Genomic DNA, 230,686 nt, shown 5'->3' with positions numbered 1-230,686 from the left:
TTCATGAAAGCGCCGGTCAGGCGCAGCACCGCCTCGGCGATGATCGCGGTGAACTGGAAGTCCTCGTCGCGGTCCAGCGTGGCCGACTGGCGTTCCAGTCGGACGGCGATCGCCTCGTCGAGCCGCCGCCGGGTGCGCGGCCCGGCGGTGAGGACGGCGCGGGCGTACGCCTCGGTCTGCAGCAGCCCCGGGATCACCAGCGGCTGGAACGAGCGCAGCACCAACGCGCGGCGCTCACTCTCCAGCCAGGAGCGCAGCCACAGGGCCTGCGCGTCCTCCCTGGCGGTGCGGGACAGCCGCTGGATCTGGTTGCCGGTCTCGTAGATGCGGTCGAGGTCGACGGCGGTGTCCGGCAGCGGGATCGACTTGCCGGTCTCGAACGCACCGATGAGGGAATTGCTGACCCGGATGGCCTCACCCACCTGGGCCTGGGTCAGGTTGCGCTTGAGGCGCTCACTGCGCAACAGATCTTGAAGCTCGCTCATCTCCTGGCCTCCATTGGAATCCATTGGTACGCGCTGGAATGACTGACGCATGGCAATCGGTGAACTGAGTATTCCGTGTCGAGGTCGCACAGTCCAGGGTGGAAATCATCAGAGGCGCTTCGACGACGGCAAGGGAGATCACGTGTTGCGCAACGACGGAATCGGCGGCACACCCCGCCTCGCCCGATACACCTCGATCGGCACCCCGCCCGGCGGGAAAAAGGATCATGATCCGACGCCGAACCGACCGCCACTGCCGGACAGCGTCCACCTGTCAGTGGATCATCCGGTGGTACGGCGGGCGCGGGAGATCGTCAGCACGCATCTGCCGAGTCGGCTCGCCGAATGCCGGGTGTGCAATTCGGCCGCGCTCTGCGAGCCGTTCACGAAGGCGCTCGCGGTGCTGCGCCGGCACGATCCGGGAAAGGCCCGGCGGGTGATGGCCGTACTCTATTTCGCCGGCCTGTGGCCGCCAGTCGCCCTCGACGACGACGCCGATGGGGATGGGGATGGTGACGATGTCGCGTGACGAGTTGCTCCGCGTCGGCGACACGCTGCGCCTCGGCAAGGCCGACTGGGTGTACGCCGACCGGTCGATGATCGTCCGGGTCGCCGACATCCGCTACGGGCTCGACCAGGAGCAGTCGCAGGTCGTCGGTCTCATCGGCACCGTCGTCGCCGGTGGCCGGGACGGCCGGATGGTGGCGATCGCGGTCTACAAGAGCGCGCTGACCCGCCCCGGTGTCGTCGAGCGCCCCCGCCCGGTCAACGGCGAGACCTACGACAATCGGCCCCATGAGCTCTGAGCGCACACCGGCCGTACCGCCCGACTCCGCGCACGCGATGACCGCTAGCCGGCCGGGCATCCCTCAGTACTGGGTGGTCGACTCCGACGGCGCGCAGACCGTCACCCTGCACCGGCTCGCCGCGCACGGCACCTACCAGGAGAGCGCCAAGATGCCGCTGGCCTGGCTGCTGCAGACGTCCCCGGCCGACCACCTCGGCTGAGCGAGACAGGGGTCAGGGGCGGTCCATCATCCGCAGCGCCATGGTCGGCGCATCGGCCATCACCGACGTCGGGTTCGACACACCACCGGTGGCCCAGACCTTCGACCGGGCGATGTGCACCCCCGGGTAGAGCTCGACGACGTCGGTGGCCTGCAACGGCCGGGCCTGGCGTTTGATGGTGCGGCGTTCGTCGTCGTCAGGCGAGCCCCCCGGCCGTACGCCGGTGCCGTTGGTGCTGACGTCCTGCACGACGAGGTCCCTGCCGTGCAGCTCGAACCGGACGTGGCTGCGGCTGATCCAGCGCCGCGCCTCCTCGGTGAGCCACTGGCCGAGCATGATGCCTTCGCCCCGCTCGGGTGCCCGGCCGACCACCATCGGGTGGTCGGCGGAGACGACGAACCGTTGCCGGACCATCCCGTCGATCCGGATCGACAGCACCTCGGCCGGCGGGCGGGCACCCGTCTCGGTGAGCCGTTCCCCGTGCCGGGGGCAGGTCGGCTGGCCGGTACGCAGCGTCGGCGGCGGCTGCCCTCCGGGGCGGCCGACCCGCATCCGGCCGAACAGCGCGCACTCCGGGTCGGGGCAGCTCCACAGCCGGGCCAGCAGTTGCGCACCGGCCGGCGACGGCTCGGCGGTCGCCGGTGTGTTGCCGCCACCGGCGCGGGCGGTCAGCGCTGGGCCGCCGTGGCCGGGCAGCGGGGCGAGCAGCCGGCCAGGCTGGTTGAGCCACTGGTAACGCCCGCGCATGCCGTCGAACCGGTGGCGGCTGAGCACCGGTAGGCCGAGCAGCTCGGCGACCTCCAGCAGCCGGTCGGCGGGGTCGGCGAGCACCTCCACCAGGCCGTCGTCGGACCACCGGCGGGCGACCATCCGTTCGTTGGAGGTCAGGTCGGCGTCGGAGAGCAGGCCGCGGTGCACGACCACGTACACCGGCACGTTCTCCTCGGCGACGCTGCGGCCGAGGGCGTCGATCAGCTGCCCGAGGCGCAGCATGTTGGCCGGTCGCCCGTTGTCGAAGTCGACGTACCGGACGACCTCGGCCAGGTCCACGACGGCGCGTGCGGTCGCCGGGTCGGTGCTGAGCCGGCGCTCGATCGCGTCGAGCACCTTGCTGACCTCGAATCTCACCGCGTACCTCCCCCGGTCAGGAATCCCACCGCGTACCTCTCCCGGTCTGGGAATGTCACCGTGTCCGCTCCCCCGTCAGCCCTGCGCCGCGACGATCTCGTCGATCCGGCGGGCCAGCTCGATGTCCAGGGCGGTGGTGCCGCCGGCCGAGTGGGTGCGGCACCGGAAGGTCAGGGTCCGCCACCGGATGTCGATGTCCGGGTGGTGGTCCATCTCCTCGGCGGTGATCGCCACCCGGGTCACCACGGCGACCGCGTCGGGAAAGGTCGCCAACGAGACGGTACGGGCGATCGCCTCGGGGTCGCCGACCCAGTCCGTCAGCTCCGCGAGCGCGGCCTGCACCTGTGCGGTGTCCAGCACCTCTGCCATGCGGTGACCTTACCGTCTGTCCCGCCCAGCTGATCGGCACGCGGGTCGCGGCGAGTAGGTTGACCCCCTCATCAGTCATTCCTGTTTGGGAAGGCATCAATGCCACAAACGAGGCAAACCGCTGCAATTGTCGGCGGGCTTGTTGTTTCCCTCGCCCTCGCCGTCACCGGGTGCGGCCGGTCGGGCCCCGCCACCGACCCGGACCCGACGGCCACAGCCTCGGCCAGCTCCGCCGACGACCTAGGCAACGACCAAGCCGACCGCCTAGGCGACGCCACGCAGGCGCTGGCCGCCGCGATCGGCAAGGCCCAGGAGCAGCCCGCCAGGGTGCGGTTCGTCATGTCCGGCCGGTCCGGCGAGACGACCGAGGCGCACGCCGAGATCGACCCGGAGAACCAACGGACCAAGATCGAGTCCTACTTCCAGGAGGACGGGTCCACGGTAATGATCACCATGATCCTGCTGGAAGAAGACTTCTACCTGATGAGCGGCAGCGGAGAGCAGGCCGGAGTCTGGTTCCACACCGAGCGGGCGAACCTACCACCCGGGGGCACTCTCGACACGATGGCCAAGGGCGATCTGATCGGCGCGGCCGGTCTGATCGGCGGCGTCACCACAGCCGAGTGGACCGGGGAGAACGTGATCGCCGGGACCGTCGACCTGACCGGATGGTCCTCTGTGGCCCTGCCCAACCTCGGCAACCTCGGTAACCCCGGTGACCTCGGTGACCTCGGTGAGCTGGGCGACGCGATCCGCGCCGTGCCGTTCACCGCCGCCCTCGACAGGGAGCGCCGGCTCGTCGACCTGTCTCTCGGCGACGAGCAGCAGATGCCCGACATGCCGACGATCTGGATGCGCCTCGGCAACTTCGGCCGGGCCGAGACCATCGAGGCCCCCACCTACGGCGAGATCGTGCCGATGCCGGAGGCGATGGTCGCCGCCCTCGCCGATTGACCCGATTGACCCGATCGGCACCGGGCCGCGCACCGGGCCGCGCAATGATCGGCAGCGGTCCACCCCGGACCGGAGCCGACCGGTAGGCTGACGCGGCACCAGCCGGCGGACCGCCTACCGCAGTGGTACGGCAGCGTCGAAGACGCCACCATCGTGGCGATCTCCCGCCGGCTGTCTTTCACGAGGGGACGGAACATCTTCATGCACATTCGACGGTTGACGCATGCCGGAATCGGCGTCGTCGCCGCGCTCTCGCTCGCCGTCTCCGGCTGCGGCGGCGCGGCTGACACCGACGCACCCGCCACCGACAGCAGCGCCGAGTCCGGTGCCGCCGACAACCGGGGTGACGCCACGGAGGCGATCGCCGCCGCCACCGCGAAGAGCACCGAGGAGAGCGCCCGGCTCACCATGAGCCTGGGCACCGAGGCCGACGGCGTACTGATGGAGGTCGTCGGCGACGTCGACCCGGCCGGCGAAAAGTCGAACATCGAGATCAACATGGGTGCCGACGGCGACACGGTGAGCATCGTCCTTCGCCAGCTCGGCACCGACATCTACATGCAGCTCGGCGGCACGGACATGGACGAGCTCGCCGACGTGTGGATGAAGTCGGACACGTCGAAGCTTCCCGCTGGTGCCGGCTTCAGCATGATGCCGACCGGTGACCCGGCCGAGATTATCGGCAGCGTCGCCGACGCCGAGTGGTCCACCGACACCGAGATCACCGGCACGATCGACATGACCAAGTCGCCGAGCGCCGACGAGGAGATGCTCGCCGATCTGGGTGACGCCGCCAAGGCGGTGCCGTTCACCGCGACGCTCGACGCCGAGGGCCGGCTGGTCGAGATGGTCATCGACCTGGAGAGCGTGTCGGCCACCTCCGGCACCATCACCATCGGGTACGCCAACTTCGGCGAGCCGGTGACCGTCGAGAAGCCGGACGGCGAGATCATCGACATGTCGGACGACATGCTGGACCTGTTCGAGGTCTGATCGACAGGCAGCTCAAGTCCGACCGGCAGGCAGCGCTAGGCCGACCGACGGTGCGGGGCCACCCACTGGGGTGGCCCCGCGCTTGCTACCCAGCGGTCATCATGATCACTTGATGCTGAGCTGGGCGACACGCCGGCAGCAGACCGAATTTTCATCAACTGATCATGGGTACGGCGGGGAGCGGAGCCGGGTGGGTCAGCGGCGGCAGCCGGCCGACTCAACGCAGCGGCGGCAACCGGCCGACTCAACGCAGCGGCGGCAACCGGCCGACTCAGCGCAGCGGCTGGCCGACGGAGTGCAGGTGGCGCAGCGCCTCGGCGTACGAGTCGATCAGCCCGGCCTCGGTGTACGGCAGGTCGCGTTCCTGGCAGTAGCCGCGCACGATCGGTTGGGCGTACCGCAGATGCGGCCGCGGCATGCTGGGGAACAGGTGGTGCTCGATCTGGTAGTTGAGTCCACCGAGCAGTACGTCGACGAACCAGCCGCCGCGCACGTTGCGGGAGGTCAGCACCTGCTTGCGCAGGAAGTCCAGGTCGTCGTCCGGGCCGAACATCGGCATCCCCTTGTGGTTCGGCGCGAACGCGCACCCCATGTAGAGACCCCACAGCGCCTGGTGCAGCACGATGAAGGCCACCGCCCGCAGCGGCGACAGCACCGCGAAGACGATCCCGAGGTACGCGGCGGTGTGCACCGCCAGCAGCGCCCCCTCCACGGCGCGCCGCTTCACCGGGCCGTTGATCACCGCCTGGATGCTGGCCACCCGCAGCGACAGGCCTTCGAGCAGCAGCATCGGGAAGAACAGGTACGCCTGCCGGCGGGCCAGCCAGCGGCCGAAGCCCCGGGTCGCGGCGGCCTGCTCCTCGGTCCAGACCAGCGCTCCGGCTCCGACATCCGGGTCGTCGTCTACGTGGTTCGGGTTGGCGTGGTGCCGGGTGTGCTTGTCCATCCACCAGCCGTAGCCGAGCCCGACCCCGAGATTGCCGAGCAGCAGGCCGGCGGTCTCACTGGCCCGACGGGTGCGGAACATCTGCCGGTGTCCGGCGTCGTGGCCGAGGAACGCCACCTGGGTGGCGGCGACCGCCAACCCGACGGCGGTCAGCAGCTGCCACCAACTGTCCCCGCCGGCCAGCAGCACCGCCCAGCCGGCCAGGTAGGCCCCGACGGTCAGCACGATCCGGGCGGCGTACCAGGCTGGTCGGCGGTCCAGCAGCCCGACCTGACTCACCCGCCGCGACAGGTCGGCGTAGTCGCTGCCCCGCGGGCGGGGGCTGGTACGGGTGGGTGCGGCAGCAGTCATCGAATGCCTTCCGTGGCTCTCCCGGCCCGTCGGGGCCGGCGATTCGGGGGGTGGCGGGTGCCAGGGCGCTGGCCGTGCCTGGGTAGTGGCCGTGCCTGGGTAGTGGCCGTGCCTGGGCGGTCGTGTCGGGTGGTGGTGCCGGGGTACTGGCGGTGCCGGGGATGGCCGGACCAGCGGCGTCTCCAGTCTGCTGGGATCCGCCGCGTGGGGTAATCCTGTCTGCCCCCGGAACCCGGGTGACGCTAGCCCCCTCCCCCCGGTCAGGTCATCCGGCCGACAACAGTACGCAATCTGCGCAGATCCCGGCGACGGCGCTCGTAGGTGACCGCCAGAGTGATCAACGCCAGGCCGCCGACGGCCAGGAAGCTCCACCGGGGCAGCAGGTCCCAGACGGCGACGAGTTCCCGCACCGCGAGGACCGCCAGCACCGCACCGCCGATCATCACTGGGGCCTGCCGGCGGTACGCCGCACCGAGCAGCACCGCCGCCACCGCCCCGGCCCCGAGCAGGAGCCGGCGCACCGGCTGGCCGTCGGCGACCAGCACCGAGCCGAGGCTGGGCAGCAGGGCGGCGGCCAGGCCGGGGGCGTACCCGAGCCAGCTGGACCGCTGCGGGTGGGCGCGCAGAGTCAGCCAGCCGACGCCGAGCGCGGCCAGGGCCAGCGGCAGCGTGTACGCCTCGGTCAGCGCCACCTGCTCGCTGGTCAGCAGCAGCCACCAGGCGCCGATCTCGCTGGCCAGCGCCGTCATGGCCAGCGCCCACGGCTGGTGCGGCACCGCCGGCCGTTCGCCGGACAGCGGCGGTACCGGGTAGGCGGTCGCCAGCAGGGCCCGGGCACCCAGCACGACGCCCCACAGGGTGCATACCCCGGCGGCGTACCGGGCCGAGCCGACCGTCATCAGCAGGGCCGCGCCGGCGGCGGCGTGCCCGGCCACTTCGACGCCGATCGACTCGGCCCGCCCCCGTACGCCCCCGGTGGCCGACCGGAGGGTCAGCGCCGCGCCGACGGCCAGGGCCAGCGCGGCGACGGCGAGGACCGCGTACCCGCCGACCCGGACCGGCAGGTCAGCGGCGCGCACGGCGGTCGCGGCGAGGACACCGCCGGCGACCACAGCGACGATCCCGCCAGCCACCCGCACCGGGGTACGGCGACCCGCCGCGCCGATTCCGGCGGCGCACGCCACCACGGCGGCCAGCGCGGTCAGGGTGCTGACCCGGGTGGGCAACAGACCGGCCGACCCGGCCCCGGCCAGCGGGGCACCGACCAGCAGGGTGACCGCCACCTGCGGCGCGGCGGCGGACCGGGCGGCGACCACCAGCCCGGCCAGTCCGGCGGCGAGGCTGAGTGCCGGCACCACCGGCCACGGCGTACCGGCGCTGGCCAGGGCGACCAGCAGGGTGACGACGGCGACCGGGCCACCGGCCAGCGTCGCGTACCGCGCCCGGTGACCGGCCACGGCGGCCACGGTGACGGCAGCGGCGAGCACGGCCAGGGTGACCGCCCCGGCGGCGGGGACCGACACCGGCAGCGTCGGGCTGAGTCCGGTCCCGGCCGGTACGCCGGCCCAGCTGGCGTCCAGCCAGCGGTACGGGGTGAGCAGCAGCGACGCCAGCACCGGCAGGGCGCTGACCGTCGCCGGCAGCGCCAGCGCCGCGGCCACGCCGGTCAGCAGCAGTCGCAGCACGCCACGGGGGACTATGGTCGCGGCAACGGCCAGCAGCAGCGCCGCCGCGGCGACGTACCCGCCGGTGGACTCCCCCGGCGCGTACGGCACGGTGCCGGCGGCCGGAGCGACGAGGGTGGCGACGACGGTGACCGGCAGCGCCGCCCCGGCGTACCAGAGGTATCCGGGCCACCAGCGGCGGACCGCGACCAGCGCGACCGGCAGCCCGATGGCGGCGGCCGCTCCGGCGCGGGCCGGCCAGCCCGTCGACGGGTCGAGGGTGTGCACGGCGAGCGCGACGAGGGCGGGCCAGCCGGCCACCGCGACGGCGACGCCTAGGCCGCCGATCGGGGCCTGCCACCAGCGGGCTTCGGGTCGCCGCACGGCGCGGCGGGCGACCGCGGCGACGGCGAGCGCGGTGCCGACGACGACCGCGACGGCGGTCGTGGCAACGGCCGGTCGGCCGGCGCTGACCAGCAGCGCGTGGCCGGTCAGCAGGGCGGCGACGGCCGCGCTGGGCAGCGCGACGACGGCATGCCGGGACCGGGCGGCCCGTACCGCCGCCACCGCCCCACCGGCCAGGCCGGCGGCGGCGACCGCCCACCACGGCACCGGGATCGCCGCCGGTACGGTCAGCAGCCCGGTGGCGGCGCCGACGGTGAGCAGCATCGGCCGGAGCGCCCGGGGCAGCAGCAGGATCAGCGCGGCGGTGACCGCGACGACGGCGAACGGCACCTGCCAGTCGCCGGGCGCGTCGACCGGGCCGGCGCCGGCCCGCCACAGCGGGCGGGCCGCCGCGATGGCTTCGACGGCGACGGCCAGCGCGGTCAGCAGTACGCCGGCCCCGAGCAGCCCGGTCACCAGCAGCGCACCCGCCCACGGCCCGGTACGGATCACCGCCGGCAGCCGGCCGCGCAGGTACCGGCCGGCGAGGGCGAGCCCGACGGCGGTGCCGGCGACGATGGCCAGGGCCAGCGACGGTGCCGGTTCGGTGCCGGCCCGGAGCACGGCGATGGTCACCGCCGGGGCCAGCCCGGCCAGGCTGATCGCCAGTAGTGCCGGTACGCCGGTGAGCCGGCCGGCGGCGACCACCACGGCGGCGACGGCGAGCAGCGGCAGCCCGGCCAGGGCGGGGGCACCGGACGGGTGGCCGACGATGACGGCGGCCAGGGCGGCGATCCCGGCGGCGGTCAGCGCCGCGCCGACGGCCACCCACCCGGTGATCCGCAGCGCCAGTCTGGCCGGCGGGGTGAGCGCGATCATCGCCAGGGTGCCCAGGGCGGTGCCGAGCAGCAGCAGGGTGGTGCCGGCGGCGTCGGCGCGCAGGTCGACGGCGAGCAGTGGCAGCACCGGTTGGGCGGCGACCAGTGCGGCGAAGCGGGCCGCCGCCAGGCCGGTGATCAGGTGGTAGCCGGCGGCGATCAGACCGGTGACCGCGAAGGTCACGGCGGCGTACCGGGCGGCGGGCAGGTCGGCGGCGCCGAACAGGTCGACGTAGCGGGCGGCGTAGCCGTCGAGCAACACCAGCAGCAGGCCGAGTGCGGCGAACGTCTCGGCGGTGCCGCGCAGGCCGCGCCAGGCGGCCAGCGGCGGCAGGGCGAGCAGTACGGCGGTGACGCCGGCCAGGATCGCGGCCCGGCCGCCGACGCCGACGCTGGCCCAGGCGACTGCGGTGAAGACGATCGCTGCGGTGCCGAGCAGCAGTCCACCGAGGACGAAAAGGATGGTCTGCACGGTACGGGTGGAGGTCTCCGGCCGTGGTGACGGGCCGCCGGCTGGCGCAACGGCCGGTGCGGTGGCCGGTGCGACGGCTGGTGCGGCGGTCAATCGGGCCGGTGGGACGGCCGGCGCGGCGGTCGGTCGGGCCGGTGGGACGGTCGTCGCCCGTACCGCCGCCTGCACCTGGACCGCCAACTGCTGCCGGCGGACCTGCGCGGCGTGCAACTGCCCACTCAGCGTGGCCCACGCGGACCTGGCCTGTTCGACTCGGGCGGCCAGCCCGGCTATCTCGCCGTCGAGCCGGATCACCTCGGCGGCGACCGGGTCGGGCCCCCGGCCGCAGCCCGGGCAGCCGGCGGCGAGGCTCGCCGGCGTGCCGCAGGCTGGGCACGGGTAGTGGGCTTTCGCGGTACTGCTCATGACCGCATCGTCGTCGCCCGGCCGGGTGACCGACAGAGTGCGGGTACTCAGTCCGACCGAGCGGACGACTCGGGTACGGACGGTTCAGGACCAGCCGACCACGAATGGACGACTGAGGAACGACTCAGGGACGGGTGTGGTCGTACACCCACCGGGCGTAATCGGGATTGCCGGCTTCGATGACGGCAACCAGGATCTCGGGTACGTCGTAGGGGTGCGCGGTGCGCAGATAGGTGACCAGTGGGTCGCTACGGTCGGTGGCGGTCTTGAACTGCACAGACCACTCCTTCGTGGTCTCCACCCGGCCTTCCCACCAGTAGGTGCTGGCCACCGGACCACCGATCTGGGCGCAGGCGGCGAACCGGCCGGCCACCGCGGATGCGGCAAGCACCTCGGCGACCGAACGGGCATCCACCACCGTCGTCACAACGGAGATTTGATCCACAGGGCGAACCCTACGCCCTCAAGGTGTCCGAGCGGTTCTTCTCGATCCACAAATCGATCCGCGCCCACCAGTCGTAGAGCCACTCGATGCGTTCGTCACGGCCGGCCGGGATCTCCTCGGGCGGCACCGACCAGAACCGCATCACGATCCGTTTGTCCATCGGCAGTTCCCGCCACACGTCGGCGCCGGTCAGCATCCGGTCCAAACCGGTGTGCGCGACGAAGATGACGCCCGCGTCCGGAGCCGCGTCCAGCGCGGCGAGCAGGCCGCCGGGGCGCGGTGCCAGAACGTGCCGCATCGACTCGGCGCGGGCCGCCATCCCGTGCAGTCCCAACGCGTGCAGCCGCTCGATCGCCCGGCTGCGCCGGCCCGGGGTGAAGTTGCCGCCCTCGGGGAAGATGACGAACGCGTCGTTGGCGTCCAGTCCGGTCGCCAGATGCGCGATCTGGGTCTCGACCGGCTCGGCGCGCCGGTCACCAGGGGCGATGAACCGGTTGGGCAGCCGGTTGAGCAGCACGTCGATCGCCGGATCCCACTGCAGGGTCTCCTTGAGCACGATCCGCGGCTCCCGGTCGAACCAGTTGACCAAGCCGTGGATCAGGATGAACGAGTCGCCCGGGCCGGCGTGCCGGGACACCACCAACTCGGGACGGCCGGGCAGCGCGGTGTCCGGATCAGTGCCGACCACGTCGATACTCAGCCGCAACGCCCAGCGGGCATGCCAGAAGAAGAACGTCAGGAACCAACCGGTCAGCACATAGTGGGCGCGTTGAAAGGCCGGGCTGCGGATCTTCCAGCCGCAGCCGGAGGCCAGCCAGAGTCCGAATAGGGCGATCAGAGCGGCGGTGTCCCACAGCAGATAGACCACGGCGACCCAGAACAGTCGCAACACCCGCAGCCGGCCGGGCACCAGCAGCGAGGCGGCGGCGGCCAGAAAGATCCAGAACGGCAGCGTGGTGAGCACCGCAGCGGCAAGCAGCGGTACCGCCGGGGCGAGCAGTGTCCGGCGTACCCAGCGGGGTGGCAGCGGCATCAGCAGCCGGCCACGTTGGTCTTGAGGTAGCGCCGGGAGGCGGTGTAGGCGCGGCTGATCCGTCGGCCGACAGCAGTCATGTCCCGGTACGCCCAGGGTGTGTCGTCATGTGTCTCTCCCCCACCGGTCGGCAGTACGTGCACCTCCACATCGTGACCGAGCGCCGCCAGTTCCCGGGCGAACCGGTGCCGGCGGGCGATCTCGAAGGCGACCTGGGCGACCTCCCAGGGCCGCCGGGGCGCACTGAGTGGCCGCTCGATCCGGCCGACCTGGAGCACGAAGACGCGCTTCGCCCCGGCTTCGACGGCCTTGCCGATCGGGATCGAGTTGACGATCCCGCCGTCGATGAAGTGCTCACCGTCGATCTCGGCCGGGGGCAGCAGGCCGGGCACCGCGGCCGAGGCGAGCACTGCCGGCACCACCGGGCCGGTGTCGAACCAGTGTTCGGCGGCGCGTTCGATGCTGGCGGCACAGCAGTGGAACGGCACGGCCAGGTCGGCGAAGGTGGTGGTGTCGCCCAGTTCGGCCTCCAGCAGCCGGCGCAGTGGCCGTGGCGAGTGCAGGTGGGTACGGGCGGCGAACCGGCGCAGTTGACGGGCCATCGAGTCGCCGTACACCTCGCTGGCCTCCGGGGAGGCCCAGAGCCGGACCAGCCGCAGGGTGACCGCCTCGGAGGGGTCGGCGGCGACCAGTACGCCGTTGACGGCGCCGATCGAGGTGCCGACGACGAGATCGGGCTGGATGCCGGAGCGGAACAGGGCGCGCAGCATGCCGACCTCGACCGCGCCGAGCACCCCGCCGCCGCCCAGTACGAAGGCGACCGGACCGTTGACCATGGCGTTCATCCTGGCACGGGCCCGGTGGCCGCCGGTCGGGTCGGCCCACGGCCCGGACTCGCTCGGTATTACCGGCTCATCGGCAATGCTGGCCTATGTCGGGTTAAATGATAAATGTTCGCCTGTTTAACGTGCCGTTGACAGGACGTGCCATTTCGCGCAGCCTGATACGACCTCCACTCCCCAGGCAGGTGCGACAACCATGGCATCGCTGCAAGCGGGCGAACTGCTCGCCCGCAGATACCGTCTCATCGACCGGATCGGTGCCGGCGGCATGTCGGTCATCTGGCGCGCCCGCGACGAGGTGCTCGACCGGGTGGTCGCGGTCAAGGTGCTCGCCGCGTCGTTGGCCGCCGACGCGCGGTTCCGCAGCATGGTGCGGGAGGAGGCACGGTCCGCCGCCCAGCTGATCCATCCCCACGTGACCGCGGTGCACGACTACGGCGAGGCGGTCGCACCGGACGGCACCGTCACCGCGTTCGTGGTGATGGAGCTGCTGTCCGGCGAGGAGCTGGACGCCCGGCTCACCGCCGGCCCGCTGACCTGGCCGGCGGCGGTGGAGACCTGCGCCCAGGTCGCCGAGGCGCTGGCCGCCGCGCACCGGTTGGGCATCGTGCACCGCGACGTCACCCCGGCGAACATCATGATGACCTCGATCGGCGCCAAGGTGCTCGACTTCGGCATCGCCACCCAGATCGGTGCTCCCGACGAGGACGAGGAGGGCGAGACCTTCGGCACCCCGGCGTACGTGGCCCCGGAACGCCTCGACGGCCGGCCGGCGCAGCCCGCCACCGACGTCTATTCGCTCGGTGTCCTGCTCTACGAGACCCTCACCGGCCGGGTGCCGTACCCCGCCGACACCTGGGACGACCTGCACCGCGCACTCGACCAGGAGATCCCGCCGCTGACGGTGCCCGGACTGCCCACCCCGGTCGCCGAGATCTGCCTGCGCTGCCTGTCCCGGGACCCGCTGAGCCGCCCCACCGCGCATCAGGTCGGCGCCGCGCTGCGGGACCAGTTGCTACCGGCCGATCCGCAGGCGGCGACCATGCTCGCGCCGACGATGACCCTGCCGACGATGGCCGGGTCCGACGCTCCGCCGCCCGCCGACGCCGAAACACCGGCCTTCGGCTCCGATCCACCGGCCCCAGACGCCGCAACACCGGCCGCCGACGCTGGGCCGCCGGCTGTCGACGGTCGACGGTGGTTCGGCCGGCTCGATTCCAGGGTCGCCACGCTACTGGTGGTCGGCGCCGTAGCGGTCGCCGTGATCCTGCTGCTGCAGCCCGAGGTGCTGCGGCGGCCGGGCAGCGACCATCCGCCGCCCGCCGGGCAACCGCAGTCCACCGGCACGCCCGCCGATCCCGCCCCGCCGGCACAGCCGACCCAGCCGGGGCCGTCGGCGGACGCACCGCCCACCGACGCGCCCGCCACCGGTGCCGCGCCGACCCCTGCGGCGACCGACACCGCACCGGCACCGACCGGACCGGTCGTTCCGACCGTCGACGAGGCGATCACTCTGCTCGGTCAGGTGATCGACGACGGGCTGGCGGACGGCGCGATCCGCCGCGACGCCGGCCTCGACCTGCAGAACCTGGTCCGTAACCTGCGGACCTCGTTGACCAGTGGCACCGCCGACATCGACCGGGACGTCGACCAGCTGCGCCGCAAGGTGCGGATTCGCGCCGACGAAGGCGCGATCACCTACGCGTACGCCGACGAGCTGGACTCGGCACTTGACCAGTTGGCCGGTGCCGCCGTCTGACCGCCGGCCGCCACGGCGCCAACCGGCTCGCGGTACAGGCGCGTCAGTGCAGGCGGATGCGGTGCCCGGACCGGTCGAACAGCAGCAGCCGGTCCAGGTCCAGCGCCATGGTCATCGTCTCGCCGGGCTGCGGCGGTGCCGTGGCCGGCACCCGAACCACGACGTCACCGTCACCGTCCGGTGGGTCGGACGGATCCGGCTCGTACACCGGGTAGAAGCCGTACCGGGTCCGGGCGGTCGCCGGCGGGTCCGGACGGCGCTGCTGCGGGATCATCCGGGCGATGGTCTTCCGCAGCTGGTGCCGGGGCGGCGGATCCTCGGCCAGCAGCTCGGCCAGGTGGGTCTGCGGATCCGGCAGATCCAGTTGCGACTCGGCCGGGGAGGTGGGCAGGCCGCCGGTGTCCACCCAGACCAGTGCCTCGTGGCCGAGGTTCTCCACCGCCCGGACTGTGCCGCGCAGGGTGACCGACAGCGTCCGGTCGGACCCGGCCGGGTCCGGGCCGGCGGGCCACGCCGGGTCAGCGCCGGTCGGCGGTACGGGGTACAGCGCGTCGGCCCGCAACGCCACGGTGACCCGCTCGGTGTGGTGCTCGGCCAGCCGGGCCACCCGGGCGTCACCCACCGGCAACTCCAGCACCTGCGAACCGAGGTCGATCACCACCCGGTCCGGCTCGGCGTAGACCGCCCCCTGCAGCAGGCTGGTCCGTGGGGTGCCGAGGAACGCCGCGACGAACAGGTTCGCCGGGTCACCGTACACCTGCTCCGGCGGCCCAATCTGCTGCAGCCGGCCTTTGCGGAGCACCGCGAGCTGGTCCGCCATGGTCAGCGCCTCGGTCTGGTCGTGGGTCACGTAGACGGTGGTCACCCCGTGCCGGCGGGCCAGCGCCGTCACATCGGCACGCAACTCGGCCCGCAGCCCGGCATCCAGGTTGGACAGCGGTTCGTCCAGCAGGAACGCCTTCGGCTGGCGCACGATGGCCCGGGCCATGGCGACCCGCTGACGTTGCCCACCGGACAGCACGGCGGGCTGCCGGTGCAGATGCTCGGCGATGCCCAGCTCGGCGGCCACCTGCCGGATCCGCTGTTCCACCGCCGGGCCGTGGCCCATACGCAGCGGAAAGGCGATGTTCTGGGCGACCGTCAGATGCGGGTACAGCGCGTAGTCCTGGAACACCATGGACACCTGTCGTCGCTGCGCCGACCAGCCGTCCACCACCCGGTCGTCGATCAGCACGTGCCCGGACGTCGGCGTTTCCAGCCCGGCGACCAGCCGCAGGATCGTCGACTTGCCGCATCCGGTCGGCCCGAGCAGCACCAGGAACTGGCCGGACGGGACCGCGAGACTCACCCCGTCGACTGCGACGGTGCCGTCGTCGAAGACCTTCGTCAGTCGGTCGGTGGCGATGGCGACCACGCGATCACCTCCTGACCCCATCGTCAGGCCCGGCGGCCATCGGCGCCAGTCCCTGTCGGCGGACGGCCCACGCCCGCCGGTGAGCGGTCGTCGGCACCGCTGCTGGCGGCCGCCGCCGGAAAGGTCAGCCCAGTTCCTCCGGGAGCCGCAGGTTGTCGCCGATCAACCCACCACCGACCGGGGGCGGCTCGGTGCTCGGCGGCTGGTTGGTGACGCTGCGGTCGAGCCACCCGTCGCCGTCGTCGTCGTAGTGGGTCTGTTCGAAGAACCCGTCACCGTCGGTGTCGTACGCCGCGGAGTCGACCAGACCGTCGGCGTCGTCGTCCCGGCCGACGAAGTCGACCCGGCCGTCGCCGTCCCGGTCGACCAGGATGTCCACCCCGCCGTCCGCCCGTCCCCGGACCATGTGCCGGTCCCACTCGCCGTCGCCGTCGACGTCCACCCGGGTCCGGTAGTCCTCCGGCACCGCCGGCTCGACCGGCTGGGGTGCCGTGCCGAACCCGGCGGACCGGTCCGGCACCGGCGGACCGGCAGCCTCCGGCCGTACCCCGAAGCCGCTGTCTGCCCCGGCCGGGCCGAAGCCGCTCTGCGCACCGGCCGAACCGAGCCCACCGCCGGACCCGGCGGAGCCGAAACCACTCTGCGCTCCAGCCGAACCGAAGCCGCTCTGCGCACCGGCAGAGCCGAGAGCCTCGTCGACGGCACCGGCTGCCGCGCCGATGTCGCCGAAGCCGCCCATCATCCCGGTCAACGGGCTCAGCAGCCCGAACGCGCTGGACTGGTTCGCCCGCGTCTCCACCGCCGCTGTCGGGCCGGTCGCGGCGCCGCCCATCTGGGTCTGCAGCAGCTCCTGCTCCTCTGCGGTGAGCTGATAGCCAGCGAGCGCCGTCGTCGGGTCGGCGGCCAGCCCGGCGGCGAAGCCAGGGTCGGTCAGCAGGCGTTCGAGCACGGTGTCGAAGTCACTCATCGCCGTTCCCCTCGTCGATGTCGCTCCAGGGTAGTCCGGGACGACCATCCGCCACGAGCCCGGCAGCGGCCGGCGCGGGCCGCCGGTGACCGGACGGTCCGCCGTCAGTCCAGCTCCGGCATTGGTACGGGCTGCGGTCTGGGCCGGCAGGTGCCGCACTGCAACGCGTCCTCGACGACCAACCCCTCCGCCCGTCCCCGGCGCTCCGACCGGTGCACCTCCAGCAGGTACGGCCCGAAACGGGCGTGGTCCTCACACACGCCTCGGCCGCAGAACCGGCAGCCACCCCGGGCCGCCTTCGGGCAGAACCAACAAAGCACCTGTATCTCCGCTCGGATCGATGTCTACGTCACAACGCCGGGTTCATTCCCGCAGTCGACGACCTCTACCTTGCTCTCCACCTGGCGGCTGAGTCCTCCGCTGTCCGTGACGGTGACCGTGATCGTCACGATCCCTCCGGCGCCCTGCCGGCTGGCCACCGGGCCGACGGAGCCGCTGTGTGTCCCGGCCCCGCTGAAGGTCTCCGTCTTCTCCACTGGTCCGCTCTGCCGCGCGACGACGGTCAACCCGTCGGGTGCGTCGTCGGAGACCACCACCATCCAGCGCACGCTGGTCGGGTGATCGCTGCAGGGTTCGTTGTTGACCAGCTGAGTGATCCGGCCCTGCGGCTGAACCTCCCAGAAAATGGTCGGGGGCTCGTTCGGCGGCGGCTCGGTGGTCGGCGGTGGTTCGCTGGTCGGCGGCGGCGTTCTGGTCGGTGACGACGTCGGCGGATCGGTTGTCGGCGCTGCCGTGGTCGGCGGCGGGGCGCTGGTCGGCGGCGGGCCGGGCGGGCTCGGCGGCGCGGCCGGGGTGGTCGGCTGCGGCTGCGGCTGGCGAGTCACGCCGGGGTTCGGTGCCGGAGCCGGCGTCGGCTGGCTGGTCGCGGAGAGATCCGGCGACGGGCTCTGCACGGTCGGTGATCCACTGGTGGCGCCCGGAGCGGGAGCGCTCGGCGTACCGCCGGGCGGGTCGACCACCCGGCCGTCACCGCAGCCGAGCTGCTCCCCGGTGGCCCGCAGGGACACCCCGTTGCGCCGCACCTCGCCGAGCGACACCCGGGCCGTTCCGGCGTTCACCGCGAACCAGGCCTCGCCCCGGTTCGCCAGTACGGCATCCTGGCTGATCACGGTCATCGCCAATGGTCGGAAGGCGCCGGAGACGCTGGCGGTGTCGGCCAGGATCCGGCCCCGGTCCAGGGTCAGCTCCCCGCTGGGCGCGACCGGCCGGGTGCCGTCGCTCCGCAGCGGCCCCACCTCGGCCTCGACCCAGGCGCAGAGCACCGTGGCGGCCCCGCCACGGAAGACGAGTTCACCGGCCGACCGGTCGGCGACCTCGATCCGGTCCCCCTCGGCGACGTACGCCGCCGCACCATCGCGCAACGTCAGCAACCGCCCCCCTGCGGTGCGCACCTCGACGGTGCCCCGCTCGGCCCGCAGCAGCGCCCGGTCGGTCGGCATTTCCGCCCAGGCCGGTCCGGGCATCAAGTTGCCGCCGCTGATCAGCAACGCGAACAGCAGCAGGAGCAGCACCAGCCACCACAGCCGGCGCTCGAACCGGCGGTCCACCCGGTCGTCGGCGTCCCCCGGTGGTGGCGGGCCGGGCGGGGCGGCCAGCGGCGGATAGTCGGCGGGCGGATGCACGCCGCTGGTCGGCGGACCTCCGCGTACCGTCGCCGCAGCGGCCTCGGCCACCTGCGACGGTGCCGCGCCGAGCAGCATCGGCAGCCCGGCTACGGCCGGCAACTGCCACAGCCGGGTCTGCGTGCGGGTGGTCGCGACCACGTCCGGCGGGTCGGCGCCGACCGGGCCGATCATCGTGCCTCGGCGCAGTTCGAGGCCGTCCATCAGGGCGATCACGCCCGATTCGAGGACCACCGCGTCGTACGGGCCGGACAGCCGGACCGGCGCGCCGGGCGGCAACGACACCGGCCGGGCCCGGGACACCAGTCCCAGCCGGTCCTCCGGGGTCAGCCCGGACAGCGCGGGGGTCTCGGCGAACAGCGACTCGGCGGCGGACCGATCGGCCGGCGGCGGACCGGGCAGCGGGCCGACGACCGTGGCGACCGCCGTCGGCGGCAGCGCCAGCAGCGTCGTACCGGCGGTACGCCAGGTGAGCGTGGCCGGCGTACCGGTCAGGGCGCTGGCCAGACCGACCAGGCCGCCCGGTCCGAGCCGCTGTCGGACCGTGCCGGCCGGGTCGCCGGGCGCACGGCCCTCCACCGCGCCGTCGACCACGACGTAGACCGCCGGCTGGGCGGCACCGGCGACGACGAGCTGCTCACCGGTACGCGGGTGCACCCAGCGCGCCTGGGCGGCGAGCCGGTTCAACGCGCTGGCCGGCAACGTCCGCAGCGCGCTGGCGCGCAGCGCGTCCAGCCGGCGCGGGGTGTCGGAGGCGTGCCGCCGCTCGACGACCGCACCGCGCAGCCGCCGCCAGCGCCGGGCCAGCCAGCCGGCCGCCAGGTAGACCAGCGGGGCGGCCAGCCCGGCGACCACCGCGGCCAGCAGCAGCCGGGCCGGCCAGCCGGACCGCCACAGGCCGAGGGCCAGGCCGGCGACCCGGTCGGTCCAGATCCGCCAGAACAGGTTCACCGCGATGACCAACCAGAGCACGGCGAGCATCCCGTACAGGGCGACCAGCCGGCCCTCCCGGTCCAGCGCCGACCAGCGCGGGCCGCGCCGGCGCAGCCGGCCGGCGACGTAGGCCAGCCCACGGGTACGCAGGTTCGGGATCTCCAGCCAGTCCATCAACAGGTAGTAGCCGTCGAGGGCGAGGAACGGGTTGAGGTTGAACAGCGCGTTCAGATACCAGGCAAAGGCGAGTTTGAACGTCCACGGCGCGGCGGCCGGGAAGATCAGCCCGACGATGCCGGCGACGCCGGCCAGCACCAGCCCGGCGGCCGGCCCGGCGGCGGTGGTGATCAGCCGTTGCCGGCGGCCGGCCAGCCAGACGTCGGTGGTGTCGACGAAGACCGACGGGATGCCGAAATAGATGAGGAACCCGGCTGCCGGCACCCGGCGGCCGGCGTGTTTCGTAGCCAGGGCGTGGCCGAGTTCGTGGCAGGCGAGGGCGACGACGTTCAACCCGAGCAGCACCGCCGCGCCGGCCGCGTACGACCCGCCGGTGAGGAAGACCGCCTGCTCGCCGCGCCACCAGGTCCAGCAGAACGCGGCGAACCCGACCAGCGCGACGACGGCCAGCAGCACCGCCGCCAGCCGGGTGAACAGGAACCGGCCGCCGCCCCGGTAGAGGGCGCCGACCAGCGGGTCGACGTCGGCCAGCACGGTACGCCGGCCCTGCGCCACGGCCAGCAGGGTGCGGCCGAACCGCAGCGGCCACGGCCGGCGGTGCACCCGGGCCAGTGGGCGGAACGCGTCGACCGGCAGTTCGGCGAGCATCCGGTTGCCGGCCAGGTCGGCGACGACCCGGGTGACCTGGTCGGGGGCGAGCCGGCCGGCGATCCGGGCGAACTCGGCGACCAGCCGGGCCACCGTACGGCTGCCGTCCATCAGCTGGGCGAGCCGCCACTCGTCCGGGGCCAGCCGCAGGTAGCAGGCACCGCCGCGGCCGTCCGGCGAGCGGAGCATCACGTACGGCGTCCCGCGTACCGAGGTCAGCTCGACGTGCTCGATGCCGGACCGCAGCACCGGCCGGGCCCGGGCCGGGTTGAGCCGTTCGACGACGGCGCCCCACAGGCCGGCGTCGGCCGGGGCGACCGGCTGGCCCGGTGCCCGGCCGGCCAGGGCCTCCCACACGCTCATCCTGGTCTCGACGACCGTCACTGTGCCTGCTCCTCCGCCGCTACTCGCGGCTGCAGGTTAGACCGCCTTGTCGACCGCACGCGACTGCTCGACCGCTTTCGGACAGCATGTCGTGCGGAAAAAGTCTCGTCGATCGACTACGCCGGGGTCAGCCGCTCATCCTTTCGGCCAGGGTACGGGCCCGGAACATCTGCACCCGTCTGGCCGTGCGCACCACATAGGAGCGCAGCAGGGTCGGCATGGTGAGACTCACAGTGACGGTGACCGCCGATCCGGTGCCGTCGGGCTCGATCTGCATCACGAACCGCACCGACACCCGCGCCGGGCTGCGTACCTGCATCACGAGCCGGCGGCCCGGATCGGTCTCGGTCTGCCGGACGTGCAGGATGTTGTCGTACCGCAGCGGCCCGACGATCTTGAACCGCTCCACCGCGACGTACCGCAGCACGGGGTGGCCGTCGGCGTCGGTGCTCGACTCGATGTCACGCACCGCGACGATCAGCGGCGACAGCCCGATGTGGTTGGTCGGGTCGGCCAGGTGGGCGTGCACCCGGTCCGGTGCCGCCGCGACGGTGAACCGGTCGGTGAAGGTCTCGGTGCGCACGCCGGGAAGGTAGCGAACGGCGGGCGGCGTGACCAACCCCCTTGGTCACACCACCCGCCGCTCTTTTCTGGGGAGGCAAGTCAATCTGTGGTCATGTCGTGGTCACGGCGCGTCGACGAGGGTGGCGGAGGTGGTCCGCGCCTCGCCGTCGCGCTCGTAGGTGATCTCGATCTGCTCACCGACCCGGCCGGACTGCACCGCCGCGACGAGGTCGTCCGAGTCGTTAACCGGGGTGTCGCCGATCTGCACGACCACGTCGCCCTGGGCCAGGCCGGCCTGGTCAGCCGGGCTGCCGTCCTCGACCGCCGCGATCAACGCGCCGCCCTCGTCGGCGGCGGTCACACTCACCCCGAGGTACGGGTGGCTGACCTCCTCGCCGGCCATCAGCGCTTCGGCCACGTCCTTGGCCTTGTTGCTGGGGATCGCGAAGCCGACCCCGATGTTGCCCTCGCCCTGCCCGGAGGTGGCGATCGCGGTGTTGATGCCGATCACCTCGCCGTTGGTGTTGACCAGGGCGCCACCGGAGTTACCCGGGTTGATCGGGGCGTCGGTCTGCAGCAGCCCGGACATCGAGCTGACCTGACCACCGCCGCCGAACGGGCTCTGCTGCTGGCCGCCACCCACCGAGATGGTGCGGTCCTGCGCGCTGATGATCCCGGCGGTCACCGAACCCTGCAGACCCAGCGGGCTGCCCAGGGCCAGTACGGTGTCGCCGACCCGCATCGTGCTGCTGTCGCCGAGGGTCGCCGGAGACAGCCCGTCCACATCGTCGACCTTGACCACGGCCAGGTCGGTACGCGCGTCGGTGCCGACCACGCTGCCGGACGCGGAGCCACCGTCGGCGAAGTACACGGTGACCGATCCGCCGCGCGCCGACTCGACGACGTGGTTGTTGGTCAGGATGAAGCCTTCGGCGTTGAGCACCACGCCGGAGCCTTCGCCGGAGCCGGTGGAGATCGACACCACGCTGTCCTGGACGGCGTCGGCGATCTCGGCGAGCGACGAGCGATCGATCACCGGTGCCGCGCTGCCGCCGCCGTTGCTGCCGGTCTGCACCGCCGGCGCCGCGCTGCCGTTGTCGAAGGCGGCCACCACCGCACCGCCGACCGCACCGGAGCCGAGCATCAGGGCGAGGACGACCGCCGAGCCGGCGACGATCCGACCGACCCGGTTCGGCGGTCGCTGGGCGCCAGCCTGGGCGGCGGCGCCGGGTGGCGGCGACCAGCTGACGTGCGGCTGGCTGTAGCCGTGCCCGGCGTACGGCTGGCCGTGGCTCCACTGCCCGTGCTGCCCGTGCCCGTACGGCACCTGGGCGTAGCCGGGAGCGTACGGGCCGGCCTGCGGCTGGCCGCTGAGCGGCGCTCCGGTGACCGGCTGGGCCGACACGGGCTGAGCCGACGCGGGCTGAGCCGACGCGGGTGCCTCGGAGGCGGGAGTCGCGGACGCGGGCACCTCAGACGCGGGTGAGTTGGGCGCGGGCTGGGCCGGCGCGGGTGAGCCGGCGTACGGCTGGTTGGTCGGCGTCCAGTCGGTGGACGGACGCCCGACGGCCGGGTCGGGCTGGCCCGACGCGGCGGGGGCCTGCCAAGGGCTGGCCGGCGGTTGAGCCTTGTCCGACGGCTCCGCCGGCGGCGTGGTCTCGTGCTCGCTCATGTGTTCAGATTGCCCCCCGCCACTTTGACGCACCTGATTTCCGGCTGAGGTTTTCCTGAAAATCAGGATTCGTCGTCGTCAATGGGAGCCGGGTCGACGAGTTCGGTGTCGGCCAGCGGCAACCGGACCCGGAAGGTGGCGCCCTCGCCGGGCCCGCTGTGCACCTCGACGGTGCCCGAGTGGGCGGCGACGAGGGCGGCGACGATCGCCAGCCCGAGGCCGGTGCCGGTCGGCCGCTCCGCGCTGCGGGTACGGGCGGCGTCGGCCCGGTAGAACCGCTCGAAGACCCGTTCGGACTGCTCCGGGGTGAGCCCGGGCCCCTCGTCGGCCACCTCGACCGTGGCGAAGCCCGGCTCGGCGGCCCGCAACCGCAGGGTGACCGGCGTGTCGGCCGGGGTGTGGTTGATGGCGTTGGTCATCAGGTTGCCGATCACCTGACGCAGCCGGGCGTCGTCGCCCAGCACCACCAGCCGGCCGGCGCCGGGCCCGATGTCCAGCTCCACCCGGCGCTGCGGGTCGACCGCCCGGGCCGCGTGCACCGCGTCGCTGGCCAGCACCGGCAGCTCGACCGGAGCCAGATCCAACGGGCGTTCCCGGTCGAGGCGGGCCAGCAGCAGCAGATCCTCCACCAGCAGACCCATCCGGGCGGCCTCGTCCTCGATCCGGCGGACCAGCCGGGCCGCTTCCTGCGGCGACGCGGCGGCCGCCCCCTGCCGGTACAGCTCGGCGAAGCCGCGGATGGTGGTCAACGGGGTACGCAGCTCGTGCGAGGCGTCGGCGACGAACTGGCGCATCCGCTCCTCGGACCGGCGGGCCCGGGTCTCCGAGGACTGGGCCGCGACGGCGGCTTCCCGGGCCGACGCCTCCGCCATCCGGGCCGCCCACTCGGAGCTCGCCCGGGCCGTGAACGCCGCCTCGATCTGGGTCAGCATCGCGTTCAGCGTGCGGGACAGCCGGCCCAGTTCGGTCTGCGGCATATGCGCGCCCGGCTCCGGGTCGGGCACCCGCCGGCTCAGGTCACCGGCGGCGATGGCCGCCGCGGTCTGCTCGATCTCGACCAGCGGTCGCAGGTTGGTCCGCACGATCGCGGCGCCGGCCAGGGCCAGCAGCGTCACCACTCCGATACCGACCAGGATGTCGATCCAGACCAGGCGGCTGACCGCCCGGTCGACGTCGACGAGGCTCTGCCCGACCGCGATGATGTCGCCGGTGGGCAGCGACGCGTAGAGCATCCGCCAGCGCGGGGCGCCGTTGCGGGCGTACACGGTCTTCGGCTCGCCCTGCAGCGCGGCGAAGCCGTCCCAGTCGCCCGGCCAGCGTGGCAGCTCGTCGGTGGCGATCCGGTCGTCGTCGTAGTAGGGCCCGCCGAGCGGGCCGTCCTGGTACGAGACGACCACCAGGTAGTCGGTCGGTAGCCGGGTGACGACCGAGGCGGGCTGGTCCCACACCGGCAGACGCTGCGCCTTGCTGACCTCCTCGCGCAGGCCGACGACGTAGTCGCGCAGATCCGAGTCGATCTGGTCGACCAGGTAGCTGCGCAGGAAGAACGCGCTGCTCACGCTGATCACCAGCAGCGCGGTGAGGACCAGGCTGAGCACCGAGGTGACCAGCTTGACCCGCAGCGGTACGCCGCGCAGCCAGCCCGTCACCGGGGCGGATGCCAGCGTCGGCCTGTTCACGCCGCTGGTTTGCGCAGCACGTAGCCGACGCCACGCAGGGTGTGGATGAGCCGGGGCTGGGTGTTGTCGACCTTGCGGCGCAGGTACGAGATGTAGGACTCGACGATGTTGTCGTCGCCCCGGAAGTCGTAGTTCCAGACGTGGTCGAGAATCTGCGCCTTGGACAGCACCCGGTTGGCGTTGAGCATCAGGTAGCGCAGCAGCTTGAACTCGGTCGGTGACAGCTGCACCCGGTTGCCCGCCCGGTAGACCTCGTGGGTTTCCTCGTCCAGCTCCAGGTCGGCGAAGGTGAGCCGGGACGAGGTCTGACCGCCGTTGCTGGTACGCCGCAGCACCGCGCGGATGCGGGCGGTCAGCTCCTCCAGCGAGAAGGGCTTGGTGACGTAGTCGTCGCCGCCGAGGGTCAGCCCGCGGATCTTGTCGTCGGTGGCGTCCCGCGCGGTGAGGAAGACCACCGGGGTACGGGTGCCGGCCTCCCGCATCATCCGGATCACCTCGAAGCCGTCCAGGTCGGGCAGCATGACGTCGAGCACCACCAGGTCGGGCCGGCGCTCGCGGGCGGCGTTGAGCGCGGCGCTGCCGCTGGTCGCGGTGGTGACGTCGAATCCGGCGAACCGCAGACTGGCGGAGAGCAGTTCGAGGATGTTCGGGTCGTCCTCGACGACGAGCAGCTTCGCCTCGGTCTGCGATGCGGTCATGACCGCATCATCCCGGATCGGTCTGGGTTCGGCCTGGGGAGCCGCTGACAATCAGCTGAGAGTGAGCTCCACGCCCGGGACGAGTGACCTCAGCCGACCAGGTCGAGGGCGGAGCGGGTCGGTGCCGGGTCGCGGTCGGCGAGCCGGGCGAGGGCCCGCCGGTGCCGGCACCGGTCCGGCGGCAGCGGTGCGCCGGCGTCCAGCGTCACCACCAGGTCCCGCAGCCCGAGCACCCGCCGTACCGACGGCCACAACGCCTCGTCCCCGATGAACGCCGCCACGCTGGTCGGCACCGGCCCGGCCGGTGCCGGGTCGACCGGTGCCAGGTCGGCCGGCCCGGCCGGCGGCGTCCCGGTCCGGCCGGCGAAGTGGTACGTGAGGGTGAGCGGGACGACCGGCACCTCCGCGTCGAGGGCGGCCTGGAACAGGGCGGGGCGAAACGGTGCCGGGCGCGGCGCACCCGAACTGCACCGGCCGGCGGAGGTGGCCCGCCCGGCGGTGCCGCAGGTCGTGGTGGCCTGCGGGAACACCGCGATCTGGTGCCCGGCGCGCAACGCGGCGGCGACGTCGGCGACCGTGCCGGGCAGCGTACGGGGCCGGTCGCGGTCGATGAACAGGGTGCCGCCGACCCGGGCCAGCGCGCCGATCACCGGCCAGCCGCGGATCTCCCGCTTGGCCAGCAGCCGGGCCGGGGTGACGGCGAGAATGGCCAGGGTGTCCAGCCACGAGACGTGGTTGGCGGCCAGCAGCGCCGCCCGGTCCGGCAGCCGGCCGATCAGCCGCAGCCGGACGCCGAGCGTACGCAGCAGTCCGCGCGCCCACAGCCGCCCGGCGACCGGACGTAGCCGCCGGGTGAGCAGCGGCAGCAGCACCAGCAGGACCAGCCCGGCGGCGAGCATGCCGAGCACACCGGTCAGCCGGATCAGCCGGGTCAACCGGCCGGCGGCGGGCACGGTGGGCGGGGGCGGCAGGCAGCCGGCCCCACACCCGGATCGGGGTCGCCAGAAGGTGCCGTGACCGACCGGTCGGGGTGACCTGGCAAGCGATCTCGGTGCCATCACAGCTCCAGGAAGTGACGCAGGTAACGGGGATCGATCCGGTCCAGCGACAGCAGCACGTACAGGTCGGCGACTGCGAAGTCGGGGTCGTACGCGGGTTCGCCGCACACCCAGGCGCCGAGTCGCAGGTAGCCGCGCAGCAACGGCGGCATGCCGACCCGGCCGGTCCCCGGCAGGACCGGTGCGGGTGGCGGTTCGGGTTCGGCGAGCCAGGGGCGACGTGGCCGCACCCTCAGCAGCGGCGGGGCCAGGTGCCGGTCCCGGACCGTGCGCCAGACCGCGTGGGCGCTCGCCCCGCCGTCGTGCAGCGGCACCGACGCACAGCCGCCCAGCCAACGCAGGTCACGGTCCCGCAGGTAGCGGGCGATGCCGGCCCAGATCAGGTTGATCACCGCGCCGCCCCGGTGGTCAGGGTGCACGCAGGCCCGGCCGGCCTCCACCAGGTGGTCACCGATGAGCCGCAGTGGTCTGGTGTCGAACTCGGTGTCGGCGTACCAGCGGCCGAGCCGGGCGGCGCGGTCCGGCGGCAGCAGCCGGTAGGTGCCGACCACGGCACCGGTCCGGCCGTGCCGGACGATCAGGTGGTCACAGTGTTCGTCGAACCCGTCGACGTCCCGGTCGGCGTCCAACCCGCCGGAGCGGGTGTCGCAACCGGCACCGAACTCGGCACCGAACTCGGCGGCGAACACCTGGCGGCGCAGTCGCTGCGCGGCGGCGACCTGATCGGTGTGATCGGCGACCGAGACGACGTACTCGCTGGTCCTGGTTGGGGTGGCGGCGGTCAGCAACACGGCCATGACAACTGTGTAAGGTGCCCCGGAACCGTCGGCGTGTCGGTAGCGGATGGCACCGGTGTCGATCCGGTGAACGGCGGTGGCGATCGAACGGCGGTGGCGGCCGACTGCGAGGATGGTCCGGTGCTGATCTCCGCCCGGTTCAACGGCCCGACCGGCTCCGCCAACGGCGGGTACGCGGCCGGCCGCTTCGCCCAGGCGCTGCTGCGCGCCGACCCGGCCACCGTGGTTCCCGGTCGACCGGTCCGGGTGACCCTGCGCCGGCCGCCGCCGCTGGACAGCGAACTGCGGGTGGTGCGTACCGCCGAGGACGCCCTGAGCGTGGAGACCGGCGGGGATCCGGTCACGCTGATCGCCGAGGCCGAGGCGGTCGTCGGCTCGATCGACGGCCTGACCGGCCCGGTTGACGGCTCGGCCGGCCCGGCGGGCGAGCCGACCGTACCGCCGGTCGACCTGGCCACGGCGGAGGCCGCCAGCGCCCGGTACCCGGGGCACGACGCGCATCCGTTCCCGGACTGCTACGTCTGCGGCCCGCGACGCCCCGACGGTCTGCGGGTGTTCGCCGGGCCGGTGGGTGACGGGCGCACCGCCGCGCCGTTCGTCGTCCCGGACGACCGTACGGTGCCGACGGTCTGGGCCGCGTTGGACTGCCCCGGCGGCTGGGCGGTGCTCGCCGCCGGCCGGCCGTACCTGCTGGGCCGGATGACCGCGACGGTGGCCGCGCTGCCGGCACCGGGCCAGCGCTGCGTGGTGGTCGGCGAGTTGATCGAAACCAGCGGCCGCAAGGCCGAGGTACGCACGACGCTCTACGATGCTGCGGGACAACCGCTGGCGGCGGCCCGGGCGACCTGGATCGCCATCGCCGGCCCCGCCGCCGGGTGACGGGGCGGTGTGACGAAAGGAGCCACATGTCGGAGGACGGACGCATCGTCGTCTCCGGGCTGACCAAGCAGTACCGCAACGTCCGCGCGGTCGACGATCTGTCGTTCACCGTGGAGCCGGGGCGGGTGACCGGCTTTCTCGGCCCGAACGGGGCCGGCAAGACGACCACCCTGCGGATGATGCTCAACCTGGTCACGCCGACCAGCGGTCATGCCACCGTGGGTGGGCGGCGGTACGCCGACCTGACCGATCCGCTGCGGCACGTCGGCGCGGTGCTGGAGGCGTCCAGCGCGCACAAGGGCCGATCCGGCATCAACCATCTGCGGGTGATCTGCGCCGCCGCCGGGTTCCCGCTGCGCCGCGCCGAGGAGACGCTCGGCCTGGTCGGGTTGACACCGGCCGCGAAGCGCAAGTTCAAGGGCTACTCGCTCGGCATGCGGCAACGGCTGGGGATCGCCGCGGCGATGCTGGGCGACCCGAAGGTGCTGATCCTCGACGAGCCGGCCAACGGGCTGGACCCGGAGGGGATCCGCTGGATGCGGGACCTGCTCAAGTCGTTCGCGGCGCAGGGTCGTACGGTGCTCGTCTCCAGCCACCTGCTGGCGGAGATGCAGTTGCTCGCCGACGACGTGGTGATCATCGCGGCCGGTCGGCTGGTCCGGCACGGCCCGGTCGCCGAGGTGATGGCCTCGATGTCCGGTGCCCCGACGATCCGGGTCCGCACCCCGCACGGCGAGAAGCTGACGGCGGCGTTGAGCCGGGCCGAGGCGACGGTGCAGACCGCGCCGGACGGCACGCTGCTGGTCGTCGGGGCGGACGCGCCGACGGTCGGCCGGACCGCGCTGGCCGAGGGCGTCGAGCTGCATGAGCTGACCACCGAACGACCCGACCTGGAACGGGTCTTCCTGGACCTGACCAGCGCGAAGGCGGCCATCCGATGAACCTGGTACGCAGCGAGCTGCTCAAGATCACCACCACCGCCACCTGGTGGGTCTTCGGCCTGATCTACCTACCGCTGTGGGCGGTAACCCTGCTGGTCAACTACGTGCAGACCAGCGTGCTGTCCGACCCGGAGCGGTTCGGCCCGACGACGCCGGAGAACGACGAGGTGCTCAGCGCGGTCAGTGAGGCGCCGGCGCTGGCGGCCAACCTCTACACCAACGGCCAGTTCTTCGGGCTGCTGGTCGTGATGCTGCTCGGCGTGATCGTGGTGACCAACGAGTACTTCCATCAGACCGCGACCACGACCTTCCTGACCAGCCCGCGACGTACCGAGGTGGTGCTGGCGAAGCTGGCCGCCGCGTCGCTGCTCGGCTTCGTCTTCTGGCTGATCACCACGGTGGTCAACCTGATCGCCGGCGCGCTGGTGCTGGCCACCTTCGACATCGGTCCGGAGTTCGGCTCGGGCGCGGTCTGGGAGGCAGTCGGGCTCAACGGCCTGGCCTACCTGCTGTGGGCGATCTTCGGGGTCGGCTTCGGAGTGCTGATCCGCAGTCAGCTCGGGGCCACCGTCTCGGCGATCCTGCTCTACCTGGGCGGCTACCTCGGCACGGCGATCATCCTGGCCACGCTGGCGTCCCGGTTCGGCGACTGGATCAGCGACCTGCAGTGGTTGGTGCCCTCGATCGCGTCGCAGCTGATGGTCGCCGGCACCGACCTGCCGGACAGCCCACCCCGGTGGACCGGTGCGCTGATCCTGATCGCCTACGCGTTGTTGACCGGCATCATCGGTACGGTGATCACCCGCCGTCGGGACATCTCCTGACCGGTCGGCGAATATCACCACTGACCTGCCATTCCGGCCGGTACGGCAACCGCCGTGCCGGCCGGTGCGGCTGGGGCAGCCGTTGTGAAAAGTGACACGAGCCGCATGCGACAATGCCGCCCGTCGGCGTACGGCGTAGCCTGGTAGCCGTCCCCGACCAGCGCCCCGACCCTGGTGGCGTCCCCCGCGTGACAATCCGACCGCGTGAAAGAGGCGATTACCGGCCGTGTCGACCCAGCAGACTTCGCAGGACAATCCGCTGGCGGGCTTCGGCCCGAACGAGTGGATCGTCGATGAGATGTACCAGAAGTATCTCACCGATCCCGCCAGCGTAGATCCGGCTTGGCACGACTTCTTCGCCGACTACAGCCCCGAGCAGGTCGCCTCGCCCAGCCAGGCGTCCGCCGCGGCGGCGACGACGGCCGCCGCCCGGGCCGGCACCGACGCACCGGCCGCGCAATCCGTCCAGCAGACCGAGGCACCCGCGCCGGGGCGTGGGACCACCCGCCAGGCGGCCGAGCCGACCGCGGCCAAGAGCAGCCCCACCCGGGCGAACGCACCGGCCGGCAGGACGCCAGCGGCGGGCAAGGCAGCGCCGGCGGGCAAGACGGCACCGGCCAAGCCGGCCGCCGACACGGAGAGCACCGGAAAGGTGGCCGCCGGTAGGTCGACCGGCGGCCGGGCCGCCGCGACCAAAACGGCGGCCAAGGCAGCTGACAAGGCAGCAGCCGGGAACGGTTCGGCGGCCGGCGGCAGTCGGCAGACGCCGCTGCGCGGGGTCGCCGCCCGGATCGTGCAGAACATGGACGCGTCGCTGGCGGTACCGACCGCGACCAGTGTGCGCGCGGTCCCGGCCAAGCTGCTGGTCGACAACCGCATCGTGATCAACAACCACCTGGCCAGGGGCCGTGGCGGCAAGGTCAGCTTCACCCACCTGATCGGGTACGCCATGGTCCGGGCGCTGGTCCAGCACCCGGAGATGAACAACTCTTTCGCCGAGATCGACGGCAAGCCGAACATGGTCGCGCCGGAGCACGTCAACCTCGGCATCGCCATCGACCTGGCCAAGCCGGACGGCTCCCGGACCCTGGTGGTGCCGTCGATCAAGGCGTGCGAGCAGATGGACTTCCGGCAGTTCTGGCAGGCGTACGAGGACGTGGTCCGCCGCGCCCGCCGGGGCGAGCTGACCATGGACGACTACAACGGCACCACGATCTCGCTGACCAACCCGGGCGGCATCGGTACGGTGCACTCCCAGCCCCGGCTGATGACCGGGCAGGGGGCGATCATCGGCGTCGGCGCGATGGAGTACCCGGCCCCGTACGCCGGAATGTCCGAAGAGACCCTCGCCGACCTGGCGGTCAGCAAGGTGATCACGCTGACCAGCACCTACGACCACCGGATCATCCAGGGTGCGCAGTCCGGCGAGTTCCTCAAGACCATGCACGAGCTGATCCTCGGCGAGCATGGCTTCTACGACCAGCTCTTCACCGCGCTGCGGATCCCGTACGAGCCGGTGCGCTGGGTGCGCGACGTGGCGGTCAGCTCCGAGGGGCAGATCAACAAGACGGCGCGGGTCAACGAGCTGATCCACGCGTACCGGGTGCGCGGGCACCTGATGGCCGACACCGACCCGCTCGAGTTCAAGATCCGTAAGCACCCGGACCTGGACGTGCTGCAGCACGGCCTGACCCTGTGGGACCTGGACCGCACCTTCCCGGTGGACGGCTTCGCCGGCCAGCAGCGGATGAAGCTGCGGCAGATCCTCGGCGTGCTGCGCGACTCCTACTGCCGCCGGGTCGGCATCGAGTACATGCACATCCAGGATCCGGAGGAGCGCCGCTGGATCCAGGAGCGCATCGAGCGCGGCTATGAGAAGCCCGACGCGGCCGAGCAGAAGCACATCCTCAACCGGCTCAACGCGGCCGAGGCGTTCGAGACCTTCCTGCAGACCAAGTACGTCGGGCAAAAGCGCTTCTCGCTGGAGGGCGGCGAGTCGCTGATCCCGCTGCTGGACGAGATCCTGCAGTCCTCGGCCCGGGCCGACCTCGACGAGGTGGTCATCGGCATGGCCCACCGGGGCCGGCTCAACGTGCTCGCCAACATCGTCAGCAAGCCGTACGAGAAGATCTTCTCCGAGTTCGAGGGGCACCTCGACCCGAAGTCGACCCAGGGCTCCGGGGACGTCAAGTACCACCTCGGCCAGGTCGGCAAGTTCACCACCCCGGACGGCGAGCACGGCATCACCGTGTCGGTGACCGCCAACCCGTCGCACCTGGAGGCGGTCGACCCGGTGATGGAGGGCATCGTCCGGGCCAAGCAGGACCGGATCGACCTCAAGCTGGAGGGCTACACCGTCCTGCCGCTGCTGGTGCACGGCGACGCCGCGTTCGCCGGGCAGGGCGTGGTCGCCGAGACGCTCAACCTGTCGCAGCTGCGCGGCTACCGGACCGGCGGATCGGTGCACGTCGTGGTCAACAACCAGGTGGGTTTCACCACCGCGCCGGAGCACAGCCGCTCCTCGCTCTACTCCACCGACGTGGCCCGGATGATCGAGGCGCCGATCTTCCACGTCAACGGCGACGACCCGGAGGCGGTGGTCCGGGTCGCCCGGCTCGCCTTCGAGTACCGCCAGGCGTTCAACAAGGACGTCGTAATCGACCTGGTCTGCTACCGGCGGCGCGGGCACAACGAGGGCGACGATCCGTCGATGACCAACCCGTTGATGTACGCGATCATCGACTCGAAGCGCAGCGTCCGCAAGCTCTACACCGAAGAGCTGATCGGCCGGGGTGACATCACCATCACCGACGCCGAGGAGCTGCTGCGCGACTACCAGACCCAGCTGGAGCAGGTGTTCAAGGCGACCCGGGACGCCGCCACCTCGGCGACCAGCCGGTTGCCCGGCCGACAGCCGGAGCCGGAGCCACAGGTGGCGACCGCAGTGGACGCCGCCGCCGTGCGGGCGGTCGGCGACGCGCATGTGGACCTGCCGGAGGGCTTCACCCCGCACAAGCGCATCCAGCAGTTGCTGGAGCGGCGGGCGAAGATGTCGGTCTCCGGCGACATCGACTGGGGCTTCAGCGAGATCGTCGCGTTCGGCACGCTGCTCGCCGACGGCGTCACCGTCCGGCTGGCCGGCCAGGACTCCCGCCGTGGCACCTTCGTACAGCGGCACGCCTCGGTGGTCGACGCCCGCACCGGGCGGGACTACCTGCCGCTGGCCAGCCTGGTCACCGACGAGTCGCGGTTCTTCGTACACGACTCACTGCTCAGCGAATACGCGGCGATGGGCTTCGAGTACGGCTACTCGGTGGAGAACCCGGAGGCGCTGGTGCTCTGGGAGGCGCAGTTCGGCGACTTCGTCAACGGCGCCCAGTCGATCGTCGACGAGTTCGTCTCCTCCGGCGAGGTCAAGTGGGGGCAGCGGTCCGCGCTGACCCTGCTGCTGCCGCACGGCCACGAAGGGCAGGGCCCGGACCACACGTCCGGGCGTCCGGAGCGTTACCTGCAGATGTGCGCCGAGGACAACATGCGCGTCGCGATCCCGTCCACCCCGGCGAACTACTTCCATCTGCTGCGCCGGCAGGCTCTGTCGCCGAAGCGCAAACCCCTGGTGGTGTTCACCCCCAAGTCGCTGCTGCGGCACAAGCTCTGCGTCTCCTCGGTCGCCGACTTCACCTCCGGCACCTTCCAGCCGGTGCTGCCGGACCCGGTGGCCGACGGCCGGCCGGCGGCGGTCAAGCGGGTGCTGCTGTGCACCGGCAAGATCTACTACGACCTGCTGCAGGCCCGTGCCGAACGACACGCGGTCGCCGGAGGCAACGGTCAGCTCGACACCGACACCGCGATCGTCCGGATGGAGCAGCTGTACCCGCTGCCGGTGGAGCAGATCCGGGCGGCGCTTGCCGGCTACCCGAACGCCGAGGACTTCGCCTGGGTCCAGGAGGAGCCGGCCAACCAGGGTGCCTGGTCGTTCGTCGCGCTCAACCTGCTGGAGCATCTCGACGGCGTACGGCTGCGGCGGATCTCCCGGCCGGCGGCGGCGGCGCCGGCGGTCGGCTCGACGAAGCTGCACGACGTCGAGCAGTCCGCGCTGATCGACGCCGCGCTGCCGCGACGCTGACCGGGAGGCACACGTGTACTTCACCGACCGGGGCATCGAGGAGTTGGCGCAGCGCCGCGGCGAGGAGGAGGTCGCCATCTCCTGGCTCGCCGAACGGCTGCGTGACTTCGTCGACCTGCACCCGGAGTTCGAGACCCCGGTGGAACGGTTCGCCACCTGGCTGGCCCGGCTCGACGACGAGGACGACTGAGCCAGGCGTTGACGCTGGACCCACCCGGGCCGGGACCAAGGTCACCAGACTCCGGGCGCCTGCGCCTTGTACGTTGGGGCGGTGGCGCGAAGTGTCTACCTGGCCGGTCTCGGCCCCGGTGGCGGCAAGTCCACCGTCGCCCTCGGCCTGGCCGAGCTGCTGTCCCGCCGGGTCGAACGGATCGGGGTGTTCCGGCCGCTGGTCACCGGCGCCGGCCCGGACGCGACCCTGACCCTGCTGCGTGAGCGCTACCGGATCGACCTGCCCGACGACCAGCTGTACGGGGCCAGCTACGCCGAGGCGGCCGAGCTGGTCGCCGACGGCCGGCGGGAGGAGCTGATCTCCCGGATCGTCGACCGGTACCGCGAACTGGAGCGGCGCTGCCCGGCGGTGCTGGTGATCGGCAGCGACTTCGACGACACCGGCGACAACGGCGGTCTCCCCCGCGAGCTGGCGTTCAACGCCCGGCTGGCCACCGAGTTCGGCAGCGTGGTGGTGGCTCTCGTCGACGGGATCCGTCGGGACGCCGCCGAGGTCGCCGGCGCGGCCCGCAGCGCGTACCACTCGTTGACCGAGCTCGGTGCGACGGTGCTGGCCGTGATCGCGAACCGGGTCGACGCCGGGGTGGTGACGCCGACGCTGCCGGTGCCGGTCTACGCCATCCCGGAGATCCCGGCGGTCTCCGCACCGACCGTCGCCGAGGTCGCCGGCGCTCTCGACGCCACCGTGCTGGCCGGCGACGACACCGCCTTGAGCCGTGACGTGCTGGACTTCGTGGTCGGCGCGGCGCACGTGCCGGTGCTGCTGGACCATCTCGTCGACGGCGCGCTGGTGATCACCCCCGGCGACCGGGCGGACCTGCTGGTCGCGGTCAGCGCGGCGCACGCCGCCGGGCTGGTGTCGCTGGCCGGGGTGGCGCTGACCCTGGGCGAACGGCCCGACCCGCGGGCGATGCGCCTGGTGGAGCGGCTCGGCACCAACCTGGCGGTGCTGTCCGCACCGGCGGACAGCTTCCATGCGGTCGCCACCGCCGGACGGATTTCCGGCCGGCCCAGCACCGCGAACCCTCGCAAGGTGGAGGCGGCGCTCGGCGCCTTTGAGTCCAGCGTGGACACGACCGAGCTGGCCCGCCGGCTGGACGTGACCCGGTCGGCCCGGGTCACCCCGATGATGTTCGAGTACGCGCTGATCGACCGGGCCCGGGCCGCCCGCCGCCGGCTGGTGCTGCCGGAGGGCACCGACGAGCGGATCCTGCGGGCCACCGAGATCCTGCTACGGCGCGGCGTCGCCGACCTGACCCTGCTCGGCGACGCCGACGACATCGGTCGCCGGGCCCGCGAGCTGGGCGTGCAGATCGACGGGGTCGGCGTCGTCGACCCGGCGGTCAGCCCGTGGCGCGACGACTTCGCGTCCCGGTACGCGCAGCTGCGCCGGCACAAGGGCGTCACCTGGGAGCTGGCGCACGACGTGATGGGCGACGTCAACTACTTCGCCACGATGATGGTGCACGTCGGGCACGCCGACGGCATGGTCTCCGGGGCCACCCACACCACCGCCGCGACGATCCGCCCCGCCTTCGAGATCATCAAGACGCTGCCGGACGTGTCGGTCGCGTCCAGCGTGTTCTTCATGCTGCTCGCCGACCGGGTGCTGGTGTACGGCGACTGCGCGGTCAACCCGGACCCGGACGCCGACCAGTTGGCCGACATCGCGGTCAGCTCGGCGCAGACCGCCGCCCGGTTCGGCATCGAGCCAAGGGTCGCCATGCTGTCCTACTCCACCGGGACCTCCGGCAGCGGCGACGACGTCCGAAAGGTCGCCGCCGCCACCGACCTGGTCCGCAAGCGCTGTCCGGACCTGCTGGTCGAGGGCCCGATCCAGTACGACGCAGCGATCGACCCGACGGTCGCCGCCACCAAGCTGCCCGGCAGCGACGTCGCCGGGCGGGCCACCGTCTTCGTCTTCCCCGACCTGAACACCGGCAACAACACCTACAAGGCGGTGCAGCGTTCGGCTGGTGCGGTCGCTGTCGGGCCGGTCATGCAGGGTCTGCGCCGGCCGGTCAACGATCTGTCCCGGGGAGCCACCGTGCCCGATATCGTCAACACCGTGGCGATCACCGCGATCCAGGCGGCCGCGCGATGAGCGACGTGGCCCGGATCCTGGTGCTCAACTGCGGCTCGTCGTCGCTGAAATACCAGCTCTTCGACGGCGACAAGGTGGTCGACAAGGGCACCGTGGAACGGATCGGCGAGCCCGGTGGCGGGCCGGCCGACCATGCGGCCGCGCTGCGGCTGATGGCCGGACGGGTCGACCTGACCGGGCTCGGCGGGGTCGGGCACCGGGTGGTGCACGGCGGTGTCCGGTTCGCCGAGCCGACGCTGATCACCGACCAGGTGGTCGCCGAGATCGAGCGGCTGGTGCCGCTCGCTCCGCTGCACAACCCGGCCAACCTGACCGGGATCGCCCAGGCCCGCCGGCTGCTGCCCGGTGTGCCGCAGGTCGCGGTCTTCGACACCGCTTTCCACCGCACCCTGCCGCCGGAGCAGGCCAGCTACGCGATCGACGCCGACATCGCGCAGCGGTACGGCATCCGCCGGTACGGGTTCCACGGCACCTCGCACGCGTACGTGTCCCGGCGGGCCGCCGCCCTGCTCGGCCGGGCACCGGCCGACGTCGATGTGATCACCCTGCACCTGGGCAACGGGGCCAGCGCCTGCGCGGTGGCCGGTGGCCGCAGCGTGGCCACCTCGATGGGGCTGTCACCGTTGGAGGGTCTGGTGATGGGCACCCGCAGTGGCGACCTCGACCCGGCGGTGGTGTTTCACCTGGAACGGGTGGCCGGCTGGTCGACCGCCGACGTCGACCGGCTGCTCAACCAGCGCAGCGGCCTGGTCGGGCTGACCGGGGCCGGCGACATGCGCGAGGTGCTGCGCCGCCGCGCCGACGGGGATCCGGCGGCCCGGCTCGCCTTCGACATCTACTGTGCCCGGATCCGGTTCTACGTCGGCGGGTACCACGCGCTGCTCGGTCGGGTCGACGCGATCGTCTTCACCGCCGGGGTCGGCGAGAACGCCGCCCCGGTGCGGGCGGCGGCGCTGGCCGGGCTCGACCGGATCGGTGTCCAGGTCGACGCGCGGCGCAACGACGACGCTCACGGCGAGCGGATGATCTCCCCGGACGGCACGCCGGTGCAGGCGTGGGTGGTCCCCACCGACGAGGAGTACGAGATCGCCAGTCAGACGCGGGCGGTGCTGACCGACGGCTGACCCCTTGCCGGCCCAGGTCACGGGTGCCGGGTCGGGGCCGGCCGGAGAAGGTCAGAGCACCAGCCAGAGGGCGATCGCGGCCACGATCACCACCGCCACCGCGACACCGATGATCAGCGGCAGCCGGGACGGCTGGTCGGCGACCGGCGGCGGCGAGGTCTGGAAGGCCCGGAACGCCTCGGTGTTGCCGCTCGGATCGACGTACTCGTCAGACATGACGAAGACCCTAGCGAAGTCGGCCGAACGCTGCCACGACCGGCCGGCGCGAGCCGGTGATCAACCCGGCGGACGCCGGTCACCGACCTGGCGGACGCCGGTGGTCGACCCGGCGGATGCCGGTAACAATCGTCCAATGCGTGACTTCCGTCCGGCGGTAGCCGGCCTGCTCACCGTCGGACTGCTCACCACCTCGCTGGCCGGCTGCGGCACCGCCGTGCCCGGTCCGGTCGCCGACGCCCCGACGTCGACGCAGCCCGATCCGGCGGCCGGCCAGTCCGCTCCGGAGTCGGCGCAGCCCGACCAGCGGCCCGGCCGATCGGCACCGACGCGGCGACTCGACGTCGGGACCCGCACCCTTGATCTGAACCGTGGTGACCGACCGCTGCCGGTCACCGTCTGGTACCCGGTCGGCGGGGACGGCCCGTACCCGGTGGTGCTGTTCAGCCACGGCCTCGGCGGCAAGCCGGCCGACTACCGTACGGTGCTGTCCGAGTGGGCGGCGGCCGGGTTCGTCGTCGCCGCCCCGACCTACCCGTTCACCAGTCAGGGCGGCTCCGGCGGCAACGCACTGGACGTGCTCAACCAGCCGGCGGACGCGTCGCACGTACTGGACGAGCTGCTGGCGCTCGACGGCCGCGACGGTGACGAGTTCGCCGGCCGGCTCGACGTCGAAAACGTCGCCGCCGCCGGGCATTCGGCCGGTGGTATCACCACCGTCGGGTTGTTCACCGCCGCCCGGGACGACCGGCTGGACGCCGGCGTCGTGCTGGCCGGCAGCGCACTCGGCGTCGGTACGGCGTTCAGCGGGGCCGCCGCACCGCAGCTGTTCATCCACGGCGAGCTGGACGAGGTGGTGTCGTACGCGTCGGGCAAGGCAGCGTACGACCGGGTGCCGTGGCCGAAGGCGATGCTGAGCCTGCCCGACGGCGACCATGGTCAGTCGCTGCTGAGGCCCGGCAACCCGGCGTACGACGTGGTGCTCGGCACCAGCACCGACTTCCTGCGGTGGACGCTGTACGGCGACGACGCCGCCCGGCAGCGGCTGGCCGACGACCCGCCGGCCGGGGTCGCCGTCTTCGACGACCAGCTCTGACCCGGCCCGGGTACGGAGTCGGTCGCGCGGCTGGTCAGCGCCGGTGGTCGAGCACCAGTTTGCCGAACGTGCGGCCGGTGTGCAGCCGGGTGAAGGCGTCGCGCACCTCGCTGAAGGCGTACTCGGTGTCGACGACCGGCCGAATGCCCCGCTGCGCGCACAGCGCCAGCAGATCCCGCAGCTCGTCAGGGGTACCCATCGAGGTGCCGAGGATCTCCAGCTGCATGGCGAACACCCGGCGCAGGTCGACGGCGGGCAGGTGGCCGCTGGTGGCACCGGACACGACGATCCGGGCACCGGGCGCGGCGGACTTCATCGAATGGTCGAAGGTGGCCGCGCCGACGGTCTCGATCACCACGTCGACCCGCTCCGGTAGTCGGCTGCCCGGCGCCAGGGCGGTGGCACCGAGCGCGGCGACCCGCTCCCGCTTTTCGGCGTCCCGGCTGGTCGCATAGACCCGCTTGCCCAACACGACGGCCAGTACCACGGCTGCGGTCGCCACCCCACCGCCCGCCCCCTGGACCAGCACCGACTCGGCCTGGTCGACCCGGCCCCGGGTGGTCAGCATCCGGTACGCGGTCAACCAGGCGGTGGGCAGGCAGGCCGCCTCGGTGAAGGTCAGCCCGGCGGGTTTCGGGATCAGGTTCGACCGGGGCACCGCGACCCGGTCGGCGAACGTGCCCGGGTAGCGCTCGGACAGGATCGACATGCCGCGTGGGTCCGCCGGGTCGGGCACCACCGAGTGGACGACGACCTCGTTGCCGGCGTCGTCGACCCCGGCGGCGTCACAGCCGAGGATCATCGGCAGCCGGTCGGCGGGCAGCCCGACGCCGCGCAGCGACCACAGGTCGTGATGGTTGAGGGAGCTTGCCCGAACCTCGACCACCGTCCAGTCCGGGGCGGGCAGGTCCGGTTCGGGCAGCTCACCGACGCACAGCGCGGCAAGCGGGTCGTCGGCGTCGACGGTCGAGGCGAAGACAGCTCGCATGCACCGCACGCTAGCAGCCGTGGTGCCGGCCGGCGCGCCGTGCGTTCCGGCCGGCACCGCAGGTCAGCGGCAGGCACCGCAGGTCAGCGGCGGGCGACGCCGTCGCGGCGGGCGGCGGCGGCGACCGCTGCGGCGACCGCCGGCGCGACCCGAGGATCGAGTGCCGACGGCACGAACGCCTCCGGTTGCAGCAGGTCGGCCACGACGCCGGCGATCGCGTCGGCGGCGGCCACCTTCATCCCCTCGGTGATCCGGGTGGCACCGGCGTCCAGGGCACCCCGGAACACGCCGGGGAAGGCGAGCACGTTGTTGATCTGATTGGGGAAGTCGCTGCGGCCGGTGGCCACCAGGGCGGCGTACCGGTGGGCGATCTCCGGGTGGACCTCCGGCGTCGGGTTGGCCAGCGCGAAGACGATCCCGCCGGGTGCCATGCCGGCGACCGCCGATTCGTCGATCTGCCCGCCGGAGAGGCCGATCAGCACGTCGGCGCCGACCAGCGCGTCGGCGATGCCACCGGCACAGGCGGCGGTCATCGCGGCCAACTCGGCCTTGACGCCGGTAAGGTCCGCCCGGTCGGAGTGGATGATGCCGCGGGAGTCGCAGACCACGGTCTTCGCCGGGTCGACGCCGCCGGCGATCAGCATCCGGGTCACCGCGACGCCGGCCGCGCCGGCACCACTGATCACCACCCGCAGGTCGCCGAGCTTGCGGTCCAGCAGGGCGACCGCGTTGCGCAGGGCGGCCAGCACCACGATCGCCGTGCCGTGCTGGTCGTCGTGGAAGACCGGGATCGGCAGCGCCTCGTCGAGGCGGCGCTCGATCTCGAAGCAGCGTGGCGCGCTGATGTCCTCCAGGTTGATTCCGCCGAACGACGGCGCCAGGGCGGTGACCGTCGCCACGATCGCGTCGATGTCCCGGGTGTCCAGGCAGATCGGCACCGCGTCGACGTCACCGAACTGTTTGAACAGCACCGCCTTGCCCTCCATGACGGGCATCGCGGCGCGTGGGCCGATGTCACCGAGGCCAAGCACCGCGGTGCCGTCGGTGACCACCGCGACCGTGTGCGACACCCAGGTGTAGTCGTCGACCAGGGTCGGATCGGCGGCGATCGCCTCGCACACCCGGGCCACCCCCGGCGTGTACGCGAGTGAAAGGTCGTCCCGGTCGGCCAGCGCGACGGTGGGCGTGATCGCCATCTTGCCGCCCCGATGCAGGTCGAAGACCGGGTCAGAAATTGCCACAGTAGACATGGTGACTCCAGAGCCGTTGAGCGTGATAAATAGCCGCCGGCTCGGCGCGAGGTCAGCGTTGACCGGCGAGGCGCTGCGGGGGTCACCCGGATTCCGTGTCGAGCATAGTGTCACACAGCGCGGTTTCCTGCGAAGTGGTTCACCGCAGTTGGTGGCCCGGGCCCACCCGGCGTGGCCGCGGCCAGTAGCGGCACAGCACCCGACCACGCACGTCGGCCACCCCGAAGGCACGCGAGTCGTCGGTGACCAGATCGTTGTCCCCGCGCAGCCACCAGCCACCGGACTCGGCCCGTACCACTCGCTTGACCACCAGCAGTCCGGGACGGGACCGGAAGGTGGCGACCACCACGTCTCCCGGGCGGACCGCCCGCCCGCCCCGGCGGACCAGCAACGCGTCGCCGTGCCGCAGGGTGGGCACCATCGACGGGCCGTGCACGAGCACGGCGAACAGTGGTGGAAGCACTTGCACCTCCCGCCCGGTCAGCGAGGCCGATGCGCGATAGGGTCGGCAGGGAGGATCATCCTCCAGCTTACGCGTGCCGGCGATCGTGCCGCCGGCCAACACACGGAGGGTCCTGATGCGACTTCTACGCATGTTTACTCCGCGCACGGTGGTCAGCGCCCACTGCGACCTGCCCTGTGGCGTCTACGACCCGGCGCAGGCCCGGATCGAGGCCGAATCCATCAAGGCGATCGCGGAGAAGTACCAGGCGAACACCGACCCGGAGTTCCGCACCCGGGCGCTGATCATCAAGGAGCAGCGCTCCGAGCTGGTCAAGCACCACCTGTGGGTGCTCTGGACCGACTACTTCAAGCCGCCGCACTTCGAGAAGTACCCGCAGCTGCACCAGCTGTTCAACGAGGCGACCAAGCTCGCCGGTGGCGGCGGCGGGACCAAGGCGTCGGTCGATCCGGCCAAGGCGGACGAGCTGCTGGTCAAGATCGACGAGATCGCGAAGATCTTCTGGGAGACCAAGCAGGCGTGATCCGTCGGTCCGGCCGGTGCGCATCGCGCACCGGCCGGCCGGGTCCGCCGGGCACGGGCCGGCCCGCCGAGGCCGTGGTAGGTGCCGCGTACCACCCGCCCGGCTCGGTCGGACGACGAATCGCTCCGGATGACACCGCAGGGATAGACGTCAACCGGTAGAGTCCACGCGGGGGTATCCGGGATGAGTTCGCTGGTCACACAATCCGAGCCGACCGTCGATGATGACGTGGTGCTGCTCACCGTGCCTGCCGACGGTGGCTACCTGAGCGTGCTGCGTACCGCGACGGCCGGGCTGGCCGCACGCCTGCACTTCGCGCTGGACGAGATCGAGGATCTGCGGATCGCGGTCGACGAGGCCTGCGCCATGCTGCTCGCCGTCGCCACCCGCGACGCGGACCTGCAGTGCCGGTTCTCGGTGACCGACGACGCGCTGACCGTCGAGGTCGCCGTCGCGACGGTACGCGATGCCCGGCTGCCACCGGACTCCTCCTTCGCCTGGAAGGTGCTCCGGGCGCTGACCAGCTCGGCGTCGGCGACCGCCAGCAGCGGCCAGGCCAGCATCAGACTGCTCACCCGCCGGTCCGGCGGCCACTGACCCCGCAGGAGTTCTCCACCGGCGGCCGTCCCGCCGGTGTTCGGTTGGTCACTCCAGCCCGAAGGCCCGGGTCGTCGGCGGGGCCACCAGCAGAGCGGTCACCACCAGCCCGAGCCCGATCAGCGGCACGCCGAGCCAGGCCAGGCCGCCGACGATCATGTAATAGCCGACCGGTAGCAGCATCAACTGCGCGACGATGGCCGGTGCCCGCGCCGCGCTGCGGCGGCGGGCCACGGCACGGGCCAGCACCGCCAGCAGCACCGCGCCGCCGACGGCGAACCCGGTGACGATCAGCGCCGAGGCGAGGTCGGTCGCGGTGCTGGTGACGTCCTGGTACGCGAGGTAGCCGGCGACCAGCCCGACGGCCACCGCCTCCCCGGCCAACGCCCACACCGCCCACCGCAGGGTCGCCGGTGTGGGCTGTGCGTCGATGGTCACGGCGTCACGATACCCGCGACGGCTCGCGATAAAGTGCCGCCCATGCGGGCCCTCTTGGTGGTCAATCCGAAGGCCACCACCACCAGCGAGCGCACCCGGGACGTGATCGTCCGGGCGTTGCGCAGCGAAGTCGACCTGTCGGTGGCGTCCACCCACCGGCGCGGGCATGCCGTCGCGTTGGCCAGGGCGGCCGCTGAGGACGGCTTCGACGTGGTGGTCACGCTGGGCGGCGACGGCACCGTGAACGAGGCCGTCAACGGCCTGATGACGTCTGCTCCGGCGATGGAGACGCTGCCGGGTCCGGCGGCGGACCGGCTGCCGGCGCTGGCGGTGGTGCCGCTCGGCTCGACGAACGTCTTCGCCCGTGCGGTGGGGCTGCCGCCGCAGTGGCCGGAGGCGACGAGCGTACTGCTGGAGGGTCTGCGGACCGGGCGGTTCCGTACCGTCGGTCTGGGCCGCGCCGACGACCGGTACTTCACCTTCTGCGCTGGGCTGGGGCTGGACGCGGCGGTGATCCGGCAGGTCGAGCGAGCCCGGCTGCGCGGGCGCCGGTCGACCATCGGGCTCTACCTGCGTTCGATGGTCAGCGAGTTCTTCATTGGGATGGACCGGCGGCATCCGGCGATCCGGTTGGAGCGGGCCGGCGAGCTGGTGGCGGCCGAACTCGCCACCGTCGTGGTCCAGAACACCGCGCCGTGGACGTTCATAGGTGAACGGGCGATCAATCCGAATCCGGAGGCGTCCTTCGATCTCGGCCTGGACGTGATGGCGCTTCGCCAATTGCATGTGCCGAGCACCACCCGCACTCTGGCCCAGGTCGCCGCCAGCCGACCGGATCCGCGCGGCCGCCAGCTCGTCCGACTGCACGATTTGTCCGAATTTACGCTATCCGCAACACAACCACAGGCCTTCCAACTCGACGGCGATTATCTCGGGGAGCGGCTCAAAGTCCGTTTCACGGCGGTCCGAGAGGCCCTGCGGGTGGTCTTCTGACACGCTCCGTAACTGAGCTTCGACTGCGGAGAGTGACCGGAGGCACGGAAGACACGTGGCTGAAATGCCTGCACTGCGGCGCGGACCGTACTACATTGATTCTTGACTGTCGCACTCCGGGTGTCGGTGAGCGTCAGAAAACGGACAAAAGGGTCGTGACGTTGCTCACCCGATTGGACTTTTTCTGAGCGCTGCTCTTGACATCGCAGGGGTTCGTGAAAGTATTCACAAGCGGACCGATTCACCCCGGGACGTTGCCTGGATGCGCTCGCCACGCGGCAGCTAGGAGCAACGTTCCACAGGCTTACGCCTGCTCACGCGCTGCCGATCCGACGGACGCATTCCGTTGTGGCCGACTGCGCGGGCGCATAAAGAAAGACCGGAGCATTTACCGCCACCGATCCAGAATGAGGAGTGTTGCCGCCATGGACTGGCGTCACCATGCTGTCTGCCGCGACGAGGACCCGGAGCTGTTCTTCCCGATCGGGACGTCCGGCCCCGCGATCCTGCAGGTCGAGCAGGCCAAGGCTGTCTGCCGGCGCTGCTCCGTGACCGACCAGTGCCTGCAGTGGGCGCTGGAGTCCGGACAGGACGCTGGCGTCTGGGGCGGGATGAGCGAAGAGGAGCGGCGCGCCGTCAAGCGTCGCGGCGGACTGCGCGTCCTGCGCGCTCAAACTGCCTGACCCACCCGACCACCAAGCGACGTCCGTACGGCGCCCCGGAACTGACTCCGGGGCGCCGTCGTACATTGAGCCGGTACGCGGCACCCGCTCAGACCGGCACCGGCGCGGCCGCCCGGTCGACCCGCCGCAGCACCAGCCGGGCCAGTTCCGGCGCGCCGGCCAGGGGTGCCGCCACACAGACCGCGCCGGCCTGCCGGGCCGACGCCATCGCCGTGTCGTAGAGCAGGCCAGGTGCCAGGAAGTACGCGGCCACCGCGACCCGCCGGGCACCCGCCGCACGCAGGGTCTCGACCGCCGCCCCGGCGGTCGGCGGCGCCGCCGACGCGAACCCTTCGACGCACGGCACCCCGATCTCGGAGCCGAACGCCGCAGCGGCCACCGCCACCGTCTCCCGGGCCGGAGCCGACCGGGTACCGGCGGCGGCCAGCACCACGGCGTCCCAGCCGGTACCGGCCTCGGCGAGTCGCCGCCGCAGCCCGGCAGTCAACAGCGGGTCCACCGCGCCGGAGCCGACCGACGGGCCAAGTACCTGGGTCGTCGTCACCGGCATCCGCAGCCCGTCCCGGTACGCGGCCCGCACCACCTCGGGAATGTCCACCCGGCCGTGGAACGCCTCGGTCAGCAGCAGCGGCACCACCGTCGCCGCCGGATAGCCGGCAGCCTGCAGGTCGGCCAGCACCGCCCCGGGACGCAGTCCGGCGTGGTCCAGGTACGCGGCCCGGACGTCGACCCCCGGCCGGGCCGCAGCGACCGCCCGGACCAGCGCCCGGGTCGCCGTCGCCGCCCGCAGGTCCCGGCTGCCGTGTGCCACCAGCACGATCGGCCCGGTCACACGTGCAGACCGCACTCGGTCTTCTCAAACATCGCCCAACGGCCGGCCCGTGGGTCCTCGCCGGCGGTGGTACGCCGGGTGCACGGCCAGCAGCCGATCGAGGTGTAACCCTGCTTGAACAGCTCGTTGACCGGGATGTTCCACCGGGACACGTAGGCGTCCACGTCCGCCTGAGTCCACGCCGCGATCGGATTCACCTTGACCCGGCCGCGTCGGGCGTCGAACCCGACCACCGGGGTGTTCGCCCTGGTCGGCGACTCGTCACGGCGCAGCCCGGCGGCCCAGGCGTCGTAGTCGCCGAGCGCCCGCTCCAGCGGCTCGACCTTGCGCAGCGCACAGCACTCGTCGGGCGCCCGGTTGAACAGCCGGGGACCGAACTCGCCGTCCTGCTGGCCGACGGTCATCCGGGGCCGGATCGACCGCAGGTTCACCGGCATGGTCGCGGCCACCTGGTCGCGGACCCGCAGCGTCTCCGGAAAGTGCAGCCCGGTGTCGAGGAAGACCACGTCGACGCCGGGCGCCACCCGGGAGACCAGATGCGCCAGCACCCCGTCCGCCATCGAACTGGTCACGCAGAACCGGTCGCCGAACGTCCGCACCGCCCACCGGGCGATCTCCTCGGCCGGAGCGCCCTCCAGCTCCCGGCCGGCGCGTTCGGCGAGAGCCTGCAGCTCGGCCGGGCTGCGCCGGGTCGGCGGCCGGTCGGCGGCCGGGCCGAGCCGGATCAGGTTCAGGTCGGCGGCGAGCACCGGGCTCATCGGGACACCCCCTTGCGGGCCAGCAGTCCGGTGAACTTGACGGTGAAGACCCGGGCGCAGTCGTGGCACTCCCAGGCGGTGTGTGCGTCGGCGTGCGGGCGGAGGTTCTCCTCCCCGCAGTACGGGCAGTAGAGCGGTGCCGCGCGTGTCTCGGTGCTCACCGCACCTCACCTCGCTCGTTCATCGCAACTCCTCCTCGTCGGCCCGGACGACCCACCTTGCGAACGTCTCGCCGTCGGTACGGCCGGCCAGGTAGCGGCGGACCACGCGTTCGACGTACTCGGGCAGCTCATCGGCGGTGGTCTTGAGACCCCGTACCTTGCGCCCGAAGCCGGCGGTCTGCCCCTGGGCCATGCCCAGGCCACCGCCGAGATGGATCTGGTATCCCTCGACCTGCTGGCCGTCCGGCCCGACGACCAGCTGGCCCTTGAGCCCGATGTCGGCGACCTGGGTGCGGGCGCAGGCATTCGGGCAGCCGTTGATGTGGATCGAGATGTCGGCGTCCTCGGCGAGACCGGCGGAGGCCAGCCGCTGCTCCAGGTGAGTCACCAGCTCCTCGCCGCGCCGCTTGGTCTCGACGATGGCCAGTTTGCAGAACTCGATCCCGGTGCAGGCCATCGTGCCGCGCCGCCAGGTGGACGGCCGGGCTTCCAGGCCGATCGCGCGCATCCCGGTGACCAGCGACTCGACCTGGTCCGGGGCGACGTCGAGCACCAGCAGTTTCTGGTACGGGGTGAGCCGCACCCGGTCCGAGCCGTGCTCGGCGGCCAGGTCGGCCAGGGCAGCGAGCTGGCTGCCGGAGACCCGCCCGACCACCGGGGCGACCCCGACGTAGCGGCGGCCGTCGGCCTGCGGGTGCACCCCGATGTGGTCGATCGGCTTGGCCGGCAGCTCCGGAGCCGGCCCGTCCAGCAGGGTCCGGCCCAGGTACTCCTTCTCCAGCACCTCGCGGAACTTCTCGGTGCCCCAGTCGGCGACCAGGAACTTCAGCCGGGCCCGGTGTCGCAGTCGGCGGTAGCCGTAGTCGCGGAAGATGCCGACCACGCCGGCCCACACGTCGGGTACCTCGGCCAGCGGCACCCAGACGCCGAGCCGCTGGGCGATCATCGGGTTGGTGGACAGCCCACCACCGACCCACAGGTCGAACCCGGGGCCGTGGTCGGGGTGGTCGACGCCGACGAACGAGATGTCGTTGACCTCGTACGGTGTGTCGGCCAGCCAGGAGATCGACGACTTGAACTTGCGGGGCAGGTTGGAGAACTCCTTGCTGCCCACGTACCGGCGGACGATCTCGTCGATCGCCGGGGTGGGGTCGATCTTCTCGGCGGCGGCGACGCCGGCGACCGGGCTGCCGAGCACGATCCGCGGGCAGTCGCCGCACGCCTCGGTGGTCTCCAGCCCGACGTCCTCCAGGGCCTTCCAGATCGCCGGCATGTCCTCGACCCGGATCCAGTGCAGCTGGATGTTCTGCCGGTCGGTGACATCGGCGGTGTCCCGGGCGTACCGCTGCGAGATGTCGGCGATGGTACGCAGCTGGGCCAGGTTCAGCTGGCCGCCGTCGATGCGCACCCGGAGCATGAAGTACTCGTCCTCCAGCTCGTGCGGCTCCAGCACGGCGGTGCGCCCGCCGTCGATGCCCGCCTTGCGCTGGGTGTACAGGCCCCACCAGCGAAACCGGCCGCGCAGGTCGGCCGGGTCGATCGAGGCGAAGCCCCGGTGGGCGTAGATGTTCTCGATCCGGGCCCGGACGTTGAGCGGATCGTCGTCCTTCTTGGTCCGCTCGTTGGGGTTGAGCGGCTCGCGGTGCCCGAGCGCCCACTGTCCCTCGCCGCGCCGGCGGCCGGGTCGGGTCGGGGTGCTGCTGCGCGCCATCGCGGCGTCCTCCGTGTCTGCGGGTCGATCTCGGTGGGCGGCACGGGCGCCTGCGCCGTCGACGACGACGGGGCCAGAAGGAAGGCCGGCGCGGAATGCCGCCCGGAACACAAAAAGGTCGGGCGTGCCTCAGTTAGCCGGACAGATGGCGCTGCGGACGCGACCGTAATCGACGTGGCGGCGGGCCACGAAGCGGCGCTCAACGGCAGCGGTCATGGCACGAATGTTGCCACATCCGTACCGGTCAGACCAGCGCACCGTAGCCGACGTCCCACATGACGGGCGGGCTGTGGGCCGGCTCACCTGCGGCCGGCGGGGTCAGGGAGTCAGCTGCGGCCAGCGGGTCAGGGAGTCACCTGCGGGCCAGCGGGACCACCAGCACCGCCTCGGTGCCGCCGCCTGCCCGGTTGCGCAGCTCGATGGTGCCGCGCAGCTCGCCGGTGGCCAGGGCCCGCACGATCTGCAGGCCGAGCCGGCCGCCTGCGGTCGCGTCGAACTCCGCCGGCAGTCCCCGACCGTTGTCGACCACCGTCACGTGCAACTGCTTGCGGAACCGGTGCACGGTCACCACCACCTCGGCGGCCGGCGGCGACGCCCCGCCGCCCTCGCCGGCCGGTGGGAAGCCGTGCTCGACCGCGTTGAGCAGCAGCTCGTTGAGCACCATCACCAACGAGGTGGCGATCTCCGCCGGCAGTACGCCGAACGTGCCCTCCCGGCGCATGACCACCTCGACCTCGGTGGCGGCTACCTCGGTAGCGGCGCTGGCCACCCGGTCCAGGATGCCGTCGAACTCGACCGCCTCGTCGCTGGACATGGCGAGGGTCTCGTGCACCAGGGCGATCGAGGCGACCCGGCGTACCGACTCCTCCAGGGCCGCCCGCGCCGCCGGCTGCTCCACCCGACGGGCCTGCAGCCGCAGCAGCGCCGCCACGGTCTGCAGGTTGTTCTTCACCCGGTGGTGGATCTCCCGGATGGTGGCGTCCTTGGTGATCAGCGCCCGGTCCCGGCGGCGTACCTCGGTGATGTCGCGGACCAGCACCAGCGCGCCGATCGGCACGCCGGCCGGCATCAACGGCAGCGCCCGGGTGAGCATGGTGGCGCCACGGGCCTCGATCTCCTTGCGGGCCGGCGCCTCGCCGCGCAGCGCGGCCAGCATCCGGTTGGCCGCGTCGGTGCCCTCCAACGGGTCGTCGGCGAGCCGGTGGCACAGCGCGGCGAGGTCCTCACCCACCAGGTGGGCGGAGAAGCCGAGGCGGCGGAACGCCGACTGGGCGTTCGGGCTGGCGTACGTGGTCTTGCCGCTGGCGTCCAGCCGGATCAGCCCGTCGCCGACCCGGGGTGCCGAGGTGGTCTCGCCCGGGTGCCGGGCCGGCGGGAAGGTGCCGTCGGCGACCATCTGGGCGAGGTCGTCGGCGGTGGTCAGGTAGTTCAGTTCGAGCTGGCTGGGGGTACGGGCGGTGGACAGGTTGGTGTCCCGGCCGACCACCGCGATCACCCGCCCGGTCTCGCCGGCGGCCGGGCGCATCCGGACCGGCATCGCCTCGTGCCGGGCCGGCGTGTTGCCGTACCAGACCGGGTCGCCCTCGCGCCAGATGCGGCCCTGGTCGTAGGCGATGGTCAGGTGCGCTATCTCCGGGCCGTCCACCGTCCGCCCGACCTGGTCGTCCTGGTAGGCGGTCGGCGCCGTGGTGGGCCGGACCTGCGCCACGCACAGGAACGAGCCGTCGGCGTCGACCGGCACCCAGAGCAGCAGGTCGGCGAAGGACAGGTCAGACAGCAGCTGCCACTCCCCGGCGAGCCGGTGCAGGTGGTCGATGTCGACCGGCCCCAGGGAGGTGTGCTCCTCGACGAGATCACGCAGGGTGGACACCCTCGTAGCCTGCCATGCGGCGGCGGGGCGGGCACAGCCGTCACCGGGTGGAGGTGACCTTGGCCAGCCCACGGGGCGCGTCCGGGTCCTCGCCCCGGGCCAGCGCGAGGGCCAGGGCCAACTGCTGCGCGGGCAGGATGTCCAGCAGCGGCGCGTACCGCTCGTCGACGTCGGGCACCCCGATCACCGCGGCCGGGCCGGCCGGGCCGGCCCCGATGGCGGCGGCACCGGCCCCGATGGCGAGTACGTCGGCCCGCCGCTCACCGAGCCGGCGCAGCACGTCGCGCATGGCGGTGCCGCCGGGCCCGGAGCCGACCACGGCGAGCACCGGCACGTCGGGGTCGGTCATCGCCAGCGGGCCGTGCAGCAGGTCGGCTCCGGAGAAGGCGAGCGCCGGCAGGTACGACGTCTCCATCAGTTTCAGGGCGGTCTCCCGCGCGGTCGGGTAGCCGTACCCGCGCCCGGTGGTGACCAGCCGGGCGGCGAACCGGTAGCGCGGGGCCAGCTCGGCGGCGGTGGGATCGGCCAGCACCCGGTCGGCGAGCCCGGGCAGGGCGTCGAGGGCGGCCCGCTCATCGGACGGCAGCGTCCCGTCGCCGGCGCGGATCCCCTCGACCAGCATCAGCAAAGCGAGCAGCTCGGCGGTGTACGTCTTGGTGGCGGCGACCGCCCGCTCGTGGCCGGCGGCGATGTCGACGGTGAGCTCGGCGGCGGCGGCCAGCGGCGATTCGGGGGTGTTGGTCACCGCCACGGTCAGCGCGCCCTGCTCCCGGGCCACCGCCAGCACCTCGGCGAGGTCCGGTGAACCGCCGCTCTGGCTGACCCCGACGACGAGCGCGTCCCGCAGGTCGGGGCGGGCGCCGAAGAGGGTCACGGCGCTCGGTGAGGCCAGCCCGGCGGGCAGCCCGAGCCGGATCTCGGTCAGGTACGCGGCGTACAGCGCGGCATGGTCGGAGGTGCCCCGGGCGGTGAACACCACGTGGCGTGGGCGGCGGGCGGCGATCGCCGCCGCCACCTCGGCGATCGGGTCGGCGTACGCCGGCTGCAGCAGCCGGGCGTAGCCGGCCGGCTGTTCGGCGATGTCGGCGGCCATCCCGGCACCGGGCCGGGCGGTGCCGGGCCGCGCGGCGTCTGCCCGGTCAGCTGCCCGTGTCCCGTCAGCTGCCCGGTCAGCCGTCCCGGGCTGGTCCGACACCGGCTTCCGCTGCGTCACGACGCCTCCCTGTCTGCGCGATCCCGCTCGAACAGTGAGCATTCTTGCACTTTTCTTCCACGTGACGCAATGAAGCGAGCAGTAATGCGCAGGGTGCGACGTTTGGCGCTTCGTGCCCTAGGCTGCCGGAGCCAGGGGGGACGATCACGCTACGAGGATCGGAAGAACGTGTCCGAGGGATTGCACGACCCGCGGCTGGCGGCCGAGGGCGAGCTGGCACTGGCCCGGATGGCACTCGACGAGGGTGACTACCGGCACGCCGCCGACCACGTCGCCGGTGCGATCACGCACGCGCCGACCATGCCCGAGGTGCATGAGATGCTCACCCGGCTGGCTGCGCGCACCGGCGGAGGTCTCGACCTGTTCCCACTGGACGAGCAGGTTTTCATCGGTGCCGTGGTGGCCCGGGCGCATCTGCTGGCCGCCGCCGGCCGGGCCGGCGAAGGGCTCGAGTTGCTGGCCGCCGCGACCGGGCACGCGCCCACCGTGGACTGGGCCGGGGTGCCCTGGGTCGGCGCCGAGGACCTGCCGGCCCGGCTCGATCCGGACCAGATCGCCATCGTGCTGATGCAGATCTGCGCCAGCGTGCCGGACCCGGTACCCGCCGCCGACCGGCCGCCCCTGCTGCCGTACCTGCGGCTCGCCGGGCACGCCACCGCCGCACACCCCGACCACGGCCTGCTGCTCGGCGCCAGTTCAGCGCTGGCCCGGCGGCTCGGGGAGATCGCCACCGCGCTCGACTGGGCGAGCCAGGGGGTCCGCGCCGAGCCGTCCAAGCTGGCCGAGGTGTGGCTCGGGTACGCGTACCGCAGCGCCGGGCGCACCGGTGCGGCGATCGCCGCCCTGCGCCGAGCGAGCGCCCACGACCCGGACGACCTGTCCATCTACGCCGACATCGCCGGCACCCTCGCCGACGCGGGACGCCTCGACGAGGCGATCGACTGGATCGAGCGGGCGCTGGCCCGCAACCCCACCTTCGACTGCGCGGTGCACACCGCGTACCGGCTGCGTTACCGCCGGGACGGCGACCTGCGCCACCTGATCGCCCTGGCGGACTTTCAGCGGGACCACCCGGACGACTCGCACGAACACCATGACCTGGCCGAGTGCTGTCACGACCGGCCCTGGCTGGCCCGGCTGCCGGCGGCCGGCGGGCCGGTGGTCGCCACTCTCGAACGGGCACTCACCCGTGGGCTGGTGCCGACCCGGCTGTCGCTGCGCCAGCCGGAGCCGCCCAGCGCGATGCGGCTGCTCGGAACGGCCCTGCCCGGGCTACCGGTCACCGTGGAGCGGACCCCGACACCGGATCCCCGTCAGCCACGCCGCACCTCGGTACGGCAGCTCTGGCGCTACGCCGGCTGGCAGGCCGACCCGGCGCTGGACCACCCGTCGCCGCAGGCGTGCGAGCGAATTCGGCAAATCGCCCAGCCGGTCTGGCACCATCCGCCGGCCGCGTACGACAGCGCGGTGATCCTGGCCACCCTCGACGCCGACGACCTGCTCGGCCTGCTGGTACACCCACCGCCGCCAGCGGATCCGGCCGGCACCGACCCGGCCGGCTGGCTGCGGTGCGTGCAGGTGTGGGCCTGCCTGGGCATGCTGCACCACCGCACCGACGAACCCTGGCCCGACTCGACCCGGCGCCGGGTGCTCGTCGACGTGGCCTGGGGCGTCGAGGACTGGGCCGCCGAGGCGGCGCTGTTCGCACTAGTCACCGCCGCCTGGGTGGATCCGGAGGTACGCCCGGACGTGGCCCGGGTGGTGGCGGAGCGGCTCGCCGACGCGGTGGAGGTCGCCGGGCACCGTACCGTGCCGATCCTGTGGTCGTTGGCCCATCTGGCCCTGGCGACCCCGGAGCTGGACCCGGACACCGCCAGCACGGCACGCCGGATCGCCGGCCGGTCGGCGCGGATCCCGCGCCAGCGCCGGCCCGGTCTGATCCGTCGGTTGCTGGGCCGAGCCTGATCCCCGTCCGGCCGAGCGTGATCCCCCGTCCGACCGGTCCGCAAGGAACCTATTCGATGACCGCGATCAGGTCGCCTTCCTGGACCACGTCGCCCTCGTCGACGGCGAGTTTCTGCACCACCCCGTCGGACTCGGCGACCACCGGGATCTCCATCTTCATCGACTCCAGGATCACCAGGGTGTCGCCGTCGGAAACGGTGTCGCCGGCGGCGGCCACCACCTTCCAGACGTTGGCTACCATCTCGGCCCGGATCTCTTCGGCCATCGGCCGGCCCTCCTCCGTACGCCCGGCTCACCGGCCGGCCCGTCCCTCGCGCCGGCCCACCGGCCGGCCCGTCCCGTAACCACCGGCCCGTCCCGCATGTGCCGGTTGCGACATGCGAAAGGTATCCAATGACGTGCCCGTCGCGCATGCCGCTCGCCGGACCGGCCTAGCATCAACGGGTCAGCTCCCGGTCTACGGGAGACACCGTCCGACGGGAGGACCGATGGCCAAGAAGGCCCGCAAGAAGAAGGCACGTAAGAAGAGCGCCGCCAACCACGGCAAGCGCCCCAACTCCTGATGCCGGTGGGTCGCCGGTCGGGCCACCCGACCGGCGACCCGCAGCAGGGTCAGTCCGGCAGGTACTCCCGCGAGTCCGTGTCGAACACGAACTCGCTGAGCTTGGCGCGCAGCCGGTCCCGCAACTCGGCCGGCGCCGTCTCGTTGCCACAGCAACGCGCGACGAGCGCCTTGACCTCCTGCTCGATGCCGTACTCCCGCAGGCACGGGGAGCACTCGTCGAGGTGGTGCCGGATGAGTTCCCGCCGCTCCTCGGCACACTCCAGGTCCAGGTAGAGGTAGACCTCGGCGAGCACCTGACGGCAGTCCTGGTCGAACGAGTCACCGCCTTGCACGATCGTCACACCTCCTGGCCGGCCGCGGCGGGCTTGGTCGAGCGGACCCGGTTGAGGCCGCGATCGGTGGCGTAGCGCTCCAGCATCCCGCGCAGATTCCGCCGCCCGCGGTGCAACCGGGACATGACCGTCCCGATCGGAGTCCCCATGATGTCGGCGATCTCCTTGTAGGAGAAGCCCTCGACGTCGGCAAGGTAGACGGCGAGCCGGAAATCCTCCGGCAGTTGCTGCAGGGCCTGCTTGATGTCGCTGTCCGGCAGCCGCTCCAGCGCCTCGGTCTCGGCGGACTTCAGTCCGCTGGAGGTGTGCGACTCGGCGGCGGCGAGCTGCCAGTCGGTGATCTCCTCAGTCGGCGCCTGCACCGGCTGGCGCTGCCGCCGACGGTAGGAGTTGATGTAGGTGTTCGTCAGGATGCGGTAGAGCCAGGCCTTGAGGTTGGTGCCCTCCTCGAACTGGTGGAAGGCGGAGAACGCCTTGAGGTATGTCTCCTGCACCAGGTCCTCGGCGTCGGCCGGGTTGCGGGTCATCCGCAGCCCGGCCGCGTACAACTGATCGACGAAGGGTAACGCGTCACGCTCGAACCGCGCGCGCCGCTCGTCTGTCCGCTCTGATCGGGTCAACCGCTTGTCCCCCCTCGACTGTCCCGCCGAGGATACGCGCAAAGGCTGACCGGCCGTCGCGGTTCGACCAGGTGTGCCCGTACTCACCGGTCGTGTGGCAGGCTGACCTGTCCGGCGCGGGGTCGGCTCACCGACCCGCCGGGTGGCTGACGCCGGCCGGACCGGTCCATGAGGTCGGGACGGCCCCGGCGCGGCGAGCCCTTCCAGGGTCCGCAACTCGGGTGACCATTCGAAGGCGTCCCGCAGCCGACGGCCCCCGTCGTGCTGGCCCGCGGGCTGCGTCGCGCCGCGTATGTGGATGCGCACCGGTTCCACCCCTTCGTCGAGACTGAGCTCCCGGGGTAGTAACGCGGGCCGGGTGGTAGCGCATTCCAACCCGTCCCGGCCCCGGAACCCGGTGACGGGCTCCGGAACCGGGAAGGGCCTGGGAGTTCCCGCGGCGGTGTCGCCACCGCGGCGCTCCGGACGCCGGCTCGGCGTCTCGGACACCCGATGCAACGACGGGTACCGGGCACCGGACACGGCCCGGCCGTGCGGTCACCGGCGGGGTCGTGCGGTCACCGGCCCGCCCAGCCGTGCCGGACCAGCCAGTCGACCACCACGTCGGCCGTGCCGGCCGGGTCGACCCGCAGATCGTGCCGTTCACCCGGCCGGATCACCACGTCGCGACCGGCCGCCGGATCCGGCACCCCGAACGGGTCGCGATCACCGTTGACCACCAGGGTCGGAAGGCCGGTGTCGAGCTCGTCCGCCCGGGTCCGCTCCGGCCGCCCGGGCGGGTGCAGCGGGAAGGCGAGGGCAACGACCGCGTCGGCGTGCACCGCCGCAGCCGTACGGCAGGCCACCCGCGCGCCGCTGGACCGTCCGCCGACGATCAGCGGTGGCGCGGGGGTGAATCCGGCGACCGCCTCGGTGACCACGGCACGCCAGGCCTCGTCCAGGTGCTGTGCCGGCGCGGGAGCCCGCCGACCGGCGACCCGGTACGGCTGGGTGACCAGGGCCACCGCCACCGCTGCCCGGGACGCCGCCGAGCGCAGTGCCGACAGGTCGGCGGCGGTCACGTCACCGCCGGCACCGTGCCCGAGCACCAGCAGACCGGCCGGGGGCACCGGCGGCATCGTCAGGTCGACCCAGGCGGTGCCGCGCGGCGTCGGCACCGACCGCCGGTCAGCGCTCGGGCCCACGGGTGCGCCCGGGTCGGCCGGCTCGCCCCGGCCCACCGGCTCGCCCCGGCCCACCGGCTCGCCCCGGCCCACCGGCTCGCCCGGGTCCATCGCCTTCGGCTGGTCCGGGTCGCTTCGCTTCACCGGACCATTGTGCCGTGGTCGCCGGGCGTACCCGCCTGGCAACGCCCCGATCAGCTCAGCGGCACCAGGGTGAGTAACCGGTCGCGGACCGGCGGGCCGGCTTCGTCGACCGGACCGGGATCCGGACCACCACCGGAGCCCCGCCAGGCCACCTGCATGGCCCGGCGTTCCCGCGGGGTCGTCGCCCCCCAGACGCCGTGGCTGTCCCCGGCGTCGAGCGCCCAGGCCAGGCACGGCCCCTGAACCGGACAGGTACGGCAGAGCGCGACTGCGGCGTCGGCCGGTTCACTCGGCGCGGGGAAGAACGTCTCCGGGTCGACGCTCTGGCAGACCCCGCGAGTCCGCCAGGCTTCGTCGAGGCGGCGTTCCGCCATCGCTGTGAGCAGCCTGGGGTCGCGCCGCGCGGCTGCGACCTCATGTGGACGGGGCATTCGCGCCCGTGTCATTACCCACCTCCCCCGTGGGATCTTAGACATTGATCAACGTCGTTGGTTTGCGGCGAATCGGAATCCACTGTCGGCGCTGGTTTCTATCGCACTTCGGCAGGCATAGACAAGGGCCTGCATCGATTCTGGGGAAAATACGTCCCGGCGATTCGGTCCCAACACTGGCAAACCCCCGCCCGCGTGGTCGGCCGATCACCGAAAGTAGGACCCCGGCGTCACCGCCGGGCCTGGGAGCGGTACCATCCGCAGGGTCAGAAGAGCTCCGGATGCGGCGCCGGACCGGCCGGCCCGGACCCGCTCCCCGGAGCGACCCGTCGCACCAGTTCAGCGCCGTTGTTACGGACGTTGCCGACCGCCGTACCCACCGGCCGAATCTCGATGTGGTCCAGGTAATTGTCATCCGGCGCAGCCAGCAGGGCGGTGCCGTCCGCTTCCGGGTCGAGCCATTCGGCCCAGCGGTCCTCCGGCAGCAACAGCGGCATTCGATCATGAACCTCGGCGAACGGCCCGACCGCCGCGGTGGTAATCACACTGCTCGTGATCATTGGGTCCGGCCGGCCCCAAACCGACCAGAGACCGGCGAACGCCAGTACCCGGCCGTCGATCGGGGTCATGAAGTACGGCTGCCCGCCACCGCGCCGCGCACCGGCCGGGCGTACCCACTCGTACCAGCCGTCGGCCGGCACCAGACAGCGACGACGGGCGAACGACGGCGCGAACGCCCTACTGGACGCGACCGTCTCCGACCGCGCGTTGATCATGCGGGTGCCGATCCGGGGGTCGGCCGCCCACGGCGGCACCAGGCCCCACCGGGCCACGCTCACCACCCGTCGGGCGACCGCCGGCTCGGCGGCCGGCTCGGCGGCCGGCTGCGGCTGGTCGGTCCGGTCACCCCGGAACAGCCGCACGATGGGCACCGGATCGGTGGGTGCCGCGTTGTAGTCGGCCGCCAGCGAACCGCCCGTGTCGTCCAGCGCCTCGAACAACGCGGAGAGATCCGCCGCGCTGCGCGTGGTCGCGTACCGCCCACACATGGTGCCCAGGCTAGTTGGTCGGCCCGACGTGGTTGGCACACTGTACGGGTGCCTGAACTCAGCAGTGTCCCGCCGCACCAGCCATGGACCGCACCCCGCGCCGCCGGGCCGATCCGGTCCACCCTCCGACTGCCCGGCTCAAAGTCGATGACCGCCCGCGCCCTGGTGCTGAGTGCGCTCGGCACCACCCCCGGCGGCGTCGTCCGCCCGCTCCGGGCCCGGGACACCACGCTGATGGCCGCCGGCCTGGCCGCGATGGGCACCGGGATCGAGACCGGCTCCGCGCAGCGCTGGCCGGTCGTCCCGGCCGCACTGCACGGCCCGACACACGTCGACGTCGGCCTCGCCGGCACCATCATGCGGTTCCTGCCGGCGGTGGCGGGGCTGGCCGACGGTCCGGTCACCTTCGACGGCGACCCGCAAGCCCGGGCCCGCCCGCTCGGCCCGCTGCTCGACGGTCTGCGCCACCTCGGGTTGCGCATCGACGCCGCGCCGACCGGCGGGTTGCCGATCACCGTGCACGGCACCGGACAGGTCCCCGGCGGCGCGGTCGAGGTCGACGCCTCAAAGTCCAGCCAGTTCGTCTCCGGGCTGCTGCTGGCCGCGCCCCGGTTCACCGGCGGGGTGCTGGTCCGACACACCGGGGCGGTGCTGCCGTCCGCCCCGCACATCGCGATGACCGTCGAGATGCTGCGCGCCGCCGGCGCGGTGGTGGACGATTCGGTGCCGCGGACCTGGCGGGTCGAGCCGGGCGAACTGCGCGGGCGGGACTGGCCGATCGAGCCCGACCTGTCCGGCGCGCTGCCCTTCTTCGCCGCTGCGCTGGTCACCGGCGGCACGGTGACGCTGGCCGACTGGCCGGCGCAGAGCGCCCAGCCGGTAGGCCAGCTGATCGAACTGATCGAGCAGCTCGGCGGCTCGGCCACGGTCGACGCCGACGGGCTGACCGTCCGGGGCACCGGCACGGTGCACGGCGTCACCGTCGACCTGCGCCAGGTCAGCGAGTTCACCCCGGTGCTCGCCGCGCTCGCCGCGCTCGCCGACGCGCCGTCGCGGCTGACCGGCGTCGCCCACATCCGTGGACACGAGACCGACCGGCTGGCGGCGCTCGCCGCCGAGTTGACCGGGCTCGGCGCCGCAGTGACCGAGCTGCCCGACGGGCTGGAGATCGCCCCCAAACCGCTGCACGGCGCGGTGTTCCGCACCTACGACGACCACCGGATGGCGCACGCCGCCGCCGTGCTCGGCCTGGCGGTGCCGGGCGTCGAGTTGACCGACGTCGCGTGCACAGCCAAGACGCTGCCGGAGTTTCCGGCACTATGGTCGGCGGTGGCGGCAGGAAACTGACCGCGACGGGAGAGGAGCAGATCCTGGCCGGCAGGCGCAGGGAGTACGACGAGGACGACGTGCGGGTACGACCGCGCCGGTCGTCCCGGCCGCGTACCCGCACCCGGCCGGCGCACGACGACGCGGTCGACGGTTTCGTGGTCACGGTCGACCGGGGCCGCTACGGCTGCGTACTCACCGGCCCGCAGGCTCCGCAGCCGGTCGCCGACCCGCCTCCGGTGGTGACCGCGATGCGGGCCCGGGAGCTCGGCCGGCGCGCGGTGGTCGTCGGCGACCGGGTCGCGCTGGTCGGCGACGTCTCGGGTGACGCCGGCAGTCTCGCCCGGATCGTCCGGATCGACGAACGGGCCTCGGTGCTGCGCCGTACCGCCGACGACGACGAGACCACCCCGGAGGGCCGGCTGGAGCGGGTGGTCGTCGCCAACGCCGACCAACTGGTGATCGTCAGCGCGTTGGCCGACCCGCCGCCCCGGACCGGGTTCATCGACCGTTGCCTGGTCGCCGCGTTCGACGCCGGGATCGACCCGCTGCTCTGCCTGACCAAGGCCGACCTGGCCGACCCGGCGCCGGTCGTCGACTACTACCGGGACCTCGACCTGGAGTACGTGCTGTGCCGACCCGGCAGTGACCTGGCCGACCTGCGGCACCGCCTGGCCGGTCGGCTGTCGGTGCTGGTCGGGCACTCCGGGGTAGGCAAGAGCACGCTGGTCAACCGGCTCGTGCCGGAGGCGTTGCGAGCGGTCGGCACGGTCAGCGCGATCGGCCGGGGACGGCACACCTCGTCCAGCGCGGTAGCCCTGCGGCTGCCGTACTCCGGCGCGTCGCCCGACGGCGCCGATGTGGGTGGTCGGGCCGACGGTGCCGGCGCGTCGGCCGACGGTGCCGGCGCGGGGAGTCGGGCCGACGCGCGGGTCGTTCCGGCCGGCGACCCCGGATGGATCGTCGACACGCCCGGCGTACGCAGTTTCGGGCTGGCCCACGTGTCGGCCGAGAGCCTGCTGCACGGCTTCGCCGACCTGGTCGAGGGGAGCCTCGACTGCCCGCCGAACTGCGAGCATACCGGCGACGCCGGCCAGTGCCGGCTGGCCGGCTGGGTGGCGGCCGGCAACGCCGATCCGCGCCGGCTGGCGTCGTACCGGCGGCTGTTGGACTCGCGGTCCGGGGACACCGAGACCGGCCGTACCGCGACCCGCGAGTGAGTGGGCCGAACCTTACGCGGTGGGACATCCGACCATTGCGGTGAGTAATCAGATACCTTTCCCGCCATGGCCCGGTACGCCGACGATCTCTCCCTCGCCCATCTGCTCGCCGACACCGCGGACTCGATGTCGATGGCCCGGTTCCGGGCACTCGACCTGCGAGTCGAGGCGAAGCCGGATCTCACCCCGGTCTCCGACGCGGACACCGCCGTGGAGAAGGCGCTGCGCGCCACCCTGGCCCGGACCAGACCCCGCGACGGCGTGCTGGGTGAGGAGTTCGGCGCATCGGTCGCGGCGGCGGGGCCCGGCAACCGGCAGTGGGTGATCGACCCGATCGACGGCACCAAGAACTTCATCCGGGGCGTACCGGTCTGGGCGACGCTGATCGCCCTGATGGAAGGGGACCAGCCAGTGGTCGGCCTGGTCTCGGCACCGGCGCTGGGCCGACGCTGGTGGGCCGCGATCGGTCACGGAGCGTACGCAGGACGGCACACGGCCGCCGCGACCGCGATCCAGGTCTCCGGGGTCCGCCGCCTCGCCGACGCCAGCTTCTGCTACTCCTCGCTGACCAGTTGGGAGGAGTCCGGGCGACTACCGGCCATGTTGGACATCATGCGGTCGGTGTGGCGCAGCCGGGCCTACGGGGACTTCTACGGCTACATGCTGGTCGCCGAGGGCGCGGTGGACGCCATGGTCGAACCGGAGCTGTCGCTGTGGGACCTGGCCGCGTTGATCCCCATCGTCACCGAGGCGGGTGGCACCTTCACCGATCTGACCGGCCGGGCCGGCCCGGCCGGCGGCAGCGCCGTGGCCAGCAACGGCAGGCTGCACTCCGACCTACTGCACCGGCTCAGCTGACCGGAGCCGGTCTCAGGTGGAGCGAACCGAGCGACCGTCTATCCTCGCCGGGTGACGTCGACCGGTTGGTGTTTTCTCGCGGCGATGATCGCCACCTACGGCGTCGCACACCTCTTCCAGGCGGTGGCCGCCGCCCGCACCACGGTCCGCCACTGCTTCGACCCCGGTCTGCTGCTGCGACTCGTCCGGCAGCCGGTGTACCTGATCGGCCTCGGCTGCCAATGCCTCGCCTTCGTGCTGGCCTTCCTCGCCCGGCGGGACCTGCCGCTGTTCCTGGTCCAGGCGAGCGTGGCCGCCGCCCTCGGCGTGACCGCGCTGCTCGGGGTACTGACCCTGGGCTGGCGGCTGCCGACCGCTGAGGTGGTCCTGCTGGTGCTGCTGCTGGTCGGAGTAACCGCGCTGGTCGTCGCCGCCCGACCCGCGCCGGCGCACCCGCTCGGCCCCCGTGCGGTGGCCGTCATCGCCCTCGCCGGCCTGCTGATCGCCGCCCTCGGTGCCGGGGCGGCCCGACTCGACGGCCCGGCCGCGGCCGTCCTGCTCGGACTGCTCGCCGGGTTCGCCTTCTCCGCCGCCGCGGTCGCCTCCCGGCCGCTCGCCGGCACCGCCAGTTACCGCGATCTGGTCACCGAGCCGCTGCTCTACCTGCTGATCGCGCACTCAGCCATCGGTCAGTGGCTGATCGGCCTGGCGATGCAGCGCGGTTCGGTCACCGCCGCCATCGCGGCGATGGACGCGGCGGGCGCGGTCCCGGCCGCCATCGTCGGCCTGCTGCTACTCAACGACAAGATCTGGCCCGGACGCGAATGGCTGGCCGCGGTCGGTTTCCTCATCACGCTGGCCGCCGTACTCGGTCTGACCCGGTACGCGACGACTCAGCACGCACCCGAGACCGCGCAGCCGGCCTGGGCCGGCGGCCCGGGTCAGGCAGGCCGGTCGGTTAGGGTCAGCGTCGGGCCGGACACCGACAGCACCGGTCAGCCGGCCCGGATCGGCGTGGCGGTCTCCTCCGCCGGCGCCGTGGCATCGATCGCCGCCAGATCGATCTCCACGTCGACCGGCTCGACCGAATCACCGTCGGGCAGCTGCCCGGAGACGACGCCGCTCGACCCGGCCGGGACCGGGCCGCCGTGGCGCGACCCGAGCACCCGCTGATAAAGCCGTTCGATGGCGGCGGCGGTCCGGTCCCAGCCGTACCGGCACCGGACCCGGTCGACCGCCGCGTGCCCGTACGCGAACCGCTCGGCCTCGTCGGCGAGCAACCGCCGCAGCGCGACGCCGAGCGCCCGGACGTCGCCGGGCGGCACCAGCCGACCGGTCACCGAGTCCACCACGCAGTCGGCCACCCCGCCGTGGGCGTACCCCACAACCGGCACGCCGCACGCCATCGCCTCCAACGCCACCGTGCCGACCGGCACGTACCGGCTGGTGCAGGCGACCACGTCGACCGACCGGTACAGCTGCGGCATCTCCCCGGCCGGCACCGCCCCGAGCAGTTCGATCTGGTCGGCCACCCCGTACCGGGTGGCCACGTCCCGCAGCCGCCGGGCGTCCGGATGCCCGGCCAGCCCGGCCCGGTCGGGCCCGCCGACAATGAGCACGTCGACGTCGCCGACCAGCCGGAGCGCGCCGATCAGCTCGTCATGCCCGGAGCCGGGGGTGAGGTCGCCGACGGCGAGCAGCCGGCGACGCCGCCGTACCGGCGGCGCGGGGTCTGGCGCGAACCGTGTGGTGTCCACTCCAGGTGGGATCATCGCGACCGATGCGCGGTCACGTCCCATCCGGGCCAGTTCGTCCACCTCTTCGGTGCACTGCGCGACGGCCGCGTCGACCACCCGGCACAGCGCCTGCTCGAGCGCGATCCGTTGCCGCGGACCCTGGTAGCCGGTACCCAACTGCCGCTGCTGTTGACTACCGATGCTGTGGAAGGTCTGCACCAGCGGGATCCGGCTGCGGCCGACCGCGCTGGCCGCCGCGAGACCACCCGGCCAGAAGTGCCCGTGCACCACGTCCGGCGTCCACTCCCCGTCGTCCCACTGACCCGCCAGCCAGCGACCGAACTCCGGCAGGTGGGCCAGCAGTTCGGCGGTGCCCAGCCGGGTCGGCGGACCGACCGGCACCCGGATCAGCTGGTAGCCGTCCGACGACTCGCCGTCCGGCTCGTCCGGCCCGGTCCGCCGCTGGTAGACCCGGACCTCGTGACCGAGAGCAGCCAGTTCGGTGGCGAGCCGGGCGATGTGCTGCCGGGTGCCGGTGACCGGCTGCCCGACGGTGTCGAGACGTCCGGGGTCACGCTGTGCGAGGTCACGGTGTACGGGGTGGCCCATCGCAGCTCCATCGTGGGCAGACACCAGACCGACGCGCATCTTCACCTCCGTTGCTCGTCACGGGTGCTAGCGGTTCTTTCTAACCCCTGCGGTACGAGGATTCCTCCGGTTCCGGCGAGCACCACCCTCGGGTGAGAGCCACGGGTGAGGTACGACGGCCCACACCGGTGGTATGACACGCCCAAATCGGGGTACCCGTACGCATGGCAGCGACCGGGACGCAGAGCAGCCGCTTCCGCCCAACGGGTACGTCGGGGCGGCTGACGACCGGGCCTGATGCGACCGGGCCTGATGTCCGTAGCGCCGGGCCGGTGCGGGGCGCCGGGAGGAGAAACGTGCCGACCGACCTGCGATGCGTGCTGGAGTGCGACCCGACCGATCCGGTGATCCGGCTGGTCGGGGTGCTGGACCGGCACGCCGTCGACGACGTCCGGGCGGCGTTGCTGGACTGCCTGGCCGACCGGGCGGCCCCGGTCGCGGTGGACGTCTCCGCGGTACGCGACGCCGCGCCCGCCGCGTTGCTGCGGCTCGGCGAGCTCGCCCGTACGGTCGCCGAGTGGCCGGCCGGCGGCTTCGTCTGCTGCGCCGCGCCACCCGGCACCGGCCGGGCCTGGTCTGCGGCGGGGCTGACCGTACTGCCCGACGCCACGCTGGCGGCGGCGCTGGTCGACGGCGCTCCGCCGGCCGCGCCGCTGAGCGCCGAGCTGGATCCGGTCGTCGGAGCGGCGCGGACCGCACGGGCGCTGCTCGCCGAGGGCTGTCGCCGGTGGGAGCTGCCGCAGCTGGTCGATCCGGCCGCCGTGGCGCTCACCGAGTTGGTGAACAACGTGGTGGTGCACGCCGGTACGCCGATGTCGGTGCGGATCGGTCTGCGGGACGGCCGACTGCGGATGTCGGTGCGCGACGGCTCGGACGGCCTGCCCACCCCGGCCGGGCCGGTCCCGGTGGCCCCGACCGCGCTGGGCGGTCGGGGCATGCTGCTGGTCGGCTCGGTGGCGCGGCGGTGGGGCTGCACCCGGCTGCGGGGCGGCAAACTCGTCTGGGCAGCCCTCGATCCGGCGGACCATCCACAGGACGGAGACTGACAGTGGTACGGCGCGACAGTTCGACCGGCCCGGCCCGGCTCGCCCTGCTGCTGGCCGGGGTGGCGGTCGGCTACCTGGTCGGCAGGCGGACCAGGTCCGGCGGAACCGACGTCACGACGGGGCCGGCCGTGGACCAGCTGACGGGCGAAGCCGCGATGGACCAGCCGACGGCCGGAGCCGCGATTGACCAGCCGGCGACGCACCCGGCGGCCACCGGGCCGGTGCGGGTACGGCCAGCGGTGGCGCCCGCCGGCCAACGGCCCGGAACCGACCTCGGGTACCACCCGGGACGACCGGCGGACGAGGAGTTCGCCGCCGACGTGGTGAGCGGATCATCGGCGACCACCGCCTCGCACCCGTACCAGGTGCCGGCCGGTCGGACCACGGCGACGCCGGCAGCGCCGGTCGGCGACCCGGCCGTGCCGACCGGCGCGGACGGTGACGACAGCCCGCCGCCGGTGCGACGCCGCCCCGACCCGCCCCAACCAGGTGTGTGACCGCCACCGACCCGGGTAATGGGACGGCATGCGTACAGACGACTTCCCCCGGCCGGTTTCCGACCCGGAGTCCGAAGGGATCCCGCAGACCGCGGACGACGACTCGACCGCGTACGACGACGTGGCCAGCGGCCGCGAGGCCGACGGCCCGGACCCGGAGAGCATCCCGGGCGACGTGCCGGTGGCGGTGGACCACTTCGGCAACACCGCCCAGGAGCAGCTCGACGGGGAGTCGTTGGACTACAAACTCGCCCGGGAGGCGCTGGGCAGGCCGGTGGACGATCCGCTCAGCGGGCCGGTCGACCAGGCGCTCGGCGACGAGGCCAACAGCGAACAGGCCGCCGCCCAGGCGCAACGCGACGCCGACGTGATCGACCCCGGCCCGTACTCGGATCCGGACTCACCGGTCTCGCTCTACGACCACGGCCGGCTCGGTGGGGCGGACAACGGGATGGTGGGACGGTTGGTGGAAGCCGACGAGGGGGCGCACACCGACGAGGAACCGGATTCGGTGGCGGCCGACGCCGGGGCCGCCGGTGGTGGGGCCAGTGCCGAGGAGCTGGCGGTGCACGAGACCGAGGCCCCCGAGGACCACCCGATCGACCGCTGACCGCAGCGTCGACGGTCGGCCGACCGACCGGTCAGTCGGTCAGTCGTCCAGGCCCTGTTCGATCGCGTACCGGGTGAGCTCCACCCGGTTGTGCAGTTGCAACTTGCCCAGGGTGTTCTGCACGTGGTTCTGCACCGTCCGGTGGGACAGCCCCAGCCGGCCGGCGATCTGCTTGTACGACAGCCCTTTGGCGACCAGTCGCAGCACCTCGGTCTCCCGGTCGGTGAGCCGGGGCTCGTCCCCGGCGGGTCGCGCGGTAGCGGCCAGCCGGCGGTACTCGCCGAGCACCAGTCCGGCCAGCCCCGGCGTGAAGACGGCCTCCCCGGTCGCGGTCCGCCGGACCGCGTCGAGAAACTCCCCCGGGCCGGCCGACTTCAGCAGGTAGCCGGTCGCGCCGGCCTTGATCGCGTCAAGCACGCTCTGCTGTTCTCCGCTGGCCGACAGCATCAGCACTCGTACGCCGGGCTGCTCGGCCAGCATGCCGCGGATCACCTCCACCCCGGAGATGTCGGGCAGTTGCAGGTCCAGCACCACCACCTGGGGTCGGGCCGCCGCGCAGATCCGCACGGCCTGGCGTCCCTCCCCGGTGGTCGCGACCACCTCGTGGCCGGCCTCGGCCAGGTCCCGGGCCACCCCTTCCCGCCACATCGGATGGTCGTCGACCACCATCACCCGGATCGGCTCTCCCGCGTCCACTGCCGCACCTGCCGTCACCCGTACTCCTCCGCCGTCGTATCCGGGCTCGGCACCCGCAGCTCGATCTCGGTGCCCGCGCCGGGCTCCGAGACGATCCGTACCGTGCCGCCGATCTCGGCGACCCGCCCCTCGATCGACTGGCTCACCCCGAGCCGACCCTGCGCGGCCGCCTCCGCCAGCCGACCGGGTCGGATGCCGCACCCGTCGTCCCGGATCGACACGGTAACCGTGTCCGGCTCCTCTTCGACCAGGACCCACACCCGGGCCTGCGGACCGCCATGGCGCACCGCGTTGTCGACCGCGGCACCGAGCGCCGCGCCCAGCTCGGCGGCGAGCCGACCGGGCAGCAGCACCGGGTCGGCCGGGGTGGCGACCGAGACCCGCGACGACGCGTACCCGTTGACCACGGACCGCAGGTCGACCGGCCCGGCGTCGAGCGTCGCCGGCCGGGCGGCCATCGCGGAGCCGGCCGCCGTCGGCCCGGCCGCCACCGGCGCGGCGGGCTTGTCCGGCGGTACGGTGACCCGGCTGGTGACCAGCGCCCGCAACGCGGCCTCCTGCTCCCCGGCGAGCCGGGCCAGCTCACCGGCCTCACCGACGAGGTCGGCCCCGCGCCGGGCGACCATTGCCAGCACCTGCAGCACCGAGTCGTGGATGTCGCGGGCCAGCCGTTCCCGCTCCCGGGTCGCGGCGGCCAGCTCCCGGGTCGCCGCCTCCAGCTCGACCGCTCGCTGCAACCGGTCCTCGGCCGCGCCGATCAAGCGGGCCACGTGCCCGACGGCGATGCCGGCCAGCAGCATCAGCACACCGGGAGTGACCGACGACTCGTTGAGCCGGTCCCGTACCGCTAGGTCGGCGGCGGTCAGCACCAGGGCAGCGGTCACACCGAGGCGCCGGCCGCCGGCGACCGCCCAGGCCAGCACCGGACCGGCGAGCCAGGCGACCGCGATGGTCGGCACCCCGTCGGCCAACGCGGGCCGCCCGATGATCCATGGGCTGACCAGCAGCGGGACCAACGCGACGAACAGGTCGGCGGCGAGCAGTGGCCAACGACGCAGTCGGGGCCGGGCGTACGCCCAGGTGGCGGCGACCGTCCAGGCGATCATGCCGAGCAGGACCGGGACGGCGACGAGCGGATGGGCGTAGTCGGCTGCGTTGCGCACGTACAGCACCAGCACGTAGCCGAGGGCGGTGAACCGGAACACCGCGAGGGCCCGCCACAACGGAACGATCAGGGTGCCCACCGGGGCAGGGTTCTGCCGCACCCGCTGACGATGGCACACGACCGGACGCCCGGCGAGCGCCGGCCACCCCGGCACAGAGCGAGCGGTCCCGGGCGGGCCGGACACGCCCGGGCCGATGTGCATTTCCCCACAGGTCAACGTAGGGTGAGAATGCCGCGAAAGCACTGACGATCAGCAGCCGGATGGGCCATGACCGACGCAGATCCCCCGTCATCGCGTACGGTCGTGCCTATCGACCCGATGGATCTGCTCAGCGAGACCTTCGACCGGTCGCAGGTCACTGACCTGCGGCACCACGTTGCATCGTGCGCCAGCTCGGCCGGGATGAGCGGCCAGCGGCTCGATGACTTCGTGCTGGCCGTCAACGAGCTGATCACCAACGCGGTCCGGCACGGCGGCGGCCAGGGCTGGCTGCGGATGTGGCGTGACACACAGTCGATGTACTGCGAGGTCGCCGACAACGGGCAGGGCATCGGAACCGACCGGCTGCGCAACCGGGACCGCCCGGCGCCGAACACAGCGGGTGGCTGGGGGCTGTGGCTCACCGAGCGGTTGACCGACACCATGGCGGTCGCCACCGGCCCGGAGGGCACCACGGTACGGATCAGTCTCAGGTTGACCGACCCGACGGCGTCCGGGGCCGGGATGTCCGAGGCAGCGGCGTCCGGGGCCGGGGTGGACGATCCGGTCAGCCGAACAGGGCGCTGACCGACTCGCCGTTGTGAATCCGGCGCATCGCCTCGGCCAGCGCCGGCGCGACGGAGAGCACCTGTAGCTTCGGCACCCGCTTGGCGGCCGGAATCGGCACCGTGTTCGTGCAGACGATCTCCAGTACGCCGTCCTGGTCACTGAGCCGGTCCAGGGCCCCGCTGGAGAACAGCCCGTGGGTGCAGGCGATCCGGATCGACCGGACCTTCAGCTCCCGCAGGTGGTCGATCAGCTCGATCACCGTACTGCCTTTGGCGATCTCGTCGTCGAGGACGATCACGTCGCGGTCGACGACATCGCCGATCACCGCGCTGATCTGCACCCGGTCGTCGCTGAACCGCTGCTTGGCCCCGGCCGCGACCGGCAGGCCGAGCATCCGGGCGAAGGCGGCGGCCTCCTTGGCGTTACCCAGATCCGGTGAGACGACCACGGTGTCGGTCAGATCGTGGTCGTGGAAGTGCGCGGCGAGCTCACGCAGCGCGTGCAGGTGGTCGACGGGGACGCTGAAGAAGCCGTGTACCTGCGGGGAATGCAGGGTCATCGCGAGCACCCGGTCGGCACCGGCGGAGACCAGCAGGTCCGCGACGAGCCGGGCACCGATCGAGATCCGTGGGGCGTCCTTCTTGTCCGAACGGGCGTACGCGTAGTGCGGTAGCACCACGGTGATCCGCCCGGCCGAGGCGCCCCGGGCGGCGTCCAGCATCAGCAGCAGCTCCACCAGGTGCTCCTGCACCGGCGGCACCAGCGGCTGGATCAGGAACACGTCCCGCTCGCGGCAGTTCGCCTGCAGCTGCACCTCCAGGCAGTCGTTGGCGAACCGGGAGACCCGCACCGGGTGCAGCGGTACGTCGAGATGGGTGCAGATCTCCGCAGCCAGCTCGGGGTGGGCGCTGCCGCTGAAGACCGCAATGTCACGCACCAGCTGATGGTAGGTCAGCCACCGTCCGGAGCCCTGCGGCAGGGGCAGGCCGCGACCGAGACACGGCATATCCAGATCCGCAGCCTGCGGCGTGGACTACCACTGTGCCACCTACTACTACTCCGACCCGAACCACACCACCCAGATCGGCTACCGGGTCTGGACCTGCGGCGGCGACATGACGCAGGTGGGCGCGACCTCCCCCTACTCGCGTACCAGCAAGTCACCCTGCTGATCCGGCACCGGTCCGCCGCTCAGCCGGCTACCAGCCGATCTGCTTGCGGACGAACTCGATCGACAGCTGGTCGAAGTGCGCCCGGCCGCCCTCGTGCCCGTCCCACTCGTACACCTCGATCTCCTTCGGGCCGGCGTACGCGTGGTAGGCGGCGAAGACCGTCGACGGCGGGCAGGTCTGGTCCATCAGCGCCGCGCTGAACAGCGCCGGGGCGGTGGCCCACGGCACCAGGTGCGCGGCATCGACGTAGTCGACGGTGGCGAACGCCGCCGCGGCCCGCTCCGGTTGGATCCGGCAGAACCGGACCAGCTCGTTGTACGGGTCCGCGTCGGTGATCGTGACGGCGCGGCGGATCTGGCACAGGAACGGCACCCGGGACACCACCGCACCGACCCGGTCACCGGCGAGCGCGGCGGCGGCCAACGCCAACCCGCCGCCCTGGCTGGTGCCGACCACGGCGATCCGGGACCTGTCGACACCGGGCAGCTCGGGGGCGATCTCCACCGCGCGGGCCGCGTCGGTGATCAGCCGGCGGTAGTAGTAGCCGGCCGGGTCCAGCACACCCCGGGTCAGGTAGCCCGGCGTGGTCGGCCCGGACCCGTCCGGCCCGGCGTCCGGGGTGTCCCCGCCACGCCACGACCCGCCCTGGCCACGGGTGTCCATCACCAGGTGGGCGAAGCCAGCCGAGGCCCACAGCAGCCACTCGTGCGGGCGGCCGCGGCCGCCGCCGTACCCGATGAACTCGACGACGACCGGCAGCGGCCCGGCGGCGCCCGACGGCACATTGAGCCAGCCCTTGATCTCCTGGCCGGCGAAGCCGGTGAAGCTGACGTCGTACGTGTCGATCATGCGCAGCGCGGTTTTCACCGGGGTCGCTACCGGCGGCACCGCCATCGACCGAGCGTCGGACAGCGTCTCGTCCCAGAACTCGCGCAGATCCGCCGGGGGTGACAGCTCAGGCTGGTAGCGCCGCAGCTGATCGAGGGGAAGATCGAACCAGGCCATGGCGGCACGCTACCAGCGCCGGCCGACCCGACGGGGGCCGATGTCTGCGGCCATGCCGGCCCTGGCTACGGCCATACTGGCCCGATGACGGAGCAGACCAGCGTGGCCACCGCCGGACGGTACGTCGCCGCCATCGACCAGGGCACCACCTCGTCGCGGTGCATCGTCTTCGATGCCGACGGCGCGATCGTCGCCATGGCGCAGCGCGAACACCGGCAGATCTTCCCGCGCCCCGGCTGGGTCGAGCACGACGCCGAGGAGATCTGGGCCAACGTCGAACAGGTGGTCCGCCAGGCCCTCGCCGACGCCGGCGCAAGTGGATTGGCCGCGATCGGCATCACCAACCAGCGGGAGACCACCGTGGTGTGGGACCGGGCCACCGGCCGGCCGGTGCACCACGCGATCGTCTGGCAGGACACCCGCACCGGGCCGCAACTGCAGCGGCTCGGCGCGGCCGTCGGCGAGCAACGGCTGCGGGCGCGCACCGGGCTGCCGCTGGCCACGTACTTCGCCGGGCCGAAGGCGATGTGGCTGCTGGAACACGTCGACGGGCTGCGTGAGCGGGCCGAACGCGGCGAGGTGCTGTTCGGCACGATGGAGTCCTGGCTGATCTGGAAGCTCACCGGCCGGCACGTCACCGACGTCACCAACGCCAGCCGTACCCTGCTGATGGACGTGCGCACGCTGCGCTGGGACGACGAGATCCGGTCAGCGGCGGGCATTCCGGCCGCGATGCTGCCGGAGATCGTCCCGTCGGCCTCGGTCTACGGTACGGCGGACAGCGGCGTCGCCGGCGGGGTCCTGGCCGGCGTACCGGTGGCCAGTGCGCTCGGCGACCAGCAGGCGGCGCTGTTCGGGCAGACCTGCTTCCAGCCCGGCGAAGCGAAATGCACCTACGGCACCGGCAGTTTCCTGCTGCTCAACACCGGCACGAGTGCGGTCACCTCGCAGCACGGACTGTTGACCACGGTGGCGTACCAGATCGGTGACGCCCCGGCGCACTACGCGCTGGAAGGCGCGATCGCGGTGACCGGTTCGCTGGTGCAGTGGCTGCGCGACAACCTGGGGCTGATCTCCAGTGCGGCGCAGATCGAGGAGCTGGCCCGCAGCGTCGACGACAACGGCGGCTGCTACATCGTGCCGGCGTTCTCCGGACTGTTCGCCCCGCACTGGCGGGCCGACGCCCGGGGCGTGGTCGCCGGGCTGACCGGCTACATCACCAAGGGGCACCTGGCCAGGGCGGTGTTGGAAGCGTCGGCGTGGCAGACCCGGGAGGTGGTCGACGCGATGAACGCCGACTCCGACGTGGCGCTGCGCCGGCTGCGGGTCGACGGCGGGATGACCGCCAACGGGCTGCTGATGCAGTTCCTCGCCGACGTGCTCGACGTGCCGGTGGTGCGCCCGGCGGTCAGCGAGACCACCTGTCTGGGGGCGGCGTACGCGGCCGGGCTGGCGGTCGGTTTCTGGCCGGACGAGGCGACGTTGCGCGCCCAGTGGCGGGCCGACGCGCACTGGCGGCCGGCGATGTCGGCGGCGCACCGCGACCGTGAGTACGCCCAGTGGCGCAAGGCCGTCAGCCGTACCCTCGGCTGGGTCGACGACTGACGACCCGCCCGCAGGTGACCCCGGCCGCGTCGCCGGGGTCACCGCGAGGCAGAATCAGACGTACGGGCTCTGGGTCAGCAGGTGGGCCTGGTATCCTTCGCCGACGCCGGGCTCGGGAGTGCCGGCCCAGTCCTTGATGAGTACGGCACCGCCGGTGCAGCCCCAGGGGTTCCAGGTCCAGGCCAGGTATCCCATGTCGTGCGCGTCGGCCCAGTTCACCAGCTGCTGCATGTAGTCGAAGCCGCAGTCGTCCTGGCCGAACTCACCGAGTACGACCGGTACCTGCTGTGCGAGCGGGGCGATCTGACTGTCCCAGCAGGACTCGTCCGCGCAGGCGTTGAAGCTGTACGCGTGCCAGGAGGCGGCGATGTTGTTCAGCGGGTCGTTCGGCCGGTAGGTCAGCCATTCGCGCATGTCGTTGGTCCATTCCAGACCGCTGACCATGAGCATGTTGGTGGCGCCGGTGGCGCGGACCGCGTCGACGAGGTCCTGCATGCCGGCTACCTCGTAGGGAAGACCGACGCAGGTGCCGCCGTCGCGCAGGCACTGCCAGCCCAGCGTCTTGTCCCATTCGGCGGGCATCTCCGGGTACGGCTCGTTGAACAGGTCGAAGACGACGGCGTCGTTGCCCTTGAACGCGTTGGCGACGCCGGTCCAGAACTGCGGGGCGTACCGCGCGTCGGGCATGGGCTTCTGGCAGGTGGCGTGCTCGTCCTTGCAGTGCCAGTCCGGGCTGTCGGGGTAGGCACCCCAGTTCCAGTGCAGGTCGAGGATGACGTTGATGCCGTTGGCGACGAGCAGGTCGACGTACTCCTTGACGCCCTGCTGGTAGGGGGCACCGCTGGGGGAGCCGTTGACGCCCAGCCAGCATTCCTCGTTCAGCGGGATCCGTACCGCGTGGATGTTCCAGGTCTTCATCGCGTCGACGGATGCCTGGTCGACCGGCCCGGAGTCCCACAGGCCCTTGCCCTGTACGCAGGCGAACTCGCCGCTGGAGCGGCTGACACCGAGTAGCCGGTACGCCTCGCCGTCGGCGGTGACGATCTTGTTACCGGACACCTTGAGCTCGGGCGCGGGGCCACTGGGCGGAGGCGTCGTCGGCGGGGCCGTCGTTGTCGGGACCGAGGTGGGGCTCGGCGTCGGCGAGGTCACCGATCCGGTGCAGGTGGTGCCGTTGAGCGCGAACGACGCCGGTACGGGGTTGGCGCCGCTCCACCCGCCGACGAATCCGATCGAGGTCGACGCGGCGGTGCCCAGTGACCCGTTCCAGCTCATGCTGGCCGCCGAGACACGGGCGCCGGACTGGGTCCAGGTCGCGCTCCAACCCTGCGTGACGCGCTGGCCGATGTTCGGGAAGTCGAACGTGAGGGTCCAGCCCGACGTCGGGTCACCGAGGTTGGTGATGTCCACGCTGGCGGTGAACCCACCGGACCATTGGCTCTGCACCGTGTAGGTGACCGAGCAACCGGACGTGGCCGCCGAGGCGGGAAGGGCTGCCGCAGCGATGCCGGCCAGGACCAGCGCGCTTGCGGCGCTGGCGGCCAGTAGGGCACGACGGTGTTTCATCTGATCTCCTCTTACCTGGGGCGAGAGATCGATGGGAGCGCTCCCGACATCCTTTATTAAGCTACTTACGAAAGTCAATACGCGGCACGGCCGGCGGCCAGCCGCAGCCGGCGAGACGGGCAGCCGGCGAGACGGCCGGAGCCGGCGAGACGGGCAGCCGGCGAGACGGCCGGAGCCGCTTCGAGCGGTAAGTTGGCTTGCCTGGCAGAGCGATCGGACGGAGGAGGCGACCGTGGCGCCCAGCCCGATCTGGGCCAGCCGGCCGAGGACCCGAGGCCTGGTCCTCGACTTGATCAGGTCAGCGCGCACGATCACCCGGATAGAGCTCGCCGAGGCGACAGGGCTGACCGGAGCCACCATCTCCGAGGTGGTCCGCGAGCTGATGGGCGACGGCCTGGTCGTCGAGGCCGGCCGGAGCGCGCCCACCGGCGGCAAGCCACGCACGCTGGTCCAGCTCAACCCGCTGGCCCGCTACAGCGTCGGTGTCCAGCTCGAACGCAACACCTGCGTCATCGTCGTGGTCGACCTGGCCGGCCGGCCGGTGGCCCGCACCTCGTTCCAAGGCGTGGCGACGATGCCGCCCGACCAGGCGCTGCCGCTGGTGGCCTCGCAGGTCGACACGCTGCTGGCCACGGCGGCGGTGGATCGCGACAAGGTGTTGGGGCTCGGCCTGGTCAGCTACGGCCCGCAGGACCGGCGCGCAGGTGTGCTGTTGACGCCGCAGCCCACCGACGAGTGGCTCGACTATCCGGTCGCGCACCGACTGTCGCACCACCTCGGGCTGCCGGTCCTGCTCGACAACGACGCCGCAGCGGCCGCCATCGGCGAATACTGGATGGGCGCGATGGACCCGCGCTGCACCTACGGCTGCATCTACATGGCCACCGGGATCGGCGGTGGAGTAGTGGTCGCCGGCGAGATCTATCGGGGCACCTCCTCCAACAGCGTGGAGATCGGCCATATCTCGATCGACGTCCATGGCGACCCGTGCACCTGCGGCAACGTCGGCTGCCTGGAAAACTACGCCGGCCCGTCGGCTCTGGTCCGGCAGGCCCTGGCGACACCGGAACTCGCCCAGCGGTTGGCGCTCGACCCGGCCGAGACCGACCTCCTCACCGAGTTCGCGCGGATCGCGGCCGCCGCGAACGCCGGCGATCCCGCCGCCCGGGGCCTCGTCGAGCAGTCAGCCCGCTATCTCGGAGCCGCCGCCGTCACCATGACGAGCCTGTTCGACGTGGACGCGATCGTCCTCGCCGGGCCCAGCTTCGCTGTCGGCGGCTCGATCTACCAGGCGGTCATCCAGCAGGAGGTGGACCGCCGCACGTTCGCCCGGCGGGCGCATCCGGTGCGGGTCGTACCGTCGGTCAACGGGTCGGACGCGGCGGCGATCGGCGGGGCGGTCCTGGTTCTGCGGAGCGAGCTGACCGTCGGTCGTTGACAAAGATCGAAGTCCGCGCTGGTGAATCCCAGTCACTGACCCGCCAGTGCCTACCCGAGCAACTCATCACGTTGACCATCGTCACGCCGTCTTCGAACGCCAGTGGAAGGACGGCTAGGCCGGACCACGACTCGCGACCGCCGACGCGATCAGCGCGATCGCGTCGGCACCGGGCATCGCCGGCAGCTGGCGGCCGTTGCGCAGCCGCAGCGCCACCCGGCCGTACGGTGCCTCCCGTGCGCCGATCACCGCCACGTACGGGATTTTGCGCGCCACCGCCGCCCGCACCCGGGATCCGATGGTGCCGTCGGCGTCCACCTCGACCCGCAGACCGGCGGCGATCGCGTCGCCAGCCAGCGCGTCGGCGGCCGGTCGCTGATCGGCGGCCACCGGCAGGACCCGCAGCTGCACCGGGGCGTACCAGGCCGGGAAGGCACCGGCGTGCACCTCGATCAGGTGGGCGAACAGCCGCTCCATCGAGCCGACCAGGCTGCGGTGCACCATCACCGGCCGGACCCGTTCGCCGCTTTCGTCGACGTAGGACAGGTCGAAGCGGGCCGGCTGGAGGAAGTCGACCTGGATGGTGGACAGGGTCGACTCGCGCCCGGCCGGGTCGACGATCTGCACGTCGATCTTCGGCCCGTAGAAGGCGGCCTCACCGGCGGCGACCCCGTACCGGACACCCGCCGCGTCCAGCGCCTGACGCAGCAGCCGCTCGGCCTGCACCCACGCGTCGTCGTCCCCGGCGTACTTGCCGTCGGCACCGCGTAACGACAGCTGGTACGATGACACCCGTACGCCGAGTGCGTCGTGCGCCTGCCGCATCAGCCGCAGCACGTCGGCGATCTCGGCACCGATCTGCGACAGGGCGCAGAAGATGTGCGAGTCGTTCAGCCAGATCGACCGTACCCTGGTCAGCCCACCCAGCACGCCCGAGCGTTCCGCCCGGTACATGGCACCGAGTTCGGCGATCCGCAGCGGCAGGTCCCGGTAGGAACGCTGCCGCGCTTTGAAGATGAGCGCGTGGTGCGGGCAGAGACTGGGCCGCAACACCAGCGCGTCGCCGTCCCCCTCGCCAGCCTCGTTGCCGTGGTCGTGGTCGTTGTCGCCATCCCCACCCAGGGCCATCGGTGGAAACATGTCGTCGGCGAAGTTGGTCCAGTGACCGGACAACTCGTACATCCGCCGTTTGCCCAGCACCGGTGAGTAGACGTGCTGGTATCCGGCGCGGCGTTCCAGCTCGCGCAGGTACGACTCGACCTCGTGGCGGGCCACCGCGCCCGCCGGCAGCCAGAACGGCAGGCCGGCACCGATCAGCGGATCGGAGTCGAACAGATCGAGTTCCCGGCCGAGCTTGCGGTGGTCGACGTTCTTCACGGTGTCTCCTGGTGGGTCGTGGCCCGGCCGAGACACCCTGCGGAAAGCCGAAAACGGCCCCGGGCGTCTCGCCCGGGGCCGTTTCGTCAGCTGAGGATCAGGTCAGCGCGAACCTACGCCGGGACGTCCCGGCGTCGTCGTGACCGACCACAAAACCATGACCGCGATCGTACGCCTGCCCCGCTCCGCCGCCCACCGAATTCCGCTCACCGGGTTCCGGTTCCGCCGACGTCCCGGTTCCGCTGCCGCAGCCGAAACCGTTCGTCATGGACGGCGACCGGCGGGATGCTGTCCCGATGCCCACCCGCACCGCCTACGACGACGAGCTCGGCGACCACTTCGCCCGACACGCCGACACCAGCCCGTACAACGCCTATGTCGACCGACCGGCGATGCTCGTCCTTGCCGGGGACGTCGGCGGGCAGCGGATCCTCGATGTCGGCTGCGGGGCCGGACATTACGCGGCGGAGCTGCTGTCGCGCGGTGCCGAGGTCGTCGGGATCGACGGCAGCGCGACGCTACTGAAGCATGCCCGACGCCGACTCGGCGACCGCGCCGAACTGCACCGGCACGACGCGGAAGACCCGCTCGATTTCATCGACGACGCGTCGTTCGACGGGGTGGTGTGCGCGTTGATGCTGCACCACGTCGCCAACCGACGGCAGCTGCTCGGCGAGCTACGGCGAGTGCTGCGGCCGGGCGGGTGGCTGCTGGTCTCCACGACCCATCCGACCGCCGACTGGCGACACTTCGGCGGCTCGTACTTCGCTGACGACTGGGTGGACCTTCCGCTGGCGGGTGGGCAGATGTCGATCCACTACCAACGGATGACGCTGGAGACGTTCCTGGGCGAGCTGCTGGACGCCGGTTTCAGCCTGGAGCGGCTCGTCGAACCACGCCCGGTGCCCGATCTCCGGGACGTCGACGAGGCTGCCTACCACAAGCTGCGCCAGTCGCCGTACTTCGTCGCTGTCCGGCTCCGACGACCCTGACGACCGGCGGCCGTCCGGTGCCCCGCTGGTCGCGGGACACCGGACGACACCGTCTGTCAGGGGGCGAGGCGGTGCAGGTCGCGCGGGAAGAGCGTGACCTGCCGGATGTTCGCTACGCCCAGCAGCCGGGCCACGAACCGCTCCAACCCGAACGCGAAGCCGCCGTGCGGCGGCATGCCGTACCGCATCGCGTCCAGATAACCGGCGTACGGGGTCAGGTCGGTCTCACCCCGCTCGGCGAGCGCGTCGACGTAGTCGCCGTACCGGTGCAGCCGCTGACCACCGCTGACCAGCTCCACGCCCCGGAAGATCAGGTCGATAGCGCGCGAGTAGCCGGGCCGGGCCGGGTCCGGATGGGTGTAGAACGCCCGGTGCCGGGTCGGATAACCCTCGACGAAGACGAAGTCGCTGCCGTGCTCGCGCAGCGCCCACTCCCCCAGCCAGCGTTCGTGCTCCGGGGCCAGGTCCGGCTCACCGGTGACGTCCCGACCGGTCGTCGCGCTGATCATGGCCAGGACGTCGGCGAAGTGCACGATCACCGGCTCCGCCGGCAGCGCCGGCAGCCGTACGTCGAGCAACTCCAGCGCCGGCCCGGCTCGCTCGGTCACCGCCGCCAGCATCCCGGCGACGGTGGCGTGGCAGGCGGCGATCACGTCCCGGTGGTCGTCGACGAAGCCGAGTTCGGCGTCGAGCGACGTGTACGCCGCCAGGTGCCGGGCGGTGTCGCTCGGCTCGGCCCGGAACACCGGCCCGACCTCGAAGACCCGCTCGAAGACGCCGACCATGATCTGCTTGTACAGCTGCGGTGACTGGGCAAGATAGGCCTCGCGGCCGAAGTAGTCGAGGGCGAAGACGTTCGCGCCGCTCTCGGTCGCCGTACCGACGATCTTCGGGGTGTGGATCTCGACGAACCCCATGCTGGTCAGGGTCTCCCGGAAGCCGGCGACGGCGGCGGCCGATATCCGGTGCGTCGCGGCCAGCTTCGGGTGCCGCAGCGCGACCGGCGCGTGGTCCAGGATCGTCGGCAGGTTCGCCCGCAGGTCCGGCCGATAAAGATCAAACGGTACGGATGCAGCCGGGTCGGTGAGCGGCGTGATCGTCGGACCGGTGACCTCCACGCCGCCGGGGGCGGCCGGCTGGGCGGTCGCGGTGCCGGTGACGGAGACGGTGGTTTCCTCCGGCAAGTCTTCGAGCTGGGCCCGTACCGCCGGGTCGGTAACGACGACCTGGGCGAGCCCGGCGGCGTCGCGCAGGATCAGGAACGCGACGGATTTCAGCAGCCGCCGCCGGTGAATCCAGCCAGCCAACCGTACGGGCTGGTTGACGTGGGCGGGCAGGGCGGCGGAAAGGATGCGTTGCATGGTGGTGACCTCCTCCGGTGTGCGCAACGCGTCCCCAGAGAGGTGTGGGCGAGCGGGATCCTCGCGGTGCCACCACACCTTCACCGCGCCACCGCGTGGTGTACGCGTGGCGCGGCCTTCGCTTACCCGTGACGTGGGCGAGGCGGCGGGAGTCTACTGAGCCCGCACGGGCCGTTCTTTCCCGCAGCTCAGGAGGGTCTTCACGGCCGGGCCGGAGTCCGCCCTCTCAGCTGTGGGCGGCTCTCTGTCACTCCGGTGGGCGCAACCGCTACTCGGCTCCGTCGTCGCTGTTACCTGCAGACGCTAGCGGCACGGCGTCGTCGTCCGCATCCAGATTCCGACCGCCATCGGCGAGAGTCTGGTGGTCGTCGGCTTCGTCCTGCTCGATGAGGTCGACGTCGAGCCGGTCGAGTAGATCACGAAGGGATTCCAGCAGCTCGGCACGCCGATCGGAATCGGCGTCAGCGGCCACCTCACCGACGATGTTCCCGCTATCTTTCATCGGTCTCGCTCCCCGGGCCAGTCGATGGCATGCGCCAGACGGAGACGTGTTTCTCGCTGTCGCAGGTGAACGGCGAGCCGTCCCAGTCCGCTACCCGCCGCTCCAGCTCCAGGCCGGCGAGCCGGGCCATCAGGTCGCACTCGGCCGGCCAGATGTAGCGGAAGTTGCTGGCACCGTAGCTGGCGCTGCCGTTGTCGCGCCGGCGGTAGTGGTGCGAGGTCCCCTGCTGGGTGACCATGTCGTAGGTGTCGAAGCCGACGTGCCGGTCCGTCACCTCGAACGGCACGGCCGCCTGCCCCGGCGGGAACCGCCGGATGCCCGGCACCCACAGCTCGACGACGAACCGGCCGCCGGGCGTCAGGTGCCGGGCGGCGTTGCGGAAGCACTCCACCTGTTCGTCCTGCGTACGCAGGTTGCCGATGCTGTTGAACACGACGTACACCAGGGAAAACCGCCCCGGAACCGTCGCCGTCGCCATGTCGCCGACGACGACCGGCAGGTCGTCTGCCGCCGGGACCTTGCGGCGTAGCTGATCGACCATCGGCTGTGACAGCTCGATCCCGCTCACCGCAATGCCCTTCGCGGAAAGCGGGATCGCCACCCGGCCGGTGCCGATCGCGAACTCGAGCGCGGGGCCGGGGCCGGCCAGCTGCGCCAAAAACTCCACTGTCGGCGTAAGCACGTGTGGGGCGAACATCTCTGCCGAGGTGCGGTCGTACCCCTGTGCTGCCTGCTCATCCCACAGATCACTGCTCGTCATGGGCGCGATACTCAAAGCTCACCTACACTCGCACAAGTCATTTTCGCCGGCGTGGTCACCTCATCGAGGTGAGGCTGACGCACGTCATTTCGCGTTTTGAGGTGCGTCAGCCTCACCTCGATGCGGCGGCAGTGCGGCGGCCTGGTGCCGGCGGAGGTCTGGGTAGGGTCGGCGTCGTGACCGTCGCGCGCTCCCTCGTCCTGTTCGTGCTTGCCGCGCTGGCCGAGATCGGTGGGGCCTGGCTGATCTGGCAGGGCTGGCGGGAGCACCGCGGCCTGCTGTGGATCGCCGCCGGGGTGATGGCGCTCGGGCTGTACGGTTTCGCGGCGTCGCTGCAGCCGGATCCGAACTTCGGCCGGATCCTCGCCGCCTACGGCGGGGTCTTCGTCGCCGGCTCGCTCGCCTGGGGCGTCGTGGTGGACAAGTTCCGGCCGGACCGCTGGGACATCACCGGCGCGGCGATCTGCCTGATCGGCGTCGCCGTGATCATGTACGCCCCACGCGGCTGAGCCAGCACGGCGCTACGCGGCCGGCAGCGCTCCTGTACCCGGCGGGTGTACCTGGAGCCGGCGATGGTTTTCTTGCGTCGGATGCGCGACTGGACCGGCGTACCGGGCAGAAAACCACTGTGACGACCCGGCAAGCTCCTCCGATGTCCCGCCACGCCACGGTGCCCCGCGAGTTGAGCTTCGAGCCGTTCTCCGGCAGCCGCGCCATCGCTGCCGGCCTGATCACCCGACGGATGCTCAACGGCCCGCACTGGCGCCGCATCCTCCCCGACGTCTACGTACACGAAGGCTCATACGACCCCGACGACCACCGGATGTGGTGCGTGGCCGCCGCCGCACGTCTGCCGCCCGGCGCGGCGATCCACGAACTCAGCGCGGCCTTTCTTTGGGGGGTTGATCTTCTGCCGCTACGCGGCCCGAGACATGCGGTGGTACCGGTACACGTCGCGCTGCCGAAGACCGCCCGGCCTGATCCGCACCCCAGGATCAGGTACGCGTACCGGACGCTCACCCCGGACGACATCACGTCCTTGAGAGGGCTCCCTTTGACCACTGAAGTCCGTACTGCGTTCGATCTGGGTCGCTCGCTGCCGCGCGCCGACGCGCTCGGCGCCCTCGACGCGTTCCTCCACCGCCGCCTTGTCACGCGCAACAACCTTGCCGTATACATCGACACCCGCCCTGGGCTACGCGGCTTGCAACAGGTGCGTGACCTCCTTGCTCTTACGGAGCCGTTGAGTGAATCGCCGATGGAGAGCCGACTCCGCCTGCTGCTGCACGACGCCGGCCTGCCGAAACCCACCCCGCAGTACAGGGTGAAAGCTTCTTCTGCGGGCAAGGGGCGGTTCGTCGCGCGGGTCGACCTGGCATACCCGCAGTGGCGGATCGCTATCGAGTACGAGGGTGACCACCACCGGGAGCGGGCCGCGTTCCGGAAAGACGTGTACCGCTTCAACGCGCTCCGGGAAGCCGGCTGGCTGGCGCTCCGCTTCACGGCCGACGACGTACTCCGCAGGAAAGAACAAGTCGCACAAAAGGTGCGGTACGCGATCGCCGAACGCGCCACCTGACCACATCGCGCCCGTCGAGGTGAGGCTGACGCACCTCAAAAGGCAAAATGAGGTGCGTCAGCCTCACCTCGATACGGAACACATCAGGCAGAGGCGGGACCGCCGTGCCGGAGAGCGGTCACGAAGCCGGCCCAGGAGTCGCCGGAAAAGGACAAAACCGGGCCGTACGGATCCTTCGAGTCCCGCACCGCGACACCAAGCGCGCCAGAGACGCCATGATCAGCCACCCCAGCCACCTCGACACAGTTGGAGTTAGTACCGCTGCGGCTCGACTTGCGCCACGCCCGGCCAGACAGGTCGGCTGCGTTCATCCTCGCCTCATTCACGCTCGTGCTCCACCGCGAGCCGGGCCACCAGGTCGATCGACCCGGCCGGGCTCAGCGCCACCGTGAGCACCTTATCCAGTTCCTCGCGAAAGAAGCTCACCTGCTCGGGCTCCTCCAGGAACAACCCGGAGATCTTGTGCTCAAGGTGCACAACCGTCCGGTTACGGGGGAAGTCCAAGATGGCGAATGCCCCGTCCAGACCTGCGTAGCCGCCGACCGACGACGGCACGACCTGCAGGGTGACGTTCGGGCGGTCGGTGGCGTCGACGAGGTGTCGGAGTTGCCGACCCATCACCCATGGACCGCCGAGCGGCCGACGCAGCGCCGCCTCGTCCAGGATCGCGTGCAGTGCCGGTGGTTCGGACCTCGCCAGGATGGCTTGGCGCCCCAGCCGAGCGGTGACTCTGGTCTGCGTGTCGGCCTCCGAGAAGCCAGAATCCCGCAGGAGCGCCCTGGTGTAGTCGGGGGTCTGCAGCAGACCCGGTACGAGCAGCGGTTCGAAGTCGAAGATCGCCGACGCCTCGGACTCCAACTGGATCAACGTCCGGGACTCCACGGGGAGACCGCCCAGCACCTCCCACCAGCCGGGCTCGGAGCGCTCCGACATTGCGAGCAGCCGCTGCCGTTCCTCACCGGTGACACCGTAGATGACCAGCAGGGATGCGACGTCCTCCAACTTGCTGCCCTGCCGGCCGGTCTCCATCCTGGACAACTTCGACGCCGGCCAGCCGAGTCTCGCCGCCACCCCACGGACGCTCAACTTCCTGCCCTGCCGCAGGGCGCGCAGTTCGCCGGCGAGGCCACGGATGGCGATGGTGGGTGGCGTTGGCTTGGTCATCGAAATCCTCCTGTCCCCAACCTCTTGACACGAGGCTACCGCCGTAGCCATGTTGTATGCAACGTTGCTTTCTCAAGAGACACAGCCTGAGTGAGGTGAGCCAGTGATGTTGGTGAAGGTGCGGGCGTACGACCCGGCGGACAGCCCGGGGCCGATCCCGTCGGTGATCGACCACTTCCGGCCCGGCCCGGACCTGCCCGAACAGCTCAGCGAGGCGGAGCACACGGCAGCCCGTTACACCGTCATCTTGGTGCCGCCGGAGGAGGCAGAGATCCTCGACCTCGGCCGGGAGAACCCAGGACTCAAGCTCTACCTGGACCACCATTGGGAGGCGGACGTATCCGATCTCGACGAGGCGGCGACGTTGATCTCCGAGCACTGCGGCAAGCGGGTCACGCTGGTCGAGCACCGGGCCGACCTCTGCTACTGGACGGCGTACGTGGAGCTGCCCTACGCCGACGGCGGGAGCTGACGCGCCGGTCGGCAGGCGAACTGCGTACTGACGAACGACTGCCGGGCTGGCCGTGATCGACCAGCCCGGCAACGTACAGCCTGGGTTTCTCAGGCTGGCGGCGTGCGGTGGGCCCGGACGACGAAGTCGTGGATGGTCAGCTGCTTCGAGTCGTGGTGCACCTCGCGGGTACGGGACTCCGCGACGGCCACCTCCCACTGGGCTTCGGGCAGGGACCCGACGACGGCGTCCAAGCCGATCGACGCAGCCTTCGGGGCGTGGGCCGCCGAGTGGGTGTCGGCGTGGTCGTGGCCGACGACCACCAGCGTCCCGCCGGGGGCGACGGCTGCGGCCAGCCGTGCCACGAACCGGTCGAACGGCAGGTCGGGGTGGACGTACTGGCTGGTCACCAGGTCGTAGCGCTGCGACGGCTCCCAGCTGGTCAGATCGGCGGTGAGCCAGCTGATGCGCTGCGCAATGGCCGGTTCCTGCTGCGCGGCGAGCTTCTCGGCGCGGCCGACCGCAGTCGGCGAGGCGTCGACGGCGGTCACCTGCCAGCCTCGGCTGGCGAGCCAGATCGCGTCGGCGCCGGTGCCGCAGCCCGCGTCGAGCGCCGTACCCGGGGGCAGGTCCGCGACCTCGGCGACCAGCTGCGGTCCCGGCGAGACGTGTCCCGCCGGGTGTGCCTGATAGTGCTGCTCCCACCAGTCGGCACTGAACGCGGGATGGCCCGCGTGGGTCTCGTTGGTCATGCTTCGACGGTAGTGAGCCTCCCGGTAATCGGAAGAGTTCATGCGGTTTCCGCAAGAAGGCGCCGTACATCGGCAGGGCCCGCCGCCGGACGCGCCTAGCATGGTGGGCGTGTCAGGGGTCGAGCTTTCCGACGTGGTCCGGCAGCGCATCCGTGGCCTGCGGCAGGCGCGCGGGTGGAGTCTCGACTCCCTTGCCGCCAGGTGCCACCTGAGCCCGTCCACGCTGAGCCGCATCGAGACCGGCCACCGGCGGATCGACCTCGACCAGCTCGTCGCCCTGGCCCGGGCCCTGGACACCACGATCGACCAGCTCGTCGAGCCGGTCGACGATGCCGACGTGATCATCCGGCCGATGAAGCACCAGGAGCCGGGTCTGGCCACCTGGGTGTTGTCGCGCGGCTCAAGCCAGACCGGCGGCAGCATGGTGGCGAAGATGCGGATCACCCCGGAGCGCCGTACCGGTCCGGGGCATCTGAGCGTGCACCCCGGGCGGGAATGGTTCTTCGTGCTCAGCGGCACCGCACTGCTGCACCTGGGTGAGCGGCAGATCCCGGTCGGCCAAGGGAACGCGGCAGAGTTCTCCACGATGATCCCGCACTCCATCGGCGCGGTGAACGGGCCGGTGGAGATCCTCACCATCTTCGACCAGGACGGCGAGCGGGCACACGCACAGTCGTCGGGCGACGCCCCAACCAGTTAGTCTTGCCATTACTGCAAGCCTTGGTGCCGATTGAGCAAGCCGGGGTTAGCTTTCCCGCATGACCTCTCCAAGCCTGTCTCCGCAGGTGGCAGCCGTGGCGGACGCCGCTGCGGCGGATTCCGACCCGACGATCCACGATCCGCGCCGACGGCGCGCCGTCCTCATCGCGGTCTGCATCGCGCTGATGGCGGTGATCGCTTCCGTCTCCGGGCTGAACGTCGCCCAGCAGGAGTTCGCCGTCGCGTTCGGCGCTTCGCAGAGCACCGTCCTGTGGATCATCAACATCTACACGATCACCTTGGCCGCGCTGCTGTTGCCGCTCGGCGCGGTCGGCGACCGGTGGGGCCGCAAGCCCGTACTGCTCGCCGGGCTGGTCGTCTTCGGGGCCGCCAGCGCCGCCGCCGGCCTCGCCACCTCGACCGAGATCATGATCACCGCACGACTGCTCAGCGGCATCGGCGCGGCGATGATCATGCCGATCACCCTGGCCGTGATCACCTCGACCTTCCCGGAGAAGGAACGGTCCCGGGCGATCGGCGTCTGGACCGCCGTCGCCGGCGGCGGCGGCCTGCTCGGGATGTATCTGTCGGCGTTCCTCGTCGACGTGGCGGACTGGCGCTGGCTGTTCGCTCTCCCGGTCGCGCTGGTCGTCGTGGCCGCCGGCATGACCATCCGGTACGTCCCGAACTCCCGCGAGGAGTCGGACCACCCGTTCGACACCATCGGTTCGCTGTCGTCGGTGCTCGCCGCCGTCGGACTCATCTTCGTCCTGCACGAGGGCCCGGAACACGGCTGGACCGCGCCCGCCACGCTGGTGGGTCTGCTCGTCGGTGTCCTCGGTGCCGTCGTCTTCGTCGCCTGGGAGCTGCGTCGACGCGCGCCGCTGCTCGACGTCCGACTGTTCCGCGACCGGGGGCTGTCCAGCGGCTCGGTGTCGCTGCTCGCGGTGTTCGGCGTGCAGGCCGGCATCTTCGTCGTGCTGTTCCCGTACTTCCAAGCCGTCCTCGGCTGGTCCGGGCTGCGCTCCACGCTGGCGATGATGCCGATGGCCCTGCTGATGATGGTCGCCTCGGGCCTCGCCCCACGGGTGGCCGCGCTGGTCGGCGCCCGCACCACCATGGCGGCCGGGATCTTCCTCGGCGGCGCGGGCCTGGCCCTGATGGCCAGCTTCGTCTCGGTCGACGGCGGCTACCTGTCGGTGCTGCCCGGCATGCTCGCCATGGGGCTCGGCATGGGCCTGTCGATGACCCCCTCCACCGAGGCGATCACCAGCGCCCTGCCCCGCTCCCGGCAGGGCACCGCGTCCGCGCTCAACGACGTCACCAGGGAGTTCGGTGCCGCGCTCGGTGTCGCACTGCTAGGGGCGATCGTGTCCGCCGGCTACCGCAACGCCGTCGACCCCCGGCTCGATGAGCTGGCCGTCGACGCGCCCGACGGGGCCCGGGAGGGTATCGCCACCGCTCTCGCCGCCGCCGACGACGCCGGCCCGTACGCCGACGAGCTGGTCCGGGCCGCGCAGCAGTCGTTCGTCGACGGCTGGCAGCAGGCGATGTGGGTGGGCGTCGGGGTGATGGTGCTCCTGTTCGGCTACGTGCTCGCCCGGGGTCCGCAGCGTCGGCCACGAGCCGAGCAGCCCGAACCGACTCCGGAACAGGTCATGTGATCGAGGGTGCGGCCGCACCTGGTGAGCGCCGCTCACCAGGTGCGGCCGGTGATCCGTTCGTAGACCTCGACGTAGCGTTGGGTCACGTCGTTCATGTGGTCACACCGGCAGCGCGGCCGGGAGCCTCGCTGCCGGCAAGGCGTCGGCGTGGTCGGTGAGCGCACGGCTAAGCTTCGAGCATGCTGACTCGGCTGGAGGTGCAGGGCTTCAAGAACCTGGTGGACGTATCCATCGAATTCGGCCCTTTCACCTGCATTGCCGGCGCCAACGGCATGGGCAAATCCAACGTCTTCGACGCGATCGAGTTCCTCTCGTACCTCGCGTCCGAACCGCTTGTGGAGGCTTCGCAACGGGTCCGGGGGGCATCAGGCATGCGCGGCGGCGATCCTCGGGATCTGTTCTGGGACGGCTACCGCGATCACGAGCACCGGATCAGACTTGCCGCGGAGATGATCGTGCCGGCGCAGGTAGAGGACGACCTCGGCGCGCCGGCCCGACCCACGACGACCTTTCTGCGGTACGAAGTCGTCCTCGGGTTCGAGCGTCCTACCCATGCTGGCAGCGTTGGCCGGCTGAGTCTGCTCGGTGAGGAGCTTCGCCACATCCGACGGGGAGAAGCGGCTCGACACCTCCGGTTCGGCCACAGCGCGAAGAAGTTCCGCAGTACGGTCATCCGTGGCGAGCGGCGCGGCGGCGCTTTCCTGTCGACAGAGCATCGCGAGGGCGGCACGGTCATCAACGTGCACGGCGACGGCGGCAGCTTCGGCAAACCGCAACCGAGAGCGGCTGGTCGGGCCGGACGCACCGTGCTGAGCACGGTCACCACGAACGACTATCCGACGATTCTCGCCGCCCGTCGGGAGATGCAGAGTTGGCGGCGGCTCGCGTTGGAGCCGACCGCTCTGCGTACACCCGACGGGCTGTCCGACCCCCGCACGCTGGGTACCGACGGCCGGCACCTCGCCTCGACCTTGTACCGGATGGCACACGAGCAGCCGGCTGGGCCACACGACATGGGACCGGAAGCGGTGTACGCACGGGTCGCGGGACGCTTGGCGGACCTCAGCGGTGTGGCGGTCGAAGGACTCACCGTCGAGCTCGATCCGGTCCGGGAAGTGTTCACGCTCTTTCTTCAAGAGAAAGGCGGGCTTCGGCTGCCGGCTCGGGCGCTGTCCGAGGGGACGCTGCGCTTCCTGGCGCTCTGCGTACTCCTCGAGGATCCGACGTTCACCGGGCTGATCGCGATGGAGGAGCCTGAAAATGGCATCCATCCCGCCAATCTGCCGGCGATGGTGGAGCTGGTACAGGATCTCGCCGTGGATCCGGCCGAGGCACCCGACGACGACAATCCGTTCCGCCAGGTCATCGTGAACACGCACTCGCCCGGCGTCGTTCAACTCTGTCAGGGCGAGGATCTGCTGCTGGCCGAAGTCCGGGCACGCAGGACGTCCGATTCGGCCATCGCCCGAAGGCTGTCGCTGCTACCGTTCCGGCAATCCTGGCGGGCCGGGCCGGGCGAGCCGACCTTCTCTGAGGCCGATGTCGTCGCCTTCCTGGCCGCGCCACCGGGTGCCCAGCTTCGCCTGCCACTGGACATGGTCGGATGACAGGCCGGACGTACCGCGGACTGTTCGTTTCGGAAGGCACCTCGGACCTGCCGTTGGCGGATCTCATCGAGACGCTGTTCCTCGACCGCGGTGTCGATCTGTTTCTGAGCCGGCCGGACTTCGCCCTGCTCGGACGGGTGGAGCGCGACGTGCAGTCCAAGATCCACGCGGGCTTACGGCTGGCCGGTGGACCTCGTGGTCGTCCACCGCGACGCCGACAGCATCGGGGCCGACGCGCGACGCCGGGAGATCGCTGGCGCGGCATCAACTGTCGCCGCCGGAAGCACAGTGATACCGGTTGTCCCGGTACGGATGACAGAAGCCTGACTCCTCCTCGATGAGGCACTCATTCGCCAGGTCGCCGGCAATCCGCGCGGGAGGATGGATCTTCAACTCCCCCGGCCGCACGAGGTCGAGAACCGCGCCGACCCCAAGGAGATCCTGCAGCGGTGCCTCCTTCGGGCAGCCGAGGTGACCGGGCGGCGGCGGGAAAACCTGCGCAAGCGCTTCCCGCAGCACCGACGACAACTGCTCGAACGTCTCGACAGATTCGGTCCCGTTTCCAAGTTGGCGAGCTGGAACCAACTATTGATGGACATCGACGAGGCTGCCCAGGCGACCAAGAGCTGAGCGGCCTGCCCTCGATCCGTCTGATCGAGGTCGCCACCGCTCACCAGGTGCGGCCGGTGATCCGTTCGTAGACCTCGACGTAGCGGGCCCGGGTCACCTCGACGATCTCGGCCGGCACCTCGGGGGCCGGCGGGCGCTTGTCCCAGCCGGTGCCGGCGGCCCAGTCCCGCACGTACTGCTTGTCGAAGGAGAATTGCGGGCGGCCCGGCTGGTACGCGTCGGCCGGCCAGAACCGGGACGAGTCGCTGGTCAGCACCTCGTCGGCGAGGACCAGGGTGCCGTCGGGTGCCCAACCGAGCTCGATCTTGGTGTCGGCGACGATCAGGCCGCGTTCGGCGGCCAGCGCCGCGCCCCGCCGGTAGACGTCCAGGGTGATCTGCCGCAGCCGCCCGGCGGTCTCCGCGCCGACCTGCGTGACGACGTCGGCGTACGTGATGAACTCGTCGTGCTCGCCGACGGCCGCCTTGGTGGTCGGGGTGAAGATCGGCTCGGGCAGCTTCGACGCCTCGACCAGGCCGGCGGGCAGCGCGACGCCGGAGACCGACCCCGACTTCTCGTACTCCTTTAGGCCGAGGCCGGTGAGGTAGCCGCGGGCGATGCACTCGACGGGCACCATGTCCAGGCGGCAGCAGCGGATGGCCCGGCCGGCGAACTCGGCCGGTACGTCAGTGGCGGAGACGACGTGGTGCGGCACCAGGTCGGCGAGCTGCTCGAACCACCACAGCGACAGCGCGGTGAGCAGTTTGCCCTTGTCCGGGATCGGCGTGGGCAGCACCACGTCGTAGACGCTGATCCGGTCGGAGGCGACCAGGATCAGGTCGTCGCCGTCGGCGTACACGTCCCTGACCTTGCCCGAGTGCAGCAGCTCCACGCCGGCAAGTACATCACGACGTCGGACACTGCCTGGACCGACCAGCCCAGAAAACGTTCTCCAGCCGGACGGCCCGTTGACACCCGACCGGGTCGCTTGTGTAAATGATCGGGCCGCAGACCGGCCAGCCCAGCCCTGATCAGGAGAAACCCGTGTCACCATCCGTCGTATCGACACGCGGAGCTGTTGCCCGAACACTCACTGTCCTACTGGCGGTCGCCATCGGACTCGGCGCCTGCGCTACCGACGACACCGGCGAGCCGGTCGAGGACGGGCCGGTCGAACTCTCCGTCTTCTGGTGGGGCGCGGAGCGCCGGGCCGAGCTGACCCAGCAGGCGCTCGACGTCTACGCCGCCCGCAATCCGGGGATCACCTTCAGGGTCACCTGGCAGGGCTACAGCGGCTACTACGACAAGCTGGCCACCCAGGCCGCCGCCGGCAACACGCCGGACCTGTTCCAGATCGACGACAACTACCTGACCGAGTACGCCGAACGTAACGTCGTGCTCGATCTCACCCCCTACGTCGACAGCGGCGAGCTCGACCTTTCCGGCTTCCCCAACAGCCTGGTCCAGTACGGACAGGTCGGCGGGCGGACCGTGGCGGTCGCCGCCGCCGCGAACACCCCGGCGATGGTGTACGACAAGACTCTGCTGGCCGAGCTCGGTGTCGCCGAGCCGACGATCGGGATGACCTACCCGGAGCTGATCGACTGGGCCAGTCAGATCACCGCGCTCACCGACGGCGAGGTGGCCGGCACGATGGACCCGTCGGCCGATTACAAGGCGCTCTGGCTGTGGCTGCGCACCAGCGACCTGGAGCTGTACCAGGGCCGGCAGCTGGGCTTCGGCGTCGACGACCTCGAAGCCTGGTTCGAGCTGTGGCAACAGGCCCGCGACGCGAACGCCACGCCGAGCGTCGAGCTGATCAAGGCGGCGAACAGCGGCGACGTCACCCAGCAACTGGTCGCCACCGGCGACGCGGCGACGTCGTTCATGTGGTCCAATCAGCTGGCTGAGCTGCAAAAGCACACCACCGCCGACCTCGGTGTGGTCGCCTATCCCGGCGACCCGCAGGGCCAGTGGGCGCGGGCGTCGATGTACTGGGCGGGATTCCGGGGCACCCGGCACCAGCGGGAGGTGGTGGACGTGATCGACTTCCTGGTCAACGACCCGCAGGCTGGCCGGATCCTGGGCACCGAGCGTGGCCTCAGCTCCAACCTGGAGGTCCGTGAGACGGTGCAGGCGACGCTCGCCGACAAGAAGATGCAGGCGTCGGTCGCGTTCGAGCAGCAGATGTCCGATCTGTTCGGTCCAGCGCCGGTACCCCCGCCGCCCGGCCACACCACGGTCCGGACGCTGTTGGTCACGGCGGCGGAGAGCGTACAGGGCGGCGCGGCGACACCCCGGCAGGCGGCCGAGGAGTTCGTCGCACAGGCCAACGCGGTGCTGGCGAACGGATGACATGCCCCCCCGGGTACACCAAAAGGCGGGACAGGCGTAACAAGCAGTTACATTGGTCGACGTCACGCCGTTTCGACCGTACCGTCGGCATGGGAGGTCCCCCATGCCGGAGGATTACATCGGCCTGCGGGTCGCGCGGTGGCGTGACATCGCCGGCATGACGCAGCAACAGCTCGCCGCTGAGATCGGGGTAAGCCGCGAGTACGTTTCCATGATCGAGAACGGCAAGCGCGCGGTGACCAAGCGGTCCATGCTCATCGCGCTCGCCACCGCGCTCGGGGTCTCTACGATGGACCTCACCGCGCAGCCGTACCTGCCCCGGTCCCGCAACGACCTGGCGCTCTACGCCGCCGTACCGGCGATCCGCAAGGCGATGGACGACGACGAGCCGGCCGCCGCCCGCCCGGCGGCGCTGCTCGCCGCCGAGGCCGACCGGGCGATGCGGGCCCGGATGGCCTGCGACAACCCGACCCTCGGCATCCTGCTGCCCCGGTTGATCGCCGAGATCCGCACCACCGCCAACGCCGACGAAGACCCGGTCGCACTGCGGATCGCGGTGCAGGCCCTGGTCACCGGGTCGCTGGCGCTCAAACCACAGGGCCACGTCGACCTGGCGATGCGGCTCGCCGAGCGCGCCGTCCGGGCGGCGCAGCTCGCCGACGACCCGGCCTGCGTCGCCGCCGCCGACTACGCGCTGGCCCAGGCGGTCCTGGCCACCGGGCTGCGCAAGCGGTCCTGGACGTTGGCCTGCGACGCCGCCGAACGAATGCAACTTCACACCGGTACGGACGAAGGCCGCGCCTGGTACGGCATGCTGCACCTGCACGCCGCACTGTCGGCCGCCAGCCTCAGTCAGCACGACGTCGCCGAAACCCACGTCGCCGAGGCCGAGGACGTCGCCCGACGTACCGCAGGTGATCCGTGGCGGATGGAGTTCACCTCGGCGAACGTCGCGGTGTGGCGGGTCGGGGTGGTGCTGGAGAACGGCGAGCCGGGCCGCGCCCCGGAACTCGCCCGCAAAGTGGACCAGAGCGCGCTGCGGACCCCGCAGCGCCGGGCCAGGTTGCACATGGACGCCGGGCGCGGGTTCCACGCCGCCAAGCGCAACGAAGAGGCGGTACGGGCGTTTCTGCGGGCCGAGGCGATCGCCCCGCACGAGACCCGCAGCCGGGCCACCGTACGGGAGATCATCGCGCACATCGTGCGGGACTCGTCGCCCCGTGGCGGCTCCGACGAGCTGCGGCAACTCGCGGTACGGATGGGAATCGATCCACTCTCACCAGAGGATCACCCGACGTAACCGCTCGTTACGCAGAATCCGCATGCGGTCTCGTACCGTCATGAGTACGGGGTGCGGTGCCGGGTGTCAGTGGAGAGCCCCCGGCACCGCACCCCGGCTTTCGGGTCGCACCCGTGGCTCCGCTCGGCGGTCCCCCGTTGCGCTCGCACTGCCGTGAAGGACTGTCGTGAAGGGAGGGACATGGTCTCGTACGACGAGTACCTCTTCGCCGTCGCGGCGACACTGGCCCGCCGGCACCGCCCGCAGTGGTCATGGCGCCGGTGGCGGCGGACCTGCCGGTGTGGTGCCGAGCTTCCCTGCCGCACCCTGCACCGGGTGCCGATCAACCGCGGCCACTGGCCACGATGAGGCTCCGACCGTCACCGTCCGCTCAGTCGGTAGCCGACCAGACCGGCACCGACCACCAGCAGTCCCACCGCGACCAGCGCCTGCGCGACGCTGGCACCGCCACCGCCGGCCGGCTGATCGGCCGGAGCCGCCGGTGGTGCCGGCGCGAGCACCGCGTTGGTCGCGATCAGCGACGGGGCGGGCCGTTCCGCACCCGGCCCGGTGTCCGACCACTCGTAGCTGTCGCCGTCAACGCACCGCTGCACCGCCGGGAACCAGAAGGTCTGCCCGACCGTCCCGGTCAACCGGACCAGCACCGAGAACTCGGCGACCCCGGCGGCGATCTGCTCGGCGTCGATCGCCGGCCCGGTCCAGCTGACCCGGCCGGGGGTGACCTCGGCAGCCCACCCGGGCGGCTGTCCGGTCGTCGAACCGGCGATCGCCCCGGCCGGCATCTCGACCACCAGCTCGTTGGTGTCCGCGTTGTCGCAGCCGTGGTCGAAAGTGAAGGTCAACGTGGTGGCACCGGCACCATTCGGGGCCGCGCCGGCCAACTGGGTGTGGGCCGCCGCCGGCGCCGCCGACCAGAGCGTCACCAGCGCCGCCGGTGCCAGCCCCAGTAGCACCGCACCGAGCAGCCCCAGCAGTGCCGCGCCGAGCAGCGCCGTGGCACGTCGTCGGAACCTGTTCATCGGCTCCCCACCAGGCTCATCGGATCTCCACTGGGATGGTCGCGATCGGGCTGTCGAACCGGGAGGTACGTGCGTTGACGGTGACCTCCCAGCTGCCGGGCATCGGGAAGTCGGCGACCGCCTCGTAGCGACCGGGGCCCGTCTGGGCGAGCCGGCGGTCCAGCGGCCCGACCCCGACCTCGGGCAGCGTCACGGTCACCGCCGGCGGCGCGACCGGCTCCAACGGCTGCCCGGCGGCGTCGAACAGCGCCAACTCCAGCGCGTTGATCCCGGTGGCTCCGGGGGTGATCCGGATCTGCACCCGTCCGTCGCCGAGCGCGGCGTCCGCGACGACGGCCTGCTCGACGGCGCTGGTACGGCCGTCGGCCGAACCGGTGGCGGCGGTGTCGGTCTCGGAGGCCCGGTCCGTCGGGTCCCGGGTGACCAGCACACCGGTGACGGCGAGCACCCCGACCAGCAGCACCGCCTCCGCCCGGACGGTGCGGCGCAGTGAACGCAGGGCGGCGGCCTCGGTGTCAGGTCGGCGGGTACGCGGCACCAGCAGGTACCGGTTCCAGCCGGCGATGCCGACGAGCACCCCCACCGCCGCGACCTTGCCGAGCAGCACCAGCCCGTACGTGGTGCCGAACAACCCCGACCAGGATCCGACGATCCGCCAGCCGAGCAGGACTCCGGCCACCGCCAGCAGGGCGACCAGGAACGCGGCGGTCTGGGAGAACGCGGCCACGACGCCGGCCCGCTGCACGGCCGACGTGGTGTCGAAACGGCGGGACAGCAGGTGCACCAGACCGAGGATGCCGCCGAGCCACACCGCGGCGGTGACCAGGTGCAGCAGGTCGCTGCCCAGGGTCAGCCAGACCGGGCCGAAGCTGCGGGTGTGTCCGACCAGCGCCAACGCGCCGAGCGCCAACCCGGCCCCGGCGAACACCGCGACACCGGCCGGGCGGCGGGCCGTCCCGGCGCCGCCGCTGTCCAGCCGGGCTCCGACCAGGACCGCGAGTACGCCGGCGGCGGTGAGCGCGGCGGCCAGGCCGAGGTCGGACAGGTAGCCGGTCCGCCAGGTCGCCGGGTCGGCCAACGCGCCGATGTCGGCCGCGTCCTGCCAGGCGGTGGTGACCGGCGGCATCACCGCCACCGCGACGAGGGCGACGACCCCGAGCCTCACCACTGTGGGCAGCTGTCGTCGACGCGCCGGGATCGGCAAAAACGACAGGCCGAACACGGCCAGCCCGGTGCCGCCGAGCACGCCGACGTACAGCAGCGCCTCGGTGACCGGGCGGAGCACCCGCAGGGCGAGGTCAGGCTCGGTGACCGGGATCGCGACGCTGCCGGCGGTGGGTGCGCCGATCGCGAAGCTGAACCCGCCGGCAACCGGGTGGCTGTCCGCGGAGATCACCCGCCAGCTGACCACGTACGTGCCGTCGGCCAGGCCAGTCGGCAGGTCGACGACCACGGTGCTGTCCACCGACCTGGCGGTGACGTCGACGGTGGACCCGGCGGCGTCGAGGACCTGCACGCCCTCGGTGCGGACCTGGACCGGCTCGTCGAAGGTCAGGGTGACCGACGGCGGCGCCTCAGCGAGCAGCGCGCCGTCCGCCGGATCGTTGGCCAGCAGCGTGGCGTGCGCGGCGGCCGGACCGGCGCCGGCGAGCACGAGCAGCAGACCGAGCAGGCTTCCGAACAACAGTCCGGGTACGGCGAGCCGCGCTGCTCGCCGTACCCGGTGCGGCGACCGCACGCCTATGTGGTCTTCCGGGTGCGCTGCAGCGCCAGGCCGCCGGCGGTGAAACCGAGCAGGCCGAGGATCAGGCCGATCCAGCCGACGACGGAGCCGCCGTCGCTGGTGGTGGAACCGGCGGTGGTGAGTTCGGTCGGCTCGGCGTCGTCGGCGGGCTCGTCACCGGCGGCAGTGCCGTCGGCGTCGGCGGCGGTGATGACGAACGACGGTGCCGGGTAGTCCAACTCGTGGCTGTCCTGGCCGTCCGCCGGCACCTGAGCCCAGGCGGTCTCGCCCTGCTCGCAGGTCTGAATGGCGGGGAAGATCAGGGTCTCACCGGCCGCGTCGGGCAATCGCAGGGACAGCTCGAACACGTCGCGGTGGCCTTCGGGCAGTGGGGTCTTGGCGGTGTAGACGATCTCCGCGACTCGCTCGGTGAGCTCGTTGCCGTGGCTGTCGGTGACCGGCGGGTCGAGGGTGGCCATCACCTTCTCGACCGTCCAGCCCTGGTTGATGGTGGGGGTCACCGAGTTGATCAGGTCGGGGATCTGAATGGCCACCTTGGTGGTGGCCGAGCCGTCGCAGCCGTGCGGCACCGACACCGTCAGCACGGTGTAGGAATCGGCGGTGGTGACGGTGGGGGTGACGGTGACATGCGCCGCCGCCGGGGAGCTGGCGAGCAGCACGGCGCCGCCGGCGATAGCGGCGACGGCACCGGCTCGGGCGACGCGACGAAGGGTGGAGTGCATTGACGGGTTACCTCTCGATCATCGGGCCGCCGAGGGTGCCGCTCGACGGGTTCTGACGCGTTGGTCGGCTGCCGACGCCCGTTGGTTCCCGGCGGATCCGATGATTTCGTGAGAGTCGATGGTCACGTAGGCCCGGGTCAACGGTCCTGACTCTGGTCACCGTCGCGGCCGGATGGCTGGTCACCGTCGCGGCCGGACAGCTGGTCGCCCTGAGCCGGCGCGCGCCACATCGGCCAGATCGGCGGGCCGTCCGGCAGCTGGACCGGTTCGTCGGCGACGTACCCGTGCCGAAGGTAGAGGCCACGGTTGCGCGGCGTGGTGGCCTCCAGGTACGCCGGGGTGGCCGACGCGTCGAGCAGCCGGTGCTGGTGGGTCAGCAGGGCGGTGCCCACGCCCCGGCCCTGCAGCCAGGGTGTGACGCCGAGGTACGCGAGATACCGGTGCGGCCGATCCGGCCGATGTCCGCTTAGGACACAGTGCAGGGCGGCGACGCGGTGCTGCCAGATACCGGCGGCGAGCATCAGTCGACGCTGGTGGACGGTGATGTGGTTGGCCGACTCCGGCTGCTCGCGCTGGTACCAGATCGCCACCCCGGTGAACGGTCCCGCCACGTACACGTCGGCGCCGGTGTCGATGGCGTGTTCGAGTTCGATGATGAACAGCGACCGGAAGGTGGTGACCCGGGCATCGATGTCCCCCACCAGCCACTGCGAGACCGGTGCGATCAGAAACGCCTCGGTGAGCAGCGTCGCCGCCTGAGGGATGTCGTCGTGGGTGGCGGCCCGGACGGTCATAGCGGGTGTGGTCGCGTTCATCGGCACGCTCCAAGAGGGTGAAAGTGTGGGTGGAATGAAACAGCTGTGAGTTGCCCGGTAGGGGATCGTGCGGTGACAGGTCGAGCCGGCCCTGGCTGGGCGGGCCGGCTCAGGTACGACCGCTCAGCACCGCGTTGCCGACCGCCGCGCCGGTCTGGCCCAACAGGTCGCGCAGCGCCGGCCGCAGCGCCCGCGGCAGGACGTCGAGGTGACGGGCCACCTCGGGTTCGGCGCCGTCGAGCAGGTAGGTGTCCAGCCCGGTCGCCACGGCCAGCCCGGCAAGGAACAGGTCGGGCTCGTCGAGCGGTTCCATCCGGCGCAGCCGCAGCGACAACCGCGCCCACGGCCAGGCCGCGAGGTTGATGTCGACCGGTACGTAGATCGTCCGGGTGCGCATCAGCCGGCGGACCTGCTCGGGTCGGACGACACCGGCGGCGGTCAGCCGCTGGGCGACGTGGTCCGGGGCACGCTCCGACAGTACGGTCAGCCAGACCCGTACGCTGGTGTGCTCCGGCTCGTCGAGCAGCAGCCGCAGCGCGGAACGACCGAGCGCGTCGGCCGGCGCCGCCGGATCGACCACCCAGACGTGACCGGCGTCGACGACGACGGCCTGCGCGGTGACCAGCTCGGCGAGGACCGCGCTGGCCAGGCCGAGCCCGACCGCCCGGGGGTGCAGCCGGGCGCGCCCGGTGACGTCGTGATGGGCTAGCAGAAAGAACTCATCGGCGAGCAGCGGCACCGTTGACCACCACCTGCTCGGCGGGCGGCGGCTGGACGCTGGCGCGTCCGCCGACGGCGGCCCGCCGCACCGCGGCGACGCTGACCAGCGCCTGTTGGCAAGGTGGATGGTCGGGTCGACAGTCGACGTGGTGGCCGTCGGCCCACACCCACTGCCCGCCGTAGCTGCGGGCGGACCTGGTCCGGACGTAGGTGATCAGCAGATCGAAGGGCTCGCCGGGCACGGGACCTCGCCCGTACCGCCATTCGGAGACGGCGAAGCGAAGCACCGTACCCGGTGGCAGCTCCGGAACTTCCACGTTCTCAGCATTGTATGTCATATATATCAGTCCAGCCGGAATCATCGGACGCGCCACTGGGGGAACGCGTCGCCATCCAGAGCACCGCAGGCGATCCGGACAACGTTTTTCCTAACGTGAAGATCCAGGTCGGGGAGAGCACTTGGCGGACATTGGTCACGTGGACCAGATGAATTCCAACTCGTCGGCGGCACCACCGATCCGGACCTCGGACAGCACCTCCCGGAACGCCGAGGAAAGGTCCCCGACGGCGGTGCCGGCCAACAGGTCCGGATGATGAGCCGCCACGGCGTTGAACACGAGACGTTCGACGGTGAGCGCGTCCACCGGGCTCAGCCGGCAGCCGCACGGGGCGCCGTACACCCAGCCGTTGAGCCTGGCCATCGGAATCATTTGCCGTTCGCAAGTTGCACAGAAGAGCAGGCCGGCCAGGGGTGACGGATAGCCACCCGGCGACGTATTGGGAGCGGCGACCCGAGCATCATTCAGCTCGACGCCGTCGGTGATCTCCCAGCGCGTGCCACGGCTTCTCGCCATCGCGGACTCCTCACCCTGGGACACCATCGATTGACCGCCATCGGCGGACGCAGATCGAGTCTGCCAGGGCACCCACAGTGGTGCAATGCTCAACGCGCCGGTGAAACCGCACCGAAAGTTTGAAAACCCGAAATAGCTGCGGATTCGTCTTCGTCGACGCTCCGGAGGTCGTCCGGATTCCGGCGGCGGCGCCCCGATCGGCCACCTCCACCACGCCGACCAACGAGGACGGTGCACGCACCGGCCGATCCCGACACTGGCGGACATCGGCTACGCTGGTACGCCCACGCCTCGCGCGGGTGATCCCGGTGGCCGGCGGGATCCCTCCCCATCACCGTCCCGTCGGCCACCGCCACCGCCGTCGTGACCGGTCGCCAGCACCGCCGTCGCCGACCTTGATCGACAATGGCACGATCTCCGCCATGGATCACGGGCACGGCAGACTCGAACTGTCCATCGGATACCCAACCAGCCGGCCGACCCGGCTCGCGGTGCTGTCGGTACTGGGCGTCGGGCTGGTCACCGCCGGGTGCTGCCTCGGCAGCCTGCTCGGGCTGGTGGTCTCGGGCGGCGGAGACGAGCCGACCCTGCCGATGCTGCTCGGCACCGGGCTCGCCCTCGCTGCGTCGGCCGGTATCGGCCTGCCGATCGCCCGGGTCGCCCGGACCGGGGCGTGGCTGTCCGGCACCCAGCTCACCGTACGCGGACTCGCCACCCGCACCGTCGACCTGCGTACGGCCGAGACCGTGACAATCTCGCCCGGCTCCCCCGCGACCACTGATGCGGACCCGAACAGCGGCGGTGCCCCCGGCACCCCGGTGCTCACCGTCAGCGGCCCGGACGGCACCGTCCGGCTGCCGCTGCGCAACCGGGAGGGCACCCTGCTACCCGCCGCCGAGATGATCGCGCTGGCCCGGGCGTTCTCCGCCGCTTCCTGCCCCGGCGCACACGAGGCCGCTCATCTCCTACACACCATGGACGCCGATCCGAGCGCCCTGCTGCTGTGACCGCCGCCGTCCATCGGGTTTGCCGGCCGGTCGAAGTGGTAACCCGGAAAGGGTGAGGCAACCGGCGAGCGAAGGGGGCATCATGACCGAGGGGTTGTCGAAGCTGGTCAGGATGAGCGACGCCCACGAGATGGTGGCCGATCCGGCCGAGGACATTCGTGGCCGGAAGGTGTGCGACGCGGCCGGCAAGGACATCGGCAAGGTCGACGACCTGCTGATCGACGAGGCCGAACACAAGGTCCGGCTGCTGCGGGTCGAGCACGGCGGCATCCTCGGTTTCGGGGCCACCCCGTCGTTCGTCCCGGTCGACGCGATCGTCCGGATCACCGACGACGTCGTGCACATCAACGAGTCGAGTGAGCGGGTAGCCGGTGCCCCGCCCTACGATCCGGAGCTCGTGTCACAGGACAAGTACTACGAGGAGCTGTACGGCTACTACGGTTACCCCCCGTTCTGGGGCGTCGGGTACGTGTACCCGGGCTACCCGTTCTACCGTTAGCCGGCACCGGACCGGGTCGGGGCGACGTAGGCGCTTCGGCGTCGGGTAGCCACCGCCCGGTACCGCAAGCCCCGACATGGTCGGTTGCGAACCGCTGACCGGCCGATCCCTGCCCGCCTGGCGGCCGGGTAGCGTGGCCGGGCATTGGCGTCGCGACGGTTGGACAACAGGAGTCATGGCACAAGGTCCCGGATCGGCCCGGCGTTGGCTGCTGACCGGCGCGGTCGTCGCCGCGTTGCTGGCCGGCGGCGCGGCGTGTACGAGTCAGGGCGGTGCCGAGGCACCGCCGGCGGACGGGCAGCCGACGAGCGTACCGCCGTCGGTGGAGTGCCCGCCGACGAACCAGGCGGTCCCGGTCGACGCCGGCACCGTGGCCGACCCGTCGGTGACGTTCGACCCACTGCCCGCCGGCGGGACGCACGTCGCGGCGGCGGTGTCGCCCGCCGACGTCGGTCCGGGGCAGATCCGGCAGACCGAGCTACGGGTGTACGGCTGCACGGCGGGCGACTGGGCGCAGGTCTTCGCGACGTCGCTGGACACGACGGACTGCGAGATCGTGCTGACCCCGGTTTCGGTACGGGGCCCCGACGAGCAGGATCTGATCTTCGGCCGGCGGTGCGGCAGCGGCGGGTTCCTGGACTTCGACGTGCTCGGTGTCACCGGTCCGGGCGGCATCGAGGTGCTGCACTCGGAGACCGCCCTGGCCGCCGGGCAGGTGACGCAGGACGGTGACCGACTCGTCGTCGTCACCGGATCGCAGGAGCGGTCGCTGGTGTGGCGGGACGGGAGGTACACGGCCCAATGAGCAGCCCGTCACCTGCCGGAGCCGGAGCCGGAGCCGGACCCGAGCCGCTCGGCGACCCGCACGAGGAGCCGGCGCGGACCGGTGGCAGCCGCCTGCGGGTCGCCGTACTGGCGCTGGTCGTCCTGCTGATCGTGGTGCTGGTCACGGTCGCCGCAACGATGTGGGCGGTGGGCCGCTCACCGTCGGAGCCGACGCCCGCCGGGCCGACCGCGTCGCCGGCCGCGTCGGCGAACCCGTCGGCTGATCCGGCCGGCTCCGACGCCGACGACGAGTTGCTGATCACGACGCGCGGGATCGGCCCGTTGCGGATCAGCGGTAGCGTCGCCGAGTTGACCGCGACCGGCGCTCTCGGCACCGAACCGGGCGACTTCTGCCCGGACCGGCTGGTCGGCAGCGACGAACTCGCCGGGGTGGTCGTCTACACCGCCGAGGACGACATCGCCGCGATGATCCTCGTCGAGGAGTCGTCGCTGTCGACGGCCGAGGGCGTGACGGTGGGTAGCACAAGTGCCGAACTGCGTGAGGCGTACGGCGAGCAGCTCACCCGGCACACCGCCGAGAACAACCCGTACTCCGAGAACTACCTGGTCAGCAGCGGCACGCTGGCGATCGGCTTCACCGTGTCTCAGGACACGGTGGGCAAGATCCTGGTGGCGCCGACGGAGGTGCTGCGGGCCGTCTACGACGCCGGCGAGTTCCACTGCTGACCCACCGGCCCGGTCGGCCGCTGAGCAGGGACCGGGTGGCGCCGCTCAGCGGTTCCAGACCAGGGTTCAGACCATCGTGAAGTACTCCAGCTTGTATTCGGCGTCGCGGATGAAGACCGGATACTTGCCGGTGAACCCCGTCCGTCGGCGGAGTTCGTCGGCCGCGTCGGTGAAGTTTTGCTGGAAACCGACCGTGAACCACTGTCTGTGGATCTCGGGCCCCGGGTTGAACAGGAACCCGGCGATGCCGTCCGGTGCCACGCCGAACGCCTTTACCTCGTTGTTGTCCGGGGTGTAGGCGTCCAGGTCCTGTGTCTCGAGCGCGTCGTTCTGGGCGTCCACCACGGTGTCGTGCAGCTTGCCCAGCCGGTCTAGGGCGCGCTCGTGGGTAGGGATGTTCGCCGGGTCGTACTGGTAGTTCGTCGAATCGTCCTTCGGACTGAAGTGGAACATCCGGCTCATGTCCTCCCCGCCGGGCCGGGCGTCCAACTTGAACGCGTCGGGGATGGCGAGCAGCGCCATCACCCGACCGTTGAACAGGGTCGACTTGAAGTCGTTCTGGATCAGTGACCAGCTCTGCGCCGGGATACGCGGGTCGGGCGGCGGTTTCGTCGTGTCCTGCTTCTTGTTGAACTTCGCCTTCAGCTGCTCCAGCTTCGACAACCCCTGCGCCGGCGGGGCACCCCGGGGGTCGGCGCTGTGGTCCAGCACCCCGAACACCGCGTCCAGATTGCGGAAGTCCACGGTCCGCACGAGGACACCCGATCCGGCCGCGGCGTCGAGGATCCGTTGCGCCTCCGGCGGGGCGTCGGGCTTGGCCTCGTCGTCGGTGTCCTTCCGTTGCACGGCACGGTGTGCGTGGGCGTGTGCGTGGTCACCGGCATGGGCGTGGTCGCCGACGGCACCTTGCTGGATGGTGTGGGTCAACTCGTGCCCGAGCAGTGCGTCGCCGCCGGTGGTGCCCGGTCGGTAGTCGCTGCGCCGGACGAACACGTCGGCTCCGACGGTGAACGCCCGGGCGCCCAGGGCGTGGTTCATCCGGTCGGACTCGGTGCCCACATGGACCCGCACCCCTCGCAGGTCCGCGCCGGACACCTGCTCCATCCGTCGGCGCACCCCGGCCGGGACCGGTCGTCCGCCGCCCCGGGCCCGGGCCACGCCCTGTTCCACCGCCGCGCCCGCCGACTCACCCACTGCCGTCGCGGGCACCTGCCCGACCGCCTCGGGTGCCCGCTGCACCGACCCGCCGGTCGCCAGCCGCGAGATCCGGTCCGCTTCCTGCTCGAGCGGGTCGGTGGTGGAGCCAACCGCAAGCTTCGCCTGGATGATCGCCCTGGTCTGCCGGTTGCCGTACCGGCGCTGCAGGCGGTGTGCCGGGTTCGATGACGGGCGCACGCCGGGTGCACCGCTGACGCGGGAAGCACCCGGCGTACGGCCAACGGGTTCATGCTGGTGCGAATGCATCGGGACAGCCACCGTCCTTCGAGCCTCGGCGGCCGGGAGCCGCCGGGCAGATCATGGTCGCCTACGTCCGCACCACGTTAGCGAGTAGGCGTCTTTCCACCATCTGCCCGGCCGACTCAGCCGTCGGGCGGCTAACCGAGTGGTCGCCAGCCGTCCCGGTATCCGATCGGGCCGTCGCCGTCCCGCGCGGGTCGCCGCTGCCCGTGGCAACCGCCCGGCACCGGCCCGGTCCGGATCACCGCCGGACGTTCGACCAGGACGCAGGTCCGCTCTCCCGGCCACCACCAGCCGGTGGACCGGGCCAACGTCGCCCACTCGTCGAGCTGTGTCTCGTCGGTCCGCCGGTACCGGGCCAGCCCGAGCCGGCGCAGCACGTCGTAGTACGCCACCCAGTGCGCGTCCTGCTGGCCGTACCAGGCGGTCGGCACCGGCTGTCGCCCGACGGCCGCGAGTGCCGCGCGGACCGGTAGGGAGAAACCGTCGACCAGGCTGGTCCGCAGCGCGTCACGGACCCCTTGCTGCAGGACGACCCGCAACGGTACGCCGGCCGCGAGCGCCTCGATCGGCGGCAGCACCGGCCATTTCGGTCCGGCACCGTCCTGTTTCTGGCCGGCGTCCTTTTTCCGGGCGTCCCTGTTCCCGGCGTCCTTCTTCCGGCCGGCCGGTGGTGGGATCAGGTCGGGATGGTCGGCGCTCGCGTCGAGGGCGCTGCGCAGCCGGGACAGTCCGGCGGCGAGGTCGCTGGCCAGCGGGGGTTTCCCGGCCGGCTGTCGGCCTCTGATCCACTGTTGGAGCAGGTCGTGGGTGGGCAGCCCGGTCAGCAGCGGCAGCGCCTGACGGGGTGAGTCGACCCAACGGAACCGGGGCCGGCTGCGGCAGTGCCGGGCATAGATGCGGGACAGGATGTCCTCTGTGGCGGCCCGGTCGGCGGGCGCGGTCACCGCGCGAGGGCGGATCCGCCCTTCCGGTAGGAAGTGATCATGTCCACCATGGTGGCGGATCGCGCCGCCGACCGCAACCGGCCTGCCCTCTTCGGCCGGCTCTCTTCCGGTCAGCCGGCGAGCTGCTGCCACAGGTAGTAGAGCGCGAACCAGGTGAAGAAGACCACGGCGGCGACCACCAACGCGGTCGCGGCCCGCCCGGCGCGCAGGGCGCGCGGCATCGTCCGCCGGTTGAGCCACAGCACGAGTCCGGCGACCAGCGGGATGTGTATGGCCTCGATCGACCCGGCGAGGGTCAGCAGGGCGACCGGATCACCGAAAATCAGGAAAACGGCGTACGGCAGGGTCGCCAGCCACAGCACGACGGCGGTCCGGCTGATCACCACCGGGCGGGTGAGAGTGTGCTCGGCGAGCCGCGCCGGGAGCAGCCGCCGCACGCCGTCGGTGTACAGCCGCTGCCACCCGTCGATGTTGGTGAGCGTGGCGGTCCAGAACGCCGACACCAGGCCGACGACCATCAGCCAGAAGCCGACGCTGCCGAACACCTCGCTGAACAGGCGGGTCAGGTCACGGGCGACGTCGGCCTCGGCGGGCACGATGCCTTCCGGCCGCAGCAGCTCGGCGCCGAGGACAAGGAACGCGACGGTGATCAGCGCGACGCCGACCACCGCGAACGTCGAGTCCAGGCTCATTGTCCGCAGCCAGCCGCGTACCCGGTCGATCTGATCGCTGTCGAGGTCCCGCGGGTCGCGGCGGTCCGCCGCCGGCACCCCGGCGTGGCCGATGCCCTTGGCGGTGATCCAGTACGAGTACCACATCAGTCCGGCCGCGCCGTTGGACAGGAAGCCGAGCCAGGGCAGGATCTCGGCGACCCGCAGATCGTCCGGTGGCACCGGGACGAAGCCGGCGGCGGCCTCGGTCAGGTCGGGCCCGACCTGGATCGCGGCGACGACCGCACCGAGGGCGAGCGCGATGCCGAGGACCCGGGACGCCCATTCGACGCCGGTGTAGTGCCCGACCAGCACCAGCCCGGCGGCGGCGGCGATGACCGCGCCGGTCCACAGCTGGATCGGACCGGGTACGGCGAGCGCGAGTGCGCTGCCGGCGGCGCTGGCGATACCGGCGATCGCGGCGATCCCGACGACCAGCTGCGGCACCAGGATCACCCAGATCGCCCAGCCGGCCGGGCCGGGCAGGCCGGCCAGGCCGGTGAGCAGTCGGCGGCCGGTGACGACGCTGTAGCGGCCGATCTCCCGGGTGACGAAGAGCTTGAGGACGAGTACGGCGACGAGCGCCCACATCAGACCGTAGCCGTACTGGGCACCGACCCGGGGGGTGAACAGCAGCTCGCCGGTGGCGAGGGCGGCGAGCGCCCACAGCACGCCGGGACCGATGTAGCGGAAACGGCGCCAGCCGGCCGGTGGTTCGGGTACGCCGGTCGACCGCTGCGGTGCGGCCTCGGTGACCTGGCTCATGCCGTGTCTCCTTCGAGGGGTGGACTCGTCGGGTCGATGCCACTGCACGAGCCGGTACCCAGCCGGCGACTTCCTCACGCACATCGCCCATCAGTCAAGAGATGACTTCACAGCGTTACATCGGTAATCTTAGATGTATTGCTCGCCGCACCCGCACCAGGTGCCGACGACCGTCCACGAAGCAACCGAGACAGCCGAGCACCCGAGACAGCAGAAAGGAAGCAGATGAAGCGCGCAGTCCTGCGTGTGGCGACCGTCCTCGCCGCCGCGATCGCCGCCGCTGCCCTCGCGGCCAGCGGCGCCACCGCCAGCCCGTCGATCCTGCAACGGTTCTCCGTCCCGTCCGGGGACAACTGCACGTACGGCTACACCCAGGGTCACCTGGAGTGGCGCTCCGCCCCGCCGACCAGCACGGTACGGGTGACCGGGGTGCTCGCCGACCGTCCGTTCCCGAACGACCCGGGAGCCGTCTGCCGCGACGACAGCCGCTACACCATCGCCAGCTACACCGCGTACGCCGGCGAGCGGGTCATCGACGAGACCGCCCGCCGGGTGAACAACGGCGTCGTCGAGATCGAGTTCATCCTCGGCGCGAACGCCGCCGTCCGAGGGATCGACCGCGTCGTCATTCAGGTCTGCCGGGTGTCACTGCTCGACATCACTCCGATCCCGGACTACTGCGGCCGCCCGCACACCTTCACCCCGTCGGCCGTCACCCCGACCGCGCCCCTCTGACACCGAGCCAGGTAACTCCGCAGCCCGGCGCCGATCCTCGCACCCTGTTTCATGATCAGTTCAATTCACGTCGGCGCCGGGTTGCACCTTGCAAATCAATCGATTAGCGTCGTGGCTGTTGGTCGTCGTACGGGGCGAATTGATCAACCCCCACTCGCCGGCCAACAATTCCCGCGTGGCTGCAGGTCGCGCTATCTCAGTCACGCGGACTCAATTGTTCCAGCACGGGGAGGATCGATGAAACAAGCAACACGGGTGCTCAGCGCCCTGGCCGCAACCGCCCTCGCCCTTGGCGGCGTTGCCGCGCCGGCACAGGCCGTGGCCGGACCAGCGGAAGCCGCGGTCGCGGTGCCGGGAATCGCACCACCGGGCTCCGCCAGCACCGCAATCTATCTGGACAGCGCCGGCCGGGTGATCCCGATGACGAGGGCCGCCGGCACGACCGCAGACACGGCGCTGATCGGCTGCACACCGGAAAGCGGCCGGGACAACCCCCACCGGTCCGGCACCGGGGTGGCGGTGTCGGGTCACGGCTGGTGGCGGCAAGGAAACTGCAGCAACGACCGGGCGAACGTGTTCAACTGCCTGTACGAGTGGTACACGGACAACAGCTGGCGACAGAAGGCCTGCTCGTCGACCAGGGAACTACGGCCCTACACCGGAAGCGGCGACCGCACCGTCGCGCGCCACGACTGTGACGACACCCAGATGACATCGTGGCGCAATCATGTCGACGTCGACGTGATCGGCGAAATCGACACCGGCGAGTGGCCGTATCGCCAAAACGACGTTGCCTGCCGGGTATACTGACCCTTCAGAAAAGCAGTACCGTCTCAGCTGCCCGGCAGCTGGAAAGGAAACAGCATGCCGGAACGCAGCATCAATGCACGGCCGGGCCTGGTGCCGGCGACCCGTCGGGTCGCCGGCACCATGTTCGCCGCTCTCTACGGCAGCGTCCTCACCGGATCCGCGGACGATGTTCCACACCGGACCGGCGGGGAGCTGGACGCCTATTCGCTCTTCTACCACCGGTCACTCGCCATGGGCTGGCTCGACGATTCCTCGGCTGGCGGCGATCGCGACAACGGCATGCTCCGGTCGGATGGCCTGTGGGCGACGAACGACGCCGGGTGGGAGCACCCGGCCGCCGCACCCGACGCCGGCCTGTTGTCCTGGTTCCAGGTCGACGCCAGCGCGGTGGCGGGCGACCGGCCACTGCCGGTGCAGCCGTTCCTGCACTGCGCCGAAGAGGTGACGGCCCGGCGGGGTTCGCTCGACCTGTCTGCGGTGCAGCTGCTGCTACCGGTGCACGGGCTCGACCCGGCGTCCCGCCCGCCGTACGCGCCGGTGCCGGCGACCCGGACGAGCCCGTGGTTCACCGGGCACGGTCCGGCGGACCGGACGCCGGTCGAGATCACCGTCAACAGCGGCCGGGAGCCGTCGTTACCTGACGTGGCGGTCCAGCTCACCGAGCTACTCGCCGACCTGGGTCCGGATGTGTTCGGGTACCGGTCATACGACCTCGCGGCCGCCGACGCCACCCCGGCTCCGCTGTTCGACGACAGCTTCTGGAACGGCCCGCCACTGCACGGGGTGGCGCTTCGCGGTGAGCTGGTCGAGTGGTCCTGCGACGCGATCGGGTGGCTGGCCGAGACTGTCGCCGACGCCGTGGCCCGGCTCGGCGTCCGCACGCCGTTGCTGTTCACCGCCGTACGCTCTGGTCAGGTTTTCTGACCGCCGGAGGGGTCTCCGGCGAGGGCGGCCTTGACGATCACCGCAGGCTCGTTCTTCGGTACGTCGTAGGAGGCCATCATGTCGGTGTCGACGGCCCCCATCAGCAGGCCGGTGACCTGGGTTTGCTGGGCGGCCAGTTCCAGCCGCACGGCGTTGGTGAGGTTCCACTCGGCGGCCTTCGCCGCCGCGTACCCGCCGGCACCAACGTTTCCCAGAAGTGGGTGTCCATCTCCCGGCGGATCAAATCGAGGTCACCGCCGACCAGGTCGGCGCCGGTGGCGACCCCGGCGTTGTTGATCAGCAGGGTGACGTCACCGTTGGCCCGCGCGGCGGCGGCGACCGAGTCGGTGACGTCCAGCGGCAGGACCCGTACGCCGGGCAGGTCGACGGACTCGGGGCGGCGGGCGGTGGCGTACACCGGGACGGCTCCGCGCTCAAGCAGCTGGGCGGCGAAGTGCCGGCCGATACCACGATTGGCCCCGGTGACCAGGGCGGTTGCTCCGGAAATCTGCATGCTGGCTACGCTAGAACTTGACGTTGACGTCAAAGGCAAATGCTTGTGATAGGGGTCACTGTGCGGATCGGTGACCTGTGTAGACGCCAAGGTCAACACGCCCGAGTCACGCGCCCGGCTGACCGCCGAACGCGACCGGATTGACGCGCGGATCGCCGAGTTGACGGCGGCCCGCTCCCGGCTGGACGAGGTGATCGCGCTCGCCGCACACCCGGACAGCGGCTGCGCGTACGAGTCCGGCCCGGCCGGACCGCCCTGATCGGGGTTGGCCAATAGACTGCTCCCGGCTTTGGGCGACCTTCTTGCCGCCGGCGTAGAGGTAGAAGACCGCGAGCAGCCTGACGAACCGGGAGCTCAAGGAGCTGTGGCGGGCCACTGCGCTGCTCGGACTGCCCGCACACCCAAAGTCAAACAGTCGATAAGGACAGGAACCACTACCGTCGTGACAGTCGACATTCGCCGCCTACTGTTACTGGTCCTGCCACCGATCCTGCTGGCCGGCTGCACGAGCTCGACCACCGGGCCCAATGCCACGGGGTCGACGTACCAGCCGTACCAGGTGAGCCCGGAGATCTGCAGATCCATCGACTTCGCCGTCGTGGCCGAGGTCTTCGGCGAGAGCGCGATGCCCGACAGCCTCGCCGAAGACCTCGGCCGCGACAACCGTTCGTTCATTTTGATGGAGGACGGCACCGTCCGATGCGGGCAGCTGATGGGTGGCCTGCCGGGCAGGCCGGGAGGCTTCGCGGCCGTTGAGGTCACGCTGTACGACAGCGAGGAGCAGGCACTCGCGGAGCACTCACCATCACCAGTGTCCGACTGGACGTCCCTGTCGACGTCGCCAACCGGAGACACGCTGCCCGACGGGCCGGCCACGGTCGCTGACGAGATCCGAGTCGCTCAGGACGGCGGCTCCGACAGCCCGGACAGCAAACAGACCACGGCGCTCGTCCGACATGGTGGCCTGGTCATCGTGGCGGACCTTAACGCAATCGGGGGGAACCAGTCGTTGGGCCCTGCCGCCGCACGGCTGCCTGCCGTCGCCGTCGCCCTGGCCGAGGAGGCGTTCGTCGCGGTCCGGAGCCAGCAGCCTCGCTGAATTGCCGGCCTGTCCGGTCGCAGGTGGGTCCGGGCAGTCAGGGCAGGGACAGCAGGTCGGCGCTGTCGGCCCACAGGGCGTCCCGGGCGTCGTCACTGCGCGCCAGGCGGGACGGGGCGGTCCAGGTGAGCTGGTTGTGTACGACGCGGGCGTAGTAGTGCCCGGGTGGGGTGGTGACGGCGCCGAGGGTGAGGTCGGTCAGGGCCGCTGCGACCGCCTCCCGGCGGTTGAACCGGGGCATCAGGCGGGTCGCCCGGCTGAGTATCCGCCAGGCCAGCCGCATCGTGGGCGAGGCGTCGCGCAGCAGACCGGTTCCGGGCGTCGGTCCGGGGTCGAACGCCAGGACCCGCCACTGCCCGCTGCGGGCCTCGGGCCGGGCGGCCAGGGCCCGTACGGTCAGCACGTTGCACAGCTTCGACGATGTGTACGCGCGACCGCCGGCCGATCGTGGGTCGGTGTCGCGCTCGGGGTCGGTGTCGGGACGGGCGAGCAGGCGCGCGTCGGCGTGTCGGGGCGGCGTCGGCAGCAGCGTGTCATGGTCGGGGTCGTGGGTGCCGCTGGTGGTGACGATGACGGTCGCCTTCGGCGCGAGGTTGGGCATCAGCAGCCGGATCAGCAGGTAGTGCGCGAGGTGGTTGACCGCGAAGGTGGTTTCGAAGCCGTCGACGGTGCGCCGGTCGCCGGTGCGGAAGCTGAGACCGGCGTTGAGCACGAGCGCGTCGATCGGGGTGCCGTCGAGCCGGTCGGTGACGGCCCGGGCGAAGGCACGGACACTGTCCAGCCGCGCAAGGTCCAGGGGCAGGGCGTCGGCGTCGCCCGACGCGGTGTCGGGGTCGCCCGACGCGGTGCGGCGGGTGCCGGACAGGACCCGGGTGCCGGGCTGCGCGGCCAGGCGCCTCCGGGTGTCCGCGCCGAATCCCGAGGTGCCGCCGGTCATCACGATCGTCTTCACAGCCAGGACAATATGAGTGAGCGACTCATGTTGTCAACCGGAGTCTGCGACTCACCTTCTTCCCGCTGGATAATGCCTCCGTGACCTCCTCCTCGTCTTCGCCGCAGCCCAGACGGATGCGGGCCGACGCCCAGCGCAACCGGGCCCGGATCCTCGCCGCCGCCGAACAGGTCTTCGCGGCGGCCGGTCCGTCCGCCTCGACCGAGGAGCTCGCCGAGCTCGCCGGCGTGGCGATCGGCACCGTCTTCCGTCACTTCCCCACGAAGGCCGCCCTCATCGAGGCGGTGTTCATGTCCCGGCTACGGGAGATCACCGCGTACGCGCGGGAGATGGCCGCCGACGGCGACGTCGGCGCCGGCTTCTTCGCGTTCTTCACCGAGGCCGTCAAACAGTCGACGGTCAAGCACGCCTTCACCGACGCCGCCGACTCCGACGACGAGGCGATGGCCGCGGTACGGGCGGCGATCGCCTCAGCCGGCGCGGACCTGCGCGACGCGATGGGGGACCTGCTGACCAGGGCGCAGCAGTCCGGAGCCGTACGCCCGGACATCACCACAGCCGAGTTGGTCGGGCTGATGATCGGCACCTCGCGGGCGCTGGAGCAGGTCGGCCCCGACCAGCAAGGCCAGCAACGAATCCTCGCCGTCCTGCACGACGGACTCACGCCCCGGCCGCGCCCAGCGTCGTCCACCTAGTGTCGACGGAATCACCGCAGCGCTGGACGAACTACAGCCGGACCACCCTGCCGGACCTGCTCGGAGCCTTTCGGAGTCGCTCGGAGCCACTCAGAGAGTCGCTCAGGGTCGCTCAGAGCTTGCTCAGCATGCCGGTCAGCTGCTCCTCGGTGCGGGACGTCTCCGCCCAGCTACGGCCGACCACCACGTACTCGATCGTGCCCGTCTCCTCGGTGGTGTCGTTGTAGATGACCACGCCGTGGTCCGATCCCCGGGTGAACAGCAGTCCCTGCTCGTCCAGGGCCTTCACCAGGATGTCGCAGCCGGGCGCGGGCACGTCGATCCGCGAGGCGAAGACGTGATGGTCGAGGTAGTCCTGACCGAGCAGCCGTCGTCCGATCATGTCGATGCCGGTGGTGCCGCCGACCCGCCCGTTGAACTCGTTGAACAGCAGATCACCCGATCTGGTGACGATCGCGTCGATGTTCATCGGCCCGTAGTAGCCGAGCTGCTGGGCGACGATCGCGACCTGCTGCATGTACGCGCCGAGGTGCGCGTGCAGTCTGGGGGTGAGGTTCTGCGGCGGGTAGATGCTGCCCTTCCAGGTCTCGGCCATGCGTAGGTCGCTGTAGCTCATCAGTGTCGGCGCGCCGACGCGTGGCACGGTCATGTCAGCGGACAGTTCGCGGACCGACTCGTGGTAGACCTCGATGACGTTGTGCGCCGGGCTGGCGCCGGCCGGCAGGTCGGGCAGGGCCGTCAGGCCGAACGGTTCGAGCGCCGACGCGACCGTCGCGGGGTCGGTCGCGGCCAGGTGGACCACGTAGTGGGCGCCGGCCTCCTTGCCTCCCTCGACCGTGGTCAGCAGGATGTTGCCGTCTCCGCCGGCGTTCACGTCCTGCTTGACGATGACGGCCCCGGTGCGGGTGAGCAGTTCGGACACGCCGTCGACCAGCTCCGGTCCACGGTCCACCACCCGCCCCTCCGCGACCGGGATCCCGCAGGCCGTCGCCATCGACCGGAAGACCGACTTGGAGTTGACCAGCTCAGCGGTCCCTTGCGCGAAGCGCACGGACTCCTCCGCGCCGATGCCGAGCAGCCGCTCCCAGGAGGCGATGTCCCGGTCGTGGATGTAGCACTCCAGACGCCATGGGTTCGCGCCGTCGCCGCGTGCCGCCACGAGGCCGCGCAGGGCCTCGGCAAGCTGTGGTCGTTCGCCGGGGTACCAACCGCCGCCGGGGTAGTCACCCAGGGAGAGCACGGTGGGGGGCGACGCGAGGCCGAGCAGATCGGCGACGTACGCCAGCCACGCGTCACTGACCTTGCCCGGAAGAACCGCTACGTCACCCTCGTCCATCGACCACAGCATCCGGTTGGCGAGAAAGCGGTAGGAGTCCTTCGCGTCGTCCGGGACGTCATCCGGCCGAGCCGCCATCGAACGGCTGGTCGAATTGACGAACATCAACTTTGGCAACGGTCTTCCTCTCGGCTTGACGTGGTGTCCCGAGCAGGGCGCTTACCACGTTGGTGTCGAATCTCGAAACGGTAAGAGGTACGGCTGACGAGCACGCTCGGCCGTGTACACGGTTCCGCGCCCTACGGGAGTTGTCTTCTCCCATGTTGCTCTCATACCTCGACTACCGCCGGTAACCCATCACCCTCTGTGAGGGCAATTCAGAAGAAGCGGGGACCTACCGCCCGCACCATGATGTGGATCTCAGAGAGCTTGCCGTCAAAGTCATTTACCGGGAGTGGAGAAGGCTGTGAAATACGATTCCGCCATGTCCGACGTCATGGATGTGAGATCCGAATACATCCGTGCCCGATGGGCATTCGTCGACGGGGCGAGAATGGCCTCTCTGCTGCAATCTCTCGGCGCGACCGACGAGGATTTCGAGCAGCTGAAGCTGGTCAGCGAGCAGTTGGAGTCGGACCCGACCCTGCCTTTCCGTAAGAGCAGGAACGGGCGCATCTGCCTGAACCCACAGACCCGGCGCGGTTACCGACTGGAGGCGCAGCCCTTCGTTCTCTCCCGCGAGGAGGACTTCGTCCGGCACGACTCGGAGACGCTGCGAACGTTCGACGAGGTGCAGGACGACCTGCAGCTGAACACCGCGCTGCAGGCGATGCTGGTCTTCAAGTTCCTGGTCGTCCACGGTGTCGACGTGGCACGGCGGCCCCGGCTGGACTACGACCGCGCCGAGTGGATCTGCACCCTGTTCAACCTACGGACCGTCACGACCACCGGCCTGCTGGGCGAACCCGCGCTGGAGGGCGTGCACTCCGACGGGGTGGACCACACCATGACCACGTTCCTCTCCGCGCGAAACATGACCACCGACAGCGCGGAGACCTTCCTGCACGACATGCGGGAGGTCAACGGCCGCCGCTGGCACGAGACGGACCCCGCGTTGATCAAGGGCAGGGCGCGGCACGGCGACTTCCTGGACACCCTGATGGTCGTCGATCACGAGTACAAGCACAGCGTCTCGCCGGTCTACCCGATCGACGACACCGAGCCGGCCATCCGGGACATGCTCATCTTCTTCACCAGGAAACCCACCGAGAAGGGGCACGTCTCGTTCCGGTACGACTCGGTCGCCCCGCACCGCACGCTGCCCATGTCGTTCGGCCTGCCCGCCCACCTGCCCGCGCTCGCAACCGCCAACTGATCGGAGTGACGCCATGACCGAAGAGGTGACGGAAACGACCGAGAACATCGAACGCGTTTGGTATGAAGGCAGCTGCCACTGCGGCGGGGTGGTGTTTTCCGCAGCGGCCAGTCGAAACCTGACCATCACCCTGTGCAACTGCGGAATCTGCCACCGGCACGGCCACCAGGAACTGATGACCCCGGAGGCGCGGTTCAAGCTGCACCAGGGACAGGAGTTCCTCAAGCCGTACCGGTTCGGCAACCGCATCGCGGACCACACCTTCTGCGCGGTCTGCGGTGTGCTGCCGTTCTACCGCCCCCGATCGCACCCCACCGGCTATTTCAGCGTCAACGCGCGGTGCCTCGACCTCTCCCCCGCCGAGAACATCGAGTTCGTGGAGTTCGACGGGCAAAACTGGGAGGCGAGCATCGCCGCCGGCAAACACGTGCTGACGGAGTAGGTGACATAGCAGGTGTGGACAGGTTCCGACGTCGTCACCGTCGACTCGTTGCGCGAGCGCGGTGGGCTCAAATGGGCCACCGCCGGCCCGGAAAGACTGGCGGCGTGTGTAGCCGAAATGGACTTCGGTACGGCACCCGAAGTCGCGGACGCATTGCACGACGCGGTGGACCGCGGTCAGGTCGGTTACCTCACGCCGCAGCTGACGGCGCAGCTGGCCGAGGCATGCGCCGCCTGGCAACACGACAGGTACGGATGGGATCTGTCGCCGGCGGACGTACGGCCGTTGCCGGATGTCATCCGTGCCCTGCACGTCGCCATCGACTGCTTCTCCCGGCCCGGCTCGGCCGTCATCGTGCCGGTGCCCGCGTACCCGCCGTTCCTGGCCGTACCCCGGCTGCTCGGTCGACGCGTCATCCAGGTCGAGATGGTGGAATCCGGCGGCCGCTACGGCTACGACCTGGACGCGCTCGACCATGCCTTCGCGGCGGGCGGAAATCTGCTCGTGCTCTGCAACCCCAACAACCCCCTCGGCGCCGTCATGACGCCCGGCGAGCTGTTGGCCGTCGCGGAGGTCGTCGAACGGCACGGTGGCCGGGTGTTCAGCGACGAGGTCCACGCGCCGCTCGTCTATCCCGGGCACCGGCACGTCCCGTACGCCAGCAGCTGTGACGCCGCCGCCGGGCACACGGTGACGGCCACGTCGACGTCGAAGGCGTGGAACGTGGCGGGCTTGAAGTGCGCCCAGCTGCTGACCAGCAACGACGCCGACCGCAAGCGGTGGGGTGAGCTCGGGCGGCTGCACACCGACGGCACCGCCACCCTGGGTGTGCTGGCCGCCACCGCCGCGTACCGGGCCGGTGGGCCGTGGCTCGACACGGTGCTCGGCCGACTCGACCACAACCGGCATCTGCTGGCCGAACTGCTCGGCGTACACCTGCCGATGGCCCGTTACACCCCGCCCGAAGGCACCTACCTGGGCTGGCTCGACCTGCGCGACTACCCGCCGGCCGCAGATCTCGCCGACCGCGCGCGGGTGAGCGTGATGGACGGTGCCGAGTTCGGCCCGTCGGGCACGGGTTTCCTCAGACTCAACTTCGCCACCACCCCCGCTATTCTCGCCGAGATCGTGCGGCGGCTGGCCGACGCCGCCGCCGTCCCGGCAACAGCGGGTACGGTCCGGTCGATGACATCCCGGAGGTTGGTTCCTTGACGACAGTGGACGTGCCCGAGCGGGCACGGCCAGCCGACGACCTGCTGCGCTCGCACCGCGGCTTCCGGCTGCTGCTCGCCTCCGATGTGGTCAGCCGAACCGGCGGCCACGTCGCACTCGTCGCCCTGCCGCTGCTCGCGGTGCTCGTGCTGGATGCCTCCGCCCAGCAGGTGGGGCTCCTGGTGGCGTCGAGCACGCTCGCCTTTCTCGTCGTCGCGCTGCCGGCCGGGGTCTGGGTGGACCGGCTACGGCAGCGGTCGGTGCTGGTGGCCGCCGATCTGGTCCGCGCGCTGGTGCTGCTGTCGGTGCCGGTGACAGCGGCGTTCGGGGCGCTGAGCCTGGGGCAGCTGTACGCGGTCGCCCTGGTCATCGGGGTCGGCAACGTCTTCTTCGACGTGGCGCAGCAGGGCTACGTCACGTACCTGGTGGGCAAGGACCGCCTGCTGGCCGGCTTCAGCAAGCTGGAGGTGGCCGGCAACGGCAGCCAGCTGGCCGGGCCGCCCCTGGGCGGGGCGCTGGTCCAGATCATCACCGCCTCGGGCGCGCTGGCCTTCAACGCGGTCGCCCACCTGGCCTCCGCCTGGCTGCTCGCCCGGATCCGGCCCCGCGAACCGCAGGTCCACCGGCCCGGTGGGCGGCCACGGCTGGGCCGGGAGCTCACCATCGGGGTGCGATACGTCGCCGGGCAACCGATTCTCCGGCTGGTCGTGCTGCACGGCATGATCGCCCTGCTGTTCGAGTACGCGCTGCTCACCGTCCAGCCGTTGCTGCTGGTGAACACGCTCGGCCTGTCGCCGGCGGCGTACGGCCTGGTGACCGGGGCCGTCGCGGTCGGCGGGGTGGTCGGCAGCGTGTTCGCCAACCGCTTCGTCGCGACGTTCGGCATCGCCCGTACGCTGTGGCTGCCGTTCGCCGTGACGTTCCCGCTGCTGCTGCTCATGCCGCTGGTGGGTCAGGGCTGGCTGGTGGCGCTCTACCCGATCGGCTACGCCGCCTACATCGGCGGCAGCGCCATCCAGAACGTTGCGCAGATCACCTACCGCCAGGCCATCTGCCCGCCGGAACTGCACGGGCGGATGAACTCCGCCATGCGGTTCCTGATGTGGGGCATGATGCCGGTCGGCGGGCTGTTCGGTGGCTTCCTGGTGCAGGTGGTCGGGGAACGGACCGCGCTGTGGGTGTGCGCTGTCGGGATGTTGGCCAGTTTGCTGCCGATGCTCGGCAGACCGGTGCTCCGGCTGCCCCGCGACGCCGGCATCGGCCAGGGCTGATCACGCAGCGGGCGATCGATATCAGTTTGATATAGACAGTGCACTTGGGGTCTCGCGGCGGTACGGGAGACCATGTACGTCGGGATCATTCGTCCCGGAGCACGGGCTGAGCATCGATCGGAGTGACGTTGGGACCGAACGCGCAAACCGCACGTGCGCAGATCGTCCGGTTCTGGCGGACAGTGGAGATGTTCAGCCCGCAAGGTGTCGAAAAGACCGACCCGGATCGGCAGGTGTTTCCGGTCAGCCCTGGGCAGCCACTGCCGTGGGAGGCCGGCCACCAGGTCAGACGACAGAGGCTGGACGACAAGCAAGCCTGGCAACACGTCGTCTACCTGGGCGTCTACCGCCTCGACCAGCTGTTCGAGAAGCTGTCGACCGTCTTCGGGCCGGACCAGGACAGCTATGACGAGCGGCCAGCGGGAGAGAGTGCCCTCGCCGCCTTCGTGGTCGACGAAAAAGGGATGGTCCTGCCCGATTCGGTCGTGCTGTCCAGCTGCGCCTGGGCCACCGGCGAGATACTCCGAACCAAGCGCGCCGACAGCGGCCTGCTGTCCGACTTTGAGAACGCCACGTCCACGTTTCACGAGACAGTGAAGGAAATCACCGGCGAGGACGACTACTCCGAGATCCGCGAGCCGAAGTGGCAGTGGATGCCGTATCTCGTGGATCACCCGCTCCTCGCCTCGTGTCTGGAGGCGGCGGTGGAGGCGGCAGGCATCGACGAGACGCTGTCCTGCGCCGAGATCCGGGTCAAGAGCCAGATCGTGGCCCGCAGCGGCGCACAAACCGCCGGCAGCGAGTTTCTCAACAGCTTCATCGTGAACGATCTCGACCTGGTCGCGGGCAAGACAGCCAAGGGCGGCATCGGCGCCGCGTTGCGCGATTATCTGCGTCCCGAGACCGGCATCGCGACCAGGGACCGGGTGGACGTACGGGACCGGACCGACGCGGTACTGACGGCGACGGCCCCGCAGACCGTACCGGCGGGACGCTGGCCCAGCCAGCCCGGGCACGCGCTCGCGCTCAATCAACAGCTCGCGGTCAACTCCGCCCTGAGCATGACCACCGCCGGCGTACTCGGCGTCAACGGCCCACCTGGCACCGGCAAGACCACGATGCTGCGCGACCTCGTCGCCGCACTCGTCGTCGAGCGGGCCCGCCAGTTGGCGACGTTGTCCGACCCGGGTAAGGCGTTCACCGGCCGGACGCTGCGCTGGCGTACCGGGGAATTCACCCGCGTGGTCAGCCTGTGGCGGCCCAGCCTCACCGGCTTCGAGATGGTTGTCGCCTCGGCCAACAACGGCGCCGTGCAGAACGTCACCGACGAGATCCCCGCCGTCGGTGCCATCGGCGAGTCCTGGCGGGAACAGGCCGCCGCCGTCGACTACTTCACCGATGTCGCCACGGCGCTGCTGGCCGACGAACGGGACGACCAGACGGCGACGCCGGTCGCCGACCGCGCGTGGGCGCTGGTCGCGGCACGGCTGGGCAACAAAAAGAACCGCAGCCGGTTCGTCGACAGGTTCTGGTACCACGACCCCGACAAGCCATCAGCCAAGCCATCAGCCAAGCCGGCTGACAAACGCGCGGGCAGACGCGCGGGCAAACCTGCCGACGGTCACCGCTGGTCGGGGCTGCTGTCAGTGCTCAAGGGGTACGAGCAGACCGGCCCGGACGTCCCCTGGTTGACGGCGGTGGCACAGTTCGAGGCCGTGGAGATGCGGGTAGCGCAGCTCCGTACCGAGCGGTCCGAGGTCTACCGCGACGTCCAGCGCCGGGCACAGCTCGACGAGAAACTCGCCGGCCTGCGGCACGCGGTGAAACAGGCGACGGACGCGGTCGAGACCGCGCGGCTGCGGCACACGGCCGCCGTCTACGACGAACGTGATCGGGCGGCGGAGGCCGACCGGATCGCGCGGGCCCGCCAGGCCGAAGCCGAGCAGGACGCCCGCCGGCGCCTCACGGCTGCCCAGCAGCGCATCGCGCAGGGTCAGCGGCAGGCCGAACGGCTGGTCGAGGGCCGTAAGGCGACCGCAGAGCGCGGCGTCCGGTCATGGGAGGCCGAGCTGAGCCGGCGGTGGCAGACACACGCCGCGCACCAACAGTCGCGGCCGAGCCTGTGGGAGTGGCTACGTACTCTCGGCGAGGCGCACCGGCGCTGGTCGCACTACGACCGTTGGCTCCTCAACGAGGTCCACCGGGCCCAAGGTTCGCTCGACGCCGCCCACGCGGAGCTCGGTGCCGCACAGCAGGAGATCGACGGCGTACATCGGGCGGTGGACAACGCGCGGCGCGAGACGGGCGCGATCCAGCGCAAGCTGGACGCGGGCATCCCCAAGCCGGAGGTCGATCACCCACCGCTGACCGCGGCCCGGCGGGCGGTGGCGTCGGCCGAACGCAAGATTTCGACCACCAACCAGGCCCTCCGCAAGGCCGAGAGCGCGGTACGGGCGGCAGACAGCGAGATGGCCGCGCTGGAAGCCAAACTCGCCCGGGCAGCCGACGCCCTGGGCCGGCACTACCCCGACGCCGGCTGGCACACCGACCGCGCGCGCCGGGAGATGACCGCGCTGTGGACCGACGAGGAGTGGAACACGGCCCGCAGCGAGCTGTTTCTTGCCGCGTTGGCGCTGCACAAGGCGTTCCTTCGGCACAGCGCAGCCCCGCTGCGACGCAACCTGCACGCGGCGATAGACCTGGTCAGCGGTGACGCGCCCGCCGACCTGCCCGCCGACGCGGCGCTGGCGGCCTGGCAGAGCCTGTTCTTCGTGGTGCCGGTGGTCTCCACCCCGTTCGCCTCGTACGCCAGGCTGTTCGGCCACCTCGGCAAGGAGGCGCTCGGTTGGCTGTTGATCGACGAGGCCGGGCAGGCGACACCGCAGAACGCCGTCGGCGCGCTCTGGCGGACCAAACGTGCCGTGGTCGTCGGCGATCCGCTGCAGCTGGAGCCGATCACCACCCTGCCGTTCCGCACCGAACAGACGATCCGGGCCAAGATGAAGGTCGACGAGCAGTGGTCGCCCAGCCGCATCTCGGTGCAGCGCCTCGCCGACCGGCTCACACCGCTGGGCACCTCGCTGCCGGACGCCGACGACGGCGGCCCGACCTGGGTCGGTGTGCCACTGACCGTGCACCGGCGCTGCGATCAACCGATGTTCGACATCGTCAACCAGGTCGCCTACGACGGACTGATGATCGAGGGCACCGGTACGGCGGCCCAGGACAGGTTCCGCGCCGACTACCCGACGTTGCCGCCGTCGAAGTGGATCGACGTCGCGGGCACCACGGCTCGGGGTCACTGGATTCCCGACCAGGGCCGGCAACTCGACCGGATCCTCGGCACCCTCGCCGAGCTGAGCTTCGACATGTCCGAGGTGATGGTGATCGCACCGTTCCGGGATGTTGCCCGCGAGGTTCGCCAGCGGGCCCGGCGCTACCGTGGTCTGGTCGCCGGCACCGTGCACACCGCGCAAGGCAAGCAGGCCGACGTCGTGGTGTTCGTCCTGGGCGGCGCACCTGACCGCCTCGGCGCCCTCCGGTGGGCATCGAAGAAGCCGAACCTGCTCAACGTCGCGGTCAGCCGGGCCAAACGCAGGCTGTACGTCATCGGGGACCGGCAGGCGTGGTCGCAGATGCGTCACTTCAAGGTCCTCGCGGCGAAGCTGCCCCACCAGCGTCCGATCGAACCGTAGCGCTGCCGGTGTCAGTCTTCGTCCGGCAGCGGGTCCAGTCCGAGGTACGGGCCGAGCAGGCGACGCAGCCGGGCCAACGTGACGGTGCGGGCACCTGCCGCCTGCGTGCAGTCGGCCGGGCCGACCGCCTGGGACGCCTGCACGATCAGTGAGCTGACCAGCTCGGCCATCGTCTCCGGCTCCGGTTCGCCGTGGTCCGCCAGCGCCTGCCGCAGCGGCACCTGCAGCCGGGCGTGGAACTCCTCCAGCGGGCCGCGCAGCACCCGGGGCTCCACCACTCGGGTCAGGGCACGCGCCACCGCCTGCTCGGAGCTGGTGAACAGGTCGACGTTCGCTTCCACGTACGCCCACACCCGGGTGGCCGGCGTCGGCGCCGCCGCCACCTTCGTGACGACCTGGCCGGCCCAGTCGGGCAGCACGTCGGCGACGACGGCGGCGAGCAGCTCCTCGGCGGAGGTGAAGTACTGGTAGACGCTGGTGCGGGCCAGCCCGGCGCGCCGCCCGACCGCCGCCATGGACGGTGCCTGCGGCGACTCGGCCAGCAACGCGCGGGCGGCGTCGAGCAGGGCCCGCCGTTGGCGGGCGTGGTGCTCGGCGACGCTCGGCGCCTGGATCCGCGGCATGCGCTCGTTCCTCGTGGCGGGGGGTTCGCGCCGAGTCTACGGCTCAGACGCTGCTCTTCTCCGCTGCGTTGAGGCGGCCGTCAACCATGGTGAGCACCCGGTCGCACTGGTGCAGCACCTCGTGGTCGTGGGTGACCATGACGGTGGCGACGCCGTGGTCGTGGGCTTCGCGGGCCAGCAGCGCGACGACGTCCTGGCTGCGTTGGCGGTCCAGCGCGGCGGTGGGCTCGTCGACCAGGAGCAACTGGGGACGGGTGACCAGGGCTCGCGCGATGCCGACGCGCTGCCGTTCGCCCCCGGAGAGCTGGTGTGGACGCCGGTCGGCCTTGTTCGCCATGCCGACTTCGGCCAGCAGCTGGCGTGGGTCGCGCGGGTCGGCGTACCGGTCGAAGGTCAGCGGTAGCCGCACCTGGTCGAGGCTGGTGAGGGCCGGGATCAGGTTGCCGCTCTGGAACACGAATCCGATCCGCTGGCGACGGATCGCGGTGAGCCGGCGGGGCGGCGGCGACGTCGAGATGGACGTGGTCGAGGGCGGTGACGGTTTCCTCTCCGTCGCCGTGCAGCAGCGTGACGTCGGTCAGCGACAGTACGGCGGTCATCGGTTGCCTCCGAGCGCGGTGAGCGGGTCGACGCGGGTGATCCGCAGGACGGCGACGGCGGCACCGACCACGCCGAGGGTGAGCAGCAGGGCGATGGCGACGGCGATCGGGCCGGCTTCCAGCACGAACGGCATCGGCGTGGACGAGATGGCCGCACCGGCGGCCACCCCGACGGTGGCGCCGGCGGCGGCCGACAGGACGAGCAGCACCACCGACTGCAGCAGACTGTCCCGCAGCAGGTAGCGGGTGCTGGCGCCGAGCGCGCGCAGCACGGCGATCTCCTGCCGGCGTTGCACCGTGAGCACGGTGAAGAAGGCACCGACGACGAGCGCCGAGATCGCGTAGAGGAAGACCTGGATCAGTTGGAGCGTCGAGGTTTCGGCCGTGTAGCCCGGCGAGGCGCCGTACGACTGTTCGCGGGTCATCGACGTGGTGCCCGCTGCCTCATCGCCGGCGGCCAGGGCGACGGCGGCGCCGTCCTGGGCGCGGACGGCGACGGCGGTGATCTCCTGGTAGATACGCTCGGGCGGGGCGTCGCCCGCGCGTACCCCGGCCTTGACTTCCTGCCAGGTCCGCAGCGGTACGTAGCCGACGTCGACGTGGCCGTAGGTGTGCTGCTCGGCGAGGACACCTACCACGGTCAGCGGGGTGCCGGCCGGTTCGACGGTGATGGTGTCACCGACGCCGATCCCCTCCTGGGCCGCCGTGGCGCTGATCACGACCTCCCCTTCGCCGGCGAGGCGGCTGCCGTCGGCGGTGTCCGGGTCGAGGAACGAGCCGAGCTCGACGCCGAACAGCGCCAGGTCGATCTCGACCCCCTGGTCGCTGCGGCCGTTGGCGAGGGTGTTGCCGAACGGTGCCGCCTCGGCCACGCCGGGCTGGCGCGCCCAGGTGTCGACGGCGTCGACGTCGACCACGCTGCGGGAGAACGCCGAGTCCTTGGCCACGCCGTCCTGGAAGGCGAGCGAGGTGACGGGCAGCCGCTGCAGGCCGGAGACGCCGTCGTTGACCAGGCCGACGGACAGGCCGCTCAGCAGCACGGTGAGGACGGCGATGAGCGCCACGACGACACCGATGAGAGCGAACCGGCCACGGGCGAAGGCGAGTTCGCGAAGCGCGAGGAACATGGGTCTACCACGTCCGACAGGTAGTCGACAGCATGTCGGGAAAGATACCGACGCCCTGTCGGGATACCAAATCGCTACGGCACCATCCAGCTCAGCACCGGGGTCGTCTGCAAGCCGACCAACAACGCCATCGCGCAGATCAACAGCACGCTCCAGCCGAACATGCGGCGGAACAGGTCGCCCTCCCGGCCGCTGAGCCCCACCGCGCTCGCCGCGATCGTCAGGTTCTGCAACGAGATCATCTTGCCGATCACGCCGCCGGAGGCGTTGGCGGCGGCGAGCAGCACCGGGTCCAGGCCGGCGCGCTCCGCGGCGGTGACCTGGAGCGCGCCGAACAGCGAATTGGACGACGTGTCCGAGCCGGTGAGCGCCACGCCCAGCCAGCCGAGGACCGGCGAGAGCAGCGCGAACAGGCCGCCGGCACCGGCCATCCAGGTGCCGAGCGTCGCGGTCTGCCCGCTGCCGTTCATCACGAACGCCAGTGCCAGCAGCCCGCAGACGGTGAGGATCGCCCAACGCAGCGACGCCAACGTCTGCCCGTACGCGACGAGCGCGGCGCGCGGGGTGACCCGCAGGATCGCCATCGTGATCAGACCGGCCAGCACCAGCAGGGTGCCGGTCGAGGAGAGCCAGTTGAACCGGAAGACCGGCAACGACGACGGCTCGCCGGACACGTTCAACAGGTGCAGACCGGGCCAGTCGAACAGCACGGTGACCGAGTTGAGCGCGCCCGCGACCGCCGGCACCTGCGACAGGCCGAAGATCGCCACAATCACCAGGTACGGGGCGTACGCCCGCCAGACCTCGACCGGCGCATCCGGCCGCTCCGCGACGTCCTTTGCGGACCCGGAGTCGGCTGCCTGGTCGTCGTCACGCCGAGGCGGCCACACCCGCGCGACCAGGGCCACGACCACGGCGCTGACCAGCCCGGCGACGATGTCGGCCAAAGCCACCGAGAAGAAGTTCGAGGTGAGGAACTGAGCCAGCGCGAACGACGTTCCGCAGGCGAGCGCCACGTACCAGGTTCTGCGCAGCGCTCGGCGACCGCCGACCATTCCGACGAGCAGCAGCGGTATGAGCAGCGCGATCACCGGGACCTGACGCCCGGCCATCGCCCCGAGTTCGTCCGCTGGCAGGTCGGTGACCCCGGCCAGCGTGGTGATCGGCAGGCCGAGCGGCCCGAACGCGGCCGGCACGGTGTTGGCCACCAACGCCACGGTGGCCGCCTTCATCGGGCCGAAGCCCAGCGCCAGCAGCATCACCGTGGTGATCGCGACCGGGGTGCCCTGTCCGGCCAGCCCTTCCAGCACCGATCCGAAGCAGAACGCGATCACCATCGCCTGCACCCGCTGGTCGTCGCTGACCCGGGCGAACGAGCGCCGGAGCACATCGAAGTGTCCACTCGTCACGGTCATCCGGTAGATCCAGATCGCGGTGCCGAACGTCCACACGAGCGGGAACAGCGCGAACGTCGCTCCCTGGCTCGCGGTCAGCAGCGCCTGCCCGGTCGGCATCGAGTACGCCACGATCGACACCAACAGGGCGACGGCGAGCGCACCGAGCGCGGACAACCAGGCCCGTACCCGGAACACGCCGAGCAGCAGGAACAGGGTGACGATCGGCAGTGCGGCGACGAGGGCGCTCAGCGCCAGTGAGTCGGCGAGGGGGTCCAGGATCGGCTGGTACACGCGCACCTCCGGGGAGCAACACGTCGCCCGGCTCGGCGCCGTACGCGAAGTTCGCTCATTTTCCCCAGTCGATCATGCCGAGTCTTCGCAAAAATTGCGCAGTTGCCCGCCGACCGACCTTGATCAAGTCGGGCTACGTGCCGGGAAAATGATCTCGCAACTTCCATCCGGGACCGAGACACCGCAGGAAGCAGCCATCCACACATACTCGCCGCAATCGCAGCGGCCCATCGTGCACAACAGCACCTCGCCGCCGCGCTGGAGCACCTGTCCAGGTCCCGCGAGCACCTCAGCAGCTACGCGGCCAGGATCAACGGATCCCCGATCGAATCCGGAAGCTCTCCGACACCCTCTCCGGCGGGCGCCTGGTGGTCACCTCCGGAAACCCTCCCCCGACATGTCGCGGAGGCAGGATCGACGTTCCTGCCGCGCCCGGAAGGCGCGAACCGTCCCACCTCTGGCATCTACGCGGGCAACCAGGTCGAGTCCGGCGGACGGGACAAAAAGCGTTGCAGCGGACCTGATATCCGATCCGCTGCGGGGCCCGCCCGTCACCTTCTATCAACACGTCGAGTCCAAAGTAGCCGCGATGATGCGGCGCGACGGCACCGCCAAGGCGGATCTCGTACTCGACAACACCGTGTGTGGAAGCAATCAACGCGACCAGGATCATGAATGGTCCTGCGACAAGATCCTGCCGGCCATCATCCCCGCAGGTTCGGAACTGACGATCTACGCGACACGCGACCAGGGAAAAACCTGGTTTAGCCGGACTTACGTGGGCACAGGCGAGAGGATCAGCAAATGACGTTCGTCATGACCGACTACCACGGACATCGGGAGCCGCTGGCCGGCCCGGATGACGCCGGTGAGTGGTTCGACGAGCAGGCGTCATCGATCATGCCGCACGGCGGATGCGGCCAGACAATATGGTTCGGACCGGCGGACGCGCCGCCGGAGCTTCGAATCGACGTGGACGTCGACGTCGGGCGGGCTGCCCTACGCTGGTCGGACGGCTCGTACGGCGTACAGCTCGATCCGACCGTGCCGATCGCCGTGCTGACCTCGCCGGACAGCGGGACCGTCGACGTGCCCGCCTGGCTGGCCCGGGTCGGCGTCGACACCGCGAGTCAGGCCGTTGTCGAGTACGTGTCGACCGGCCAACGACCGACCTGCCTCACCTGGTCGTCGACGCCGCCCGACCAACCAGGGCCGACGGTCGCCGGATGATGAAGCCCGCCTCCCCGACTACGGACCATCGCCGCTGACGGCACCCACGCTCACGTCGGGTCGCTGCGGTTCGGCGGGTTCGCTGTCGCCTCGGGTGAGGCGGTCACGGAGCAGGCCGTGTCGGAACTGGTAGACGCCGCCGGCTTGGCGTAGCACGCCCCGCCGATGGGCGTCGGCAAGGAACGCCATGATCGGCCAGGGCAGGTCGCCTCGAACGCACCACCACAGTCGCGCGTATTGAAGCGCACCCCACGATGTTCGGGTGATGCCGAAGGTGAGCCCGAACGCGGGCCCAAGGACGAACCCCACCACGAGCCCGACCGTAGGTCCTCTGTCAAACCCGAACATGATCCCGACCGTGAGCCCGAACATGATCCCGATCGTGAGTCCGACCATGAGCGCTCGGCGTCGGTCGTTGTGCAGGAGTGCGGGCGGATCGACGGCTGTGACGTCGGCGTCGCCGCTGTCGAACAAGGTGGTGAACTCCCGAACGAGCCCGTACGTGAGCCCGATGGCGAGGGTACCCGCGAGCCCGGCCACGAGACCGACCACCAGTCCGACGGCAAGCCCGACCACGAGCCCGCGCTCCAGCCCGACCGCGAGCCCGACGATGGACCCGATCAGAAGCCCGGCCGCGCGCCCCACCATGAGCCCGAACGCGAGCCCGGATCCGATACGACGGATCAACGACCGGGTCGACCGTCGCCAACGCGTCTGCCGTCGCGACGGTTTCACGGGCCCGAACGTGAGCCAGGTCGCGAACCCGGCAGCGAGCCCGACCACAAGCCCGACCGCGAGAGCCGCGGTGAGACCTGCCGCGAGCCCAGCGGCGAGCCCGGCGGCGAGCCCGTACGTAAGCCCAGCTGCGATTCCGTGCGCGAGTCGTGTGTGGCGGGGGATGGCGTGAACGAACTCCCACCAGGCGAGGTCCTGGGTGTCGCGGCGGCGCATGTGATTGGCGAGGTTGCGAAGGTACCGGTGGGCCTGCGCACGACGCCAGGTGCGACCCGCCGTGCCTGGCTCGGGTGGGTCGGGGTAGACGGCGGGTATGAGCCGGTCGAGAAGATAGGCGTGGACGGTGTCGGTGTCGGGCAGGTCGAGGAGCCTGGCGGGATGGCCATCCGCCCGGTCACCATCGGTGTGGGTGATCCGGGCGAGGTCGACCCACAGCGGTGCGCTGAGCGCGGCGGCCAACCGCCCGCCGTGCTGGGCGGCGTCACGGTCGAAGGTGGTCGCCCAGTCGTCGGGACGGCTGGTGGCCCGCTGCAGGTACGCCCGTACCACGTCGGCGGGGATGGGGGTGAGCTCCACGACCGCGGCGGCGGCCATGGTGGTGCCGGACAGTTCGGCGAGGGTGTCGAGGTACTCGGTGGTACGACTGGTCAACACCAGCGGATGGTCAGGGTCGAACATGTCGCTGATCGCCCGGACGGCGCGGGCCCGACGGGAAGCGGGCATCTCGTCCAAGCCGTCGAGCAGCGGAAACAACCGGCTGACCGGGACCGGAGTCTGGTGGCCGTACTCGTTGGCGAGTTGGGTGGCGATCCACTGTTCGAGGGTCTGCTCGTCAGCGTTCCAGGTCGGCAGGCGCAACAGCACCGGCACCCGACCTTCCGGGGCGCGGGCCCGCAACAGCCGCAGCGCCTCCCGCAACAGCAGCGACGTCTTGCCCGCGCCCGGCTCGCCGAGGATGACGACCCGACCCCGCAGCCGCTCGTCGGTCAGGACCTGATGCAAGCCGTCCGGGTGACGCACATCAACACAACCATCGAGCTCGAGCGGAGTCGGCTCACCGTCGCTACGGACGTTGCTCCAGTGGTCGGCGACTGGCGGACCGATCGTGGTCCACGCCACCGGCAACGGATGCGGATTGGCCAGCCGACGACGACGCAGCTCCGGACGCCACACCTGCTCCACCGCCGCCGCGAGCACGTCCAACCCGGCCGGAGCCGGATGCCCGCCAGAGGCATCGGCAGGGCCACCAGCAGCAGACCGCTGCCCCCGGACCGCCAGGAGAAGCCCAACTAAGCTGGACGTACCCCCGACGACACTGAAGACCTTGTCGAGTCCATCCAACACCACGTTGTCATGCAGCGCCCAGCCCAGCAGGAAGAACACCACACCCAGCAGGAAGAACACCACACCCAGCAGGACAAGCCCCGCACCCCAAACAAAGCGCCGCCCTGGACCACCGGCCCGCACCCCAGCCACCACCACACCGTACGCGTCGCGGCCGGGACAGGTCTGCCGTGGACGTTGGCCGCAGCATCACCACCGTCCAGATGGCGCTTGGCTGCTCCCCCGGTCACCACGACTCGATGACGGGGTCATCGTGCTCGCGCTGGCGCCACCGCTCGGTGAGCCGGCCGAGCCGGCTCTGGGCGGCGATGCCGCAGACGGCTGCGATCCGGTCGTCGCGGACCTGCAGCACCACCACCCCCACCGGCCGATCAGCGACGGCGGCGACGATGGCGGGCGAGCCGTTGACCAGGGCGGCGTACATCGAAGGGGACCCGCCGACCAGTCTCCGCTTCGCTGGCGTCGGTTTGAACGCGGCCCGCAGGGCGGCGACGATCCGCTGAGGATCGGCGTGCCGCAGCAGTTTGTGGCCCGAACCGACACCGGCACCGTCGGAGATCGCGGTCACGTCGTCGGTGAGCAGCGCCACCAGCCGTTCGGTCCGGCCGGAGGATGCGGCGGCGACGAACGCCTCGACGACCCGGCGGGCGGCGGCGTGGTCGACCTGCCGGCCGACCCGCTCGGCGCCGATCCGCCGCCGGGCCCGATGGGCGTGCTGCTGGCTCGCGGCCTCGGTGATGTCGAGAATCTCGGCGATCTCGGCATGCCGGTAGGCGAACGCCTCACGCAGGACATAGACGGCCCGCTCGGCCGGGGTGAGGCGTTCCATCAGGATCAGCACCGCCAGAGTCACCGATTCGCGCTGCTCGACGGAGTCCGCCGGGCCCAACATCGGGTCGCCGTCGAGCAGCGGTTCGGGCAGCCAGTCGCCGGCCGCGCGTTCGCGACGCGCCATCGCCGACCGGAGCCGGTCCAGGGCCAGGTTGGTGACCACCTTGGTCAGCCACGCCTCGGGGACCTCGATGCGCTCCCGGTCGGCGGCGTGCCAGCGCAGGAACGCGTCCTGCACCACGTCCTCGGCGTCGGTTGCCGAGCCGAGCAGCCGGTACGCCAGCGCGGCCAACCGGTCCCGGTTGGCCGCGAAACGCTGCACCCTGGCGGCGTCCATCGCCGCCACGCTAGTCGACCACCGCTGGGTGGTGGGCGTGGTGGTGCGCGGGCGTCGCCCGGCGTCGGCGAGCCGGCAGTCCGTAGGTCGGGTTGCTGATGCCCCAGGTGGCGCCGGTGAGCACGAACCCCTTGACGAGCGCGGCCGGCCGACCGCGCAGCGACCACGACCTCGACCGGGCGTCGTCGTCGACCGCCTGCAGGATCGCGTCCTGGCCGCCGAGGCTGATGCAGTTGCCGGGGTAGCCCAGGGATTTCTTCGAGATCAGGTGGCCGGTGAGGTCACCGACGATCGCGGCCGTCGCCTGCATCCTGGTGAAGCCCGCGGAGGCGCAGGACATCGGCAGTGGCCGACCGTTGTCGCCGATGACGTAGGCACTGTCACCGGCGGCGTAGACCTCCGGATGTGAAACGGAGCGCATCATCCGGTCGACGGTGATCCGGCCGTCGTCCTCGACGGCGAGCCCGCTGGCGGCGGCGATCGGGTGTGCGGCGAAACCGGCCGCCCACACCGTCACGTCAGCGGGCAGGACGGTGCCGTCAGCGGCAACCGCCCCGGCCCGCTCGACGCGTTCGACGGTGGTGTGCTGGTGGACGGCGATGCCGAACCGGTCGAAGGCGCGCCGCAGGTGCCGGCGGGCCTTCGCACCCAGCCAGCCGCCCAGCTCGCCGGCGGTGGCGAGGACCACCTTGAGCCCTGGCCGGGACTCGGCGATCTCGGTGGCCACCTCGATGCCGGTCAGGTTGCCGCCGACGACCAGCACCGTCCCGGTCCCGCCCAGCTCGTCCAGCTCGTCCAGGCGTTGGCGCAGGCGCTCGGCCGCCGCCTGGTCGGCGACGTGGAAGGCGTGCTCCGCCACCCCCGCGACGCCCCGGTCGCCGATGGTGCTGCCGAGCGTGTAGAGCAGCGTGTCGTACTCGATCCGGTCGGTGGCCCCGCCGTCGGTCACGGTGACGGTCCGCCGCCCGGCGTCGACGGCGGTGACGTACGCCTGCCACAGCCTGACGCCGGTGCCCTGGAACATCTTCGCCAGGCTGAACCGGCGCAGGTCCCGGCCGGCGGCGAGTTGGTGCAGACGCATCCGCTCGACGAAGTCGGCTTCGGCGTTGACGACGGTGATCTCGAAGTCATCGGGGTGGAGACGGCGTGCCAGGACGCCGGCTGCTGAGGCGCCGGCGTATCCGGCCCCCAGAACGAGAATGCGGTGCCGCATGGTTCTGCTCCCGTCTGTTCGCGTACTCCTTGAACGGGACAGCCCACGGATTCCTGACAGGTTCGACCGTGGCCCGGGTCACCGGGGCCGGTGCGAAAACGGCGGGGACGACGGTCAGGCGGCGGCGAGGGCCGCACGGACCAGCGAGTCGTACGTCTCGTCGGTGCGGGACGCCGCGACGCCGAGTGCGGCGACGAACGCCGCCAGCTCGGCCTGCACCGCCGCGCCGGGCACGTCGTCACCGACGATGCGTTCCAGTTCGAGGAAGGTGCCGAGGCCGGCGACGTCATCGACGCACAGCACGCCGTCGGGCAATTCGGCGGTACGGCGTACTTTCGCGATTCGCACGGTGGCGCGGAAACCCATCGCCAGGATCGCGGCGTGCATCTGCTCGCGGTCGGCCACCGTCGTCTCGTACTCGTCGCAGGCCAGCGCGTTATCGGCGGGGCGTTTCAGGGTGAAGGTGTGCCGGCCGTCGACGGTCCGCAGCCGTACGAAGGGGACGCCGAGTTTGCTGTCGCCGTACGACCAGCTTTGCGGGGCGTACGCCTGGTCGTCCTGCACGACCGGCGGACCCGGCTCGATGCCGCAGGCATTGAGCGCGACGAGCAACGCTTCCCGATCCTGGACGCGATACTTGACCTCGACCTCACGCACCACGCCTCCACCTGCCGTCACCGCACTGACTGCGCAGCGTCGCACAAGCGTCACCGGATCGACAACGCGGCGCGCCAGCAGTGGTCCACTCGGGAGCCGGCGTTTCCCTCGTCCGTCATCGAGGTGAGGCTGAGGCACGCTACGATTTTGAGGTATCTCAGCCTCACCTCGATGACACGCTACATGTGGATGAACCGGCGCAACGAGCGCCCGTGCATGTTCTCGTCGATGTAGAACTCAGGCGGCGACGCCCAAGAGGATGCGAGCGGAGGTACGGACGTCGCTGATGGCGAGGCCGAACTCGTCCGCGACCGCATCAGCGCTCTCACCTGCCTTGATCATGCCTGCGACGTCCGCCACTCTCGTCCCGGTGCCGGCGAAGATCGGCTGGCCGAAGGACCTGCGCACGTCGACCTCGACCTTCGACGGGAGCCAGGCGGACAGTTGCAGCCGTTCCGGGAAGCCGTCGCCATCGAAGGCGATGTACTGCATGTGATCGGCGACGATCTCCCGGATCACGTGCTGGTTGGTGCCGCCGACGATGAGCCCGTGGTCGGCCAGGCTCTTGTTGAAGTCCCACAGGACGTCGACTCCATCGGTGGCCAGCTCGGGCGCGACGAGAACGTACTCACGGCCGAACTCCTGCTGCAGGGCTTCGAGCGCGGGACGGATCCGTTGCGGGCGCACACCGGCAGTGCGCAGCGACTCCAGCACGTGCGCCTCGGCCAGGGCGATGAAGGTGACCGGAAGCGGACTGGATGCTGAGTCTGCGATGTGCAGCAGCGGCCCGCCCAGGCGGTAGCCCTTCGCCCAGCGGTGGAATGTCTGCCGCGGCACCCGCAGGTGCCGTCCGGCCTCAGCAAAGTCGAGGATTCCCTCGGTGAACCGGATGTCGCTCATCCCGCACCCGGCATGTCCCGCTCGGTCGCCGACGTGACCTGTGACGTCCACCCGTCGCATCAGTTCCCGTGCCCTGCCGGCCCGAAGTGCAGCTGCGGTACGTCGTACAGGTCGGGGTTCGGTAGCCGGTGCATGGTCGGTGCGGTGACTTCGATGATGAGCATTTCGGTGAGGAACTGGACGGTGGCGTCGAGGAGGTGACTGGTGTGGGCGGTGGCGCTGTGTTCCTTGAGTCCGACGGTGAGGTGGATGTGGGGTGCGATGGTCCCGGTGGTGTCGTCCCAGGCGATGGTGCCGCCGCCGAGGGCTTCGATGTTGATGAGGTCGACGTGTGACCAGACGGGGGCGTCGGGGTTGTCGAGGCGTTGGCAGGTGCCGACGAGTTTCGCCTGGCTGAGGCCGGCGATGAACATCGGGATGTAGCCCTGTCGGAGGTTGTGGGTGCGGCAGGCGTCGGTGAGGGCGGTGAAGAAGTCGTCGCCGTGGTCGAGGACGACGCCGATCATGCGGCCGGGGGTCAGGTCGTGGCTACGCATCCGTACGGCTCGTTCCCGACCGGTCGTCGCTGCTGGTGGTGGTCCAGGGCCAGGCGGCGGGTTCGGTGAGTCCACCGGCTGTAGTGACCGCAGCCGTGATGTCGTGTGGTTTCGTGTCGGCGGCGAGGAGCGCGCGGAGCAGGATACGGGCCTTGTACGGGTGGAGCCAGCCGGCGGGAATGAGCCCGCGACCGATGAGGTCCTGCTCGGAGCCGGGGAAGCCGTAGGTGCGGGTGAGAGTCGGCCCGGCGGGGGTGCGGGAGGCGAGGACGACGGGGATTCGTCCGGCAAGGGTGGTGAGGGTGTCGACGAGGGGTTCGGGGACGTGGCCGACGCCGAATCCGGCGACGACGAGGCCGTCGCAGCGCCATCCGATGGCGTCGAGGAGCGTGGGGTCGTCGTCGAGGGTGACGGTGTGCAGGGCGACGGTCGCGGTGTCTGCCCGCTGCGGGGCGGGGATGGTCAGCCGGTGGGGCACCCGGTTCAGCATCCGTACGGTGCCTTCGAGGACGTAGCCGAGTGGGCCGGTGTCCAGGGAGCGGAAGGTAGCGCCGCTGGTGGAGTGGGTCTTGGTCACCCAACGTGCGGCGTGGATCTCGTCGGCGAAGGCGACGAGGCAGCCCTGGTCCCGCGCCGCCGGGGAGGCGGCGGTGTGGATGGCGGCGAGGATGTTCGCGGGGCCGTCGGCGCCAGCGAGGGTGGGGTTACGCATCGCGCCGGTGACGACGACCGGTTCGGGGCGGTGGTGCAGCAGATCGAGCAGGTAGGCCGTTTCCTCGATGGTGTCGGTCCCCTGGGTGACGACCACACCGGCCGCGCCGTCGGCCAAGGCTTCCGTCGCGGCGATGTGCAGATCGGTAAGGTCGGCGACGGTGAGGCTCGCCCCGGGGCGGCGGCGGAAGTCGACGACGTCGACCGCGATTGGCGCGTCGGCGAGTCCGGGTACGGCGTCGACGAGCTGCTGTGCGGTCAGGGCAGGGCTGACCGCGCCGCCGCCGGTGCCGCTGGTCATGGCGATGGTGCCGCCGAGGCCGAACACCACCACCCGTGGCGTGGGCGTTGCCGGAGTTGAGGACACCAGGTTCCTTCCGTACGGACGGGAGTTGTTCGTGGTGGTGTCGGGAGCAGCACCAGCCGGCGACACATTCCTACGGTCGGGAGAGGATGAGGCCATGAAGGGATACCACACCAGGTGGACTGTTCCGGACGAGCACCGGGCAAGCCCTGAGTACGTCGAGGCCGGTGCCCGCATCGCCCTCGGGCAGGCCGTCTACGACCGCCGGGTCGCGCTCGGCCTGAGCCAGGCCGAGCTCGCCGCTCGGGCTGGCACCACGCAGACCGTGATCTCGCGGCTCGAAGGTGGCGCGGTCACGCCGACGCTCCCGCTACTGCATCGCCTGGCCGGAGCGCTGGAGGGCGAGCTGGACATCAAGATCACCGGCACCAGCACCCGCGCGGAGTTCCCGCTCGCCTCGTGACCCGCTGGCCTGCGACAACGTGGCCGCAGGCCAGCGTCCGACTCAGCCGACACGTAGGGCGGCGGCCATCGGTGGTTGGTCGGGTGGTGCGCCGCCCCGGCGCATCGCCCACAGCGGCGGGCCGCCGGCCGGCAGGTGGGCCACCCGGACGATCCGGTAGCCGTTGCGCAGGTAGAAGGACTGGGACCGTGGGCTGCTCGCCTCGACCACGGCCGGCATGCCGATCCGGTCCAGCCGGGCATGATGCGCGGCGAGCAGTGTCGCCCCGATGCCCTTGCGTCTCAGCCAGGGTGCCGCCGCGAGGAACGCCAGATGATGGTGCCGACCGGTCGCCTCCATGCGACCAGCGGTGAAGGTGTAGTGCGCGTACGGTCCGTGCCGGTCGCCGCAGGCCCGCAACCGCCGACGCTGATGCTCCGCGCCGAGGAGCCGGTCGAACGGATGCGGGTACCAGATCGCCACCCCGTCGCAGTGGCCGACGACATCGACGATCCCGTGCCGCACACCGAACTCCAGCTCGGCGGTGAAGAACTGGTGCATCGTCAGATAGCGCAGCGCATGGTCACTGATCAGCCAGGACACCACCGGGTCCAGCACACACGACTGCGCCAACAACTCGGCCAGGGGTTCGACGTCGGCGGCCGTGGCGGCCCGTACGGTCAGCATGGCCGCCACGTCCACACCAGGAACCGGTCGAACAACTCGGCCGCCGTCACGTCGGGCAGGTCGAACGCCGCCTCGGTCATCCGCTCCACCGCGTACGTCGCCAACGCGACCGGCCCGAACACCCCCGCCAACTCGACCCGGGCCACCAGACACGGCCACGATTCGCCGCAGCCGGCACACGACCACGACGGCCGCACCGCCACATGACCACCACGGCCGCCGCTGTCGGCCGCCGGGTCCGCACCTGCAACGTCGCGGTACGCAGAACCGCCGACCCCGCCGACCCCAGGTTGCCCCTCATGGCGGACGACCAGCACCCCACCACCAGCGGCGGCCAGCTCCCGCAACTGTGCCCTCACCGCGACCACCGCCCACGGTTCACCCGGGCCGCGTCCACCGCAGCCCGACCCACAGCACCCGCCGGAGCAGCACCCGCCGCACCGGGCAGGCCGGCCGGCCCGGTCGGGCTGAACCGCATCGAATGCCGAGGCGCACACTCCGGGCACCGCAACGACGCCCCACACCTCGGACACCACCGCTGCTTCAACCGAAACGTGAAGAAGCCGAGCATGAATCCGGCAGCTATGCCCACCATGGTGAACGCCAGCAGTCTTCCCACAGTCGTCTCCCACAAGATCGAACGGACACGAATCACGTGCCCACCGAGCGAACTCGCCCGATCTCGTTGTCGGCTACGGATTGCGCCGACGGCAGCAATCGACTGACAGTCCGGGCACATCAGCCGTCGACCCATCGGTGCGCCATGATGAGGAAATGCGGCTGCTGATCCTGGGCGGGACCTGGTTCCTCGGACGCCATCTGGCCGAGCGGGCACTTGCCGCCGGCTGGGCGGTCACCACCTTCAACCGGGGCACGTCAGCGGCCGACGTGCCAGGGGTCTCCGCTGTCCACGGCGACCGGGAGAACCCCGACGACCTCCACCGGCTGGCCGACCACGGCCCGTGGGACGCCGTGATCGACACCATTGGCTACGTCCCGAACCAGGTCCAAGCCGCTGCGTCGGCACTGGCCCCGGTAGTCGGGCACTACGTCTACCTGTCCACTGTCAACGTCTACACCGGCTGGCCCGACCAACCACTCGACGAGGACTCCCCTGTCTTCGACTGCCCACCGGACGCCGGAGCCGACTTCGGTACCGACCTCGGATACGCCGGCCAGTACGGCGCGCTCAAAGCCGGCTGCGAACAGGCGGTGACAGCGGCAATCGGCACAGACAAGACGACGATCCTGCGTCCCGGGGTGATCCTCGGCCGCTACGAGTACGTCGGCCGGCTCACCTGGTGGCTCGCCCGCGCCGCCCGCAGCGGTCAGCTACTCGTGCCCGCCCCGGCGAACCGGCCGATTCAGCCGATCGACGTCCGCGATGTCGCCGACTTCGCCCTCCGCTGCGCCCGCCACGGCACGTCGGGCACCTTCAACATCACCGCCCCGCCAGGGCACGCCACCTTCGCGGACCTGGTCACCGGCTGCATCACGGCAACCGGATCGGACGCAGAGACGGTCTGGGCCGACCCCGACTGGCTGACCGCGCACGGCGTCGAGCAGTGGACCGGCCTGCCGCTGTGGCGTACCCATGCCGGAGTGTGGGCCGTCGACAGCTCATGGGCACACGCCGCCGGACTGCGCTGCGCACCTCTCGCGGCGACCATCGACGACACCTGGGCGTGGCTGACCGACGGCGGCAGCTGGATCGTCGGCGAGGGCGAAGCGGCCCGCGCCGCCGACCACGGACTGCCGCAAGACCGCGAGCGCGAACTGCTGACCGAGTGGCAGCGCAGTTCAAACGCCATCGCATGAAAGTGAACTGGGCATACGACAAGGGCGGCCTCCGGGAGCGCCACAGCACCACAACAAGAGACGCTGCTGACTTGGGCTCCCTGCTGCGCCTGCTTCACGACCGCGCCGAGCCCGTTGTCGTGACCATCTACCCCGAGATACCCACCGACCCCGACGAGCTGGCGCCCGGTCTACAGATCGGACTCGGTCACCCCACTCACGCCTTCGTCGCCTATATCGCTGACGACGGCTACTACCTCGCCGCCTCGGACGTCAGACCCCCGGCGGGTGGCATCAGTTTCGACCTCGGCGGCGTCCCCACGGAGTGTCCCGCCGAACACCTCCGCCTCCGACCGGAGGCAGCCATCGCAGCAGCGGTCACCTATCTCCGGACCGGCGGCGAGCCGCCAACCCTGCCAACTTGTGGCCACGAACAGACGGCACCCGAGGGAGAGCCATCGATGTCCAACCAGCAGCAATGCCAGGTAGTCACGGCTACCGATTCCCGCACGGTGGCCGAAGCGCTGGCCGATTCTGCGGTCGCGGCGCGGCTGGCTGCCTCCGCGCAGGTTGCCGGCCCGATCAGGAGCACCTACTGGTGGCAGGGCGAGGTGGTGGCCGCCGAGGAGTGGCGGGTGACGTTCAGGACCATGGTCACCCGGTACGCGGAGTTGGAGGAGCACATCCGGGCACGCCACAACTACGAGGTGCCCGGCATCGTGTGCGTGCCGATCGTCGCCGGATACGCACCGTACCTGGAGTGGATTGTCGCCGAGACGCAGGAGCGTTGAACGTTTACCCCACGTGGGTCAGAAGCCGGTCGTCAAGTTCGGCAAGCGCTGGGACATCGGACTTGTCCCGGATCAGCTGACGCAAACCGTGCACCCGCTGCGTGATCAGGCGTGTCTTCCTGGCTCCCGCGTGGTCCAGAGCCTCGTGGCCGAGTGCCGCACCCTGGTCGTAACGTCCGCGCTGGATAGCCGCAGCGGACACGTCCGCGAGGACGATGACCTTCTTGAAGTCTGTCGCCTCCAGCGAGGCGATGACCGAGTCCGTGACCGTATCAAGATCGGCATGGTCCAGCCGGGCATGCGTGGTGATCGACATGCTGCCCAGACGTGTCGGCGTCAGGAAGGCGGTCCACGAACGTTCATTGTGAGGACGGGCGTAGTCGTAGGCCGTCATCGCCCGGTCGAGCGCCCGCAGCGCGGGCATCTCGTCCGTCAGAGTGGCGTTGATCTCGGCTTCGCGTGCTGCCAGCCATGCCCTCGTGGTGGCACTTTCCGGGCTGCGCGCGTAGCGCTGGGCCGCGACGAGCAGTTCGCGGGCGTTTCCAATGTCGCCGTCTGCTTCGACGGCGTAGCTGCGGTAGGCCAGGACACAGGCGAGCAGCGGTCCGTCTCCGGCCTGGTGTGCCGCGTCTGACGCCGCACCGAGGAGCCGATCCGCCTCGGCGAAGTCCTTCAGATCCCAGGCGAGCCAGCCGGCGAGGGCCAAGGCCTCGCCGGCCGCCATCAGCAACCGACGCTGGAACCGCACCGGCGGTCCGGCGAGCAGGTGATCCAGCCGCATGATGTGCGCTTGCAGATGCTTGGTCAGATCTCCGCTCGGCAGGTGCTCCTCGCGGCGGAACATCTCGCAGGTGTACCACTCAAGGTGTTCGACGGTGGGCTCGTCCAGCTGCTCTGGATGCTGCATGAAGTACGCGAGACGGCTCCAGGGCTCGTCCGGGCGGCTATCGGCGAACGACGAGGGCTCCGGCATCCGCTGGTGAGGCACATCGGATGGTTCGCCTACCGCGCCCACGGTGGGAGTCCCGCTCGAAGGATCTCGCAACTGTCGCAGCTTGGCGAGCCGGTCATCTTTCACCCGCCCGGCGGCCTCGGCTCGCTGTCCGCGCGTGAGTGCTTTGAACTCGTCGTAGCTGCGGAGCAGCACGCCATGTGCGTTCAGCGCCGCGTCGCACCGTTCCCAGAAGACCCGGCTGCAAATCGAGTAGCCGGTTTCGGCGTTGGCGATCGTGCTGCGCCCGTAGTGGATCAAGGGGGCGAGTTGTTCCTGGATGAGCCCGGCAGCCTCCCGATAGGCAGCGAGCTGCCGACCCAGCGCTCTCCGCGCCTCGGCGATCATCTGTGATTTGATCATGCCGACCTCATGATCCTTACCGGCGCTGCCGAACGCCATATCTACTTTCACTTCCCCCCGCATGACCTGCCTCCGACAGTGATCGATACTGCCATCGATATACCAATGCTGTCCACAGATGGCGCTGCCCGCGCCGGATCACGCATGTCGCAGTATTGTCACAGCCAAGCAAGATCACGGCGGACGCACGGAGCAGTTGTTCTCGTGGTTGGGCTCAGGATGGATCCGTGGGAAGATTCAGAGGCTCCCCCGACCAGCAGCCGCGAGACTTGACCGGAGGATAATCGATGAGCACGGTCGAACCGATCTGGCGTAAGTCATCCCGCAGCAGCAGCAACGGTGGCGAGTGCGTGGAGGTCGCCGCCAACATCCCCGGTCGCGTGCTCGTCCGCGACAGCAAGGAGCGCGACCGCGGCACCCTGACCTTCGCTCCGACTGCCTGGCAGGCGTTCATCGCCGAGGTCAGCTCCAAGCACTGACCAGGCCTCCAGTGCGGATAGCCGTCACCGGACATCGAGGGCTCAGCGACGAGATCAGCGGCTTCGTCGCCCGAGCCCTCGATGCACAGCTCGCGCAGTTGACCGACAACCTCGTTGGCGTCACCTGCCTCGCTGACGGGGCAGACCAACTCTTCGCTGAAGCGGTGCTCCGGTGCGGCGGTCGGCTTGAAGTTGTCGTCCCCGCGCAGGAGTACCGCGACAGCCTGCCTGAGCACGCCCACGCCGCGTACGACAAGTTGCTCAGTCATGCCGTAGCTGTCCACCGCTGCGACTACCGGGTTTCCGACTCGGATGCCCACATGGCGGCAAGCGAGTTGATGGTTGACGGATTGGCTCTTCGCCGTTTGGGACGGCATGCCCGCCCGAGCCTACGGTGGCACCGCCGACGTCGTCGCCTACGCCAAGTCTCATGGCGTCCCCGTGAACGTCATCTGGCCGCCCGGCGCCTACCGTGACTGATCAACCCATCGGCAACAGCTCTCAGGCCACGCGGGCAGCAGCAGATGTCGGCGCAACCCCGGCACTCCAGCGCGTCGCGGTGGTCACCGGAGCCAACCGAGGGCTCGGCCGAGCAATCGCCCAACGGCTCGCGCAGGCCGGACTGGTAGTGGTGGTGGCCGCCAGAAGCGAGGAAGCCGCAGTGCGGACCGCCGCCGAGCTGTCCGGTCTCGGCCTGTCGGTCTCGGGTCACCAGCTCGACATCACCGACCCGGCCAGCGTCGCCCGCGCCATGGCCGACGTCGGCTACCAATACGGCCGGCTCGACGTCCTCGTCAACAACGCCGCCATCGCCATAGATCGAGGCCAGGCCGCGAGCGCCGCCGACATGGAGAAAGTTGCCGCGGCCCTCGATGCGAACCTCATGGGCACTTGGCGCTGCTGCACCGCCACCATCCCGGAGATGAAGCGAAACGGGTACGGGCGGATCGTCAACGTCACCAGCCACATGGGTACATCCGCCGAGATGGGCACCGGCAGCGTCTCCTACCGCGTCTCCAAGGCGGGCGTCAACGCGCTCACCCAGATCCTCGCCGCGGAGCTACACAAGCACAACATCCTCGTCAACACAGCATCACCAGGGAAGGTCGACACCCGCCTCGCCTACGGCAAAGCCAACCACACACCCGGCGAGGCAGCCGGCACCTTCACCTGGCTCGCGAGGCTCCCCGACGACGGACCCACCGGCCAGCTCTTCTACAACCGCAAACCACTCCCCTGGTAGTTTAGGAGAATCGTCAGCCTCAGCGAGGCGATATCTTTCGCAACCACTGTGCGAAATTCCGCAATATCGCGACGGCATCCTCGTCAAGCGGATCCGGGCCAAAGTGCATCACCTCGTTTCGGAGGATGCGGACCTCATGCAACGCCTCTATGAAGGTCCGCCTGTCAAGGTTCCACTTGAGCTTATCCCAGTTTCCTGGGTTTTCAAGAATGCGCACGTATTCACCAAAGGTAAGATGATCGGCCTTCCTAACGACCCTCTTAGTATCTGCAGAATCACGGACGCTCGCCAGCTCATCAGTCGAGAATGTTGCATCCAGAATCCTTCGCAATCTTCTCTCAATCTCACCTATGACAAAGAATGGATTGGCCGTCTGCGCAAATTCTTTACTAATATCTGCCGTCGTAACGATGCCAATGATTCGCTTATCATGCGCCTGCACGAATACGAAGTTGGCTGATATGATCCTTGGAATCTGCGCAAGAAGGTCATCTTCCTCGCGAACAATCTCGGGCTGCTGAGTAACAGCAGACAGAGTAAGGTCTGAGTTGCGAATTGCCGCCTGCGCGATGGATTCCCAGCTGACGGCACCGCGCAGATCTCTCTCGCCAGACAGGACAGCCAGCTGCGAGTAGTCATGCCGAAGCATCAGCGACTGCGCCCGCCTCACGGTATCGTGGGGCGAAACGGATACGACGCCAGAATTAGCCGAGCTTAGGCTTCCGACCCTAAGGTAGACGTCATCCTCGCCAGATTCTTCCGATACAGGAGAAGCTTCAGCAACTGACAAGTTGATACCCGGACTTTCGACCTCAACAGGCACAATCTCCACAAATGAATCGATCCACACATCATCGAATGGCGGATTCGTGGTCAGGCCGACCCCATTGAGGTCTTCCTGAATCTGCTCAACGATCCAATAACCGCGACGCTTTGCATTCCAGTAGCTCAGCAACCGCCGAACAGATATCCGGAGTGGTTGCGTGCGCGAATTTTGCTTTGCCTCATCCAGGAATGCCTGCACCTGCGCGTTCAATCCGCTTCACACCTCTCGGTAATACGAACACTTGCCGACCCACAAAATGGGTTCCGACGTCAATCGTTAGAAGCCGACTACGCCGACGATCAAGATACCGTCAGCTACAACGATGGAAAGCATACGACGTACGCTCACTACCCCCGGCTCCTCTGTTCACCAGCTTTGGAATCTGACCGAATTGATAGCGCTTCGGCGATGGCGGTGAACTCGCGTAGGGCGGCTTGCAGGTCTTCGACGATCTCCTGGGCGATGACCTCGGGTGGCAGCAGTGCGTCGGCGTCCTCCAGCGAGGCGTCCTTCAGCCAGGTGATGTCCAGGTTGACCTTGTCCCGGCTCAGCAGCTCGTCGTAGTCGTACGCTCGGAACCGCTCGCTCTCCACCCGCTCGGCCCGGTCCATGCCCGGCAGGTAGCAGTCGACGAACTCCTGCAGATGCTCCCGCCGCAGCGGGTTTTGCTTGAGCGTGAAGTGCTGGTTGGTGCGGAAGTCGTACACCCAGAGCTTGCTGGTCCACGGCTCCTCCCGGGCGCGCTTGCGCTCGAAGAACAGCACGTTGGCCTTGACCCCACCGGCGTAGAAGATGCCGGTCGGCAGCCGCAGCATGGTGTGCAGGTCGTACTGCTTGAGCAGCCGCCGCCGGATCGTCTCCCCCGCCCCGCCTTCGAAGAGCACGTTGTCGGGCAGCACCACCGCAGCGCGTCCGTCGATCTCCAGCATCGAGGCGATGTGCTGCACGAAGTTGAGCTGCTTGTTCGACGTCGTCGCCCAGAAGTCGGCGCGCTCGATCTCCCGCTCCTCGCGGCTGGCCCGGCCGTCCTCGCCGATCATGCGGATCGACGAGCTACGCCCGAACGGCGGGTTGGCCAACACCAGGCTGACCTTGTGCGACGGCTCCCGACCGAGCGAGTCGCGGACGTCGATCAGCGACGGACCGCTCGGCGTACCGATGCCGTGCAGCAGCATGTTCATGGCCGCGAGCCGCGCGGTGCCGTCGACCAGCTCGGTGCCGGTGATCCCGCCGTTGGCCAGGTGCCGGGCCTGGTCGCGGGTCAGGCTGTCGCCGTTGTGCCGCTGGATATGGTCGTACGCAGACAGCAGGAACCCACCCGTGCCGCACGCCGGGTCGGTAATCGTGTCGTCCGGCGTCGGCTGCACGCAGTCGACGATCGCCTCGATCAGCGCACGCGGCGTGAAGTACTGCCCGGCACCCGACTTGGCGTCCTCAGCTCCCTTGGCCAACAGCTCCTCGTACGCGTCGCCCTTGACGTCGACGCCGGCCTGTGACCACTGCTCCTTGTCGATCAGGTCGACGATCAGCTTCTTGAGCTTCGCCGGGTCCTGGATCTTGTTCTGCGCCTTGCGGAAGATCGTGCCGAGCGTGCCGGACTCCTGCCCGAGCCCGCTCAGGATGTTGCGGTACTGCACCTCCAGCCGGACACCTTCGCGGTCGAGCAACGTCTGCCAGCTCAGGTCCGCCGGCACGATCTGCTCCGGCTTGAACACACGCTCGGCCCGCTCGTGGGCCATCTTCAAGAACAGCAGGTACGTCAGCTGCTCCACGTAGTCGATCGTGGAAACCCCGTCGTCGCGCAGCACGTCGCAGTAGTTCCACAGCTTCTGCACCAGCCTGCGCGAATCCACGTTGCTCACAGCGGCAACTCTCCCTGCTGAAAATCGGTCCCAATCGCCCTGGTCGCGGGCGCAGCCAGCTCCTTGGCCGTACGCCGACCCCGCTGCTTCGGCACCACCACCCGTTGCGCCCGGATACGCGCCAGCAACTCCGACGCCGGCTCATCCGCCGGATCCTGCTCCACCAACCGCCCGGCAAACGCCTCCACCAGCAACGCCTCACGCAGCCGCTCCGCGCGCCGGTCGGCGTAGGCCACTGACTGCCCTATTGCACCCAAGCTCACGTCCAGCTCAGCAAAGCGCGATATCGCACTACGTTGCAACTCCAGTTCTGGGACAGGGATAAAAATCGTCCGCAGCTTCTCCTGAGGAAGGTGCTTGATAGTAGTTCCCGTAAGGAGCTTGTTGATTCGGCCGTTCCGGACGGACTCCTCAAGCATCAGCGCTACCCAGTCGACCAGGACTCGCTCAGAGACTCGAACGCGGTGCAGAGCCTTCTGGTAAGCCATCTCTCGTGAGTCCCGCCAGACGGCACAGCGTCCCGGCTCACCACCCTCGCAGACCAGCAGGTCGCCTGGCTTCAACGCGAACCTGGTCCGCTCGCTGCTCTCCAGCGGTACGCGCTCGACGTTGGTGAGGTCCACAGAGCCCCAGCGAACATTGATGTTCCGAAGGTACGGCGACGGCTCGCCAGCAGAACGCTTCGCGTCGAGCATCTTTCCAAGGCTCGTATCAGCCAATTCCCCTAGAGGAATCTGAACGGCACCCGCACGGAGCACCTCTTCACGAAACGCCATCAACCGTGACCTACGCAACGGCAGCCCACGTGCCGCTGCTCCCTGTAAGTATCCTCTCCCTGCTTCCAACCGTGAAAGTTCCTTCTCGACGGCCGTGACGATGCGGCGCTGCTCGGCGAGTGGTGGGACGGGGATGTCCATGTCCAGGAGTGCCTGCTGAGAGATGTTGCGCATTGACTCCTGCTGGCCGGTCGACCGCTGAGAGACCTGGCGTCGGATGCTCGGCGAGGACAGCGCGTGGAGCAGCCACTTTCGGTCGATCTCATCGGCGACGACGAGCCGGAGGCTCTTGTCGCTGAGCAGCAGTCGCGGCCGGCAACTGTGCACGAGCACCGGCGCTCCCACGTACTCCACGGTGTTTGCTCGGCTGACCAGCAGGTCTCCCGGCGCGATCTCGTGGCGTGGGTCGATGTCCTTGCCGGCGGGCACGGCCTTGTTCTCCGACTCACGGAACTCGCCCCAGGTCATCGCGCTGACCTTGATGACGCCCCACTCGTCGTTCCGTGCTGGCCGAGGATCGCAGGTGAACGACTTTCCGGCCTCGATCCGGGTGACGATGTCCCGCAGCTTCGCCCATTCCCAGCCGGGGGGTAGGTCGCTCATGCGGTGAGTTCCTGGTTGAGTTCGGTGATGAGGGGTTCGGCACGGTCGTTGCCAAAGGCTCGGACGTACCCGTCGATGCCGCCGCGTTCGGTGAACGGGGCGCCGTCCAGGTCGTCGGGGGTGACGGCAACGCTTGCCGCTATCACGTTCTTGATCCTTTCCAGCCACCAGACTTGCTCGGGGGTGAAGGCGGTGCCGGCCTGCTCCTGGCGCAGCAGCCAGCCTTGGAAGCGTTCTTCGACGACCGACCGGTACGGGCGCAGCTCCTGGTCGAGGCCCAGCTCGTAGCGGACCAGGGTGATCAGGTCGGTGACGCCCCGGTCGCCGGGTGCTTCGGCGGTGCGGCCGAGCATCACGTACGCCTCCCAGAGCCGGTCCGGGGTCCACGCCTGCGGCGGCCGGGAGATCCGCGCGGCCAGCTCTTTGAGCTGGTCGAAGTCGACCCGGCCTTTGCCCTCGAAGAACACCTGCAGGGCGGTGATCTCGTCGCGGTGTTCCTCCAGGTAGGCATGCCAGCTGCGGACGACCTTCTGGGCGCGTTCGGCGGCCGGCACCCCGGCGGCCGAGACCAGCCGGTCGGCGTTGACCTCGTCGATGGTGATGTCGTGGGCGCGGCGGATTTCCAGGATGCGGTGCCGCAGCTGCGGTGCGGCGGCGAGCGGCCGGAGCGCTTCGGCGAGCAGATCCCGTACCGCGTCGGGGCCGGCGGTGTGCGCGGGGATGAGCGATTCGGGGGCGACGGCGTCGGTGAGCCGGCGGGCGATCGCGGCCAGGGGTTGGCCGTCGGCGAGGTCGGTCAGTTCGGCGCGTTCGTCGTCGGTGAGTTGGCGGTCGAGCCGGGCCAGCCGGGCGGCCAGGGTCGCCACCTCGTCGGCGTCGGCGGTGAGGGTGCCGGCCTTGCCGAGCAGCTCTTTGAGCGAGATCTGCGCTTCGGTGCGCCGGTGCAGTGGCACCGCCTCGTCCAGGTCCTGCTCGGTGACGCCGACCGCGTCGACGATGACGAACCGGTCCTTGACCTGGGCGTCCGGGGTGACGGACTGGAAGTCGGCGGGGTCGATGGTGCGGGCGCCCCGGCCTTTCATCTGCTCGAAGTAGGTCGCTGTGCGGACGGGGCGCAGGAACAGCAGGCATTCCAGCGGCCGGACGTCGGTGCCGGTGGCGATCATGTCGACGGTGACGGCGATCCGCAGCTCGGGGCTGTTGCGCAGCGCCTGGATCAGCTCGTCAGGGTTGTCACCGGTGCGCTTCGACGCGTACGTGATCTTGGTGGCGAAGTCGTTGCCGCGGCCGAAGACGTCGCGGACCATGGTGACGATCTCTTCGGCGTGGTTGTCGTCCCGGGCGAAGATCAACGTCTTGGGTACGGTCGTGCGGCCCGGGAAGATCTCGGTGAACAGCCGGTCCCGGAAGGTCTCCAGCACCAGCTTCAGCTGCCCCTTGGAGATCACCGACCGGCCGACGTCCTTGCCGGCGTAGCTGAAGTCCTCCTCCAGCTCCTGGTAGCGCTCGGCGCGGGTCCGCCGGTCGCGCAGCGGCACCACCGTCTTCGCCTCGATGGTCGACCCGGCGTCGGTGATCTCGGTGCGGATGCGGTAGACGTCGAAGCCGACGTTGACCCCGTCGGCGACGGCCTGCTCGTACGTGTACTCGGAGACCAGGTTCTGGCGGAAGAAGCCGAGGGTCTGCTTCACCGGCGTGGCGGTCAGCCCGACCATGAAGGCGTCGAAGTATTCGAGCACCGCCCGCCACTTGCCGTAGATCGACCGGTGGCATTCGTCCACGATGATCAGATCGAAAGCTTCCGGCGGGATCTCCGGGTTGTAGGCGACCTGCGCCGGTTCGTCCAGCTCATAGCTGTCGTACGCCTGGTCGTCGACGTCGACGTCCGGCAGCTCCCGGCCGACCAGCGCGCCGTACAGCCGTTGGATCGTGGAGATGACCACCGCCGACGAGTCGAGCATGCCCGCCCCGGCCAGCCGGTCCACGTTGAACAGCTCGGTGAACTTGCGCCCGTCCCCCGGCGTGGCGTAGCCGGCGTACTCGCGCAGCGTCTGCCGACCCAGGTTGTTGCGGTCGACCAGGAACAGGATGCGGGTCGCCTTGGCGTGGTGCAGCAGCCGGTAGCTGCTGGTCACCGCCATGAACGTCTTCCCAGCGCCGGTCGCCATCTGGATCAACGACCGGGGGCGGTCGGCCGCCAGCGCGCCTTCGAGACCGCGTACCGCGTCGATCTGGGCCTGCCGCAGCCCGTCCTCCGCAAGCGGCGGCAGCTGCCGCAGCCGGGCCCGCAGCGTCGGGGCCGCCGGGTCGTCGTCGGCCTCGCGCATCCAGCGCGCGAGGGTCTCCGGCTGGTGAAAAGCAAAAACCTCGCGGGTACGCGGCTGCGGGTCCAGCCCGTTGACGAACGCCGTCTCGGTGCCGGTGGCGACGTAGCCGAACGGCAGCGGCGCGTCCCGCCGCCACGCGGAGATCCGCTGCGCGGCGGTCAGCCCGCGCAGGTAGCGGTCCAGCTGCGCCTCCACCCCACGCGGCGCGGTGCCTTCCCGCTTGGCTTCGACCACCCCGACCAACCTCTGCTGTACGTAGAGCAGGTAGTCGGCCCGGCCGGTGGCCAGGGTCACCTCCCGGACGGCGACACCGGTCCCCGCGTACAGATTGATCTGGGTTTCGTCCTGGACCTGCCAGCCGGCGGCGGTGAGCTGCCGGTCGATCTCGGCCCGGGTCTGCACCTCGTTGAGCGGCTCGGCCGAGGCGCGCCGGGCGCGACTGATGAAGTCCTCGCGCCTGGCCGCCGACACCTTCGCCGGCTTGCGGGCGGCGAACTCCTCGCTGGCCGCCGTCATCTGCGGCGCCAGGTCGGCGACCAGCTCGGCGGCGACCGTACGGCGGGCCGCCGACTCGGTGACCGCCCGGTCGGCGGCGGCTTCCGCCGCCGCCTGCGCCGCCGCCACCGACGGCTGTCCGTCGAGCAGCAGTTTCGCCTCGGCCAGCTCCTGGCGGTAACGGTCCAGCTCGGCCTGCAGGCCGTCGACGATGTGCTGCGGCACCTGCTGCGGTGGCGGGCTGGGCGGGACGAAGCCGATCGGGCGACGGTCGTCGGTCAACGCCCGGTGGAACCAGACGCCCAGCTCGAAGCAGTCGCGCAGCAGCTCCAGGGCGGTGCGTACCTGGTCGAGGTGGTCGTGCACGGCCCGGTTGCCGACCTTACGCAGCCGGTGGAACGCCTCGTTGATCTTCGGCGTGAGTACGCCGTTGGCGTTGAGCGCCTGCACCTGGTGGAAGAAGTTGCTGTCGTTCGTCCTGGTGCCGGTAAGGTGCACCAGCTCACGGGCGAGGGTGTCGCCGAACGCCCGCGCCTTGAACATCGACGACTGGGCGTCCACGTAGATCAACGACTCGGCGCCGACGCCGTACCAGACCAGCAGACCATGATCCACAAGGAACCCGAAGTTGGCGGACTGGTTGGCGAGACGCCGAATCCGTTGATGATCCACAACTCTCCACAGGGCACCGGACCGATGTAGAACGCCAGAGCATATCCATGGCCGGATGGGGACGCCATCAGCCGGAAAGCATCGATCTCATACCGATCGGGCAGGCTCTGCCGGTCCGTCAAGGTGGTAGCGGGACTGACCCCGGGCAGCAGCCGGCAGCGACCCGGTGAATGATGGCCGGGTGAGCGAGTACCAGTACTACGACTTCCGTGCCATCGACCGGCCACTCGACGAGCAGCAGATGGCTGAGCTCCGAACGCTGTCCACCCGGGCGGAGATCACCCGTACCAGCTTCACCAACGTGTACCACTTCGGCAGCTTCGGCGGCGATCCGCTGGCCATGGTCGAGGAGTACTTCGACGCGCACCTCTACATCACCAACTGGGGCACCCGGCAGCTGGTGCTGCGGCTGCCGCTGCGGCTGCTCGACCTGGCGACCGCCCAGCAGTACTGCTGGGCCGAGCCGGCCGAGGCGTACCAGTCGGGCGACAACCTCATCCTGAACTTCTTCAGCGAGGACCCCGACGGTGTCGAGGACTTCGACCGCGACGGTGAGGGCTGGCTCGCCAGCATCGTCGGCGTCCGCGACCAGCTCGCGGCCGGCGATTACCGTGCCCTCTACCTGGCCTGGCTGTTCCTCATCCAGGACGGGGAGTTCGGCGACGAGGCGACCGAACCGCCGGTGCCGGCCGGGCTCGGTGACCTGACCGGCGCGCTGCACGAGTTCGCCGAGTTCCTGCGGATCGACCCCGACCTGATCGCCGCCGCGGCGCAGGGCAGTGCCCCGGACGCCGCAGGTGCCGCTGACCCGGCCCGGCTGGCCGAGTGGGTCACCCAGCTGCCCGCCGCCGACAAGGACACCGCGCTGCTCGGCCTGCTGCAGGGCGACGGGCTGGCCGTCACCGCCGAGCTGCGGCAGCGGTTCCGGGCCGACACCGGGACGGCGGCGGCCGACACTGCCGGCAGCAAACCGCGCACCATCGGCGAGTTGCTCGACGTGGCGGAGACGATACGGGAGCAGCCTGAGCAGGCCGAATAGCTCGATCCGGCACGGCCTCGAACGGCTGACCACGACTGGGCCGATGAACCACTGCCGCTCCGGCGGACGGCCCGGCTCACCGACCGGTCAGCCGCTCCAGGTCGGTGATCTTGACGGCTAGCGTTCGACGGGTGAAGCGGCTCACCAGTGCGACCCTGCGCCACCGCGTCCTGCTGCCCGTAATCGGCGTATCGGTCCTGCTCAGCGCCAACGTGCCGCCGCTGTACGGCTTCACCAGCGGCTGGCTGCACGAACGCGAGCTCAACAGCGTCGAGTACCAGCGGGAGCACGGCTACTGGCAGGTCCTCGAACTCCCCGAGGACCAGCGGGTCAACGCCATCCACGCCGCGCTGCTGCCCACCGGCAAGGTGCTGCTGATCGCCGGCTCAGGCAACGACCGGGAGCAGTTCGACGCCGGCACGTTCAAGACCCTGCTGTTCGACCCGGCGACCGAACGGACCGAACTCGTGCCGACCCCGGAGGATCTGTTCTGCTCCGGGCACTCGTTCCTGGCCGACGGCAACCTGCTCGTCGCCGGCGGCACCCAGCGGTACGAGGTCCTCGAACCCGACATCGAACGGGCCGGCGGCACCATGCTGGTCAAGAACGAATCCCCGGACGGCGGTCCGCGCGGCTTCGTCAAGGGCACCGAGTTCGTCGCCCCGGACGGGCGGCGTTACTCCGCCGGGCACGACTTCGTCGTACCGCCGGCTACCAAGACCGACGAACCGGGCGACCGGGTCGTCGTCACCGCCAGCGAGACGGAGGTCTGGGTCGACGCTGCCGGCTTCGGCGACGAGTACGTCGTCGAACGGCAGACCCAGTACCGGGTCAACGGCCTGGTCGGCGACGAGGTGCAGGACATCTACGGCCTCGCCGAGGCGATCACCATGGACAAGCAGGACTACCAGGGACTCGACGCCGCGTTCGAGTTCAACCCGTGGACCGAACGGTACGAGCGGGTCGCCGACATGCACGTCAAACGCTGGTACCCGACGCTGACCACGCTGCCCGACGGGCAGGTGCTCACCGTCGCCGGCCTCGACGGCAGCGGCCAAATCCTCGACGGCACGCAGCACGAGATCTACGACCCGCAGACCAGGAGCTGGACGCTGCGCCCCGACCTGGAACGGTACTTCCCGACGTACCCCAGTCTCTTCCAGACCGCAACACCCGACCTGCTGTTCTACACCGGGTCGAACGCCGGCTACGGCCCCGACGACCAGGGCCGAGACCCCGGCCTCTGGGACCTGAGCGACAACACGTTCACCGAGGTCGACGGGCTACGCGACACCGACCAACTGGAAACCAGCATGAGCGCCTGGGCCGGCCCGGTGCAGGACCAGCGGATCATGGTCGTCGGCGGCGGCGGGGTCGGCGAGTCGGCCCTGTCCAGCGACCGGATCGACCTCATCGACCTGACCTCCGAGAATCCCCGGTTCACCGCCGGCCCGGACCTGCCGGCCGGCACCCGCTACCCCAACCTGGTGCAGCTACCCGACGACACCGTGCTGATCACCAACGGTTCCAGCGACTACCGGGGCCGCGGCCTCAGCGACAACCACACCGCCCGGATCTACCACCCGGACAGCGACACGTTGACGGTCGCCGCCGACCCGCGCGTCGGCCGCAACTACCACTCGGCGGCACTGCTGCTGCCCGACGGCCGGGTGCTCACCGTCGGCTCCGACCCGCTGTTCCGCGACGCCAAGAACAGCATCAGCGGCGAGTTCGAGCAGCGGCTGGAGCTGTACTCCCCGCCGTACCTCTTCGGCGGCGTGCGTCCGGTCCTCGCCGGCGTGCCGGATCGGGTCGAACGCGGCGGCAGCGTCACCGTGATCAGCCCGCACGCCGACCGGATCGACCGGGTGCGGCTGATCCGGCCCGGTGCCGCCACCCACATGCTCAACAACGAGCAACGGTCCGTGGCGGTCGACTTCACCGCCACCACCCTTGGACGGCTGGAGCTGGACCTGCCCGAGGAGGCGACGATCCTGCCGTCCGGGCCCTACCTGCTGTTCGCCGTCGACGCCGACGGGGTGCCGTCGGTCGGCGTACCGGTGATGGTGCGCTGAGCCGGCGGCTGCTCACCCGGTCTGGTCGACCAGTTGCAGCGCGTACTCGGGCCACCACCCGCCGGCCGGTGGCTCGCCCGGCCGGCAGTCGCCGTCGGACTCGCCCGGACGCTTGATCCAGAGCAGGGCGTCGACCCGGTCCAGACCGGTCGTCGTGGTCGGCGCCTCCCCCAGCGACCGGCCGGGCGGGTTGCACCAGGACGGGCCGCCGTCGATGGTGGCGCCGTCGACCGGCCCGGCACCGTTGCGGCTGGTGTCGACGACGAACCGGGTACGCCCGCCGAGTTCGTCGGACAGCCGGCGGCCGTAGTCGACGTTCGCCTGCGTACCGATGAAGTTGGAGACGTTGAGCGCGAAGCCGTCGGCCCGCTCGATCCCGGCCCGGCGCAGCGCGTCGGCCAGCTTCGGCAGGTCGGCCACCCAGCGGGCATGGCCGGCGTCGAGATAGACCTGGGCGCTGCCGGTCTGCTTGAGTACGGCGACCGCGTCGGCGAGCAACGCCAACCGTTCGTCGGCGGTGCCCGCGCCGCAGCTGTCCAGGCTGTGCGCCACCGCGTCCGGTTCGACGACCACGGTGACCGGGCGGCCGGCGATCCCGGCCGCGAACTCGCGGACCCAGGCCCGGTAGTCGTCGCCGTCGAGCGCACCACCACCGCTGAAGCTGCCGCAGTCCCGGTCCGGGATGTGGTACGCCACCAGCACCGGCATGCCGCCGGCGGCGTCGGCCCGGGTCAGCACGGCGTCGACGTCGGCGCGCACCGCAGCGGTGCCGCTGGTCACCCACACCGCCATCGGCTGGTCGCTGATCCGCCGGAGCCGCTCGGCGTCACCGGTGCGGCCGGCCGCCGCCCAGGCGGTGACCTGGTCGGCGGCGGCACCGGTCGGATCGACGAACAGCTCCGCTCCGGCGAGCGGCACCTCGACCGGCTGTCCGGTGGTGCCGGCGGTCCGGGCGTCCGTGATCTGGTCGCCGAGACCACCGGCCCGCTCCGACGGGGCGGTGCCGCAACCCGCCAACAGACCCAGGAACAAGCCGATGGGCAGGGCAAACCTCGACTGGCGGACTATCGACAGCAGCACCGTTCGTCCTCCGTCACTGGCGCAAAGCACGGCCGAGACTAGCTCAACCGGCTGATCCGGGCAGGCCTTCCCGGTGCCTAGGACCGTCGAAACCAGCGGCCGGGCGTGGGCCGGTGGGCGCGACTGCGGGGCGGCTTGCGGCTTGTGGCAGAACCATTCGACATCCCGGTGTACGGCCGGTCCTGGGCCCGACTCGAATCCTATAGCCGACTCGCCGGCCCGCTGAACGAGCCGCCGGGCGACGCGCCCTACCGGGTGCGCTACCGCAGCCTGCACGGAGCGCACGGCAACCGGCGGATCGTCACCGCGGTGGCGATCGCGCTGGCGAACATCTGCTTCGAGGTGTTCTTCTTCGTCTGGCTGCTGCAGCCGGGGCATTTCGCCGACACCAACCCCGGGCCGGTGGCCGAGGCGGCCCGGGTCGCCAACATCTTCGTCATCTGCTCGATCGCCGTCGTCGAGGCGTTGCGGCTGGTCAACGTACTGTCATTGTCGCTGGCCTCGGTGATCGCGCGGGATCCGGTGCCGGTCGTCCCACCCCGGGGCCTGCGGGTCGCCTTCCTCACCACGATCGTGCCGAGCAAGGAACCGATCGCGGTGGTGAGCGACACGCTGCGCGCGGCGAAGCGGATCCGCCACCGGGGTGTGTTCGACATCTGGCTCCTCGACGAAGGCGACGACGACGAGGTCAAGGCGGTCTGCGACGAACTCGGCGTCCGGCACTTCACCCGCAACGGCGTCGAGCGGTACAACCAGCGTCGCGGGCCGTTCCGGGCCCGGACCAAACACGGCAACTACAACGCCTGGGTCGACGCACATGGCGACCGCTACGACGTGTTCCTGTCCGTCGACCCCGATCACGTGCCGCTGGCCAACTTCGCCGAACGGATCCTCGGCTACTTCCGCGACCCGGACGTGGCGTACGTCGTCGGCCCGCAGTGCTACAAGAACGGCGAGTCGTTCGTCACCCGGGCCGCCGAGTCGCAGCAGTTCCCGTTCCACAGCGTCATCCAGCGGGCCGCGAACGCGTACGGCACGTCGATGCTGGTCGGCACCAACAACGCGGTACGGATCAGCGCGTTGCGCAGCGTCGGCGGGCTGGCCGACTCGATCACCGAGGACATGGCGACCGGGCTGGCCGTGCACACCACCCGCAACCCGTCGACCGGTCGGCGCTGGAAGTCGGTGTACACCCCGGACGTGCTGTCCGCCGGCGACGGCCCGGCCAGTTGGAGCGACTACTTCTCGCAGCAGCGGCGCTGGTCGCGGGGCACCTTCCAACTGCTGGTCGGCCGCTACTGGCGGCACTTCCCCCGGCTGTCCGCCGGCGGGATGCTGCACTACACGCTGATCACCACCTTCTACCCGTCGATGGCCGTCGCCTGGCTGCTCGGCATCGTCAACGCCGTGCTGTTCCTGGCTCTCGGCGTCAGCGGCATGACGATCTCACCGCAGATCTGGTTCGCCCTCTACACCGACGCCACCGCCTTCTCGCTCTGGCTCTACCTGCACAACCGGCGGTACAACGTCAGCCCTTACGAGGCACCCGGTTCCCGCGGCCTCAAGGGCATGCTGATGTCGATCATCTCGGCGCCGGTCTACGCCGGGCAGCTCGTCAGTACGCTGCTGCGCCGCCCGGCCCGGTTCGTGGTCACCCCGAAAGGGGCGCACAGCAGCAGCGACGGCCTGTACACGTTCCGGGCGCACCTGGGCTGGTTGCTGGTGCTCGCCACCGCGGTCGCGGTCGCCGTCGCCCGCGACTACGCCAGCCTGCCGTCGCTGCTCTGGCCCGGGGTGGCGTTGCTGGTCTGTCTGCTGCCGGTCGTGCTGTGGCGGCGGGACCTGCGCCTGCGCTCCCGCCCGGTGCCCACCGTCGGCGGCGACGACGCTGACGCACCGGCGCCGGTCGCCGAGGTACGCAGTCCGGACCGGGCCGGCGACATCACCATGGAGATCCCCCGTGCACTGCTGGCGGCGCACCTGGCGGGTCGGTCGGTCGACGGTCAGCCCGACGAACCGGTTCAGGAGGGCGACAAGGGCACACCGTGAGCCGACGGACCGGACCAGGGCAAAAGCAGAGATCGACAGATGGCGAATAATACAGACTGCCACTGATGACTCACAGGCAGTTGTCGAGCGAGGCTGGCCGGGTGATGACACACCGCTTGTTGCTGGCCGCCGTACTCGCGGCCGCGCTCACCAGTCCGACGTGGAGCCCGCCGCTGATGGCGCAGGCCGGCCCACCGGCGACCGCCGTCGGCACCGCCACCGTCGGCACCGCCGCGACCACCGTCGGCGCAGCCACCGTCGGCACCGCCGCGACCGCGAACGGCCCGCAGTCCACCAGCCGCCCGAACCTGAGCATGGTCAACCGGATCAGCGGCGGCCTCGACGGGCTGCCCGACTGGTCGCGGGTGGGCTACCAGGGTGGACAGCCGCTGCCCGGCGACCACCTCACGACCACCGACGCGGCCTGCCGCCTCGACCCGAGCCGGTTGGCCGGTGAGTTCGGCGTGGTCGCCGACGACGGCCTCGACGACAGCGCCGGCCTGCAGGCCGCCATCGACCATGTCCGCGACGCATGCTCGCCGTCGGCCAACTTCCGCCGGTTGTCACTGATCAGCCTGCCGGCCGGCCGGATAGACGTGTCCCGGCAGATCTACGTCGACGCCAACTTCCTGGTCCTGCGCGGTCAGGGAGCCGGCACCGGCGGCACCCGGGTGGTGTTCCGGCCGGACACCGACACCCGCTACGACACCCTCAGCAGCGACGGCAGCCGCTGGGAGCCGAACGGAATGAGCTACGGCAGCGGCAACGACGTCGGCAAGGGCGGCTGGATCTGGCCGGGCCGGGCCCTGTTCAAGGTGCAGACCCGCCAGGTGGCCAGCCGCTACCAGGACGAGTGGCAGGCGGCGCCGGCCAACCGCAAGGACCTGTTCGAGGGATCCGTCAACCAGCACTGGGTCTCCGGGCAGAAGCTTGCCGGCCGCAGCGACGACCCCGGGTTCTCCGCCCGCACCGGACAGACCGTCATCCATCTGGCCGGCAACACCAACATGTCGAAGTTCTCCCCCGGCGGCTACGTCTGGGTCGGCGCGGCCAACAGCATCAACTTCTACGAACAGCAGGGCGTCACCTACGCCGAGCACGCCAGCATGATGGAGAACCTCCACATGCGGCAGCAGATGTTCCGGGTGACCCGGGTGAACTCGTCAGCCAAGACGATCACCCTGGACCGACCGCTGGAGTACGACCTACCGGTCGACTCGGTCTCCGACGGCTCGCCGCCGCTGCTGACCGAGACACCGTTCGCCAGCAAGGTCACCCCGCTGACCGCGGTCGAGGGCGTCGGACTGGAGAACTTCGCCTTCACCCAGGAGATGACCGGGCTGCCCAGGCTCGGCGGCGGCACGTACGCCCTCGACCCGGCCGACGCGGTGCACAACTACGGCAACCTCGCCCCTGAGTACGCCATGAACGGGGTGCTGTTCAAGTGGGCGGCCAACAGCTGGGTCCGTGGCCTGTCCGGCACGATGACCGGATCCCACCCGGTGGTCACCGAGGTCGCCCGCAACCTGCAGATCGAGGACAACACCTTCGACGGGGCGTGGAACAAAGGCAAGGGCGGCAACGGCTACCTGCGCGGCAGCCGCGTCTGGGACTCGCTGTACGCGTACAACACCAGCCGTAACCTGCGGCACTTCACCTTCCAGTGGTCGGCCAGCGGCAACGTGGTGTTCCGCAACGACCTCGACTCCGACCTGAACCTGCACGGCGGCTGGGAACGGTACAACCTGTTCGAGGGCAACACCGTGCGGGTGCCGTACGAGCACAGCTCGGGCAGCTGCACCGCCAACTGCGGCGGCGAGGGCGGCCAGGTCGACGAGGGCACCTGGTATCCGATCTGGTGGGCGGCCGGGCCGAAGGCGATCAAGTGGTCCGGGTCGGCCGGGCCGCAGAACGTCTTCTACCACAACGAACTGTCCAAACAACTCACTCCCGGCGGTCCGTACGTGACGTACGAGCCGTACTCGGTGACCGGCACCACCGACCCGGCCGACACGATCTACCAGTTCGGCTCCGACCCGGCCCACCCGCGCCGGTTCCGCCATCTGAGCGCAGCCGGGTCGGTGATCCCCGACTGGTCGGGTCGGGAAACTCTCGACTACACGGGCGGGCAGGGCGTCGTCGCCGCCACCGGGTACCGCCATCCGTCACTGTTCCTGAACGACGTCGGACAGCTCGAACCCCGCATCGAGGAGGTCCGCCAGGCGGCCACCTGGAACATGCAGGGTGCCGGCACGTCCGGCGGCTGGACCGGCCAGGACGGCGAATACGAGGACAAGTACGTCAACGGAGTCCTGCCGCTGGCCGTGGGCGGCGCCACAGTGATCGCGTTGCAGGAGGCCGGTGCGCCACCGCCCAGTGCCGGGCCGCCGACCGACCACCAGCAGGCCAACTTCCAGCGGGCCGACGGGACGTTCCCGCCGGTGCGGGAGTACCGCCACGGCGGAACCGCCCGCCGCCCCCAGGGCTACCTCTACTGGCTGCACACGGACACCTCGGCGAACGGGCCGGGCCGGGTCAACCTGGCCGTCGCCACCCGCCACCAGGTACCCGCGGACGGGATCTTCGTGGTCGCCTCGCCGATGGGCGGCCGGCCGGCGCTGGGGGTGAACGTCGGCGGCACGGTCTTCTTCACCGTGCACGGTTTCTCCGGCAACGGAAACGACATGCCGGGACTGCTCGGCGCGATCCGGCAGCGGATGCTCACCGCCGGGCCGGGCAACCAGCCGCTGGACTGGGTCGCGATGGGCGACTTCAACCGTGATCCGGACAACCTGGCCAACGCGCTGCCCGCCGGGCAGTTCCGGGTGCACGCCCCGCCGACGCCGACCCACCCGACCCAGGATCCGCAGCGGTTCCTCGACTACGCGGTGGTGCCGGACACCGGCAACGTACCCCGGGTCACCGGCTCCGAGACCCTGTCGCAGATCCTGCTGTCGGATCATCTGCCGGCCCGGTTCCGGCTGGTCCTGGAAGCCGCGGCCGACCCGCCGGAGCTGGTGGCGCAGCCGACGCCGCCCGGCAATGCGGTGCTGCGCAACGCCGGCACCACCAACGTCGCCGACATCGACCGTTTCGGCAGCGACAACGAGATCCTCGACGTACCGTTCCATTCGGGTTTCCAGCAGCGGTGGTGGTTGGACCCGAGTGCGGAGTTCCCGTCCTACTACCGGCTGGTCCACCTGCTCACCGGCAACTTCCTGGGCCAGGAGGGCTCAGTGACGGACGCGCCGGTGGTGCAGTGGCCCAACGAGGCGGCGGATCAGCTCTGGCGGCCCGACTACCAGGGCGACGGGACGTGGACGTTGCGCAACATGGTCACCGACCAGTTGCTGACCGCGCTACCCGGCTCGCACCGGCTGGCCGGGCGGGACTGGAACGGGTCGGCCGAGCAACGCTGGTTCTTCCAGAGCGAGGAGTCGATGTCCGACCTGCGGGAGATCAACCACTTCCCGCCGCAGCAGCAGACCGACCTGGTGGTCGACATCTCCGGCGGCGGCAACGCCGACGGCACGCCGGCGATCCTGCACGCCGAGAACGACGGTGACAACCAGCGGTTCAGCGTCATCCCTGCCGGGCAGACCGATGGCCAGGACTGCTACTACCTGGCCAACGCCGGCGGCTACCTGAGCGCCGCGCCGGCCGGGGTGTCCGTCGACGGGGCACCGGTCGCGCTGCACCGCTTCCGGGGCAACACCGACGGCTACCTGTGGTGCGAGAGCCAGGGGTCACTGTCGATCGCGTTGGCGAACCGCACCGTCGTGGCCGGGGTGCCGCAGGACCTGTACCTGTCCGATCACGGTGTCGGCAATCAGCTCACCGTCGAACAGGGCGACCCGCAACTGATCCAGACGTGGCTGTGGGAGGCGGCAAGCTGATCGCCGGGCCGGTCGGCCCGAGCAGCCGGCCCGGACAGGGCTGAGCAGCCATCGCGGAAGGCCCGAGCAGCCGGACGCGAAACGGCCCGCCAGGGAGATCCCTGGCGGGCCGTTCACCGTGGTAGCGGGGACCTCCGGGCCACAGCAGGTCCGCCGAGCGCGGCAAAGTCGACCGACGGTCACCCTCCTCAGCCGACGTCAACATGACTGCGGTGGGAGGCGGCAATCTCTGCGGCTTCGCGGCGGGCAGCGGCAGGCAGCCGCTCGCGCGTGAGCCGGTCCGCCGCCGTCCACATCCCGTCGACCAGCATCTGACCAGTCCCGGTCAGCTGGCCGCTCCGACTGATCACCTGCAACGTGTCCCGCACGGCGGCGCGCCACCGGGCGAACCGTACCTGGGCGAGGTGGATGTCGGTCGGATCGGTTTCGACCCGTTGCTGCCGTTGCCAGAACGTGGCGACCGCGAGATGGGCGTACGCGCCGTGCAGCAGCGCGGCTAGGGGCCGCAGATCCCGGCGCCACGGCGCGTAGTAGCGCTTGTCGTCATCCGTCGGAACGATCAGCGGGAGGGCGTCGCTCAGTGCGAGCAGCTTGGCGTGCTGCAGTTCGTGTGCGAGGGTGACCGCTACCGTCCGCGTGTCGTCCGGGGAGGACATTGCGACGGCACCAAATGCGCCCGCGAAGGTAGCACTGCCGACCGAACTGCCCAGCAGTTGCATCGGTACGACGGCGGTGACGCACTCGGCGACCTCCGCCGCGACCTCGGGATGATGTTCGGCGAGCAGCAGCCAGCCAGCGCGGACGCCGCCGGTCCAGCGGCGCAGGTCGAGGTGGCGCTCGTCGACGGTACGGGGCCACCCTGGTTCGTCGTTGCCGAGCCCTTGCCACCCCGAACCGTCAATGGTGACCTGCCGGCGGATCAGCACCTGCGGTAGACCGTCCCAGCCCCGCGAGGTCGGCCTGTCCCCAGCCGCAGATCGGTGAGCCGTCGGGGTGGGAACGATCACCTGCCGCCCGGCCCGTTCCAGCAGCACCAGGTCACCGTCCGCGCGCCGCACGCGTAGCGAGTCGCAGGTGCCTCCAGGCAGGGTCGCGATGCCCAGGGACGGCAGCACGATGCCGTGGTCGGAACGACTTGCGCCGAGCGGCACCTCGGCGGTGGCCCCGCAACGTGCCGCCACTGCGGCCGCGACCAGGGCGAGTCGGCCCGGTTGAGCGGGTCGGTGGCTGGAAAGCGCCGCCACGGTGCGACCCAGCCATGCCCCAACCGCCGGATAGCAGAGTACGTCGTGCACCGCAGTGGTCGAGTCGCGCTCGAGATCAGCCAGCAGCCGGTATGCGTACATGGTCTGTCTTGCTTCCGGATGGCTGGTCCGTCGCGCGAGGTCGGGCAGCATCCAGCAGAACAGTCTGCTGCGGCTGTTCTGCAGTCCGGCGAGGACTCGGATGCCGGCGGGGGCACCACCACCTTGCGCGAACTCAGTCAGCATGTTCCTCGAGAATCGGTGCGGTTGGATCATGCCTGCTCCCGAAGCGCCTGGTTACCGACTTGCTACCGCAGTCTTCGCCCCACCTATTCATCGATGATCGCACATCATTGCCGCCGAGTGGAGCGCATGGTCGATCACCCGAGGAAGTGACATTGACCCGCCCGACTGTCCGACAGTCGTGGATCCGACTTTCCGCAGCGTCCACAGAGACTGCGCGACGTCGGTGAGGATTTCGGCGATCTGCACTACGATTGGCGTTCCACGCCGCAGCGAGCGACGATGCTCCCGCGCAACAGGGCACCCCCGGCAGACAGGACCGGCGAATGACCCAAGATCGGCACGAGCAAGAGACACTTCTCGTCGACCTCACCGACGTCGACCTGCACACCCTGTCCGAGTTACCACCAGATGCCCTGCAGATCTCCCTCGATCACCTACTCGACGAACGATTGAATCCGATCGCCTTCTTCCTTGGTCAACACGATGGCGATCCGGCGAGCAGCGCCGCACAACCCTCATGATCGAAAGAGATTCAAGATGACCGACACACCGACGACGACCGCGGCGAGCAAGACCGGCACGGGGCGGCAGACGGCTGAAGTGTTGGTCTTCGTCTCCCCCGGCGGCGGCGCCGGGCAGACGAGCATCGTCGCCAACATCGCCTGGATACTCGCCAGCACCGGGCACCGGGTCCTCATTCTCGACTGGGGAGGTAACGCACCCCGGGTCCAGGACTACCTACATCCCTTCCTTGACGTGACCACGTCCGTTGACGAACCGCTCGGCGCAGCTCTACGGATGATCGCCGACCGCACCGAGACGACGCCGGAGACCCGTGTCCAACGCTTCCAGGCAGCTGGTTGGGCCGACGCCGTGGACGTCGTCACCGCGTCCTCCGACAGCTTCTACCCGGCAGCACTGCCCGACGGTGCCGGCGACGGTAGTCAGCTCCGACGTCTGCTGCAGCAGACCAGCTACCACTACGTGCTGCTCGACGCACCGCCGCAGAACCCGCAGAGCGCGCTGCACCAGCTCGCCTGCCTCTGTGACGCCGCCGCGGTCTGCTTCCGGTCGCACCAGCGGGTGCAGCAGGACGCGTTGCGCCTGGCAGGCGCGTTGGTCAACGCGGCTCCTGTCGGTCTACGCCTGGTGGCCACCCCGACCCAGGTACGGCCCGGCGAACCCCACGTTGCCGAGCGGCTACACGCCGCCCGGCAACAGTTCGCCCAGCTCGCCGGGCCGGCAAGCGCTGGTGTCACCGTGTCGTTCGTCGAGGTGCCGCGCCACTCGTACGACATCGAGCGGGAAGCTCTCGCCATCATTCTCGATCGCGGCAGCCTCCGGGCGGGTCTGACGAGCGTCGTCCACGCGATGACCGACGGTGCCGTTCTTTCCGCTCCAGATGTCGGTCGACGGCTACGGATGCGCTACGAGCGGGCGCTCGGGTTCGATCCGCAGGCCGAGCCGGAGAAGGTCTACCTTGCGTACCGACCGGCCGACCGACGCTGGGCGGACTGGATCACCGACCGGTTGCGACAACAGGGCCTGCCCGCCAGCCGGCTACCCGCCGATGATTCGTGGATCGAGCAGTCGACGCCGCCGAGCCTCGTCGTGATCGGTGGGCTCGCCACGGCCGACGGGCGAGTACGCCGCATCGCCGAACGGCTCCGCGACGCGGTGTTGTCGCCGACTGAAGTATCCGATCAGGTCTCGGACGTATCCGACCCCGTCGTACAGGTGGCCGTCACCGCCCAGACCCCGGCCGACTTCGATGCCACAGTGCCGTGTCTCGATCTGGTCGGCCTGTCCGCCGGTGACGCCGAGGCACGGCTACGTCGGCATTTCCTGCTCATCGAGACGCCCTACGACGATGGTGCCGGGTTCCGCCCGCGCTATCCGGGCGGCCCGCCGGAACATCGCCAGCTGCCGCCGGCCGTCGACCTTCCCGGCCGCAATCAGCAGTTCACCGGCCGAGCCGACGATCTCGAAACTCTCCGCGACAGGTTGCTCGCCGACGGCCCCGGGCCTGTTCTGGTAGTTGGTGCAACCGGAGTCGGCAAGAGCGAGCTGGCCAACGAGTACGCCCACCGGTTCCATAAGGACTACGACATCGTCTGGTGGATCCCGGCGGACAGCTGGGAATCGATCGCCCTTGCGCTACGCAGACTCAACGAGCAGTTCCAGCTGCTGGATCCGAATCCATCCGAGGTGGACACCGAGGGCGTTGAGGAGCAGCCGCGACAAGCATTCGACCACTTGTTGCAGCTCGCGGCCAGGAGACCGTGCCTCTTCATCTTCGACGGGCTCGACGATCGGGAGCTTCTCGAGTGGGTCGGGTCCGCCGCCGGACACGTGGTGGTGACATCAAGGATCACTGATACGCCCGCCCCGCGTTTGCTCGTCGTGACCCACCTCGGGACGGACGACGCAACCGAGTTGCTGCGCACCTACGTGCCGGAACTGAGCGAGGAGCACTGCGCGGCGGTTGTCGCCCAGGTGGGGCAGCTCCCGCTCTCGTTGCGGCTGAGCGGGGCGTGGCTGCGGGAGAGCCGACACCACCTGATGGCGTACGCCCCCGCAGATCTCGAAGCCGCTACCGAAGCGATGGTCGCCAGCCTTCGGCCGGAATCTCTGGCCGGCCTGCCCACCGATGCGAACTCATCCCCGGCGGGGTCGGTGCCCGACGACGATCCCACCTACCACGCGCTACGGCGATCCTGGCGCGCGTTGGAGGCGACGCTGCGGCAGACGGAGATTGGTCGGATAGCCATCCACCTCGCCGAGATGTGCTCCTTCCTGTCGACCGACGACATCAGTCTCACGCTGCTCCGCTCGAGTTCGATGATCGATCAGCTGGCCACGCTGTCGGACGATGGCGGAGAGCGCGTGCGCAACGACCCCGCGATCTTCGACGGGGTCGTCTGGACCGGGGCCCGGTTCGGCGTCTTCGACGTACGTTGGGGGCAGCGTCCCTCGATCCGTATCCACCGAGCGGTGCAGGACGCGGTACGTGACGCTCTGCCGCCGGATCGGGCCGCCGAGGTTCGCCGCCACCTGCGGCTCGGCCTGGCCAGTTACGCCCCAACCGGAGCTGAGGTCGACGGCGGCTGGCAACGGCACCGCCTCGCCGAGCTGCAACCCCATCTGCTGCCCAGCGGTGCCGTAGCCGAGACCGACCCGAAGGTGCGCAGGTGGGTCGTCCGACAAGTTCGGTACATGCGCCGGCAGGAGACCTGGGACAGCGCGAACGTCGCCCTGAAGGTCATCGACGAGGCTCTCGGCCACTGGTCGTCAGCGGTGCCGCCCACCGATCGCATCCATATGCAGCTACGGGGTGAGCAGGCGAGTCTGCTGCGCTGGATGGGACGGTACCGCGAGTCTCTCGAGATCGCTCAGCAACTGCGGCTACTGCAGTTGCACACCATCGGGCAGGAGCATCCGAACACCGCGACCACGCTGCAGGGAATCGCCGGGGACGTACGGGCGCTCGGAGAGTTCGAGCTCGCCAAGAGTCACGAAGGCGTCGCCTACGACATTCTGCGCAAAGCCTACGGCGAGGAGCACCAGCAGACCTTGATGGTCGCGCACAACCTGGCGCTGTCGTCGTACTTCGACGGCGACCTCTACACCGCGATGGTGGTGGAACGAGAAGTGGTCAACCGCCGTTTGCGGGTGTTCGGCACGAGGGACCCCTTCCTCTGGTGGGCCGCTGCCAACCTGGCGACATATCAACGTGAGCTGGGCGACTACCAGGCTGCGACTCGGACCATCGACGATGCTCGCGGTTGGCTGGGCCATCCGACCGGCAAGATCCCGACGGACAGCGCGAGCGCGCTGCGGATCATCCGGGTACTCGCGGTCACCCAACGCCGCAAGAACATGGTGCCTCAGGCCAAGGAGAATCACGCCGACGCGCTGCGCGGGTACCAGCAGCTTCGCGGGACAAATCATCTCGACACCTTGGCCTGCAAGCTCGCGCTGGCCACCGACATGCATCTGCTGCGGGAGACGCCAGCACGAGTGGTGGAGTTCGGGCAGTCCTGCTACCGCGGCTACCAGCGCCAACTTGGCCCGGAGCATCCGCTCACCGGCATCTGCCTGGTCAATCTCGCGCTGTTCCTACGCGGTGTCGGCGATCTCGACGAGAGCCGGCGGATCGGTGACCACGGTTTGCGGATCATCCGGACCGCTGTGCCGGCCGAGACCCACCCGTGGGTGCTCGCGGCAACGATCAACCAGGCCGGCAACCTGGGGCACGGTGGTGCGGTAGACGCCGCGATGCGACTCGCTGGTCAGGCCGTCGAACTGTGTGAGGAGGACCTGCCACCAGGACATCCGTACCCCGACATCGCGCGTGCCAATCTCCGAGTATGGGAGCAGGCAGCGCGTCGATCCGCCGGAACGGGTCCCACCAACCCGATATCCACCCACGACCTCGATATCGACATCCCGCGGCGCTGAAAAGCATCTGGCGAACCCGACCCCACATCCCGGCGAACCACGACCACAGCAGAGGAAGTCTCAAGTGCCGACAGAGCAGGGACGACATGCGGACTCGGTGATCGGCTCGTCGCACCGAGAGTACTCCGACGCGATCATCGTGACGCAGGAGCCGACTGGTCGCCAGTTCAGCGACGTCGACGATCGGATCGCCTACTGTCGTGGCCTCTTCCGGGCTGACGGACCGCTGCACTACCTGGCGCATTGCAGTCCCGGATCCCGTGACTTCGACCTGTACTCATCTGCTGGGCCCGGCCAGGACGACGATCGACTTGTCGAGAACTGCCGCCGCGTGGCGAGGCGGCTGAGTTTTCAGTCAGGACAGGTGATGCACGAGTGGCTACGGCCCCTCGGTCAGGGCGTGCCGCTGCGCACGGTGCTCCAATCGGCCGGCGGAGCCTTCTACTGTGCCCGGGTAGTTCCCGGTGTGCTGCTCGTCGCCGGGACTCTGGGTCTGACCACCGACCAGGTCGCGTCGCTGGCCCGGCAGCCTGCCGTGCAAGAGGCTGACAGCGCGCTCTCACAGCTGGTCGATCAGATCAGAGCTGGCATTCGGCTGCCCCGACAGAACCTGGGTGCCTGGGACACAAAACACTTCAGGAAGTCCGCGTTCGACCGCGACGCGGCCGACAGCCCGCGCCAACAGTCGGCGAGCGCGCCCCGGCCGGTGCCGGCCATCGATTCCACGACGCGGCGGAACCTCGAAACGTCCGCCGACCCACGGCACCCCCTAGCGATCACCGGCGACCGCAGTCACTGGGCCTTCAACGCCTGCGCAGCCGCCGTCGACGGCACTGGCCTGCACCTTGTCGCGTGCTTCAACGACAAGGCACAGCTGTTCTCGGTCGACGCGCTCGGTACGCCCGAGCTACGTGGGGTTGCCTACCGCCACTCGCCCAGCTACCGACGCAAGCAGGTCAACGAAATCGGTCCCGCGACCGCCGCCTACCTCAGGGAACTCGGCCGGACCGCCCGCCCTGCGATCGGTGGACCGGTCGTTCGCGCGGTGCTCGATACGGACATCGGCGCGATCTACTACTACCGTCTGTCCGCGCGGGAGTACGTCATCGGCCTGTGCCTCGATCAGGACCAGGTGGACATGGCCGATAATCGCTTGACCGAGGTCGTCCTGTCGGTATGCGGCCCGGCCGCTGCTACCGTCCAGCCGCTTCGTTGACGTGCCGGAGGCGTGACGCCGACCGATCACATGTCGCCGATCGTCCGTCGCGCCGCCGCCCGTACCCGTGCGCCAAGCCCTCCGAACACCTCCCGAATGTCATCGAGATGCATTGGGTGCGGACCAGTCGCGGTGGCCGCTTCCGGCGGCAACGCCATGGACTCGGCTAGACGTTTGAGATGTTGCAACGACGCGTAGTCGACAATCGCCTCGTAGGTGAGGCAGAGAACGTCCAGCCGTTCCAGGTCGGTGCTCGACGACGCGGCGTCGGTGCGGTCCACCGACACCCGCCGCATTCGCCATTCGACGACCGCCTGCCGGAACGATTCGATCAGGGATTGCAGGAACACGGCCGTACCCAGCAGGCTGAAGATGTCGGGATCGGCGGTCCACCCGTGGATACGCTCCTGTGCGGATCTGATCGCCGTTGAGAGGCCTGGAGCTGCTCTGAATGCTTGGGTGAAGGCGTCTGGCAGTCCGTCACCGAGCCGTACGGCAGCCTCGATCGCCGTCTCAAACAGTTCGTCGATCTCGCCCATCTCGTCCATCGGGCCGGGCTGGGTCGGCGCAGAGACGGCTCGGTCCACTGACACTGTCCCAGTGAGTAGGCCAGCCACATCGACGGATATCTCTCTGAGGCGTTGGTTAGTCGACCGCCGCATGTCACGGACCTGCTGCTCAAGCCGGTCGATCATGGTGTACGCGCCAGCCTGCTGACGAACGAGCCGATCGACCCGGGCAACCATAAGCCGGACCGGATCAGTCTCGCTCAACCGGTCACGCTGTAGCACATGATCGATCCTGGCAACCACGGCGCTCGCAAACGTTCGACGTTCGTACTCGATCGGTTCGGCCAGGACAACGTTGCGGACGTTCGATGCCACGTCGGGTGCCAGGTAACCGACCACCACCAGGATAATCTCGACGTCGACGCTTTCAGCCCGAGCGGCCGCAGCCCGGCGAGCGACCCGTTCGACGTCCGATTCCCGCATGATGCCCTCGGAGAGCAGGATGACGCAACTCGGCTCACCGCCCTCGTTCAGCACCACGAGGTCGAGCAACGACCGGCCGTCGACGTCAAGCTGACGACGCCGCTCAAATCCGATGGCTTCGCGTTCGAGGGTCAGCATCACCTCACGTCGCACATCGTCAATGGTGGCGAAGTCGAAATGATCCCGAGCCACCAATTGGACAAGCTCGATTCCTATCACCGTACTTTCGAGCTCAGCGCGTCGGTACAGATGATGGCAGAGCTTGATAAACTGCCGTGGAACGCCGTGGGTCATGTCAACGAGGTACTGCACGGCATCGTCGAGGAACGGGGCGATATCGCTGTCACCTCGTGCCGCAAGATGGCTCTGCTCAATCAGCTCACGTGCCTCCTGCGCCGTAAGCGGAGTCATCCGGACGGCATACCCCATCCGCTGCAACACGTCTCCCTGCAGTTGCGGGGTGATCTCCACCAAACCAGTGATGATCAAGAATGTTCCGGACTCCTCCACCGCAGTTAGCAGATCTCGAAACTGCCCGATCACGCCCACATCTCGCGGATCCGCCGGATCGAGCACCCGGTCGAGTTCGTCCAGTACGACGACGAGTCGACGGCCACTGCGGCCGTGCAAGTTCAGTAGAGCGATGATCGCCGACATGGCAGCAGCTGAACTATCGATGTACTTCGACAGTCCGTGCTCCGTGACGAAGCCGTCCGACCGATTGCCGATCAACCAGTCCCACGCTTGCACCGCGGTCCGCTCGTCGAGCAGCAACGTCATCGCCGTACCCAGGTCGTCATCGCCGGTTGCCTCGATCAGCCGGTCCTGCAACTGGGGCAGCAGGACGCTCTCCGGCAACCCGAGGTCGTCGACCACTGCCTGCGGCTCGATGACATGTCGTCGCAGGTCTTCAGCGATCTGCTGCGCATGTGGCACGTGGCTGAGTCCATCGGCGACCACCTCGGAGTAGTAGTCGCGCAGGAGGTCGACGATGTCCTCCCGGTCGAGACGACCGACGAAGCGCTTGTACAGGTCGACCAACGAGCCGAACTGGGGCGCCTCAACGTACAGGGTGCGTACCGCCGAGTCACCCGATCGACGAGCCCGATACAGCAGGGCCGCGGCAAGGTGAGACTTGCCGGTACCGTACTCACCCACCACAGTCAGCAGGCGACCGGACAGCCCGACCCGCTCCAGATGAACGGCCTGCGCCAGGAAGGCATCAAGATAGCGGAACGCCTCCTCGACCGCGCGGGTCGACACTGTCGGCAGGCTCTGGCCGACTTCCGAGACACGCGCAACAGCGGTTGGCGAGTACGGGTTGACCCCGACCGCCTGCGACTCTCCCGATGGGGCATTCATGGTCATCCATTCTTGATGCCCCGGCCACGAGGCCGGTAGCCGTCGCGCCGGTCTACATAGTATCGGTCGAAGTCGTGCTTGCTGACTTCCTTGGCACCTGGGCGACGCCGAGCCTCGTCCCATAAATGAAAACACATCTTCTGGAGTTGCTTCAAGGACATCGAACGATGATCATCCATCACCGCGTGCATGGTTTCGGCGGTGACCGTCGGAACCCGAGGATGATCACACATCTGCAGCCGACCGTTGGCAAATGTCCACCCGTCCGCACCGGTCAGCATGCCCACCTCGATCACAAGAACACCCTCCCTGGCTTCGCCCCGGACTCGATCGCTCCAGTCCTTGATCTGCTCGGGATTTTCGCTCTCTGCAAAAAAGATCATGCGCTCGCCAACAAGGTCGAGATAGTGGTTGATCGGGTGCATAGCCTGCAGCGAAAGCACCGATCGCTTCCATGTCGCGTCGTTGAACTGCGGTAGCACGATGATCGCGACAGCGTCCGCTTCCTCGAGATCCCGCTCGAGTCGCGTGAACGCCACCCTCCCCGGCATCGGTTGCTCCCCCGGGTCCGACAGCGCCTCAAGCTGCCGGGACAGCCTGCTCCTGATCTTGTACGCCAGCAGGGCCAGATACTGGTCAAAATCGCCCCTGCGACCAACCGTTTCGAGATCGAACGCCAGCTCTCTACTGAGGTCGGCCACCGGCGCGGCCATGATCCGGCCACCGGAGGCACCATCGAACTCCTGCTTCAAGTGGTGTACGCACCTGTGGATCAGCGAGGTACGCCCGCAGCCCGTGGGCCCGGCCACCACCACCAACTGACCGAATCTAGTAAGGTGCGTCGACGGGTCCGGTAGATGGTTGACGAAGCTGCGGTATCCCTCCTCGGCTCTGTCCACCGGAAGGTAGTACGCCTCATGTTCCCTGTCGTGCCACGGTCTCAGCGCGCGGAGCGACTGACCCAGTACGGGGGGCAACTCGAAAGGGTTCGGAATCTCCTCAGGCCTACCCGTATCAGCACTGCTGGTCTGTGTCATCACGATGCCCTCCCACCCATGCCGCTACCGTTGTCACCGTCGCAGGCCGATAGCACCAGCAGCCCGCTCCACCTCTCGAGCTGCCTGTTCGACCGCCGTTCGCAGGTGCATCAATCCGGTCCGCGCCTCCCGTACCCGAGGGCTGTCCGCCGACCGGTCCGGCCCGGACCACGAATCGCGCATCGAATCACAGAAAGTTTCGACAGAATCACGGATTGCCTCCATTGATGGGCCCAGGACCGCCGGTAGGGCATCGAGATGCAGCATCAGCCGGAGGCGGGGCTCGTCGAGGCTGGTCCCCTTCGGTTGTCTGGCGGAGGCATCTGCGTACCGGGTGAGAGACTCGTCGGCTGCCCGAATGAACTCGGCCACGGCCACCCGAAGCCGGATGGCCTGCTGGCGTGCCTCAGTCCGCCGGTGGACGCCGGTCGTCAGCACACTGGTGAACAACGCGCTGATCAGCGCGGACACCAAGGTAAGCGCGCCACCGATCAGCAAGCCACGCACCTCGGAGGCCGGTCCGGTGCGTGCTGCGTCTGGATCGATGCTCAACGCCGCGATCATGGTGGCGCAGGCGGTGTCAAAGTTGGCCGGATGCGTGTCCCGCCATCGCGCGATCGCCACCCGCTGCCCATCTACCACCACCCGGTCCCCGCTTGCCGACTCGACCAGGCCGAGTAACTCAGCAGCCCGGCCGACCTGCTGCTGACGCTGGGGCGACAGGCAAACCAGCGTGGACGCTTCCTGATCCAGCGGCTCGTCGGCCAGGCTCTGTGCCGGATCGGCGATCACGATCGTCATCAGGACGAGGCAGGCGAGCAGCGACTGTATCCGACCAGTGTGGATCGCCCGCATACTGTGTCACTGTAGCGCTCTGACTCCCGTGTGGCTGTCCCACGACGGTACGAATACGGGTTCCGTCCGAAACCCGTCTCGGCTGGCACCTGCGGGCGGCGAAGGCCGGTCGGGGACGGCGGGATTCCAGGACGCGAAACGGCCCGCCAGGGATATCCCTGGCGGGCCGTTCACTCGTGTTTTGACCATCGGGGGGATTCGTGGTGGTCGAGGTCTAGCGGAACAGGGAGGACCCTGTCCATGATCTGAGTTCTCACACAAAGATCATCAATGGGCAGGGTCCTCGATGAGCAGCGTAACGGCTACCGGCACCGGTGACAGCGAGCCGGGCCGGATCTTGTTGGACTCGTGGCGGCGGGAGCTGTACGAGGGAGTCCTCACGTCCCGGTCACGGACGATGTTCACACTGGTCGACGAGTTGGCCGCCGATCAGGGCCGGTGTGGCTGTCCGGCGCATCTGTCGCTGGGCACCGTCACCGGGCACGCCGCCGCGTACCGGGCCTTACGCGACGGCGAGATCGACACCGGCCGGGCGCTGCGGGCGGCGTGCCGGATCGCCGCACGGTCCGGCCTGCCCCGGGTGTACGCCGTCGACACCACCGCGTGGCCACGGCCGAACGCGGCCACCAGCCCGGACCGGCAGCCGCAGTACACCCCGGGCGGGCCGCGCGGCGCGGCGCTGATCAAGACCGGGTGGCGGTATCAGCATGTCGTCCGGTTGACCCTGACCCCGGACTCGTGGGTCGTGCCGGTCCTGGCCGACCGGATCGCCTCCGACGACGACCTGGTCGAGGTCACCGTGGACCACATCGCCCGGATCTGCGCCACCGACGCCGCCCGCCCGGCCGATCCGTCGCTGTTCCTGCTGGACTCCGGCTACCCCGCGGCCCGGATCACCCACCTGCTACGCGAACGCCGCATTCCCGCGGACGTCCTGGTCAGGCTGGCGACCTCGCAGACCATGTGGACCAGACCCGAACGCCGGGCCGCGCACCCCCTCGGCGGCCGGCCCCGCCGCCACGGGTTCCGCCTGGCCCTACGCCAGCCCGACCTACACCCCGACGCCGGCGTCAGCGGACCACTCGACATCTACGGCACCGTCACCGTCCGAGCCTGACACCACGTCCACCCCAAACTCACCCGCGCCAGCCGAGGCTTCGAAGACCAGCCCACCCTCCCGATCGTCGAGGGCAGCGTCCTCCTCGCCCGGGTCCAGCACCTGCGCCCCAGCCGCCGCGCGGGCGACCTCGCGCTCTGGTACTCCGGTACCCGCCGTGACCTGCTCACCCTCGTCATGACCTACCTGACCCGCTTCGACATCGAGCACTACTTCCGCTACCTGAAGACCACCGCCCACGCCCCGGACTTCCACCCCCGCCAACCCGACACCCTGACCACCTGGCTCCGCCTGCACTCCTACGCCTACCTGCACCTGTTCTGCGCCCGTACCCACCTGACCCACCACCGGCTGCCCTGGGAACCCGCCACCACCACACCCCCCACCCCCGGCCAGACCCGCCGACAGGTTTCGCCCGCTCTGCGCAACGCCTGGCAACCACCAGGCCACCCGAAACCCGGCCACCCCGGCCCCGGACGCCCCGCCGGCAGACGCCGCACCCGCTACCCCGTCATCCGCAGAACCGCCATCCACAAGGGCAAATAACAGCCCTCACCCACACCACCACGAACACACCCACACCACACCGCCAGACCACCCTGCCCACAAAACGGTCAAAACACGAGAAGCGGCCCGCCAGGGATATCCCTGGCGGGCCGTTCACCGTGGTAGCGGGGACAGGATTTGAACCTGCGACCTCTGGGTTATGAGCCCAGCGAGCTACCGAACTGCTCCACCCCGCGGCGATGAGTTAACCCTAGCGCATACCGTCAGCCCGCCGCAAAACGACCCCCGTACTGACCGACTGGCCTCGGTGATCCCGCCCTGATCCACCCACAAAAGCGGACAAGTCGGGATCACCGAGGCCGGTTTCGGCGTCAGTCAGTTGGGTGTCAGCCGGTCGGCGACGGATCGGCGCCCGGTGACGGGTCGGTGGTCGGCGGCTGGGCACCGCCCACCCCGGCCGCCTGCTGCGCCGCCTGGAACGCCGTCATCGCGACGTCCAGCCGGGCCAGCGCCTCGCCGTACCGCTGGAAGTCACCGGCCGCCTGCGCGGCGCGGGCCTCGTCGATCGCGGCGCTGACCTCGGCGGCGGCCGCCTGCAGCTCCGGCGTCACCAGACCCGGGTCACCGGTGGCCGGCGGGGTCGGGGTCGGGGTGCCACCGGGCTCCTCGCCCTCACCCTCGCCCTCGCCCTCCGGCGGGGTCGTCGGCGCACCACCCGCCTCCGCCTGCTCGATCAGCTGCCGGATGCCGTCCTGCACGCTGTTGGCCAGCACCACGTACGAACCGCCGTCACCGTAGGAGAGCAGCACCCGCTGCAGCAGCGGGTACGCGTTGGTCTGGTTGCTCTTCACGTAGACCGGCTCGACGTAGAGCATGCCGTTGCCGAACGGCAGCGACAGCAGGTTGCCGTACTGCACCTGCGCCTGGTTCGACGACAGCAGGTTCAGCTGCTGCCGGATGGCCGCGTTGTTGGTCATCCGCTGGTGCACCTGCACCGGGCCGGAGATCGCCGTCTGGTCGGGCAGCTCCAGCACCTGAAGCTGCGGCTGCCCGTCGACGTACGACCCGGAGATCAGCGCAGCCAGGTTCTGCCGGCCGGCCGGGGTCACCGCCGAGGTCAGCTGGAACCGTGGCTCGTCCTGCTCCGGCAGCTGGGTCATCAGGTAGTACGGCGGCTGCTTGACCCCGCTGTCCGGCGAGTCCGGGACGTTCGGCACCTCCCAGAAGTCCTGCCCGGAGAAGAACTCGGCCGGGTTGGTGACGTGGTAGCGGGCCAGCAGGTTGCGCTGCACCTTGAACAGGTCCGCCGGGTAGCGGAAGTGGTCGACCAGCTCCTGCGGCGTCTCCGCCTTCGGGATGACCAGGTCGCCGCCGAACGCCGCGTTCCACGCCTTGAGCACCGGGTCGTTCTCGTCGAACTCGTAGAGCCGGACGGTGCCGTCGTACGCGTCGACGGTGGCCTTGACCGAGTTGCGGATGTAGTTGACGTTCTCCCGGGCCAGCACGAAGGTGCCCTGGCCGGTGAGCTCGTCGGCGGTCTCCGCCTGCAGGTTCACCCGCTCCGAGTACGGGTACGTCGCCGAGGTGGTGTAGCCGTCGACAATCCACTGGATCCGGCCGTCGACCACGGCCGGATACGGGTCGCCGTCCATGGTCAGGAACGGGGCGACCTTCTCCACCCGGTCCCGTGGGTTGCGGATGTACAGCAGCTTGGAGTTCTCGTTGACCGCCTCGGAGAGCAGGAAGTTGGTCTCCTGCTCCTTGATCGCGTACAGCAGTTTGCGGCCGAACGAACCGACCTCGACCCCGCCGGTGCCGGTGTAGGTGTAGTACTGCTCGCCGCCGCTGGAGGTCGGCCGGTCGAACTCGACGTTGCTGTCGCCGGGCGAGCCGACGATGGCGTAGTCGGTGCCGTCCATCTGCTCGCCGTAGTAGATCCGCGGCTGCTCGACCGGGATCTCCTCGGTGGCCGAGGAGCACTGCTCCTGGGCCTGGTCGCCGAGGAAGCCGGAGACGAAGTACGGCTGCCCGCCGCAGACCACCCGGTTGGCCGGCGCGCCGACCATGCCGTACCCGTGGGTGAAGACGGTGTGCCGGTTCAGCCAGTTGCTCTGCTGCTCGGTCAGCTCGCCGTAGTTGATCTCCCGCATGCCGACGACGTAGTCCTGCCTCTCGTCGTCGATGGTGTAGCGGTCGATGTCCAGCTTGGTGCCGAAGTCGTAGAAGCCACGCACCTGCTGCAGCTGGGTGTAGGTCTCGGAGACCAGCTGCGGGTCGAGCAGTCGGATGTTGGGCACCACCGCCGTGTCGGTGGCCAGGCTCTCCGGCGGGGTCAGGTTCGTCGCCGGGTACGGCGTCTGCTGGCTGATGTCCAGCCCGAACGCTTCCCGGGTGGCGACGATGCCCCGTTCGATGAACGCCGCCTCCTTGTCCCGCAGGCTCGGGTTGACCTCGAAGGTCTGCACCGCCCACGGGTAGATGCCACCGATCGCCACGGCGGAGATGCCGAGCAGCGCCAGCGAGATGCCCGGCCAGACCAGGTTGCGCATCACCGCGTTGGAGAACACGATGATCGCGATCGCCACCACGATCGAGATGTACGCCAGGATCTCCTTCGCCGGCAGCAGCGCGTTGATGTCGGCGTAGCCGGCGCCGTAGATGCGCGCCTGCTCGTTGTACTCCAGCAGCATGCCGCGCCGGTCCAGCACGTACGCGACCGCCTTGAGCAGTACGAAGACGGCGACCAGCGTGGTCAGGTGGGCCCGCGCGGCGGTGGTCATCCGGTCGCCGATGCCCTGCAGCCGTACGCCGCCGTAGAGGTAGTGCACGGCGAGCGCGCCGATCACCGACAGCACCACGGCGGTGAACGCCAGGCCGAGCAGGTAGCGCAGGAACGGGTACTCGAAGACGTAGAAGCCGATGTCGATGCCGAACTCCGGGTCGGTGACGCCGAACTCCTGGGAGTTGCGGAACAGCAGCCACTGGCTCCACCGGTTCTGCGCGGACAGCCCGGCGAAGACGCCGACCAGGGCTGCGGCCGCGGTGATCCAGATGCCGATCCGGGGGCTGAGCAGCATCCGGTAGCGCTCCAGGCTGACCTGTTCCGGCGAGTGCGGCCGCAGCGTCGGCCGCAGCCGGTACGCCAGCCACAGGTTGGCCGCGACCACCAGTGCCATGGCCAGGCCGACCGCCGCGAACAGCAGCAGCCGGGTGAACAGCACGCCGGTGAAGACCTGGGTGTAGTCCACCTCCTCGAACCACAACCAGTCGGTCCATGCGTTCACCCCCCAGCCGAGCAGGGTGAACAGAAGGAAGATCCCGATGAGTACGCCGACGGTGACCCGGCCACGTCGGCTCATTCCGGGCATTGGGCTGCTACGCATGACCACGACTAGGTACTCCGCACGTTGGTGTGATCCGCTGGGCGATCAGGCACCAAGACTACGGGGTGTGTCCACCTCAGGGCCGGTTGAGGTGGACCTGACCGGGGTGTCAGTCGCTGCCGCAGAGCGTCGGCTTCTCGCCGGCCCGCAGCCGGGCCAGCGCGTCGAGCGCCTCGTCGAGGGTGGCCACCCGCAGCAGCGGCAGGTCGGGTACGGCGTTCGCGACCGCTTCGGCGCAGTTGGCCTGCGGGACGAGGAAGGCGACCGCGCCCGCCTCCTTGGCACCGACCAGCTTCTGCGGGATACCACCGATCGCGCCGACGTTGCCCTCGTTGTCGATGGTCCCGGTCCCCGCGATGATCTTGCCGCCGGTGAGGTCCTCGGGTTCGAGCTTGTCGATGATGCCGAGGGCGAACATCAGCCCGGCGCTCGGCCCACCGATCTCGTCGAGGTCGATGGTCAGCTCGAACGGCCTGGGCTGCTCCTCGGTGATCTCGATGCCGATCCGGGGTGGGCCGCCGTCGCTGGCCCGGGTGGTGATCTCGGCGGTGGCCGACTGGCCATCGCGGGTGTAGCCGATGGTCAGCGTGCTGCCTTCCGGCTCGGCCCGGATCAGCTCGGTCAGCTGGGTCGCCGAGCTGACCGGCGTGCCGTCGACCGAGGTGATCACGTCGTCGACGTCGAGCAGCCCGACCGACGCCCCGTCCGGGGTGACCGCCCTCACCAGCACCTGCACCGGGTAGCCGAGCTGGCGCAGCGCCGCGGTCTCGGCGCTGGTCTGCGACGCCGCGAAGTCCTCGGCGTTGCGCTCCTCGACCTCTTCCTGGGTCTGCCCCGGCGGGTAGATCACCTCGTACGGCACCACCGCCTCGGCGTCGCTGAACCAGCCGGCGACCGCCTCCCGCAGCCCCACGTTGGGGCGCACGCCGACGGTGGTGAGCCGCAGCTGCCCGGCCGAGGTCGAGGTGTCGGTCCCGGTGATCTGGATGACGTCCGCGCCGTCGTCGGTGCCGAGTGTGTCGACCGTCGGGCCGGGGCCCAGCACCACGTACGGGACCGGTGCGGCGAGCACGGCGTAGGCGAGCAGTGCGGTGAGCAGCGCGCCGAGGATGACCGTGACACCGCGACGTCTCATGCGCCTGAGCGTACCGACTGCGGTCCCGCCGGTGACGCGGAGCTTCGCGCTGAGCGGAACGCACCGGCGGCGTTGTGGCCGGTGGCCCGCGTACCGTGGAGGGCGTGCCTGATATTCCGTTCGGCTTCCAGCTCCCCGGCGGCCAGCCTCCGGACCCCAACGACCCACGGCAGATGCAGCAGTTCATGGCGCAGCTGCAGCAGCTGCTCGCCGCTCCGGGCAGCGGTCCGGTGAACTGGGACCTGGCCCGGCAGGTGGCGGCCAGCCAACTCGCCGCCGAGGGTGACCCGTCGGTCAACCCGCACGAGTGGCACACCGTCGAGGAGTCGCTGCGCGTCGCCGACCTGTGGCTTGAGTCGTCGTCGACGTTCCCGTCCGGGACCCGCACGTCGGCGGCGTGGAACCGCAACGAGTGGATCTACCGGACGCTCGACGTGTGGCGCAAGCTCTGCGACCCGGTGGCCGGTCGGATGGTCGGCGCGATGGGCGACCTCGTTCCGCCGGAGGCCCGCAGCCAGCTCGGCCCGATGCACGCCATGATGACCACTCTCGGCGGGGCCCTGTTCGGCGGTCAGCTCGGCCAGGCGCTCGGCTCGCTCGCCACCGAGGTGCTGTCGGCCAGCGACATCGGGCTGCCGCTGGGCCCGGCCGGCACCGCCGCGCTGCTGCCGGCCAACATTCGGGCGTACGGGTCCGGCCTGGAGCTGCCCGAGGAGGAGGTCCGGCTGTACGTGGCGCTGCGGGAAGCCGCCCACCAGCGCCTCTTCGAGCATGTGCCGTGGTTGCGGGGGCACGTGCTGGCAGCGGTGGAGACCTACGCGTCCGGGATCACGGTCAACCGGGAGGCGATCGAGGACGCCCTCGGGCGAGTCGACCCGATGAATCCGGAGTCGATGCAGGAGATCGCCATGGAGGGGATCTTCACTCCGGAGGACACCCCCGCCCAACAGGCGTCGTTGGCCCGGATCGAGACGGTCCTGGCGCTGATCGAGGGCTGGGTGTGTCACGTCGTCGACAGCGCCGCCGGGGACCGGCTGCCGAACGTCGTGAAGCTGGCCGAGGCGTTCCGGCGTCGGCGGGCGGCCGGCGGACCGGCGGAGCAGACCTTCGCCGCCCTGGTCGGGCTGGAGCTGCGACCCCGCCGGTTGCGCGAGGCGGCCGCGCTGTGGGCCGCGCTGGACGCCCACCGTGGGATCGACGGCCGGGACGCGCTGTGGAGCCACCCCGACCTGCTGCCATCGGACGACGACTTCGCCGACCCGGAGGCGTTCGCCCAGGCGAAGACCGACTTCGACCTCGGTGACATCGACTTCGGCGGCGACCCGCCGGAGCCGCCGCAGCCGGAGCCGCCGGCCGATGGGCCCCGTTGACCGGTGGGCCCCGTTGACCGACCGGCCCCGTTGACCGACCGGCCGGGTTCAGCCGGCGGTCAGCAGTGCGCGGGTGGTCTCCCAGCCTTCGACGGCCGGGTTCAGGGCCGCCAGGTCCGCCGGGCCGCGCAGCCGACGCCAGGGCGGCGTGACCGCCACCTGCCCCGGGTGCGGCGCCGCCGCCCGCACGGCCTGCGGATCGGCGGCGAGGTCCAGCGTCGGCAACCAGCCCGGCGCGGGCAGTTGGGCCGCCACGCCGAGCAGTCCCCCGCCGTCACCGCCGGCCGGTGCCACCGCCACCGGCCGGGTGGTGATCGGCCGCAGCAGCTTGCCGATCAGCAGGCCGGGCAGGTCCGGCGCGTCGGCGGCGAGCACCGCAGCCTGGTCGTAGCCGGCTGATGCGGCGGCGGCCAGCGCGGCGTTGACCGAGATCTCCGGCAGCTGGTGGATCGGCATGTCGGGCCAGGCGATCGACCTGGCCAACGGCAGGTCGGCTGCGTTCGCGGCGATCGCCGGTTCCACCTGGCTCAGGGTGGCGAGCAGGTCGACCAGGTCCTCGGCCAGGGCGGCCCGCCAGGTGGCGGGGTCGGTGCCGGGCGGGGACCAGTCGACCGGGTGCAGGAGGATGACCACGGCGCGGCGCATCTGACCCACTCTAGCGGCGGCGCACTCGGCAGGGTCGGCGCACTCGGCAGGGTCGGTCAGTCGGCCAGGACGAAGCCGCTGGCCGCCGCCACCCCTTCCAGGTAGCCGCGGGCCCGTTCCGCCTTGGGGTAGCGGCCGACGAGCTCCCAGAACCGGGCGTTGTGGCTCGGCACGACCAGGTGCGCCAACTCGTGCAGCAGGACGTAGTCGATGACCCAGTCCGGCATCTCCTGGATCCGGTGGGATATCCGGATGGTTCGGTCCGCCGGGGTGCATGACCCCCAGCGGCTGTTCTGGTTGGTCACCCACCGGACGCTCGCCGGGACCACGACCCGGGCGTGTTCCGGCAGGTAGCGGTCAACCAGCCGGCGGGCCCGGCCGATCAACTCACTGTCCGACCGGCGGAGGCGTTCCTCCCGGGCCGCCAGCCGGGCGAGCATCCGGTCCACCCACTCGGACTCCTCGGCCCGGGAGAACTGGTCCGGGATGAGGATGACGACGCGTTCGCCCTCCCGGTACGCGGACACCGTCCGGCGTCGGCGCTGGCTGCGCCGCACCTCGACGACCGGCTTACGCGCCCCTGCCATCAGCGGCCCGCGCAGCCCCGGGTTTCGCTCACGATGGCACGCTAATCCGTACTGACCAGGGGAACGCAAGAGGCAACGCTGTGCAGCGAGGGAGAATCACCCCTTTTGGGGCCTATTGTCGCGAAAAAAGTTACCCACTCGACCGCCGTACGTCGCGCCCGAGCCGCCCAGGATCACCGTAGGCGATCGCGAAGAAGTTTTCACCTCCACCCCCCGGCCCATGATCGCCTGCGGATCTTCTCCCGGCGTGTCACTGCGAATCTGACTTATCCGATCTATTGCGGCATGCACACTCTCGACGTCGACTTACTCACAGTGTCGGTGAATTGTTGACATGGAACCGCCCAGTCCTGGGTAGGGTCCGCGGACCGGCGGTCAACAGTGGCCGCGGAGAAAATCCCAGCGCGCGGCGCCGCCGACGGTCGCCGCGAGCGGGTGCACGCCGGGTCTGCAACCACCCGGCGAGGAGACGAGGAGGGGCACCGTGGCCGACCAGGCCCAGACCTACAACGGTTACTGCGTGAAGTGCAAGGAGAAGCGCGATTTCGAGGGCACCGTCGAGGTGTCGAAGACCGGCATGAACATGGCCAAGGGCAAGTGCCCGGTCTGCGGCACAACAGTCAACCGGATCTTGGGCAAAGCCAAGGTCTGACTCGCGGCGCTGCGTCGAAGGGGCGGCCGGAGCCGCCCCTTCGACGCGTGGCCGGCCCCGCCCGACGGCCCACCACAGAACACCCCGACCAACATCGAGTGGCACACCACTACACGCTGCGTCATGTCCGAGCCGCGACACCACCCCGACCGGGCTGTGGAAAACCCGCCGGAACCTGTGGATAACCGAGGATGTGCGGGGCACAGGCTGTGGATAACGAGCCAACGAGCGTTTCGTTACGGTGACAGTCTGTTGTTCATGCCCACCAATCCCCTGCTCAGGCCGACTCTGTTGCCCGGCCTGGCCCGCCTCTGGCGGGACCGCGCCACCCTGCAGCTCGGCTCGGATCCGGCGCACGCCGTACTGCTCGACCTCACCGACCCGGCACAGTCCCGGCTGCTCGACCTCCTCGACGGCAGCCGGTCGACCCGCGCCGTACTGGACCACGCCGCACGGCTCGGCGTCCCGGCCGACCAGGCCCGGCATCTGCTGGACATGCTGATCGCCCGGGGCCTGATCGTCGGCGCGCACACTCTGCTGCCAGCGAACCTGCCGGAGCACGCCCGGCACCGGTTGACCGCCGAGGCGACCGCCCTGGCGCTGCGCCGCGACGAACTTCCCGGCACCCCGGCGCAGATCCTGCGCCGACGTGCCGCCGCCCGGATCGTGCTGACCGGCCGGGGCCGGCTGGCCCGGCCGCTGGCCGTCGCGGTGGCCGAGGCGGGGATCGGCCACGTCGCCATCGACCTGACCGGCACGCGCGATGCCCGCGACGCCGTCGCCACCGCCGTCAGCCGGGCCGTCCCGGGAGTCGAGACCCGCCCGGTACGGCGCGGCCAGGCCACCCTGACGGTGCTGCTCGGCGCCGACCGGCCGGCCAACCTGCTCGCCGCGAGCTACGCCCGGCACCGGCAGGCCCACCTGCTGGTCGACATCCGGGACCGGACGCCGGTAGTCGGCCCGCTCGTGCCGCCGACCGGTACCCCGTGCCTGAACTGCCTGGACCTGCACCGTCGGGACCGGGATCCGGGCTGGCCGCAGCTGGCGTCCCAGTTGTGCGCGATCGGCCCGGCGACGATCTGCGACTCGGCGACCCTGCTGGCCGCGGTGAGTGTCGGGACGGCCGAGATCCTGGCGTTCGTCGACGGTGGGAGCCCGGAGACGATCGGGGCGGCGCTCGAGGTGCACGCCCCGGCCCGGCTGCGGCGCCGGGCCTGGCCTGCCCACCAGGGTTGCCACTGCCACCGCCGCCGTCGCCCGCGCCGCTGCACACCGGGGCGGAGCCCTGCCGATGGGGTGGGCCACGCTCCGGGGGCCGGTGGCATGAGCCACGCTCAGGGAGGGGTCACGGTCCGCGATCGTCGGTAACAATGGCCAGGTGACCGAAATCCCTCGCTGGGCCGTGTCCAGGACCGCCAAACTCGCCGCGCTGCCGATCGGCTTCGCCGGCCGCACCGTCCTGGGGCTGGGCAAGCGGGTCACCGGGCTCGCCTCCGACGTGATCTCCACCGAGATCCAGGAACGCACCGCCGAGCAGCTGTTCAGCGTGCTCGGGCAGCTCAAGGGTGGTGCGATGAAGGCGGGACAGGCGCTGTCGGTGTTCGAGGCGGCGCTGCCGGAGGAGCTCGCCGCCCCGTACCGTCAGGCCTTGACCAAGCTGCAGGAGGCCGCTCCGCCGTTGCCCGCCGGATCGGTGCACAAGGTGCTGGCCGAGCAGCTCGGCGCCGACTGGCGGGAACGGTTCGTCGAGTTCGACGACCGACCGGCCGCCGCGGCCAGCATCGGCCAGGTGCACCGGGCGGTGTGGCGCGACGGCTCCGCAGCGGGCCGGCCGGTGGCGGTCAAGGTGCAGTATCCGGGGGCCGGCGACGCCCTGCTCGCCGACTTCAAGCAGTTGTCCCGGCTGAGCACCATGTTCCGGGCGATCCAGCCCGGGCTGGACATCAAGCCGCTGCTCAATGAGCTACGGGACCGGCTGGCCGAGGAGCTGGACTACGAGCTGGAGGCGGAGTCGCAGCGGGCGTTCGCCGTCGCGTACACCGACGACGACCAGATCATGGTGCCGGCGGTACTCGCCGCCGCGCCCCGGGTGCTGGTCACCGAGTGGATCGACGGCGTCCCGCTTTCGAAGATCATTTCTTCCGGTACGGCGGACCAACGCGACCGGGCCGGGCTGCTGATGGCGGTGCTGCACTTCTCCGCGCCGGCTCGGGCCGGGCTGCTGCACGCCGACCCGCACCCGGGCAACTTCCGACTGCTCGACGACGGCCGGCTCGGCGTGGTCGACTTCGGCGCCGTGGCCCGGCTGCCCGGCGGGCATCCCGAGCCGATCGGCCGGCTGGTCCGGCTGGCGCTCGACGGGGACTCCGACGCGGTGGTGGCCGGGCTGCGCGACGAGGGTTTCATCAAACCGGACGACCCGATCGACGCCCCGGCGGTGCTCGACTTCCTGCTGCCGATGCTGGCGCCGCTGGCGGCCGAGGAGTTCCAGTTCACCCGGCAGTGGCTGCGCGACGAGGCGGCCCGGCTGGCCAACCCGAAGTCACCGGCGTACCAGCTGAGCCGGCATCTCAACCTGCCGCCGGCCTATCTGTTGATCCACCGGGTGACGCTCGGCTCGATCGGGGTGCTCAGCCAACTGGAGGCCCGGGCCCGGTACCGGGACGTGGTGCGGCGCTGGCTGCCGGGTTTCGCCCCGACCGGCTGACCCGCACGCACGGATGGTGGGGTAGTGCCCGGTCCCCGCTGTGTTCAGCGGGGACCGGGCTCGGTCAGCGCCCGCTCAGGCTGCGGGCCCAGAGGTGCCGGGCCTGCATGGCGACGGTGCGGGCGGATCGGGGTGCCTCAGTACGCGCGGTGCCGGCCTGAGGCGGTTGCATTCGCGCCCGGGAGAGCGCTTCGTAGAGCAAGTGCATGACGGTTTCTCCTGTGATGGTCGGTGCTGCGGTGTGGGTGGTCTGTGCCGGCGCCCGGCCGGTGCTCGTCGTGATCCGATGCATGTCAGGCCGCCAGCCGGACGGCGCCGCGGGAGCCGGCGACGCCGTTGGCCGCCATGCGTGCCTCGACCTCGCCCCGCAGGGCGGCGTCACGGGCCAGGTCCTCCTTGCGTGGCCGGCCCCGGGGCCGCTTGCGCGGCACGACCGCACCCCGCTCGAAGATCTCGCCGCCCCAGACGCCCCACGGCTCGGCCCGCTCGATCGCCCCGGCGAGGCACTCCACCCGCAGCGGGCAGTCCACGCAGAGCGACTTGGCCAGCTCCAGCTCCGTCGGGGAGTCGGAGAACCACAGGTCAGGGTCGAACTTCCGGCACGGCAGCTCCGCCACGACGTCCGGCTGGCCCGTTGCGGCCGGCCGGCACCCCGGCTGGTAGTCGCTGCGGTCGAGAGTGGCAAACGCCAGACTCATCGCCCGGTCACCTCTTTCTTTCGCTTCGATCTCGTGGATCGCTTCCGACTTGCTCGTACCTGTGCGGCGGCAAAAACTAAGGCCGCGGATCCCGGTTGCGGGTTCCGCGGCCTCGAGGTGAGCCGGTGTGGTCTGGTGTCAGACCGGCCTTCCTCGAGGTGGAACACCGCGGGCAGCATCCATGAACGGCTTCTTGGCCGCCGGGATGGTGGTGCGAACGCTGCCTTCGGAGCTGCTGGTGCCATTGGTCGTTGCGACTACGGACGCACCCCGGAGCCGGAGCCAGCCCTGATCGACGCCAGCCCACCCGGTGACCGTGCGGTGCTGCTCGACCTGGATCTGGATCTGGTCCTGGTGCGCCCCTGCCGGGTGACCGATGGGCGCGACGGCGGCCAGATAGCCACCGACCGTCGGAGCGCAGGCAGCGGTCAGCGTCGACAGCACGGAAGTCTCGTAGCTCAGCACCGTCGTCACCTCCTGCCTGGACTCGTCACGGAAAAACCCTCCACCCCGGCGGAGCAGCGAGAACGCCCACTGCTCGCGAGGTGTGACCTGAGGCTAAGCCTCTTGCGACGCCGGGGGCAAACCATTTTCCGGGTCGGATTCCGAACTTTTTTGCCAGTCAAGATCATCTACGGCCGCGCCGCCCACCAGAGCGTGCACCGACGGACCGTAGAGCCCCAGCTTGCGGGGGCCGATCCCGGCGATCGCCAGCAGCTCAGCGTCGCTGCCGGGCCGCCGCTCGGCGATCGCCAACAGGGTCGCGTCGGTGAACACCACGTACGCCGGCACCCGCTGCTCACCGGAGACCCGCGACCGCCATGCCCGCAGCCGGTCCAGCAGCTCCTCGTCCAGATCCGACGGACAGGTGGCGCACCGGCCCAGCTTGCGGTCGACGCCGGCCAGCAACGTGGTCCCACAGACCCGGCAGGAGACCGGCTGGCCGCGGCGGCGCTCGCCGGAGCGGCCCGCCCCCGGACCGCCGCGCTGAGCACCGCCGGCACCACCGCCCGAGCGGTCCAGCTGCGGCAGGAACCGGCAGGGCCGGCGGGCCCGCCCGCCCGGCGACCGAGCGGCACCGTAGGACAGCCACAGCCACTGCCGGGCCCGGGTCACCCCGACGTAGAGCAGCCGGCGCTCCTCCTCCAGCTGCTCGGCGGTGCGGGCGTACGTGGTGGGCAGCGTCCCGTCGGCGAGCCCGACCAGGAAGACTGCGTCCCACTCCAGGCCCTTGGCCGAGTGCAGCGACGCGAGGGTGACCCCGGCGACCGTCGGCACGTGCTGCGCCGCCGCCCGCCGCTGCAGCTCGGCGCAGAAGTCGGCGAGCGGGACGGGACGTTCGCTGACCGCCGCCTCCCCCACCGGCACCAGCACCGGCTGGGCGCCGAACTCCTCGGCCAACTGGACCAGCGCGGCGAGCGCCTCCCAGCGTTCCCGCGCCGCCCCGCCGGGCGGCGGCTGGTCCGGGGTCCAACCCACCGCGGCGAGACCAGCGGTGACCGCCTCGACCAACGGGGTCTCCCCGGGCGTTGACCGGACCGCCGAGCGCAGCGCGACCATCGCCTGCCGGATCTCGGCGCGTTCGAAGAACCGCTCCGCGCCCTGCACCACGTAGGGCACCGCCGCCTCGGCGAGAGCCTTCTCGTACGCCTCGGACTGGGCGTTGGTCCGGAACAGCACGGCGATCTCGGCGGCCGGCGTACCCGCCGCGAGCAGCTCGGCGCAGCGCGCCGCGACCGCCGCCGCCTCGGCCGGCTCGTCGGTGAAGATCCGCACGTCCGGCTCCGGGCCGGGCTCGCGCTGGCCGACCAGCTCCAGCCGCAGCCGGGCCTCGGTGCCCCGGGCCTGTTTGATCACCGTGTTGGCCAGCCCCACCACCTGCGGCGTCGACCGGTAGTCGCGGACCAGTCGGACCACCACCGCGTCCCGGCGCCGACGGGCGAAGTCGACCAGGTACGCCGACGTGGCCCCGGTGAACGAGTAGATCGTCTGACTCGCGTCGCCGACCACGGTCAGGTCGTCCCGCTCCCCCAGCCAGGCGTCGAGCAGCCGCTGCTGCAACGGGTTGACGTCCTGGTACTCGTCCACCACGAAGTGCCGGTACTGGGCCCGGACCTGCTCGGCGACGTCCGGATGCTCCTCGATGCCCCAGATCGCCGCCCGCAGCACGTCCTCGAAGTCGATCACGCCGTTGCCGCGCTTGATCTGCTCGTACCCGGCGTACACCTCGGCCACCTTGGCCGGCTCGTGCGGGGTCTCCCGCAGCGCCTTCGCCGCCGCGACGGCGTACTCGGACGGCTCCACCATCGACGACTTCGCCCACTCGATCTCACCGGCCAGGTCCCGGGCGGCGGCCCGGTCGGTGCGCACCCCGACCCGACCGGCGGCGAGGGTGACCAGCCGGACCTTGCTGTCCAGCAGCTCCGGCATCTCCCGGCCGCCGAGCAGCCGGGGCGCGAAGTAGCGGACCTGGCGCAGCGCCGCGGCGTGGAACGTGCGTGCCTGCACCCCGCCCACGTCCAGCGCGCCGAGGCGGGCCCGCATCTCGGCGGCGGCCCGCGCGGTGAAGGTGACCGCCAGCACGTGCCGGGCGGCGATCTCGCCGGAGAGCACCCGGTAGGCGATCCGGCTGGTGATCGCCCGGGTCTTCCCGGTGCCGGCGCCGGCCAGGATGCAGACCGGCACCGCCGGAGCGGTCACCGCCGTACGCTGCTCCGGGTCCAGCCCGGCGAGCACTCGGCCTGGTCCTGGGTCTGAGTTGATGTCGGCCGCCACGGGTAGGAATCATCGCAGCCTCGCCCGACGTTGCACCGGCTAGCCCGGGTGCCGCCCGGGCCGGAACCACTGTGCCCCGGCGCCGCCCGGGGCCGGCGACCCGGCGGGCGAGCGCCCGCCGTGGCCCGACGACCGCGGAGGATCTGCTGATGTTGACCATGTATTCGACCAGTTGGTGTGGCTACTGTCACCGGCTCAAGTCGCAGTTCGACCGGGAGCGGATTCCGTACCAGGTGGTCGACATCGAGCAGGACACCGAGGCGGCGGCGTACGTGATGGGGGTCAACGGCGGCAATCAGACGGTTCCGACGGTCCGTTTCCCGGACGGTTCGGCATTGACGAACCCGAGTATCGTTCAGGTTCGGCAGCGGCTCAGCGACCTAGCGGCGAGCTGAGTCGCACTCACGGTCCGTCCGCCGCCGTGCACAACGTCGCATTTGGCTAACACGCCCACCAGAGGACCCCACCGAGGCAGCAATCGGGCCATACTGTTTCGGGCCGTGACCCACAACGCCGCGACATTGGCGGTCACCAAACGGATCGGGGGTGGTTTCCGGTGCAGCCCGAGGAGCCCGAGCAGCCCATACCGAGCCCGAACCTGCGTCGTCGTCGCCTCGGCGGCGAGCTGAGGCGGCTGCGGGAACACGCCGGACTGACCGGTGAGCAGGTGATCGAACGGGTGAAGTGGGCGTCCGCGTCCAAGCTCTCCCGGCTCGAGAACGGGCGCAGTCGGCCGGGGGTCGGCGACGTGATGGACCTGCTCGACCTGTATGGCGTGACCGGCACCGAACGCGACGATCTGGTCGGCATCGCCCGCGACGCCGGCAACACCCGAGCCTTTCTCAACTCGTACGCGGTGATGACCAGCCTCCAACGGGCGTACGCCGAGTTGGAGGCTGGTTGCACCGAAATCCAGGAGTACGGTGCGGTGATCATCCCGGGCCTGCTGCAGACCTCCGCCTACGCGAAGGTGCGCATCCTCGCGGCGCGCCCGCTGGTGGAGATGGTCGACGAGCGGACCGCCGGGCGCCGGACGATCCTGCAGAAGGCGACCAACCACCGGACCGCCAACCAGAAGCGCAACGCCGACGACCCGGACACCGAGGTCGCGGCCCGGCAGTCCCGGCAGTCGATGCTGCTGCGCGAGAACGGGGCACCGAAGTACACCGCGGTGCTGGAGGAGGCGGCGGTCAGCCTGCGCTGCGGCCCGCCCGACGTGATGGTGGCGCAGCTGAAGCATCTGCTCACCATGGCGCAGCTGCCCAACGTCACCCTGCGGATGCTGCCTCCCAACGCCACGGTGGCCTCCTGGTACCTGTCGGAGACCGCGTTCTCGATCTACCACTTCGCCGACCCGGAGGACCTGAGCGCGGTGGCGATCGAGACGCTCGCCGCCGACATGATCGTCAACGACGTGCCGGTGCTCGAACGGTACGGCCAGGTCTTCGACTGGCTCTGCGAGGCCGCCCGCAGCCCGCAGGAGTCGATCGACTGGCTCAGCGACGCCGTGGCCCGGCACGTCGCCGCCGGTGCCACCGAGCTCGACTCCGTACCCGGCGGTGCCGCCCCCCTCCTCCCCCACCACCCCTGCCCCGCTGTCCCCGCCCGTTGCGGGCGGGGCAGGCCCCGGCCGACCGGCCGGGCCGCCGATCCAGCGTGGACCGCACGAGCGGACCACGCGCCGGACCGGCCAGGCGATCCCGGACTGACCGACGGTCCGCCCGCCCGGTCCGCTTGACCAGCAAGGAGCAGGAATGAACCCAGCAGATCAGTCCAGCGTGCGCGTCCCCGGTCCGACCCCGCCCGCCTGGCGCAAGAGCAGCCGCAGCCAGAGCACCAACTGCGTCGAGGTCGGGGCGATCGCGGGTCACCGCGCACCGGTGCTGATGCGCGACAGCAAGGACCGCAGCGGGCCGGTGCTGTCGTTCGACCGCACCACCTGGCGCGACTTCATCGACAGCGCCAAGGACGGCGAGTTCGACCTGGTCTGACCGCCGGCACCGGACGGCAGGTCGAGCCGGGTGGCCAGCGCCACCCCGACCCGGCTCGACCCGGCACCGCCTCGACCCCGGCACCGCATCCACCGAACGGATATCAGGATCGATCCGTTCGTCAGGTTTGACCGGCCACCACAACGGGTTCTCCTCCTGCGGAGACAACCGATGGAATTTCCAGCAGGAGCCTGTCCGACCTGAGCCATCGGCCGTCCTACCCAGGTCACCGGTTGCTCGGAGTCGTTAATGCGATACCTGATCGTCCGCACGGAGATCCGCGCGGTGGCACACGACGAACTCATCGCCGCGGTCCGCACCGGCCAACGCATTCGCGACGAGCGGACCGCACCCGAGCCACGCCGGCAGACGGTCTGCGCGGAGAACCTCGAAGCGGCCATCCACCTGGCCCGTGCACTGTCCACCGTCGGGCCGGTCCGCTCCGGCCGGCAACGGGTGAAGGTGGTGCCGGTCCCGCCTATCGGCTGACCGGCACGGACCCGGAACAGACCCGACCGGCACCCCCGGCACGCACCCGACCGCGGCACCACACCCCGGCGGGGTCCGACGCGGCGGTCACCGGCCGGGGTCCGGCGCGGTCTCCCCCACCCAGCTGCGGATCAGGAAAGCGGCGATCGACGCCGGTGGCGCGAACCGGACCCGGTACCCGTCGCCGGAATCGAGCCGCTCACCCGCCAGCCCGGCGGCCACCTCGGCCCGGGTGAACCAGCGCGCCCGGATGATCTCCTCCGGGTCCGGCCGCAGCCGCTGCTCCGGGTCGACCCGGCCGAGGTAGCCCAGCATCAAAGTGCCCGGGAACGGCCAGGACTGGCTGCCGACGTACCGCGTCGCGGTCAGCGTCAGACCCACCTCCTCGGCCACCTCGCGGGCGACCGCCGACTCGGCCGACTCGCCGGGCTCCACGAACCCGGCCAGGCAGGAGTAGAGCCGGCTGGACCCGTCCCCACGCCGGGCGTGGTGGTTGGCCAGCAGGCACCGCCCGTCCGGGCCGGAACCGCCGTCGGTCAACAGCACGATCACCGCCGGATCGGTCCGTGGCCAGCTCCGCGTACCGGCGTCGTCCACCCGGGACCAGCCACCATCGGTCGCCCGGGTCGGCAGACCGGACGCCGCCGAGTAGCGGTGCCGGGCGTGCCAGCTGACCATCGCCGCGGCGGTGGTGAACAGCCCGGCGTCCCGGTCCGACAGCAGATGGCCGACCTCCCGGACGGTCACCGACCGCAGCTCCGGCTCAGCCACGGACGGCACCACCACGGACGACGGTGGTACGGCGTCGACCGCGAAGACCGGAGTGCCGTCGTCGACCGTACCGATGAAAATGCGGTCGGTGACCTCGACGGCGGGTGCCTGGTCCGGGCGCACCAGCACCAGGGCGGTCCCGTCGGCACCGTCGCGCACCAACGCCCGGCCACCCGCCGCGCCGTCCACCACCAGCACCAACGAACGTGGCCAGGCCCGCGTCAACCACTGCGGATCCCGGCGGTACGGCGCCGCCCGGTCCATCGCGGCGCGGGCCAGCGGCGGCTGCGTACCGGCGATCGGCTGCGTACCGGCGGTCGGTCCGACGGAGGTGTCACCCGGCGGCATCGGGCACTGCCGCATCAGGCCCGACCACGCCGGTGGCCGACGCGTCGGACGTTTCGACCTCGGTCAACGCGGCGACCGGACCGGCGATCCGCGCGACGTCGCCGAGCACCACCCCCATCGTCAGCGCCGGCGCCAGGTAGCGGGTCGCGGCGGCCGCCACCTCGTCGCGGGTCGCCGAGGCAAGCCGCGCGGTGTGCTCGGCGAGAAACTCCAACGGCAGGCCGAACCCGGCGTAGGTGCTGGCCAGCCCGGCCAACCCGGCCTGCGTCGACATGCCCAGCTGCAGGCTGCCGACCGCGTACTGCCGGGCCTGTTCGAGCTCGTCGACGTCGGGCGGCAGCACCGCGAGTCGGCCCAGCTCGTGCAGGGTCTCCAGCAACGCGGGCGCGGTCACCTCGGTCGCCACGTCGGCGGCGAGCATCAGCGCCGACCCGGCCACCGAGTGTTCGACCATCGAGTACGGACCGTAGCTGTAGCCCTTGTCCTCGCGGATGTTCTCCACCCAGCGGGACGAGAAGTAGCCGCCGAACACCATGTTGGCCAGCTGCAGGGCGGCGTGGTCCGGGTGCCGCCGGTCCACCGCCGGCAAGGCGATCCGCATCGACGACTGCACCGACCCGGGCCGGTCGACCAGCAGCAACGGGGCCGGACGCGGCGCGGGTGCCGCCGGCAGCGTCAACTGCCGGCCACCGGCCGGCCAGCCACCGAGCACCTGCTCGGCGGTGTCCAACGCCCGGGCAGGTGACACATCGCCGACCAGCACCAGGTGCGCCCCGGTCGGCCGGACCCGGTCGGCGTGCAGAGCGCGCAGCCCGCCCGGCCGGACGGAGCGGACCTGGTCCACCCCGGGCACCGATTCGGCGTACGGGTGCCGGCCGTACATCCGCCGGGACAGCGCGGCGCGGGCCAGGTGCGCCGGCTGGCTCAGCGCCACCTGGATCCGGTCGGCCAGCCGGGCCCGCTCGATGGCCACCTCGCCGGCCGGGTACGTCGCCCCGGTCAGCACCTCGCCGAGCAGTTCGAGCATCCGACGCAGCCCGGTGACCAGCCCGGCACCGGCGACCAGCAGCCGGTCTGCGTCCACCCCGGCGGACAGACCGCCGCCGACCGCCTGCAGCTCGGCGGCCAACTCCACGCCGGACCGGTCGACGGTGCCGGAGAACAGGGTCTGCGACAGCACCGTCGCCCTGGCCAGCGGGGCCCGCGCGAACGGCACCCAGAGCCGGATCTCGACCAGCGGCACCGACGGCCGGCGGATGGCGATCACCCGCAGCCCGTTGTCCAGCGTCCGCTCGGCCACCTTGGGCAACGGCGGTCGACGGGTCGGTCCGAGCGGCGGCAACGGCCTCCGGGCGGGGGCGGCGGTCACTGAGCTCCTCCGGGGACGACCTCGATCGTGGCGCGGCGGTGCGGGCGCAGGGTGGCGGCGGCCGCACGGACCTGTGTCTCGGTGACCGTGCCGAGCATCCGCGGCAACTCGTTGAGCAGCTCGGGGGTGCCCCGCTGCTGCTCCAGCACCGCCATCCGCAGCCCTCGGCCGAGCACCGCGTCGGTGTCGCGCAGCAGGTGGGTGGCCATCCGGGCCTGCACCCGGGCCAGTTCTCCCCGGGCGAAGCCGTCGGCGGCGAGCCGGTCGAGCTCCTCGTCGACCGCGCCGAGCACCTTGTCGACGTCGCCGCCGGGCGGCAGGTGCGCCTGCAGGACCAACGCCGACGGGTCCCGTACGTCGAACGGCTCCCCCTCGAACGACAGGTAGCCGCCGAGGCTGGTCACCGTACGGTCGCCACGCACCAGCCGCTCCACCAGCCGGGCCGCGTCACCGTCGGTGAGCACCTCGGCGAGCACCACGTACGGCAGGTAGCCGGCCAGGTCGTCGACCGGGTCCGGCACCCGCCAGGCGGCGGCCACCGCCGGCAGCGGAGCCAGCGGATCGGGGTACGTGGTGCGCCGCTCGGTGGTCAGGTCCGGCTCGGCGAAGCTGGGCCGGGCCGGCGCCGGCCGGGCCGGGACGTCCCCGAAGTGCCGCTCGATCAGGCCGGTCGCGGCGGTGACGTCGAAGTCACCGGCGACGGCGAGCACCGCGTTGCCACTGGCGTAGTAGCGGGTGAAGAACTCGGCCGCCTCCCCGACGGTGGCGCTGTCCAGATCGGCGAAGGAACCGTAGCCGTCGTGCGCGTTGGGGAAGGTGTCGAACAGCACCGGCGGCAGCCGCAGCCAGGGAAATCCGCCGTACGGCCGGTTGAGCACGTTGACCCGGATCTCCTCCTTGACCACGTCGACCTGGTTGCGCAGGTTCTCCTCGGTCAACTGCGGACCGCGCATCCGGTCGGCCTCCAGGAACAGCGCCCGCTCCAACGCGTTGCTCGGCAGCACCTCGTAGTAGTCGGTGTAGTCCAGGTGGGTGCTGCCGTTGAAGGTGCCACCGGAGCCCTGCACGTGGCGGAAGTGCGCCAGCTTCTCCAGGTTCGCCGAACCCTGGAACATCAGATGCTCGAACAGGTGCGCGAACCCGGTACGCCCCGGTGGTTCGGACCGGATCCCGACGTCGTAGACGACCGCGACACCGACCACCGGCGCGCTGCGGTCGGGCGCCAGGACCACCCGCAGACCGTTGGGGAGGGTGAACCGCTCCACCGGGTACGCGGTCGCCGGGATCCGCACTGTACGCGCCACGCACCGACCCTAACCTGTCGTCGACAGTCCTCGGCGCACCGCCGGATCATTCGACGCGTACGGATGCGTACAGGTCGTCGACCACCCAGTCGAGCTGGCGGTGGGTGCCGGGAATGGAGACGAACAGCACCGCGGCGGTCGGGCGTCCGACGTCGATACAGGCGACCGCCACCAGCTCGTCGGTGGCCTGCAGGCCGGGCTGGGTGAAGTGCAGCCGGAACACCGTAAGCCAGGCGGGTCGCCCACCGATCGGGGTCCGCTCGTCGCGGATCAGGTCCATCCGGTTGGGCTGCGGGTAGTACTCGGCACGGACGTCGGCGGCCACCTGCCGGCCGACGCACTCCAGGTCGAGGGAGAGCGCGTCGTTGTCGGCGGCCGGCACGGCGGCGGACAGGATCGAGGCGTGGTAGTCGCTGAACCCGTTGTAGTCCGCCTCGGTCACAAAGTGCTGCCCCACCTTGTACGGCACCTGCAGCGCCCCGGCGTTCCACACCGTCGACCACGGCCGCCACGGTTCGCCGTACTCGGTGTAGGAGATGCCGGCGTCCGGATCGACGGTGCGTGGCCCGGTCGGTTCGGGCAGCGCGGGACCCGGCGTCGGGTCGGCCGGCGCGGGCTGCCCGCCCGGTCCTGCACTGGGGCCGGGACAGAGCTGGGCCAGCGGCGGCCGGACATCCGGCGGCGGGTCCGGGCTGCCGAACGGGTCCGGGTTGCCGCTGAGCACCAGCACCAGCACGGCGACCAGTCCACCGGCGAGCACCACGGCGGCGGCACCGCCGAACCACCACAGTCGTACCCCGTCCCGGCCGCCGCGCCCCGGGTCGGTCGGCGGTGGCCCCGACCCCCCGGCGCCCAGGCCGGTCGGCGGCCCGGCCGGTGGGCCCGCACCGGCACCGGCGGCCGGGTACGGACGGCCGGACCGGGTGACCGGCCCGGCGGACCAGTCCACGGCGGTCCCGGACGTTGACCGGTCAGACGGCAGCGGAGCAGACATCTCTCCTAGTGAAGCACTCGACGGCGGGAAAACCGGCAGCGCCCCGACCGGTCCGGTGGATCAGCGCGGGGCCGCTTCGATGTCGGTGGACCGTACCGGCGGGTCGGGTGCGTGCAGTTCGACGACGACCGGCCCGGCGCCGGCAGTCGGACCGGTGTACCAGGGAGTGACGACAGAGGCCAGGGCCAGCAGCACGCCGAGCATCGCAACGCCGACGACGAGCAGGATCTCCCTCGTCGCGCTGGTCTCGGCTGTCATCTCCACCCGACCTCTCTGCCCGGGGGCGTCCCGGCGGCCGTGCCTCGTCCGCCACGCAAAGGATCCCGGCGGCGGGCGCGACGTGCAGTCAGCCATCGGACGAAAAGCGTGGATGTCTCGCGGATGCCGCCGCCCGTACGGACGACCCTGCTCATCCGTACGGGCGTCACTGTCCGTCGACACCGGCGGCTCCGCTAGAACGTATGGCCGGCCGCGACGACGAACGGACGGCGGACGGCGCGGCCACCGGCTCCGTCGTAGGCGTCAACCGGTCCGGCACCGGGTAGAGGGACCCGCATACCTGTCGGCAGCACGGCTCACCGGGGAGAGTGGTGCCTGACGGACCCACCATGCGGAGGAGACACCCGTGACGGACCATCTGGCGGAGATCAAAGCGCTGCCAGTGCCCGAACTCACCGACGGCTACCCGGCCATCGCCGACCACGGCCTGATCGGCGACGGCCAGACCGCCGCGCTGGTCGGCGTGGACGGCACCGTACGGTGGCTCTGCCTGCCGAGATTCGACGGCCCGGCGCTGTTCGCGGCACTGCTCGACGCCGAGCGGGGCGGCGCCTGGACCCTGCGGCCGGCCGGCCTGCGCGCCGTCCGGCAGGAGTACCTGCCGGACACCGCCGTACTGCGTACCGAACTGCACACCGCCACCGGACGCCTGGAGATCCGCGACGCGCTGCTGATCACCGCCGCGTCGGGCGAGCCGGCGGACGAGCCGGCCGACGGGGCCGGCGGTCGGCCCGACGGGGCCGGACCGGTCAGCGACCGGCCGCTCGGCACCGAACTCGGGGCGGCCTGCGGCGAGCTGGGCCGCCTGGTCACCGTCATCGACGGCACGGTCGACCTGGAGATCGGACTGACCGGCCGGGGTGGGCTGCGGACCACTCCCACCGCCGAGGAGATCGGCATCGAGTTCCTGGCCGGGAACGGCGGCCGGCTGCGGCTGACCGCCAGCCGGCCGGTACCCGGCCTGGACCGGCTGGCCGGCCGGATCCGGTTGACCGCCGGCGACCAGCTCGGCCTGGTGCTGCGCTGGGCGCAGGGTCCGACCCGGCACCGCGACGCCGATCAGCTCGCCACCGCGCTGGACCGCACCGCTGCGGCCTGGCGGACCTGGAGCCGCCAGATCAACTACGCCGGCCGGCACGCCGATCTGGTCCGCCGCAGCGCCATCACGCTCAAGCTCTGCGACGACCACGACAGCGGGGCAGTCGTCGCCGCGCCCACGTCGTCGCTGCCGGAGGCGATCGGCGGCCGCCGCAACTGGGACTACCGGTTCACCTGGGTACGCGACGCCGCGTACACCGTCTACGCGCTGCGCCGGGTCGGGATGGCCGCCGAAGCCGAGTCGTTCCTGTCCTGGGTGTTGCAGGCCTGCACCCGCGACGGCCGACCACACGTGCTCTACACCCTGGACGGCACCCGGCCGGCCCCCGAACGGATCGACCCGGACCTGTCCGGCTACCGCGGTTCCCGGCCGGTGCGCTGGGGCAACGCGGCGGCCGATCAGATCCAGCACGACGTGTACGGCGAAATCCTCGACTGCGCCTGGCAGTGGGCCCGGGCCGGCGGTGCGGTCGACGACCGGCGGTGGTCCCGGCTGACCCGGCTGGGCCGCTCGGCGTTGCAGCACTGGCGTACCCCGGACCACGGCATCTGGGAGATTCGCCACGAGGGCCGCCCGTTCACCTACTCGGTGGCAATGTGCCAGGTGGCGGCGGACCGGATGGCCCGGCTGGCGACCGCCACCGGCCGACGCGACGAGGTCGAGCAGTGGCGGCGGGCGGCCGACGAGATCCGCTCGGCACTGCTGACCGAGGCGTGGGACAACGACAACAAGCACTTCACCGAACACCTCGGCCAGCCCGGCACCGTCGACGCCAGCCTGCTCGCCCTGCCGCTGCGCCGGGTGGTCGACCCCGCCGATCCCCGGATGGTCGCCACCGTCGACGCCGTCCAGCAACGCCTCGGTGCCGGCGGCGACCTGCTCTACCGCTACCTGCCCGAGGAGTCGCCGGACGGGGTCGGCGGCGGCGAGGGAGCCTTCCTGCTCTGCTCCTTCTGGTGGGTGGACAACCTGGCCGGCAGCGGCCAACTGGACCGGGCCCACGAACTGTTCGAACAGCTCTGCGGCCGGGTGAACCACGTCGGGTTGCTCCCCGAGCAGATCGACCCCGCGACCGGCGCCTTCCTGGGAAACTTTCCGCAGGCGTTCAGTCACATCGGGCTGATCAGCAGCGCGGTCAACCTGGCCCGGTACGGAAGGATGCGGACGTGACAGCGAACGTGATCGTGCTCGGCGCCACCGGCGACCTCACCACCCGTTATCTGTTGCCCGGCCTGGCCCAGCTACGCGAGCTCGGCCGGCCGGCCGACGGGATGCGGCTGATCGGGGTGGCCCGCGACGAGCTCGACGACCGTGGCTTCCGGCACCGGGTGAGCGCCGCGCTGCGCGAGCACGCCCCCGAGGTGGCCGCCCGGGCCCGCAGCGAACTCGCCGAGTCGGCCAGCTACGTCCACGGTGACGTGACCGACCCGGAGGTGCTGGCGACGGCGCTGGGGATCGCCCGGGACGGTGAGCGGGCCAGTCACGGCGACGACGCCGTGGTGGTCTACCTGGCCCTGCCGCACCGGTTGTTCGAGCCGGTCGCGATCGCGCTGGGCCGCTGCGACCTGCCGGCCGGCATCCGGCTGGTGGTGGAGAAGCCGTTCGGCGAGGACCTGGCCAGCGCCCGGCGGCTGAACACGGTGCTGCACCAGGTGCTGCCGGACGACCGGGTGTTCCGGGTGGACCACTTCCTGGCCAAGCAGACCGTGCTGAACCTGCTCGGGCTGCGGTTCGCCAACCGGGTGCTGGAGCCGCTGTGGAGCAACACGCACATCACCGGGGTCGACATCGTCTTCGACGAGACGGTCGACGCGGAAGGTCGGTCCAGCTACTACGACCACGCCGGCGCGCTGCGCGACATGGTGCAGAACCATCTGCTGCAGCTGCTGACCCTGGTGGCGATGGAGCCGCCGCTGACCGTCGACCCGGCCGACCTGGCGGTGCGCAAACTGGACGTGCTGCGGGCGGTCCGCCCGATCCGGGCCGCCGACGTGGCCGCCTGCACGGTACGCGGTCGGTACACCGCCGGGGTGGTCCAGGGCCGGCGCGGCGAGCAGAAGGTGGCCAGCTATGTCGACGGTGCCGGGGTCGACCCGGCCCGGGACACCGAGACGTACGCCGAACTGACCGTCCACATCGACAACTGGCGGTGGTCGGGGGTGCCGTTCAAACTGCGTACCGGCAAGGCGTTGGCCGCCGACCGGCGCGAGATCGTGATCCGGTTCGCCGACGTGCCACACGCGATCTTCACCGGCCGGAACAGCCCGTGCAACGAGCTGCGGCTGCAACTCGACCCGGACCGGATGTCGCTGCGGCTCAACGTCAACGGCATCGGCGACCCGTTCGAACTGGAGCCGGTCGAGATGGTCACCGAACTGGCCCGGCAGGCACCGAGCCCGTACGGGCAGTTGCTGCTGGCCATCATCGAAGGTGACACCCGGCTCAGCGCCCAGGCGCAGGAGGCCGAGGAGAGCTGGCGGATCATCGAACCGGTGCTCGCCGGCTGGGCGCAGGGTCGGACACCGCTACGCGACTATCCGGCCGGCAGCACCGGCCCACGGCTCTGACCGCATCCGGGGTCCCGGTCGGGCCGGACCGCATCGGGGTCCGGCCCGGTCCGGGCCTGATCCGGGTCTGATCGGTCAGCGGGCCGCCGGACGGCGGGCCGGGCGACGCCGGCCGCCCGGACGGCGCCCGGGGCGCCGACCGGTACCGGTGCCGCCGGCGGTGCCGGCCGGAGTGTTCTTCGCCGCCGCGGCCCGGGTCGGCGTGGGCAGCGTGACCGGCACCCCGGACGGGGTGCGGGCGCCGGTGACCCGGGCCAGCTCCGTGTCCGCCGGGCCGACCGAGTTGCGCTGTGGACGAATCTTCGCGGCGGCCATCAGGCGGTCCATGTCCCGCCGCTGCTCGGGCAGGACCAGGGTGGCCACCACGCCGGCGGCACCGGCCCGGGCGGTACGCCCGCCCCGGTGCAGGTAGTCCTTGTGGTCCGCCGGCGGGTCGACGTTGAGCACCAGGTCGAGGTCGTCGATGTGGATGCCGCGGGCCGCGACGTCGGTGGCGACCAGCGCGGTGACCTGACCGGTCTTGAACTGCTCCAGGATGCGGTTGCGCTGCCCCTGGGACTTGCCGCCGTGCAGGGCGGCCGCCCGTACCCCGCTGGCGAGCAGCTGGCGGGCCAGCCGGTCGGCACGGTGCTTGGTGCCGATGAACATGATCACCCGGCCGTCCCGGGCGGCGATGGCCGCCGTGGTCGCCGGCTTGTCGGCGGCGCTGACGTGCAACAGGTGGTGGCTCATCGCGCCGACGGTGGCGGTCGACGGGTCGACCTGGTGTGACACCGGGTCGGTGAGGAACTCGCGGACCAGCCGGTCCACCCCACGGTCCAGGGTGGCCGAGAAGAGCATCCGCTGCCCGCCCGGCGCGACCTTGCGCAGGATCATGGTGACCTGCGGCAGGAAGCCCATGTCGGCCATCTGGTCGGCCTCGTCGAGCACCGCCACGGTGACGTCGTCGAGCTGGCACGCGCCCCGGTTGACCAGGTCGTTGAGCCGGCCCGGGGTGGCGACGACGATTTCCGCGCCGGAGCGCAGCGCGTCGGCCTGACGTTGGATCGACAGGCCGCCGACGACGGTGACGCAGCGCAGCCGCACCGCCCGGGCGTACGGTTCCACCGCGGCTGTCACCTGCTGGGCCAGCTCACGGGTGGGGACCAGGACCAGGGCCAGTGGCCGGCCGGGGCGGGCGCGCCGCCCGGCGGTACGGGCCACCAGCGGCAGCCCGAAGGCGAGGGTCTTGCCGGAGCCGGTGCGGCCGCGGCCGAGGACGTCACGGCCGGCCAACGAGTCGGGCAGCGTCGCCGCCTGGATGGGGAACGGCTCGTTGATGCCGTTCGCGGTCAACGCGGCGAGCAGGCTCGCCGGCACACCGAGGTCGGCGAACGAGGGCGTCTGGACGTGAGGAATCGTGGTGGTGCTCATTGACCGGATCGGCCTTCCGCTAGCGAGGTGGCACGTAGCGAGGAAGGCGCCGGGCGACGGGGTCGCCAGCAGCGGGTCACAAGCACGAACCAGGGTGGGACTTGCTGCGGTCCGGCTCCCGCCGCCTGAGCGGCGGGAGCCGGACCGTTCGTACCGAACAGCTCAGAGCGGGCGGATGTTGGCCGCCTGCGGGCCCTTCTGGCCCTGGGTGATCTCGAACTCGACCCGCTGGTTCTCGTCCAGGCTCCGGTAGCCGGAGGACTGGATCGCGGAGAAGTGGGCGAACACGTCGGCACCGCCCTCATCCGGGGTGATGAAACCAAAACCCTTGTCCGCGTTGAACCACTTGACGGTGCCTACTGCCATGTAACTCTTCTCCTTGATGGAACGATCGGACCCGAGACTGCCTGCGGGCCGATGTGAGATCCGCGCTTACTACGCGGACCGGCGTCGCGGTGCTGATCGCCCCATCCGGAACAGAGCCCGGACACAACAAAGAGCGCCTGGGCCGAGACCCCACAGGCGCTCGCACTGTCACTGTGACCGGCCGGCCGGCGGGTAGCACCGGGGGCGGCACGGGGAACCAATACTGCAACAGCGTCAGGCTATCACGAATCCGGCGCGTCACCCAGCAACGGCAGATCACTGATCAGCTTCGCCAGCCCGGCCCGGTCCAGCAGGTCCGCCGGGCGCACGGTGACGCCGTCGCGCACGTAGTGGAACGCCGCCCGGACCTGCTCCACCGGCACCCCGGCCAGGTCCGCCCAGGCCAGCCGGTACGCGGCGAGCTGCACCGCCGCCGCGGCCTCGGCCACCCCGGTCGGTTGCCGGCCGGTCTTCCAGTCGACCACGTCGTACCGGCCACCCGGGCCGGCGAACACCGCGTCCATCCGGCCACGGACCACCACCCCGGAGATCACCGTGGCGAACGGCACCTCCACCTCGACCGGCACCCGGCCGGCCCACTCACTGGCCAGGAACCGCTCCTGCAGCTCCAGCAGGGCGTCATCGGGTGCGGCGTCGGCGTCGGCGGCACCGGGCAACTCGTCGACGTCCAACAGCCGGTCCGCGCCGAAGCGCTGCTCCAGCCAGGTGTGGAACGCCGTCCCCCGGCGGGCGTACGGGTCCGGTCGACCGGGCAGCGGCCGGCGCAACGTGCGGGCCAGCCCGAACCGGTCCCGGCGCAGGGCCACCAGCTGCGATACCGACAACTGGTCCGGCAACGGCACGTCCACCGGCCCGACCCCGTGGGCCAGCCGGTCCCGCTCGGCGAGCAGGATCCGGGCCTCCGCCCACCACCCCGCCGAGGGCTGATCGTCCGGCGGGTCGACCGGCCGGTCCATCGCCTGGCGGACCAGGTTCGCGGCCTCCGCCATCCGGGGCCGCTGCGCGCCCAGCGGGTCGGCCGGCCACTCGGCCCGTACCGTCACCTCGTCGATCGGGTTCGCCGCACCCGGCAGCGGCTCCGGCGCCCAGTGGTCCACCACTCCCGCGCCGGCCAGGCAGTCGTCGTGGATCTCCCTGAGGAACACCGACGGCCCGCGGTGCCGTTTCACCCCGGCACCCCACCAGTAGCCGGAGCAGAGCAGCAGCCGGCGCGGCCGGGTGACCGCCACGTACGCCAGCCGCCGCTCCTCCCGCTCGTCGTGCTCGCGCCACCGCTTGCCGAACTCGGTGAGCTCCCGCTCCACCGCCTTCTGGTCCTCGGCGTCGTCGAGGTCCAGCGCCGGCAGGCCGTCCGCGTCGCCGCGCAACGGGAACGGCAGCACCCCGAGGCCGTACAGGTAGTGGTCCGAGCCACGCACCGCGCCCGGCCAGACGTCGCGGGTCAGCCCGGCCACCGCCACCACGTCCCACTCCAGGCCCTTGGCGGCGTGCGCGGTGAGGATCTGCACCGCGCCGGAGACCACGTCGATCTCGCCGGGGCTCAGCCCGCGTTCCTCGTCCTCGGCGGCGTCCAGGAACGCCAGGAACGCCGACAGGGTCGCGGTGTCCGACTCACCGGCGAACCGGGCCGCGACGTCACCGAGCGCGTCCAGATGCCCGCGGGCCAGCCCGGCGTCCCCGCCGCCGGCCCCGCCCGCCCGCACCGCCACCTCAACGTCCAGGCCGGTGGTCCGCTCGACGTCGGCGATCAGGTCCGGCAACGACTGGTCCAGGCGTTGCCGCAGCAGGGCCAGCTCCCGGCCGTACCCGCGCAGCCGGGCGTAGCCCTCCGCCGAGTACAGCTGGGCCGGCCCCGGATCGGCCAACGCCTCGACCAGGCTGGCCTCGTCGAGCCGGTCGACGACGATCTCCGGCTCGGCCGCCCCGGCCCGGGGCAGCTCCCGCCGGGCGTCGGCGATCGCCCGGGCCCGCCGGTGCAGCGCCACCAGGTCCCGGGGACCGATCCGCCACCGGGCCCCGGTCAGCAGCCGCAGCAGCGCCGCGCCGTCGGTCGGATCGGCCAGCACGCGCAGCGTACTGACGACGTCGCGGACCTCCGGGGTGTCCAGCAGGCCGCCGAGACCGACCACCTCGACCGGCAGGCCGCGGGCCCGCAGCGCCGCCTCGACCGCCGGGATCTGGCTGCGCACCCGGACCAGCACCGCGCTGGTCGGCCGGGCGTCGACCGGGATCTCGTCGCCGCGACCCGGCTCGACGCCGGCCGCCCCCCGCCAGGCCGCCAACATGCCGTCGGCGATCCACTCGGCCTCGTCGAGCACCGTGTCCAGCAGCGCGCAGTGCACCGTCGCGGCCGGCGCGCCCCGGGCCGTGCGGCCCGGAATCGGCGGGGCGACCTTCGCGGCGGCGGCCAGCGCCGCCACCCGGGCCCCGGCGGTCCGCAGCGGGCCGGACAGCTGGTTGGCGACGCTCAGGATCTCCGGCCGGTTACGCCAACTGGTGGTCAGCGTCAGCGACCGGGCCGGGGCGCCGTCGGCGCGGGCGAACTCGCCGGGGAACCGGTCCAGGGTGCCGGCGCTCGCCCCGCGCCAGCCGTAGATCGACTGGCACGGGTCACCGACCGCGACCACCGGATGCCCGCCGCCGAACAGCGACCGCAGCATCACCACCTGGGCGTGGCTGGTGTCCTGGTACTCGTCGAGCAGCACCACCCGGTAGCGGTCCCGCTCCAACTCGCCCACCGCCGGATGGTCCCGGGCCACCTGCGCCGCCCGAGACATCTGGTCGGCGAAGTCCATCGCCTCGAAATCGGCCTTGCGCTGCTGGTACGCCCGGACCAGCGGCAGCAGGCGCAGCCGGATCTGCTGGATGGTCAGCGCCCGCCGCACGTCGGCGTACACCCGGCCGGGCCGGGACTGCACCTCGGCGAAGAACCGGCCGGTCCAGCCGGCCAGCTGGTCCGGGGTGACCAGGTGTTCGGCCAGCTCCCCGGCGAGCGCCAGCACCGCGTCGGTGACCGTGCCCGGTGCCCGGTCCACCTCGGACATGTCACCGTCGTAGTTGCGGACCAGGAAGTCGACGATCTGCCAGCGGGACGCCTCGGTGAGCAGCCGGGCCGACGGCTCGTACCCGGCCCGCAGCCCGTGTTCGGTGACCACCCGGGCGGCGTACGAGTGGTAGGTGGCCACCATCGGCTCGCCGGCCAGCGGATCCTCCTCCGCCCGGCGGCCCTGCCGGCCGAGCTGGCGGACCAGCTGTCCGAGCCGGGTCCGGATCCGGTGGGCCAGCTCACCGGCGGCCTTACGGGTGAAGGTGAGGCCGAGCACCTGCTCCGGGCGTACCTGGTCGTTGGCGACCAGCCAGACCACCCGGGCGGCCATCGTCTCGGTCTTGCCGGACCCGGCCCCGGCGACCACCAGCAGCGGCTCCACCGGGGCGGCGATGATCGCCGCCTGCTCCGGGGTCGGTGGCGGCAGTTTCAGCAGCCGGGACAGCTCCTGCGGGGTGTAGCGCGGCCCGGCGTCGGCCCGACGACGCGGCGACGGGGTGGCGGCGAACAGCGACTGTTGAGTCATCCGCGCTCCCCTGGCGGCTCGGCGGCTGGCGGCTCGACGACCTGCCGGCCCTTGCCGGAGACCGGGCAGCTGGTCTTCACCGGGCAGACCCGGCAGCTGGAGTTGGCCACCGCGGAGAACGTCGACGCCGCCATCGTCTGCGCGGTACGGCGCACCATCGCCGTCGCCCAACCGGCGTCGTCGGTGTCGGCCAGCGGCTCCTGCTGCTGCTCCTTCGCCTCCTTCACCGGGGTACCGAGCTGGACCAGCGCCGCGCCACCGGCGTCGTCGCCGTACTCGGCGAACGCCCCCGCCTCGACCGCCGCCTGGTAGGCACCGAGTTGCGGATGCTCGGCCAGCTCGGCGGCGGTGACCGAGGTCGACTTGCCGGTCTTGAGGTCGATCACCACCAGCCGGCCGTCGGCGTCGATCTCCAACCGGTCCACCCGGCCGGTCAGCTCCACCGGCTGCCGCGGGTCGTCCAGCCGTACGGTGAACTCGTGCTCGATCGCGAGCAGCCGGCGCGGGTTGCTGGCCAGCCAGCGCAGCAGCTTGTCGACCATGCCTTCGGCGCGGGCCAGCTCCGGGCCGGCCATCCAGCGGGCGGCCAGGTCGATCGCGTCGAACCGGGCGGCGACGTACTCCAGCAGTTTCGCCCGGTCGACACTGGCGTCCTCGGCGAGCATCGCCGCCGCGTGCACCAGGTTGCCGACGCCGGCCGCCGCGCTCGGCTCGCCCCGGCCGCCGTGGCGTTCCAGCAGCCAGCGCAGGCTGCACCGCAGCGCGCTCTCCATGGTCGACGGGGTGACCCGGACCGACTCGCCCTCGTCGACCAGCGGCCGGTCGTCGGACAGCGGCCGCAGCCCCCACCAGTCGTCCGGGTGCGCGCCGGGCACCCCGGCGACGGCCAGCCGGCCGAGCACCGCCGCCGCCTCGTGCCGGCGCTGCGGCTGCGCCGTCTGGTCGGCGACCACGGTACGCAGCTCGGCGACCAGCGCCGGCAGGGTGAGCGACCGGGGCGGCCGACCGACCGGCAGGGTCGGCAGCTCCTCGCCGTCGGCGTCCACCGTCGACACGCCCAGCTCGTGCAGGAATCGGCTCGGCTGTTCCTCGTGGTCCAGCCCGCCGACCCCGGCGGAGGCGACCGCGGTGACCAGCAGCCGTCGGCGGGCCCGGGTCACCGCCACGTAGAACAGCCGCCGCTCCTCGTCGAGCAGCGCCGACGTCTGGGCGACCAGCGACGCGGTGAGCCCGGCGCCGTCGGCCCGGCCGGTCAGCACGTCGACCAGCCGTTCCGAACCGAGCAGGCTGCCGCGCAGCCGCAGGTCCGGCCAGACGCCCTCCTGCACCCCGGCGACCGCCACCACGTCCCATTCCAGGCCCTTGGCGGCGTGCGCGGTGAGCAGCCGGACCGCCTCGCCGCGATCGCCGCTCGGCGCCAGTGTGTCGGCCGGCAGCTGCTGGCCGAGCACATGGTCGAGGAAGACCTCGGTGCGGGCACCCGGCAGCCGGTCGACGAACCGGGCAGCCGCGTCGAAAAGCGCCATCACCGCGTCGAGGTCCCGGTCCGCCGCCGCGGCCCGCCACCGCGCCCCGGCGTCGGTCACCCCACCGACCGGTACGGTGCCGGCCGGCCCGGCCGGCGTCCGGCCGCGCAGAATCGCGCCGAACCACCGGTCGGCCAGCCCGCTGGTCTGCCACACCGCCCAGAGCACGTCCTCGGCGGTCGCACCCGGCCGGGCCGCGGTGTCCCGCGCGGTGGCCAGCAGCGCCGCGACCGCCTGCGCCGGTGCCGCCCAGCGGCGTTCGATCGCGGCCAGCTCCGCCGGATCACGCAACGCGTCGACCAGCAGTTCGCCGGAGGGACGGCGGTCGCCGGCGGCCAGCGCCAGGGCCCGCAGCCCTTGCCGCAGCCGCCGCTCGGCCAACGGATCCGCCCCGCCCAGCGGGGAGTGCAGCAGGGCGACCGCCGCCTCCTCGTCCAGCCGGTCCGGCTCCAACGCGCAGCGCAGCAGCAACAGCAGCGGCGCCACCGCCGGCTGCCGGTGCAGCGGCAGGTCCTCGGCGTGCACCACGGTCGGCACGCCGGTGACGTGCAGCGCCCGCTGCAGCGGCGGCAGTTGCAGCGTGGTCGAGCGCACGATCACCGCCATCCGGGACCACGGCACCCCGTCGATCAGATGCGCCACCCGCAGCGCATGCGCCAGGTAGCCGGCCTCGCTGGTCGACGAGCGGAACACCCGTACCGCCACGGCGTCGCCGCTGTCGGCCGTCGCGCCGGTGTCCGGGGCGGGGCGCAGCTCGCGGTGGCCGGCCGGGCCGCGCAGCCGCCGGGCCACCCGGGCGGTGGCCGCCAGCAGCTCCGGGTCGGTGCGGTAGCAGACCGGCAGCAGGATCTGCCGGGCGGGCGCGCCCGAGGCGGTCCGGAACCGGTGCCCGAACGCCGGCACGATGCCCGGATCGGCACCCCGGAACGCGTACGTCGAGGAGTCCGGGTCGGCGAACGCGACCAGCGGCCGCCCACCACCGGCGAGCAGACCGAGCAGCTCGACCTGCGCCGGGTCCGTATCGGCCAGCTCGTCGACGTAGACGTAGGACAGCCGGCCGCGTTCGGCCTCCAGCAGCGGCGGATCGTCGGTGAGCAACCCGGTGGCGGCCCGGACCAGCTCGGCGTGGTCGTAACCGATCGAGCCCCGGTTGCTGACGTCGCGCAGCGCGAGGACCGCGACGTACTGACGCAGGAAGCGGGCCGCCGCCGGCCAGTCGGCCCGGCCCAGCCGTTCACCGAGCCGGGCCAGCTCGACCGGCCCGACACCGCGTTCGGTGGCCCGCTGCAGCAGGTCTCGCAGCTGAGTGGCGAACGCCCTGGTGGGTAGGGCGGCGCGCAGCTCCGGCGGCCAGCCGACCGGGTCGCCGATCTGGTCACCGGCCTGATCCCCGGCCGGTCCGGTGGAGCCGGTGTTGGCGGCCGGGCCGTCCGGGCCGACGGCCCCCGGCTGTGGGCCGGCCACGTCCAGTAGCTCACGGATGATCAGATCCTGCTCGGGGCCGGTGAGCAGCCGCGGCGACGGCTCGCCCCGTTCGGCGGCGGCCCGGCGCAACAGGCCGAACGCGTAGCCGGGAAACGTGCGTACCAGGGGTTCGTGCAGCACCCGCCGGGAGCCGGCGGCGATCGCCGCCTCGATCCGCCGGCGCAGTGCCACGGCGGCCCGCCGGTTGAAGGTGAGCACCAGGATCCGCTCCGGGTCGGTCCCCTCGGCGACCCGGGTGGCGACCGCGTCGACCAGGGTACTGGTCTTGCCGGTCCCCGGACCGCCGACGACCAGCAGCGGCCCGTCGGTGTGCGTGACCACCGCCTGCTGCGCGGGGTCGTCGAAGCGCGCCGGCTCGGCCTGCGCCGGCCGGCGGACCAGCCGGTACGCCTGCACGCCGCTCATCTCACCACGACGATGGGACAGCTGTCGGCAGCCGGGTGGCCGGCACGCCGGGAGGTGGGCACACCGGACGGCGCGGACCCGGTCAACCTAACCGGGCCTCGATCTCGTCCAGCGCCACCGGCACCGAATCGACGACGATCAGCATCTCCCGGGCCGACCGCCCGACGAACGCCGTCTCCGCCAACGCCGTCAGCCAGTCCAGCAGCCCCTGGTAGAAGCCGTCGGTGTCGACCAGCACCACCGGTTTGCGGTGCAGCCCGAGCACCGCCGTGGTCCACACCTCGAACAGTTCGTCCAGGGTGCCGAGGCCGCCGGGGAGGGTGACGAACGCATCCGACTTCTCGATCATCAGCGTCTTGCGGCTGGCCATCCCGTCGGTGACGACGAGTTCGTCGGAGTGGGTGTCGGCCACTTCCAGGTCGACCAGCGACTGCGGGATCACCCCGAGGGTCCAGCCGCCGCCGGCCCGGGTACCATCCGCGAGCGCACCCATCATGCCGACACAGCCGCCGCCGGAGACCAGGGTGTGCCCACGTCGGGCCAGCTCCCGCCCGGTCTCGGCGGCCAGGTCGAGCCACCGCTGCTCGAGAGTGCGCGACGAGGCGCAGAAGACTCCGATCGCGGCCATCCGTGCTACTCCTCTCCTTCCGCCGGCCGGTGGTACCCGGCCGGCGCCCGTTCGCCGGCCTGCCGCTCGGCCTCGATCTGGGCGTGCGCCGTCTGACGCAGCGCCGCCTGCTCGGCGGCGAGTGCGGCATCCGCGTCGACGATGTGCCGTACCGCCTCGGCGACGTCGTCGGTCAGGCAGAGCAGGTCGAGGTCGGCGTCGCCGATCCGCCCCTGCGCCTGCATCGTGTCACGCAGCCAGTCGACCAGTCCGGACCAGTACCCGGTGCCCATCAGCACCACCGGGAACCTGGTCACCTTGCCGGTCTGCACCAGGGTGAGCGCCTCGAACAACTCGTCCATGGTGCCGAACCCGCCGGGCAGCACCACGAACGCCTGGGCGTACTTGACGAACATGGTCTTGCGGGCGAAGAAGTAGCGGAAGTTGATGCCCACCTCCACCCATTCGTTGATGCCCTGCTCGAACGGTAATTCGATGCCGAGCCCCACCGACACGCCGCCGGCCTCGGTGGCACCCCGGTTGGCCGCCTCCATCACACCGGGACCGCCGCCGGTGATCACGGCGTAGCCGGCACCGGCGAGCGCCCGGCCCAGTTCTTCGGCGAGCCGGCATTCAGGGCTGTCCGGCGCGCTGCGGGCTGACCCGAAAACGCTGACCGCCGGCGGCAGATCAGCGAGAGTGTCGAACCCTTCGACGAACTCCGACAGGATTCGCAGCGCCCGCCAGGAATCCTTGGTCTTCCATTCGCCACGGGCCCGTGAATCGAGCAGACCCTGATCGGCGGTGCTGCGACGGACCGCTTCCCGGCGCAGGGTCACCGCGCCCCGGTGCCGCTCCGACCCCGGTTCGTCGGGTGTCGGGCCGACCCGGTCCGGTCCCGGTCGGGATTGGTCGTCTGGCGCGCGATAGTTGTTCGACTGGTCCATCTGGACAACCGTAGTGGGCGGCGTGCCGTGCTTGACGTGGCCGCCCGCGCGTGTCCAGTGCGGACGCCGAACCGCCCGCTGCGACGCTCACCCGGCCCACGACGAAAAAGGTGATGTCAATCTTGCGTCAAGTGCAACCAAATCGGCTGCGGCTACGTCTCCATTAACAGATACTGGGTGCGCCGGACGGTGGGGAGGACGCCGTCACGGCACCTTCGGGGGGAGGAGTAGTCATGATGACACGTAGCGAACTCATCCGGGTCCGGCGGCAGATGCACCGCCGGATCCGTGTCGTGGTGGCCGAGCGCCGGGTCGCCGGCGGGCGAGCGCTTCCGGCTGAGCCGGTGGACGACGCCGTCGAGCAGGAGCCGGCACTGCTGCGGTGATCCCGGTTCACTCCGGCGTCAGCCAACGCCGGAGTGTCTCGGCACCTTGCTGAATCTTGTCGATCTCCACGTGCTCGTCGCGGGCGTGCGCCAGGTTGGGGTCGCCGGGGCCGAAGTTGAGCGCCGGGATGCCCAGCGCGGCGAACCGGGCGACGTCGGTCCAGCCCAGCTTCGCGACCGGCGGCTCGCCGACCGCGGCGAGGAACTCCCGCGCCGGTGCCGACGTCAGTCCGGGCAGCGCCCCGCCGGCGCAGTCGACCACCTCGACGTCGAACCCGGCGAAGACCTCTCGGACGTGCTGCTCCGCCTGCTGCCCGTCGCGGTCCGGCGCGAACCGGAAGTTGACCTCGACGTCGCACCGGTCCGGGATCACGTTGCCGGCCACCCCGCCGCCGATCCGGACCGCGTTCAGCCCTTCCCGGTACTCGCATCCGTCGATGGTGACGGTCCGCGCCGAATAGTCGCCCAGCCGGCGCAGCACCTCACCGGCGGCGTGGATGGCGTTCACCCCACGCCAGGACCGGGCCGAGTGGGCCCGGCGGCCGGTGGTGCCGACCACCGCCCGCAGGGTGCCCTGGCAACCGGCCTCGACGACGCCGTGGGTCGGCTCGTGCAGCACCGCGAAGTCGGCCGACAGCCACTGCGGGTGGGCCTCGGCCACCAGACGCAGCCCGTTGAACCGTGAGTCGATCTCCTCTGCCTCGTAGAACAGGTAGGTGACGTCGTACCTCGGCTCGGCGACCGTGGCGGCCAGATGCAACGCGTGCGCCACCCCGGACTTCATGTCCGAGGTGCCGCAGCCGTAGATCAGGCCGTCGACCACCCGGGACGGGAAGTTGTCGGCCAGCGGCACGGTGTCCAGATGCCCGGCGAGCACCACCCGTCGGGAACGCCCCAGCTCGGTCCGGGCCATCACCGTGTTGCCGTACCGCCCGGTGGTGAGCCAGGGCACGACGGACAGCGCCTGCTCCACGCAGTCGGCGATCCGCTGCTCGTTGCGCGACACCGACTCGATGTCGACCAACGCGCGGGTCAGGGTCACCGGATCGGCCAGGACCTCGGGGGTCAGCGGGTTCACCATGGCTGGCACGGTACCGTCTCGGCAGGGTCGACTCGTCCGCTGATCACCCGGATCGCCCGGACGTCGGCCCGGTGGTGACTCGTACCCCGATCGGAAGGCGACAGTTCGGTGACGGTTTCGACGCAGCCCGCCTGGGGCATCGGCCTGGCCACCTGCACGGAGCAGGGGCAGGTGCTGGACACCTGGTATCCGGTCGGCCAGCTGGGGCTCGGCGAGCGTCCGCCAGCCGCGAACGGCAGCACACCGGCCGGGCTGCCCGGCGCGGTGGTCGGCCCCCGGGCACTGCCCGGACTGCGTACCGAGATCGTGGTCGTCGAGATCGGCTCGTTGGCCGACCCGATCGCCGACGCCGCCGACGCGTACCTGCGCCTGCACCTGCTCTCCCACCGGCTGGTCCGGCCGAACGAGCTCAACCTGGACGGCATCTTCGGCCGGCTGGCCAACGTCGCCTGGACCTCCGCCGGTCCGTGCCCGCCGGACCGGGTCGACGAGCTGCGGCTGATCGAGCGGGCCGCCGGGCGGCACCTGGCGGTGTACGGGGTGGACAAGTTCCCCCGGATGACCGACTACGTGGTGCCGTCCGGGGTGCGGATCGCCGACGCCGACCGGGTACGGCTCGGCGCCCACCTGGCGTCCGGGACGACCGTCATGCACGAAGGCTTCTGCAACTTCAACGCCGGCACGCTCGGCACCTCGATGGTCGAGGGGCGGATCGTCGCCGGTGTGGTGGTCGGCGACGGCTCCGACGTCGGGGCCGGCGCGTCGATCATGGGCACCCTCTCCGGTGGCGGCACCGAAAAGGTACGCATCGGCGAGCGCAGCCTGCTCGGCGCGAACGCCGGCATCGGCATCTCGCTGGGCGACGACTGCGTGGTCGAGGCCGGCTGCTACATCACCGCCGGCTCCAAGGTGACCCTGCCGGACGGCCGGGTGGTCAAGGCCCGCGAGTTGTCCGGCGTCGACGGGCTGCTGTTCTGGCGCAACTCGGTCACCGGCGCGCTGGAGGCCCGGCCGCGTACCGGTGCCGGCATCCAGCTCAACGAGGCACTGCACGCCAACAGCTGACCGTGGGACCGGCCGGTGCGGTGAGCCGGTGGCGGCTCCGCCGAGGTCGGCCGGTGCCCCACCCGCCCCCGTTGCGGCGGGCAGGGCACCGGCCGGCGCGGGTCAGCGCCGCGCGATCCGGTACGCCTGGACGATCGTCTGCCGTGCCGTGTTGCCGGCCCGGTCGGTGACCGACGCCCGCAGCGACACGAAACCGTCCCGGTCCGGATGGTGGACCGTCGCGGTCCAGCCGGCCTTGGCGGACCGTACGTCGGCCGGCAGCCAGGTCCGCCCACCGTCGTAGGACACCTCGACGGTCGGCCGACGGATCCCGATCCCGACCACGCCCGGCTGGTGGGTGACGGTGAACGGGATCTCCATCGCCCGCCCGGCGACGGCGGTGTTGCCGGCGTCCACCGGCGGGGTGAACCGCACCGCCATCACCGGCAGCGCCGCCACCTGGCCACGGGTCACCGGACCGGACGGGAACGTCCACGCCCCGCTGACCGACGTGGAGAAGTCCCCGACGTCGTGCGTCGCCGACACCTCCAGCCGGTAGTCGGCCTGGGCCCGTGGCACCGGGAACCGGCCGTAGCCCGGCTCCGGGCTCTCCCCGATCAGCTTTCCGCTGCGGTACAGCGCGGTCCGCGCGGTCTCCGTCACCACCCCGCCGGGGTGGCCCTGCGCGTCGCCGAACATCGGCACCTGGACGTCGACGACGTTGCCCCGCCGGCTGACCCAGGCACCGTCGCCCGAGACGGCCGGGAACACCGGCCCGTACGGTGCCAGGTTCCAGGTGTCCAGGGTGCGTTTGCCGGGCTGGTGGCGGCTCGGCGGCGAGACCAGCACGGCGGTGTACTCCGGCCAGAGCTGACCGTCCACCGCCCGGCCGAACTCCAGGGAACTCTCCCAGGTCGACGTGCTCGACACGCTGTAGTGCTCCACCCGCACGCTGGGCAGCTCGACCGGGGTCACCAGCGCCCATCCCCCGATGTCCCGCTCGCCGTGGCCGGGGAAGACCAGCCGGTCGGTGAGGTCGCCGTGGCTGACCCCACGGAACCGGTGCCGGACGGTGGCCAGGTCCCGGGGACGGTAGTGCCGGGTGAACCCGGTGGGCAGCCGGTCGGCGAAGAGCTCGCTCAACCCGTAGAAGTACGGGCTGGCGGTGAAGCCGTCCGCGCCGTCCGGTCGCAGCCACTGGCTGGCGATGCTGGCGGTGAACTCGCCCGCGCCCGACGGCCCGCCCTCGTGGGCGGCGGCGAGCCCGTCGAAGGTGTCAGCCAGCACCCCGATCCCGGCACCCGCGTCCGGGGTGCGGTACTGGAAGCTGACGTCGACCAGCGCCGGACGCGCGGTCGACTCGGGCACGGTCATCCGGACCGGGCGGGCGGTACGGGCGTCGAACAGTACGGTGCGGTCACCGTCCAGCCGCAGGTTCGACCGGACCAGGACGGCGAGCTCGTACTCCTGTTCGCCGGTCTGGCGTTGGATCACGCTGGACAGTCCGTACCGGCCGGCGGGCAGCCGGGTGGTGACCCGACCGGAGCCGTCCGAGGTCCACGGCATCGCGTCCACCGGCTGGTCCAGGCCGACCGCGACGGTCCAGTAGTCGTCGGTCGCCACGCCGGCCTGGTTGACGTGGACGAAGGTCAGGTCGTAGCTCTCCACCTCGCGGTGGACGCCGAACGGGGTGACGACGCGCTGGCCGGCGCCGGTGGCGACCAGATGGCCGGAGTAGTAGCCGTCCGGGCCACCGACGCTGGTGTCCGCGGTCAGGGTGACAGCGGCGGTGCCGCCGGCCGGTACGGTCAGCGTGTCGGCACCGGCCCGGAACATCGCCGCCGGCGCGCTGCGGCCGGTCGGGCCGACGGCTTCGACGGAGAGGGTCAGGGTCTGCGGCTCGCTGCCGGTGTTGCGGTAGGTGACCTTCTCGACGATCGCCGGGTCGTCGTGGTGCGGCCAGTCGGCGCGGCCGAACGACACGCTGGCCGGTCGGCTGATCAGCTCCTGGGTGACGGCGCGGGCGACGTCCACCCGGCCGGCACCCTGCGGGTACGCGCCGGTGCCGGAGCGTGGTGCGGCCGACGCCATCAGGCCGGCCTTCAACCGCACGGCGGTCCAGTTCGGCCGGCGCTGGGCGAGCAGCGCGGCGGCTCCGGCCACGTGCGGCGCGGCCATCGAGGTGCCGGAGGCGGCGACGTAGTGCTCGTCGACCGGATCGGCGAGGGTGGTGCCGGCGGCGCGGGCCGCGACGATCCCGACGCCCGGGGCGGTGAGATCCGGTTTGACCGCGTCGTCACCGGTGCGCGGGCCACGGCTGGAGAAGTCGGCGAGCGTGTCGTCGCGGTCCACCGCGCCCACGGTCAGCGCCGCGTCGGCGCTGCCCGGCGAGCCGACGGTGCGGTCCGCGCCGGAGTTGCCGGCTGAGATCACGAAGAGCGCGCCGGTCTGCGCGGTGAGCGTGTCGACCGCCTTCTCCAGCGGATCGGTCTGCGCAGTGTCCGGGCCACCGAGGCTGAGGTTGACGACGGTGGCCCGCTGGTCGGTCGCGGCCCACTGCATGCCGGCCAGGATCGCCGACTCGGTGCACCAGGACGACTCGCACACCTTGCCGGAGATCAGGGTGGCGTCGGGGGCCACACCACGGTTCGCCCCGCCGGAGGCGGCACCGCTGCCGGCGATGATCGAGGCGACGTGGGTGCCGTGGCCGACCCGGTCGGCCGGGTCCGGATCGTCGGTGAAGTTCTCCGACCGGGCCACCTTGCCGGTCAGGTCGGGGTGGTCGGCGTCGACCCCGCTGTCCAGCACCGCGACGGTCACCCCGGCCCCGGTGAATCCGGCGTCGTGGGCGGCCGGCGCACCGATCTGCCCGACGCTGCGGTCGAGCAGCAGTCGCCGTCGGCCGTCCAGCCAGACCCGGGCCAGGCCGGAGGCGGTGGCCAGGGCCCCGGCGCGGCCGGTGGCCTCGCCGGACGCGGCCGGGTCGGTGCCGGTAGGCCCGCCGGACGCGGCCGGGTCGGTGCCGGTAGGCCCGCCGGACGCGGCCGGGTCGGTGCCGGTGACCGCCGCCCAGAAGTCGGTCGCCGCGTGCTTGTCGGCGGTCAGCGCGGCACCGCCGATCGCCGGCAGGTCCCGGGTGATCCGCGCGCCAGCGAGGCCACCGGCGGCCCGGCGGGCGTCGTCGGCCGGGGCGGCGTACTCGACGAGCAGTTTCAGCCGGCCGGTGGCGGCGTCGTGGTAGCCGTACGAGATCAGGTCGGTGATGTTGAACAGTCGCCGGTCCAGCACGCCGGCGCGGATCAGCGGCTGCGCGTCGGCCGGGACCACGTACCGGCCGTCGGAGCTCTGGTAGGTGTGGAACCGCAGGTGGTTTCGGCCTGGGGCGGGTTGGACGGCGGTGCCGGCGCTGGTGACGACGACCCGGTCCCCGGTGACCAGGGTGACCGCGGTCGCGGGGTCGGTACGGACCCGGCTGACCGGGTCGTCGGGGGTCGGTGCCGGTCGGGCGGCGGCCGGTCCCGGTCGGGCGACACCGATCAGCGTCGCGGCCAGTACGGCGACGAGAGCGGCGGCTTGGACTCTCCTGGATGGATTGGACATCGTGAACCTCCCCGGTAGACGCCGGAGCGGCGTCAGGGTCGTGATTCCGAAGCCCCAGGATTACATACCTGGTATGCATCGACCCGGCCCGAAACTCGGGGCAATATGGACATGATTTGCACCCTAAGTCGCTGCACGACTACTTATAGATCATCTATGGGTGGGTCAACCCGACCGGCCGGCCTCCGGCCAGCCAGGCCGCCGCGTCCGCCTCGGCGAGCGGCCGGGAAAACAGATAACCCTGCCCGAAGCCGCACCCCAGATCACCGAGCAGGTTCCGGTCGGCAACCGTCTCGATGCCCTCCGCCACCACCTGCAGACCGAGCGAGTGCGCCAACCGGATGATCCCGTCCACCAACGACCGCTGCCGTTGCGAGAAGGCCATCTCCGCGGTGAACGAACGGTCGATCTTGAGCACGTCGATAGGCAGCTGACGCAGGTAGCTGAGCGAGGAGAACCCCGTACCGAAGTCGTCGATGGCCAGCCGGACACCGAGCTCGCGCAGCTGCGCCAGGTCCGACCAGATCTGGTCGTCGTTCTGCAGCAGCAGACTCTCGGTCAGCTCCAGCATCACCGAGTCCGCCGGCAACCCGGCGGCGATCAACTCGCGACGAACCTTGCCGGTGAAGCCGGCGACCCGGAACTGCCGGGCGGAGACGTTGATGCTGACATACGGGGCCTCACCCACCGGCAGAGCGGCCCGCCACTGGGTGACAGCGGCGAGCGCCCGGCCCAGCACCCAGTCGCCGATCGGCTCGATCAGCCCGGTCTCCTCGGCCACGTCGATGAACTGGTCCGGCCGCAGCAGCCCCAGGTTCGGGTGCCGCCAGCGCAGCAACGCCTCCAGCCCGACGGCGTTGCCGCTGGCCAGCTCGACGACCGGCTGGTACACGACGGCGAAGTCGGACTCCGGCGCCGACCGTTCCAACGCGGTACGCAGCTCCATCCGCCGGATCAAACTCACGTGCAACGCCGGCTGGTACCGCCGCCAGCGTGCCTTGCCCGCACCCTTGGCGACGTAGAGGGCGAGATCCGCGTGCCGCAGCAGTTCGTCGGTGCCCTCGGCGTCCGAGGTGGTGGCGACCCCGACGCTGACCGCGCCACCGACCATCCGGCCGGCGAGCCGGAACGGCTCGGCGAAGGCCGCCACCACCCGCTGCGCCGCCTGCTCGACCTCGGCCGGGTCGGTCGCGTCGTCGACCAGCGCGGCGAACTCGTCACCGCCGAGCCGGGCGGCCGCGTCGGCCGACCCCAGCGTGGCCGCCAACCGGTTCGCCACCGCGACCAGCAGCTCGTCGCCGGCCTGATGGCCCATCGTGTCGTTGACCACCTTGAAATTGTCAAGATCGATGAACAGTACGCCGACCGCGTGCCCGCCGCGCTGGGCGCGGGCCACTGCCTGCTGCACCCGGTCGTGGAACAGCACCCGGTTCGCCAGACCGGTCAACGAGTCGTGGAACGCCCGGTGAGTCAACTCCTGCTCCAGCCGACGTCGCTCGGTGACGTCCCGCAGGGTGAGCACCAGACCGCGTACCGCCCGGTCCGACCGCAGGTCACGGCAGCTCACCTCGACCTGCACGGTGCTACCGTCGGCGTGCCGCAGCCGCCAGTCCGGCCAGTCGTGCGGCTCACCGGAGGAGCGGACCAGGGCCAGCCCTTCGAGCACCCGCCCGTGGTCCGGCGGATCGACCAGGTCGGTCAGCGGGCCGCCGTCCGGTGCCGGCCGACCAAGCACCGTCTGCACCGCCGGGCTGGCGTACCGGACCGCGTCGCCGTCGTCGACGATCAGGATGATGTCCACGCTGTTCTGCACCAGGGCCCGGAAGTACACCTCCGCGTCCCGCCGGTTGATCTCGTCACCCAGCCGGATCCGTTCCAACGCCATCGTGGCGTGGCTGGCGAGCACCTCGATGGCGTCGCGCAACGCGTTGAGGACGCTGGTTTCGGCCGAGACCAGCAGCACCCCGGCTCGCGGACCGGTCACGTCGGGCCGCGGCTGTGCCGGCACCGGACCGGGTGGCCGCTGCTCCGGCAGCACCAACGGGCAGAGCAACGCGAACGGAAACGACCCGAGCTGGTGGGCCAGCATCGGGGTCAGGGTCGGCCGACGCAGCAGCCGGGTACGCCGCACCGCGGCGGTCGACGGCAGCAACGTGCCGGTCGCCGTCGCCGGCACCGACGGACCCCAGACGCTGCTGGCCAGCGCCGGTACCCCGCCGGTGCGGTTGAGCACCAGCACCAGGCGGTGGTCGACGCCCTCCGGCACGATCCGGGCGAGCCCGGACCGCACCGCGCGATCCACCTGCGCCGCGTCGGCCGCCGAGACCAGGGCGGCGCACGCGTCCCGCAGCCCCTGCTCCCGGCGGACCGTCTGACGGTGTGCCGCGAGCACGTCACCGAACCGGCTGAGCACCAACGCGAAGACCACCGCGGAGGTGATGGCCAGCATCGCCCCGTCGCGGATCCGCCCGGTCATCGCCTCGATCAGCAGAATCGACGGCGAGATCATGGTTGCCAGGACCAGCAGCACCGCCCACGGCCGGCTGATCTTGCCCGGCTCGATCTCCGCCGGCTCGGACAGCTGCGCCATCGACGGATGCAGCCCGGCCGCTCCCCAGGTCAGGTACGTCAGCAGCCAGCCGAGTTCGATCGGACCGCCCGGCTGCCACTGCTCGCCGAGCGTCGTCAGTCCGTACAGGATGTCCCCGGTGAGCATGCCGGCGCCTCCGACGAGCAGCAGCACCAGGGCCGGGGTCCGGGGATTCGTCGCCAACAGACGAATCATCACGGCCAGAATCAACAGATCACCGAGGGCGTACGCGGCGAGGATCGACCGTTCGAACGGATCCATCCCGGGAGCGGTGATGTACGGACCGATGATGAAGATCCAGGCCAGTAGCGCGGCGGTGCACAGAAATGTGAGGACGTCGAGCAGCCGCGACCGGTCGCCAAGCATCTGGTTGCCCCGGGTCAGCATGAACAGGCCGACGGCGGTGAGGGCGAATACCGTCAGATAGCACAGCTCGGTGACGATTGAGCCGGGAAGAATCGCGTACGTCGTGTCGCCGGCGGCGAGCATCACCACTGCGGCGGCGAGACTCCACCACGCCGCAGCCCGTTTCGGCCGGTAGCGCCGGATACCGAAGAAGATTCCACCGGCGCTCATCAGACCGAGCGCCGGCCACAGCACCGGATGCCAGCCGGGGGCGAGGAGGATCCCGGCGGACAGCAGGATCATCACCGTGGCATATCCACTGGTGAGCTTCCGGACCGACACGGGCCTCCCCTCAGGCCGGACGTCAACGTGTGGCAACGCCTACAACTGACCCGTCGACGCCCGAGCGATCCATTCACCGCCGGGCAACACATCCACCGCTCGGTTTACCAGTCAGACAACGCGTTGGCCATACTTCTGCCGGGCAATGGTCGGCAACGATGAGACGTCGATCCGGATCGGGCAGTTCGCCGGTCACGTTGGACGCAGTACCGCCGGAGCAGAGATGGTGAATCGGGCCTCCACGACCGCCTGCACCGTCTGCACCTGCGGGTCGAGGTCGAGCTGCGGCGCGGAATCCGCCATCTCGGTCGCGGCGAACGCCCGGGGGGCGCCGCGCAACATCACCGGCTGCGGCGCGGACATCCCGTGGTCGGCCAATTCCACCAGGCCGGTCACCTCCGCCCCGAGCGCGTCGGCGTAGTCGCGTGCCCGGGTGATCGCTTCGGCGATCGCCGCCCGACGGGCCTGGCCCAGCTCGGGGCTGGTCGGCCGCAGCGACCACCACGGCCCACTGACCTGGACCTGGTCCTGACCGGCCAGCCGCATCATCAGCTCACCGAGCACAGTGAAGTCGACAACCGTGACGGTGGTGGTGACGCTGGCGTGGTAGGCGACGACCCGTTCCCCGGAGCGTCGCCACTCAGGCCGCACCAGCAGCGCGCCGGACTCCCGACGCTCGATCGCCGGCCCGTACCCGTCGATCAAGGTACGGACCGCGTCGCCCCGCTCGGCGAGCCGGGCGAGCGTGCCGGAGCGGTCCTTGCCCCGGGCGACGGCGGTCACCCCGAACCGGGCCAACTCGGGTGGGACCTCCCGGGTCACCTCACCGCGCACCGACACCACCGGAGCATCCATCCGGCCAGCCTAGTCGAGCCGGGCGACCGCCGCCGCTACCCGCTCGTCGGTGGCGGTCAATGCCACCCGCACATGGCGCTGCCCGGCCGGGCCGTAGAAGGCACCCGGCGCGACCAGGATGCCGCGGGCGGCGAACCAGTCGGCGGTCGACCAGCTGTCCTCGTCCCGGCTGGCCCACAGGTAGAGACCGGCGGTCGAGTGGGAGATGGTGAAGCCGGCCGCGATGAGCGCCCCTCGGAGCCGGTCCCGGCGGGCCGCGTACCGCCGACGCTGGTCGGCCACGTGCCGCTCGTCGGTGAGCGCGGCGACCATCGCCGCCTGCACCGGAGCCGGCACGATCATGCCAGCGTGCTTGCGCACCGCGAGCAGGTCGTCGACGAGCCGCGGCTCACCGGCGACGAACCCGGCCCGGTAGCCGGCCAGGTTGCTCCGCTTGGACAACGAGTGCACGGCGAGCAGACCGGTCGGATCACCGCCGCAGACGTCGTCGCTGAGCACCGAGACCGGCTGCGCCTCGAAGCCGAGGGTCTGGTAGCACTCGTCGCTGGCCACCACCGCCCCGCGCTCGCGCGCCCAGTCGACGACCTTGCGCAGATGCCCGCTCGGCAGCACCTGGCCGGTCGGGTTGCCCGGCGAGTTGACCCAGACCAGCCGGACCCGGCTGGACGGCCCGAGCGCGGTCAGCGAGTCGGTCCGTACCACCTCGGCCCCGGCGAGCCGGGCGCCCACCTCGTAGGTCGGGTAGCAGACGGACGGCACCACCACCACGTCACCGGGACCGACCCCGAGCAGGGTGGGCAGCCAGGCGACCAGTTCTTTGGAACCGACCGTCGGGAGCACACCGATCCGGTCGCCGACGGCACCGCACTCGCGTACGCACCAGTCCCGGATGGCCTCGCGCAGTCGCGGGCTGCCGGCCGTCATCGGATAACCCGGGGTGTCCGTGGTGGCGGCCAGCGCCTGCTGGACCACGGCCGGCACCGGGTCGACCGGCGTACCGACCGAGAGGTCCACGATGCCGTCGGGGTGCCGGGCGGCACGCTCCTTGACCGGGGCCAGCCGATCCCACGGAAAGTCCGGCAGACCGGCGGCCGGTGACCCGCCGCCGGTCGGCGCGGACCGCCCGGCGGCCAAGCCCGCCCGCGTCCCGGTCAGTGCGCGTCCCCGCGCGCCGGCTGGGCCGCGACGAACGGGGTGTCCTTCTCGATCTTGCCGACCTTGGAGGCACCGCCCGGCGAGCCGAGATCCTCGAAGAACTCGTAGTTCGCGGTGGTGTACTCCTTCCACTGCTCCGGCACGTCGTCCTCGTAGAAGATCGCCTCCACCGGGCAGACCGGCTCACATGCACCGCAGTCGACACACTCATCGGGGTGGATGTACAGCATCCGATTGCCCTCGTAGATGCAGTCGACCGGGCATTCCTCGATGCACGCCTTGTCGAGCACATCGACGCACGGCTCGGCGATGATGTAGGTCACTGGCCTTCCTTCCCGCACGACATGCCGCGATCGCCCGCGGCACTGACGAGCCTAGTATCTCGCCGGGGAGGGGGTCGATCGTGCTCCGGCCACAAGATGTGGGACACCGCGTGGTAGTCCGAAAAATTATAGGTGTTGGCGGAGATCGTCCGCTCTATACCGACCTACTCGGCCTGCTGGCCGAGCTGACCGAGACCGAACTCACGGTGCTGACCCGCAACGGGCCACGCCGGGTCGCCCTCGCCGACGTGCACCGCAGCAAGCTGGTGCCGCCGACCGCCAATCCGGCGGCCCGTCGCGCGGCGGACCGCGAATCCGCCGCCGTCGCCGAGCTGGAACGGGCCGCGAACCAGACCTGGGCGGCGCCGGTGCAGCAGCGGCTCGGCGACTGGCTGCTGCGCGCCGCCGACGGCTGGACCGGCCGGGCGAACTCGGCGCTGCCGCTCGGCGACCCCGGCTGCCCGCTGCCGGCGGCGGTGGACGCGGTCACCGCCTGGTACGCCGAGCGTGGCCTGCCGGCACAGGTCAACGTGCCGCTGCCGGCCGCCGCCGAGGTCGCTGGCGAACTCGCTCGCCGAGGTTGGCGCAGCGGACCGTTGGTGCTGGTGCAGACCGTGCCGCTGGCCGACCTGCTGGCCCGTACCGCCGGGCCGGGCGAGGACCCGGCGGGCGGTTCACCCGACGGTTCACCCGGCGGCGCAGGCGGTTCACCCGACGGCGGGCCGACGGTACGGCTGGACCACGCGCCGTCGCCGGAGTGGCTCGCCCTGGTAGCGGCCCGCAAATCGGCCGGCGACCCGCTGCCGGCCGCCGCCCGCCGGCTGCTCACCGACGCACCGCAGGTGCGCTTCGCCCACCTGTACGCCGACGGCCAGCTCGTCGCCATCGCCCGGGGCGCTGTCGACGCCGACCACCGGTGGTGTCAGATCGCGCTGCTGGAGGTGCAGCCGGCGGCCCGGCGGCGCGGGCACGCCACCCGGGTGCTGCGGGCCGTCGGCCGGTGGGCCGCCGACGAACTGGCCGCGCCGACCGCGTTCCTGCAGGTCGAACAGCACAACCCGGCGACCGCCCTGTACGCCCGGCTCGGCTTCACCACCCATCACGTCTATCTGCCATGGCAGCCGGCGGTCAGCGACGAACCACCCGACGGGGCTTGTTGAGCTTGGTCTCGGCGTACCGTTCCAGCGACTTGGACCGGTGGTCCCAGCCGAGTGTGATCAGCACCAGATAGCCGAGCAGCACCCCGCCGGCGGAGAAGCCGGCGTACAGCCACACCTGGGAAAAGAACGCGCCCGCCCCGGCCGAGAACGGATGGTCGCCGTTGATGAACGGCCCGACGAAAACGGTGAGCACCAACGCCGCCAGGATCGCCGCCGCGACGTCACCGCTCCACCGCTCGACCGGCCGGTCCCGCCCCCAGACGAAGGCCACCGAGCCGAGCACGACGCCGATCACGACGAACATCGCGAACGAGAGTCTGTCCTGCATCTGCGGGTCGGCGTCGAACCAGAAGCGGACCACCAACCGGGCCACCACATTGGCCGCGAACAGCACCCCGGCGAGTACGCCGACCGGCAGCCAGCGCTGCCTCATCTCCACCTCCCGCACCTAGACCCGCACCGCGTCCACGGCACGCCGGACCGCGCGGGTGTGTCCTCCGGACCACAATTTTCGTACCGAGGATTGTAGGAGCCGGCAGCCGGTCGCGTCAGCCTCCGTCGCTGCGCCGGGCCGGCTGGGCCGGCTGGGCCAGGATCATCCGGAACGCGAGTACGGCGAAGGCGATCGCCCCGGTGAAGATCACCGCGAAGCCCACCCAGTTGTCGCCGGCCAGCAGAATGTCCCCCTCGGTGGTACCGCCAGCGGCCAGCACCATCACCGCGAACCAGGCCGCCGCCGGCAACGTCATCGCCCACCGGGCACCCACCGCGCGGATCGCGAACCAGCTCACCAGCACGTTGCCGGCGATCGCCAGCAGCACCGACGCTCCGACCAGGTGCCCGCCGACCCGTACCGTGGCCAGCAGCAGCTCCAGGACCGCGGACAGCACCGCCGCGACCACCGCGACCACCCCACCGACCGTCCGCAGCCCCAGGTCCACCAGCTCACGCAGGCGGGTGGGGGCCGGAGCCGTCGCCACCGGCGGCGTCGGCTCTACCGCCGACACCTGGCCGGAGACACCGGGCGAGGTCACGGCAGCGGCACCTCGGCGGCCGGCAGCCCGGCGAACAGGTCGGTCTCCCAGCCGTACGGGCCGTCGCCCGGACCCTGCCGGCCGGCGCCGAGGACGAAGTACTCGTAGCCCATGAACTCGCCGCCGACGTTGCCGGCCAGCGCGTAGAGCCACGAATCGGCCGGGATCTGGCTGGCATGCGCCCGCATGGCGGCCTGCTTCGCCTGGTAGTGGGCGGTGCCGTCGATCCGCGCCGCGATCTGCGGATCGGGGGTGCCGAACGGCAGGTCGTCGACGTGTTCGACGCCGGCGAACGGGTTGTTCGACGCGCCCCGGAACGCGTCGATGCCGGCGGCGAGCACGCTCTTCGGCATCGCGGTGAAGTAGATCTTGTCGGGGGCGACACCCTCGGCGGCGGCCAGTTCGGCGGCGCGCATCGTCACCCGGTGGGCCTGGATGTGGTCGGGGTGACCGTAGAAGCCGTTGTCGTCGTAGGTGACCACCACCTGCGGCCGGGTCTCCCGCAGCACCTCGAGCAGCAACCCGGCGGCCTCGTCCAGGTCGGCCTGCCAGAACGCCCGTGGGTGGTCGTTGGTGGGCAGGCCCATCATCCCGGAATCCCGGTACCGGCCGGCACCGCCGAGGAACCGGTGGTCGGTCACCCCGAGCGCCGCACAGGCGGCGTCGAGCTCGGCGATCCGGTACCCGCCAAGCTGGTCGGCCTGATCAGGGGCCAGCCCGGCGAGGCGCGGCAGGTGGATCTCGCCTTCCTCGCCGAGGGTGCAGGTAACCAGGGTGACCTGCGTTCCGGCGGCGACGTACCGGGCCATCAGGGCACCGGTGCCGATCGTCTCGTCGTCCGGATGGGCATGAACCAGGAGAAGCCGTCGCGCGGCGGCGGGGTCGGTCACTCCGGCAACTTTACGCCGGATGGGCACCGGAGTGGATTACCGGTCTCATCGCTGATCAGCCGGTTCTACGATCCGAGAGTGGAATCTCCGGAACATGCCGCCCGTACCCGTGGACCCGTCCGGGGCGCCCCGCACGCGGTGACCGTTGGCGCCGACGGCGCCCGCGTGGTGTTCCTGCGCTCCACCGGCCCGCACGACCCGGCCGCCGGTCTCTGGTCGTTCGAGGTCGACAGCCGCGAACACCGCCGGATCGCCGACCCGACGGTCCTGCTCGGCACCGCGCACACCGCCGGCACCGGGAACACCGCCAGCACCGGGAACACCGCCGGTGCGGGGATCACCCGGTACGCCACCGACCCGGCCGCCCGGGTCGCCGTCTTCGTCCTGGCCGGCCGGCTGTTCCGCGCCGACCTGGTGACCGGCGACGTGATCGAGGTACCGGTGGTCGGCTCGGTCACCGACGCCCGGCCGGACCCGACCGGCAGCCGGATCGCGTACGTGTCGGACAGCGACGCGGACCCGGTCGGGCCGGCCGGCGCGACCGGCGGATCCGGCCGCGATGGAACGGCCCACGACGGATTCAGCGGCAACGGGCCGGGCGGCGGACCGGACCGCGACGGATCCGGCAAGCTCCGGGTCGTCCACCCGGACGGCCGCGACGTGCTGCTCGCCGGCGAGGACGGCGACATCACCTGGGCGCTGCCCGACCCGGCGGCGGCCGACTTCGGCCGGGACCGTGGCTACTGGTGGTCACCGGACGGCCAGAGCATCCTCGCCGCCCGGACCGACCGCACCCGGCTGCCCCGCTGGCAGTACGCCGACCCGGCGCAGCCGCAGCTGCCGGCCCGCAGCCGGCCGTACCCGATGTGCGGTGGCCCGAACGCCGAGGTGACCCTGCACCTGCTCGACCTCGACGGCGGCTGGGTCGACGTGCACTGGGACCGGGAGACCTACCCGTACCTGGTGTCGGTCGACTGGTCCGACGGCGGTCCGCTGATCACCGTGCTGCGCCGGTTGCAGCAGCACGGTCTGGTGCTGTCCATCGACCCACGCACCGGGGAGACCCAGGTGCACGCCGAGCTCGCCGACCCCCGGTGGGTGGAGCCGATCCCCGGCACCCCCTGCCACCTGTCCGACGGCCGGGTGCTGGTCGGCGGGGAACTCGCCCACGACGGGTACGACGCCCGCTGCCTGTTCGCCGACGGCACCCTGCTCACCCCGGCGGCGCTGTACGTACGCCGGGTGGTCGGCCGGCTGCCCGGCCGGCACACCAGCCCGGACCTGCTGATCGAGGCGAGTGACGGGGAACCCAGCGAACAGCACCTCTACCGGGTCCGCACCGCGGCCTCCTCGGGTGGTCTGGACGCGGTCCGGCTCACCAGCAGCCCCGGCTGGCACGTCGCCGCGGTCGGCGGCGCCGTACTGGCCGTCGGTTCGGCCACTCTGGATCAGCCCGGGGTTCGTTGGACGATCTGCCGGGACGACACCGAACTCGGCGTACTGCGGAGCCTGGCGGCCACCCCGGCGGTGACGCCCCGGCCCACGCTGCAACGGGTCACCGACCGTCGGCTGCCGTCCGGTGTGCTGTACCCGCAGTCGCATGTCGCCGGCCGGCGGCTGCCGGTGCTGCTGGAGGTGCACGGCGGACCGGGCCACCAGCAGGTCCGGGCCGAGCGGGCGGGCTGGCTGGCCCGGCAGTGGTGGGCCGACGCCGGCTTCGCCGTGGTGATTGTCGACAACCGGGGTACGCCGGGTGTCGCGCCGAGTTTCGAGAAGGTGGTGCACCGGCGGCTGGCCGACGTGCTGCTCGCCGACCAGGTGGACGCGCTGACCGCGATCGCGGAGAAACATCCCGACCTCGACCTGGACCGGGTGGCGGTGCGGGGCACCGGGTTCGGCGGCTGGCTGGCCGGGCTGGCGGCGCTGCGCCGCCCGGACGTGTTCCGGGCCGCCGTGGCGCGCGACCCGGTCACCGACTGGGCGCTGCTGCGCAGCGGGTACGCCGAACGGTTCCTCGGCCTGCCCGAGGAGGGCGGCGAGATCTACCCGCACCACAGCCTGGTGGAGGTCGCCGCCGAACCGGTGACCGGCAGCGACCAGCTCCGCCCGCTGCTGCTGGTGCACGGGCTGGCCGACGGCGCCGTGCCGGTGGCGCACACCCTGCGGTTGTCCGCCGCGCTGCTGGCCGCCGGCCGACCGCACGCGGTGCTGCCGTTGGCCGCCGGCACCGACCCGGACGCGGCCACCGTGCTGCGCGCCGAACTCGGGTTCATCCGGCAGGCGTTGGGACCGCTCGGCTGAGCGGGGCCGCCAGCGGGCGTCGGGATCGCTCGGCCGAGCCGATGTCGCATAAGGTCACAGGGTGACCCAGTTCGAGGTGGCGACGGCTGCCGTACAGGCGGCGCTCGACGCCGGTGCCCGGTACGCCGACGCGCGGGTGATGCACCGCCGTTACGAGTCGATGACCGCACGCAACGGCGAAATCGAGGCGCTGGTCCAGCACAGCGACGCCGGTCTCGGCGTCCGCGCACTGGTCGGTTCCAGTTGGGGCTTCTACGCCGTACCGGATCCGTCGCCGGCGGCGGCGCGGGCCGCCGGTGGTCGGGCGGCGAAGATCGCCGCGGCCAGCGCGCAGCTGCCCGGGCCGCCGATCGACCTGGTGCCGGCCGGGGCCGGCACCGCGAGCTGGTCCAGCCCGTGCCGGATCGACCCGTTGTCGGTGCCGCTGCCGGACAAGGGCGATCTGCTGGTGTCGGCGACCCGCACGATGCTCGACCACGGCGCCGACCTGGCCGAAGGGCTGTACCAGATCTGGGACACCGAGAAGTGGTTCGTCTCCAGCGAGGGGCACCGGATCGACCAGCGGATCCGCGAGTGCGGTGCGGGGCTGTCCGCGACGGTGATCGGTGACGGGGAGACCCAGCGCCGCTCCTATCCGAGCCACCGCGGCCAGTACGGCACCAGCGGCTGGGAGCTGGTCGACAGCCTGGACCTGCCGGCGCACGCCGCCCGGATCGCCGAGGAGGCACGGGCGTTGCTCACCGCGCCGGCCTGCCCGGCTGGGGAGACCACGCTGATCCTCGGCGGGGAACAGATGGCGTTGCAGATCCACGAGTCCGTCGGGCACGCCATCGAACTGGACCGGATCCTCGGCTGGGAGGCCGCCTTCGCCGGCACGTCCTGGCTGGACCTGGCCCAACTCGGCAGCCTGCGGTACGGATCCGAGCTGATGAACGTGACGATCGACCCGACGATCCCGGGCGCGCTGGGCAGTTTCGGGTTCGACGACGAGGGCAGCCCGGCGGTCAAGCGGGACGCGGTCCGGCAGGGCCGGTGGGTCGGCGTACTGGCCGGTCGGGACTCGGCCGCCGTCGCCGGCCTGGACCACGGCGGCAGCGTACGGGCGGACGGCTGGTCGCGGCTGCCGATGGTCCGGATGACCAACGTCGGTCTGGAGCCGGGGCCGCACACGTTGGACGAGATGATCGCGGCGACCGACCACGGGGTGCTGATGGACATCAACCGTTCCTGGTCGATCGACGACAAGCGGCTCAACTTCCAGTTCGGCTGTGAGATCGGCTGGGAGATCCGCAACGGCAAGTTGGGGCGGATGCTGCGCAACCCGACGTACACCGGGATCGGCCCGGTGTTCTGGCAGTCGATGGACATGCTGTCGTCGGAGAGCGTCGCCTGGGGGACGCCGAACTGCGGCAAGGGCCAGCCCGGCCAGGTCGGGCACACCGGGCACCCGGCGGCGCCGGCCCGGTTCACCAACGTCCGGGTGGGGGTACGCGGGTGAGTCTGGACGCGGGGCTGACCGGCGCGGCGACGTCGCCCGCCGAGACCGACCTGGCCCTCCGGGTGGTGGCGGCGGTCCGGCGGTCCGCCGGGCCGGGGGCGCAGGCCGAGGCGTACGTCAGCCACCGGGCGCTGGCGCTGACCCGGTTCGCCAACTCGTTCATCCACCAGAACGTGGCGGAGGCGGTCACCACGGTGTGGCTGCGGCTGCACGTCGACGGCCGGACCGCGATCGGTTCGACCACGCTGACCGGCCCGGACGGGTTGGCCGACCTGGTCGAGCGCACTTTGGCGGCGGCCCGGCTCTGCCCGCCGGATCCGTCCTGGCCGGGGCTGGCCGGACCGGCACCGCTACACGCGGCCGGTTCGTGGGACGAGGCGACCGCGCAGGCCGGTCCGGCGGAGCGGGCGGCCCGGGTGCGGGACTTCGTCGCGGCCGCCGGCGGTCTGGAATGCGCCGGGTTCTGCCGGACCGTGCACCGGTCGACGGGGTTCGCCAACAGCGCCGGGCAGACCGCCGGTGGCCGGGCGGCGGAGGCCGCGATGGACGGGATCGCCCGGACCGACGGCGCCGACGGGGTGGCCCGGCAGGCCGCCGACCGGCTGACCGAGATCGACGGCGCGGCGCTGGGTGCCCGAGCCGCGGTGAAGGCCCGGGCCGGCCGGCACCCGGTCGACCTGCCGCCGGGGCGCTACCCGGTGGTACTCGAACCGACCGCGGTGCTGGATCTGTTGCAGATGCTGGCCCGGCACGGCTTCGCCGGCAAGGCGCACCACGAGCGGCGGTCGTTCGTCCGGCTCGGCGAGGCCCAGTTCGACCCGGCCATCTCACTGGTCGACGACCCGGCCACCGGCGGCGGGCTGCCGTTCGACGCCGAGGGCACCCCGACCGGCCGTACGGTGCTGGTGGACGCCGGCCGATCGACGGCGCTCACCCACGACCGACGGACCGCGGCGGCGGCCGGCACCGCTTCGACCGGACACGCGGCGCCGGGCAGCGTCCCGTGGGGGCCGGTGGGTCAGCATCTGCGGCTGCTCCCGGCCGACGGCCGGCAGTCCGCCAGCGGCGACGGGCCGGCAGCCGGGGGCAGTGCGGCGCTGCTCGGCGGGGTGGAGCGCGGTCTGCTGGTCACCGACCTGTGGTACACCCGGATTCTCGATCCACGCAGCCTGGTGGTGACCGGCCTGACCCGTAACGGTGCGTGGCTGGTCGAGTCAGGCGAGATCGTGGCGGCGGTCCGTAGTCTGCGGTTCACCCAGTCGTATCCGCAGGCGCTCGCGCCCGGCGCGGTGCTGGGTCTGGGCTCGGAGTTGAGCCGGCTGCCGGACAGTTGGGACGACACCTCCTGGCACGCGCCGGCCCTGCACCTGGCTGCCTGGCAGATCACCGGCGGCGCCGCCGGCTGACCCCGGCGAAATTGCGAGATTGACGACGCTACGCGGATTGCTTAGGTTAGCCATACCTCACTTCTGGTGGGTCCGCGATGGGCGGTGCGGGCTGGTCGACCGCACCGCCCGTCACCCCTGACGACGCGTTCGCTGTCAATCTGTGACCGACGCCGCTCAGGATCCAGTGAGCTTCTGCACATCCACCCCCCTAGCGGCGGGCCGGGCTTTCGTAACCGACGCGATACCGGCGAGACTCCCTTGCGCATACGGCCGCCGGTACTGGGCGTAACGTGTGCACCGGACCAGCGCCCGCCGATGCGTGTGGTGCGGGTTCCGGAGCACGCGGTCGCACGGCAATCTGGGCTCTGCCCTGCTACGCCACAGACCGGCCGAAGATATCCGGGTCCACCCTTGCGCGGGTTGGGCCCCGTCAGGGAGACAGGATGACGACTACGGCAACGATGCCGGGGCAGGCGCGGGCGCGCGCCGCCATCGCGGCGAAGACGTTGCGCACCGACCGGTGGTGGCTACCCCCGCTGATCACCGTGATCGGACTCGGTGCCTGGGTCACCTACGCCACTGTCCGTGTTTTCATGCACGACTTCTACTGGGTCCAGGAGCACCACTACCTCACCCCGTTCTACTCACCGTGCGTCACCGAAAGCTGCGTACCGGAGGCGGCCCACTTCGGCCGGTTCCTACCCGGCTGGTGGATCATCCCCGACGCGGCGATGACCCTGCCGTTCCTGCTGCTGTTCCGGCTGACCTGCTACTACTACCGCAAGGCCTACTACCGGGCGTTCTGGCTCTCCCCGCCGGCCTGCGCGGTGCCGGACGGCCACCAGCGCTACACCGGTGAGACCCGCTTCCCGCTGATCTTCCAGAACGCGCACCGCTACGCCTTCTACGCCGCGGTGATCATCTCGCTGATCAACACCTGGGACGCGGTGCTCGCCTTCGACGGGGAGAACGGCTTCGGCGTCGGACTGGGCAATGTCATCCTGCTCGGCAACGTGGTCATGCTCTGGGCGTACACCGTGTCCTGCCACTCCTGCCGGCACATCGCCGGCGGCCGGCTGAAGCACTTCTCCAAGCACCCGGTGCGCTACCGGGCCTGGACGTTCATCTCCAAGCTCAACGTCCGACACATGCAACTGGCCTGGATCACGCTCGGCACCCTGGCGCTGACCGACTTCTACGTGATGGCGCTGTCCGCCGGCTGGTTCAGCGACCTGCGGTTCTTCAACTGAGGGCTTGGACATATGACTACCCGAATCGAACGACACCACTACGACGTCGTGGTCATCGGTGCCGGCGGCGCCGGGCTGCGGGCGGCGATCGAGGCCCGACTGGCCGGCAAACGCACCGCGATCATCTCCAAATCGCTGTTCGGCAAGGCGCACACGGTGATGGCCGAGGGCGGCGCCGCCGCCGCGATGGGCAATGTGAACAGCCGGGACAGCTGGCAGGTGCACTTCCGCGACACCATGCGCGGCGGCAAGTTCCTGAACAACTTCCGGATGGCCGAGCTGCACGCCAAGGAGTCACCGCAGCGGATCTGGGAACTGGAAACGTACGGCGCGCTGTTCGACCGTACGAAGGACGGCAAGATCTCGCAGCGCAACTTCGGCGGCCACGAGTACCCGCGCCTGGCCCACGTCGGTGACCGCACCGGCCTGGAGCTGATCCGCACCCTGCAGCAGAAGATCGTCTCGCTGCAGCAGGAGGACAAGCGGGAGTACGGCGTCCACGACGCCCGGATCAAGGTCTTCGCCGAAACCACCATCACCGAACTGATGCTGGAGGACGGGCCGGACGGTCCCCGGGTCGCCGGTGCCTTCGGCTACTACCGGGAGAGCGGCGAGTTCGTCCTGTTCGAGGCGCCGGCCGTGGTGCTGGCCACCGGCGGGGTCGGCAAGTCGTACAAGGTCACCTCGAACTCCTGGGAGTACACCGGCGACGGGCACGCGCTCGCCCTGCGGGCCGGCGCCACCCTGATCAACATGGAGTTCCTGCAGTTCCACCCGACCGGCATGGTCTGGCCGCCCTCGGTGAAGGGCATCCTGGTCACCGAGTCGGTCCGGGGCGACGGCGGGGTGCTGCGCAACACCGACGGCAAGCGGTTCATGTTCGACTACGTCCCCGACGTGTTCCGCAAGCAGTACGCGGAGACCGAGGAGGAGGCGGACCGCTGGTACACCGACCCGGACAACAACCGGCGTCCGCCGGAGCTGCTGCCCCGTGACGAGGTCGCCCGGGCGATCAACAGCGAGGTCAAGGCCGGTCGGGGTACGGAGTCCGGCGGCGTGCTGCTGGACATCGCCAGCCGGCTGCCGGCCGAGGAGATCCGTCGCCGGCTGCCGTCGATGTACCACCAGTTCAAGGAGCTGGCCGACGTCGACATCACCAAGCAGCCGATGGAGGTCGGGCCGACCTGCCACTACGTGATGGGTGGCGTCGAGGTCGACCCGGACACCGCCGCGGCGGCCGGCCGGATCAGTGGCCTGTTCGCCGCTGGCGAGGTCTCCGGCGGGATGCACGGCTCCAACCGCCTCGGCGGCAACTCCCTGTCCGACCTGCTGGTCTTCGGCAAGCGGGCCGGCGAGCACGCGGCCGCGTACGTCGGCGGGCTGGACCGGCGGCCGAAGGTCTCGGCCGACGAGGTCGAGCAGGCGGTGGACCAGGCACTGGCGCCACTGTCGCGCGACACCGGGGAGAACCCGTACACCCTGCAGCAGGACCTGCAGGCGGTGATGGGCGACCTGGTCGGCATCATCCGGCGCGAAGGTGAACTGGCGGATTCGCTGGTCAGGCTGGCCGAGCTGCGCGAGCGGGTGGCCAAGGTCAGCGCCGCCGGCGGCCGACGTTACAACCCGGGTTGGCACCTGGCGCTGGACCTGCGCAACATGCTGGTGGTGTCGGAGTGCACCGCCAAGGCCGCGCTGGAGCGCACCGAGTCCCGGGGCGGGCACACCCGCGAGGACCACCCGACCATGGCCCCGACGTGGCGCACGGTCAACCTGGTCTGCTCGCTGGACGGCGACACGGTCAAGCTGGAGCACCAGCCGCTGCCGAAGATGCGCCCGGAGCTGATCAAGCTCTTCGACCGGGCGGAGCTGGCCAAGTACCTGACCGACGAGGAGTTGGCGGAGTTCGACGCGCTGGCGCAGGACGCGCTCGCTGAGGAGGCGGACAACTGATGGGCACCAAGCGCCACTTCAGGGTGTGGCGGGGCGACGAGACCGGCGGCGACCTGCAGGACTACCAGGTGGAGGTGAACGAGGGCGAGGTCGTCCTCGACGTCATCCACCGGCTGCAGGCCACCGAGGCTCCGGATCTGGCCTGCCGGTGGAACTGCAAGGCCGGCAAGTGCGGCTCCTGCTCCATGGAGATCAACGGCATGCCGAAGCTGGGCTGCATGACGCGGATGTCGACGTTCGAGGAGAACGAGACGATCAGCGTCAGCCCGCTGCGGACCTTCCCGGTGATCCGCGACCTGGTCACCGACGTCTCGTTCAACTACCAGAAGTCGTTGGAGACGCCGGCGTTCAGCCCACCGGAGGACCTCGCGCCGGGTGAGTACCGGATGCAGCAGGTCGACGTGGAACGCTCGCAGGAGTTCCGCAAGTGCATCGAATGCTTTCTCTGCCAGAACACCTGCCACGTGGTACGTGACCACGAGGACAACAAGACCGCGTTCTCCGGTCCCCGGGTGTTCATCCGCGCCGCCGAGCTGGACATGCACCCGCTGGACACCAGGACCGACCGCAAGCAGTACGCGCAGGCGCAGCAAGGGCTGGGCTACTGCAACATCACCAAGTGCTGTACCGAGGTCTGCCCCGAGCACATCAAGATCACCGACAACGCGATCATCCCGATGAAGGAACGCGTCGTCGACCGGCGGTACGATCCCCTCGTGTGGCTCGGCAGCAAGATCTTCCGGCGGGGGCAGAACGGCGCGGCGGCGAGTGGGCCGGCGCTCGGTGAGTCCGGCCTGGACCAGCCCGCCGCCACGACCGCCGGGCTGCCGGCGGACGGTGACCACAGCGCGGCGGCCGACGCCGAGCGCGGGGTCAACTGGCACCGCCAGGTGCCCCGCCCACAGGCGGCGGCGGTGGACGAGAAGGGCCACCTGCCGATCAGCGAGCTGGCGTTCGACAAGCCGGCCGCGCCGTCGCCGTTCGGCGAGGACGTCACCTTCCCGCTGCCGGACAAGTCACTCAACTACCACCACCCGGACCAGGACCGCTGACCCGGCCTCACCCGGACCAGGACCGCTGACTGCGGCCTCACCTCGCTGACCGCCCCTCCTGGTGCTGATCGCACCGGGAGGGGCGGCTGCTTTCCGGGGTTGCCGGCTGCTCCCCCCGGGTTGCCGACCAGCCATCGACGGCCGTAACATCCTCTGCGGAGCCGGGAACGGACCTTGTCCACCGTTTCCGTCGTGGGCGGCGTCGGGCCGCCGGGCCCACGGCACCAGTCCGTACTGCGGGCTGCTCGCCGAAGGACTCCGCCACCATGATCCCGCTCCGGCGCCACCGCCTGCCCGCGCTCGTTGTCGCTGCCCTCGTCGCCGTCGGCGTGACCGTCGTCTGGCTGGCGCCGAACGCCGACGCCAGCGAACTCTGCGGACGGGCCGACACGGTCGACATCACCGACAAGCGGTACGTGGTGATGAACAACGTCTGGGGTGCGGACACCCCGCAGTGTCTGACGGTCGACGCGGCCGGCCGGTTCGAGGTGACCCACACCGAGCACGACAAGCGGGACGGCTCCGCCGCCGCCTATCCGACCATCTACCAGGGCTGCCACTGGGGCAACTGCACCGTCGGCAGCGGCCTGCCAATCGAGGTACGGCAGTTGCGCTCCGCCCGGTCCGACTGGACGATCGACACCCAGGATGCCACCGGCCGCTGGAACGCCACGTACGACCTGTGGTTCCACACCGACGCCAACGCCCACCGCTCCCCCGACGGCGCCGAACTGATGGTCTGGCTGGACCGGGCCGGTGGGGCCGAGCCGGCCGGGACGCTGGTGGCGCGGGAAGTGCACCTGGCCGGGGCGACCTGGGACGTCTACTACGCCGACTGGCACTGGAACTACGTGGCGTACGTGCGTACCACGCCGGTCGACGAGGCGCGGGATCTGGAGTTGGCGGCGTTCACCCGGGACGCGGTGGGCCGCGGTTACCTCGACCGGGACTGGTACCTCAGCGGGGTCGAGGCGGGCTTCGAGATCTGGCACGGCGGTGCCGGGCTCACCTCGCGGTCGTTCCAGGTCGCGATCAACCTTTGAGCAGGGTCGGCCGCCACCGGCTCACCGGGCGGCGTGCAGCAACGGACGGAGCTCGGCCACGATCGGCCGGTCCGCGGGCAGCCAGGTGACCTGGTCGAGTTCGTCGGCCGCCAACCAGCGCAGAGCGGAGTGCTCCAGCGCGGTGGGCTGCGCCGGCCCGAGCAGCCCGG

Annotated in this window: 201 protein-coding genes, 1 tRNA gene and 6 pseudogenes (2 of these 208 only partly in view); 94 read left to right on the top strand and 114 right to left on the bottom strand. The window is 71.1% G+C overall.

Annotated elements, in window-relative coordinates; all coding sequences use genetic code 11:
• On the bottom strand, positions 1-485 hold the 5' portion of the coding sequence (locus ACN27J_RS29145; RefSeq protein WP_421371147.1) for a helix-turn-helix domain-containing protein. 289 nt of this gene lie to the left of the window's left edge; the window shows 485 of its 774 coding nt (coding positions 1-485); the start codon lies at positions 483-485; its stop codon lies off the left edge, out of view.
• A gap of 49 nt (positions 486-534) precedes the next feature.
• Here ACN27J_RS29145 and ACN27J_RS29140 point away from each other — a divergent pair, with 49 nt between their 5' ends.
• The 3 genes from ACN27J_RS29140 to ACN27J_RS29130 are packed head-to-tail and all read left to right on the top strand — an operon-like array spanning position 535 to position 1,493.
• Positions 535-1,014 carry a hypothetical protein gene (locus ACN27J_RS29140; protein WP_421371145.1) on the top strand — a complete coding sequence of 160 codons (480 nt, stop codon included), beginning with the start codon at positions 535-537 and terminating at the stop codon, positions 1,012-1,014.
• The gene (locus tag ACN27J_RS29135; protein ID WP_421371143.1) at positions 1,004-1,291 is read left to right on the top strand and encodes a hypothetical protein; all 288 of its coding nucleotides are present in this window, start codon (positions 1,004-1,006) and stop codon (positions 1,289-1,291) included. The genes ACN27J_RS29140 and ACN27J_RS29135 overlap by 11 nt, the downstream gene beginning before the upstream one ends.
• Positions 1,281-1,493 (top strand): hypothetical protein, encoded by a 213-nt coding sequence (locus ACN27J_RS29130; protein WP_421371140.1) that lies wholly within the window; start codon positions 1,281-1,283, stop codon positions 1,491-1,493. Before ACN27J_RS29135 ends, ACN27J_RS29130 begins: the two co-directional genes overlap by 11 nt.
• Before the next feature lie 12 nt (positions 1,494-1,505).
• Here ACN27J_RS29130 and ACN27J_RS29125 read toward each other — a convergent pair whose 3' ends face one another.
• Together ACN27J_RS29125 and ACN27J_RS29120 are read right to left on the bottom strand one after the other, a co-directional pair.
• Positions 1,506-2,621, bottom strand: coding sequence for an FHA domain-containing protein (locus ACN27J_RS29125; RefSeq protein ID WP_421371138.1), 1,116 nt, complete (start codon positions 2,619-2,621; stop codon positions 1,506-1,508).
• A gap of 75 nt (positions 2,622-2,696) precedes the next feature.
• Positions 2,697-2,990: a 4a-hydroxytetrahydrobiopterin dehydratase gene (locus tag ACN27J_RS29120; protein ID WP_278167350.1), complete on the bottom strand. Its 294-nt coding sequence runs from the start codon at positions 2,988-2,990 to the stop codon at positions 2,697-2,699.
• A gap of 99 nt (positions 2,991-3,089) precedes the next feature.
• On the opposite strand from ACN27J_RS29120, the gene ACN27J_RS29115 reads away from it, so the two are divergent.
• On the top strand, positions 3,090-3,944 hold the full coding sequence (locus ACN27J_RS29115; protein ID WP_421371135.1) for a hypothetical protein: 855 nt from the start codon (positions 3,090-3,092) through the stop codon (positions 3,942-3,944).
• Between the two features lie 216 nt (positions 3,945-4,160).
• Positions 4,161-4,937, top strand: coding sequence for a hypothetical protein (locus tag ACN27J_RS29110; RefSeq protein ID WP_421371133.1), 777 nt, complete (start codon positions 4,161-4,163; stop codon positions 4,935-4,937).
• A 271-nt stretch (positions 4,938-5,208) separates the two neighbouring features.
• Here the strand turns inward: ACN27J_RS29110 and ACN27J_RS29105 are convergent, their stop codons facing one another.
• The 5 genes from ACN27J_RS29105 to ACN27J_RS29085 form a co-directional block, all read right to left on the bottom strand.
• A complete protein-coding gene (locus tag ACN27J_RS29105) occupies positions 5,209-6,234 on the bottom strand; it encodes a fatty acid desaturase family protein (protein ID WP_421371132.1) in 1,026 nt (341 codons plus the stop codon).
• Positions 6,235-6,494: 260 nt separating this feature from the next.
• Positions 6,495-10,037 (bottom strand): SCO7613 C-terminal domain-containing membrane protein, encoded by a 3,543-nt coding sequence (locus tag ACN27J_RS29100; protein ID WP_421371130.1) that lies wholly within the window; start codon positions 10,035-10,037, stop codon positions 6,495-6,497.
• A 124-nt stretch (positions 10,038-10,161) separates the two neighbouring features.
• Positions 10,162-10,482 carry a divalent-cation tolerance protein CutA gene (cutA, locus tag ACN27J_RS29095; protein WP_123605207.1) on the bottom strand — a complete coding sequence of 107 codons (321 nt, stop codon included), beginning with the start codon at positions 10,480-10,482 and terminating at the stop codon, positions 10,162-10,164.
• A gap of 10 nt (positions 10,483-10,492) precedes the next feature.
• Positions 10,493-11,515 (bottom strand): 1-acyl-sn-glycerol-3-phosphate acyltransferase, encoded by a 1,023-nt coding sequence (locus ACN27J_RS29090; protein WP_278167341.1) that lies wholly within the window; start codon positions 11,513-11,515, stop codon positions 10,493-10,495.
• Positions 11,515-12,351 (bottom strand): patatin-like phospholipase family protein, encoded by an 837-nt coding sequence (locus ACN27J_RS29085; RefSeq protein ID WP_421371128.1) that lies wholly within the window; start codon positions 12,349-12,351, stop codon positions 11,515-11,517. Before ACN27J_RS29085 ends, ACN27J_RS29090 begins: the two co-directional genes overlap by 1 nt.
• A gap of 202 nt (positions 12,352-12,553) precedes the next feature.
• Between ACN27J_RS29085 and ACN27J_RS29080 the strand changes: the two genes are divergently transcribed.
• The gene (locus tag ACN27J_RS29080) at positions 12,554-14,116 is read left to right on the top strand and encodes a serine/threonine-protein kinase (protein ID WP_421371127.1); all 1,563 of its coding nucleotides are present in this window, start codon (positions 12,554-12,556) and stop codon (positions 14,114-14,116) included.
• A gap of 43 nt (positions 14,117-14,159) precedes the next feature.
• Here ACN27J_RS29080 and ACN27J_RS29075 read toward each other — a convergent pair whose 3' ends face one another.
• The 9 genes from ACN27J_RS29075 to ACN27J_RS29035 all read right to left on the bottom strand — a co-directional run bounded on the left by ACN27J_RS29075 (position 14,160) and on the right by ACN27J_RS29035 (position 26,789).
• The gene (locus tag ACN27J_RS29075) at positions 14,160-15,530 is read right to left on the bottom strand and encodes an ABC transporter ATP-binding protein (RefSeq protein WP_421371125.1); all 1,371 of its coding nucleotides are present in this window, start codon (positions 15,528-15,530) and stop codon (positions 14,160-14,162) included.
• A 124-nt stretch (positions 15,531-15,654) separates the two neighbouring features.
• On the bottom strand, positions 15,655-16,497 hold the full coding sequence (locus ACN27J_RS29070; protein WP_421371122.1) for a hypothetical protein: 843 nt from the start codon (positions 16,495-16,497) through the stop codon (positions 15,655-15,657).
• A gap of 344 nt (positions 16,498-16,841) precedes the next feature.
• Positions 16,842-20,321, bottom strand: coding sequence for a cyclic nucleotide-binding protein (locus tag ACN27J_RS29065; RefSeq protein WP_421371119.1), 3,480 nt, complete (start codon positions 20,319-20,321; stop codon positions 16,842-16,844).
• Positions 20,322-20,448: 127 nt separating this feature from the next.
• Positions 20,449-20,904, bottom strand: coding sequence for an SRPBCC family protein (locus ACN27J_RS29060; protein WP_421371118.1), 456 nt, complete (start codon positions 20,902-20,904; stop codon positions 20,449-20,451).
• 102 nt (positions 20,905-21,006) lie between these two features.
• Positions 21,007-22,557, bottom strand: a complete 1,551-nt coding sequence (locus ACN27J_RS29055; protein ID WP_421371116.1) for a trypsin-like peptidase domain-containing protein — start codon at positions 22,555-22,557, stop codon at positions 21,007-21,009.
• A 62-nt stretch (positions 22,558-22,619) separates the two neighbouring features.
• Positions 22,620-24,236, bottom strand: a complete 1,617-nt coding sequence (locus tag ACN27J_RS29050) for a sensor histidine kinase (RefSeq protein WP_421371114.1) — start codon at positions 24,234-24,236, stop codon at positions 22,620-22,622.
• On the bottom strand, positions 24,233-24,934 hold the full coding sequence (locus ACN27J_RS29045) for a response regulator transcription factor (protein ID WP_123605215.1): 702 nt from the start codon (positions 24,932-24,934) through the stop codon (positions 24,233-24,235). The genes ACN27J_RS29050 and ACN27J_RS29045 overlap by 4 nt, the downstream gene beginning before the upstream one ends.
• A gap of 89 nt (positions 24,935-25,023) precedes the next feature.
• Positions 25,024-25,992: a lysophospholipid acyltransferase family protein gene (locus ACN27J_RS29040; protein ID WP_421371112.1), complete on the bottom strand. Its 969-nt coding sequence runs from the start codon at positions 25,990-25,992 to the stop codon at positions 25,024-25,026.
• A complete protein-coding gene (locus tag ACN27J_RS29035) occupies positions 25,992-26,789 on the bottom strand; it encodes a GNAT family N-acetyltransferase (protein ID WP_421371110.1) in 798 nt (265 codons plus the stop codon). The genes ACN27J_RS29040 and ACN27J_RS29035 overlap by 1 nt, the downstream gene beginning before the upstream one ends.
• A 120-nt stretch (positions 26,790-26,909) precedes the next feature.
• On the opposite strand from ACN27J_RS29035, the gene ACN27J_RS29030 reads away from it, so the two are divergent.
• From ACN27J_RS29030 to ACN27J_RS29000, 7 genes are all read left to right on the top strand, one after another.
• Positions 26,910-27,668, top strand: coding sequence for a PaaI family thioesterase (locus tag ACN27J_RS29030; RefSeq protein ID WP_421372564.1), 759 nt, complete (start codon positions 26,910-26,912; stop codon positions 27,666-27,668).
• A 26-nt stretch (positions 27,669-27,694) separates the two neighbouring features.
• Positions 27,695-28,609: an ABC transporter ATP-binding protein gene (locus ACN27J_RS29025; RefSeq protein WP_421371108.1), complete on the top strand. Its 915-nt coding sequence runs from the start codon at positions 27,695-27,697 to the stop codon at positions 28,607-28,609.
• Positions 28,606-29,433 (top strand): ABC transporter permease, encoded by an 828-nt coding sequence (locus tag ACN27J_RS29020; RefSeq protein ID WP_421371106.1) that lies wholly within the window; start codon positions 28,606-28,608, stop codon positions 29,431-29,433. Before ACN27J_RS29025 ends, ACN27J_RS29020 begins: the two co-directional genes overlap by 4 nt.
• A 226-nt stretch (positions 29,434-29,659) precedes the next feature.
• Complete coding sequence (locus ACN27J_RS29015; protein ID WP_421371103.1) at positions 29,660-33,559, top strand: multifunctional oxoglutarate decarboxylase/oxoglutarate dehydrogenase thiamine pyrophosphate-binding subunit/dihydrolipoyllysine-residue succinyltransferase subunit; 3,900 nt, start codon at positions 29,660-29,662, stop codon at positions 33,557-33,559.
• A gap of 13 nt (positions 33,560-33,572) precedes the next feature.
• A complete protein-coding gene (locus ACN27J_RS29010) occupies positions 33,573-33,749 on the top strand; it encodes a DUF6104 family protein (RefSeq protein ID WP_199757927.1) in 177 nt (58 codons plus the stop codon).
• An 81-nt stretch (positions 33,750-33,830) separates the two neighbouring features.
• Positions 33,831-35,894, top strand: a complete 2,064-nt coding sequence (gene pta, locus ACN27J_RS29005; protein WP_421371101.1) for a phosphate acetyltransferase — start codon at positions 33,831-33,833, stop codon at positions 35,892-35,894.
• 5 nt (positions 35,895-35,899) lie between these two features.
• Complete coding sequence (locus ACN27J_RS29000) at positions 35,900-37,018, top strand: acetate/propionate family kinase (RefSeq protein ID WP_421372562.1); 1,119 nt, start codon at positions 35,900-35,902, stop codon at positions 37,016-37,018.
• Positions 37,019-37,069: 51 nt separating this feature from the next.
• Here the strand turns inward: ACN27J_RS29000 and ACN27J_RS28995 are convergent, their stop codons facing one another.
• Positions 37,070-37,234 (bottom strand): hypothetical protein, encoded by a 165-nt coding sequence (locus tag ACN27J_RS28995; protein ID WP_278167320.1) that lies wholly within the window; start codon positions 37,232-37,234, stop codon positions 37,070-37,072.
• A 136-nt stretch (positions 37,235-37,370) separates the two neighbouring features.
• Here ACN27J_RS28995 and ACN27J_RS28990 point away from each other — a divergent pair, with 136 nt between their 5' ends.
• Entirely contained in the window at positions 37,371-38,330 is a 960-nt protein-coding gene (locus ACN27J_RS28990; protein ID WP_421371099.1) for an alpha/beta hydrolase family protein, read from the top strand.
• Between the two features lie 34 nt (positions 38,331-38,364).
• Here the strand turns inward: ACN27J_RS28990 and ACN27J_RS28985 are convergent, their stop codons facing one another.
• From ACN27J_RS28985 to ACN27J_RS28975, 3 genes are all read right to left on the bottom strand, one after another.
• The gene (locus tag ACN27J_RS28985) at positions 38,365-39,318 is read right to left on the bottom strand and encodes a zinc-binding dehydrogenase (RefSeq protein WP_421371096.1); all 954 of its coding nucleotides are present in this window, start codon (positions 39,316-39,318) and stop codon (positions 38,365-38,367) included.
• 83 nt (positions 39,319-39,401) lie between these two features.
• The gene (locus tag ACN27J_RS28980) at positions 39,402-40,568 is read right to left on the bottom strand and encodes an NAD(P)-dependent malic enzyme (protein WP_421371094.1); all 1,167 of its coding nucleotides are present in this window, start codon (positions 40,566-40,568) and stop codon (positions 39,402-39,404) included.
• A gap of 139 nt (positions 40,569-40,707) precedes the next feature.
• Positions 40,708-41,037: a S24/S26 family peptidase gene (locus ACN27J_RS28975; protein ID WP_421371092.1), complete on the bottom strand. Its 330-nt coding sequence runs from the start codon at positions 41,035-41,037 to the stop codon at positions 40,708-40,710.
• A 109-nt stretch (positions 41,038-41,146) separates the two neighbouring features.
• On the opposite strand from ACN27J_RS28975, the gene sodN reads away from it, so the two are divergent.
• Together sodN and ACN27J_RS28965 are read left to right on the top strand one after the other, a co-directional pair.
• The gene (gene sodN, locus ACN27J_RS28970; RefSeq protein ID WP_123605226.1) at positions 41,147-41,554 is read left to right on the top strand and encodes a superoxide dismutase, Ni; all 408 of its coding nucleotides are present in this window, start codon (positions 41,147-41,149) and stop codon (positions 41,552-41,554) included.
• A gap of 183 nt (positions 41,555-41,737) precedes the next feature.
• Positions 41,738-42,151 (top strand): ATP-binding protein, encoded by a 414-nt coding sequence (locus ACN27J_RS28965; RefSeq protein WP_421371090.1) that lies wholly within the window; start codon positions 41,738-41,740, stop codon positions 42,149-42,151.
• 48 nt (positions 42,152-42,199) lie between these two features.
• Here the strand turns inward: ACN27J_RS28965 and ACN27J_RS28960 are convergent, their stop codons facing one another.
• Complete coding sequence (locus ACN27J_RS28960; RefSeq protein ID WP_421371089.1) at positions 42,200-42,589, bottom strand: hypothetical protein; 390 nt, start codon at positions 42,587-42,589, stop codon at positions 42,200-42,202.
• Between the two features lie 42 nt (positions 42,590-42,631).
• Between ACN27J_RS28960 and ACN27J_RS28955 the strand changes: the two genes are divergently transcribed.
• Together ACN27J_RS28955 and ACN27J_RS28950 are read left to right on the top strand one after the other, a co-directional pair.
• Entirely contained in the window at positions 42,632-43,582 is a 951-nt protein-coding gene (locus ACN27J_RS28955) for a diacylglycerol/lipid kinase family protein (RefSeq protein ID WP_421371087.1), read from the top strand.
• A 425-nt stretch (positions 43,583-44,007) separates the two neighbouring features.
• A complete protein-coding gene (locus ACN27J_RS28950; protein WP_123605230.1) occupies positions 44,008-44,265 on the top strand; it encodes a WhiB family transcriptional regulator in 258 nt (85 codons plus the stop codon).
• An 88-nt stretch (positions 44,266-44,353) separates the two neighbouring features.
• Here the strand turns inward: ACN27J_RS28950 and ACN27J_RS28945 are convergent, their stop codons facing one another.
• The 6 genes from ACN27J_RS28945 to ACN27J_RS28920 form a co-directional block, all read right to left on the bottom strand.
• Positions 44,354-45,112: a sirohydrochlorin chelatase gene (locus ACN27J_RS28945; protein ID WP_421371084.1), complete on the bottom strand. Its 759-nt coding sequence runs from the start codon at positions 45,110-45,112 to the stop codon at positions 44,354-44,356.
• Positions 45,094-45,855: a phosphoadenylyl-sulfate reductase gene (locus ACN27J_RS28940; RefSeq protein ID WP_421371082.1), complete on the bottom strand. Its 762-nt coding sequence runs from the start codon at positions 45,853-45,855 to the stop codon at positions 45,094-45,096. Before ACN27J_RS28940 ends, ACN27J_RS28945 begins: the two co-directional genes overlap by 19 nt.
• Positions 45,852-46,016, bottom strand: coding sequence for a hypothetical protein (locus ACN27J_RS28935; protein WP_281553493.1), 165 nt, complete (start codon positions 46,014-46,016; stop codon positions 45,852-45,854). Before ACN27J_RS28935 ends, ACN27J_RS28940 begins: the two co-directional genes overlap by 4 nt.
• A 19-nt stretch (positions 46,017-46,035) precedes the next feature.
• Entirely contained in the window at positions 46,036-47,727 is a 1,692-nt protein-coding gene (locus tag ACN27J_RS28930; RefSeq protein WP_421371079.1) for a nitrite/sulfite reductase, read from the bottom strand.
• Between the two features lie 352 nt (positions 47,728-48,079).
• Positions 48,080-49,597 carry a sensor histidine kinase gene (locus ACN27J_RS28925; protein ID WP_421371077.1) on the bottom strand — a complete coding sequence of 506 codons (1,518 nt, stop codon included), beginning with the start codon at positions 49,595-49,597 and terminating at the stop codon, positions 48,080-48,082.
• Between the two features lie 40 nt (positions 49,598-49,637).
• Entirely contained in the window at positions 49,638-50,690 is a 1,053-nt protein-coding gene (locus tag ACN27J_RS28920) for an SIS domain-containing protein (RefSeq protein ID WP_421372560.1), read from the bottom strand.
• Between the two features lie 348 nt (positions 50,691-51,038).
• On the opposite strand from ACN27J_RS28920, the gene ACN27J_RS28915 reads away from it, so the two are divergent.
• A complete protein-coding gene (locus ACN27J_RS28915; protein ID WP_278174374.1) occupies positions 51,039-52,775 on the top strand; it encodes a tetratricopeptide repeat protein in 1,737 nt (578 codons plus the stop codon).
• 49 nt (positions 52,776-52,824) lie between these two features.
• Here ACN27J_RS28915 and ACN27J_RS28910 read toward each other — a convergent pair whose 3' ends face one another.
• The gene (locus tag ACN27J_RS28910) at positions 52,825-53,040 is read right to left on the bottom strand and encodes a biotin/lipoyl-binding carrier protein (RefSeq protein ID WP_123605236.1); all 216 of its coding nucleotides are present in this window, start codon (positions 53,038-53,040) and stop codon (positions 52,825-52,827) included.
• A 223-nt stretch (positions 53,041-53,263) separates the two neighbouring features.
• On the opposite strand from ACN27J_RS28910, the gene ACN27J_RS28905 reads away from it, so the two are divergent.
• Positions 53,264-53,338: a 50S ribosomal protein bL37 gene (locus tag ACN27J_RS28905; RefSeq protein WP_370461611.1), complete on the top strand. Its 75-nt coding sequence runs from the start codon at positions 53,264-53,266 to the stop codon at positions 53,336-53,338.
• Between the two features lie 49 nt (positions 53,339-53,387).
• Here ACN27J_RS28905 and rsrA read toward each other — a convergent pair whose 3' ends face one another.
• From rsrA to ACN27J_RS28880, 5 genes and pseudogenes are all read right to left on the bottom strand, one after another.
• Positions 53,388-53,672, bottom strand: coding sequence for a mycothiol system anti-sigma-R factor (rsrA, locus tag ACN27J_RS28900; RefSeq protein WP_278174373.1), 285 nt, complete (start codon positions 53,670-53,672; stop codon positions 53,388-53,390).
• Positions 53,673-53,677: 5 nt separating this feature from the next.
• A pseudogene (locus ACN27J_RS28895) lies at positions 53,678-54,337 on the bottom strand (sigma-70 family RNA polymerase sigma factor); the annotation flags it as partial.
• Between the two features lie 512 nt (positions 54,338-54,849).
• Positions 54,850-55,476: an alpha/beta family hydrolase gene (locus ACN27J_RS28890; protein ID WP_421372557.1), complete on the bottom strand. Its 627-nt coding sequence runs from the start codon at positions 55,474-55,476 to the stop codon at positions 54,850-54,852.
• 173 nt (positions 55,477-55,649) lie between these two features.
• Positions 55,650-56,045 carry a WhiB family transcriptional regulator gene (locus ACN27J_RS28885; protein ID WP_278167290.1) on the bottom strand — a complete coding sequence of 132 codons (396 nt, stop codon included), beginning with the start codon at positions 56,043-56,045 and terminating at the stop codon, positions 55,650-55,652.
• Positions 56,046-56,296: 251 nt separating this feature from the next.
• Positions 56,297-57,079 carry an SOS response-associated peptidase gene (locus tag ACN27J_RS28880; RefSeq protein WP_421371075.1) on the bottom strand — a complete coding sequence of 261 codons (783 nt, stop codon included), beginning with the start codon at positions 57,077-57,079 and terminating at the stop codon, positions 56,297-56,299.
• Positions 57,080-57,127: 48 nt separating this feature from the next.
• Between ACN27J_RS28880 and aroA the strand changes: the two genes are divergently transcribed.
• The 4 genes and pseudogenes from aroA to ACN27J_RS28860 form a co-directional block, all read left to right on the top strand.
• Positions 57,128-58,426 carry a 3-phosphoshikimate 1-carboxyvinyltransferase gene (gene aroA, locus ACN27J_RS28875; RefSeq protein WP_421371073.1) on the top strand — a complete coding sequence of 433 codons (1,299 nt, stop codon included), beginning with the start codon at positions 57,128-57,130 and terminating at the stop codon, positions 58,424-58,426.
• Positions 58,399-59,625, top strand: a complete 1,227-nt coding sequence (rsgA, locus tag ACN27J_RS28870) for a ribosome small subunit-dependent GTPase A (protein WP_421371070.1) — start codon at positions 58,399-58,401, stop codon at positions 59,623-59,625. Before aroA ends, rsgA begins: the two co-directional genes overlap by 28 nt.
• Before the next feature lie 66 nt (positions 59,626-59,691).
• A complete protein-coding gene (hisN, locus tag ACN27J_RS28865; protein WP_123605243.1) occupies positions 59,692-60,483 on the top strand; it encodes a histidinol-phosphatase in 792 nt (263 codons plus the stop codon).
• A gap of 84 nt (positions 60,484-60,567) precedes the next feature.
• Positions 60,568-61,500, top strand: a pseudogene (locus tag ACN27J_RS28860) (hypothetical protein); the annotation flags it as partial.
• Between the two features lie 113 nt (positions 61,501-61,613).
• Here ACN27J_RS28860 and ACN27J_RS28855 read toward each other — a convergent pair.
• Positions 61,614-62,846 (bottom strand): annotated as a pseudogene (locus ACN27J_RS28855) (glycosyltransferase); the annotation flags it as partial.
• Between the two features lie 296 nt (positions 62,847-63,142).
• On the opposite strand from ACN27J_RS28855, the gene ACN27J_RS28850 reads away from it, so the two are divergent.
• Genes ACN27J_RS28850 through ACN27J_RS28840 form a run of 3 tightly spaced genes read left to right on the top strand, consistent with a single transcriptional unit; the run spans position 63,143 to position 64,999 of the window.
• Positions 63,143-63,892 carry an ATP-binding protein gene (locus ACN27J_RS28850; protein ID WP_421371068.1) on the top strand — a complete coding sequence of 250 codons (750 nt, stop codon included), beginning with the start codon at positions 63,143-63,145 and terminating at the stop codon, positions 63,890-63,892.
• Between the two features lie 2 nt (positions 63,893-63,894).
• A complete protein-coding gene (locus ACN27J_RS28845) occupies positions 63,895-64,389 on the top strand; it encodes a hypothetical protein (RefSeq protein ID WP_421371066.1) in 495 nt (164 codons plus the stop codon).
• A 28-nt stretch (positions 64,390-64,417) separates the two neighbouring features.
• Positions 64,418-64,999, top strand: coding sequence for a DUF5709 domain-containing protein (locus ACN27J_RS28840; RefSeq protein WP_421371065.1), 582 nt, complete (start codon positions 64,418-64,420; stop codon positions 64,997-64,999).
• A gap of 39 nt (positions 65,000-65,038) precedes the next feature.
• Here ACN27J_RS28840 and ACN27J_RS28835 read toward each other — a convergent pair whose 3' ends face one another.
• Positions 65,039-65,668, bottom strand: a complete 630-nt coding sequence (locus tag ACN27J_RS28835; RefSeq protein ID WP_278174372.1) for a response regulator — start codon at positions 65,666-65,668, stop codon at positions 65,039-65,041.
• Between the two features lie 41 nt (positions 65,669-65,709).
• The gene (gene macS / locus ACN27J_RS28830) at positions 65,710-66,960 is read right to left on the bottom strand and encodes a MacS family sensor histidine kinase (protein ID WP_421371063.1); all 1,251 of its coding nucleotides are present in this window, start codon (positions 66,958-66,960) and stop codon (positions 65,710-65,712) included.
• A 168-nt stretch (positions 66,961-67,128) separates the two neighbouring features.
• Between macS and ACN27J_RS28825 the strand changes: the two genes are divergently transcribed.
• Positions 67,129-67,647, top strand: a complete 519-nt coding sequence (locus ACN27J_RS28825; protein WP_421371061.1) for an ATP-binding protein — start codon at positions 67,129-67,131, stop codon at positions 67,645-67,647.
• On the opposite strand, the gene ACN27J_RS28820 is transcribed toward ACN27J_RS28825, so the two are convergent.
• Positions 67,628-68,566, bottom strand: coding sequence for a ribose-phosphate diphosphokinase (locus ACN27J_RS28820; RefSeq protein ID WP_278167274.1), 939 nt, complete (start codon positions 68,564-68,566; stop codon positions 67,628-67,630). The genes ACN27J_RS28825 and ACN27J_RS28820 overlap by 20 nt on opposite strands.
• Before the next feature lie 91 nt (positions 68,567-68,657).
• On the opposite strand from ACN27J_RS28820, the gene ACN27J_RS28815 reads away from it, so the two are divergent.
• A complete protein-coding gene (locus ACN27J_RS28815; RefSeq protein WP_421371057.1) occupies positions 68,658-68,801 on the top strand; it encodes a DUF6289 family protein in 144 nt (47 codons plus the stop codon).
• Positions 68,802-68,828: 27 nt separating this feature from the next.
• On the opposite strand, the gene ACN27J_RS28810 is transcribed toward ACN27J_RS28815, so the two are convergent.
• On the bottom strand, positions 68,829-69,806 hold the full coding sequence (locus ACN27J_RS28810) for an acetylxylan esterase (protein WP_278167270.1): 978 nt from the start codon (positions 69,804-69,806) through the stop codon (positions 68,829-68,831).
• Positions 69,807-69,890: 84 nt separating this feature from the next.
• On the opposite strand from ACN27J_RS28810, the gene glpK reads away from it, so the two are divergent.
• Positions 69,891-71,411, top strand: coding sequence for a glycerol kinase GlpK (glpK, locus tag ACN27J_RS28805; protein ID WP_421371055.1), 1,521 nt, complete (start codon positions 69,891-69,893; stop codon positions 71,409-71,411).
• 54 nt (positions 71,412-71,465) lie between these two features.
• Here glpK and ACN27J_RS28800 read toward each other — a convergent pair whose 3' ends face one another.
• Positions 71,466-72,977, bottom strand: coding sequence for a cellulase family glycosylhydrolase (locus tag ACN27J_RS28800; RefSeq protein ID WP_421371053.1), 1,512 nt, complete (start codon positions 72,975-72,977; stop codon positions 71,466-71,468).
• Positions 72,978-73,209: 232 nt separating this feature from the next.
• Here ACN27J_RS28800 and ACN27J_RS28795 point away from each other — a divergent pair, with 232 nt between their 5' ends.
• Positions 73,210-74,415, top strand: coding sequence for an ROK family transcriptional regulator (locus ACN27J_RS28795; protein ID WP_421371051.1), 1,206 nt, complete (start codon positions 73,210-73,212; stop codon positions 74,413-74,415).
• A 114-nt stretch (positions 74,416-74,529) separates the two neighbouring features.
• Here the strand turns inward: ACN27J_RS28795 and thrS are convergent, their stop codons facing one another.
• On the bottom strand, positions 74,530-75,792 hold the full coding sequence (gene thrS, locus ACN27J_RS28790; RefSeq protein WP_421371050.1) for a threonine--tRNA ligase: 1,263 nt from the start codon (positions 75,790-75,792) through the stop codon (positions 74,530-74,532).
• Between the two features lie 296 nt (positions 75,793-76,088).
• Here thrS and ACN27J_RS28785 point away from each other — a divergent pair, with 296 nt between their 5' ends.
• Positions 76,089-76,784, top strand: a complete 696-nt coding sequence (locus tag ACN27J_RS28785; RefSeq protein ID WP_421371048.1) for a class I SAM-dependent methyltransferase — start codon at positions 76,089-76,091, stop codon at positions 76,782-76,784.
• Positions 76,785-76,840: 56 nt separating this feature from the next.
• Here the strand turns inward: ACN27J_RS28785 and aspS are convergent, their stop codons facing one another.
• The 3 genes from aspS to ACN27J_RS28770 form a co-directional block, all read right to left on the bottom strand.
• Positions 76,841-78,145, bottom strand: a complete 1,305-nt coding sequence (aspS, locus tag ACN27J_RS28780) for an aspartate--tRNA(Asn) ligase (RefSeq protein WP_421371046.1) — start codon at positions 78,143-78,145, stop codon at positions 76,841-76,843.
• A 268-nt stretch (positions 78,146-78,413) separates the two neighbouring features.
• Entirely contained in the window at positions 78,414-78,617 is a 204-nt protein-coding gene (locus ACN27J_RS28775) for a hypothetical protein (protein ID WP_421371044.1), read from the bottom strand.
• Positions 78,618-78,636: 19 nt separating this feature from the next.
• Positions 78,637-79,407: a class I SAM-dependent DNA methyltransferase gene (locus tag ACN27J_RS28770; RefSeq protein WP_421371042.1), complete on the bottom strand. Its 771-nt coding sequence runs from the start codon at positions 79,405-79,407 to the stop codon at positions 78,637-78,639.
• 176 nt (positions 79,408-79,583) lie between these two features.
• Here ACN27J_RS28770 and ACN27J_RS28765 point away from each other — a divergent pair, with 176 nt between their 5' ends.
• Together ACN27J_RS28765 and ACN27J_RS28760 are read left to right on the top strand one after the other, a co-directional pair.
• Positions 79,584-79,916, top strand: coding sequence for a YnfA family protein (locus ACN27J_RS28765; RefSeq protein ID WP_278167263.1), 333 nt, complete (start codon positions 79,584-79,586; stop codon positions 79,914-79,916).
• A 143-nt stretch (positions 79,917-80,059) separates the two neighbouring features.
• Positions 80,060-80,986 carry an endonuclease domain-containing protein gene (locus ACN27J_RS28760; RefSeq protein WP_421371038.1) on the top strand — a complete coding sequence of 309 codons (927 nt, stop codon included), beginning with the start codon at positions 80,060-80,062 and terminating at the stop codon, positions 80,984-80,986.
• An 83-nt stretch (positions 80,987-81,069) separates the two neighbouring features.
• On the opposite strand, the gene ACN27J_RS28755 is transcribed toward ACN27J_RS28760, so the two are convergent.
• Positions 81,070-81,297: a DUF397 domain-containing protein gene (locus ACN27J_RS28755; RefSeq protein WP_421371036.1), complete on the bottom strand. Its 228-nt coding sequence runs from the start codon at positions 81,295-81,297 to the stop codon at positions 81,070-81,072.
• Between the two features lie 7 nt (positions 81,298-81,304).
• Positions 81,305-82,150, bottom strand: a complete 846-nt coding sequence (locus ACN27J_RS28750; protein WP_421371034.1) for a helix-turn-helix domain-containing protein — start codon at positions 82,148-82,150, stop codon at positions 81,305-81,307.
• Between the two features lie 106 nt (positions 82,151-82,256).
• Between ACN27J_RS28750 and ACN27J_RS28745 the strand changes: the two genes are divergently transcribed.
• Positions 82,257-82,622, top strand: a complete 366-nt coding sequence (locus ACN27J_RS28745) for a hypothetical protein (RefSeq protein ID WP_278167258.1) — start codon at positions 82,257-82,259, stop codon at positions 82,620-82,622.
• Between the two features lie 89 nt (positions 82,623-82,711).
• Here ACN27J_RS28745 and ACN27J_RS28740 read toward each other — a convergent pair whose 3' ends face one another.
• On the bottom strand, positions 82,712-83,353 hold the full coding sequence (locus ACN27J_RS28740; RefSeq protein ID WP_421371032.1) for a class I SAM-dependent methyltransferase: 642 nt from the start codon (positions 83,351-83,353) through the stop codon (positions 82,712-82,714).
• A gap of 109 nt (positions 83,354-83,462) precedes the next feature.
• Between ACN27J_RS28740 and ACN27J_RS28735 the strand changes: the two genes are divergently transcribed.
• The 4 genes from ACN27J_RS28735 to ACN27J_RS28720 all read left to right on the top strand — a co-directional run bounded on the left by ACN27J_RS28735 (position 83,463) and on the right by ACN27J_RS28720 (position 87,953).
• Positions 83,463-84,053: a helix-turn-helix domain-containing protein gene (locus tag ACN27J_RS28735; RefSeq protein WP_421371030.1), complete on the top strand. Its 591-nt coding sequence runs from the start codon at positions 83,463-83,465 to the stop codon at positions 84,051-84,053.
• Positions 84,054-84,111: 58 nt separating this feature from the next.
• Positions 84,112-85,716, top strand: coding sequence for an MFS transporter (locus ACN27J_RS28730; protein ID WP_421371028.1), 1,605 nt, complete (start codon positions 84,112-84,114; stop codon positions 85,714-85,716).
• Between the two features lie 179 nt (positions 85,717-85,895).
• Positions 85,896-87,323 (top strand): AAA family ATPase, encoded by a 1,428-nt coding sequence (locus tag ACN27J_RS28725; RefSeq protein WP_421371026.1) that lies wholly within the window; start codon positions 85,896-85,898, stop codon positions 87,321-87,323.
• A 381-nt stretch (positions 87,324-87,704) separates the two neighbouring features.
• On the top strand, positions 87,705-87,953 hold the full coding sequence (locus tag ACN27J_RS28720) for a hypothetical protein (protein ID WP_421371024.1): 249 nt from the start codon (positions 87,705-87,707) through the stop codon (positions 87,951-87,953).
• Between the two features lie 40 nt (positions 87,954-87,993).
• Here the strand turns inward: ACN27J_RS28720 and ACN27J_RS28715 are convergent, their stop codons facing one another.
• Positions 87,994-88,824: a phosphoribosylaminoimidazolesuccinocarboxamide synthase gene (locus ACN27J_RS28715; protein ID WP_421371022.1), complete on the bottom strand. Its 831-nt coding sequence runs from the start codon at positions 88,822-88,824 to the stop codon at positions 87,994-87,996.
• Positions 88,825-88,976: 152 nt separating this feature from the next.
• Between ACN27J_RS28715 and ACN27J_RS28710 the strand changes: the two genes are divergently transcribed.
• The 3 genes from ACN27J_RS28710 to ACN27J_RS28700 all read left to right on the top strand — a co-directional run bounded on the left by ACN27J_RS28710 (position 88,977) and on the right by ACN27J_RS28700 (position 91,935).
• Entirely contained in the window at positions 88,977-90,287 is a 1,311-nt protein-coding gene (locus ACN27J_RS28710) for an ABC transporter substrate-binding protein (RefSeq protein ID WP_421371020.1), read from the top strand.
• 103 nt (positions 90,288-90,390) lie between these two features.
• Positions 90,391-91,587 (top strand): helix-turn-helix domain-containing protein, encoded by a 1,197-nt coding sequence (locus tag ACN27J_RS28705; RefSeq protein WP_278167252.1) that lies wholly within the window; start codon positions 90,391-90,393, stop codon positions 91,585-91,587.
• Positions 91,588-91,767: 180 nt separating this feature from the next.
• Positions 91,768-91,935, top strand: coding sequence for a hypothetical protein (locus ACN27J_RS28700; RefSeq protein WP_199757933.1), 168 nt, complete (start codon positions 91,768-91,770; stop codon positions 91,933-91,935).
• An 11-nt stretch (positions 91,936-91,946) separates the two neighbouring features.
• Here the strand turns inward: ACN27J_RS28700 and ACN27J_RS28695 are convergent, their stop codons facing one another.
• From ACN27J_RS28695 to ACN27J_RS28665, 7 genes are all read right to left on the bottom strand, one after another.
• Positions 91,947-92,606: a DUF1775 domain-containing protein gene (locus tag ACN27J_RS28695; protein ID WP_421371019.1), complete on the bottom strand. Its 660-nt coding sequence runs from the start codon at positions 92,604-92,606 to the stop codon at positions 91,947-91,949.
• Positions 92,607-92,622: 16 nt separating this feature from the next.
• The gene (locus ACN27J_RS28690; RefSeq protein ID WP_421371016.1) at positions 92,623-94,344 is read right to left on the bottom strand and encodes a copper resistance protein CopC; all 1,722 of its coding nucleotides are present in this window, start codon (positions 94,342-94,344) and stop codon (positions 92,623-92,625) included.
• A 2-nt stretch (positions 94,345-94,346) separates the two neighbouring features.
• Positions 94,347-95,072, bottom strand: coding sequence for a YcnI family protein (locus tag ACN27J_RS28685; RefSeq protein WP_278167249.1), 726 nt, complete (start codon positions 95,070-95,072; stop codon positions 94,347-94,349).
• Between the two features lie 137 nt (positions 95,073-95,209).
• Positions 95,210-95,887 carry a GNAT family N-acetyltransferase gene (locus ACN27J_RS28680; protein ID WP_421371014.1) on the bottom strand — a complete coding sequence of 226 codons (678 nt, stop codon included), beginning with the start codon at positions 95,885-95,887 and terminating at the stop codon, positions 95,210-95,212.
• A 109-nt stretch (positions 95,888-95,996) separates the two neighbouring features.
• Positions 95,997-96,626, bottom strand: coding sequence for a GOLPH3/VPS74 family protein (locus ACN27J_RS28675; RefSeq protein WP_421371012.1), 630 nt, complete (start codon positions 96,624-96,626; stop codon positions 95,997-95,999).
• Entirely contained in the window at positions 96,607-96,924 is a 318-nt protein-coding gene (locus tag ACN27J_RS28670; RefSeq protein ID WP_421371010.1) for a hypothetical protein, read from the bottom strand. The genes ACN27J_RS28675 and ACN27J_RS28670 overlap by 20 nt, the downstream gene beginning before the upstream one ends.
• Before the next feature lie 156 nt (positions 96,925-97,080).
• Positions 97,081-97,461, bottom strand: coding sequence for a hypothetical protein (locus ACN27J_RS28665; RefSeq protein ID WP_278167245.1), 381 nt, complete (start codon positions 97,459-97,461; stop codon positions 97,081-97,083).
• A gap of 422 nt (positions 97,462-97,883) precedes the next feature.
• Here ACN27J_RS28665 and ACN27J_RS28660 point away from each other — a divergent pair, with 422 nt between their 5' ends.
• From ACN27J_RS28660 to ACN27J_RS28645, 4 genes are all read left to right on the top strand, one after another.
• A complete protein-coding gene (locus ACN27J_RS28660) occupies positions 97,884-98,468 on the top strand; it encodes a hypothetical protein (protein ID WP_421371007.1) in 585 nt (194 codons plus the stop codon).
• 82 nt (positions 98,469-98,550) lie between these two features.
• Entirely contained in the window at positions 98,551-98,967 is a 417-nt protein-coding gene (locus ACN27J_RS28655) for a PRC-barrel domain-containing protein (RefSeq protein ID WP_421371005.1), read from the top strand.
• Between the two features lie 175 nt (positions 98,968-99,142).
• Complete coding sequence (locus ACN27J_RS28650) at positions 99,143-99,772, top strand: hypothetical protein (RefSeq protein ID WP_421371003.1); 630 nt, start codon at positions 99,143-99,145, stop codon at positions 99,770-99,772.
• A complete protein-coding gene (locus ACN27J_RS28645) occupies positions 99,769-100,479 on the top strand; it encodes a hypothetical protein (RefSeq protein WP_421371001.1) in 711 nt (236 codons plus the stop codon). Before ACN27J_RS28650 ends, ACN27J_RS28645 begins: the two co-directional genes overlap by 4 nt.
• Before the next feature lie 66 nt (positions 100,480-100,545).
• Here the strand turns inward: ACN27J_RS28645 and ACN27J_RS28640 are convergent, their stop codons facing one another.
• From ACN27J_RS28640 to ACN27J_RS28630, 3 genes are all read right to left on the bottom strand, one after another.
• Positions 100,546-101,874: a DUF4157 domain-containing protein gene (locus ACN27J_RS28640; protein ID WP_421371000.1), complete on the bottom strand. Its 1,329-nt coding sequence runs from the start codon at positions 101,872-101,874 to the stop codon at positions 100,546-100,548.
• Positions 101,875-102,074: 200 nt separating this feature from the next.
• Positions 102,075-102,884, bottom strand: coding sequence for a DUF6745 domain-containing protein (locus ACN27J_RS28635; RefSeq protein WP_421370998.1), 810 nt, complete (start codon positions 102,882-102,884; stop codon positions 102,075-102,077).
• 110 nt (positions 102,885-102,994) lie between these two features.
• A complete protein-coding gene (locus ACN27J_RS28630) occupies positions 102,995-104,359 on the bottom strand; it encodes an Nramp family divalent metal transporter (RefSeq protein WP_421370996.1) in 1,365 nt (454 codons plus the stop codon).
• A 225-nt stretch (positions 104,360-104,584) separates the two neighbouring features.
• Here ACN27J_RS28630 and ACN27J_RS28625 point away from each other — a divergent pair, with 225 nt between their 5' ends.
• Genes ACN27J_RS28625 through ACN27J_RS28615 form a run of 3 tightly spaced genes read left to right on the top strand, consistent with a single transcriptional unit; the run spans position 104,585 to position 106,828 of the window.
• Complete coding sequence (locus ACN27J_RS28625) at positions 104,585-105,094, top strand: hypothetical protein (RefSeq protein ID WP_421370995.1); 510 nt, start codon at positions 104,585-104,587, stop codon at positions 105,092-105,094.
• Positions 105,095-105,145: 51 nt separating this feature from the next.
• Complete coding sequence (locus tag ACN27J_RS28620; RefSeq protein WP_421370993.1) at positions 105,146-105,904, top strand: hypothetical protein; 759 nt, start codon at positions 105,146-105,148, stop codon at positions 105,902-105,904.
• A 54-nt stretch (positions 105,905-105,958) separates the two neighbouring features.
• Positions 105,959-106,828, top strand: coding sequence for a hypothetical protein (locus tag ACN27J_RS28615; RefSeq protein ID WP_421370991.1), 870 nt, complete (start codon positions 105,959-105,961; stop codon positions 106,826-106,828).
• On the opposite strand, the pseudogene ACN27J_RS28610 reads toward ACN27J_RS28615, so the two are convergent.
• A pseudogene (locus ACN27J_RS28610) lies at positions 106,816-107,342 on the bottom strand (SDR family NAD(P)-dependent oxidoreductase). The gene ACN27J_RS28615 and the pseudogene ACN27J_RS28610 overlap by 13 nt on opposite strands.
• Before the next feature lie 70 nt (positions 107,343-107,412).
• Between ACN27J_RS28610 and ACN27J_RS28605 the strand changes: the two are divergent.
• Entirely contained in the window at positions 107,413-107,601 is a 189-nt protein-coding gene (locus ACN27J_RS28605) for a hypothetical protein (RefSeq protein ID WP_421370990.1), read from the top strand.
• Positions 107,602-107,940: 339 nt separating this feature from the next.
• A complete protein-coding gene (locus tag ACN27J_RS28600; protein WP_421370988.1) occupies positions 107,941-108,441 on the top strand; it encodes a hypothetical protein in 501 nt (166 codons plus the stop codon).
• A 37-nt stretch (positions 108,442-108,478) separates the two neighbouring features.
• Here ACN27J_RS28600 and ACN27J_RS28595 read toward each other — a convergent pair whose 3' ends face one another.
• A complete protein-coding gene (locus ACN27J_RS28595; protein ID WP_421370987.1) occupies positions 108,479-109,393 on the bottom strand; it encodes an SDR family NAD(P)-dependent oxidoreductase in 915 nt (304 codons plus the stop codon).
• Between the two features lie 80 nt (positions 109,394-109,473).
• Between ACN27J_RS28595 and ACN27J_RS28590 the strand changes: the two genes are divergently transcribed.
• On the top strand, positions 109,474-110,088 hold the full coding sequence (locus ACN27J_RS28590; RefSeq protein WP_421370985.1) for a TetR/AcrR family transcriptional regulator: 615 nt from the start codon (positions 109,474-109,476) through the stop codon (positions 110,086-110,088).
• Positions 110,089-110,200: 112 nt separating this feature from the next.
• Here ACN27J_RS28590 and ACN27J_RS28585 read toward each other — a convergent pair whose 3' ends face one another.
• Positions 110,201-111,541: a peptide ligase PGM1-related protein gene (locus tag ACN27J_RS28585; RefSeq protein ID WP_421370983.1), complete on the bottom strand. Its 1,341-nt coding sequence runs from the start codon at positions 111,539-111,541 to the stop codon at positions 110,201-110,203.
• Positions 111,542-111,848: 307 nt separating this feature from the next.
• Between ACN27J_RS28585 and ACN27J_RS28580 the strand changes: the two genes are divergently transcribed.
• The 5 genes from ACN27J_RS28580 to ACN27J_RS28560 all read left to right on the top strand — a co-directional run bounded on the left by ACN27J_RS28580 (position 111,849) and on the right by ACN27J_RS28560 (position 119,359).
• Complete coding sequence (locus ACN27J_RS28580) at positions 111,849-112,739, top strand: 2OG-Fe dioxygenase family protein (protein ID WP_421370982.1); 891 nt, start codon at positions 111,849-111,851, stop codon at positions 112,737-112,739.
• Between the two features lie 13 nt (positions 112,740-112,752).
• Complete coding sequence (locus ACN27J_RS28575) at positions 112,753-113,181, top strand: GFA family protein (protein ID WP_421370980.1); 429 nt, start codon at positions 112,753-112,755, stop codon at positions 113,179-113,181.
• 12 nt (positions 113,182-113,193) lie between these two features.
• On the top strand, positions 113,194-114,393 hold the full coding sequence (locus ACN27J_RS28570; RefSeq protein ID WP_421370978.1) for a MalY/PatB family protein: 1,200 nt from the start codon (positions 113,194-113,196) through the stop codon (positions 114,391-114,393).
• Between the two features lie 5 nt (positions 114,394-114,398).
• Positions 114,399-115,664: an MFS transporter gene (locus tag ACN27J_RS28565; RefSeq protein ID WP_421372555.1), complete on the top strand. Its 1,266-nt coding sequence runs from the start codon at positions 114,399-114,401 to the stop codon at positions 115,662-115,664.
• A gap of 188 nt (positions 115,665-115,852) precedes the next feature.
• Positions 115,853-119,359 carry an AAA domain-containing protein gene (locus ACN27J_RS28560; protein WP_421370976.1) on the top strand — a complete coding sequence of 1,169 codons (3,507 nt, stop codon included), beginning with the start codon at positions 115,853-115,855 and terminating at the stop codon, positions 119,357-119,359.
• A gap of 11 nt (positions 119,360-119,370) precedes the next feature.
• Here the strand turns inward: ACN27J_RS28560 and ACN27J_RS28555 are convergent, their stop codons facing one another.
• From ACN27J_RS28555 to ACN27J_RS28540, 4 genes are all read right to left on the bottom strand, one after another.
• A complete protein-coding gene (locus ACN27J_RS28555) occupies positions 119,371-119,982 on the bottom strand; it encodes a TetR/AcrR family transcriptional regulator (protein WP_421370974.1) in 612 nt (203 codons plus the stop codon).
• Between the two features lie 43 nt (positions 119,983-120,025).
• A complete protein-coding gene (locus tag ACN27J_RS28550) occupies positions 120,026-120,439 on the bottom strand; it encodes an ABC transporter ATP-binding protein (RefSeq protein ID WP_421370972.1) in 414 nt (137 codons plus the stop codon).
• Between the two features lie 138 nt (positions 120,440-120,577).
• Positions 120,578-121,708, bottom strand: coding sequence for an ABC transporter permease (locus tag ACN27J_RS28545; protein ID WP_421370971.1), 1,131 nt, complete (start codon positions 121,706-121,708; stop codon positions 120,578-120,580).
• Between the two features lie 74 nt (positions 121,709-121,782).
• Complete coding sequence (locus ACN27J_RS28540) at positions 121,783-123,396, bottom strand: L-lactate permease (RefSeq protein ID WP_421370970.1); 1,614 nt, start codon at positions 123,394-123,396, stop codon at positions 121,783-121,785.
• A 148-nt stretch (positions 123,397-123,544) separates the two neighbouring features.
• Between ACN27J_RS28540 and ACN27J_RS28535 the strand changes: the two genes are divergently transcribed.
• Positions 123,545-124,204 carry a DddA-like double-stranded DNA deaminase toxin gene (locus ACN27J_RS28535; protein WP_421370969.1) on the top strand — a complete coding sequence of 220 codons (660 nt, stop codon included), beginning with the start codon at positions 123,545-123,547 and terminating at the stop codon, positions 124,202-124,204.
• Entirely contained in the window at positions 124,201-124,626 is a 426-nt protein-coding gene (locus ACN27J_RS28530) for an Imm1 family immunity protein (RefSeq protein WP_421370967.1), read from the top strand. The genes ACN27J_RS28535 and ACN27J_RS28530 overlap by 4 nt, the downstream gene beginning before the upstream one ends.
• 18 nt (positions 124,627-124,644) lie before the next feature.
• Here ACN27J_RS28530 and ACN27J_RS28525 read toward each other — a convergent pair whose 3' ends face one another.
• The 7 genes from ACN27J_RS28525 to ACN27J_RS28495 form a co-directional block, all read right to left on the bottom strand.
• Positions 124,645-126,837 carry an NACHT domain-containing protein gene (locus tag ACN27J_RS28525; protein ID WP_421370966.1) on the bottom strand — a complete coding sequence of 731 codons (2,193 nt, stop codon included), beginning with the start codon at positions 126,835-126,837 and terminating at the stop codon, positions 124,645-124,647.
• A 94-nt stretch (positions 126,838-126,931) separates the two neighbouring features.
• Positions 126,932-127,873, bottom strand: coding sequence for a sigma-70 family RNA polymerase sigma factor (locus tag ACN27J_RS28520; protein ID WP_421370964.1), 942 nt, complete (start codon positions 127,871-127,873; stop codon positions 126,932-126,934).
• Positions 127,874-127,883: 10 nt separating this feature from the next.
• Positions 127,884-129,086: an NAD(P)/FAD-dependent oxidoreductase gene (locus tag ACN27J_RS28515; RefSeq protein WP_421370962.1), complete on the bottom strand. Its 1,203-nt coding sequence runs from the start codon at positions 129,084-129,086 to the stop codon at positions 127,884-127,886.
• Positions 129,087-129,200: 114 nt separating this feature from the next.
• Positions 129,201-129,743, bottom strand: coding sequence for a class IV adenylate cyclase (locus ACN27J_RS28510; protein ID WP_421370961.1), 543 nt, complete (start codon positions 129,741-129,743; stop codon positions 129,201-129,203).
• 237 nt (positions 129,744-129,980) lie between these two features.
• Entirely contained in the window at positions 129,981-130,643 is a 663-nt protein-coding gene (locus tag ACN27J_RS28505) for a DUF433 domain-containing protein (protein WP_421370959.1), read from the bottom strand.
• A 59-nt stretch (positions 130,644-130,702) separates the two neighbouring features.
• Positions 130,703-131,179: a PPC domain-containing DNA-binding protein gene (locus ACN27J_RS28500; protein WP_421370957.1), complete on the bottom strand. Its 477-nt coding sequence runs from the start codon at positions 131,177-131,179 to the stop codon at positions 130,703-130,705.
• Positions 131,172-132,257, bottom strand: a complete 1,086-nt coding sequence (locus ACN27J_RS28495) for an asparaginase (protein WP_421370955.1) — start codon at positions 132,255-132,257, stop codon at positions 131,172-131,174. The genes ACN27J_RS28500 and ACN27J_RS28495 overlap by 8 nt, the downstream gene beginning before the upstream one ends.
• A gap of 94 nt (positions 132,258-132,351) precedes the next feature.
• Here ACN27J_RS28495 and ACN27J_RS28490 point away from each other — a divergent pair, with 94 nt between their 5' ends.
• A complete protein-coding gene (locus ACN27J_RS28490) occupies positions 132,352-132,657 on the top strand; it encodes a helix-turn-helix domain-containing protein (protein WP_278118350.1) in 306 nt (101 codons plus the stop codon).
• Positions 132,658-132,699: 42 nt separating this feature from the next.
• Here the strand turns inward: ACN27J_RS28490 and ACN27J_RS28485 are convergent, their stop codons facing one another.
• Together ACN27J_RS28485 and ACN27J_RS28480 are read right to left on the bottom strand one after the other, a co-directional pair.
• The gene (locus ACN27J_RS28485) at positions 132,700-133,323 is read right to left on the bottom strand and encodes a GNAT family N-acetyltransferase (RefSeq protein WP_421372553.1); all 624 of its coding nucleotides are present in this window, start codon (positions 133,321-133,323) and stop codon (positions 132,700-132,702) included.
• Positions 133,317-133,682 carry a hypothetical protein gene (locus ACN27J_RS28480; RefSeq protein ID WP_421370953.1) on the bottom strand — a complete coding sequence of 122 codons (366 nt, stop codon included), beginning with the start codon at positions 133,680-133,682 and terminating at the stop codon, positions 133,317-133,319. Before ACN27J_RS28480 ends, ACN27J_RS28485 begins: the two co-directional genes overlap by 7 nt.
• A gap of 415 nt (positions 133,683-134,097) precedes the next feature.
• Between ACN27J_RS28480 and ACN27J_RS28475 the strand changes: the two genes are divergently transcribed.
• Both ACN27J_RS28475 and cutA (ACN27J_RS28470) read left to right on the top strand, forming a co-directional pair.
• Positions 134,098-135,141, top strand: coding sequence for an NAD-dependent epimerase/dehydratase family protein (locus tag ACN27J_RS28475; protein WP_421370951.1), 1,044 nt, complete (start codon positions 134,098-134,100; stop codon positions 135,139-135,141).
• 2 nt (positions 135,142-135,143) lie between these two features.
• Entirely contained in the window at positions 135,144-135,911 is a 768-nt protein-coding gene (gene cutA, locus ACN27J_RS28470; protein ID WP_421370949.1) for a divalent-cation tolerance protein CutA, read from the top strand.
• A gap of 4 nt (positions 135,912-135,915) precedes the next feature.
• Here cutA (ACN27J_RS28470) and ACN27J_RS28465 read toward each other — a convergent pair whose 3' ends face one another.
• The gene (locus ACN27J_RS28465) at positions 135,916-137,328 is read right to left on the bottom strand and encodes a helix-turn-helix domain-containing protein (RefSeq protein ID WP_421370947.1); all 1,413 of its coding nucleotides are present in this window, start codon (positions 137,326-137,328) and stop codon (positions 135,916-135,918) included.
• Positions 137,329-137,552: 224 nt separating this feature from the next.
• Between ACN27J_RS28465 and ACN27J_RS28460 the strand changes: the two genes are divergently transcribed.
• Positions 137,553-137,744 carry a DUF397 domain-containing protein gene (locus ACN27J_RS28460; protein WP_421370945.1) on the top strand — a complete coding sequence of 64 codons (192 nt, stop codon included), beginning with the start codon at positions 137,553-137,555 and terminating at the stop codon, positions 137,742-137,744.
• Between the two features lie 559 nt (positions 137,745-138,303).
• Positions 138,304-138,987, top strand: a complete 684-nt coding sequence (locus ACN27J_RS28455; RefSeq protein WP_421370943.1) for an SDR family NAD(P)-dependent oxidoreductase — start codon at positions 138,304-138,306, stop codon at positions 138,985-138,987.
• Between the two features lie 19 nt (positions 138,988-139,006).
• Here ACN27J_RS28455 and ACN27J_RS28450 read toward each other — a convergent pair whose 3' ends face one another.
• The 4 genes from ACN27J_RS28450 to ACN27J_RS28435 form a co-directional block, all read right to left on the bottom strand.
• On the bottom strand, positions 139,007-140,023 hold the full coding sequence (locus ACN27J_RS28450; RefSeq protein WP_421370941.1) for an HPP family protein: 1,017 nt from the start codon (positions 140,021-140,023) through the stop codon (positions 139,007-139,009).
• Between the two features lie 137 nt (positions 140,024-140,160).
• Positions 140,161-141,675 carry an N-6 DNA methylase gene (locus tag ACN27J_RS28445; protein ID WP_421370939.1) on the bottom strand — a complete coding sequence of 505 codons (1,515 nt, stop codon included), beginning with the start codon at positions 141,673-141,675 and terminating at the stop codon, positions 140,161-140,163.
• Positions 141,672-143,054 carry a hypothetical protein gene (locus ACN27J_RS28440; RefSeq protein ID WP_421370937.1) on the bottom strand — a complete coding sequence of 461 codons (1,383 nt, stop codon included), beginning with the start codon at positions 143,052-143,054 and terminating at the stop codon, positions 141,672-141,674. Before ACN27J_RS28440 ends, ACN27J_RS28445 begins: the two co-directional genes overlap by 4 nt.
• A complete protein-coding gene (locus ACN27J_RS28435; RefSeq protein ID WP_421370935.1) occupies positions 143,051-146,548 on the bottom strand; it encodes a type I restriction-modification enzyme R subunit C-terminal domain-containing protein in 3,498 nt (1,165 codons plus the stop codon). Before ACN27J_RS28435 ends, ACN27J_RS28440 begins: the two co-directional genes overlap by 4 nt.
• A gap of 181 nt (positions 146,549-146,729) precedes the next feature.
• Between ACN27J_RS28435 and ACN27J_RS28430 the strand changes: the two genes are divergently transcribed.
• The gene (locus tag ACN27J_RS28430) at positions 146,730-147,587 is read left to right on the top strand and encodes a hypothetical protein (protein WP_421370933.1); all 858 of its coding nucleotides are present in this window, start codon (positions 146,730-146,732) and stop codon (positions 147,585-147,587) included.
• A 131-nt stretch (positions 147,588-147,718) separates the two neighbouring features.
• Positions 147,719-149,662 (top strand): galactose oxidase-like domain-containing protein, encoded by a 1,944-nt coding sequence (locus ACN27J_RS28425; RefSeq protein WP_421370931.1) that lies wholly within the window; start codon positions 147,719-147,721, stop codon positions 149,660-149,662.
• Positions 149,663-149,674: 12 nt separating this feature from the next.
• On the opposite strand, the gene ACN27J_RS28420 is transcribed toward ACN27J_RS28425, so the two are convergent.
• The gene (locus tag ACN27J_RS28420) at positions 149,675-150,742 is read right to left on the bottom strand and encodes a glycoside hydrolase family 6 protein (protein ID WP_421370929.1); all 1,068 of its coding nucleotides are present in this window, start codon (positions 150,740-150,742) and stop codon (positions 149,675-149,677) included.
• A 144-nt stretch (positions 150,743-150,886) separates the two neighbouring features.
• On the opposite strand from ACN27J_RS28420, the gene ACN27J_RS28415 reads away from it, so the two are divergent.
• Both ACN27J_RS28415 and ACN27J_RS28410 read left to right on the top strand, forming a co-directional pair.
• On the top strand, positions 150,887-152,791 hold the full coding sequence (locus ACN27J_RS28415; RefSeq protein ID WP_421370927.1) for a glycosyltransferase family 2 protein: 1,905 nt from the start codon (positions 150,887-150,889) through the stop codon (positions 152,789-152,791).
• Positions 152,792-152,895: 104 nt separating this feature from the next.
• Positions 152,896-156,687, top strand: a complete 3,792-nt coding sequence (locus ACN27J_RS28410) for an RICIN domain-containing protein (RefSeq protein WP_421372551.1) — start codon at positions 152,896-152,898, stop codon at positions 156,685-156,687.
• 188 nt (positions 156,688-156,875) lie between these two features.
• On the opposite strand, the gene ACN27J_RS28405 is transcribed toward ACN27J_RS28410, so the two are convergent.
• Complete coding sequence (locus tag ACN27J_RS28405) at positions 156,876-158,177, bottom strand: aKG-HExxH-type peptide beta-hydroxylase (protein WP_421370925.1); 1,302 nt, start codon at positions 158,175-158,177, stop codon at positions 156,876-156,878.
• A gap of 323 nt (positions 158,178-158,500) precedes the next feature.
• On the opposite strand from ACN27J_RS28405, the gene ACN27J_RS28400 reads away from it, so the two are divergent.
• The 3 genes from ACN27J_RS28400 to ACN27J_RS28390 all read left to right on the top strand — a co-directional run bounded on the left by ACN27J_RS28400 (position 158,501) and on the right by ACN27J_RS28390 (position 163,854).
• Positions 158,501-158,698 carry a hypothetical protein gene (locus tag ACN27J_RS28400; protein WP_416552250.1) on the top strand — a complete coding sequence of 66 codons (198 nt, stop codon included), beginning with the start codon at positions 158,501-158,503 and terminating at the stop codon, positions 158,696-158,698.
• A gap of 16 nt (positions 158,699-158,714) precedes the next feature.
• Entirely contained in the window at positions 158,715-162,638 is a 3,924-nt protein-coding gene (gene fxsT / locus ACN27J_RS28395; RefSeq protein ID WP_421370922.1) for an FxSxx-COOH system tetratricopeptide repeat protein, read from the top strand.
• Positions 162,639-162,702: 64 nt separating this feature from the next.
• Entirely contained in the window at positions 162,703-163,854 is a 1,152-nt protein-coding gene (locus ACN27J_RS28390; RefSeq protein WP_421370920.1) for a hypothetical protein, read from the top strand.
• Positions 163,855-163,880: 26 nt separating this feature from the next.
• Here ACN27J_RS28390 and ACN27J_RS28385 read toward each other — a convergent pair whose 3' ends face one another.
• The 3 genes from ACN27J_RS28385 to ACN27J_RS28375 form a co-directional block, all read right to left on the bottom strand.
• Positions 163,881-166,214, bottom strand: coding sequence for an AAA family ATPase (locus ACN27J_RS28385; RefSeq protein ID WP_421370918.1), 2,334 nt, complete (start codon positions 166,212-166,214; stop codon positions 163,881-163,883).
• A complete protein-coding gene (locus tag ACN27J_RS28380; protein WP_421370916.1) occupies positions 166,211-166,960 on the bottom strand; it encodes a hypothetical protein in 750 nt (249 codons plus the stop codon). Before ACN27J_RS28380 ends, ACN27J_RS28385 begins: the two co-directional genes overlap by 4 nt.
• A gap of 318 nt (positions 166,961-167,278) precedes the next feature.
• On the bottom strand, positions 167,279-168,100 hold the full coding sequence (locus ACN27J_RS28375) for a hypothetical protein (protein ID WP_421370915.1): 822 nt from the start codon (positions 168,098-168,100) through the stop codon (positions 167,279-167,281).
• 286 nt (positions 168,101-168,386) lie between these two features.
• Here ACN27J_RS28375 and ACN27J_RS28370 point away from each other — a divergent pair, with 286 nt between their 5' ends.
• Both ACN27J_RS28370 and ACN27J_RS28365 read left to right on the top strand, forming a co-directional pair.
• Positions 168,387-169,217, top strand: a complete 831-nt coding sequence (locus ACN27J_RS28370) for a transposase (protein ID WP_421370914.1) — start codon at positions 168,387-168,389, stop codon at positions 169,215-169,217.
• Positions 169,218-169,394: 177 nt separating this feature from the next.
• Positions 169,395-169,763 (top strand): hypothetical protein, encoded by a 369-nt coding sequence (locus tag ACN27J_RS28365; RefSeq protein WP_421370913.1) that lies wholly within the window; start codon positions 169,395-169,397, stop codon positions 169,761-169,763.
• Between the two features lie 120 nt (positions 169,764-169,883).
• Here ACN27J_RS28365 and ACN27J_RS28360 read toward each other — a convergent pair.
• From ACN27J_RS28360 to ACN27J_RS28350, 3 genes are all read right to left on the bottom strand, one after another.
• A tRNA-Met gene (locus ACN27J_RS28360) sits at positions 169,884-169,960 on the bottom strand.
• Between the two features lie 150 nt (positions 169,961-170,110).
• Positions 170,111-173,083 (bottom strand): UPF0182 family protein, encoded by a 2,973-nt coding sequence (locus tag ACN27J_RS28355; RefSeq protein ID WP_421372549.1) that lies wholly within the window; start codon positions 173,081-173,083, stop codon positions 170,111-170,113.
• A gap of 133 nt (positions 173,084-173,216) precedes the next feature.
• Positions 173,217-174,242, bottom strand: coding sequence for a PDZ domain-containing protein (locus ACN27J_RS28350; protein ID WP_421370911.1), 1,026 nt, complete (start codon positions 174,240-174,242; stop codon positions 173,217-173,219).
• Positions 174,243-174,346: 104 nt separating this feature from the next.
• On the opposite strand from ACN27J_RS28350, the gene ACN27J_RS28345 reads away from it, so the two are divergent.
• Positions 174,347-175,612 carry a zinc-dependent metalloprotease gene (locus ACN27J_RS28345; RefSeq protein ID WP_278167203.1) on the top strand — a complete coding sequence of 422 codons (1,266 nt, stop codon included), beginning with the start codon at positions 174,347-174,349 and terminating at the stop codon, positions 175,610-175,612.
• A gap of 48 nt (positions 175,613-175,660) precedes the next feature.
• On the opposite strand, the gene ACN27J_RS28340 is transcribed toward ACN27J_RS28345, so the two are convergent.
• Together ACN27J_RS28340 and ACN27J_RS28335 are read right to left on the bottom strand one after the other, a co-directional pair.
• Entirely contained in the window at positions 175,661-176,257 is a 597-nt protein-coding gene (locus ACN27J_RS28340; protein WP_421370909.1) for a hypothetical protein, read from the bottom strand.
• A gap of 56 nt (positions 176,258-176,313) precedes the next feature.
• The gene (locus ACN27J_RS28335) at positions 176,314-176,844 is read right to left on the bottom strand and encodes a M48 family metallopeptidase (protein WP_421370907.1); all 531 of its coding nucleotides are present in this window, start codon (positions 176,842-176,844) and stop codon (positions 176,314-176,316) included.
• Between the two features lie 484 nt (positions 176,845-177,328).
• Between ACN27J_RS28335 and ACN27J_RS28330 the strand changes: the two genes are divergently transcribed.
• From ACN27J_RS28330 to ACN27J_RS28320, 3 genes are all read left to right on the top strand, one after another.
• A complete protein-coding gene (locus ACN27J_RS28330; protein WP_233606684.1) occupies positions 177,329-177,496 on the top strand; it encodes a DUF5679 domain-containing protein in 168 nt (55 codons plus the stop codon).
• 258 nt (positions 177,497-177,754) lie between these two features.
• Complete coding sequence (locus ACN27J_RS28325) at positions 177,755-178,864, top strand: hypothetical protein (RefSeq protein WP_421370905.1); 1,110 nt, start codon at positions 177,755-177,757, stop codon at positions 178,862-178,864.
• Positions 178,865-178,874: 10 nt separating this feature from the next.
• Positions 178,875-180,203, top strand: a complete 1,329-nt coding sequence (locus ACN27J_RS28320; RefSeq protein WP_421370902.1) for an ABC1 kinase family protein — start codon at positions 178,875-178,877, stop codon at positions 180,201-180,203.
• A gap of 64 nt (positions 180,204-180,267) precedes the next feature.
• Here the strand turns inward: ACN27J_RS28320 and ACN27J_RS28315 are convergent, their stop codons facing one another.
• The 4 genes from ACN27J_RS28315 to ACN27J_RS28300 form a co-directional block, all read right to left on the bottom strand.
• Positions 180,268-180,411, bottom strand: a complete 144-nt coding sequence (locus tag ACN27J_RS28315) for a hypothetical protein (protein ID WP_199757942.1) — start codon at positions 180,409-180,411, stop codon at positions 180,268-180,270.
• A gap of 85 nt (positions 180,412-180,496) precedes the next feature.
• A complete protein-coding gene (locus tag ACN27J_RS28310; RefSeq protein WP_421370900.1) occupies positions 180,497-180,901 on the bottom strand; it encodes a WhiB family transcriptional regulator in 405 nt (134 codons plus the stop codon).
• A gap of 138 nt (positions 180,902-181,039) precedes the next feature.
• The gene (locus tag ACN27J_RS28305; protein ID WP_421370897.1) at positions 181,040-181,366 is read right to left on the bottom strand and encodes a hypothetical protein; all 327 of its coding nucleotides are present in this window, start codon (positions 181,364-181,366) and stop codon (positions 181,040-181,042) included.
• 93 nt (positions 181,367-181,459) lie between these two features.
• Positions 181,460-183,664: an ATP-dependent DNA helicase UvrD2 gene (locus tag ACN27J_RS28300; protein ID WP_421372547.1), complete on the bottom strand. Its 2,205-nt coding sequence runs from the start codon at positions 183,662-183,664 to the stop codon at positions 181,460-181,462.
• A gap of 161 nt (positions 183,665-183,825) precedes the next feature.
• Here ACN27J_RS28300 and ACN27J_RS28295 point away from each other — a divergent pair, with 161 nt between their 5' ends.
• The 4 genes from ACN27J_RS28295 to ACN27J_RS28280 all read left to right on the top strand — a co-directional run bounded on the left by ACN27J_RS28295 (position 183,826) and on the right by ACN27J_RS28280 (position 186,156).
• Complete coding sequence (locus tag ACN27J_RS28295) at positions 183,826-184,071, top strand: mycoredoxin (protein WP_278167195.1); 246 nt, start codon at positions 183,826-183,828, stop codon at positions 184,069-184,071.
• A gap of 161 nt (positions 184,072-184,232) precedes the next feature.
• Complete coding sequence (locus tag ACN27J_RS28290) at positions 184,233-185,414, top strand: helix-turn-helix domain-containing protein (RefSeq protein ID WP_421370895.1); 1,182 nt, start codon at positions 184,233-184,235, stop codon at positions 185,412-185,414.
• 16 nt (positions 185,415-185,430) lie between these two features.
• Positions 185,431-185,667, top strand: a complete 237-nt coding sequence (locus ACN27J_RS28285; RefSeq protein ID WP_278167193.1) for a DUF397 domain-containing protein — start codon at positions 185,431-185,433, stop codon at positions 185,665-185,667.
• Positions 185,668-185,916: 249 nt separating this feature from the next.
• Positions 185,917-186,156 carry a hypothetical protein gene (locus tag ACN27J_RS28280; RefSeq protein WP_421370893.1) on the top strand — a complete coding sequence of 80 codons (240 nt, stop codon included), beginning with the start codon at positions 185,917-185,919 and terminating at the stop codon, positions 186,154-186,156.
• 87 nt (positions 186,157-186,243) lie between these two features.
• On the opposite strand, the gene nudC is transcribed toward ACN27J_RS28280, so the two are convergent.
• From nudC to ACN27J_RS28255, 5 genes are all read right to left on the bottom strand, one after another.
• Positions 186,244-187,191, bottom strand: a complete 948-nt coding sequence (nudC, locus tag ACN27J_RS28275; protein WP_421372545.1) for an NAD(+) diphosphatase — start codon at positions 187,189-187,191, stop codon at positions 186,244-186,246.
• 70 nt (positions 187,192-187,261) lie between these two features.
• Entirely contained in the window at positions 187,262-188,644 is a 1,383-nt protein-coding gene (locus ACN27J_RS28270) for a M16 family metallopeptidase (RefSeq protein WP_421370891.1), read from the bottom strand.
• On the bottom strand, positions 188,641-189,948 hold the full coding sequence (locus ACN27J_RS28265; RefSeq protein WP_421370889.1) for a M16 family metallopeptidase: 1,308 nt from the start codon (positions 189,946-189,948) through the stop codon (positions 188,641-188,643). Before ACN27J_RS28265 ends, ACN27J_RS28270 begins: the two co-directional genes overlap by 4 nt.
• 46 nt (positions 189,949-189,994) lie before the next feature.
• Complete coding sequence (locus tag ACN27J_RS28260; protein ID WP_421370888.1) at positions 189,995-190,942, bottom strand: hypothetical protein; 948 nt, start codon at positions 190,940-190,942, stop codon at positions 189,995-189,997.
• Between the two features lie 60 nt (positions 190,943-191,002).
• Entirely contained in the window at positions 191,003-191,200 is a 198-nt protein-coding gene (locus tag ACN27J_RS28255) for a hypothetical protein (RefSeq protein WP_278167188.1), read from the bottom strand.
• Positions 191,201-191,567: 367 nt separating this feature from the next.
• On the opposite strand from ACN27J_RS28255, the gene ACN27J_RS28250 reads away from it, so the two are divergent.
• Positions 191,568-193,490, top strand: a complete 1,923-nt coding sequence (locus ACN27J_RS28250; protein ID WP_421370887.1) for a glycoside hydrolase family 15 protein — start codon at positions 191,568-191,570, stop codon at positions 193,488-193,490.
• Positions 193,487-194,887, top strand: a complete 1,401-nt coding sequence (locus ACN27J_RS28245) for a glucose-6-phosphate dehydrogenase (RefSeq protein ID WP_421370886.1) — start codon at positions 193,487-193,489, stop codon at positions 194,885-194,887. Before ACN27J_RS28250 ends, ACN27J_RS28245 begins: the two co-directional genes overlap by 4 nt.
• Positions 194,888-194,962: 75 nt before the next feature.
• Here the strand turns inward: ACN27J_RS28245 and ACN27J_RS28240 are convergent, their stop codons facing one another.
• From ACN27J_RS28240 to ACN27J_RS28215, 6 genes are all read right to left on the bottom strand, one after another.
• The gene (locus tag ACN27J_RS28240) at positions 194,963-196,300 is read right to left on the bottom strand and encodes a DEAD/DEAH box helicase (protein ID WP_421370885.1); all 1,338 of its coding nucleotides are present in this window, start codon (positions 196,298-196,300) and stop codon (positions 194,963-194,965) included.
• Between the two features lie 162 nt (positions 196,301-196,462).
• Positions 196,463-196,666: a transcription antiterminator/RNA stability regulator CspE gene (gene cspE, locus ACN27J_RS28235; RefSeq protein ID WP_123605346.1), complete on the bottom strand. Its 204-nt coding sequence runs from the start codon at positions 196,664-196,666 to the stop codon at positions 196,463-196,465.
• A 242-nt stretch (positions 196,667-196,908) separates the two neighbouring features.
• Positions 196,909-200,259, bottom strand: coding sequence for a UvrD-helicase domain-containing protein (locus ACN27J_RS28230; protein WP_421370884.1), 3,351 nt, complete (start codon positions 200,257-200,259; stop codon positions 196,909-196,911).
• Positions 200,256-203,675 carry an ATP-dependent helicase gene (locus tag ACN27J_RS28225; RefSeq protein ID WP_421370882.1) on the bottom strand — a complete coding sequence of 1,140 codons (3,420 nt, stop codon included), beginning with the start codon at positions 203,673-203,675 and terminating at the stop codon, positions 200,256-200,258. Before ACN27J_RS28225 ends, ACN27J_RS28230 begins: the two co-directional genes overlap by 4 nt.
• 82 nt (positions 203,676-203,757) lie before the next feature.
• Positions 203,758-204,303 (bottom strand): TIGR00730 family Rossman fold protein, encoded by a 546-nt coding sequence (locus ACN27J_RS28220; RefSeq protein ID WP_421370880.1) that lies wholly within the window; start codon positions 204,301-204,303, stop codon positions 203,758-203,760.
• A gap of 5 nt (positions 204,304-204,308) precedes the next feature.
• Positions 204,309-205,229: a TIGR00730 family Rossman fold protein gene (locus tag ACN27J_RS28215; protein WP_421370878.1), complete on the bottom strand. Its 921-nt coding sequence runs from the start codon at positions 205,227-205,229 to the stop codon at positions 204,309-204,311.
• 236 nt (positions 205,230-205,465) lie between these two features.
• Here ACN27J_RS28215 and ACN27J_RS28210 point away from each other — a divergent pair, with 236 nt between their 5' ends.
• Complete coding sequence (locus ACN27J_RS28210) at positions 205,466-205,615, top strand: hypothetical protein (RefSeq protein ID WP_278167180.1); 150 nt, start codon at positions 205,466-205,468, stop codon at positions 205,613-205,615.
• 7 nt (positions 205,616-205,622) lie between these two features.
• Here ACN27J_RS28210 and dapE read toward each other — a convergent pair whose 3' ends face one another.
• Positions 205,623-206,696 (bottom strand): succinyl-diaminopimelate desuccinylase, encoded by a 1,074-nt coding sequence (dapE, locus tag ACN27J_RS28205; protein WP_421370875.1) that lies wholly within the window; start codon positions 206,694-206,696, stop codon positions 205,623-205,625.
• Between the two features lie 108 nt (positions 206,697-206,804).
• Here dapE and dapD point away from each other — a divergent pair, with 108 nt between their 5' ends.
• A complete protein-coding gene (gene dapD / locus ACN27J_RS28200) occupies positions 206,805-207,761 on the top strand; it encodes a 2,3,4,5-tetrahydropyridine-2,6-dicarboxylate N-succinyltransferase (RefSeq protein WP_278167178.1) in 957 nt (318 codons plus the stop codon).
• A gap of 102 nt (positions 207,762-207,863) precedes the next feature.
• Here the strand turns inward: dapD and ACN27J_RS28195 are convergent, their stop codons facing one another.
• The 5 genes from ACN27J_RS28195 to fdxA all read right to left on the bottom strand — a co-directional run bounded on the left by ACN27J_RS28195 (position 207,864) and on the right by fdxA (position 216,950).
• On the bottom strand, positions 207,864-211,340 hold the full coding sequence (locus tag ACN27J_RS28195) for a S8 family serine peptidase (RefSeq protein ID WP_421370874.1): 3,477 nt from the start codon (positions 211,338-211,340) through the stop codon (positions 207,864-207,866).
• A gap of 154 nt (positions 211,341-211,494) precedes the next feature.
• A complete protein-coding gene (locus ACN27J_RS28190; protein WP_421370872.1) occupies positions 211,495-214,617 on the bottom strand; it encodes a putative bifunctional diguanylate cyclase/phosphodiesterase in 3,123 nt (1,040 codons plus the stop codon).
• A gap of 192 nt (positions 214,618-214,809) precedes the next feature.
• Complete coding sequence (locus ACN27J_RS28185) at positions 214,810-215,472, bottom strand: SIMPL domain-containing protein (protein ID WP_282234001.1); 663 nt, start codon at positions 215,470-215,472, stop codon at positions 214,810-214,812.
• A gap of 9 nt (positions 215,473-215,481) precedes the next feature.
• Complete coding sequence (dapC, locus tag ACN27J_RS28180; protein ID WP_421370869.1) at positions 215,482-216,606, bottom strand: succinyldiaminopimelate transaminase; 1,125 nt, start codon at positions 216,604-216,606, stop codon at positions 215,482-215,484.
• A gap of 17 nt (positions 216,607-216,623) precedes the next feature.
• The gene (gene fdxA / locus ACN27J_RS28175; protein ID WP_233606480.1) at positions 216,624-216,950 is read right to left on the bottom strand and encodes a ferredoxin; all 327 of its coding nucleotides are present in this window, start codon (positions 216,948-216,950) and stop codon (positions 216,624-216,626) included.
• 80 nt (positions 216,951-217,030) lie between these two features.
• Here fdxA and ACN27J_RS28170 point away from each other — a divergent pair, with 80 nt between their 5' ends.
• A complete protein-coding gene (locus ACN27J_RS28170) occupies positions 217,031-218,110 on the top strand; it encodes a GNAT family N-acetyltransferase (RefSeq protein ID WP_421370866.1) in 1,080 nt (359 codons plus the stop codon).
• Here ACN27J_RS28170 and ACN27J_RS28165 read toward each other — a convergent pair.
• From ACN27J_RS28165 to mshB, 3 genes are all read right to left on the bottom strand, one after another.
• Positions 218,079-218,543 (bottom strand): hypothetical protein, encoded by a 465-nt coding sequence (locus tag ACN27J_RS28165; protein WP_421370864.1) that lies wholly within the window; start codon positions 218,541-218,543, stop codon positions 218,079-218,081. The genes ACN27J_RS28170 and ACN27J_RS28165 overlap by 32 nt on opposite strands.
• Before the next feature lie 115 nt (positions 218,544-218,658).
• Complete coding sequence (locus ACN27J_RS28160; RefSeq protein ID WP_421370862.1) at positions 218,659-219,144, bottom strand: hypothetical protein; 486 nt, start codon at positions 219,142-219,144, stop codon at positions 218,659-218,661.
• Positions 219,141-220,034, bottom strand: coding sequence for an N-acetyl-1-D-myo-inositol-2-amino-2-deoxy-alpha-D-glucopyranoside deacetylase (gene mshB / locus ACN27J_RS28155; RefSeq protein WP_421370860.1), 894 nt, complete (start codon positions 220,032-220,034; stop codon positions 219,141-219,143). Before mshB ends, ACN27J_RS28160 begins: the two co-directional genes overlap by 4 nt.
• Before the next feature lie 78 nt (positions 220,035-220,112).
• Here mshB and ACN27J_RS28150 point away from each other — a divergent pair, with 78 nt between their 5' ends.
• From ACN27J_RS28150 to ACN27J_RS28115, 8 genes and pseudogenes are all read left to right on the top strand, one after another.
• On the top strand, positions 220,113-222,335 hold the full coding sequence (locus tag ACN27J_RS28150; protein WP_421370858.1) for a prolyl oligopeptidase family serine peptidase: 2,223 nt from the start codon (positions 220,113-220,115) through the stop codon (positions 222,333-222,335).
• Positions 222,336-222,396: 61 nt separating this feature from the next.
• The gene (locus ACN27J_RS28145; RefSeq protein WP_421370855.1) at positions 222,397-223,833 is read left to right on the top strand and encodes a TldD/PmbA family protein; all 1,437 of its coding nucleotides are present in this window, start codon (positions 222,397-222,399) and stop codon (positions 223,831-223,833) included.
• A gap of 14 nt (positions 223,834-223,847) precedes the next feature.
• On the top strand, positions 223,848-225,239 hold the full coding sequence (locus tag ACN27J_RS28140; protein WP_421372543.1) for a TldD/PmbA family protein: 1,392 nt from the start codon (positions 223,848-223,850) through the stop codon (positions 225,237-225,239).
• 425 nt (positions 225,240-225,664) lie between these two features.
• Positions 225,665-226,471: a hypothetical protein gene (locus ACN27J_RS28135; RefSeq protein WP_421370853.1), complete on the top strand. Its 807-nt coding sequence runs from the start codon at positions 225,665-225,667 to the stop codon at positions 226,469-226,471.
• Between the two features lie 12 nt (positions 226,472-226,483).
• Entirely contained in the window at positions 226,484-228,421 is a 1,938-nt protein-coding gene (locus ACN27J_RS28130) for a fumarate reductase/succinate dehydrogenase flavoprotein subunit (protein ID WP_421370850.1), read from the top strand.
• Positions 228,421-229,173 (top strand): annotated as a pseudogene (locus tag ACN27J_RS28125) (succinate dehydrogenase/fumarate reductase iron-sulfur subunit); the annotation flags it as partial. The gene ACN27J_RS28130 and the pseudogene ACN27J_RS28125, both read left to right, overlap by 1 nt.
• Before the next feature lie 93 nt (positions 229,174-229,266).
• Positions 229,267-229,473 (top strand): annotated as a pseudogene (locus tag ACN27J_RS28120) (succinate dehydrogenase/fumarate reductase iron-sulfur subunit); the annotation flags it as partial.
• 266 nt (positions 229,474-229,739) lie between these two features.
• The gene (locus ACN27J_RS28115; RefSeq protein ID WP_421370848.1) at positions 229,740-230,516 is read left to right on the top strand and encodes a GH12 family glycosyl hydrolase domain-containing protein; all 777 of its coding nucleotides are present in this window, start codon (positions 229,740-229,742) and stop codon (positions 230,514-230,516) included.
• A gap of 21 nt (positions 230,517-230,537) precedes the next feature.
• Here ACN27J_RS28115 and ACN27J_RS28110 read toward each other — a convergent pair whose 3' ends face one another.
• On the bottom strand, positions 230,538-230,686 hold the end of the coding sequence (locus tag ACN27J_RS28110; protein ID WP_421370847.1) for a (deoxy)nucleoside triphosphate pyrophosphohydrolase. 298 nt of this gene lie beyond the right edge of the window; 149 of the gene's 447 nt are visible here — the last part of the coding sequence; its start codon lies off the right edge, out of view — the gene reads right to left on this strand; its stop codon occupies positions 230,538-230,540.

This window comes from Solwaraspora sp. WMMB762 (assembly GCF_049179115.1).
Lineage (GTDB): Bacteria > Actinomycetota > Actinomycetes > Mycobacteriales > Micromonosporaceae > Micromonospora_E.
The sequence above is the reverse complement of the archived record's forward strand: the minus strand, read 5'-3'. Positions and strand labels throughout refer to the sequence as shown.

Coding starts and splice junctions, on each gene's coding strand:
- ACN27J_RS29140 (WP_421371145.1), top strand. CDS start 535: ATGGCAATCGGTGAACTGAGTATTCCGTGTCGAGGTCGCACAGTCCAG.
- ACN27J_RS29135 (WP_421371143.1), top strand. CDS start 1,004: ATGTCGCGTGACGAGTTGCTCCGCGTCGGCGACACGCTGCGCCTCGGC.
- ACN27J_RS29130 (WP_421371140.1), top strand. CDS start 1,281: ATGAGCTCTGAGCGCACACCGGCCGTACCGCCCGACTCCGCGCACGCG.
- ACN27J_RS29120 (WP_278167350.1), bottom strand. CDS start 2,990: ATGGCAGAGGTGCTGGACACCGCACAGGTGCAGGCCGCGCTCGCGGAG.
- ACN27J_RS29115 (WP_421371135.1), top strand. CDS start 3,090: ATGCCACAAACGAGGCAAACCGCTGCAATTGTCGGCGGGCTTGTTGTT.
- ACN27J_RS29105 (WP_421371132.1), bottom strand. CDS start 6,234: ATGACTGCTGCCGCACCCACCCGTACCAGCCCCCGCCCGCGGGGCAGC.
- ACN27J_RS29100 (WP_421371130.1), bottom strand. CDS start 10,037: ATGAGCAGTACCGCGAAAGCCCACTACCCGTGCCCAGCCTGCGGCACG.
- ACN27J_RS29090 (WP_278167341.1), bottom strand. CDS start 11,515: ATGCCGCTGCCACCCCGCTGGGTACGCCGGACACTGCTCGCCCCGGCG.
- ACN27J_RS29085 (WP_421371128.1), bottom strand. CDS start 12,351: ATGGTCAACGGTCCGGTCGCCTTCGTACTGGGCGGCGGCGGGGTGCTC.
- ACN27J_RS29080 (WP_421371127.1), top strand. CDS start 12,554: ATGGCATCGCTGCAAGCGGGCGAACTGCTCGCCCGCAGATACCGTCTC.
- ACN27J_RS29070 (WP_421371122.1), bottom strand. CDS start 16,497: ATGAGTGACTTCGACACCGTGCTCGAACGCCTGCTGACCGACCCTGGC.
- ACN27J_RS29055 (WP_421371116.1), bottom strand. CDS start 22,557: ATGAGCGAGCACGAGACCACGCCGCCGGCGGAGCCGTCGGACAAGGCT.
- ACN27J_RS29045 (WP_123605215.1), bottom strand. CDS start 24,934: ATGACCGCATCGCAGACCGAGGCGAAGCTGCTCGTCGTCGAGGACGAC.
- ACN27J_RS29040 (WP_421371112.1), bottom strand. CDS start 25,992: ATGGCACCGAGATCGCTTGCCAGGTCACCCCGACCGGTCGGTCACGGC.
- ACN27J_RS29035 (WP_421371110.1), bottom strand. CDS start 26,789: ATGGCCGTGTTGCTGACCGCCGCCACCCCAACCAGGACCAGCGAGTAC.
- ACN27J_RS29025 (WP_421371108.1), top strand. CDS start 27,695: ATGTCGGAGGACGGACGCATCGTCGTCTCCGGGCTGACCAAGCAGTAC.
- ACN27J_RS29020 (WP_421371106.1), top strand. CDS start 28,606: ATGAACCTGGTACGCAGCGAGCTGCTCAAGATCACCACCACCGCCACC.
- ACN27J_RS28995 (WP_278167320.1), bottom strand. CDS start 37,234: ATGTCTGACGAGTACGTCGATCCGAGCGGCAACACCGAGGCGTTCCGG.
- ACN27J_RS28990 (WP_421371099.1), top strand. CDS start 37,371: ATGCGTGACTTCCGTCCGGCGGTAGCCGGCCTGCTCACCGTCGGACTG.
- ACN27J_RS28985 (WP_421371096.1), bottom strand. CDS start 39,318: ATGCGAGCTGTCTTCGCCTCGACCGTCGACGCCGACGACCCGCTTGCC.
- ACN27J_RS28980 (WP_421371094.1), bottom strand. CDS start 40,568: ATGTCTACTGTGGCAATTTCTGACCCGGTCTTCGACCTGCATCGGGGC.
- sodN (WP_123605226.1), top strand. CDS start 41,147: ATGCGACTTCTACGCATGTTTACTCCGCGCACGGTGGTCAGCGCCCAC.
- ACN27J_RS28965 (WP_421371090.1), top strand. CDS start 41,738: ATGAGTTCGCTGGTCACACAATCCGAGCCGACCGTCGATGATGACGTG.
- ACN27J_RS28955 (WP_421371087.1), top strand. CDS start 42,632: ATGCGGGCCCTCTTGGTGGTCAATCCGAAGGCCACCACCACCAGCGAG.
- ACN27J_RS28950 (WP_123605230.1), top strand. CDS start 44,008: ATGGACTGGCGTCACCATGCTGTCTGCCGCGACGAGGACCCGGAGCTG.
- ACN27J_RS28940 (WP_421371082.1), bottom strand. CDS start 45,855: ATGAGCCCGGTGCTCGCCGCCGACCTGAACCTGATCCGGCTCGGCCCG.
- ACN27J_RS28930 (WP_421371079.1), bottom strand. CDS start 47,727: ATGGCGCGCAGCAGCACCCCGACCCGACCCGGCCGCCGGCGCGGCGAG.
- ACN27J_RS28920 (WP_421372560.1), bottom strand. CDS start 50,690: ATGGCCGCCGACATCGCCGAACAGCCGGCCGGCTACGCCCGGCTGCTG.
- ACN27J_RS28915 (WP_278174374.1), top strand. CDS start 51,039: ATGGCACTCGACGAGGGTGACTACCGGCACGCCGCCGACCACGTCGCC.
- ACN27J_RS28910 (WP_123605236.1), bottom strand. CDS start 53,040: ATGGCCGAAGAGATCCGGGCCGAGATGGTAGCCAACGTCTGGAAGGTG.
- ACN27J_RS28885 (WP_278167290.1), bottom strand. CDS start 56,045: ATGACACGGGCGCGAATGCCCCGTCCACATGAGGTCGCAGCCGCGCGG.
- ACN27J_RS28880 (WP_421371075.1), bottom strand. CDS start 57,079: ATGTGTGGGCGGTACGCGACCACGCGCAGCGCGGCGGATCTCTCCGCG.
- rsgA (WP_421371070.1), top strand. CDS start 58,399: ATGGTCGGCGGTGGCGGCAGGAAACTGACCGCGACGGGAGAGGAGCAG.
- hisN (WP_123605243.1), top strand. CDS start 59,692: ATGGCCCGGTACGCCGACGATCTCTCCCTCGCCCATCTGCTCGCCGAC.
- ACN27J_RS28840 (WP_421371065.1), top strand. CDS start 64,418: ATGCGTACAGACGACTTCCCCCGGCCGGTTTCCGACCCGGAGTCCGAA.
- ACN27J_RS28835 (WP_278174372.1), bottom strand. CDS start 65,668: ATGGTGGTCGACGACCATCCGATGTGGCGGGAAGGGGTGGCCCGGGAC.
- ACN27J_RS28825 (WP_421371061.1), top strand. CDS start 67,129: ATGACCGACGCAGATCCCCCGTCATCGCGTACGGTCGTGCCTATCGAC.
- ACN27J_RS28810 (WP_278167270.1), bottom strand. CDS start 69,806: ATGGCCTGGTTCGATCTTCCCCTCGATCAGCTGCGGCGCTACCAGCCT.
- glpK (WP_421371055.1), top strand. CDS start 69,891: ATGACGGAGCAGACCAGCGTGGCCACCGCCGGACGGTACGTCGCCGCC.
- ACN27J_RS28800 (WP_421371053.1), bottom strand. CDS start 72,977: ATGAAACACCGTCGTGCCCTACTGGCCGCCAGCGCCGCAAGCGCGCTG.
- ACN27J_RS28785 (WP_421371048.1), top strand. CDS start 76,089: ATGCCCACCCGCACCGCCTACGACGACGAGCTCGGCGACCACTTCGCC.
- aspS (WP_421371046.1), bottom strand. CDS start 78,145: ATGCAACGCATCCTTTCCGCCGCCCTGCCCGCCCACGTCAACCAGCCC.
- ACN27J_RS28770 (WP_421371042.1), bottom strand. CDS start 79,407: ATGACGAGCAGTGATCTGTGGGATGAGCAGGCAGCACAGGGGTACGAC.
- ACN27J_RS28760 (WP_421371038.1), top strand. CDS start 80,060: ATGTCCCGCCACGCCACGGTGCCCCGCGAGTTGAGCTTCGAGCCGTTC.
- ACN27J_RS28755 (WP_421371036.1), bottom strand. CDS start 81,297: ATGAACGCAGCCGACCTGTCTGGCCGGGCGTGGCGCAAGTCGAGCCGC.
- ACN27J_RS28750 (WP_421371034.1), bottom strand. CDS start 82,150: ATGACCAAGCCAACGCCACCCACCATCGCCATCCGTGGCCTCGCCGGC.
- ACN27J_RS28745 (WP_278167258.1), top strand. CDS start 82,257: ATGTTGGTGAAGGTGCGGGCGTACGACCCGGCGGACAGCCCGGGGCCG.
- ACN27J_RS28740 (WP_421371032.1), bottom strand. CDS start 83,353: ATGACCAACGAGACCCACGCGGGCCATCCCGCGTTCAGTGCCGACTGG.
- ACN27J_RS28730 (WP_421371028.1), top strand. CDS start 84,112: ATGACCTCTCCAAGCCTGTCTCCGCAGGTGGCAGCCGTGGCGGACGCC.
- ACN27J_RS28725 (WP_421371026.1), top strand. CDS start 85,896: ATGCTGACTCGGCTGGAGGTGCAGGGCTTCAAGAACCTGGTGGACGTA.
- ACN27J_RS28720 (WP_421371024.1), top strand. CDS start 87,705: ATGGATCTTCAACTCCCCCGGCCGCACGAGGTCGAGAACCGCGCCGAC.
- ACN27J_RS28705 (WP_278167252.1), top strand. CDS start 90,391: ATGCCGGAGGATTACATCGGCCTGCGGGTCGCGCGGTGGCGTGACATC.
- ACN27J_RS28700 (WP_199757933.1), top strand. CDS start 91,768: ATGGTCTCGTACGACGAGTACCTCTTCGCCGTCGCGGCGACACTGGCC.
- ACN27J_RS28695 (WP_421371019.1), bottom strand. CDS start 92,606: ATGAACAGGTTCCGACGACGTGCCACGGCGCTGCTCGGCGCGGCACTG.
- ACN27J_RS28685 (WP_278167249.1), bottom strand. CDS start 95,072: ATGCACTCCACCCTTCGTCGCGTCGCCCGAGCCGGTGCCGTCGCCGCT.
- ACN27J_RS28680 (WP_421371014.1), bottom strand. CDS start 95,887: ATGAACGCGACCACACCCGCTATGACCGTCCGGGCCGCCACCCACGAC.
- ACN27J_RS28665 (WP_278167245.1), bottom strand. CDS start 97,461: ATGGCGAGAAGCCGTGGCACGCGCTGGGAGATCACCGACGGCGTCGAG.
- ACN27J_RS28660 (WP_421371007.1), top strand. CDS start 97,884: ATGGATCACGGGCACGGCAGACTCGAACTGTCCATCGGATACCCAACC.
- ACN27J_RS28655 (WP_421371005.1), top strand. CDS start 98,551: ATGACCGAGGGGTTGTCGAAGCTGGTCAGGATGAGCGACGCCCACGAG.
- ACN27J_RS28650 (WP_421371003.1), top strand. CDS start 99,143: ATGGCACAAGGTCCCGGATCGGCCCGGCGTTGGCTGCTGACCGGCGCG.
- ACN27J_RS28645 (WP_421371001.1), top strand. CDS start 99,769: ATGAGCAGCCCGTCACCTGCCGGAGCCGGAGCCGGAGCCGGACCCGAG.
- ACN27J_RS28630 (WP_421370996.1), bottom strand. CDS start 104,359: ATGAGCCAGGTCACCGAGGCCGCACCGCAGCGGTCGACCGGCGTACCC.
- ACN27J_RS28625 (WP_421370995.1), top strand. CDS start 104,585: ATGAAGCGCGCAGTCCTGCGTGTGGCGACCGTCCTCGCCGCCGCGATC.
- ACN27J_RS28620 (WP_421370993.1), top strand. CDS start 105,146: ATGATCAGTTCAATTCACGTCGGCGCCGGGTTGCACCTTGCAAATCAA.
- ACN27J_RS28615 (WP_421370991.1), top strand. CDS start 105,959: ATGCCGGAACGCAGCATCAATGCACGGCCGGGCCTGGTGCCGGCGACC.
- ACN27J_RS28580 (WP_421370982.1), top strand. CDS start 111,849: ATGTCCGACGTCATGGATGTGAGATCCGAATACATCCGTGCCCGATGG.
- ACN27J_RS28575 (WP_421370980.1), top strand. CDS start 112,753: ATGACCGAAGAGGTGACGGAAACGACCGAGAACATCGAACGCGTTTGG.
- ACN27J_RS28560 (WP_421370976.1), top strand. CDS start 115,853: ATGTTCAGCCCGCAAGGTGTCGAAAAGACCGACCCGGATCGGCAGGTG.
- ACN27J_RS28555 (WP_421370974.1), bottom strand. CDS start 119,982: ATGCCGCGGATCCAGGCGCCGAGCGTCGCCGAGCACCACGCCCGCCAA.
- ACN27J_RS28545 (WP_421370971.1), bottom strand. CDS start 121,708: ATGTTCCTCGCGCTTCGCGAACTCGCCTTCGCCCGTGGCCGGTTCGCT.
- ACN27J_RS28535 (WP_421370969.1), top strand. CDS start 123,545: ATGATCTCGCAACTTCCATCCGGGACCGAGACACCGCAGGAAGCAGCC.
- ACN27J_RS28530 (WP_421370967.1), top strand. CDS start 124,201: ATGACGTTCGTCATGACCGACTACCACGGACATCGGGAGCCGCTGGCC.
- ACN27J_RS28520 (WP_421370964.1), bottom strand. CDS start 127,873: ATGGACGCCGCCAGGGTGCAGCGTTTCGCGGCCAACCGGGACCGGTTG.
- ACN27J_RS28515 (WP_421370962.1), bottom strand. CDS start 129,086: ATGCGGCACCGCATTCTCGTTCTGGGGGCCGGATACGCCGGCGCCTCA.
- ACN27J_RS28505 (WP_421370959.1), bottom strand. CDS start 130,643: ATGAGCGACATCCGGTTCACCGAGGGAATCCTCGACTTTGCTGAGGCC.
- ACN27J_RS28500 (WP_421370957.1), bottom strand. CDS start 131,179: ATGCGTAGCCACGACCTGACCCCCGGCCGCATGATCGGCGTCGTCCTC.
- ACN27J_RS28490 (WP_278118350.1), top strand. CDS start 132,352: ATGAAGGGATACCACACCAGGTGGACTGTTCCGGACGAGCACCGGGCA.
- ACN27J_RS28485 (WP_421372553.1), bottom strand. CDS start 133,323: ATGCTGACCGTACGGGCCGCCACGGCCGCCGACGTCGAACCCCTGGCC.
- ACN27J_RS28475 (WP_421370951.1), top strand. CDS start 134,098: ATGCGGCTGCTGATCCTGGGCGGGACCTGGTTCCTCGGACGCCATCTG.
- ACN27J_RS28465 (WP_421370947.1), bottom strand. CDS start 137,328: ATGCGGGGGGAAGTGAAAGTAGATATGGCGTTCGGCAGCGCCGGTAAG.
- ACN27J_RS28460 (WP_421370945.1), top strand. CDS start 137,553: ATGAGCACGGTCGAACCGATCTGGCGTAAGTCATCCCGCAGCAGCAGC.
- ACN27J_RS28440 (WP_421370937.1), bottom strand. CDS start 143,054: ATGAGCGACCTACCCCCCGGCTGGGAATGGGCGAAGCTGCGGGACATC.
- ACN27J_RS28410 (WP_421372551.1), top strand. CDS start 152,896: ATGACACACCGCTTGTTGCTGGCCGCCGTACTCGCGGCCGCGCTCACC.
- ACN27J_RS28405 (WP_421370925.1), bottom strand. CDS start 158,177: ATGCTGACTGAGTTCGCGCAAGGTGGTGGTGCCCCCGCCGGCATCCGA.
- ACN27J_RS28400 (WP_416552250.1), top strand. CDS start 158,501: ATGACCCAAGATCGGCACGAGCAAGAGACACTTCTCGTCGACCTCACC.
- fxsT (WP_421370922.1), top strand. CDS start 158,715: ATGACCGACACACCGACGACGACCGCGGCGAGCAAGACCGGCACGGGG.
- ACN27J_RS28385 (WP_421370918.1), bottom strand. CDS start 166,214: ATGACCATGAATGCCCCATCGGGAGAGTCGCAGGCGGTCGGGGTCAAC.
- ACN27J_RS28375 (WP_421370915.1), bottom strand. CDS start 168,100: ATGCGGGCGATCCACACTGGTCGGATACAGTCGCTGCTCGCCTGCCTC.
- ACN27J_RS28370 (WP_421370914.1), top strand. CDS start 168,387: ATGAGCAGCGTAACGGCTACCGGCACCGGTGACAGCGAGCCGGGCCGG.
- ACN27J_RS28365 (WP_421370913.1), top strand. CDS start 169,395: ATGACCTACCTGACCCGCTTCGACATCGAGCACTACTTCCGCTACCTG.
- ACN27J_RS28355 (WP_421372549.1), bottom strand. CDS start 173,083: ATGAGCCGACGTGGCCGGGTCACCGTCGGCGTACTCATCGGGATCTTC.
- ACN27J_RS28350 (WP_421370911.1), bottom strand. CDS start 174,242: ATGAGACGTCGCGGTGTCACGGTCATCCTCGGCGCGCTGCTCACCGCA.
- ACN27J_RS28340 (WP_421370909.1), bottom strand. CDS start 176,257: ATGCGCCGCGCCGTGGTCATCCTCCTGCACCCGGTCGACTGGTCCCCG.
- ACN27J_RS28335 (WP_421370907.1), bottom strand. CDS start 176,844: ATGGCAGGGGCGCGTAAGCCGGTCGTCGAGGTGCGGCGCAGCCAGCGC.
- ACN27J_RS28325 (WP_421370905.1), top strand. CDS start 177,755: ATGCCCACCAATCCCCTGCTCAGGCCGACTCTGTTGCCCGGCCTGGCC.
- ACN27J_RS28315 (WP_199757942.1), bottom strand. CDS start 180,411: ATGCACTTGCTCTACGAAGCGCTCTCCCGGGCGCGAATGCAACCGCCT.
- ACN27J_RS28310 (WP_421370900.1), bottom strand. CDS start 180,901: ATGAGTCTGGCGTTTGCCACTCTCGACCGCAGCGACTACCAGCCGGGG.
- ACN27J_RS28295 (WP_278167195.1), top strand. CDS start 183,826: ATGTTGACCATGTATTCGACCAGTTGGTGTGGCTACTGTCACCGGCTC.
- ACN27J_RS28285 (WP_278167193.1), top strand. CDS start 185,431: ATGAACCCAGCAGATCAGTCCAGCGTGCGCGTCCCCGGTCCGACCCCG.
- ACN27J_RS28280 (WP_421370893.1), top strand. CDS start 185,917: ATGCGATACCTGATCGTCCGCACGGAGATCCGCGCGGTGGCACACGAC.
- nudC (WP_421372545.1), bottom strand. CDS start 187,191: ATGGACCGGGCGGCGCCGTACCGCCGGGATCCGCAGTGGTTGACGCGG.
- ACN27J_RS28260 (WP_421370888.1), bottom strand. CDS start 190,942: ATGTCTGCTCCGCTGCCGTCTGACCGGTCAACGTCCGGGACCGCCGTG.
- ACN27J_RS28255 (WP_278167188.1), bottom strand. CDS start 191,200: ATGACAGCCGAGACCAGCGCGACGAGGGAGATCCTGCTCGTCGTCGGC.
- ACN27J_RS28240 (WP_421370885.1), bottom strand. CDS start 196,300: ATGAGCACCACCACGATTCCTCACGTCCAGACGCCCTCGTTCGCCGAC.
- cspE (WP_123605346.1), bottom strand. CDS start 196,666: ATGGCAGTAGGCACCGTCAAGTGGTTCAACGCGGACAAGGGTTTTGGT.
- ACN27J_RS28230 (WP_421370884.1), bottom strand. CDS start 200,259: ATGACTCAACAGTCGCTGTTCGCCGCCACCCCGTCGCCGCGTCGTCGG.
- ACN27J_RS28225 (WP_421370882.1), bottom strand. CDS start 203,675: ATGAGCGGCGTGCAGGCGTACCGGCTGGTCCGCCGGCCGGCGCAGGCC.
- ACN27J_RS28220 (WP_421370880.1), bottom strand. CDS start 204,303: ATGGCCGCGATCGGAGTCTTCTGCGCCTCGTCGCGCACTCTCGAGCAG.
- ACN27J_RS28215 (WP_421370878.1), bottom strand. CDS start 205,229: ATGGACCAGTCGAACAACTATCGCGCGCCAGACGACCAATCCCGACCG.
- ACN27J_RS28210 (WP_278167180.1), top strand. CDS start 205,466: ATGACACGTAGCGAACTCATCCGGGTCCGGCGGCAGATGCACCGCCGG.
- dapE (WP_421370875.1), bottom strand. CDS start 206,696: ATGGTGAACCCGCTGACCCCCGAGGTCCTGGCCGATCCGGTGACCCTG.
- ACN27J_RS28195 (WP_421370874.1), bottom strand. CDS start 211,340: ATGTCCAATCCATCCAGGAGAGTCCAAGCCGCCGCTCTCGTCGCCGTA.
- ACN27J_RS28185 (WP_282234001.1), bottom strand. CDS start 215,472: ATGGATGCTCCGGTGGTGTCGGTGCGCGGTGAGGTGACCCGGGAGGTC.
- ACN27J_RS28165 (WP_421370864.1), bottom strand. CDS start 218,543: ATGAGGCAGCGCTGGCTGCCGGTCGGCGTACTCGCCGGGGTGCTGTTC.
- ACN27J_RS28135 (WP_421370853.1), top strand. CDS start 225,665: ATGACGACTACGGCAACGATGCCGGGGCAGGCGCGGGCGCGCGCCGCC.
- ACN27J_RS28130 (WP_421370850.1), top strand. CDS start 226,484: ATGACTACCCGAATCGAACGACACCACTACGACGTCGTGGTCATCGGT.
- ACN27J_RS28115 (WP_421370848.1), top strand. CDS start 229,740: ATGATCCCGCTCCGGCGCCACCGCCTGCCCGCGCTCGTTGTCGCTGCC.